The 230,686-nt window shown below is 50.6% G+C and carries 205 protein-coding genes, 7 tRNA genes and 2 other RNA genes (1 of these 214 cut by a window edge); 39 read left to right on the top strand and 175 right to left on the bottom strand.

The genetic code is table 11. The annotated features are described in order from the left end of the window. Positions 1-259 precede the first annotated feature (259 nt). The 23 genes from FZ040_RS03720 to FZ040_RS03830 all read right to left on the bottom strand — a co-directional run bounded on the left by FZ040_RS03720 (position 260) and on the right by FZ040_RS03830 (position 41,203). Complete coding sequence (locus FZ040_RS03720) at positions 260-20,740, bottom strand: leukotoxin LktA family filamentous adhesin (protein WP_149170785.1); 20,481 nt, start codon at positions 20,738-20,740, stop codon at positions 260-262. A gap of 225 nt (positions 20,741-20,965) precedes the next feature. Further along, positions 20,966-22,669 (bottom strand): ShlB/FhaC/HecB family hemolysin secretion/activation protein, encoded by a 1,704-nt coding sequence (locus FZ040_RS03725; RefSeq protein WP_149170786.1) that lies wholly within the window; start codon positions 22,667-22,669, stop codon positions 20,966-20,968. A 144-nt stretch (positions 22,670-22,813) separates the two neighbouring features. Continuing rightward, on the bottom strand, positions 22,814-23,047 hold the full coding sequence (locus FZ040_RS03730) for a pro-sigmaK processing inhibitor BofA family protein (protein WP_033169948.1): 234 nt from the start codon (positions 23,045-23,047) through the stop codon (positions 22,814-22,816). Next, complete coding sequence (gene recR, locus FZ040_RS03735; RefSeq protein WP_033169949.1) at positions 23,047-23,643, bottom strand: recombination mediator RecR; 597 nt, start codon at positions 23,641-23,643, stop codon at positions 23,047-23,049. The genes FZ040_RS03730 and recR overlap by 1 nt, the downstream gene beginning before the upstream one ends. 2 nt (positions 23,644-23,645) lie before the next feature. Beyond that, complete coding sequence (locus FZ040_RS03740) at positions 23,646-23,981, bottom strand: YbaB/EbfC family nucleoid-associated protein (protein WP_033169950.1); 336 nt, start codon at positions 23,979-23,981, stop codon at positions 23,646-23,648. Positions 23,982-24,142: 161 nt separating this feature from the next. Next, positions 24,143-25,936, bottom strand: coding sequence for a glycoside hydrolase family 9 protein (locus FZ040_RS03745; RefSeq protein ID WP_149170787.1), 1,794 nt, complete (start codon positions 25,934-25,936; stop codon positions 24,143-24,145). Between the two features lie 17 nt (positions 25,937-25,953). Next, the gene (bglS, locus tag FZ040_RS03750; protein WP_255448736.1) at positions 25,954-26,745 is read right to left on the bottom strand and encodes a beta-glucanase; all 792 of its coding nucleotides are present in this window, start codon (positions 26,743-26,745) and stop codon (positions 25,954-25,956) included. Between the two features lie 72 nt (positions 26,746-26,817). Next, positions 26,818-28,236 carry a 6-phospho-beta-glucosidase gene (locus tag FZ040_RS03755; protein ID WP_149170788.1) on the bottom strand — a complete coding sequence of 473 codons (1,419 nt, stop codon included), beginning with the start codon at positions 28,234-28,236 and terminating at the stop codon, positions 26,818-26,820. A 14-nt stretch (positions 28,237-28,250) separates the two neighbouring features. Beyond that, a complete protein-coding gene (locus FZ040_RS03760; protein ID WP_149170789.1) occupies positions 28,251-28,568 on the bottom strand; it encodes a PTS sugar transporter subunit IIA in 318 nt (105 codons plus the stop codon). 14 nt (positions 28,569-28,582) lie between these two features. Continuing rightward, positions 28,583-28,885, bottom strand: coding sequence for a PTS sugar transporter subunit IIB (locus FZ040_RS03765; protein WP_149170790.1), 303 nt, complete (start codon positions 28,883-28,885; stop codon positions 28,583-28,585). A 50-nt stretch (positions 28,886-28,935) separates the two neighbouring features. Further along, a complete protein-coding gene (locus FZ040_RS03770) occupies positions 28,936-30,243 on the bottom strand; it encodes a hypothetical protein (protein WP_149170791.1) in 1,308 nt (435 codons plus the stop codon). Positions 30,244-30,285: 42 nt separating this feature from the next. Continuing rightward, entirely contained in the window at positions 30,286-31,647 is a 1,362-nt protein-coding gene (locus FZ040_RS03775; RefSeq protein ID WP_149170792.1) for a PTS sugar transporter subunit IIC, read from the bottom strand. Positions 31,648-31,918: 271 nt separating this feature from the next. Further along, positions 31,919-32,761: a MurR/RpiR family transcriptional regulator gene (locus FZ040_RS03780; RefSeq protein WP_149170793.1), complete on the bottom strand. Its 843-nt coding sequence runs from the start codon at positions 32,759-32,761 to the stop codon at positions 31,919-31,921. Next, a complete protein-coding gene (dnaX, locus tag FZ040_RS03785) occupies positions 32,758-34,479 on the bottom strand; it encodes a DNA polymerase III subunit gamma/tau (protein ID WP_149170794.1) in 1,722 nt (573 codons plus the stop codon). The genes FZ040_RS03780 and dnaX overlap by 4 nt, the downstream gene beginning before the upstream one ends. Before the next feature lie 83 nt (positions 34,480-34,562). Further along, an RNA gene (gene ffs, locus FZ040_RS14395) (signal recognition particle sRNA small type) lies at positions 34,563-34,662 on the bottom strand. A 67-nt stretch (positions 34,663-34,729) separates the two neighbouring features. Beyond that, positions 34,730-34,821: transfer RNA gene (locus FZ040_RS03795), tRNA-Ser, on the bottom strand. Between the two features lie 153 nt (positions 34,822-34,974). Beyond that, positions 34,975-35,616, bottom strand: coding sequence for a hypothetical protein (locus tag FZ040_RS03800; RefSeq protein WP_149170795.1), 642 nt, complete (start codon positions 35,614-35,616; stop codon positions 34,975-34,977). Continuing rightward, a complete protein-coding gene (locus FZ040_RS03805; protein ID WP_033169959.1) occupies positions 35,606-35,992 on the bottom strand; it encodes a response regulator in 387 nt (128 codons plus the stop codon). Before FZ040_RS03805 ends, FZ040_RS03800 begins: the two co-directional genes overlap by 11 nt. Positions 35,993-36,196: 204 nt before the next feature. Then, positions 36,197-37,396, bottom strand: a complete 1,200-nt coding sequence (locus tag FZ040_RS03810; RefSeq protein WP_149170796.1) for a NupC/NupG family nucleoside CNT transporter — start codon at positions 37,394-37,396, stop codon at positions 36,197-36,199. An 85-nt stretch (positions 37,397-37,481) separates the two neighbouring features. After that, on the bottom strand, positions 37,482-37,868 hold the full coding sequence (locus FZ040_RS03815) for a cytidine deaminase (protein WP_149170797.1): 387 nt from the start codon (positions 37,866-37,868) through the stop codon (positions 37,482-37,484). Between the two features lie 26 nt (positions 37,869-37,894). Next, entirely contained in the window at positions 37,895-39,217 is a 1,323-nt protein-coding gene (locus tag FZ040_RS03820; RefSeq protein ID WP_149170798.1) for a pyrimidine-nucleoside phosphorylase, read from the bottom strand. Positions 39,218-39,273: 56 nt separating this feature from the next. After that, positions 39,274-40,455 carry a phosphopentomutase gene (locus tag FZ040_RS03825; RefSeq protein WP_149170799.1) on the bottom strand — a complete coding sequence of 394 codons (1,182 nt, stop codon included), beginning with the start codon at positions 40,453-40,455 and terminating at the stop codon, positions 39,274-39,276. Positions 40,456-40,657: 202 nt separating this feature from the next. Beyond that, a complete protein-coding gene (locus tag FZ040_RS03830) occupies positions 40,658-41,203 on the bottom strand; it encodes a GNAT family N-acetyltransferase (RefSeq protein WP_149170800.1) in 546 nt (181 codons plus the stop codon). A gap of 120 nt (positions 41,204-41,323) precedes the next feature. On the opposite strand from FZ040_RS03830, the gene FZ040_RS03835 reads away from it, so the two are divergent. From FZ040_RS03835 to nrdG, 3 genes are all read left to right on the top strand, one after another. Beyond that, positions 41,324-42,382, top strand: coding sequence for a mechanosensitive ion channel family protein (locus FZ040_RS03835; RefSeq protein WP_149171066.1), 1,059 nt, complete (start codon positions 41,324-41,326; stop codon positions 42,380-42,382). A 326-nt stretch (positions 42,383-42,708) separates the two neighbouring features. Next, positions 42,709-42,996: an anaerobic ribonucleoside-triphosphate reductase gene (gene nrdD / locus FZ040_RS03840; RefSeq protein WP_149170801.1), complete on the top strand. Its 288-nt coding sequence runs from the start codon at positions 42,709-42,711 to the stop codon at positions 42,994-42,996. 64 nt (positions 42,997-43,060) lie between these two features. Then, positions 43,061-43,564, top strand: a complete 504-nt coding sequence (gene nrdG / locus FZ040_RS03845; RefSeq protein WP_149170802.1) for an anaerobic ribonucleoside-triphosphate reductase activating protein — start codon at positions 43,061-43,063, stop codon at positions 43,562-43,564. Between the two features lie 73 nt (positions 43,565-43,637). On the opposite strand, the gene FZ040_RS03850 is transcribed toward nrdG, so the two are convergent. Further along, positions 43,638-44,054 (bottom strand): universal stress protein, encoded by a 417-nt coding sequence (locus FZ040_RS03850; RefSeq protein ID WP_033169968.1) that lies wholly within the window; start codon positions 44,052-44,054, stop codon positions 43,638-43,640. Between the two features lie 30 nt (positions 44,055-44,084). Then, on the bottom strand, positions 44,085-44,516 hold the full coding sequence (locus FZ040_RS03855) for a universal stress protein (RefSeq protein ID WP_149170803.1): 432 nt from the start codon (positions 44,514-44,516) through the stop codon (positions 44,085-44,087). A 236-nt stretch (positions 44,517-44,752) separates the two neighbouring features. Between FZ040_RS03855 and ilvA the strand changes: the two genes are divergently transcribed. The 7 genes from ilvA to FZ040_RS03890 all read left to right on the top strand — a co-directional run bounded on the left by ilvA (position 44,753) and on the right by FZ040_RS03890 (position 52,514). Beyond that, positions 44,753-46,003, top strand: a complete 1,251-nt coding sequence (ilvA, locus tag FZ040_RS03860) for a threonine ammonia-lyase (RefSeq protein WP_149170804.1) — start codon at positions 44,753-44,755, stop codon at positions 46,001-46,003. Between the two features lie 208 nt (positions 46,004-46,211). Continuing rightward, positions 46,212-47,747 (top strand): L-lactate permease, encoded by a 1,536-nt coding sequence (locus FZ040_RS03865; RefSeq protein ID WP_149170805.1) that lies wholly within the window; start codon positions 46,212-46,214, stop codon positions 47,745-47,747. Positions 47,748-47,898: 151 nt separating this feature from the next. Then, positions 47,899-48,810 (top strand): N-acetylmuramic acid 6-phosphate etherase, encoded by a 912-nt coding sequence (gene murQ, locus FZ040_RS03870; protein ID WP_149170806.1) that lies wholly within the window; start codon positions 47,899-47,901, stop codon positions 48,808-48,810. Continuing rightward, the gene (locus FZ040_RS03875) at positions 48,807-50,186 is read left to right on the top strand and encodes a PTS transporter subunit EIIC (RefSeq protein ID WP_149170807.1); all 1,380 of its coding nucleotides are present in this window, start codon (positions 48,807-48,809) and stop codon (positions 50,184-50,186) included. Before murQ ends, FZ040_RS03875 begins: the two co-directional genes overlap by 4 nt. A gap of 45 nt (positions 50,187-50,231) precedes the next feature. Continuing rightward, complete coding sequence (locus FZ040_RS03880) at positions 50,232-51,314, top strand: DUF871 domain-containing protein (protein WP_149170808.1); 1,083 nt, start codon at positions 50,232-50,234, stop codon at positions 51,312-51,314. Positions 51,315-51,355: 41 nt separating this feature from the next. Then, entirely contained in the window at positions 51,356-51,727 is a 372-nt protein-coding gene (locus tag FZ040_RS03885; RefSeq protein ID WP_149170809.1) for an ArsR/SmtB family transcription factor, read from the top strand. Between the two features lie 28 nt (positions 51,728-51,755). Next, a complete protein-coding gene (locus tag FZ040_RS03890; RefSeq protein WP_149170810.1) occupies positions 51,756-52,514 on the top strand; it encodes a C40 family peptidase in 759 nt (252 codons plus the stop codon). A gap of 45 nt (positions 52,515-52,559) precedes the next feature. Here FZ040_RS03890 and FZ040_RS03895 read toward each other — a convergent pair whose 3' ends face one another. From FZ040_RS03895 to FZ040_RS03965, 15 genes are all read right to left on the bottom strand, one after another. Further along, positions 52,560-53,318 carry a sigma-70 family RNA polymerase sigma factor gene (locus FZ040_RS03895; RefSeq protein ID WP_149170811.1) on the bottom strand — a complete coding sequence of 253 codons (759 nt, stop codon included), beginning with the start codon at positions 53,316-53,318 and terminating at the stop codon, positions 52,560-52,562. Between the two features lie 375 nt (positions 53,319-53,693). Continuing rightward, a complete protein-coding gene (hemL, locus tag FZ040_RS03900) occupies positions 53,694-55,013 on the bottom strand; it encodes a glutamate-1-semialdehyde 2,1-aminomutase (protein WP_149170812.1) in 1,320 nt (439 codons plus the stop codon). A 3-nt stretch (positions 55,014-55,016) separates the two neighbouring features. Further along, positions 55,017-55,997 carry a porphobilinogen synthase gene (gene hemB / locus FZ040_RS03905; RefSeq protein WP_149170813.1) on the bottom strand — a complete coding sequence of 327 codons (981 nt, stop codon included), beginning with the start codon at positions 55,995-55,997 and terminating at the stop codon, positions 55,017-55,019. A 19-nt stretch (positions 55,998-56,016) separates the two neighbouring features. After that, the gene (gene cobA, locus FZ040_RS03910; RefSeq protein ID WP_149170814.1) at positions 56,017-57,531 is read right to left on the bottom strand and encodes a uroporphyrinogen-III C-methyltransferase; all 1,515 of its coding nucleotides are present in this window, start codon (positions 57,529-57,531) and stop codon (positions 56,017-56,019) included. A gap of 24 nt (positions 57,532-57,555) precedes the next feature. Next, positions 57,556-58,500 (bottom strand): hydroxymethylbilane synthase, encoded by a 945-nt coding sequence (gene hemC, locus FZ040_RS03915; RefSeq protein ID WP_149170815.1) that lies wholly within the window; start codon positions 58,498-58,500, stop codon positions 57,556-57,558. Beyond that, positions 58,460-59,779, bottom strand: a complete 1,320-nt coding sequence (gene hemA, locus FZ040_RS03920; RefSeq protein WP_149170816.1) for a glutamyl-tRNA reductase — start codon at positions 59,777-59,779, stop codon at positions 58,460-58,462. Before hemA ends, hemC begins: the two co-directional genes overlap by 41 nt. Beyond that, positions 59,748-60,395 carry a precorrin-2 dehydrogenase/sirohydrochlorin ferrochelatase family protein gene (locus tag FZ040_RS03925; RefSeq protein ID WP_149170817.1) on the bottom strand — a complete coding sequence of 216 codons (648 nt, stop codon included), beginning with the start codon at positions 60,393-60,395 and terminating at the stop codon, positions 59,748-59,750. The genes hemA and FZ040_RS03925 overlap by 32 nt, the downstream gene beginning before the upstream one ends. Positions 60,396-60,595: 200 nt before the next feature. Further along, entirely contained in the window at positions 60,596-61,267 is a 672-nt protein-coding gene (locus FZ040_RS03930) for a response regulator (protein WP_033169982.1), read from the bottom strand. Between the two features lie 15 nt (positions 61,268-61,282). Further along, complete coding sequence (locus tag FZ040_RS03935; RefSeq protein WP_149170818.1) at positions 61,283-62,650, bottom strand: secretin N-terminal domain-containing protein; 1,368 nt, start codon at positions 62,648-62,650, stop codon at positions 61,283-61,285. 15 nt (positions 62,651-62,665) lie between these two features. Then, entirely contained in the window at positions 62,666-63,226 is a 561-nt protein-coding gene (locus FZ040_RS03940; protein WP_149170819.1) for a hypothetical protein, read from the bottom strand. A 159-nt stretch (positions 63,227-63,385) separates the two neighbouring features. Beyond that, complete coding sequence (locus FZ040_RS03945; protein ID WP_149170820.1) at positions 63,386-64,846, bottom strand: glucose-6-phosphate isomerase; 1,461 nt, start codon at positions 64,844-64,846, stop codon at positions 63,386-63,388. Between the two features lie 150 nt (positions 64,847-64,996). Next, entirely contained in the window at positions 64,997-65,569 is a 573-nt protein-coding gene (locus FZ040_RS03950; protein WP_149170821.1) for a phosphohexomutase domain-containing protein, read from the bottom strand. Between the two features lie 22 nt (positions 65,570-65,591). After that, positions 65,592-67,274, bottom strand: a complete 1,683-nt coding sequence (locus FZ040_RS03955) for a phospho-sugar mutase (RefSeq protein ID WP_149170822.1) — start codon at positions 67,272-67,274, stop codon at positions 65,592-65,594. Between the two features lie 120 nt (positions 67,275-67,394). Further along, complete coding sequence (locus tag FZ040_RS03960; RefSeq protein WP_149170823.1) at positions 67,395-68,741, bottom strand: MATE family efflux transporter; 1,347 nt, start codon at positions 68,739-68,741, stop codon at positions 67,395-67,397. Further along, entirely contained in the window at positions 68,738-69,496 is a 759-nt protein-coding gene (locus FZ040_RS03965) for a YdcF family protein (protein WP_149170824.1), read from the bottom strand. Before FZ040_RS03965 ends, FZ040_RS03960 begins: the two co-directional genes overlap by 4 nt. Positions 69,497-69,641: 145 nt before the next feature. Here FZ040_RS03965 and FZ040_RS03970 point away from each other — a divergent pair, with 145 nt between their 5' ends. After that, positions 69,642-69,986 (top strand): cupin domain-containing protein, encoded by a 345-nt coding sequence (locus tag FZ040_RS03970; RefSeq protein ID WP_149170825.1) that lies wholly within the window; start codon positions 69,642-69,644, stop codon positions 69,984-69,986. A 52-nt stretch (positions 69,987-70,038) separates the two neighbouring features. Here FZ040_RS03970 and ilvN read toward each other — a convergent pair whose 3' ends face one another. The 20 genes from ilvN to murI all read right to left on the bottom strand — a co-directional run bounded on the left by ilvN (position 70,039) and on the right by murI (position 88,046). After that, on the bottom strand, positions 70,039-70,539 hold the full coding sequence (ilvN, locus tag FZ040_RS03975; protein ID WP_074513944.1) for an acetolactate synthase small subunit: 501 nt from the start codon (positions 70,537-70,539) through the stop codon (positions 70,039-70,041). Continuing rightward, positions 70,539-72,230, bottom strand: coding sequence for a biosynthetic-type acetolactate synthase large subunit (gene ilvB / locus FZ040_RS03980; protein WP_149171067.1), 1,692 nt, complete (start codon positions 72,228-72,230; stop codon positions 70,539-70,541). Before ilvB ends, ilvN begins: the two co-directional genes overlap by 1 nt. A 123-nt stretch (positions 72,231-72,353) precedes the next feature. Further along, positions 72,354-73,022 (bottom strand): ComF family protein, encoded by a 669-nt coding sequence (locus FZ040_RS03985; protein ID WP_255448742.1) that lies wholly within the window; start codon positions 73,020-73,022, stop codon positions 72,354-72,356. After that, positions 73,015-73,857 (bottom strand): selenium-dependent molybdenum cofactor biosynthesis protein YqeB, encoded by an 843-nt coding sequence (yqeB, locus tag FZ040_RS03990; RefSeq protein ID WP_149170826.1) that lies wholly within the window; start codon positions 73,855-73,857, stop codon positions 73,015-73,017. Before yqeB ends, FZ040_RS03985 begins: the two co-directional genes overlap by 8 nt. Before the next feature lie 760 nt (positions 73,858-74,617). After that, on the bottom strand, positions 74,618-75,277 hold the full coding sequence (locus tag FZ040_RS03995; protein ID WP_149170827.1) for a TatD family nuclease-associated radical SAM protein: 660 nt from the start codon (positions 75,275-75,277) through the stop codon (positions 74,618-74,620). Between the two features lies 1 nt (position 75,278). Continuing rightward, the gene (locus tag FZ040_RS04000) at positions 75,279-76,103 is read right to left on the bottom strand and encodes a pyridoxamine kinase (RefSeq protein WP_149170828.1); all 825 of its coding nucleotides are present in this window, start codon (positions 76,101-76,103) and stop codon (positions 75,279-75,281) included. A 34-nt stretch (positions 76,104-76,137) separates the two neighbouring features. After that, positions 76,138-76,632 (bottom strand): preQ(1) synthase, encoded by a 495-nt coding sequence (queF, locus tag FZ040_RS04005; RefSeq protein WP_033169996.1) that lies wholly within the window; start codon positions 76,630-76,632, stop codon positions 76,138-76,140. Beyond that, on the bottom strand, positions 76,632-78,332 hold the full coding sequence (locus FZ040_RS04010) for a bifunctional diguanylate cyclase/phosphodiesterase (RefSeq protein WP_149170829.1): 1,701 nt from the start codon (positions 78,330-78,332) through the stop codon (positions 76,632-76,634). The genes queF and FZ040_RS04010 overlap by 1 nt, the downstream gene beginning before the upstream one ends. A gap of 184 nt (positions 78,333-78,516) precedes the next feature. After that, complete coding sequence (sdhB, locus tag FZ040_RS04015; RefSeq protein WP_074513728.1) at positions 78,517-79,269, bottom strand: succinate dehydrogenase iron-sulfur subunit; 753 nt, start codon at positions 79,267-79,269, stop codon at positions 78,517-78,519. Between the two features lie 18 nt (positions 79,270-79,287). Continuing rightward, entirely contained in the window at positions 79,288-81,195 is a 1,908-nt protein-coding gene (sdhA, locus tag FZ040_RS04020) for a succinate dehydrogenase flavoprotein subunit (protein WP_149170830.1), read from the bottom strand. 31 nt (positions 81,196-81,226) lie between these two features. Next, entirely contained in the window at positions 81,227-81,853 is a 627-nt protein-coding gene (locus FZ040_RS04025; RefSeq protein ID WP_149170831.1) for a succinate dehydrogenase/fumarate reductase transmembrane subunit, read from the bottom strand. A gap of 34 nt (positions 81,854-81,887) precedes the next feature. Further along, positions 81,888-82,454, bottom strand: a complete 567-nt coding sequence (locus FZ040_RS04030; protein ID WP_149170832.1) for a Fe-S-containing hydro-lyase — start codon at positions 82,452-82,454, stop codon at positions 81,888-81,890. A gap of 21 nt (positions 82,455-82,475) precedes the next feature. Beyond that, a complete protein-coding gene (locus tag FZ040_RS04035; protein ID WP_033170002.1) occupies positions 82,476-83,318 on the bottom strand; it encodes a fumarate hydratase in 843 nt (280 codons plus the stop codon). A 275-nt stretch (positions 83,319-83,593) separates the two neighbouring features. Continuing rightward, positions 83,594-84,076: a metallophosphoesterase family protein gene (locus FZ040_RS04040; RefSeq protein WP_149170833.1), complete on the bottom strand. Its 483-nt coding sequence runs from the start codon at positions 84,074-84,076 to the stop codon at positions 83,594-83,596. Continuing rightward, positions 84,073-84,672 (bottom strand): RdgB/HAM1 family non-canonical purine NTP pyrophosphatase, encoded by a 600-nt coding sequence (gene rdgB / locus FZ040_RS04045; RefSeq protein WP_149170834.1) that lies wholly within the window; start codon positions 84,670-84,672, stop codon positions 84,073-84,075. Before rdgB ends, FZ040_RS04040 begins: the two co-directional genes overlap by 4 nt. Before the next feature lie 16 nt (positions 84,673-84,688). Next, the gene (gene rph, locus FZ040_RS04050; RefSeq protein ID WP_149170835.1) at positions 84,689-85,435 is read right to left on the bottom strand and encodes a ribonuclease PH; all 747 of its coding nucleotides are present in this window, start codon (positions 85,433-85,435) and stop codon (positions 84,689-84,691) included. A gap of 60 nt (positions 85,436-85,495) precedes the next feature. Further along, the gene (locus tag FZ040_RS04055; RefSeq protein ID WP_149170836.1) at positions 85,496-86,155 is read right to left on the bottom strand and encodes a coenzyme F420-0:L-glutamate ligase; all 660 of its coding nucleotides are present in this window, start codon (positions 86,153-86,155) and stop codon (positions 85,496-85,498) included. A gap of 15 nt (positions 86,156-86,170) precedes the next feature. Continuing rightward, positions 86,171-86,722: a hypothetical protein gene (locus FZ040_RS04060; protein WP_149170837.1), complete on the bottom strand. Its 552-nt coding sequence runs from the start codon at positions 86,720-86,722 to the stop codon at positions 86,171-86,173. A 27-nt stretch (positions 86,723-86,749) separates the two neighbouring features. Continuing rightward, positions 86,750-87,181 (bottom strand): acyl-CoA thioesterase, encoded by a 432-nt coding sequence (locus tag FZ040_RS04065; RefSeq protein WP_149170838.1) that lies wholly within the window; start codon positions 87,179-87,181, stop codon positions 86,750-86,752. 85 nt (positions 87,182-87,266) lie between these two features. Next, entirely contained in the window at positions 87,267-88,046 is a 780-nt protein-coding gene (murI, locus tag FZ040_RS04070; protein ID WP_149170839.1) for a glutamate racemase, read from the bottom strand. 116 nt (positions 88,047-88,162) lie between these two features. On the opposite strand from murI, the gene FZ040_RS04075 reads away from it, so the two are divergent. Both FZ040_RS04075 and FZ040_RS04080 read left to right on the top strand, forming a co-directional pair. Further along, positions 88,163-88,251 (top strand) — tRNA-Ser (locus FZ040_RS04075). A gap of 11 nt (positions 88,252-88,262) precedes the next feature. Next, positions 88,263-88,353: transfer RNA gene (locus FZ040_RS04080), tRNA-Ser, on the top strand. Positions 88,354-88,476: 123 nt separating this feature from the next. On the opposite strand, the gene FZ040_RS04085 is transcribed toward FZ040_RS04080, so the two are convergent. From FZ040_RS04085 to FZ040_RS04135, 11 genes are all read right to left on the bottom strand, one after another. Beyond that, positions 88,477-88,914, bottom strand: a complete 438-nt coding sequence (locus tag FZ040_RS04085) for a hypothetical protein (protein ID WP_149170840.1) — start codon at positions 88,912-88,914, stop codon at positions 88,477-88,479. A gap of 142 nt (positions 88,915-89,056) precedes the next feature. Next, entirely contained in the window at positions 89,057-89,443 is a 387-nt protein-coding gene (locus FZ040_RS04090) for a hypothetical protein (RefSeq protein WP_149170841.1), read from the bottom strand. Positions 89,444-89,536: 93 nt separating this feature from the next. Next, the gene (locus FZ040_RS04095) at positions 89,537-89,920 is read right to left on the bottom strand and encodes a hypothetical protein (protein WP_149170842.1); all 384 of its coding nucleotides are present in this window, start codon (positions 89,918-89,920) and stop codon (positions 89,537-89,539) included. Between the two features lie 148 nt (positions 89,921-90,068). Further along, positions 90,069-90,269, bottom strand: a complete 201-nt coding sequence (locus tag FZ040_RS04100; protein ID WP_149170843.1) for a hypothetical protein — start codon at positions 90,267-90,269, stop codon at positions 90,069-90,071. A gap of 17 nt (positions 90,270-90,286) precedes the next feature. Further along, entirely contained in the window at positions 90,287-90,793 is a 507-nt protein-coding gene (locus FZ040_RS04105) for a hypothetical protein (RefSeq protein WP_149170844.1), read from the bottom strand. A 177-nt stretch (positions 90,794-90,970) separates the two neighbouring features. Then, positions 90,971-92,245, bottom strand: coding sequence for a serine/threonine transporter SstT (gene sstT / locus FZ040_RS04110; RefSeq protein WP_439653902.1), 1,275 nt, complete (start codon positions 92,243-92,245; stop codon positions 90,971-90,973). A 193-nt stretch (positions 92,246-92,438) separates the two neighbouring features. Beyond that, positions 92,439-93,287, bottom strand: a complete 849-nt coding sequence (gene rfbD / locus FZ040_RS04115; protein WP_149170846.1) for a dTDP-4-dehydrorhamnose reductase — start codon at positions 93,285-93,287, stop codon at positions 92,439-92,441. Between the two features lie 75 nt (positions 93,288-93,362). Next, positions 93,363-94,814 (bottom strand): sensor histidine kinase, encoded by a 1,452-nt coding sequence (locus tag FZ040_RS04120; protein WP_439653903.1) that lies wholly within the window; start codon positions 94,812-94,814, stop codon positions 93,363-93,365. Further along, positions 94,798-95,490: a response regulator transcription factor gene (locus FZ040_RS04125; RefSeq protein WP_149170847.1), complete on the bottom strand. Its 693-nt coding sequence runs from the start codon at positions 95,488-95,490 to the stop codon at positions 94,798-94,800. The genes FZ040_RS04120 and FZ040_RS04125 overlap by 17 nt, the downstream gene beginning before the upstream one ends. Before the next feature lie 152 nt (positions 95,491-95,642). Further along, positions 95,643-96,038 (bottom strand): thioesterase family protein, encoded by a 396-nt coding sequence (locus FZ040_RS04130; protein ID WP_149170848.1) that lies wholly within the window; start codon positions 96,036-96,038, stop codon positions 95,643-95,645. A 1-nt stretch (position 96,039) separates the two neighbouring features. Next, positions 96,040-96,942 carry a LysR family transcriptional regulator gene (locus tag FZ040_RS04135; RefSeq protein ID WP_149170849.1) on the bottom strand — a complete coding sequence of 301 codons (903 nt, stop codon included), beginning with the start codon at positions 96,940-96,942 and terminating at the stop codon, positions 96,040-96,042. Positions 96,943-97,252: 310 nt separating this feature from the next. Between FZ040_RS04135 and dhaL the strand changes: the two genes are divergently transcribed. The 6 genes from dhaL to FZ040_RS04165 all read left to right on the top strand — a co-directional run bounded on the left by dhaL (position 97,253) and on the right by FZ040_RS04165 (position 100,598). Beyond that, a complete protein-coding gene (gene dhaL, locus FZ040_RS04140; RefSeq protein WP_149170850.1) occupies positions 97,253-97,876 on the top strand; it encodes a dihydroxyacetone kinase subunit DhaL in 624 nt (207 codons plus the stop codon). A 119-nt stretch (positions 97,877-97,995) separates the two neighbouring features. After that, positions 97,996-99,456, top strand: coding sequence for a glutamate--tRNA ligase (gene gltX, locus FZ040_RS04145; protein ID WP_149170851.1), 1,461 nt, complete (start codon positions 97,996-97,998; stop codon positions 99,454-99,456). 24 nt (positions 99,457-99,480) lie between these two features. After that, positions 99,481-99,555 (top strand) — tRNA-Glu (locus tag FZ040_RS04150). Positions 99,556-99,560: 5 nt separating this feature from the next. After that, a tRNA-Glu gene (locus FZ040_RS04155) sits at positions 99,561-99,635 on the top strand. A 3-nt stretch (positions 99,636-99,638) separates the two neighbouring features. Beyond that, positions 99,639-99,713, top strand: a tRNA-Glu gene (locus tag FZ040_RS04160). A 126-nt stretch (positions 99,714-99,839) separates the two neighbouring features. After that, entirely contained in the window at positions 99,840-100,598 is a 759-nt protein-coding gene (locus FZ040_RS04165) for a sulfite exporter TauE/SafE family protein (protein WP_149170852.1), read from the top strand. Between the two features lie 86 nt (positions 100,599-100,684). Here the strand turns inward: FZ040_RS04165 and FZ040_RS04170 are convergent, their stop codons facing one another. From FZ040_RS04170 to hydF, 9 genes are all read right to left on the bottom strand, one after another. Then, positions 100,685-101,401 (bottom strand): zinc-ribbon domain-containing protein, encoded by a 717-nt coding sequence (locus FZ040_RS04170; protein ID WP_187620241.1) that lies wholly within the window; start codon positions 101,399-101,401, stop codon positions 100,685-100,687. Between the two features lie 204 nt (positions 101,402-101,605). Then, positions 101,606-102,559 carry a serine hydrolase gene (locus FZ040_RS04175; RefSeq protein ID WP_149170854.1) on the bottom strand — a complete coding sequence of 318 codons (954 nt, stop codon included), beginning with the start codon at positions 102,557-102,559 and terminating at the stop codon, positions 101,606-101,608. A 12-nt stretch (positions 102,560-102,571) separates the two neighbouring features. Further along, positions 102,572-103,342 (bottom strand): zinc ribbon domain-containing protein, encoded by a 771-nt coding sequence (locus FZ040_RS04180; protein WP_149170855.1) that lies wholly within the window; start codon positions 103,340-103,342, stop codon positions 102,572-102,574. A gap of 143 nt (positions 103,343-103,485) precedes the next feature. Next, the gene (locus FZ040_RS04185) at positions 103,486-104,349 is read right to left on the bottom strand and encodes an LPP20 family lipoprotein (protein WP_255448743.1); all 864 of its coding nucleotides are present in this window, start codon (positions 104,347-104,349) and stop codon (positions 103,486-103,488) included. A gap of 149 nt (positions 104,350-104,498) precedes the next feature. Continuing rightward, positions 104,499-105,398 (bottom strand): ROK family protein, encoded by a 900-nt coding sequence (locus FZ040_RS04190; RefSeq protein ID WP_149170857.1) that lies wholly within the window; start codon positions 105,396-105,398, stop codon positions 104,499-104,501. Further along, the gene (locus tag FZ040_RS04195) at positions 105,398-106,042 is read right to left on the bottom strand and encodes a hypothetical protein (protein ID WP_149170858.1); all 645 of its coding nucleotides are present in this window, start codon (positions 106,040-106,042) and stop codon (positions 105,398-105,400) included. Before FZ040_RS04195 ends, FZ040_RS04190 begins: the two co-directional genes overlap by 1 nt. A gap of 83 nt (positions 106,043-106,125) precedes the next feature. Then, positions 106,126-107,061, bottom strand: coding sequence for a homoserine O-acetyltransferase MetA (gene metA, locus FZ040_RS04200; protein WP_149170859.1), 936 nt, complete (start codon positions 107,059-107,061; stop codon positions 106,126-106,128). 133 nt (positions 107,062-107,194) lie between these two features. After that, a complete protein-coding gene (locus FZ040_RS04205; RefSeq protein WP_149170860.1) occupies positions 107,195-108,169 on the bottom strand; it encodes a hypothetical protein in 975 nt (324 codons plus the stop codon). Positions 108,170-108,246: 77 nt separating this feature from the next. After that, positions 108,247-109,452 carry a [FeFe] hydrogenase H-cluster maturation GTPase HydF gene (hydF, locus tag FZ040_RS04210; RefSeq protein WP_149170861.1) on the bottom strand — a complete coding sequence of 402 codons (1,206 nt, stop codon included), beginning with the start codon at positions 109,450-109,452 and terminating at the stop codon, positions 108,247-108,249. Between the two features lie 110 nt (positions 109,453-109,562). Here hydF and FZ040_RS04215 point away from each other — a divergent pair, with 110 nt between their 5' ends. Beyond that, positions 109,563-110,138: a hypothetical protein gene (locus FZ040_RS04215; protein ID WP_149170862.1), complete on the top strand. Its 576-nt coding sequence runs from the start codon at positions 109,563-109,565 to the stop codon at positions 110,136-110,138. Between the two features lie 60 nt (positions 110,139-110,198). On the opposite strand, the gene FZ040_RS04220 is transcribed toward FZ040_RS04215, so the two are convergent. The 3 genes from FZ040_RS04220 to FZ040_RS04230 all read right to left on the bottom strand — a co-directional run bounded on the left by FZ040_RS04220 (position 110,199) and on the right by FZ040_RS04230 (position 112,444). After that, complete coding sequence (locus FZ040_RS04220) at positions 110,199-110,432, bottom strand: hypothetical protein (protein ID WP_033171477.1); 234 nt, start codon at positions 110,430-110,432, stop codon at positions 110,199-110,201. A 278-nt stretch (positions 110,433-110,710) separates the two neighbouring features. Then, complete coding sequence (locus FZ040_RS04225) at positions 110,711-111,559, bottom strand: histidinol-phosphatase (RefSeq protein WP_149170863.1); 849 nt, start codon at positions 111,557-111,559, stop codon at positions 110,711-110,713. Between the two features lie 78 nt (positions 111,560-111,637). Continuing rightward, positions 111,638-112,444 (bottom strand): HAD family hydrolase, encoded by an 807-nt coding sequence (locus FZ040_RS04230; protein ID WP_149170864.1) that lies wholly within the window; start codon positions 112,442-112,444, stop codon positions 111,638-111,640. 545 nt (positions 112,445-112,989) lie between these two features. Here FZ040_RS04230 and FZ040_RS14400 point away from each other — a divergent pair. The 6 genes from FZ040_RS14400 (at position 112,990) to FZ040_RS04260 (ending at position 117,402) form a co-directional block, all read left to right on the top strand. Then, positions 112,990-113,487, top strand: a complete 498-nt coding sequence (locus FZ040_RS14400; protein ID WP_255448762.1) for a methyl-accepting chemotaxis protein — start codon at positions 112,990-112,992, stop codon at positions 113,485-113,487. 237 nt (positions 113,488-113,724) lie between these two features. Further along, positions 113,725-114,159, top strand: coding sequence for an OB-fold protein (locus tag FZ040_RS04240; RefSeq protein WP_173663267.1), 435 nt, complete (start codon positions 113,725-113,727; stop codon positions 114,157-114,159). Positions 114,160-114,319: 160 nt separating this feature from the next. After that, on the top strand, positions 114,320-115,102 hold the full coding sequence (locus FZ040_RS04245; protein ID WP_149170867.1) for a zinc ribbon domain-containing protein: 783 nt from the start codon (positions 114,320-114,322) through the stop codon (positions 115,100-115,102). 483 nt (positions 115,103-115,585) lie between these two features. Then, positions 115,586-116,104, top strand: a complete 519-nt coding sequence (locus FZ040_RS04250; RefSeq protein ID WP_149170868.1) for a hypothetical protein — start codon at positions 115,586-115,588, stop codon at positions 116,102-116,104. 333 nt (positions 116,105-116,437) lie between these two features. Beyond that, complete coding sequence (locus FZ040_RS04255; protein WP_149170869.1) at positions 116,438-116,821, top strand: hypothetical protein; 384 nt, start codon at positions 116,438-116,440, stop codon at positions 116,819-116,821. Between the two features lie 32 nt (positions 116,822-116,853). Further along, positions 116,854-117,402 carry a hypothetical protein gene (locus FZ040_RS04260; RefSeq protein WP_149170870.1) on the top strand — a complete coding sequence of 183 codons (549 nt, stop codon included), beginning with the start codon at positions 116,854-116,856 and terminating at the stop codon, positions 117,400-117,402. A 68-nt stretch (positions 117,403-117,470) separates the two neighbouring features. Here FZ040_RS04260 and nirJ2 read toward each other — a convergent pair whose 3' ends face one another. The 7 genes from nirJ2 to FZ040_RS04295 all read right to left on the bottom strand — a co-directional run bounded on the left by nirJ2 (position 117,471) and on the right by FZ040_RS04295 (position 127,532). Then, on the bottom strand, positions 117,471-118,472 hold the full coding sequence (gene nirJ2, locus FZ040_RS04265; protein ID WP_033171482.1) for a putative heme d1 biosynthesis radical SAM protein NirJ2: 1,002 nt from the start codon (positions 118,470-118,472) through the stop codon (positions 117,471-117,473). A gap of 1 nt (position 118,473) precedes the next feature. Continuing rightward, positions 118,474-119,661, bottom strand: a complete 1,188-nt coding sequence (nirJ1, locus tag FZ040_RS04270) for a putative heme d1 biosynthesis radical SAM protein NirJ1 (RefSeq protein ID WP_149170871.1) — start codon at positions 119,659-119,661, stop codon at positions 118,474-118,476. 40 nt (positions 119,662-119,701) lie between these two features. Further along, positions 119,702-120,307, bottom strand: a complete 606-nt coding sequence (locus FZ040_RS04275; RefSeq protein ID WP_149170872.1) for a TetR/AcrR family transcriptional regulator — start codon at positions 120,305-120,307, stop codon at positions 119,702-119,704. 224 nt (positions 120,308-120,531) lie between these two features. Then, positions 120,532-122,388: a glycosyl hydrolase 53 family protein gene (locus FZ040_RS04280; RefSeq protein ID WP_149170873.1), complete on the bottom strand. Its 1,857-nt coding sequence runs from the start codon at positions 122,386-122,388 to the stop codon at positions 120,532-120,534. Positions 122,389-122,407: 19 nt separating this feature from the next. Beyond that, positions 122,408-124,108 (bottom strand): S-layer homology domain-containing protein, encoded by a 1,701-nt coding sequence (locus FZ040_RS04285; protein ID WP_149170874.1) that lies wholly within the window; start codon positions 124,106-124,108, stop codon positions 122,408-122,410. Positions 124,109-124,214: 106 nt separating this feature from the next. Beyond that, positions 124,215-126,272: a methyl-accepting chemotaxis protein gene (locus FZ040_RS04290; protein WP_149170875.1), complete on the bottom strand. Its 2,058-nt coding sequence runs from the start codon at positions 126,270-126,272 to the stop codon at positions 124,215-124,217. A 15-nt stretch (positions 126,273-126,287) separates the two neighbouring features. After that, the gene (locus tag FZ040_RS04295; RefSeq protein WP_187620242.1) at positions 126,288-127,532 is read right to left on the bottom strand and encodes an ABC transporter substrate-binding protein; all 1,245 of its coding nucleotides are present in this window, start codon (positions 127,530-127,532) and stop codon (positions 126,288-126,290) included. 316 nt (positions 127,533-127,848) lie between these two features. Between FZ040_RS04295 and FZ040_RS04300 the strand changes: the two genes are divergently transcribed. Continuing rightward, positions 127,849-127,926 (top strand) — tRNA-Arg (locus FZ040_RS04300). A gap of 170 nt (positions 127,927-128,096) precedes the next feature. On the opposite strand, the gene FZ040_RS04305 is transcribed toward FZ040_RS04300, so the two are convergent. The 17 genes from FZ040_RS04305 to FZ040_RS04385 all read right to left on the bottom strand — a co-directional run bounded on the left by FZ040_RS04305 (position 128,097) and on the right by FZ040_RS04385 (position 144,218). Then, on the bottom strand, positions 128,097-128,474 hold the full coding sequence (locus tag FZ040_RS04305) for a RidA family protein (RefSeq protein WP_149170877.1): 378 nt from the start codon (positions 128,472-128,474) through the stop codon (positions 128,097-128,099). Between the two features lie 72 nt (positions 128,475-128,546). Then, complete coding sequence (locus FZ040_RS04310; protein ID WP_149170878.1) at positions 128,547-129,416, bottom strand: tetratricopeptide repeat protein; 870 nt, start codon at positions 129,414-129,416, stop codon at positions 128,547-128,549. A gap of 115 nt (positions 129,417-129,531) precedes the next feature. Next, positions 129,532-130,782, bottom strand: coding sequence for a hypothetical protein (locus FZ040_RS04315; protein ID WP_149170879.1), 1,251 nt, complete (start codon positions 130,780-130,782; stop codon positions 129,532-129,534). A gap of 41 nt (positions 130,783-130,823) precedes the next feature. Then, positions 130,824-131,462: a CsgG/HfaB family protein gene (locus FZ040_RS04320; RefSeq protein WP_149170880.1), complete on the bottom strand. Its 639-nt coding sequence runs from the start codon at positions 131,460-131,462 to the stop codon at positions 130,824-130,826. A 2-nt stretch (positions 131,463-131,464) separates the two neighbouring features. Beyond that, positions 131,465-132,286 (bottom strand): hypothetical protein, encoded by an 822-nt coding sequence (locus FZ040_RS04325; protein WP_149170881.1) that lies wholly within the window; start codon positions 132,284-132,286, stop codon positions 131,465-131,467. Between the two features lie 26 nt (positions 132,287-132,312). Then, a complete protein-coding gene (locus FZ040_RS04330; RefSeq protein ID WP_149170882.1) occupies positions 132,313-132,984 on the bottom strand; it encodes a CsgG/HfaB family protein in 672 nt (223 codons plus the stop codon). A gap of 29 nt (positions 132,985-133,013) precedes the next feature. Further along, a complete protein-coding gene (locus tag FZ040_RS04335; RefSeq protein WP_149170883.1) occupies positions 133,014-134,132 on the bottom strand; it encodes a hypothetical protein in 1,119 nt (372 codons plus the stop codon). 161 nt (positions 134,133-134,293) lie between these two features. Further along, positions 134,294-135,295: a GGGtGRT protein gene (locus tag FZ040_RS04340; protein WP_075429100.1), complete on the bottom strand. Its 1,002-nt coding sequence runs from the start codon at positions 135,293-135,295 to the stop codon at positions 134,294-134,296. A gap of 55 nt (positions 135,296-135,350) precedes the next feature. Then, on the bottom strand, positions 135,351-136,046 hold the full coding sequence (locus tag FZ040_RS04345) for an iron-sulfur cluster assembly scaffold protein (protein ID WP_081342189.1): 696 nt from the start codon (positions 136,044-136,046) through the stop codon (positions 135,351-135,353). A 161-nt stretch (positions 136,047-136,207) separates the two neighbouring features. Continuing rightward, positions 136,208-137,737, bottom strand: a complete 1,530-nt coding sequence (gene gpmI, locus FZ040_RS04350; protein WP_149170884.1) for a 2,3-bisphosphoglycerate-independent phosphoglycerate mutase — start codon at positions 137,735-137,737, stop codon at positions 136,208-136,210. Between the two features lie 24 nt (positions 137,738-137,761). Beyond that, entirely contained in the window at positions 137,762-138,511 is a 750-nt protein-coding gene (gene tpiA, locus FZ040_RS04355; protein WP_149170885.1) for a triose-phosphate isomerase, read from the bottom strand. Positions 138,512-138,743: 232 nt separating this feature from the next. Next, positions 138,744-139,937 carry a phosphoglycerate kinase gene (locus tag FZ040_RS04360; RefSeq protein ID WP_149170886.1) on the bottom strand — a complete coding sequence of 398 codons (1,194 nt, stop codon included), beginning with the start codon at positions 139,935-139,937 and terminating at the stop codon, positions 138,744-138,746. Between the two features lie 108 nt (positions 139,938-140,045). Beyond that, entirely contained in the window at positions 140,046-141,056 is a 1,011-nt protein-coding gene (gene gap / locus FZ040_RS04365) for a type I glyceraldehyde-3-phosphate dehydrogenase (protein ID WP_033171499.1), read from the bottom strand. 284 nt (positions 141,057-141,340) lie between these two features. Next, positions 141,341-142,738, bottom strand: a complete 1,398-nt coding sequence (scfB, locus tag FZ040_RS04370) for a thioether cross-link-forming SCIFF peptide maturase (protein ID WP_149170887.1) — start codon at positions 142,736-142,738, stop codon at positions 141,341-141,343. Between the two features lie 231 nt (positions 142,739-142,969). Further along, entirely contained in the window at positions 142,970-143,107 is a 138-nt protein-coding gene (scfA, locus tag FZ040_RS04375; RefSeq protein ID WP_075429106.1) for a six-cysteine ranthipeptide SCIFF, read from the bottom strand. Between the two features lie 68 nt (positions 143,108-143,175). Then, positions 143,176-143,949 carry a histidinol-phosphatase HisJ family protein gene (locus FZ040_RS04380; RefSeq protein WP_187620243.1) on the bottom strand — a complete coding sequence of 258 codons (774 nt, stop codon included), beginning with the start codon at positions 143,947-143,949 and terminating at the stop codon, positions 143,176-143,178. Between the two features lie 2 nt (positions 143,950-143,951). Further along, entirely contained in the window at positions 143,952-144,218 is a 267-nt protein-coding gene (locus tag FZ040_RS04385) for a TIGR03905 family TSCPD domain-containing protein (protein ID WP_149170889.1), read from the bottom strand. A 177-nt stretch (positions 144,219-144,395) separates the two neighbouring features. On the opposite strand from FZ040_RS04385, the gene FZ040_RS04390 reads away from it, so the two are divergent. Both FZ040_RS04390 and FZ040_RS04395 read left to right on the top strand, forming a co-directional pair. Next, a complete protein-coding gene (locus FZ040_RS04390; protein ID WP_149170890.1) occupies positions 144,396-146,279 on the top strand; it encodes a sensor domain-containing diguanylate cyclase in 1,884 nt (627 codons plus the stop codon). A 102-nt stretch (positions 146,280-146,381) separates the two neighbouring features. Then, on the top strand, positions 146,382-147,584 hold the full coding sequence (locus tag FZ040_RS04395) for an MFS transporter (RefSeq protein ID WP_255448748.1): 1,203 nt from the start codon (positions 146,382-146,384) through the stop codon (positions 147,582-147,584). A gap of 87 nt (positions 147,585-147,671) precedes the next feature. Here the strand turns inward: FZ040_RS04395 and FZ040_RS04400 are convergent, their stop codons facing one another. The 7 genes from FZ040_RS04400 to FZ040_RS04430 form a co-directional block, all read right to left on the bottom strand. Continuing rightward, positions 147,672-149,177: a Na+/H+ antiporter NhaC family protein gene (locus FZ040_RS04400; protein WP_149171071.1), complete on the bottom strand. Its 1,506-nt coding sequence runs from the start codon at positions 149,175-149,177 to the stop codon at positions 147,672-147,674. A gap of 111 nt (positions 149,178-149,288) precedes the next feature. Further along, positions 149,289-150,170 carry a 16S rRNA (adenine(1518)-N(6)/adenine(1519)-N(6))-dimethyltransferase RsmA gene (gene rsmA, locus FZ040_RS04405; RefSeq protein ID WP_187620244.1) on the bottom strand — a complete coding sequence of 294 codons (882 nt, stop codon included), beginning with the start codon at positions 150,168-150,170 and terminating at the stop codon, positions 149,289-149,291. Next, entirely contained in the window at positions 150,167-150,712 is a 546-nt protein-coding gene (gene rnmV, locus FZ040_RS04410) for a ribonuclease M5 (protein ID WP_149170891.1), read from the bottom strand. The genes rsmA and rnmV overlap by 4 nt, the downstream gene beginning before the upstream one ends. A gap of 25 nt (positions 150,713-150,737) precedes the next feature. Further along, positions 150,738-151,418, bottom strand: a complete 681-nt coding sequence (locus tag FZ040_RS04415; protein WP_149170892.1) for a dTMP kinase — start codon at positions 151,416-151,418, stop codon at positions 150,738-150,740. Continuing rightward, the gene (locus FZ040_RS04420; RefSeq protein ID WP_149171073.1) at positions 151,415-152,893 is read right to left on the bottom strand and encodes an aminotransferase class I/II-fold pyridoxal phosphate-dependent enzyme; all 1,479 of its coding nucleotides are present in this window, start codon (positions 152,891-152,893) and stop codon (positions 151,415-151,417) included. Before FZ040_RS04420 ends, FZ040_RS04415 begins: the two co-directional genes overlap by 4 nt. After that, positions 152,893-154,170: a sensor histidine kinase gene (locus FZ040_RS04425; RefSeq protein ID WP_149170893.1), complete on the bottom strand. Its 1,278-nt coding sequence runs from the start codon at positions 154,168-154,170 to the stop codon at positions 152,893-152,895. Before FZ040_RS04425 ends, FZ040_RS04420 begins: the two co-directional genes overlap by 1 nt. A gap of 17 nt (positions 154,171-154,187) precedes the next feature. Next, on the bottom strand, positions 154,188-154,391 hold the full coding sequence (locus FZ040_RS04430; RefSeq protein WP_149170894.1) for a hypothetical protein: 204 nt from the start codon (positions 154,389-154,391) through the stop codon (positions 154,188-154,190). Positions 154,392-154,549: 158 nt separating this feature from the next. Between FZ040_RS04430 and FZ040_RS04435 the strand changes: the two genes are divergently transcribed. Then, positions 154,550-155,011 (top strand): nitrous oxide-stimulated promoter family protein, encoded by a 462-nt coding sequence (locus tag FZ040_RS04435; protein ID WP_033171511.1) that lies wholly within the window; start codon positions 154,550-154,552, stop codon positions 155,009-155,011. A gap of 808 nt (positions 155,012-155,819) precedes the next feature. Here the strand turns inward: FZ040_RS04435 and FZ040_RS04440 are convergent. The 5 genes from FZ040_RS04440 to FZ040_RS04460 form a co-directional block, all read right to left on the bottom strand. Then, positions 155,820-157,007, bottom strand: a complete 1,188-nt coding sequence (locus tag FZ040_RS04440; RefSeq protein ID WP_149170895.1) for an FtsW/RodA/SpoVE family cell cycle protein — start codon at positions 157,005-157,007, stop codon at positions 155,820-155,822. Between the two features lie 12 nt (positions 157,008-157,019). Then, a complete protein-coding gene (gene trmB, locus FZ040_RS04445) occupies positions 157,020-157,670 on the bottom strand; it encodes a tRNA (guanosine(46)-N7)-methyltransferase TrmB (RefSeq protein ID WP_149170896.1) in 651 nt (216 codons plus the stop codon). Between the two features lie 20 nt (positions 157,671-157,690). After that, positions 157,691-159,607, bottom strand: coding sequence for a sigma 54-interacting transcriptional regulator (locus FZ040_RS04450; protein ID WP_149170897.1), 1,917 nt, complete (start codon positions 159,605-159,607; stop codon positions 157,691-157,693). A gap of 188 nt (positions 159,608-159,795) precedes the next feature. Then, positions 159,796-160,941, bottom strand: a complete 1,146-nt coding sequence (locus FZ040_RS04455) for an acyltransferase family protein (RefSeq protein ID WP_149170898.1) — start codon at positions 160,939-160,941, stop codon at positions 159,796-159,798. A 9-nt stretch (positions 160,942-160,950) separates the two neighbouring features. After that, on the bottom strand, positions 160,951-164,301 hold the full coding sequence (locus tag FZ040_RS04460; protein ID WP_149170899.1) for an EAL domain-containing protein: 3,351 nt from the start codon (positions 164,299-164,301) through the stop codon (positions 160,951-160,953). Between the two features lie 182 nt (positions 164,302-164,483). On the opposite strand from FZ040_RS04460, the gene FZ040_RS04465 reads away from it, so the two are divergent. Then, a complete protein-coding gene (locus tag FZ040_RS04465; protein WP_149170900.1) occupies positions 164,484-164,816 on the top strand; it encodes a hypothetical protein in 333 nt (110 codons plus the stop codon). Between the two features lie 73 nt (positions 164,817-164,889). Here the strand turns inward: FZ040_RS04465 and FZ040_RS04470 are convergent, their stop codons facing one another. The 45 genes from FZ040_RS04470 to FZ040_RS04690 form a co-directional block, all read right to left on the bottom strand. After that, positions 164,890-165,324: a F0F1 ATP synthase subunit epsilon gene (locus FZ040_RS04470; RefSeq protein WP_033171517.1), complete on the bottom strand. Its 435-nt coding sequence runs from the start codon at positions 165,322-165,324 to the stop codon at positions 164,890-164,892. Between the two features lie 3 nt (positions 165,325-165,327). Further along, on the bottom strand, positions 165,328-166,743 hold the full coding sequence (gene atpD / locus FZ040_RS04475) for a F0F1 ATP synthase subunit beta (protein ID WP_149170901.1): 1,416 nt from the start codon (positions 166,741-166,743) through the stop codon (positions 165,328-165,330). A gap of 23 nt (positions 166,744-166,766) precedes the next feature. Next, complete coding sequence (atpG, locus tag FZ040_RS04480) at positions 166,767-167,621, bottom strand: ATP synthase F1 subunit gamma (RefSeq protein WP_149170902.1); 855 nt, start codon at positions 167,619-167,621, stop codon at positions 166,767-166,769. A 19-nt stretch (positions 167,622-167,640) separates the two neighbouring features. Next, complete coding sequence (gene atpA, locus FZ040_RS04485) at positions 167,641-169,158, bottom strand: F0F1 ATP synthase subunit alpha (RefSeq protein ID WP_149170903.1); 1,518 nt, start codon at positions 169,156-169,158, stop codon at positions 167,641-167,643. Between the two features lie 24 nt (positions 169,159-169,182). Next, positions 169,183-169,725, bottom strand: coding sequence for an ATP synthase F1 subunit delta (gene atpH, locus FZ040_RS04490; protein WP_149170904.1), 543 nt, complete (start codon positions 169,723-169,725; stop codon positions 169,183-169,185). Continuing rightward, positions 169,719-170,222 carry a F0F1 ATP synthase subunit B gene (atpF, locus tag FZ040_RS04495; protein WP_033171522.1) on the bottom strand — a complete coding sequence of 168 codons (504 nt, stop codon included), beginning with the start codon at positions 170,220-170,222 and terminating at the stop codon, positions 169,719-169,721. Before atpF ends, atpH begins: the two co-directional genes overlap by 7 nt. A gap of 40 nt (positions 170,223-170,262) precedes the next feature. Beyond that, positions 170,263-170,514, bottom strand: a complete 252-nt coding sequence (gene atpE / locus FZ040_RS04500; protein ID WP_033171523.1) for a F0F1 ATP synthase subunit C — start codon at positions 170,512-170,514, stop codon at positions 170,263-170,265. A gap of 45 nt (positions 170,515-170,559) precedes the next feature. Continuing rightward, positions 170,560-171,240 (bottom strand): F0F1 ATP synthase subunit A, encoded by a 681-nt coding sequence (gene atpB, locus FZ040_RS04505; protein ID WP_149170905.1) that lies wholly within the window; start codon positions 171,238-171,240, stop codon positions 170,560-170,562. Positions 171,241-171,279: 39 nt separating this feature from the next. Further along, positions 171,280-171,648, bottom strand: a complete 369-nt coding sequence (locus FZ040_RS04510; protein WP_149170906.1) for a hypothetical protein — start codon at positions 171,646-171,648, stop codon at positions 171,280-171,282. A gap of 342 nt (positions 171,649-171,990) precedes the next feature. Beyond that, positions 171,991-172,233, bottom strand: a complete 243-nt coding sequence (locus FZ040_RS04515) for an AtpZ/AtpI family protein (RefSeq protein ID WP_149170907.1) — start codon at positions 172,231-172,233, stop codon at positions 171,991-171,993. Positions 172,234-172,286: 53 nt separating this feature from the next. After that, positions 172,287-173,450: a non-hydrolyzing UDP-N-acetylglucosamine 2-epimerase gene (gene wecB, locus FZ040_RS04520; RefSeq protein ID WP_149170908.1), complete on the bottom strand. Its 1,164-nt coding sequence runs from the start codon at positions 173,448-173,450 to the stop codon at positions 172,287-172,289. Positions 173,451-173,508: 58 nt separating this feature from the next. After that, the gene (locus FZ040_RS04525; RefSeq protein ID WP_149170909.1) at positions 173,509-174,582 is read right to left on the bottom strand and encodes an MraY family glycosyltransferase; all 1,074 of its coding nucleotides are present in this window, start codon (positions 174,580-174,582) and stop codon (positions 173,509-173,511) included. Positions 174,583-174,686: 104 nt separating this feature from the next. Next, positions 174,687-175,151 carry a deoxycytidylate deaminase gene (locus FZ040_RS04530; protein ID WP_149170910.1) on the bottom strand — a complete coding sequence of 155 codons (465 nt, stop codon included), beginning with the start codon at positions 175,149-175,151 and terminating at the stop codon, positions 174,687-174,689. Then, on the bottom strand, positions 175,141-175,554 hold the full coding sequence (locus FZ040_RS04535) for a RuvC family protein (protein ID WP_149170911.1): 414 nt from the start codon (positions 175,552-175,554) through the stop codon (positions 175,141-175,143). Before FZ040_RS04535 ends, FZ040_RS04530 begins: the two co-directional genes overlap by 11 nt. Positions 175,555-175,610: 56 nt before the next feature. Next, positions 175,611-176,828 carry a DUF3084 domain-containing protein gene (locus FZ040_RS04540; RefSeq protein WP_149170912.1) on the bottom strand — a complete coding sequence of 406 codons (1,218 nt, stop codon included), beginning with the start codon at positions 176,826-176,828 and terminating at the stop codon, positions 175,611-175,613. A 40-nt stretch (positions 176,829-176,868) separates the two neighbouring features. Next, positions 176,869-177,969: an LPS export ABC transporter permease LptG gene (gene lptG / locus FZ040_RS04545; RefSeq protein WP_149170913.1), complete on the bottom strand. Its 1,101-nt coding sequence runs from the start codon at positions 177,967-177,969 to the stop codon at positions 176,869-176,871. 14 nt (positions 177,970-177,983) lie between these two features. Next, complete coding sequence (lptB, locus tag FZ040_RS04550) at positions 177,984-178,703, bottom strand: LPS export ABC transporter ATP-binding protein (RefSeq protein WP_033171533.1); 720 nt, start codon at positions 178,701-178,703, stop codon at positions 177,984-177,986. A 36-nt stretch (positions 178,704-178,739) separates the two neighbouring features. Beyond that, the gene (locus FZ040_RS04555) at positions 178,740-179,426 is read right to left on the bottom strand and encodes an LptA/OstA family protein (RefSeq protein WP_149170914.1); all 687 of its coding nucleotides are present in this window, start codon (positions 179,424-179,426) and stop codon (positions 178,740-178,742) included. After that, on the bottom strand, positions 179,423-179,974 hold the full coding sequence (lptC, locus tag FZ040_RS04560; RefSeq protein ID WP_149170915.1) for an LPS export ABC transporter periplasmic protein LptC: 552 nt from the start codon (positions 179,972-179,974) through the stop codon (positions 179,423-179,425). The genes FZ040_RS04555 and lptC overlap by 4 nt, the downstream gene beginning before the upstream one ends. Beyond that, entirely contained in the window at positions 179,971-180,885 is a 915-nt protein-coding gene (locus tag FZ040_RS04565) for a lysophospholipid acyltransferase family protein (protein WP_149170916.1), read from the bottom strand. The genes lptC and FZ040_RS04565 overlap by 4 nt, the downstream gene beginning before the upstream one ends. A gap of 40 nt (positions 180,886-180,925) precedes the next feature. After that, positions 180,926-181,492 (bottom strand): KdsC family phosphatase, encoded by a 567-nt coding sequence (locus FZ040_RS04570; protein WP_149170917.1) that lies wholly within the window; start codon positions 181,490-181,492, stop codon positions 180,926-180,928. 1 nt (position 181,493) lies between these two features. Beyond that, positions 181,494-182,465, bottom strand: coding sequence for a KpsF/GutQ family sugar-phosphate isomerase (locus tag FZ040_RS04575; protein WP_149171074.1), 972 nt, complete (start codon positions 182,463-182,465; stop codon positions 181,494-181,496). Between the two features lie 58 nt (positions 182,466-182,523). Beyond that, positions 182,524-183,354, bottom strand: a complete 831-nt coding sequence (gene kdsA, locus FZ040_RS04580) for a 3-deoxy-8-phosphooctulonate synthase (protein WP_033171539.1) — start codon at positions 183,352-183,354, stop codon at positions 182,524-182,526. A 30-nt stretch (positions 183,355-183,384) separates the two neighbouring features. Further along, positions 183,385-184,116, bottom strand: coding sequence for a 3-deoxy-manno-octulosonate cytidylyltransferase (gene kdsB, locus FZ040_RS04585; protein ID WP_149170918.1), 732 nt, complete (start codon positions 184,114-184,116; stop codon positions 183,385-183,387). A gap of 36 nt (positions 184,117-184,152) precedes the next feature. Further along, positions 184,153-186,642 carry a tetraacyldisaccharide 4'-kinase gene (gene lpxK, locus FZ040_RS04590; RefSeq protein WP_149170919.1) on the bottom strand — a complete coding sequence of 830 codons (2,490 nt, stop codon included), beginning with the start codon at positions 186,640-186,642 and terminating at the stop codon, positions 184,153-184,155. 18 nt (positions 186,643-186,660) lie between these two features. After that, positions 186,661-188,391, bottom strand: a complete 1,731-nt coding sequence (gene msbA / locus FZ040_RS04595) for a lipid A export permease/ATP-binding protein MsbA (RefSeq protein ID WP_149170920.1) — start codon at positions 188,389-188,391, stop codon at positions 186,661-186,663. Continuing rightward, entirely contained in the window at positions 188,378-189,553 is a 1,176-nt protein-coding gene (lpxB, locus tag FZ040_RS04600) for a lipid-A-disaccharide synthase (protein WP_149170921.1), read from the bottom strand. Before lpxB ends, msbA begins: the two co-directional genes overlap by 14 nt. Before the next feature lie 141 nt (positions 189,554-189,694). Further along, complete coding sequence (locus FZ040_RS04605) at positions 189,695-190,498, bottom strand: LpxI family protein (protein WP_149170922.1); 804 nt, start codon at positions 190,496-190,498, stop codon at positions 189,695-189,697. A 24-nt stretch (positions 190,499-190,522) separates the two neighbouring features. Next, on the bottom strand, positions 190,523-191,338 hold the full coding sequence (gene lpxA / locus FZ040_RS04610; RefSeq protein ID WP_149170923.1) for an acyl-ACP--UDP-N-acetylglucosamine O-acyltransferase: 816 nt from the start codon (positions 191,336-191,338) through the stop codon (positions 190,523-190,525). Between the two features lie 197 nt (positions 191,339-191,535). Next, positions 191,536-191,976, bottom strand: a complete 441-nt coding sequence (gene fabZ, locus FZ040_RS04615; protein WP_033171546.1) for a 3-hydroxyacyl-ACP dehydratase FabZ — start codon at positions 191,974-191,976, stop codon at positions 191,536-191,538. Positions 191,977-192,015: 39 nt separating this feature from the next. Next, on the bottom strand, positions 192,016-192,846 hold the full coding sequence (lpxC, locus tag FZ040_RS04620; RefSeq protein ID WP_149170924.1) for a UDP-3-O-acyl-N-acetylglucosamine deacetylase: 831 nt from the start codon (positions 192,844-192,846) through the stop codon (positions 192,016-192,018). 78 nt (positions 192,847-192,924) lie between these two features. Then, positions 192,925-193,791 carry a lysophospholipid acyltransferase family protein gene (locus FZ040_RS04625; RefSeq protein WP_149170925.1) on the bottom strand — a complete coding sequence of 289 codons (867 nt, stop codon included), beginning with the start codon at positions 193,789-193,791 and terminating at the stop codon, positions 192,925-192,927. 78 nt (positions 193,792-193,869) lie between these two features. Then, entirely contained in the window at positions 193,870-194,889 is a 1,020-nt protein-coding gene (lpxD, locus tag FZ040_RS04630) for a UDP-3-O-(3-hydroxymyristoyl)glucosamine N-acyltransferase (RefSeq protein WP_149170926.1), read from the bottom strand. Positions 194,890-194,910: 21 nt separating this feature from the next. Next, entirely contained in the window at positions 194,911-195,360 is a 450-nt protein-coding gene (locus tag FZ040_RS04635; protein WP_149170927.1) for an OmpH/Skp family outer membrane protein, read from the bottom strand. 21 nt (positions 195,361-195,381) lie between these two features. Next, entirely contained in the window at positions 195,382-196,515 is a 1,134-nt protein-coding gene (locus tag FZ040_RS04640) for a hypothetical protein (protein WP_149170928.1), read from the bottom strand. A 103-nt stretch (positions 196,516-196,618) separates the two neighbouring features. Then, entirely contained in the window at positions 196,619-197,083 is a 465-nt protein-coding gene (locus FZ040_RS04645; protein ID WP_149170929.1) for an OmpH/Skp family outer membrane protein, read from the bottom strand. A 144-nt stretch (positions 197,084-197,227) separates the two neighbouring features. Beyond that, positions 197,228-198,526 carry an acylphosphatase gene (locus tag FZ040_RS04650; RefSeq protein ID WP_149170930.1) on the bottom strand — a complete coding sequence of 433 codons (1,299 nt, stop codon included), beginning with the start codon at positions 198,524-198,526 and terminating at the stop codon, positions 197,228-197,230. Between the two features lie 28 nt (positions 198,527-198,554). Then, positions 198,555-200,459 (bottom strand): BamA/OMP85 family outer membrane protein, encoded by a 1,905-nt coding sequence (locus FZ040_RS04655; protein WP_187620245.1) that lies wholly within the window; start codon positions 200,457-200,459, stop codon positions 198,555-198,557. Between the two features lie 36 nt (positions 200,460-200,495). Beyond that, entirely contained in the window at positions 200,496-201,053 is a 558-nt protein-coding gene (locus FZ040_RS04660) for a hypothetical protein (RefSeq protein ID WP_149170931.1), read from the bottom strand. 162 nt (positions 201,054-201,215) lie between these two features. Next, on the bottom strand, positions 201,216-201,848 hold the full coding sequence (locus FZ040_RS04665) for a sigma-70 family RNA polymerase sigma factor (protein ID WP_149170932.1): 633 nt from the start codon (positions 201,846-201,848) through the stop codon (positions 201,216-201,218). 35 nt (positions 201,849-201,883) lie between these two features. Continuing rightward, the gene (locus FZ040_RS04670; protein ID WP_255448750.1) at positions 201,884-206,227 is read right to left on the bottom strand and encodes a translocation/assembly module TamB domain-containing protein; all 4,344 of its coding nucleotides are present in this window, start codon (positions 206,225-206,227) and stop codon (positions 201,884-201,886) included. Between the two features lie 48 nt (positions 206,228-206,275). After that, the gene (locus tag FZ040_RS04675; protein WP_149170934.1) at positions 206,276-207,793 is read right to left on the bottom strand and encodes a TolC family protein; all 1,518 of its coding nucleotides are present in this window, start codon (positions 207,791-207,793) and stop codon (positions 206,276-206,278) included. 32 nt (positions 207,794-207,825) lie between these two features. Then, on the bottom strand, positions 207,826-209,112 hold the full coding sequence (locus FZ040_RS04680; protein ID WP_149170935.1) for an MlaD family protein: 1,287 nt from the start codon (positions 209,110-209,112) through the stop codon (positions 207,826-207,828). Positions 209,113-209,115: 3 nt separating this feature from the next. Continuing rightward, positions 209,116-209,856 (bottom strand): ABC transporter ATP-binding protein, encoded by a 741-nt coding sequence (locus FZ040_RS04685; protein WP_149170936.1) that lies wholly within the window; start codon positions 209,854-209,856, stop codon positions 209,116-209,118. Positions 209,857-209,883: 27 nt separating this feature from the next. Next, positions 209,884-210,654: an MlaE family ABC transporter permease gene (locus FZ040_RS04690; protein WP_439653904.1), complete on the bottom strand. Its 771-nt coding sequence runs from the start codon at positions 210,652-210,654 to the stop codon at positions 209,884-209,886. Between the two features lie 198 nt (positions 210,655-210,852). Between FZ040_RS04690 and rnhA the strand changes: the two genes are divergently transcribed. Further along, positions 210,853-211,548, top strand: coding sequence for a ribonuclease HI (gene rnhA, locus FZ040_RS04695; protein WP_149170937.1), 696 nt, complete (start codon positions 210,853-210,855; stop codon positions 211,546-211,548). Between the two features lie 76 nt (positions 211,549-211,624). Here rnhA and FZ040_RS04700 read toward each other — a convergent pair whose 3' ends face one another. The 4 genes from FZ040_RS04700 to FZ040_RS04715 form a co-directional block, all read right to left on the bottom strand. Then, positions 211,625-212,179 (bottom strand): UbiX family flavin prenyltransferase, encoded by a 555-nt coding sequence (locus FZ040_RS04700; RefSeq protein ID WP_149170938.1) that lies wholly within the window; start codon positions 212,177-212,179, stop codon positions 211,625-211,627. A 63-nt stretch (positions 212,180-212,242) separates the two neighbouring features. Next, complete coding sequence (gene serS, locus FZ040_RS04705; protein WP_033171561.1) at positions 212,243-213,526, bottom strand: serine--tRNA ligase; 1,284 nt, start codon at positions 213,524-213,526, stop codon at positions 212,243-212,245. A gap of 124 nt (positions 213,527-213,650) precedes the next feature. Further along, the gene (locus FZ040_RS04710) at positions 213,651-214,490 is read right to left on the bottom strand and encodes a hypothetical protein (protein WP_149170939.1); all 840 of its coding nucleotides are present in this window, start codon (positions 214,488-214,490) and stop codon (positions 213,651-213,653) included. A 167-nt stretch (positions 214,491-214,657) separates the two neighbouring features. Further along, complete coding sequence (locus FZ040_RS04715) at positions 214,658-215,644, bottom strand: diaminopimelate dehydrogenase (RefSeq protein WP_149170940.1); 987 nt, start codon at positions 215,642-215,644, stop codon at positions 214,658-214,660. 207 nt (positions 215,645-215,851) lie between these two features. Here FZ040_RS04715 and FZ040_RS04720 point away from each other — a divergent pair, with 207 nt between their 5' ends. After that, entirely contained in the window at positions 215,852-216,094 is a 243-nt protein-coding gene (locus FZ040_RS04720) for a DUF896 domain-containing protein (RefSeq protein WP_149170941.1), read from the top strand. A 58-nt stretch (positions 216,095-216,152) separates the two neighbouring features. On the opposite strand, the gene ssrS is transcribed toward FZ040_RS04720, so the two are convergent. Next, positions 216,153-216,312: non-coding RNA, 6S RNA (gene ssrS, locus FZ040_RS04725), on the bottom strand. 231 nt (positions 216,313-216,543) lie between these two features. Here ssrS and FZ040_RS04730 point away from each other — a divergent pair. After that, entirely contained in the window at positions 216,544-216,858 is a 315-nt protein-coding gene (locus tag FZ040_RS04730; protein WP_149170942.1) for a hypothetical protein, read from the top strand. 55 nt (positions 216,859-216,913) lie between these two features. On the opposite strand, the gene FZ040_RS04735 is transcribed toward FZ040_RS04730, so the two are convergent. After that, complete coding sequence (locus tag FZ040_RS04735; protein WP_149170943.1) at positions 216,914-220,228, bottom strand: DEAD/DEAH box helicase; 3,315 nt, start codon at positions 220,226-220,228, stop codon at positions 216,914-216,916. A 166-nt stretch (positions 220,229-220,394) separates the two neighbouring features. Here FZ040_RS04735 and FZ040_RS04740 point away from each other — a divergent pair, with 166 nt between their 5' ends. Then, complete coding sequence (locus FZ040_RS04740) at positions 220,395-221,474, top strand: glycosyltransferase family 9 protein (RefSeq protein ID WP_149170944.1); 1,080 nt, start codon at positions 220,395-220,397, stop codon at positions 221,472-221,474. A gap of 6 nt (positions 221,475-221,480) precedes the next feature. Here FZ040_RS04740 and FZ040_RS04745 read toward each other — a convergent pair whose 3' ends face one another. Further along, positions 221,481-222,734: a DAK2 domain-containing protein gene (locus tag FZ040_RS04745; protein ID WP_149170945.1), complete on the bottom strand. Its 1,254-nt coding sequence runs from the start codon at positions 222,732-222,734 to the stop codon at positions 221,481-221,483. 129 nt (positions 222,735-222,863) lie between these two features. Here FZ040_RS04745 and FZ040_RS04750 point away from each other — a divergent pair, with 129 nt between their 5' ends. The 4 genes from FZ040_RS04750 (at position 222,864) to FZ040_RS04765 (ending at position 226,486) form a co-directional block, all read left to right on the top strand. Next, a complete protein-coding gene (locus FZ040_RS04750) occupies positions 222,864-225,350 on the top strand; it encodes a cell division protein FtsA (protein ID WP_149170946.1) in 2,487 nt (828 codons plus the stop codon). A gap of 160 nt (positions 225,351-225,510) precedes the next feature. Then, entirely contained in the window at positions 225,511-225,690 is a 180-nt protein-coding gene (gene rpmF / locus FZ040_RS04755) for a 50S ribosomal protein L32 (protein WP_033171569.1), read from the top strand. 144 nt (positions 225,691-225,834) lie between these two features. Beyond that, positions 225,835-226,020, top strand: coding sequence for a helix-turn-helix domain-containing protein (locus tag FZ040_RS04760; protein WP_149170947.1), 186 nt, complete (start codon positions 225,835-225,837; stop codon positions 226,018-226,020). Positions 226,021-226,288: 268 nt separating this feature from the next. After that, the gene (locus FZ040_RS04765; RefSeq protein ID WP_149170948.1) at positions 226,289-226,486 is read left to right on the top strand and encodes a hypothetical protein; all 198 of its coding nucleotides are present in this window, start codon (positions 226,289-226,291) and stop codon (positions 226,484-226,486) included. 77 nt (positions 226,487-226,563) lie between these two features. On the opposite strand, the gene FZ040_RS04770 is transcribed toward FZ040_RS04765, so the two are convergent. The 4 genes from FZ040_RS04770 to FZ040_RS04785 form a co-directional block, all read right to left on the bottom strand. Then, complete coding sequence (locus tag FZ040_RS04770; protein WP_149170949.1) at positions 226,564-228,573, bottom strand: clostripain-related cysteine peptidase; 2,010 nt, start codon at positions 228,571-228,573, stop codon at positions 226,564-226,566. Between the two features lie 531 nt (positions 228,574-229,104). Continuing rightward, positions 229,105-229,401, bottom strand: coding sequence for a helix-turn-helix domain-containing protein (locus FZ040_RS04775; RefSeq protein WP_149170950.1), 297 nt, complete (start codon positions 229,399-229,401; stop codon positions 229,105-229,107). A 210-nt stretch (positions 229,402-229,611) separates the two neighbouring features. Then, on the bottom strand, positions 229,612-229,983 hold the full coding sequence (locus FZ040_RS04780; RefSeq protein WP_255448751.1) for a DNA methyltransferase: 372 nt from the start codon (positions 229,981-229,983) through the stop codon (positions 229,612-229,614). 563 nt (positions 229,984-230,546) lie between these two features. Next, positions 230,547-230,686: the 3' portion of a DpnI domain-containing protein gene (locus FZ040_RS04785; RefSeq protein WP_255448752.1), read on the bottom strand. 538 nt of this gene lie beyond the right edge of the window; only the last 140 of its 678 coding nucleotides appear in the window; its start codon lies beyond the right edge, outside the window; the stop codon is at positions 230,547-230,549.

Here is a 230,686-nt window from a genome sequence, read left to right on the forward strand (position 1 = left end):
ATTTGTTTCTGTCAAGAACTTTTTTAAATTCTTTTTTGAAGCATTTTGGTGAAAACAGCCACAACCACTTGCCAGTCAAGGCTTGGTGTCGTTTTTGTTTCCGCCGTATCTCTCAGCGACTTGTATTATGATACACGCTCTTTTGTTATTTGTCAACACTTTTTGTAAAAAAATAGTGAGACGCTTTTCAGCGCCTCACCATTCTACTCTTTGCTATCTTCTGTTCTTGATACAGCATCGTTCCGCTTCGGAATATCTTTTATGTGTTTTCCCCTCCTTCTGCTAAGTCGTTTGTTTCCGTATCAACGGTAATCAACGGCTTTCTCTCCTGGGCATCATAGCCTGAAATCCCATACTGATAAATCAGTTTTCCTATCTGTTTTGCCTGCATGAATCGATCGATATCCGGCATTGGCTCCTGATAGAAGCCTGGAAGTGTCAAACGCTCTTCCATCATATCGACTACACTCAACGTATCGCCATGGAGCCGCGAGCCTTGTGCCTTCCGAATGAGTATTGCACCCTTCGTACGGATTGTGCCATCAGCGGACAATCCGTAAGTACGCGTTTTGCTGTTTGCCCAGCCAGAGTTGTTCCAATAAACGACCCGTTCTCCATCGTGCGTCGGCGTACGGCCGTAAATTGCCATGCTCGTACGCGGATTATCAATATGGAGCTTATCATATACCAAGGCATCCCGAACGGAGTAATCCCCCTGGCCGACATGGATCTCACCAGTTCCTGCTACCCAAAGATTATCTGTATAGGTACCAGTATCCGAACGCACATCACCCACGCGGACATTGCCCGCAATGAGCTTATCTTCGCTGCCAGCAAAGTTCATATGCAATGCTCCGTTGCCAGCACTTTTTGCCACCGAATCGACATCGATATAATTACCACTCAGCATTACATCCGGCTCTACACCAGAATTAGCCGCAGCTTCAATCGTACCGATATGCGAGGCTTCCGTATTATCGCCCTGCAGCAACAGGACTCCTTGCCCTTGTGCCATATCCAGATACAAATCACCTTTCTTGAGCTGCACATAAACAATCTCGTCAGCCTTTAAGTCACCAGCATGAATCTCGCCTTCAACAGCACTGGACAATACAATATTGCCACCAGCCGTCCCCTTCTCAATCGTGATATTGCCCGTATCGGTATGCGCAACGATATCTCCCGCAACATCAGCCGCAATATCGAAACTGATGTTGCCCTGGTTTTCTGTTGCTACGATCAGACCAGAACCTGCCTCCAATCGATCCGTAACCCGCAAATCACCGTTTACGGTTTGCAAATCCACATCCTGACCGGCAATGAGCCTGCCATGCTGATCCAGAATGATATTTTGGGCTTTTTCATCATAGCTGGATGAAGCTGCCCGGATAACAGCATTTCCCGTAACCGCATGTGTCTTGCCGTAAATATAGGCATTTCCGATACCTGCCGTAAGTGCAATATCCTTATTCGCCGTTATCGTATCGACATCCGGACCATTATCGCCGATCAAGATGCTGCCTACACCGGTCACACCTGTAATATTACCGGATTTTGCATAAAGTGTCTGCATGGTCTTCTCATTCTTACCAATACGGATATCACCATTAAGCGTTTCCATATTGATATCACCGATAGCAGAGGAAACAGTCTTACCGATAACGATATCACCATTTTCTGCATAGAGATTCAAATGACGGTTAGCAGCCACATCGGTGTCGAAATACACACCACCCTGTCCGAGAGCATTCGCCGTAAGATCCGTACCAGCCTGCACCCGATCCGATACATGCATATCGCCATTTTGCGTCGTAATTGACGTTGCCAAACCAGAAATCAACTTACCATTTTGATCGATGATAAAGTTCTTACCATCCTCCCCCATCGTATAAGATTCCGACGCTGCAGCCAAGGTAATATTGCCATTAGCCGAAGTCTTGCCATGCACTTTTATTGCGCCAATATCGGCAGACATTTCGATATCTTTGGCCGCCGTGATGGTATCGACATCAACGCCGTTATTGCCAATATCGATACTGCCAACACCAGTCGCAGCATAAATACTGCCATTTGCAGCGTAGACGGTATGCTCCGTTTTCTCATTTTTGCCGATACGGATATCGCCGACCTGGGTCTCTACATGGATATTACCGTCTTTCGACGAAACGGTCTTGCCGATTTCAATGGAGCCATTTTCCGTATACAACCTAAGGTCTTTATCTGCTTCCACATCACTGTCAAAGAAGATATCTCCCTGTGCTTCAGTCTTGGCGGTAAGCGTCTCACCTGCGTGCAGTCTATCCGACACATGCATATCGCCATTTTGCGTTATTACCGTAAGGTTCTTGCCGCTTTCAATCTCGCCATTTTGATCAATGATGAAATTCCTGCCGTCTTCGCCAGCTTGATAAGCTTCCGATACGGCTTTCATATCGACATCGCCTCCGGCCAGCGTCTTGCCATGTACCAAAATATTGCCGTAAGCCTTCATATCGACATCGGTTCCGGCCACAATAGTATTGACACCTGCGCCATTGTTGCCAACATCGATATTGCCATTTTCCGCACGAATCACAGCATTTCCCATCGTTGCCTTGATATTTTCCTTAGCTTGCACACCCGTGCCTACCTGCACATCTCCTTTCTTCACCGTAAGCAAGACATCACCAGCATCTGACGTAATCGTTCTGCCTACTATAATATTCCCATCTTTAACAAGCATGTTCACATCACTGCCAGCTGTGACATCGCGACCGATTTCGATATTCCCTTGATCAGCCGTAATTGTCAATTGACGATTGACCGCAACATCGGTATCAAAGTAGATACTTCCCTGCTCCTTGGCTGCTGCCAACAGGTCCGTCCCGGCCTGGAGCCGATCTGTTACATGTATATCGCCATTGTTCGTGGTAATGATCATCGCCTGCCCGGAAAGCAGCTGCCCATTTTGATCGAACAACAAATTCCGGCCATCTTCACCTGCTGTATAGGTTTCCGATTTGACATCTACCCGTACGTCATTGCCTGCACTTGTCTTGCCATGGACGGTAATGGTACCAGCCAGTGTTTGCAAGTCAACATCTTTTGCCGACGATATCGTTGCCACCTTCGGGCCACTGTTACCGATATCGATGTTGCCGCTGCCGGCATGAACATAGATTGAACCGGTATCGGTCTTTAAATTTTCCTTCGCATCCGCATGGGAGCCCACACGGATATCACCAGTCGTCGTCGTCAACCAGATATCACCATCTGTCGACCTTACCGCCTCACCGATATCTATCACGCCATCTTCTACCTGCAGTTTGGCCTGCTTGTTGGCAGCAACCACTGCACCAACACTAAGGGTTCCCTCTTGAACGCTCATATTGATATCATTACCAGACGTCAGATTCCTGCCAACATTGAGAATTCCTTTATCAACCGTTAAATCAATATCGCGATTTGCCACAACATCGGTATCAAAATACATATTGCCCTGCTGCTTGACCTCAGCCTTGATATCCTGTCCGGAATGCAAGAGATCCGAAACATGCAGGTCCCCATTGGTCATCGTCAAATCGATATCTTTTCCGGCAATAAGCTGTCCGTTCTGATCGATATGGAAAGACGTACTGCCTTCCGTATATTCAGCAGCTGCTGTCGCCATTTCGACATTGCCCGCATCTGCCATTGTCCGGCCATGTACATCAATCGCCCCCAGCCCCGTAGTGACTTCTACATTTCCTTTCGCATATATCGTATTTACATCCGGGCCATTATCACCGATATCAATATCGCCCACACCTGCACGGATCAAAACATCCCCGGCTGACGATTCAATGGTACTTCCGACTCGAATCGAGCCACTACCAGAATGTAGCTTTACATCTTCCACAGCCTTGATATTCCGGCCTACATCGATACCACCATTGTCCACGGTCAGGGCAAAACCACCGTTAGACTCTACATCTGTGTCAAAATAAATACTTCCCTGTTTTTTAATGGTTACATTCAAATCCCGTTCTGCATGAATCTTGTCGGTAATATGGATATCGCCATTCGTCGCTTCAATATCCAAATCCCTGCCTGATTCCAGGGCTCCATTCTGCGCAATAATAATATTCATACCAGAAATACCAGCCGTATACGTATCAGACGCAGCTGCCATCGAGATATCGCCTTCATCGGTTACCGTGCGTCCATATACCTTCACAGCACCACTATCAGACCGAAGGCCGATGTTCTGTTTGGCAAAAATCGTATCAACCGTAGAACCATTATCGCCGATAATGATATCGCCTTTGCCCGTATGAACCTCCACACTTCCGGTGGTGGCATAGAGATTTTGCCGCAATTTATCGGATATACCGATTATGATATTCCCCGTCCCAGCAACAAGCGATACATCTCCTGTTACCGAACCCAACGTCTTGCCTACTCTTATATAGCCATTTTCCGTTTGCAGGTCAACATTTCCCTTGGCACTGACATGTTCTACCACATCAATATCGCCCACTTCTGTCGTTGCCAGCAAATTGCCATTAACCACTACATTATCACAGAAATACAAACCGCCAGATTTATCGACATCTATGGTCAAATTCTTTCCTACCTGAATACTGTCCGTGACAAACATATCACCATTTTCCAAATGCAGTAGCATATCATCGCCAGAAATGATCTTACCGAAACCAGCGACAAGCAAGCTGGAGCTATCTTCGCCTTCCTGATATTCTCCTGCTGGCAAAGCAGCATGAAGGTTTAGTACCCCTTCTTTAGCCTGGACCGTCCCCAGTATATTGATGTGACCTGCCATAGCATCCAACACAATATTATCATTTGCGATAATCCCCAAACCATCGCGGTCGTTGACCCCCATCGTAAGATTGCCCTGTTGCGACACGATGCTGACATCCCCCTGGATAGCATGAACCGTATCCAGTACAGAAATATCACCATTATCGGTATAAAGCGTTATATCTCCTTGCCTTGATACAATATTCTTGCAAATCGTGATATCCCCGCTTTCCGTCTTTCCAAGGACATCGCCCGTAACTACGACATCTTTACCGAAGTTAATCGCTCCCTGCCCTTCAATATCAGCAACAAAACCTGTCTTGGCTATTAAATCATCGGTAACAAATATATCACCATTTCTTCCCTTCAACGTTAACGAGCCACCAGCAACAACTTTGCCCTGATTATTGATGACAAAGACACTATCCTCTTCACCACTGGTATACACATCACGTCCGGCCATCAGCGATACATTGCCATTTTGTGCTTCGGTCTTACCATTGATGTACATAACACCATCCGGCGTCTCAATACTGACATCCTTATACGCCACTACCGCATCATCATCATTGGTAGCATCTCCCAAAACTATATTACCTTTTTTCGTACTCGCATAAATATCCCCTGTGACAGAATTCAGCCGATCATAAACCATGACGCTGCCGTTATTTGCCGTTAGTTCAATATCCTTCTGTGCCTTGATATTTCCACTAACAGCAATTTCCCCAACATCAGTTTTAACATCTACCGAGCCTTTCTCAGAAAGCACCCTCGCCTGTAACGTAATATTGCCAACAGCCTCACGCTCGTCAGCAGCACGTTCAATCATAAAGCTGACATCTCCACCGGCTTCGATTTTCGTCATATCCGAAAGAGAACCAACTTTCAAATCCACTGGATTGATCTCATCAGCCATAACATAGGCACTAATATCACGCCCAGCGTGAATATCTCCAAAAATCGCCAGCGTTGTATCCAAAGTCGCCAATCGAACGTCTCTACCCGCATCAAGCGTATAACCCTTTTCTGATAAATCAGCAATAACCAGTCCATCCTGGCTAAAAACGAAAATATCATCTGCCGCTTTCAAGGTACCTAATCCCAGTATAGCAGCAGCCGACAGACTGATATTGCCTTCTGCACCATCCCTTCCATTCGCCTGTAAATTGCCGTAAAGCATCAAATTCCCGTCCCGAACATTTACATCGATCGTACCATTTACAGGATTCTCAATACCAACACTCGTAGTATTTTCGCTCGTCTGCAACAAAATATCGCCATTGATGACCGGCTGTCCTGTTCTAGCTATTGCCTCAAAAATGCCGAAACTATTATTGGGACTCTGTAAATCAACACTGCCCCCAACCATAGCCCCTACACTTGTGCTGCTTATGCTGCCGATATTTTGCACAACACTGCCGCCAGCATGGAACTTCAGCACATGGTTAATCGTACTCCAATACCCATCACTGGGCGGCAAATCATCCGAATGATCCTCGGGAAGCGTAATCCACCCATTTAACTCTATATCCTTGGCAGCAGTGAGTGCTACTTCTTTGCCAGCCGTAATATGACCATTTTTTTCATCTTGCCCCACGAATAGATGGCCTTGACTCTCTGCACCAAAGTGATTGATTACATCAATATTGCCTAACGTAAGCGTACCATCTGTAATCTCAGAATTATTCATCCCCTTGATATAGGCATCCGATGCCGTAAGGTTTACCACTGCACGGTTATTCAGGATCCGCAATGGTTGTACGGCCGTACCAATGATTCCATCATCATTTGCCAACACCAATGTCTTACCTGCATTGATATACGATTCCGCAATTTCACTATTGGCATCGCTCATGAGGTAGCCGGCTGGTGATGACAACGAAATCGTATCCGCAGCATACATAGCCCCCAAAGTCAATTCCTTTTGGCTATCCATATTCTTAATATAGATGTCCTTATCGGCTTTGGCCGACACTAAATCACCAGAAAGCTTTACGGTAAGCGGATTATCTGCTTTGCCGATGCTGACAGTCGGCACTTCATCGCCAGCAATAGCCGAAAGTTCGAGATTTCCCGCGATGATATGAGCGTCCGGCGCATCCAACCTGCCCCAGATACTCTGAGCAGCTGCCAGGCGCAGATTTCCCGTACCAGTATCCACTTTTCCAAGCTGCATAGCCGAGTAATTGCCCTGGTCATTTGTGCGCCCTGACACGAAGGTATTGCCAGCCGCCTTGACATTCAATTCTCCTTTTGCATAAACCCCTAACGGAATAGCGGCTTTGACCGAAAAGGCCGTAATATTCCCATCGTCATCCTTGATTACCGACACATCCGAGGCGTTGGACCGAAGCAGCGTCCGCAGTTTCGCATAATCCTTTGCGATGTCTTCTACCTTGATGATGGTGGCATTTGCTTCATTCTTACCGATGCCGCTATACGCCGTAAGCGTTACCTTATCCCCAACGATATTGGCAGCTTTTTCCGCTACGCTGCCACCCGTACCATTTACCAAATTGTCTGCTACGGCATAGAGCATCATATCTTTCGTCCAACGGAACTTCGGATGCTCTGCCTGCGTACGCAAGGACTGATAAACCATATCATGAGCCAGGAATTCTTCTGCCGTCGCATACTTCTGGTATCTAGCCAGCGTGCTGTCCTTCATGAAGGCATCAGCCGTCGCATAACCATCATAGCTATGGTACTTGCCAAACTGAACGGCATAATCCGCATACGCCTTATCGCCGGATTTTATAAGTGCTGCCAGCTGTTCCACCGACATCGCGTCGTATTTTGCTTTTAAGGAAAGATAATTTTGATAATCTGCACTCTGGTAGATGGCCTGCGCTGCAGTCAACTGACTGTCATACTCCTGTTGCAATTTTTCTTTATCCGTTGCATAGGACGCATAGGCATTTTCGACCTCTGTCCGATAGCTTACCACATCTTTTTCGAGCTGCTCGATGTAAGCGCCTTTGTATTTATAACTTCCGTCCGGATTTTTCTCACCATCAATAAGGCCGGCATCAATCCAGCGTTTTACGAGTTCATCCGTACTATCATCTTTCTCTATCGCCTCAGTCGGCAGCATATCGACAAAGCCGCCCCCCTCAGCAGTGAGGACCACATCACCGGTTTTCGCCGTGATCTTGCCAACCATGAAGTCGCCACCGGCAACACTTTCCGTCAAATAGACCGAGCCAGCTGCCGAAGCATTGACCGCCGTGCTGTATGGATTCGTTCCATACAGGAAATCCGACGCCGCCAGCGTCAACGGCTGAGCAGTTGTCCCCAGGCTCCCATTCTCACTGGCAAGTGAGATGCCACGGCCATAAAATGCCGTCGTCGTTCCCGACTGCGTGATATCTCCCTGCGCCTGCAAGGAAACGAGCCCCAGCGGTGCATCCTGCGCAAACGTATCCCCATCCAGGCTGGCCAATTTTTCAACCTTTACATTACCGGCAAGATTCAAGCCCTCAAGCTGACCACCATGTACGGTTATATCAATATTGCCTTTGCCATTGGATTGCGCAGACAAGTTCAGCATATCTGCTACCGTCGTTGCCTTGCCAGCATCATTTCTCGCCGTGACTTTGCCCAGCGTCGTCACATTGATGCCTGCAATATCGCCATGAGCCGCCAGACTCAGATTTTCCGTATAGACGCTGGTATCCCCTGCCTGCTTAATGGAACCTCCGTTGGCATTAATCGTGATTGGCGCCAGATTCGTCGCACTCTGGATCTTGCCAAGCAGATTCATATCGCCGCCGGTCGTCTGATCGTTCTTCAAGGTAATGCTGCCGTCTTTCGTCCCCAGAAGACCCAAGGAAATCTGCTTGCCGGCATCAATCGAGTACTGGTATGTCTGGATTGACCCCGTAGTCTTATCCCAACGGGTATAGTAATGGCGACGCCAGCCAAAGAGGCCGGATTTTTCCACCCAAGATTGGATATTATCACGGCTCTCGGAAACTTTCTTGCTGGCAGCCCGCAGATTCAACCCCGATTCTGTACCACCAACATTGCTGAGATAAGCCCCCTCTGGCAGATTATAACGCTGTGCATCTGCCGAAGATATCTTATGCGATTCCGTTTCCTGTCCTTTGATGGATTCCTGGTCGGTATAAGATGTATAAGCGCCCCACCAGCATTTGGACGTATCCGTCTGATAAGTAGTCTTCGATACGGTAGCGTTGCCAGTCGTCCAGCCATACTGCTGCCCTACGACATCATACACAAGATTATGATTATCGCTCAGTACCTGATCAGCCGCCGTTATTACCAAGGCATCCCCATACAGATCACTGCTGTCCTTATGCGTCTTTAGATAATTGGCATATCCCGTGATGCTGCGCGTTCTGCCATTGCTGTATTCCGTCCAGGTATCCTTAGCCGTATCGGCAATCGTAATACTGCCACTGCGAATGTTATTTATGACCTGACCAACATCCATGGATATATCCGAATGATTAAGGACCGAAATATCAGCCGCACCATCGGAAACGATAATCTTTCCGTTGCCCGTGCTTGCAATGCGGCCCGTCAGATAAACTTTGCCACCCTGGGTATTGATATCTTCCACAATCAGGTGATCGGTCAGCGGATCATAATAAACTGGCACTTCATAGTAAAAAGCCTGCGCATCCGCATCATATTTCTGCCCGCCGTCATTTACCTTATACATCGTCCGATTTTGCACAGTCACAGCCCGATCACGCGGCTGCTGTTTAGCAGCTGCGACATCAGCTGCCGACAATTCAGCCTTGTAATCCTTATAGCCACTCTGGATTGTGCCATTGACATTGATATACTCGGCAGCGATATAAACATCTTTACCGGCGATATACCCACTGGCCGCATTATCCTGCGTCGACTGCGGATTCTCAGCACGCGCACTTGCCACACTGTTCTCTGCCTCTATATCCAGCTGAACCTGTTTTTTCAAGTTTTCCGCTGCTTCGGCCAAATAGTTTTCCGGGTTCCCGTTGATGTGGACAATACCATCCGTATAGCCCTGATTGATGCTTCCCTTAGCAGTCAGGCGCACGGTCGTACCGTGAATGCCCGTCGGTTTCTCCTGCGTACCACCATCGATGATGATATCGCCAGCCGTATTATTGATGATCACTTCCCCAAGCGCATTTTCGAGTTTACCGGCAACTTCCACATCGTTGACCATAAAGATTCCCTTTGCCAGTTCCTGCTGATATTTTTCCGCCTGTTCTGTGACATCGATGGAAGGATCCTTCTGTCTCTCTTCCGCAAGCTTTTGCTGCAATTCCTGCTGTTGTTCCGGCGTCAGCGTCGTAATCGCACCACCGGAATACGTATTCTGGATTGAAAGCGGTGCTCCCGTACCACTGATCGTTCCATAGATTTGAGCAAAGTTAGCCGTCTGGAAAGTACCACTTTCTTTATTGATCGTATTGATAGCCTGATTGGCAGCTGCCAGCGTTGCTACCGGTACCACCGTATCATTAAAGGAAATCTTGCCTCCTTCTTCTCCCATGATGATATCATTGAGCTTCAAATAGGCATTGGAATTATTCGTGATACTTACCTGAGGCGCGCTGTTGGCTCTAAGGCTGCCGGTACCCGCCAGATAATTGGCCTTGACATTGATATTGCCGCCACTGACTTTTATGGCAGGAATTTCAACATAGCTTACCGGCTGTCCCGAAACCAGATAATTTCCTACTGTATATCCGCCCTCTACCGTTTCTTCACTATAAAGGTTGAGTGCCTTCATCTTCTCCTGGATCATATCACGTTCCTGGATATAACCAGCCAGCGCCGTTGTATCGCCACTACTATACGCAGAGATAAGATTATTCAGTTCCACCAAACGCGCACCCAACGCATTGGCATAGTCAAAATCACCAGTCTTTATCCCCTGACGTACCCGTCTGTTTACATCATTGTCATCCGTATCGATGACAAGCCCATTGCTCAGTCCAGGAACAGCTTGTCCGCTTATCGTGATGTTGATAGGCGCAGCCGTACCGGCCAGCAGCGTGCCATCCACTTTCACTACATTGTGCTTCATGGATTCTGGTTTGCCCTTTTGGTCAATGGAGGACAAGAAGTCCATGCTCGTCGTGCTGCCGCCATTGACCCACGAAAACTTAGACGCATTATTGGCAGCATCTTCATTGCCACCCGTAGCCGTCGCATTGATATCCTGCGTCGAACGCACGAGCCCTGTTGCCGTGACATTTACCGTATTGTTATCGTTCAGCGCCGTCTTAGCAGAAAGCACCGTGATGGGAATAACGGTGTAGTTATAAGCTGCCGCCTTCGAATCCACTTTGAGATTCGAACGCTTGCCGAGAGCATCTGCCCCAGCGTAAAGATTGACGTCTTTGGCACTGGAAACCTGCCCCTTGACCGTCACGGTATTCGTGCGATTCATCGTAACGTTTGATGTCGATCCCATACCGGCAGCGACACCAGCATAAATAGTCGCCTCGGCCTGATTGTTCACTTTTTCGTTATCATAAGCAGACAGCGTAAGGCTGGCCTCCTGAGCCGCTTCCTCATTGCTGAGCACAGCACCTTCCTCGACCGTAATGGTATTATCAGCCGTAACGACAGCTTCGTTATCCACCACTGTCACGGCAACTGCACCGCCGCCCTTCGCATTGGATTGCTGCGTAAGGTCATTATCCGTGCTGGCGACATACTGCTGCCCATCACGCGTCACGATCTTGGCGTTTTTCCCGATCAGGACTTTGCCCGTCTGGTTGAGCAGCAAATCACTCTCGAGCACGTTTCCCGCAATCGCGCCGCCGAAATAATCCTGCAGCGTGTAGGTCTCACCATCATAGGCAGCCGTCATCGCTGCATTGGCCGTGCCAATCGATACGCTACCGGCCTGCAGCTTGCTGCCATCACGGACATCTGCATACACCTTGCTGTTGATATCATTTTTGGCAAACGTTCCGCCCATGCCAACAATGGCACCATGGCCTTCATGAGCCGTTAACTTGCCGACATCTTTTTGTGCCGCCGTAAGGGAGAGCACATTATCGATCTTCCAGGCGCCACTCAATTCAGCGCGCACGGTGCTGTCTGTCTTATTATTGGCACTAGCACCAATGTAACCGCCAATACCGCCGCCGCCAGCCTGTGCATAGGAACGCCCCTCGTCCGCCCCCTGTGCACGGATTGTCAATGCCTTCAGTTTCTTGGCTGTTTCTTTCCCTTCCAGCGTCGCCGTGACATGTTCCTCGCCATCACTTTCCGCACGGCTGCTGCCGACGGCAATCGCACCAACTGTCACATCTTTGACATGCGCATCACGCGTCATATTCGTCATGCTGCTAAGCGTCAGCGTTGCAGTTTCCTTGAAGTCTGCCTCTTTCGCGACCGTTACCTTCGAGGTTGCCTTCGTCTTGGCAATTGCGCTGTCAGGTGCCACAGCCACAGCCGAAATATTGCGTCCAACCGCATCGGTTTTGATAGTCGTTGTCTCAGCCTTGCCAACCTGCGTGCCAAAGTAAATATTGTCCGCATCAAATAGACCGCCATCAACCGTAACATCAGCCGTAAGATCCATATCGCCTAATCCACGCATGCGGCTGACTCCCAGGATAGACACCGTCGTATTGCCGGCATTTACCACGCCACTGTCACGCTGGTTCGCTGCAAAAGTCAAAGTACTGCCGGAAAAATGATTATTCTTGCCATTTATCGCAATCGCAGCTGCTCCTGCATCCGCAATCGTAGCATGGTTCACCGCTACTGCCGCACCGCCAGCGCCAACTCCTTGCGTATCTGCCCGAAGAACTGCCTGTTTACTTGCTTCCGCGCGCACTTCACCCGTTGCCTGCAAATTATTTGTGCCCGTGAACGTAATCCCAGTATTACTGCTTTCATCGACATTTGAAAATGACGTCAACACGTTTATGGCACCGCCACCGCCGCCCAGCAGTTTAGCGCTTGCCTTGCTGCTATCATCCGCCAGTATCGTAATCGTGCCAGCCTTGTTTTCCTCCGTACCAATGGTAGCACCAGACAATACCACATCTGTACTGCCCTTGTTCACAACACCAGAGTAACCAACGCCAACGCCAGCCATACCAGCCGTTACCGCCGTCGTATGCGATACAAGGCCGTCATGTTTCTGTCCCTGATTGGCAGCCAGCGTGATGTTTCTGCCAAGCAATGTTGCTCCACTGACTGTTACATCCGTATCATGTCTTGCCTTGATGATATTGCTGGTAGCTGCTGCCGAAGCCCCAGCGGCCATCGATATCGAAATTCCTTCCGAATCGATATCATTCTTATCCTTAGCCGTAAGCGAAAGCGTATTTCCTGCCGTAAGCACAGAGGACTGCTGTGCTATGGCATGCACACCGCCCTGATTACTGGCAACACTGGTATCGATTTTCTGATTCTGTAGCGTCAGCATCTTTTCTTTCTGTGTGGAATCCATACCAAATAAGCCATCGCCTTCAAATTTTCCGACAGCATTTGAGGTGTCTACACTCTTCGTGATTGCTTTTTTCGTTTCAGCATCAGTTCCCATGCTGTTGCCATTTTCATCAGCAGCCCGCGAAAGCTGATTATCCGTAATGCCTTCATTGAGTGAGGTTGCAATGACATTTACCGTAACACCAAGGCCAGCACCACCATTGACGCCAGCTACCTGACCACCAGTATCCCGTACCGATTCTGCCGCCACAGAAATATCATTGCCAGCCGTCAGCCGGCTCCCTTCGACATTGGCATTGACGGCCGTATTATACGTATTCAATACCACGCTGACGCCAGTTCCCACGAGACCTGCCGACGATACCAGCCCCAGTGTATTGGCAAAGAGTTCATCCTTCGCTGCCACACCGATATTTCTCGCCGTAATCGTGCTGTTTTGTGCCGCTGCCGTCACCTTGTTCTCTATTTTGTTGATGGCAACATCACCGGCTACCGCTGCACCGATTCCCACTGCAATCGTGCCATTATAAAGCTCAGTATTCAAAACGCTCTGGTTTTCGGCGTCAATATCAACATCGCGATTACTGGTAAGCGTGCTATCTTTTACCATTGCCGATACCGTTGAACCATCTTTTACCAGCGATATGCCCGCACCGACACCAACAGCAGCCACGCCCCCCGAAATTGCTCCGGATATATTGCGCACATACTCTCGCGACTCATGACTAGCATTTACCCTTGTATCTCCATTTGTCGTAACGGTCATATTGTCGATTGCTGCCGTCGTCTCACCATTTAAGATATGGCGTACTGTGCCGTTTCCAGCGGATACCGCTACCTTACCACCCGCAATCGCAGCTCCAATCGTAAGATTCGTCGTCGCCTGTTGCGAATCCGCTGCAACCGTAAGCTTCTGTGCCTTGAGTACCTTCTTGTCAGCCGATGACTTGACTTCCGCTTTCGTCTTGCGGTCAATCGTATTCCACGTACTACCCGATCCGACCGACACACCCACTAAACCGCCGCCAATCGAGGCCCCGACTGTGAACGAACCGAGATTCGTATAATCCGCAGCCTTTACGGCAACATCGCCATACGACGAGTTTCCATCGTTCAATGCAGCATTGATGACCTGCGCATCCGTCCTGCCTCCGATAGTATTGACATTGACCGTACCAGCAAGGCCCACGCCAGCACTGCCCGAAATCGCAATGCCAGCTGATGCCAGCGCCGATGCAATCGAATGCGTGGCCGAACTGTCAACGACGATTCCGGCAGCTTTTCCCTGCTGACGTCCATGGAAAAGCGACGAAGCTTTCCACATGGAACTATCACCAAAACCGGAAATCAACGCATCATCTGCCATACCGCCATGTACCGCAATCGCATCATCGGCTGCGTCACTCCCCTTCGCCGTTACCGTGCCTCCTTCGATTTTGGCCGTAGTATTGCCCGAAAGCTCATTAACGGCTACGGCTGCACCCACACCTACGTTACCGCCAGCCGCCAATCCCAACGCACCGGCATAGTTTGCCAGGCGTTCATCGCTTTTCGCGACGACACCAACATTGTTCGTGCTCGTAATAGCCGGATTCACGAGTTTAGCGGTAACATCATCGGACAGATAGTTATAGCTGGCGGAACCGCCAATCGATGCAGCTCCCATGACATTAGGCGCTGCCCCCGCACCGATAGACAGGATATCGCTATCCCCACTGCCGGTTACCGATATCCTGCCGGCATGAATCGTCTTTTGCGGAGAGGAGGAAATCTCAGCCGTCGTATCCTGGTCCAGTTTATTTATTGATAAACCAACGGCTGCATTGATTAGCGTGCTGATACCAACAGCCGCGGCAGAACCGACCGTCGTCACTTGGTGCTTGCTGTCTGCTGCCACTTCAAGGGAAGCACCATCCTCATCCAGTTTGCTGACCTTCGTATCGGCCAGACGTGCTATGGTATCTTTTGATGCTTCCGTCACAGCCGCTGCCCCCTGCAAATGGAAGGGATTGCTGCCAAATTGCACGCCAAAACCACCGGCAACCGTCACAAATTTTGACGTATCACTGGCTTTGACCGTAATCTTGCTATCTGCGATTGTCTCAATATCAGCATTCTGGATCTCAGCGCGCACTTTCTCCTTATCCGAGTTGCTGCCCAAATCAGCATAGGCCACCGCACCGCCGACAGCCACTTTAGCACCGCCGACCATGATACCGCCGGCAACCGTCGTCTTTTGGGCCGTATCCGTAGCCGTAACCGACAGATTCTTGACCTTGGTCAACTTCTTGTTTGACGACTTCCCGTCAATGACACTTTCGGTATTATCACGGCCACGATTAAGTCCTACCGCACCATTGGCGGCAAAGGCTGCCGACTTGCCAGCAACGACATTGACACCACCGGCAATCGATAGTGCCTGACTGTCATTTTTGGCATCCAGCGTAACAACCGTACCTTCCGCTCCGCCTGTTACTTCGCTGCCGTACAAGTAAGCTCCGGTTGTGTTATTCAGCGCATTATACGAGAGCGTAAGCCCGGCGGCAATGCCTTTCCCGGCTGCGATTTCACCAGCAATGCTCATAACATTGCTGTCATTTTGCGCCTTAGCACTGACTTCGCCAGCCGTCAACACAGCATTTTCGATAATGGCCTTGGTTTCCTGCCGCAAATCGTTCCAACTGCCAGACCCCGCACCATTGAACGTCTTGCCGCCAATCGCCACACCGGCACCTACCGAAAGGATATTCCCCATACTTGCCGCTTCGCCGTTTACCGTATCAGCCGTAATCGTTGCACCACTTACCTTGGACGTGATGAAATTATCAACATGATTATAGGAAATGCCAACACCAGCACCAGCACTTCCCCCCCAGCCGCCGGCAATGGCTGCCGTAACGGTCGTACTGCGATTGCTTCCCAGTTCTGCCTTAGCCTCATTTTCCTCATCGGCAGCTGCACCTGCGCCAGTATTTTCCGCGTCTGCAGCCGACCCCGTCGACGTATCCACATAGCTTGTCCCTGTCGTATCAACGCCAGCATCTTCCAGCTGTTTTTTATTCTCGTCATCTTCACTCTTACTGCCATCGTTTCCTGTGCTTTCCTTCCATTTATCCTTGATAAACTCAGCAGCATCCGCAAAGATTGACGTATTCTTTTTACCGGTTTCGCCAGCCTTTATATTTACCGCATTTGTATTTTTGACCGTCGTATCCGTCATCGTCGCACGTGTGCTATTTTCGATATCCCCATAGGCAAAAGCGCCTTCAAACGAATAGCCGCTGTCCCCCGTCGCTGCCGTTCCCGCAGCAGCTCCCGTAAGCTGCGTCGTCCCTTTCTGCGCCGTGACGTCAACCTGCGAAAAATCAGACACTGTGCCTCCGATCATAGCACTTTCCAGCGTGTTATCGATATCACTGATTGCTACCGCGCCGCCCACGCCAACCTGTGTGCCATTGCCACCAGTTGCGCGGTTGAGATCAAGACCGCCCGTAATCTGGAAGTCTGTCGACTGAACGGTATTTTCCAACACGGCTTTATCTTTTCCCGTACCCGTCACCGTATTATCGATGAACAGCGCCCGCGAATCAATATCCAGCACGTTATGGTAGACGACACCGGCAACCGCTACATTCGTGCCATTCCCTACCGAAGAAGCAACTCCCATACCAGCTGCAAGGTTGAATCCCAGCCGCGAAGCCGAATTCTTTATCTCATCAGCGCCCGTTACCACTGTGTCCCGCATAACCGAACGATTTTCACGCACGGTATCCGTCAGCGCATAGGTACCGCCAATCCCCACTTTAGTGGCCGACTGCTGTCCATTCGGTTTGAGCGAATTCTTGACTGACGTACCGGCTGTTGTCATGGCTCCCACAAGATCGCTTGACGAAATTGCCAAGGCATGCGAGACTCCGTCGCCCTCCAGCGTAATATTGACATGGTCCACCAAAGCATTCGTACCACCATCGAGGAAATTGAGCGCAACACTTCCCTCAAGTCCGAAGCTCGTACTGGGCTTGGATGCTTTATCGCCTGCCGCCGGTGCCGCACTGCCATCGGGGTCTGCCTTTTTGGCAGCCTTGTTGGCTGACTCCGTTGCTGTGTCCGCTGGCGGAGCTGGTGCATCGTCCGTCTTATCCTGCGCACTCTTTTCTGTCGTTTTATTGTTTTTCGCTGCGACAGTATCTTCTTCGAGCTCCGAAGATTTCTTGGCAGCATCCTTACTATCCGTTTCGCCTTTCTTGGACCAGAGCGTCCACTTTTCGCTGTCCTTTTTCTCATCCTTGTTCTTGGCTGTGCTTTCCGAATTCTTCGCCGCTTTGCCATCAGCCTTCATCATGCCACTCGAAATCGCATGGATTGACACGCTGCCAGCTGAAATAGTCCCGCGCGCTCCGCCGTTCGTAGCATTTCCCAAAAGCTGCGCATCGTCGCCTAATCCAGCGCGCACTAAGGAAGCCCCCTGATACAAGGCTTTTGCTGCCTGCTGTTCATTGGTATCGCCTGCGGCAGGCTCCGTCAAACCGTTGCCATTATCCCCCACCATAGCCAAGGTATTTACCGTAAAATTGCTGATACCAACACCCAGACCAAAGGCATACTGACTACTGTTTTCCGTGCGTGCCGACGTATCGCCACTCACACTGTTGCTGCTAAGAGCGGTCAAATTGCCGGACTGGAGGCTTGCCTCATCATCCCATGACAAGAGACTATTGGCATCGCCATAACTGAGTGCCAACATCCCCGAAATGCCGATCTTTTCGCCCTTACCGGCATTCTTGACCTTATTTTCCACATTGATCGCATTATTCGACGTAAGGATAGTCATGACAGGCGCTTCAATAGACGCTTTGCGGCCGACAGCCAGAATTCCCTGGCTGTCCACGTGCTCAATCCCCACCGTGCCGCCAATGGCAACATTGCCATTCTCATCGGTTGCACCATAAGTACCGGCAGCATTCGTCGCAGCGCCAGCCCCCAGCGTCACCGTCATTCCCTTGACAGAAGCCCCTTCGCCAATAAGCGTACTCGCCGTGTTCTTGAGGGTATCGACACTTACCGTGCCATCAATTGCCACCGATGCCTTTTTTTCAGCTGACGATTTGGTCGAAGCTTCTGCCTGATAGTGCATAGCGCTTTCCTTCGCGCTGTCACCCTCGCCATACTTTGCCGCTTCGATAGCTGCATTTGCCGTCAATGCTCCCGAAGCATCCAGTGTCGTTTTATGCGTTTCGTCACTTGCCAGCACGGTTTTCGCGGTATTGCTGATGCTGCTTACGAGCACGGCAGCTTCTACCTTGACTTTCGATGACGTCGAACCGCTATTCTTGACTTTTAAAGCAAAGCTATCCGCATCTTCACCGGCCAGCGTCTGCTTGGCAGCAAGATTCAATGCGCCATCCGGCGCATTGTCACCGCCCGCTGTCTGCGTCTTCAGCGTGATGCCCTTTGCAACCTTTACCGAAGCGTCATTGTTGCTGGAAACCACGCCAACGCTGACACCAGCCGCAAACGCCGTGCCATTTTTTACCGATTTCAGGGACTTATCCATGCCAGCCTTGGCATCCTTGCTCTTATCCCCCTCTGCCTTATCAGCCGAATCCTTGGCCAGCTTCTCGGGATCTGCCGATTTGCTTTCACTCTTTTTTTCTGCATCCGATTTTGTCGCCTGATGCTCCGCAGATTTTTCTTGCTGCGCCGCCTGCTCATCTTTAGCCTTTTCTTCCTCGGTTGCCTTGGCTGTCGCTTTCTTTTTATCAGACTTCGGCACCGCCAGCGTATTATCAATCGTAAGCTTGCTCTTGGAAATCTTATTCGTTGCAGCGATGTCGATAGCACCAGCCGTGATATTGCGGGCAATATCAGTCGTTGCCGCCGTATCGTAATTGACGACACCAACCGTCGTGCTGATATAGCTTGCGTCCTGCCCCTCCGCCTTGACGGAGACTGCCGTCTTGCTGTCGGTATCAGCAGAAATCACCGCTTTGCCATTCACTGCCGTAAAGTTTTTGTCCCCGGATAGTGCTACCTTGGCATCTGTATCCCCAGTCAGCACACCAACTCCTACGGCTGCCACACTCGCACTGCTGCCGCTGGCGGTAACCTCTAAGCTCGCATCTGTAGTAGCTTTGGCAGCGATTTTAATGCCATTGCTGCCCGTCGCATCAATAGCCCCCTTCACGTCAATATCCGCATTATTATAGATCCTTGTCACGCCCACAGCAACTACCGGCATGCTCGAACCAGAATTCACCGTACTGCCGCTGCTATCCGTATTCTTCTTTTCCTCCGAGGTCTTGTCTGCCTCTTTTTTCATATCGGCTTTCGGCACAGCAATCGACTGCTTGATCTTGACGTCAGACTTGGCCGCAATGTCAACGCTCTTCGCCGTTATCGAGCCTGTATCACCGATTTTGACACTCGTCTTATTCGATTTCCCGGAATAATTTACATAGAGATACTTATTGGCAGCCGCTTCTTTGTCCGCCAACTTATCCGTCAATTTATTGAGCATTTCGTTTTCGCCCAGCACGATGCCCTTGATCGTATCAGTCAAGGTCATGGGCGTGCTGTCTTCTATACTGCTCGTACTCTCAGCCGAGATTTTAACGCTGCTATCTGACACCAAGCTGCCATCTACCGTGACTGCTGCCGTAAGATCAGTGGATCGCTCTCCCCACCGGATGCGTCTTGCCTTATCGCCATCTTTATCCGAAACCTTTGATTCCGTCTTAGCTGAAAGCACAATATCGCCACTTTCCGTGACAGTTGCCGTAAGGTCACCGCCCAGCCCTGCCGAATGGCTGCCAGTATTTACCAGCGACGAAAAATCGATCTGCTTGACGCTTTGCAGTTTGGCACCACTGCCGATATTGATGATGCCACCACCTAACAGGATGCCTTCCGTTGTATTGATATGACCGTCAACCGTCAACTTGCCCGCATTGTTATAGGGTGCATTTTTTATCGCATCCAACGTGATGCCGCCAGCCTCGCCTTCATAGAGCTTGCGGAAATCTTCACTATTCATGACCAGCCCGGTAAACTGCCCTGCATTGATGACACCACTTGCACCAACAGCGATACCATTCGGGCTCAAAAACAACAGATGACCACCGATCTTGCCGCCACGAATGGCATTGACCGTACCATTGATATCTATTTTTGCATTGACAAAGTTTGCGAGCGTCGATACATCCGCACCGCCATTTTTGCGGAAAAACAGATTGGCAATATCGCCAGCCGTCAGATTGAATTTCTGATAGCGGCTGATAGCCAAATCCCCATTGATATCCTGCGCATAGATATTGTGAACGCCAGAACCACTCGCCACATTCGCTCCGTCTTTCGCGATGATTTCCGAAGCTTCGGCCTGTTGCGGAAGTGTCAGCCCCATTGCCATCGTCAAGGACAGCAGGACGCTCCGCCGTAAATTCTTCTCCTGACGCTGCCGTCTCTCCCGACGTGATAAAAAGAGTCCCCTTTGTTCGCTTCCTGCGGCTTCCTTAGCGTAAAACATAACGGTAACCTCCTATGCTTCCGTACATATTCTATCAATCAGAGCTGTTTCTTTCCGTCATCTCATCGTTTCTACCAGCAAAGCATCTTCACGTTTTCCTATAAAACATTCTCTATAATATATCGTCAATTATTTGCTATTTATTAAATAAAACACCGTGTTTTTCCTGCTTATTTGAAAAAAGAACAGTCACACATTTTGCGTAACTGTTCTTTCCTTCAATCTTTAAAATGTTGTCGTCACCGTTAAATTGAGCCGCACGGCATCAACATGCTGGTTGTTCAGTTCCCGCTTGAAGGGGATGCCCAGCGTCAACGAGCTGTTGGTCCGCCGATAATGATAGCTTGTGCCAAGGCCAATGCTTATGAGGCTTTTGTCATCCGGCGCTGTCTCGCCGCTCACCGTGCCAAAGTCAAGGAACGCAAACGGATCATAGCGATGCGATTTGCCGCAGGGAACATGGTATTCCATACTCATAACCAGCCCCTTTTCCCCGCCGATAAAACTCTCTTCATACCCCCGCACCGTGTTCGCACCGCCGATAAAGAATCGGTCTGCCGATGCCAGCTGATTGCTGCTGGTCTGCTGAATATCCAATCGCCCTTGTATATACTGCCCATGCGTATAGCGCTTTTGATAAAAGGATGCCAGCCGATAAAGCGTGCCGCTGTAATCCTCATGGTAGACAGAATCATCGCCGCTGACCCGCAGAAGCGAATGTTTATGATAAACGACTGATGTATGTCCGTAATGCGTAAAAGAAATATAAGGAATGTACCGCATCAACGAATCATCCAGCCAGGAAACCTTATTTCCATGCCCCAGGTCTGTTTTGGAGGATTGATGTGCCAGCTGCAATCCGGCCTCATAGCGGCGGTCCGGTTCGACCTTCAGCGGCACGCGCACGGTCATACCGTAGGAGCTGGCCTTTCCCTCGACTCCCAGCGCCTGAAGTTCTCCCTTTTTGATGTCCGATTGCGAACCAGTATACTCCACATCGAGGCGAACGCCACGCGGCGATACCGGAATGGAGTAGTTAAGCCCCCACATGTCAGACCCCCGGCTCCGCATATAATTGACACGCAGCGTATCACGGATACCAGTCAAGCTGCGATTGGTATAGAAAAGCCCATTGCGCCACCTGCCACTGCTCTTATAGCCGTTGTTATCACTGTAACTGATCAGATTTTGCCGTGGTGGCTCAAAAACCAAAATATCATAATCAGTCGTCCCCTCAGCTGTCCCCGGTTTCATGACAAGCCGCAGCTGAACATCGTTGGTACCATGAAACCATTGCAACTCGCGATTCAGCGTCTCGATATTATCGACAGCTCCTGGCGTCAAACTGAGCCGCTTGCGGATATAGCCTTCCTTTGTATTTTTGTTGCCCTCCATGCGTATGGTTCCCGTACGCCCCTCAACAAGCTGCACACGCACCACGCCATCATGGATGCGCTGCGGTGGAATAACAGCCCGACAGGTCACATACCCCTTTTCCCGATAAAGCGTCGTGATTTTTTCGGCCATTTCCTGCAAATCCTTGATCTCGATTTCTTTATCGAGATAATCCGCCGTAATCTTCTGGATTTCTTCCTCGGGAAGCACAGCCGATGAATCGTGTAAAACCTTCTTTAAGACAAATTTCACTGCCGCAGAGGTTTCTGCAGTTTCATCCTTTCCCTGCTGCTCAACGGTTTGATGCCGTTTTTTTTCATCCTCGGCAATCTGCTCCTGTACACGTTCCCATTCCATCGCCTCACGCAGGCGTTCCGCCGCCTGAGCAGCCGAAGGACCGACTATCTGATCCTGCGTGCCGGCAGGTAACGCCGGCCGTGCAGCAGCCCAGGCCCCATGACTGTTCCCCGCGAGCGATAAACCTATGGCCAATGAAAGCACAGCATAACGCCGCCAACTTCCATGCGTTCTCATACTATCCCCTCCCGAATGACAACGAATTCGTATACCCTTTTTTCATTTTAGCAAAAAAAACATGAATTTGTAAACATCAGTTTTTTCAGATATTTTTCTGCAAAAAATCAGCCGCCATTGCTTTGACAGCAAAGCGGCTGATTTTCATTTCATCAATAATACGATGATGACGCCCGGCACACCTAATACACCAGCTATGAGTGCTTTTAAAAAGGTGATTTTCACACCAGCGCCAAACAGGTTGACCACCCATAGCAGCACAACGCCCACCAGGCTGTTCGTAATCATCTTCCAAAGCAGCTTCATCGGCAGTGCGACGATTTTGCCAATAAGGCACAAAACGATCAAGCCTACTGCAAAGGCTGCAACAATTTCCATTAGATTTCCCTCCGGTTCTCCATTGCCTTGGACAGCGTCACTTCATCCGCATACTCAAGATCGCCACCGATTGGCAGACCATGCGCGATGCGTGTCACTTTTAGGCCCATAGGCTTTACTAATTTGGCAATATACATTGCCGTCGCCTCTCCCTCGACATTGGGATTTGTTGCCATGATGACCTCTTTTACGGTATCATCGGCCAGACGATTCAACAATTCCTTGATGCGAATCTGCTCGGGACCAATCCCCTCCAGCGGTGAAAGTGCTCCATGAAGCACATGATAGACACCGTGATAATCACGCATGCGCTCCATAGCTGCGACATCCTGCGGCTGCTCAACGACACAAATCACGGAATGATCCCGCTGGTCACTGCCACAGATTGCACAGGGATTCGCATCACTCAAGTTAAAGCAGGTATTGCAGTAGCCAATCTTTTCCTTCGCATCCACGATTGCTGCCGCGAGCGCCTTTGCCTTATCTACATCCATATCGAGCACATGATAAGCAAGACGCACTGCCGTCTTGTTTCCAATACCCGGCAGTGCGCGAAAGTGCTCGATTAATTTTGCTAACGGTGCAATATACTGCACGATTAGAACATCCCCGGCGGCAGGCCAAGACCGCTCGTAAGCTTGCCCATCTCCGATGCCATCATGTCGTCTACTTTCTTGATAGCTTCGTTAAATGCTGCCGAAATAAGGTCCTGCAGCATCTCAACATCTTCCGGGTCTACTGCTGCCGGATCAATAGTCAGGGACTGGACCTGCTTCTCACCATTCATGACGATTTTGACAGCACCGCCGCCAGCCGTTACGTCAACTGTTTTGCGTTTCAGCTCGTCCTGCATTTTTTTCATTTCGTTCTGCATTTTCTGGACTTTTTTCATCATGCCGGCCATCTGCCCCATGTTGCCCATTCCACCAAACATGTTATTGCTCCTCTCATATATAGGAATTTAGCTTTATTACCTATCATAGCGTATCAAAATTATGTGCCAACGTCAACGAAAAAATCCCTCTGCAAGCAGAGGGATTTTCTCCTGAACAGTCTTCCATTGATACTTGAAAAGGATCATAGAAAAAGAGAGTTTCACTTCGTCACGCTGGGGAAAGCGCGCGTAAGTTTTATCTGAGATGCTGTAAACTCCACCGGTTTAGCAAACCATGACAGAGCATAAGCTGCCGTTCCCGTGTAATCAATAGCATACTCATTCGTAGACCAGGACGTTAAAACGTCGAGATAAGATTTTGCCGTCGGAACATGCTTGCTGGCAAGATATGCCGTCTGATCCGGGTCGCCGCCCGACACAGCATTCGGGCCGCCGACAAGCAGTCCCGGTACATAGGCGCCCGTACTCTCGTGAATACGATTGTGCGGATGCTCCGGCGGGTTGGCACCTGCGCCCGTCAAGAAGCTCTTGTCCAGCGAGTTGCGGCCAAACATATAATGAATCTGCGACAATGCACCTTCGACATAAGCCTGTTTCGGCTCAATCTGATAAGCCATCAGCAGCATATCGCCCTGCGTCATCGCATTTTTCGTTGAAGCCCAGGTATACTCATCCTTCGACAAGGCACAGCCAAAGCCATCTTTGGAAATCTTATCGGCAATGAAGTCAGCATAGTCAAGGTATGCTTTCTTCACGTCAGACTGCAGGCTGGCATCGGCATTTTTCGACATGGCATAGGCAAACTGAGCCAAAGCCAGCGTGTTATCCCAGGTGAAGAATCCCGGAGCTTTTACCAGCTCGGCTTTATTCTCGCGGAGATATTTCTCGTACTTCTTATCGCCTGTCGTACGGAACATTTCTGCCGCCATCCACAGGCGTTCCTGGATGTCATTTTTATCATCATACGGCCCGGAACCGCTTTCCTGTCCTTCATCTACACGATAGAGAGATTTTTTATTCTTGGAAAGATAATTCCAGACTTTATCGGCATCTTTCTGGAGCTGTTTGGCATAAGCAGCATCGAGGCCACGATAGACACGGGCACCGATGGCAAGACTTGCCCCATACATAGCCGTGCTGGCAGTGCAATTGCCGTAGAGGAACCGCTCCTGCGTATCCGAATCCGGGCTCTTGTCAAAACCAGGCCACTGCGCACCAGACACTTTATGGAACGTGCTGCCATCCTTGCGCATCATTTTCTTCATGAAGTCAAACTCATATTTGACTTCGTTCAATGCATCCGGCAGATTCTTATCGTAGGTGATGCCTTCCGGGAACAACAGCTGCCCCTTCGTAAAATGGTCCGGATGGGCCTCATAAGCGAGCAGAAGTTCAGCGGCAGCAATACCTGCCGTGGTGGTATATTTGCCATAATCGCCAGCATCATACCAGCCGCCCGATACATCCACGATATCGCCCTTCTTGTTCAGCTTATCGGTAAAATATACTTTTGCCTGTTTATCCTGGGCATGACCATTTTTGACTTTAAGGCCTGTGATATCTTTATCGTTGATTGGTGTTCCGCTGCGGCTCAGCGTAAAGGAACGCAATGTCTGCACAGCCGGAACCGCATAGACATTATCGCCGATTGCAAATGGATAAGACTCACGATTACCCACTTTGAGTTTATACGTTCCCGGTGTATTAAAGCTCGTGAAATCTGCGCGCTGCAAGGTTTCTTCCGACATGGCATCGGCCTTGGCTGCCGACAGGCTGCCTTTATATACCACCTTATCGGTCTTCGCATCTACGAGTTTAAAGGATGTTTCACCGGAATCCGTTACCATAGCAGCCTTTTCGTGACCCGTGAGGTAACCAACCTGGTCTACATGCATGCCTGCGTCAGCAGCTTCCGTCAGAGACGCTGCTCCGCAAGTACCCAGCATGGCAATTCCTGCCAAAACCATCCGGCACAGTCTTTTCTTGCTCTGCATGATATCTCAGCTCCTTATTATTCAGCAAATGGCGTGTATTTGATGGATTTGTACTCAGCAGTGAGCGGCAGGTTCGAATCATTGAACGGTTTAAGCCAATCGTCGACCCCCAGGCCATTCCAAGCGTTCATCATGATTTTCTGCTTGGTCACCGGCAGGTCTTCATTTTCACGGCGGAATACTTCCTTGCCATCGACAAACCAGATGATGGAGTTCTTATGCCACTCAAAGGCATACGTGTGGAAATCCTCCGATGCATCAAATCCAAGGTCAATCATCTTCTCGTGTCCGCCTTTACCGTTGCGGAAGTAATTGAGCTGGACTTTCGTCGTGTCTTTGCCGAGGACCTCGAAGTCAATCTCATCCCACGGATCGCCATCATAAGGGCCCGTGTACGTGAAGAACGAGGAAACAACACCATCATTCTTCATAGCTTTCATGACAACTTCATAACGGCCATAGCCATACGTTGCCTTACTGCGGTACTCACCGCCGGAATACGGAACTTTATCAGCAGCCGGGTTGGGTGACTCGTCAACCGTAAGCTGCAGCGTGCCATCTTCAAACGTTACGTTTTCCTTATGCCAGAAGCAGTTGAACGGCATACCATTCGTCCAGCCATTGGAAGCTTCAAACAGGGAATTTTCCCCTTTCGTCAGGTCAACCTCAAAAGCATCGCTGGCTTTCGTCTGCGTTGCCGGTGTTGCCGTAGCCACAGCCGGAGCAGCCATATCCATCGTTACCGAAACCGGTGCAGCCAGTGCCATCATAACAGCAGCTGCCAATGCTTTCTTGCGAATATCCATCATTTTACTTCCTCCCTATGTCTTTGCTTATAATTGACCGGTCAATTTGACCGGTCAAAAATCCCCTTTTTAATTTCAATAAGACAAATCTTCACCATTGCTATTGATGACTTTCTGATACCAATAGAAGGATTTCTTCGGACTGCGTTTCAACGTGCCTTCGCCCTTATTATTCTTATCGACATAAATGAAGCCATATCGCTTCTCCATCTCACCCGTACTAGCCGAGACAAGATCGATTGGGCCCCAAGGGCAATACCCCATAAGTGTCACGCCATCCTCTTCGATAGATTTTTTCATCTGGGCAATATGCTCAGCGAAATACTTGATGCGCTCATCATCCTGTACCATACCGGATGCATCCGGCTCCTCATGCAGGCCAATGCCGTTTTCAACAATCATCATCGGCAGCTCATAACGCTCGGAAAGCACATTGAGCATATACCGAAGGCCTACCGGGTCAATCTGCCAGCCCCAGTCAGAAGCTTTTACATACTGGTTGGGGATTTCCTTGGCCAGATGACGGCTCGTCTCATCGTATTCGCTGACAAAACTCATGTAGTAGGACAGGGCGAAATAGTCCACCTTGCCTTCTTCCAAAGCGGCGAGGTCCCCCTCTTCCATCTTGATGTCATAGCCATGGAGTTCCCACTCCTTCAGCATGTACTGCGGATAGTGTCCGCGGCACTGAACATCGCTGTAATAGAAAGTGCGGTCCATTTCTTTGAGCGCCGCAATCTGGTCGAGCGGTTTGCAGGTTGCCGGATACGACGGCGACATGGCGAGCATGCAGCCAATCTGGAAATCCGGATTGATTTTGTGACCTTCAATAACCGCCTTTGCCGATGCCACGAGCTCATGATGGGCTACCTGGTAAAGTACCGCATAGCGGTCCTCGCCATCTTTATAGATGACACCCGAGTTCGTGAACGGAGCAAACGTCTCTTTGACGTTGCGCTGGTTATTGATTTCGTTGAACGTCATCCAGTATTTTACTTTGTCCTTATAGCGCTCAAAGCACGTAACGGCAAAGCGGACGAACATGTCAACGAGCTTGCGGTTGCGCCAGCCGCCATACTCCGTTACCAGATGATACGGCATTTCAAAGTGCGACAGTGTAATTACCGGCTCCATGCCATATTTGTGCATTTCATCGAACAAGTCATCATAGAATTTGAGACCTTCTTCGTTCGGCTCCAGTTCATCGCCATTCGGGAAAATACGCGTCCAGGCAATGCTCGTACGGAAGCACTTGAACCCAAGTTTTGCCAGCAGAGCAATGTCTTCCTTATAATGCGAGTAAAACTCGATAGCCTCATGATTCGGATAAATCTTGCCCGGCAAGACGCCATCGGTAATCTCACGCGGCTTGCCTGGGCCGCCAACCGTCATGACGTCGGCTACGCTGATTCCCTTGCCGCCTTCTTTCCAGCCGCCTTCGAGCTGATGAGCAGCCACTGCGCCGCCCCAGAGGAAACCTTTTGGAAAACTCATGATTGGTATCCTCCTTACTTCTGTTCATCGAAGCGCTTGTATACTTCGATAAATTCCAATGCAATCGTCTTAAAGCCTTCGGCACTCATGAGCTGGTCTTCGGCGTGAAGAATCAGCAGGCTGATATTGCCGCCTTCGCCGGAAGCTTCCTTCTGGAGCAGTCCAGCATGCGCATCGTGGCCCTCCACGAATGCTTCATCGCCCTCGGCGATAAGTTTTTCTGCCGCTTCATAGTTGCTTTTTTTCGCTTCCTGAATGGCTTCAATGTAACAGCTGCGCGCCGTGCCAACAGCCGAGATAATCTGAAATGCAGTGAGTTCTAAACCTTCCATAAAAACAATACTCCTTAGTCGTTCATCAATTTACGGGCAAATTCAAGGGCACCCTTGCCATCCATGCGGCCATACATGCGCATATCAATTGCATCAACCGGAATGCCCGGAATCTGCTCAGCGATCTTATTCTTCTGGAAGCGAATCTGCGGTCCAAGGAGCACGCAGTCAGCATCCGCAGCCTTCGTGGCTGCCTCCGATGCCGAGAAGGCATCGATGGAGCAATCATAAGAAGCCTCAGCAGCAGCTTCCTGCATTTTCTTTACCAGCATACTGGTGGACATTCCCGAAGCGCAAAGTAAAACAATCTTTTTCATAATAAATTCTCCTTTTCATTTTTTCCCCAAGAAAACTGTTTATTATTAAATTAGAAATGGAAATCAACACGGGTACGAAGCATGGTGTGATGATACTGCTCACCACGATGACCATCCCATACCAACTTGGTTGCATTTGCCTTCATGTAGAAAGTATCCCACTCGATATTCTTAGCCGGGACATATTTAAAGCCAAATACCCAGCCGCGATTACCAGCATGGAACGCACCATCCTGCTTATCGCCGAAAATACCTACCAAATCATTTTCATTGTTCGGATAATTGAAATAGCGTGTATAGAGTTGGAAAGACCCTGGGCTATTTAGATCCGGCCAACGATAGTTCATCTGAACAGCATACGTATCTCTGCCATCAAATGCTATCTTTCTGCCGCCTTCTGCATCCGCAATCTTGCGCTCACGATTCGTATGAACATAATCTCCCAACAGGAAGATATTCTTAATCGGATTATACATTGCACCAATGAGGAAAGCATGCGAACCGATAGAGTTCTTCAAACCATCCCAAGGTGCAGCTTCCTTGCCATAATAATCGACACCTAAGTCTTCATTCTTGCCCACATTCAGTTTGCCATAAGCCAGCCTCGTTTCAAGTTTTGGACTAATCCGCCCCTTAAGCCCCAGGCCTGCTACACTAAAGTCATAACCACGATCCGTCGGGGTAAGATAAAATGCTTCAGCTGTCAGTGGCGATTTTGGCAGCTTAACATCAGCCACCACACCATCGGACTCATTGCCAAAGAAGGCAAAATTGTAACCCATACCGCGCCATCTGCGGCCAATATCAAGATTGACTTTGCCGACAGATCCCTCTGCCCAAACGCGCTGAATCGTACCATGCTCATTATCGTATTGATGATCTCTGTCTTTCGGATGATATGCTGGATATTTATGCGGATCATTAAGCTGCGCCGTCACATATTTCGCATAATGTTGTACCGTCTCTGCCTGGAAATTCATATTCCAACGATCATTAACCTTATATTTCCCCTCGAGATCTAAGTAGGTACGACGGAAATCATTTCGATTGATATAACCATTGATGTTATCATTATCCCATCCTAAACGGCCAAAACCATTAATTTGGATGCGGTTCTGGGCATCTTTGAGATTCTTGATTGCTGCTTTATTGCTGTTTGCAACTTTTTCCGTCCGTTTGAGCTTGGCATTCTCTTTTTTCAGTGCATTGAGCTGCTTGGAAAGCTGCTGCTGCTGTGCTTCCAGCGCTGCGATACGGGCGTTGATATCCGTATCATCGTTAGGTGCTGCCATGGCCGTGCCCGAAATCCCCATTGTAAGACCGAGAATCATTGCTGTTGCTTTTTTCTTGCTAATCATCATCATTTTCCCCTTTTCTCGATACTTCCTAAAAAATTTGAATTAATGTTCTGCAGCCGACTGCATCTCAGCTTTTACGGAATCTGCTTCCGGTTTTGCTTCTTCCATGTCGCCCATTTCCTCTTTGAGGAAGGCGTTATCCTGCGCTTTGAGGAACGGGAAGTAGATTGCCGTAGCGATAGCGAGGTTTACAATCTGAACCACTGCGCCCTGCCAGCCATCGAGCAGGAAGCCGGCAATGATTGGCGGCGTCGTCCAAGGAACCTGAACGGCCGTGAACGGAGCCATAAAGCCCGTCGTGATAGCAAAGTACGTAACAAACATCGCAATCAGCGGAACAATGACAAACGGTACCAAAAGGTACGGGTTGAACACGATTGGCAGACCGAAAATAATCGGCTCATTGATGTTAAAGAGACCCGGGACAAACGCCATCTTCATCAGCGATTTGAGCTGCTGGGAACGTGCCGTGAAAACACCAGCCAGCAAAAGGCCCAGCGTCAGGCCGCAGCCGCCGCTCTTTACAAATACATCGTTAATCTGGCAGGTGAAAATTTTAGCCTGCGGATTGTTGACAAGGCTCATACCAGCATCGATGATGTGCTGATTGTCCAAGGAGTTGGCAATAAGCAGCGGGCTTACCACACCGCCGACAACGTTCGGGCCATGGATACCAGCCCAGAACAGGATGCTCTGAAGACCTACGATAATAGAACCACCAGCCAGCGAGTCGGAAAGACCCTGCAACGGCGTCTGGATTACTTTAAAGATGAGTTCCGGCAGCGTCGTTGCGCCGATGTAATGGCAAAGGCCATAAAGTACCGAAGCCGACGTGAAGAAAATCATGCCCGGCACAAGAGCCGTGAAGGCTTTCGCTACGCCCGACGGAACCGAATCCGGCATCTTGATACCGATGTGGTTCTTTTCGCAGTAGCAGAATACATAGGAAACAAAGAAGGCAATGAAGATGGCAGTGATAACACCGTTGCTGCCTGCCCAGGCTTTCGGAATGATGTCGCCAATGGTTTCCCCACCTTTGCTTACAATCGTCGGCGGCATCAGAATCAGGAAGGTCGAAAGCGCCAGGATGGATGCCATGATGGCATCGCAGCCTTCATTTTCAACGAATTTATAAGTGATGGACAAGACTACAATCAGTGCCAGGACGCTGAACGTGCCACCAGCAACCGCATTCAGCGGAGCCGTCCAATCCGTTCCAAAAATCGAAGCCATAAACTCCGGATATCCCGGCAGCGGCAGATTGGCCAGCAGCAGGAACACCGAACCGCAGATCGTGAACGGCGTCGTCATGATGAAACCATCACGCAGGGCCGCTACGGCACGAATCTGAGCGAACTCCCCCATGAATTCGATAAATCTATCGAACATTTCTTGTTTACTCATTTTCTTTTCCTCTTTCCAAATTTGATTTACCCTGGGGCTGTGCGCGCAGCCCCCGTTCCCCTTAAGGTGATTATAATATAACACGATGCCAATTGCGGAACAATAAAGTTGAACCAATACGAAACACTGCTTCACAACCTTGGTAAAAAACGCATTTTGTCTCGTAGCACTGTTACATATATTATACATATTCTGATAATTTCGTTATTTTATGCAAAAACGAGCACCAAAAAAGCCTTCCCCGTAAAAGGAGAAGGCTGACTCATTTCGCTTAATAATAGAAGTGTTTGCTAAGCCACTGTTCTTTCTGGCGGGCACTGTGGAAATCGACGCGGGTCATCAAGACCGCAAACAAAATATCCATGACGTATTTCGCTCCCATGAGGAATACACGCGGGCCAAGTTCCTCCATGGATTTGACGGTTGCGACCGGGAATACCACATCCGCTACCGATGCCAGGCTCGAGCGCGGTGATGCCGTCAGGACGATAATCGGATTACCGCGGAGTTTTATCAGCCGGCCAATATCAAGCAGCATACGATTTTCCCCCGTGCGGCTGATAAAGAAGGCAACGTGTTCCTTAGGCGCGCCCGTAGCCTGCAAATACTGCATGGTCATAGCCGGGTGAACCGTAGAACATTTATTGGCCATGATAAAGCTTGACGCTGCCATATTGGCAATGTCAAGATTGTTATCCGTCGCATAAAAATCCACATGCTCGGTTTTATTCAGCAGTGCCAGTGCACGGACAAAATCCGAAGGTTCGAGCATATTGCGCGTATCCTTGAGTGCATCAATTTCGATACTGGTAACTTTATCGAGAATTGAATGAACCGAATCGCGGTCTGTCATCATGAGCTCTTTGCCATGTGGCCGGTCGACATACTGCATCATCTCCGCCAGGAATTTAACGCGGAATTCCGTATAGCCGCCAAACCCCAGCTTCTGGCTGAAGCGCACGATAGCAGCCGAACTCGTAAAGGTTTCCTTCGCCAACTGACGCGTAGACATACCGGGCAGCATGCGAAAGTTTGCCAGCAGATAATCGGCAATCATGGCCTCGGATTCCGAAAAACCATCCTTATCCTGTAATTGTTTTACTACCCCCGTCATTTTTCTCCCTCGATTTCAACTACATGATCCCCAAAATAATTAAAAGCTTTTTCAAGTGGTGCTCGTTCCTCCGGCGGCATTTGGTTCAGATTCACTGGAATCGTCTCCGGCTCCTGGAGCACAGCCGCTGGCTGTTTTTGCTTGGGCCGTGGCGGCGGCGTCATCGGCCTGTCCTCACCGCTGCAGGAAAGATGAAGTTCCCTGCCCGTAATCTCCTGCAAAATCGTCTCGAGCTGCGCACGATAATTGCGCATCGTAAGCGACGCCATAAGACTCCCCTTGAACTGAATAAAAAACTGCCGCTCTGTCATACCCGCAAAGGTTCCCTGTGATACACAGGCAAATATCGGCATCTTATTCGTGTCTTTCAGCGTCTGAAGCAGTGTATTCCAGACTTGCGTATCTTCTGCACTGACGGGCATTGGCGCCGGTGCAGGGCTTGGTGCTGGAACCTGCTCTGCCCGTGCCCGCATGTTTTCCCCTTTGTTGCGGACAGGTGCTGCTTTCGCAGCCGACATTGCCTTTGCTCCTGCAGCCAAAGCTGCACTAACCTGGGCAAGCTTTGCCTCCAGCTGGGCGATCCTATCGTTATCCGGTGCTGCTGCAACTGATGCAGCCACCATCGGTGTGGCCTGTTCTTCCCGGCAAAGCGACAGCAGTGCCACCTCTACCGTAATGCGCGGCTGCGGCGACCATTTCATTTCATTCATCGCTTCATGGAGCCGCTTTATCATCCGCATGACCTGCTCTGCCGGGAAAAGTCCCGCCTGTTCCTTCAGGACATCATCCTGCTCGGCATAGAGGTCCATGTTGGCCACCGTCCCCACGGCCTGATAAATCATAAGGCTTCGCAAGTGCAGCGAAAGCTCCGCTACAATCTGCTTGAGATCCTTGCCATCACGCAAGAGCTCGGCTATAATCTCCAGCACTTCCTGTGCTTTGTGTGCCGCCAAAGCTCTCGTCATCCGGTAAATCCAGTCATGCCCCACCAGTCCTAAGATTTGCCGCACCCGTTCCGCCGTAATCGTTCCCTCCGACAGGGCAGAACACTGGTCGAGTATCGAAAGCGCATCGCGCAGTCCGCCATCCGCCTGAACCGCTATCATCGTCAAGGCTTCATCTTCGGCATCAAGCTTCATTTCATCAGCTACATACCGAAGACGGTCATGAATCTCTTCAACGGTAATACGCTTGAAGTCATACCGCTGGCAACGAGACTGTATCGTTGCTGGAACCTTGTGTGCCTCCGTCGTCGCCAGAATAAAAACGACATGGGCTGGCGGCTCCTCCAACGTCTTTAACAGCGCATTGAAGGCCTCCGTGGTCAGCATGTGAACCTCGTCGATGATGTAAATCTTATACCGTCCATCGACCGGCGCAAATTTTACCGTCTCACGCAAATCGCGGATTTCATCAATACCGCGGTTCGATGCTGCATCGATTTCGAACACATCCATGGAGGAACCATCGTTTATCTTGCGGCACTGTGCACACGTCCCGCACGGATCCGGCGTTGGCCCCTGTTCACAGTTCAATGCCTTGGCAAGAATCTTTGCCGTACTGGTCTTACCAGTACCACGCGGACCGGAAAACAAATACGCATGACCAATCCTGCCCGATGTGATAGCATTGGACAGCGTACGGCTGATATGCTCCTGACCGACCAGGTCCTTGAAACTGCCTGGACGCCATTTCCGATATAATGCAATATAAGCCATGAATTGTTTTCCCCCTGATTCCGCGATACAAAAAAAGGATAGCTATGGCAGCTATCCCCTTGTTCTTTTTCACGTCGGACCACAGTCCCCAGGCGCCCTCACGGCACATGAAGCGACCCTCTTATCGCTGCTTCCTTCCGGACCTGACGAGGTTCGTGGGACTTCATTGCGTAAGACCAAAGCACTATGGCCCGACCTGAAAAAGAATTCTGCCTCTTCTGCCATCCAATATTAAAAAAGGATATAAAAATGGCGGAGAGTGAGAGATTCGAACTCTCGATACAGCGTTCACCGTATACACGCTTTCCAGGCGTGCTCCTTCAACCACTCGGACAACTCTCCACAATGCTCTACCAAAAGAAGCTATTAAGTTTTTATTGCTGATGTCGCTCAACAACAGAACCTATTATACGGGTTATCAAACCAGATGTCAACACTTTTTTGAAAAATTTTCAACCCGCAAGAAAATAGGAGCAGCTTCCTGCCCCTATTTTATCAAAAAAACTCGTCGACCGCCAGTATGATTTGAAATGAACCAAACGAGGTATAGACCCGCAGGCGCAATTGACGGCTCCCCTGCGGTACTACATCCTTCTTCCAGCGCGGCGGGTGCAAATCCCCTTCCAAATCTCTTTTGGCCATCTCAATGCTGAACAGCCCCTGAACGACATTGAGAAACTCTTCGCAGCAGTCAATTGCCAAATCGTCCACCCGGTCGAATTCCTCTCCGCTATAGCGGCGCGCCATTTCCAAAAAGACTGGTTCCGAGGCGATAACACCGCCGACAAAGTCAATGTCACCACTCACGCGAATCGAAACGGCATAGGCTGGCGATGGTTCCTCCGTCACCACAAGATCCTGTGACACGACACTGAACGTGTGCGTCAATTCCTGCATCTTCTCAATGAAAAGCTCCACATACTTCGTGTAGATGTTCAGCTCATCATCATAGCCATCAGCAGCTGCCAATTTGACCGCCGTGCGGATTGGACGGGCATCCGCGCGGACAATCTCAGGCACCCGATGCACGAGTATCTCCTCATCCGTCTCCCCCTGCCGCAGCAAGGACTGAATTTCCTCCGGACTGTAATTCCTTTCATTTAACAGGCATTGTGCAATGTTGTATTTATTTTTCATCGCCAGCGACCTTCTTTCGGACAGACTCAATGGTCTTCTTTATCTGGTCGCTGGAGTATGGTTTCTGGATAAAGTCCATTGCCCCCATCTTCAAGGTCGTCATCAGCTTCTGCGGAGTTCCCGCGGAAGACAACATGACTACCGGCAGGTCCGGATTGACTTCCTTGATTACCTGCAAAGCCTCTATCCCGCCGACTTCCGGCATGACAATATCAAGGAATATGCAGTCAATCGATTCCTGAAGATTCAGCATAACAGCGTCTTTGCCATTTTCTGCCTCCAGCACTTCACAATCCAGCGCTTCCAGCTCCTGACGCAGTTTTTTTCGCAACAGTTTCGAATCATCGGTAATGAGAACCTTGAGTTTTCTATCCAATGTTGTCGCCCCCCAAATATCTCTATTGGCTTATTATTTCTAAATTATATCCCGTTCATCCAAAATATCGGATATTCTATCTATTCGCTAAAGCCATTTTATTTTCCTTCTCGCCGTACTGTAGCAATAAAAAAAAGCTCCGATGACTCAACATAAAGTCATCGGAGCTTCGCTTATAAAACTGTTATTGAAAAGCGCCGTTTATTACCAGACGAACAGGCCAGCAATGCCTGCCGACAGCAGCGAAACCAGAATACCCGAAAGCAGCATATAGCCAACGTTACGGGAAATCAGTTCGTTCTTTTCATCATCGACAATGCCCTTGAAGCAGCCGATAATCATGCCCAGCGTCGAGAAGTTGGCGAAGGACGTAACAAAGACCGTCAAAACGCCCTGCATATGACGGCTGAACTGACCCAGGATGTCCTGAACATTCAGCATGACAACGAACTCATTGGTGACGAGTTTCGTGCCCATGTACTGTGCCAGCTGGAACGCTTCGGCCGAGTCAAGACCCATGAGCCAGGCAAACGGGAACATGATGCAGCCCAGAATATTCTCCAGCGTGATGGCCGGATGGATGAGAACCAGCAGCATATCAATGAGTTTAGCCAACGCAACGAATGCGATGACGTTAGCACAGATGATCAGAATCAGACGGCCAGCACCAAGAATGGAGTTGCCGAGGAAGGAGAAGAACGGCTCGCGCTCTTTGCCACCTTCCGTAACCGTTGCTACCGTATCTTCTTCCTCGGAGATTTTAACCGGATGCAGCAGGTTCGTAACGATAAGTGCATTGATAACGTTCAAAGGAATTGCCGTGATGATGAATTCGCCCGGCATCATCTGCGTATAGATACCGACCATAGCAGCCGTGATGCAGCTCATGGACATCATGGCAAGCGTCAGGCAGCGGTCTGCCTTCATGCGTTTGAGCTGAAGACTGGAAACAGCCAATGCCTCCGTATTGCCCAGGAACATCATCTCAATCGCAAAGAACGACTCGAACTTCGGCTCACGCGTAACGAATGCCAAAGCTTTACCAACCCATTTGATGATGAACGGCAGTACACCGATGTAAGTAAGAATATCGAACATCGGAACAACCAGCAGGATCGGCAGCAGCGCTGCCGTGAAGAAGTTCATCTGCGGAACGTGTACCCAGTCCGGGAAGGCAAACGCAATACCTTCATAAGCCACGCTGATAAGCCAGCTAAAACCTGCGGCAGCAGCGACAATGATTTCACGGCCAATCGAGAACGACGTCAGGAACCAGGCCATAAATACGTTGAGCAGCAGCAAGGCGCCTACACTGCGCCACTGAATTTCTTTGCGTTTTTTGGATAAAAGAACACCGATTGCCAAAAATACCAAAACGCCAAGAACATTGATAATAAAGTACATGATTTTCTCTCCTTTGTACCTGTGAGATAAGGACACGTGTCCTATTCTCTCACAAAGTACATATTATTGTCAATATTTACTGATATTAAAGGTCTTTATCCGTGAATGCAAACGGCAGAATCTCTTCCAGCGTAGCGACTTTCACATCGCCTTTGAGGTTTGCCATGATAATCTTGTTGATGTGGAATTCGCCCATAACCTGACGGCAGGCACCACATGGTGAACACGGTCCTTCCGTGTCGGCAATCAAGGCAATTGCCTCAATTTCCTTCTCGCCTTCCGATACCGCTTTAAAAATAGCCGTGCGCTCAGCACAATTCGTTACCGGATAGCTGGAATTTTCGATATTGCAGCCGCCATAGACGTTTCCTTTTTTCGTCAATACAGCCGCACCAACCTTAAACTTGGAATACGGGCTGTAGGAAAACTCCCGGTATTTCTTGGCGACCTCGATAAGTTCTTTATCCTCCATCGTATAACCCTCCCCGTTAGCTACGATTAATACTTCTCAACCTTGTCTTTTTCTACGCGGGCATAGACCAGCGGCTCTTTCTCCGGCTGGGTGTCACCAATGGTAACAGCCTCACGATACATGCGCTCGGCATTTTTAAGCGACTCTTCCTTGGACGTATAGAGCGTAACCAGGCTGTCGCCCTTCTTGACAGCATCGCCAAATTTCTTGTGCAGGACAAGACCAGCCGAGAAGTCGATATCGCTCTCTTTCGTCTCACGGCCTGCGCCCAGAACAACGGACGTTTCGCCGATTTCCTCAGCGTTCATCTTCGTGATGAAGCCATCGCGGTCAGCGACAACGTCAAGTTTGAACGGAGCCTGTGCAAACTTCGTGTAGTCGCGGAGGACTGCGTCATCGCCGCCCTGTGCCTTGACCATCGTGCAGAACGTCTCGAAAGCGGAACCATCTTCGATGGCTTTCTCTGCCATAGCGCGGCACTCTTCCGGCGTGCCTTTGCCAACGAGATAGAGCATGTTCGAAGCCAGCTGCAGGGAAACTTCCGTAAGGTCTTCCGGACCATGTCCCTTGAGGACATCCATGGATTCCATTACTTCCAGGCTGTTGCCGATGCCAAAGCCCAGCGGCGTATCCATATCCGTGATCAGGGCTACCGTACGGCGGCCCGCGCCTTCACCGATGGCAACCATAGTCTGCGCCAGTTTGATGGAATCGTCGAGAGTCTTCATGAAGGCGCCGCTGCCCGTTTTAACATCGAGTAGGATGCAATCGCTGCCAGCTGCCAGCTTTTTGCTCATGATGGAGGAAGCAATCAAAGGAATGCTGTCAACCGTAGCCGTAACGTCGCGCAGTGCATAGAGCTTTTTATCAGCCGGAGCCAGGTTGCCGGACTGGCCGATAACGCTGACGCCACATTTGTTGACCGTATCGAAGAACTCTTTGCGGTCCAGAACCGTGCGGTAGCCCGGGATAGCTTCGAGTTTATCCACCGTTCCGCCCGTATGACCAAGGCCACGGCCTGACATCTTGGCAACTTTACCGCCGCAGGCAGCAACAATTGGTGCCACGATGAGCGTCGTCTTATCGCCAACGCCGCCCGTAGAATGCTTGTCGACTTTCTTGCCTTCGATAGCCGAAAGGTCAATCATATCACCGGATTTTGCCATGACTTTCGTCAGTTCCGTAATCTCATGGTCGTTCATGCCGTTGAACCAGATTGCCATCGTCATCGCCGACATCTGATAGTCGGGAATATCACCGTTAACATAACCGGTAATCATGAACTGGATTTCCTCATCCGTCAAAACTTCGCCATGTTTTTTCTTGGTGATAAGGTCGTACATTCTCATTGCTGAATCTCTCCTTTATGTATAGGGGAGCTGTGCTCCCCTCCCTATTGATACGTTTAGTCTTTTATGATGCGTGGCAGCAGGCTCTCACCTTTGGTCTTGAGGTCGCAGTCAAACATATCCGAAATCGTTGCACCAATCATGGCAAACGTCGGATACGTGCCGAGGTTGACGCCCTCTTTGATATGCTTGCCGTAAATCATGAGCGGCACATACTCACGCGTATGGTCCGTTCCCGGTGCTCCCGGGTCACAGCCATGGTCAGCCGTAATCATCAGCACATCGTCATCTTTCATCTTCGCCATGAACTCGCCCAGCTGACGGTCAAATACCGTTGCTGCCTCAGCATAGCCATCGATGTTGCGGCGATGACCGTACTGCATATCGAAGTCAACGAGATTTACGAAGCAAAGGCCCGTGAAATCTTCGTCCATAACCTTGAGCGTCTTTTCCATGCCATCGACATTGTCTTTGTTGATGCCCAGGCTGCGGCTGATGCTGCGGCCGGCAAAGATATCGGAAATCTTGCCAACGCCAATAGTATCGAGGCCTTTGCGCTGCAGAGCATCCATCATCGTATCGCCTGTCGGGTCCAGCGAGAAATCATGGCGGCGGGACGTGCGCGTGTAATCCGGATAACTGCCCACATACGGACGGGCAATGACACGGCCTACGCCATGCTCGCCCTGCAGCATCTCACGCGCCGTCTTGCAGTAGCCATAGAGCTCTTCAACCGGCACATCGGCTTCGTTAGCAGCGATCTGGAATACGCTGTCAGCCGACGTATAAACAATCAAGCCGCCAGTTTCTTCCTGCTCACGGCCATAGTCATGAATGACAGCCGTACCAGAATACGGTTTGTTGCAGAGGATTTTTTTGCCGAAGGCTTTCTCGAGTTTCGCAATCAAATCAGCCGGGAAACCATCGGGATAAGTCGGCAGCGGGCGCTCCGATACGATACCAGAAATTTCCCAATGACCGATGGTCGTATCCTTGCCGCGGGAAAGCTCACGCAGGCGGGCAAAGCTGCCAATCGGTGCTGCTTCCGGAGTTCCGCAGTCAACACCATCGATGTTGAACAGGCCGAGTTTCTTCATATTCGGCGTGTCATATTTCGGTGAAGCAGCAATAGATTTCAACGTATTGCATACATCATCACCAAACTCCGGTGCATCCGGCTCACGGCCAATACCATAGCTGTCCAGCACAATAATAAAGGCACGTTTGAATTTACTCATAAAAAAGACCTCCCATACCAAAAACAGTTCGTTATGTTTATAATTGTCTGACGATTACTGTTCTTAATCTTATCTTAGGTTGTTATTATTGTATCGCTTTCCGGCTTGCAATAAAAGGACACATGTCTCGAAACAAAACGGATTTCATCTTGTTTCTTAAGCATGTGTCCTATTCTTGTCTTTCTATTTCACTATTTTCTTCTTACTGTGCTGTTAGTTCCAGCCCCTTAGCCTTGCGCGCCTCATATTCGCGATCAAGAATTCCAAGTACCACGAGATTTTCATATACGCCATTTGTTATAATCGTCTCACGAATCAGTCCTTCACGCACCATTCCTTCCGATTCATAGAGATGCAGCGCCCGCGCGTTATAGTCCTTGCAGTCCATCCAGGCACGATGGAATTTCAAATCCTCAAACGACCAGGCCTTCAACAGCTTCATCGCCTCATGGCCATAGCCAACACCTTTTTTCTCGATGATGACATGCGTCCACTCGATTTCCTTCGCCTCAGTAAGCAGCCCGTTTATCATCAGATACCCGACAGGCGTTCCTGTCTCCTTTTCCTCAACGATAATGTCGATGGCCGCTTTTCCTTCGTGGATTAACTTCGTATGAAAATCCCGGTCAAACGGCACGATAAACTTTAAATTCTCTGGTTCATATTCCAGTTTCATAATATAATCAAGGTCGGATATATCTGCCTTCCGCAAGCGAAGGCGTTCCCCAACGTGCAGGATTTCTGCCATACTACCGCTCCATTCCTATTTTTATTTTTCTTTTTCCTATTATATAGTATAATAATTGTATTTTCGAGTTCAAGTGATTCAATCACTGTTATATAACAAGGGGGTTTTATTTTGTCCACTATGGAATGGATGTCCTGGATTGACTGGGCTCATCTTTTGGAAATGCTTATTCTGCCCGGCTGCATTCTCGCCGCTTCCCTGACAGCCGGTATCACCATCAACCGCATCATTCACCAGCGCGTTTCCCGCCACCTCTCTACCGAGGAAACTACCTGGCAATTCATCTTTGTCAACGCGCTCCGCGGCGTGCCGATTTCCCTCTGTCTCGTTGTCGGTCTCTATTGGATTGTCAACACCAGCCATCTCAGCGAACCACTGGTCAAAATTTTCTCCTATATTCTGTTCACCGTCATCATCCTGTCGATTACGCGGGTCATCGCCCGTACGGTAAATGGCATCATCGACATGCAAATCGAACGCTCGGAACAGAAAATGCCCAAGACCACCTTGCTGAACGCCATCGTCAACGGCATCATCTATGCGATGGGATTCCTCGTCATTCTTCAATATTACGGAATTTCCATTGCCCCCATCCTGACTGCCCTGGGCGTCGGTGGTATGGCCGTCGCCCTCTCCCTGCAGGAAACGCTGGCCAACATCTTCTCCGGCCTGCATCTGATTCTTTCCAAACAGCTTCGCATCGGGGATTACATCCGCCTGAGCACCGGCGAGGAAGGCCGCGTTACTGACATCACCTGGCGCTTCACGACCATTGTTCCGGCCGGCGATGCCAATATGGTAGTCGTACCAAACCAGAAAATCGCCTCATCCAATATTACCAATTTCAGCATGCCCCGCCGCGACATCGTCATCCGTATTCCCATTGGCGTGGCCTATGACAGCGACCTTGAACAGGTCGAACGCGTAACGGTTGAAGTTGCCGAAGCCATCCTCAAGCAAGTCGACAAAGATGTGAAAATAAAGCCCGCGGTCCGCTTCCATACGTTTGGCGATTCCAGTATCAACTTCAATGTTGTCATGCATTCCAGCCGTTTTGACCATCAGTTCCTGCTCAAACATGAATTTATTAAAGCCCTTACCAAACGCTATCGCGAAGAAGGGATTGAGATTCCCTATCCAATTCGCACCGTTATCCAGGCAAACAATTATCCCCAATGACCAATTGTGGATAACTTTTTTCGGCAGGAAAGTTTATTCAGCAGTGAAATCTCGCCACATTGAAAGAAGCGCCAAGATCCTATATTCCTGCTTCATTTTCCAAAAGGAATTCCTGCATAAACTATCATTTTGTCGGATATAATACAAGATTTCCTTGTGGATAAGCCTGTGCATGGCAGCTGCAAAAACAACTATATGTAGTATTTCTATTGACTCTAGCACCATATATATTGTATAATTTCCTTGCAAGCGAAAGAAGAACCATTACTTGCATCAGTATTTATAAATAAGCACGATTACAATAAATAGAAGGACAGGTGGACTACATGATAGTAAATGGCATCGAAGTAACTGTAGAGGGTTTAAACGACGTTTCCGAACAGGAAATTGTGAATTATATTGACTATGTAGAAAACGAGACCAATGAAAAGCTCGATACGCTGCATATTTCAGCTGCTGGCAATGACGATGTCAACATCGATTACGTCCTTCAGCCGCAGAAATTCGAACGCATCCGCCGCATCACCGGCTATCTGGTCGGCACCATTGACCGCTGGAACGATGCCAAACGCGCCGAAGAACATGACCGTGTAAAACATGGAATGCGGCACTAAAAACACAATCACGAAAAACCTTCCTCAATGAGGAAGGTTTTTCTATGAAAGGAAGTCTTCCTCCATGAAACTCAGAATCGCCGGCATTGTTGACGACTCCGTTGTCGACGGCGAAGGCATGCGGCTCACCGTATTCACCCAAGGGTGTCCCCATCACTGCCCCGGCTGCCATAACCCCGACACCCATGATTTCCAAGGCGGACGGGAAACAACACCTGAGGCCATCCTGGCAGAAATCGAAAAAAACCCACTTCTTTCCGGGGTAACCTTCAGCGGCGGCGAACCCTTTATGCAGCCAGCCCCGCTCACACGCCTTGCCAAAGACGTCCACGCCCGCGGCCTTGATGTCTGGAGCTACAGCGGCTACACCCTCGAAGAACTCATCGCCCGCCGTAATCCTGCCATCAACGCATTGCTTGCAGAGATTGATGTGTTGGTAGACGGAAAATACCTCGAAGCACAACGCGACCTAACCCTGAGTTTCCGCGGCAGCCGCAATCAACGCGTCATCGATATGAATGCCTGGCGAAAAAACGGGAAGCTAAAACTTCTCTATGAAAACGAATAAAAAACACGGATAATGAATGGACTATCCTCCATCATTATCCGTGTTTTTATATGGAACTTTAATACAAGGATTCTTATTTTACGACCAGTACCGGGCACTTCGACTGTTCAACGATGTACTGGCTGACACTGCCCAAGAGAACACCTTTGACTACGCCAAGACCGCGGCTGCCCATAACGATGAGGTCCATATCGTTGCTGGCAGCAAAGTCGAGGATGACGACAGCCGGCGAACCCGTTTCCGAGAATGCTTCCTTTTCAACATCCGACGGAACCATCTGCATCGCACGGTCCAAAATGACATTACCGGCTTTTGTTACTGCTTCCAGAATTGCATCGGACAAGCAGGCATTGATTGCCAACTGGTTAATGTTTGCTACATACAGAAAGTTCAACTTAGCTTCGCAGGCTTCCGCTAACGCAATAGCCTGCGCAACGGCACGGTCCGAACCTTCCGAGCCATCTACTGGTACAAGGATATTCTTCATCATAGTATTACCCCCTTGGTAAAATGCTTTCCATTATCTGGCCACTGCCACAGAAACTTCTGCCCGTTCGACAATTTCCTGGCTGACACTTCCGAGCAAAAGCCCCTTCATAAAACCAAGCCCACGGCAGCCGACCACGATAAGTCCTGTCTGCTCTTCCTGCGCAAAACGCAAAATCTCATCAGCAGGGATGCCTGTCCGACGATGATACTCTGCCGTAACCGAAGGCGGAACATGCTTCCTCGCTCGTTCCAATGCCTCCTTCTCCATTGCACCGACAGAACCAGCTATCGCCTCGGGCAGCCAGGACTCTTCTTCTGCATCTGTATCCTTATCAAAATAGGAAACATGCAGAATATCGAGCACTGCTCCTGTAGGTTCCGCCAATGATACAGCGAAATCTACCGCCCGCTCAGCCCCCTCTGACGCATCAACAGGAACAAGGATACGGGTAAGTTTCTTCATCTGGATTCCTCCCCCGTGAGTCTTATACTGTATAGTTCGCTGAATTTCCACAAAATTCCTCTAATTTTTATAAAACTATCGAAATTTTTCTCGGGCAAAATCTCGTTGACAATAATTGTAAAAAGATGATAAACTTTATTAAACATTTACGGGATATTTATCGATATTTCATCGATATCACTGTAACTACATTCTTATTTAATAATATATCTGTATTTATCAAGGAGGCCTTTTCCATGCCGAAAAAAGAACCAGCCGCCCCATCCAATCAGGAAATTGTTGCCGCTACGACTATTTCCGGCGTCTATCAAGCAGCCCGCCAGCTCGAAGGGGTTGTCAAGAAAACGCCGCTGATTCCCAGCGACTTTTTCTCGGAACAGTCCGGCAACCAGGTATTCTTAAAGCCGGAAAACCTCCAGCATACCGGCGCCTTCAAACTGCGCGGTGCTTATAACAAAATAAGCCAGCTGACGGAAGAAGAACGGGCCAAAGGCGTCATCACTGCATCAGCCGGCAACCACGCCCAGGGTGTTGCCTATGCCGCCCAAAAACTTGGGGTAAAAGCAGTCATCTGCATGCCAGCAACCACACCGATTCTCAAGGTTGAAGGCACCAAAGCCCTCGGAGCAGAAGTCGTACTGCATGGCGATGGGTTCGACGATGCCTTTGCCTACAGCCTGAAACTGCAGAAAAAATACGGTTATGTCTACATCCATCCCTTCAACGATTTGCAGGTTCTCCTGGGCCAGGGCACGACTGCGCTGGAAATCATCGATGCCTGCAAAGATATCGATGCTATCCTCGTCCCGATTGGCGGTGGCGGTTTTGCCTCCGGCGTTGCCCTGGCTACCAAGCTCGTCAATCCCGATATCCAGGTCATCGGTGTCGAACCGGAAAACGCTGCCTGCATGAAAGCAGCCCTCGACAACGACAAAATCATCACCCTTGACAGTGCTGATACGGTAGCAGACGGTTGTGCCGTAAAGACAGCCGGCACACTGACCTTCGAATTCTGCAAAAAATACCTCGACGATATCATTACAGTTTCCGAAATGGAAATCATGGGTGCTTTGCTTGCTCTGATTGAAAAACACAAACTCATTGCGGAAGGTGCCGGCGTACTCTCACTGGCGGCATTGACAAAGCTTCCGTTCAAAGGAAAGAAAGTTGCCGCTATCGTCAGCGGCGGCAATATCGACATTTCCATGATTTCCGCACTGATTGAAAAAGCCCTGATTGCCCGCAGCCGCGTATTTTGCTTTGCGGTTCCGCTGCCGGATAAACCGGGCCAGCTGCTTAATGTCTCCCGTATCCTGGCCGAAGAAAATGCCAATGTCATCGAACTCAATCACAACCAGGCCAAAGTTACCGACAGTTTCAAAAAAGTTGTTTTGGAGGTCACCGTCGAAACGCATAACGAAGACCATGTCAATCGCATCATCGGTGCATTAAACAAGAATGGTTACGAAGTCGACCGCCTCTATTGATAGTATTTCTACCGAAAAGGAACCCATTTTTCTCTGGGTTCTTTTTCTTTCCCTCGTACTGTATTGTTATTCATAGTTTTCTAAAAATAGAACCTTTTACCAGGTGCATTGACTTTTTTTAGTACCTGCTTATATAATGAAGTATCTTATTTATATATTTAATATTTTTTCACGATGTTCTGTCATCAAAAGAAAGGAATGAACTCATTTGGTTCTACTCGCACTGTCCCCAATTCTTTGGTTGGTCGTTGCGCTGAGCATCCTTCATATGCCCGGTCACAAGGCCTGCCTCCTGGCCCTCCTCATCTCGATTGTTGTCGGCATGGGGCTCTATGACATGACCGCTTTGCACGCTTTCCAGGCTTTCCTTGAAGGTGTTGCCCTGGCTTGCTGGCCTATCCTTTTGGTCATCATTGCCGCCATCTTCACGTACAACCTTTCCCTGCACACCAAAGGCATGGATGTCATCAAGAAAATGCTCACCTCGGTCAGCCATGACCGCCGCGTGCTGATTCTCCTGATTGGCTGGGGCTTTGGCGGTTTCCTCGAGGGTATGGCTGGCTTTGGTACGGCTATCGCCATACCGGCCGGCATGCTTGCCGGTATCGGCATCAATCCGATTATGGCTGCCTCCGTCTGCCTGATTGCCAACTCGGTACCGACTGCTTATGGTTCCATCGGTATTCCACTGGTAACCCTCGGCAGCGTCACGGGCAATGACCCGACTACGCTTGCAACCTACACCTGCCTGCAGCTTGCTCCGCTGACGATTCTCTGCCCGACGCTTATGACAATCGTTGCTGGTGGCGGCAAGCTCAAGGCACTGAAGGGCATGACCGTCATGTGCATTGCTGCAGCTCTCGGCTTCCTTATCCCGGAGCTGGTTGTCGCTCACTTCATGGGCCCGGAACTGGCTGTTGTCGCCGGTGCCATCGGTGCCATGGGTGCCATTGTCGGCTGTGCAAAACTGTTCCCGGTAAACGACCCGGAATACGCTATGCCTTCCCATGATGACGAGGAGCCGGTTACCGCTGCTGGCGGATTCAAAGCATGGCTGCCGTTCATTCTCATCTTCGTATTCCTGCTGGCTACGTCGAAACTCGTTCCGGCACTTCATGATCCGCTTAACCTCATCAAAACTTCTGTCCTCATTTACGATGGCGAAGGTGGTACACCATACACCTTTACCTGGGTTGCTACCCCGGGTATCCTGATCCTGCTGGCTGCTTTCATCGGTGGCAGCGTTCAGGGTGCTGGCATCGGTGAGATGCTCAGCGTCTTCAAGAAAACCGTCATCAACCTTCGTTTCACGATTGTTACGATTATTGCCGTCATCGCTACGGCAAAAGTCATGGGTTATGCTGGCATGACCCACGAAATTGCCGAAACGGCCGTCGCTGCTACGGGGACTGCTTATCCGTGCATTGCTGCCTTCATCGGCTCTATCGGTACGTTCATCACCGGTTCGGCAACGTCGAGCTGTGTACTGTTCGGCAAGCTGCAGACGGATTCTGCTCTGGCAATCGGTGCAACGCCGGCCGCCCAGGCCTGGATTGCCGCAGCGAATGCCACGGGCGCCTGCGCTGGTAAAATGGTATCGCCACAGAGCATTGCCATCGCCGTTGCTTCGATTGGTGTCACCGGCGTCGACGGCCAGTTATTAAAATTTGCCGTTCGCTACTACGTTCCGTTTGTCATCGTCATGGGCCTTATCGTGTACTTTGGCCAGAGCGTTGTCGGCTAAACCATAACCTTATATTGCTAACCATTTAAACCAACCATAAAGCGGCTGCCAAACGGCAGCCGTTTTTCTTATGCAGGCAAAAGCGAACGTTTTCCTCTTTCCTCGCGTTATATGCTATACTAGTACTAAGTGCAACAAAAAGGAGATTCCAATGATTCAATTAAATAAGCTTACGACCGAACGTCGTAATCCCCATACCTCCCATATTGATGAATTAAGTACCCTCGAAATGGTGACGGCCATCAATCGCGAAGACCAGCAGGTTCCATTGGCCGTTGAAAAAGTATTGCCACAGATTGCCCAGGCTGTCGACCTCATCACCGAGAGACTCAAAAATGGCGGCCGCCTCTTTTATATCGGCGCTGGTACTTCCGGCCGGCTTGGCATCCTTGACGCCGTTGAATGCCCCCCCACTTATGGAACGGCTCCGGAAATGGTACAAGGGCTTATCGCCGGCGGAACCCCGGCTATCTTCAAAGCCCAGGAAGGGGCCGAAGACAATCCTGCCCTTGCCGCTAAGGATTTGACCGCTGCCGGCTTTTCTGCCTGTGATGTGCTGGTCGGCATCGCGGCCTCCGGGCGCACGCCTTATGTAATCGGCGGCATCGAATACGCCAAAAAAATCAAGGCACCGACCATCGCCTTATCCTGCAGCGAAAATTCCCAAATAGCCGCACTTGCCGATATTGCCATCACCCCGATCACCGGGCCAGAAGCTGTCACTGGCAGCACCCGCATGAAAGCCGGCACCGCACAAAAACTGGTACTCAATATGCTGTCTACTGGCACCATGATAAAATTGGGCAAGGTCTACGGAAATCTCATGGTCGATGTAAAGACCTCCAACCTCAAACTCGAGGAACGGGCCCGCCGCATCGTCATGGAAGCGACAGGCTGCAGCCGCGACGAAGCCATTGCGGTACTCGCCCAAGCGCAGGGACGGGCAAAACTCGCTATCCTGCTGCAACTCACAGGCTGCAGTGCCGAGGAAGGACGAGAGCTGCTAAAAAAGGCAGAAGGAAAACTCGGCAGCGCCTTGCATGAAATGGAGAAACAGGCATGAACTATGAAAAAATCGCCAGTCAGATTTTCCTGATTACAGGACCTGCTGACAACATCAAAACCATAAACCACTGTATGACCCGCCTCCGTCTGGTACTTTTAAAGACACCACCAGACATCGAGCAGCGTCTGAAGTCTATCGAGGGCGTTCTTGGCGTCAATCAAAACGAGGACGAATTACAGATTATCTTAGGACCTGGCCGCGTGGATAATGTCACCGACGAATTTTCAAAACTTGCGGCGGACGCCGGCTCTGCTTCAGGCGAGAAACCGGCCGCTGCTGCCGAAAGAAAACCACAAATTGGCGATGGCAAAGAACTTCATGCACAAATCCGCGCTAAAAACGCCACGCCGGTAAAACTATTCTTCAAGCGAATCGCCAGCATTTTCGTGCCGCTTATCCCAGCCTTTATCGCCTGCGGCCTTATCAGCGGCCTGTTAAACGTCGTTGCCAAGGCTGACCCATCCGCAACGGCTGCCGCCTGGTTCCAGCTGCTCGCAGTTGCTGGCAATGTCATCTTCTGGGGGATGAATCTTTTCATCGGCTTCAATGCTGCCAAAGAATTTGGCGGCACCCCTATCCTTGGCGGCATTCTCGGCGGACTTATCACCCATCCGGGGCTGGCAGGAATCACTCTCAACAGTACCCAGCTCGTTCCCGGCCGCGGCGGAGTCATTTCGGTACTGCTCATCGCCGCCCTTGGCGCCTTGGTGGAGAAACGCTTGCGCCGCCTTATCCCCGAGATGTTCTGCCTGTTTTTGGTACCACTCTTTACTTTCCTCATCACCGGCACAATTGCCATCCTGTTTTTACAGCCATTCGGTGGTTTTCTGTCCGACCTCATCGGCCAGACGGTAACTACTGCCATAAATGCCGGCGGTGCCATCACCGGCTTTGTTCTTGGCGGCCTGTGGCTGCCCCTCGTCATGCTTGGGCTCCATCAGGCATTTACCCCGATTCACGTCGACCTGCTCGCCCGTTACGGCGTAACCATACTGCTGCCTATCCTGGCCATGGCGGGAGCCGGTCAGGTCGGTGCCAGCTTTGCCGTTTACTTCAAAACCAACAACAAGCACCTCAAGCAGACCGTTGCCTCAGCGCTTCCGGTTGGCATCATGGGCATTGGCGAACCGCTTATCTACGGTGTGACCTTCCCGCTGGGCCGGCCCTTTATCGGTGCCTGCATTGGCGGTGCTTTTGGCGGAGCTGTTCAGGCAGCTTTTGGCATCGGCTCAGCTACGCTTGGCATTTCCGGCCTGCCGCTGGCAGCTGGTACTGACCATATCGCCCTTTACCTCTTGGGGCTGGTCACAGCTTATGCGGCTGGCTTTGCCGCCACCTGGCTGCTCGGCTTTGACGATCCTGCCGAGGAATAACCTCCCGGCACCATCAAATATCAACAGATAAAGAAGGAATATTTCATGAACAATGGTATTTCCATTTACCCGGGTCTTGATAACACCCTGGAAGAAAATCTCGAACTCATCGATAAAGCCGCAGCCTGCGGCTTTCGCCGTATCTTTACCTCCCTGCATATCCCCGAGACAAACGTCCAAGCCTTGAAACGCGAGCTGTCGGAGCTCCTGCGGGAAGCCCGCCGCCACGATATGGAAATCATATCCGATATTTCTCCGGCCACCATGGATTTGCTGGGTATCAAGGAATTTTCGCCTTCGGCATTCCGCATGCTCGGAATCACCACGCTGCGGCTCGATTACGGCTTTGGCCTCGAGGAAATTGTAAAACTCTCCCACAACAAGCAGGATATCCGCATCCAGCTCAATGCCTCAACCATTACGGGCAAACTGCTCAGTGCTTTGGTAGAGATGCAGGCCAACTTCCGCCAGATTGATGCCCTGCATAACTTCTACCCCCGCCGTGGCACGGGAATCAGCGAGGAATGCCTCGTGCGCAAGACCATGATGCTGCACAAGCTGAAAATCAAGACGGGCGCCTTTGTCCCAAGTCAGGGACGCCGCCGAAGCCCTTTGCAGGATGGCCTCCCCACTATGGAGGACCATCGGGATGAAGCGGCTGAACTCGCCTCCCGCCACCTCATTGCCCTGGGAATCGACTCCGTCTTCCTTGCCGACAGCCTTCCCACCGATGAAGAACTTCACGCCATCGGTTCCTTAAGCAATGACCAGGTCACGCTGGGCGCCAAACTCCTGACTAAAGACCCGGTACAGCGCGAGCTGCTGTCCCACACCTTCACAGCCCGGGCCGACGAAGCCCGCGATGCCATCCGCGCCGAGGAAAGCCGCCTGATCCTAAAGGATATGGGCATGAAAATCCAGCCGGACAATACCATCATCCGGCCGATTGGCGCAGTCACGCTGGATAACGCAGATTATAAGCGCTATATGGGCGAACTTCAGATTATCCGTACGCCACAGGAGGCCGATGCACGAACCAATGTAGCCGCCATGGTCGAGGAAAGCGAAGTCAACATGCTCCAGTACATCACTCCGGGACGAAAGTTTTCATTCCGATTCAAAGAATAAACTGCTATAATATACATAATTGAATGTAATGGGAGGATTTTATGGACGATCATACCGCTAACGATGACCTCTGCGAGGTCTATCACACGCATCCGGACCGGTTGCAGGACTGCGCCATCCATAAACTTGATGACGATACCAGTCTGGCATTGGCCGATGTCTTTAAAACACTTGGAGATAAAACCCGCATCAAACTCCTCTCTCTGCTGGCTTCTGAAGAGGAGCTCTGCGTCTGCGATATCGCCGAAGCACTTCAGATGGGACAATCCGCCATCTCGCATCAGCTGCGCGTGCTTCGTGCTGCCCGTCTTGTGAAATTCCGCAAAGTGGGCAAAGAGGCTTTTTATTCCCTGGACGATGACCATGTGCTAAAACTCATGCGTCAGGGACTCGACCACGTTCGCGAGGCTTAATCCGAAAACAACAGAAAGGACGACGACTATGAAACGACCACGGCTGCTTCGAACCGGCATTGTCACCTGCCTGTCGCTTGTCATGCTGACCGGCGCAGTACTGGCATCGCCTACACTTCGCTCCGGTTCCACCGGACATGATGTACTGCTGTTGCAGAAAAAACTCAAGACTGTCGGCTATACCATCCATTCCGTTGATGGTGTCTACGGCGATGAGACCGAACGCGCTGTGGCCGAATTCCAGCGGGATCAAAAAATCCGCATCACGGGAATCGTCAACAATGCCACTTGGCGGGCTCTGCAAAAAGCCAAGAAACGGACCTGGGGCAGCAATGTCCCCAAACCTGAACCGATTCCGGTTCCAACGACCGGTGGCGGGCAGCTGGCACCAGATAACCAGCCGATTCTTGCTCCCGGCAAGGTAAACGCCATTATCCGCACGGCCAAATCCTACATTGGCGTCCCCTACAAATTCGGCGGAGACACGCCCAAGGCCTTTGACTGCTCGGGATACCTGCAATACGTCTTTGCCCAGAACGGAATCACCATCCCCCGCACAGCCGATGAACAGTATAAACTCGGCCGGCGCACGACCAGCAGCCGCCAGCTTGTCCCGGGCGATTTGGTTTTCTTCACCACGTATGAACCCGGCGCCTCTCACTGCGGCATTTATCTGGGCAATGGGCAATTCATCCACGCCAGCTCTAGCAAAGGCGTTCGCATTGATGAATTATCCAACAGCTACTGGTCCCCGCGTTACTACGGCGGAAAACATATTGTAAAATGACATAGAAAAAGCCTCCGGCTCAGCCGGAGGCTTTTCTTCTATCCATCAGGCACTTATCTGCAACAGAATATCCTGCAGGTTTAATGCCACCAATTCATCTTCATGCGAGTCCTCACACTCGGTCATCATCAGCAGCTGCTGGACTACCAGATAATTCCGGAACATCTCCACCGTGATGTCCTGCTTTGCCATGATATGCCGGCGCATTTTGCGCTTGGAACGCTGCAGGGCATTGTCGACACTCTTAATGGAACCACCGATTTCATCGGCAATCTCCTGATAGGACATCCCGCGCACATAGGACAGGAAGATACGGTAGTCAAATGGTGTCAATTCTCTGCTTACCACCGACTGGCAAAATTCATAGTCTTCCTTCATCACCAGGCAAAACTCTGGATTTGCCTCCAATTCGTCACTGACCAGAATATCCAGCAGGGTGTAGTTCTCACTCTCTTCGGCAATCGAATAATCCAGTGAATAAGCCGTATTAAGCGGCTGGTTTTTAAGCCGCTGCAAAGCCTTTACTGCCGTGATGAACTGACAGCGTACACAGTGCTGTGCAAAGACACCAAATGGAATCTTCTTTTCCGGTTTATAATCGCGCATAGCCTTGAAGAAGCCAATCTGCCCTTCTTGGTATAAATCCTCCTGGGCAATATTGCGTAAACAATTCCAACGAGTCTGGCCGCCAATCATTGGTGCATAGCGTTTCAACATCATTTGAACCAGCTGGTCATCCCCATTCAGCTGATACAATGCTACTATTTCTTCATCGGTCATCTCTTTCCAGCTATCCTTAGACAAGACTCTATCCCACTCCTATCTTCTGCTATCCGATTTCCCTTCTTACCTTACTCTAATCTATCTTAACATGACATTAATAGGAGATACAATATGACTATTTTCCCTAAATTTCCTAATTTATCCCTTCACAGACATACACGTTAATAGTGATACTAGCCTTTATCTGGCTCGATGCTCTCCATCAACATCATAACTCCCTCTACTTTACTAGGACCTTCCTCCTATAATATCAATTCATCTTCTCGTTATTCCTATTGTATTTCACTATTATTTCCAATTGTTCCCATTTCTTATTTCGCTCCACTACAACGAAAATCCGCCGGCTTTAACTGCCGACGGACTTTCGTAGCGATGGGCGATAAATCCCATATCCTTTTATTTTCTGCTGTCAGCCACAGCCTGGAAGGCAGCAGCCGAAGCTTCAATGGTGCGGTCAATATCCTCGTCGCTATGAGCGCCACTCATGAAGAGCGTCTCAAACTGCGACGGAGCCAGATAAATGCCCTGTTCGAGCATAGCCTTGAACCAGACCTTGAAGGCCTCCTGATCCGAGGCACAGGAATCTTCATAATCAAAGACATCGTTGTCGTTGAAGAAGATGCCGAACATCGAGCCAGCCTGATGCGCCTGAATCGTGACGCCGGCTTCCTTAGCCTTTTCCTGCCAGCCCAGCAGGAGCTTCTTCGTCTTGAGCGTGAGCTCACGGCTGTAATCGGCTTTGCCTTCCTCAGGTTCAGCCGTAATGATCTTGAGCGTTTCAAGACCTGCGGTCATAGCCAGCGGGTTGCCCGAAAGCGTGCCTGCCTGATAAACCGGGCCGGCCGGCGAAACTTTCTGCATGATGTCACGGCGTCCGCCATAAGCGGCAACCGGCAGGCCGCCGCCGATGATTTTGCCAAGGCAGGTGATATCGGGCGTAATGCCATAAGCTGCCTGCGCACCGCCTAACGATGCACGGAACCCGCACATGACCTCATCGAAAATCAACAGGGCGCCATGCTTTTCCGTAAGGCTGCGCAGCGTGCGCAGATAGCCCTGTTTCGGCGGCACGCAGCCCATGTTGCCAGCCACCGGCTCGACGATGACGGCTGCAATCTCGTCGCCAATCTCATCCATGACCTTCGTGATGGCCTCGGCATCATTGTACGGCACCGAAATCGTGTCCTGAGCCGTTCCTTTCGTGACGCCCGGCGAGCTCGGCACGCCAAACGTCGCCATGCCCGAACCGGCATTGACGAGCAGGCTGTCGCTATGGCCGTGATAGCAGCCGATGAATTTGACGATCTTCTCCCGGCCCGTATAACCGCGCGCAAGGCGCAGCGCGCTCATCGTCGCCTCGGTGCCAGAATTTACCATGCGGATGACTTCAATCGACGGGTAGACCTGCATGACGAGCTTGGCCAGCTCGGACTCGATGCAGGTCGGTGCGCCATAGCTCGTGCCGCGCGTTGCTGCCTCCTGCAGGGCTTTGACGACCTGCGGATGCGCATGGCCGACGACCATCGGGCCCCATGAGCCAACATAATCGATGTACTCATTGCCATCGATGTCGTAAATCTTATCGCCTTCGGCCCGCGCGATGAACGGCGGATTGCAGTCGACACTGGCATAGGAACGGACCGGACTGTTGACGCCGCCCGGCATCAGCTTTTTGGCCTCAGCAAATGCGGCAGCGGATTTTTCAAGATTCAGCATAGATTACTCCTCTTCTTTGAGCCATTTGGCTGCATCAATGGCATGATATGTGATGATGATATCGGCACCAGCGCGCTTCATGCCCATAAGCGTCTCGAGCACGATGCGCTTCTCATCGATCCAGCCGTTAGCAGCAGCCGCCTTGACCATCGCATACTCGCCGCTGACGTTGTAGACAGCGACCGGATGATGGATATGGTCGCGAACCTGACGCACGACATCAAGATAAGCCAGCGCCGGTTTTACCATGATGATATCCGCGCCCTCGGCAATATCGAGATCGACTTCCTTGATGGCCTCATGCGCATTAGCCGGGTCCATCTGATACTGGCGGCGGTCGCCAAAGCTCGGCGCACTGTCAGCTGCATCGCGGAACGGACCATAGTAGCCCGAAGCGTATTTGACCGCATAGCTCATGATGGACACATTGACATAACCAGCCTCGTCGAGAGCCTCGCGAATAGCAGCCACCCGGCCGTCCATCATATCGGACGGTGCGACGATGTCAGCACCAGCCTTGGCCTGCGATACCGCGACCTTCTGCAACAGTTTGAGCGTCTTATCGTTATCGACGTAGTGGTCCTCCAGGTGACCACAATGGCCATGGGAGGTATACTGGCACAGGCAGACATCGCCGACGACCATCATTTCCGGAACGGCTTCCTTGATGGCCTTGATGGCGCGCTGTACCGGGCTTGTCATATCCCAGGCACTCGAGCCGTCTTCATCCTTATATTCTGGCAGGCCAAAGACCTCGACGGAAGGGATGCCAAGCTCCCAGCACTCCTGCGCTGCTTTTACGGCATTATCAACCGACAGATGATAGCAGTTCGGCATACTCGGGATTTCTTCTTTGATATTTTCTCCCGGAACGACAAACAGCGGATAAACAAAATCCTTTGCGGAAAGAGTCGTCTCACGAACCATAGCACGCATGGCCGGGGAAATGCGCATGCGGCGCGGACGGAGTTTCTGAGTATACATAAAATCCATCTCCTATGAATCAGATATTTGCCTTGATTGCCTCGACGAGACCATCAATCGTGTATTCATTGGCAACGATATCAGGCTCGATGCCGTTCGTTTTCGCCGTCTCAGCCGTAACGGGGCCGATAGCGGCCGTCTTCACACCAGCCAGGGCCTCAGCCGAGCCCACGATGCGGATAAGGTTCTTCACCGTCGAAGAGCTCGTGAACGTCACGAGGTCGATTTCGCCGTTTTTGAGCTGCGCCTTGAGCGCCTCGCCGTCAACATCGGCTGCCACCGTCTGATAGACGGGCGCCACATCGACCACTGCTCCCTGCTCGCGGAGTTTTTCGGGCAGGATTTCCCTTGCCTCCTGCGCACGCGGAATCAGTATCTTCGCATGCGGCGGCAGCTTGCCCTTGAGCGCCTCTAATACGCCTTCTGCCCGGAATTCCTGCGGCACGACGTCGGCGATGATGCCATAGCCCTTGAGTTTTTCTGCCGTGGCGCTGCCGATAGCCGCTACCTTGGCATAACCGAGTGCACGCGCGTCCTTGCCGGCTTTCAGCAGACGGGCAAAGAAATGCTCCACGCCGTTGGTGCTCGTAAAGATAAGCCACTGATAGTCACTGAGCCTATCAATTGCCCCATCAATGGCCGCATAATCATCGGCCGGTGCTTCGATGCGGATAGCCGGCGTCTCGATGACCTTGGCCCCGAGCTGCTCGAGGCGGGCCGTGAGTTTCGACGCCTGACTGCGCGCCCGCGTGACAAGAACCGTCTTGCCAAACAACGGATGCGTCTTGGGCTCGTCAAACCACTGGAGTTTCTCACGCAGGTTGACGACATCGCCGACGATGAAGATTGCCGGCGGCTTGAGATTGGCCTTGGCCACATCTTCAGCGGCCGTGCCGACCGTCGTCATCAGTACGCGCTGCTCAGGCTTCGTGCCCCAGCGGATGACGGCAGCCGGCGTGTCGGCCGGACGGCCGTTTTCGATGAGTTTGGCCGTGATATGCGGCAGATTGGCTACGCCCATCAGGAATACGAGCGTATCGACGCCAGTCGCCAGATGCTCCCAGCGCATATTGCTCTTGCCTTTAGTCGGGTCCTCATGGCCCGTGACGACCGCAAACGAGGTCGCCACTGCGCGATGCGTGACCGGAATGCCCGCATAGGCCGGTACCGAAATCGCCGACGTGATGCCCGGCACAATCTCAAACGGCAGGCCATTTTCCTGCAGCAACAGGCCCTCCTCGCCGCCACGGCCAAAGACAAACGGGTCACCGCCCTTGAGGCGCACGACACATTTGCCCTCCCTGGCCTTGTCGACGAGCAGCTGATTGATATCCTCCTGCTTCATCGTGTGGTTGCTCGATGCCTTGCCAACGTAGATATACTCCGCATCATCAGGAGCCCACTGGAGGATGCGGTCATCAGCCAGACGGTCATAGACGACAACTTCTGCCTGTTTCAGGCAATCCACTGCCTTAAGGCTGATCAAACGATAATCCCCGGGGCCAGCCCCCACCAAGTAAACCATTCCTGCCATTTATATCTCTCCCTTGTTCCTGTTTTATTTGCGATTGAGCAGCAGCCCAAGTTCATGCATGATTTCGATTCCGCCCTTGCCGAGCAGTATATCGGCCAATTTGCGGCCAAGTTTCTCAGCATCGGCAGCCTGCCCGGAAATCTTATCGCGGTAGAGCCTGCTGCCATCGAGCGAGGCAATGACAGCCTCAACCTGCAGCTGGCCCGCGCCTGCCGGCGTAGCATAAACGCCAACGGGCACCTGGCAGCCGCCTTCGACGCGGCCGAGGAAAGCCCGTTCAGCCGTCGCACACTGCACGGTCTCTTCATCATTGAGGAAATCAATAAGCGCGCGTATCTCTTCATCGTCAGCACGCGTCTCGATGGCCAGCGCCCCCTGCCCAACAGCCGGCAGCACAGTGCTCTTCGGCAGTACATCCGTGATGCGCTCGCCAAAGCCCAGGCGTTTGAGACCCGCCACCGCCAGGATGATGGCATCGAAATTCTCATCTTCAAGTTTCTGCAAGCGCGTGTTGACATTGCCGCGCAAATCGCAGATATTGAGGTCCGGACGCACCTGCAAGAGCTGCGCTTTGCGGCGCAGGCTCGAGGTGCCGACCTTTGCTCCCGGTGGCAAATCCGCAAATTTTTGATACTTGGGGCTGACCACGGCATCGCCAGGGTCAAACCGCTTGGTAATCGCGGAAATCACCAAGCCTTCCGGAACTTCCGTCGGCATATCTTTAAGGCTGTGCACAGCCAGGTCAATGCCGCCTGCCAGCATATCTGTCTCGAGTTCTTTCGTAAAAAGGCCCTTGCCGCCAATCTTAGCCAATGGCGCATCGAGAATCTTATCGCCCTTGGTCGTCATGAGCTTCAATTCAACCGTAAGCTCCGGATATTTCTCCTCCAAACGGCCCTTGACGTATTCCGCCTGCCAAAGCGCGAGCTTACTGCTCCGCGTACCGATAATGATGGTGTCTTTCTTCACGGGTAGCTGTCTCTCCTATCGTATCAAGTTTGAATAACGAGCGCATGGCATCGATGTAGAACTCTTCCTGCGGTGTTCCCGCCGAGGCATTGAGTTTCATCATCGGCATGCGCAGGATTTTCCGGACAATCATGCGCGTCATATGCTCAATCTGGCGCTGCTCCTCCTTCGTGAGGTCTGGCAGCTTGGAGCTCGCACGCTTGATTTCCCGCTGGCGGATGCGCTCGCAGCGCTCCGAGAGCAGTGCCATCAGCGGGCGGAACGAAAGATACTGGAACTTGTCCTCAATCGAGAGGACCTCTTCCTCGACAATATCCTTCGCCTGCTCTGCTTCTTCACGGCGTTCCTGGATGTGCTCATCGACAACTTCTTCGAGTGCATCGATGTTGTAGAGGCTGACATTCTTGATTTCCCCCACTTCGGGGTCAACATCGCGCGGTACAGCAATGTCGATGAGGAACAACTGCCGCCCCTTGCGTTTCGTCATGAGCTGCCGCGTTTCCCAAGGCTTGATGACATAATGCGGTGCCCCCGTAGAGGTCACAATGACATCGACATCCACGGCCTTCTTCATCGCTTCATCAAAGGGAATCGCTTCACCGCCGAAGCGTTCTGCCAGCTGTTCAGCTCTTTCCAAATGACGATTCGTCACGTAAATTTTCTTGATGCCATGCGAAACCAAATGCTGCGCAGTGAGCTCTGCCATCTTGCCCGCGCCAAAAATGAGGGCATTGGACGCCGTAAGCTCGCCTAAGACATCACGCGCCAGCTCCACAGCCGCATAACTTATCGAAACCGAATTATACTGGATGCGGGTTTCCGTCCGCACGCGCTTGCCACAGGCAATCGCCCGATGGAAAAGCGTATTGAGGATGGTACTGGTCGTACCAGCTTCCCGCCCCAACGCATAAGCAGCCTTCACCTGGGAAAGGATTTGCCCTTCTCCGAGCACCAAGGAATCAAGACTGGATGCTACCTTAAAAAGATGCCGGATACATTCCTCATTCTCGTAATGGTAGAGATACTCGTCGATATCCTCCTCATTTCCCGTAAGGTCAAAGAGGAACTGCCTGAGCGTCGGCAAATCTTCCCGAAGGTCGTCCACTACCGCATACATCTCACTGCGGTTGCACGTAGATAAAATCACGGCCTCGGAAAGGCCTTCGTATTCGTTGAGATTGGCTAAACCATCACGTATCGCTTGTTTCGGTATCGCGAAGCGCTCCCGCACATCAACAGGAGCGGTCTTATGATTCAGCCCCAGCATCAATAATTCCATTACGTATCTCTTCCTCCGCCCGGTCCAGCTGACCAGCTCTCACTAAATCTATCACACTCTGATTCAAGGCATTGCGCCAGCGGCGCTGATGCTCTTCACTGCCTCCCGGCAGCTTCTTTATTTCATCACGCAAAACCCGAAGCCGCGGCAAAAACTCCGCAAAACTTGGGGGATATTCCTGCTCCAGCCGTTTCCGCAAGAGCCGGGAAAAAGCAGGACTGTCACCACCAGTAGCCACCGTCAGCAGCAAGTCTCCCCGCACAATGCGCGAGGGAACCTGAAAATCCGTCAGCTCCGGCTGCGCCGCCGCATTGACTAAGGCCCCTATTTCTTTCGCCTCCCGCGCAGCCTCCCGATTCGCATTTTCCGAATCAGCTGCACAGAAAACGAGCAGCGGCTGATATGGTGCCAGCATGCCATACGCATAAACTCCTGCCTGCCAACGCAATTGATGTTCCCCCACCAACTGCTGCAGCGTATCCGTGACAACCGGTGCGATAACCGTCACGCAAGCTCCGGCGGCGATGAGCCCCTTTACTTTCCGCTCCGCTACCCGGCCACCGCCTATCACCACACACGATTTCCCGGACAGGTCCAGATTCAATGGATAAAGCATTTGCTCACCCTGCTTTCCTGAATGAATATCATTTACGAATTAGATTCATTTTTCAAACTGCTTCTACTATTATACCGCTGATTGGAAGATTTTTCTACACGCAAAATCTCACATCATAAAAGGCCACCGACTCATCAGTGAGTCCGCGGCCTTTTAGTAAAACCGGGCTGTCCATTCACAGTCCCACGCCTGTATTATCCTTAATCCAGCGATATGATTTTATTCTTCAATACATAAACCAGCGCCTGGGTACGGTCATTGACCTTGAGCTTATGAAAAATACTGGTCAAATGATTTTTGACGGTTTTTTCACTAAGCCCTAAAGCCTTACCAATATCTTGATTGGAAAAGCCCTTGGCAATGCACTCAAGCACATCCATCTCACGAGCCGTCAGGCGCTCGCCGCGGCTCTCATCCAGCATTTCCCTGGCCTTGGTTTCTACATCGTCCGAAATCGACAAGCTGCCAAACAGGCGCTCAGCCAGCTTCGGGTATACAAAGGCATTGCCCTCATTTACCACATGGATAGCCTTGACCAGAACCGCTGGCTCCACATCTTTCAGGAGATACCCCAGCGCACCATTCTTCAAAAGTTCCAGTACATAATTATCACTGTCGTGAATCGTCAGGGCGACAATTTTGGTTGGACATTCTGCCTGTTTCAGCTGCCGGGCTACTTCCAAGCCGCTGAGCCCTGGCATGTTGAGGTCTAACAGCAATACATCCGGCTGAAGCATCAACGTACGTGCCAGCGTTTCCTGTCCGTCCTCGGCTTCACCGATGACCTCAAGATCATCTTCAAAGTTCAGCACACGCTTGATACCCTGTCGCAGCAAGGCATGATCGTCTGCAATCAAAATCTTAATCGCCATATCTGTTCTCCTTTTCTAGTCGCATTGGCCTGTATCTTTCGTACTGCCGGAATCCTTTAGTATATGTGCAGTCAGGAAAATCATGATTTCTGACTCTGAATGATTCCTCTTGTAATTGCGGAAAAAGCTCCCCAAAATGGGAACATCCCCAATAAACGGCACTTTGCTCATCGTCCGTGATTCGTCGCTGCCAATCAAGCCACCGATTACCATGGTCTCCCCATCACTAAGGCGAACCGTGGTATCTGCGCTCCGTTTCTGAAACCGGTACGCCTTGATATCATTGACATAGAGCGGTGAACTCACTTCGGTATGAACCTCAGCCGTTATCTTTCCGCCAGTATTAACTCTCGGAATACAGCGCAAAATAATGCCAGTCTGCCGGTACGTCATCGTCGTCGTTGTCGATAACTCTGTGACAGACTGTGTCGGTACTGGAACCTCCCCACCGATATTGATTACAGCTTCATGCCCCTGTAACGTAGTAATATTCGGCTTTGCCAGCATTTTCGCTTTGCCATCCGCAATCATTGCATTGAGTTTTGCCCCGAAATAAAATTCAAAAGGAATGCCTTCGGGGCCGCGCCCGAAGCGGATTATACCAGGCATCTGCTCACTGCCGTTAAAGCGGCGGCGGATTTCCGTATCGGTATAATACCCATCCTTTCCATCTTTATAGCGAGACTTATGGTATTCCGGATACTGCGGCAGTGTTGACCATTGCCACTCCACTCCCAAATCCTTTGACGCACTGCGCGAAAGTGCAATTACTTTTGCTTCCAATGATACCTGTTCTGTTGGAACATCTAATTTGCGCAAAACAGCCTCAACTTCCTGAGCCTCTAAAGCTGTTCCATAAAAAATAACTGAACCGGATGCCTCATCCACGAGAGCTCTGTTTGCAGTCCGTCCAACAGTCTTTTTGGCATTTGCCTCATTCTTCGTATCATTATAATTCTTATTCAACACAGAATCAAATTTTCCTTCATTTAACAGGGATAAATTTACCGCATTGGCCAAATCATGGGGATTAGCGTATTTGACTTTATACGTGTGAATGTGCGACAAACTCCCCGTCCGGCCCGCAACTGTCACAATATAGTCATCACCATCCTGATACAGTATGAGGCCCTTGGCAGAAGCTACCAGCTGCATCACGCGTTCGGGTTCTTCAGTCATATCAAGCGTCACCGTCCCCTTGACTTCATCATCCAACACCAGATTGAAATGGCCGATTTTTGCAGCTGATAACAATACCGACCGCACATCACCATTGACCACCTGAACCCGCATTGGAGAAGCTGCCAGCCTGCCCAGCGGCAGCAGCAAAAAAAACACTGCGGTACCAATAACCCCAGCTTTCCCTTTCTGCCATTTATTCATCGCAATCCCCTTTTCTCAATACGACCGGAGGTATAAATATTTATCCTGCCAGTCCTTGCGCAGGATAACCATGCCCTCTTCCATGTGAATCAGCATCCAATCCCGAAAGGTTTCGCCCAGCGACAAGACCGCTGTCTGACTGCCCAATCGCAGCAAGGCCACTTTCCCATCACGGCCCTGCATAATTCCACAAAGTTCCAGTTCCTCAGAACGTTCTGGCTTGCCAGGCACTTTGGGAAGCGCCTGCCTTTCCGGCAATTCCGGCAATGGCAGCCTCTGGCTTGCTTCCATTTTTTCTGGTGTCAGTTTTTTCTCCCTTGGCACTGCCGCCGCCTGGCTGTCCTCAGCCGCTGTTTCATGAAGCGCCGTAAACGGATTGCGGATATCCTCCTCTGCCACCTGGATATCGGCACCTCGTATTCCCCGCCGCCCCAGCATCTCCGGCGGTGCGTTTTGTTCCTGTGTTCCCCTATCAACACGCGTTTCCTCATTGCCCGCATACAACACACTCACACTGCCAAGCAATACCACCACAAACAGAGCTGCCCATTTCCGCCTGTCACTTTGTACATTCATAAACAACTTTCCTCCTGTTTGTCTCTCCTCGCCAGTCATTTTTGTTATTATTATATTTGTATTCTTCTCGTTTGTATAGTATTTATTAGGATTTTATAAAAAAATAATAAAAAAAGAACCTCCTCATACGAGGAAGTTCTTCGGAATCCCTAGCGGGAATTATTTCTGGTTCATAGCCTTACGCTCTGCAAGTTTCGGTCCCATGATGCGCTTATAGGACTCAACACCCGGCTGGTCAAATGCATCGACATCAGCCAGCTCGCCTTCGTAAGCAACCGACATAGCGAGCATATAGAGGAGTTCGCCGAGATGGTAAGCATCGAGTTTCGGCAGCGTGAAGCAGGCGTTATAACGCTTATTGGAAGCCAGTGCATCAGCATTCGACTGACGAGCAACCTCCAGAGCCTGTCCCATCGTTACGCCAGAGATATCAGCCAGTTTCTGGGCTTCTGGGAACACGTTCGGAATTTCCAAGTCATTTTCCCAATTTTCCAGACGGATGAACTGAACGATTTTATCCAGTTTACCCTGCTGATGCTGCTGCGTCTGGGAATGCATGTCCGTCGTACCAACAGCAACGAGCGGCGTACGGCCATAGCATACTTCTTTGCCTTCTTTGTTGTACTGTTTGCCGAGGGATTCAGCCAGCAGCTGGATATACCACTCCGAAACAGATTTAAGATAATCGCCATACGGCATCATGACTTCGATATCACGGCCATGTTTCTCCGATGCTGCAAATTTCAGTGCAGCATTGAGCATTGCCGGGTTCTGCCACAAATCATCGTTCTGGCAAGCCTTATCCATGTCTTTAGCACCATCGAGGAATGCCTGGATGTCAAAGCCGATGCAGGCAGCCAGCGTCAGACCAACTTCACAGAAAATCGAGAAGCGTCCGCCAACGCCGTCCGGAACAGCATACTGCGGCCAGCCTTTTTCGATAGCCAGCTTCTTCAAGAGCGTCTGTTTTTCCATGTTCGGGTCCGTAACTGCTACGACCTCAACATCGACGTTGTCGAATTTCTGCAGCGCATCATAAATGACCATAAAGTTGGACATCGTATCGAGCGTGCCGCCAGATTTGGAGATAACCAGGAGCAGAACCTTCAAGTTGCGTTTTTCATGGCTCTTGGTGATTGCAGCAGAATTTTTCAGATAATGGATGATATCCCCCGTACGGCGCGGGTCGATGTTCTGGCCGCTGAAGACGACTTTCGGGAAGCCATTGCGTTCTTCCTTCGACATAGCATTCCAGAACTCACCGCAATGAACATCAAAGAGAACTTTGTCGCCGAGATACGAGCCGCCGATACCAAGCGAAACCACAACGTCAACATTATCTTTTACATGATCCGTAAGTTCCTGCAAATGTTTCAGGGAGCTCGGGCTGTTCAGATGACCTTCCTCAACATACGGCAGCTGGCTGAAAAGGACTTTCTCCGGCTCGCCATCTTTGGAAAGATGCGCACGGATGAAGCCCTTCTCGCGCATTACCTTCATAGCTTCATGAGCTTTTTTCAAATCTTCTTCATAAAATTTCAGATCTGCATCCGTAACTTTGCCTTCACCATACAGGTTGTCATAATCAAACGTAAAACCTGATTTCAGTTTCAAACTCATTCTCGTCAACACTCCTCTGTAATCCACATCCCCGCTGCGTGCCATCGCAGTAAAAAAAGGATGCTGCCATAAAAAACCACATATCGTATAATACGTGATTATTATAGCATGCATCCTTTTTACTGTGAAGGAATTTTTAGCGTTTCATCGTTATTTGGAAAGTTGTTTCAAACTTTCCACTAGTTTTTCGAAGCAGAACGAACGGTCCGGCAAAAGCTCTGACACCGTCCGGCAGTCGGACTTAGCGAGCAGTGCCAACACCAGAATCCAAACCAGCATACCGCGCGTTTTGCATTCCCCTTCAATCACTTCTCCCTTTTCATCAAAGAGACAGCAGCGGCCAAAATCCAAATCCCAAAGCACGCCCATATCGGCCTCCTGCTCACGAACAGCCGCGGCGGTATAGTCGCGCATAGCCTGGTCGTTGGAATCCGGAACGCCATTTGGGAAACTGCGGTCAAAAACATTGTGAACCTTCACGATGTCAAAGGGGAGTTTCTTTTCCAGTGCATTGATGACCGGTCCTGCTGTCGCATTGACCGTATTGGCAACCACCTTATAGGGTTTGAGCTGGCGAAGGTCGATAGCCGAAAGCAGCTGCTCCACATAATTTTCCATGACATCTGCTTTCAATGACTTTTCCGGATTTCCTCCAGCCGGATCAAAATCACTTTCCATGATTAACTGCTCAACTTCCCGCAGATTGTTGTCCATAATATTCATCCAATACACCTCTGATTATTTTTTATGCCAGCAACGGCTTTACAGCCTCTGCCAATGCTTCTTTTACTGCTTTTGCTTCTGCCAGGTCCTTGCCCAGGGTAGTGAAATAAGTCTTGATTTTCGGTTCCGTGCCAGAGGGACGAACCACTACAGTGGAACCATCATCCAATTTGTAAGTCAAGACATTTGCCTTGGGAAGTCCCGTCTTAGCCGGTTCACTGTAATCAATGAGCTCGGCTACCTTACGGCTGCCGAAGGACTGCGGCGGATTCTTGCGCAGTTCAGCCATGATGCCCTTCATCTTATCCATGCCCGAAAGTCCTGGGAACGAGAAGGAATCAACGGCATTATAGTAACGGCCATACTGCTGATAGATTTCTTCCAGACGCTGTTTGATGGAGGAACCGATAGAACGGTAATAAGCGGCCATCTCACAAATCAGCATCGACGAAACTACCGCATCCTTATCCCGGACATACGGGCCAGCCAGATAACCATAGCTTTCTTCGAAACCAAAGATAAAACGCTCGGTTTCGCCCTTTGCCTCAAGGCCTGCAATCTGGTCGCCAATCCACTTAAAGCCCGTGAGTACGTGGCGCAGGTCAACACCGTAATGCTCGGCTACCTTATCGGCCAGCGGCGTCGATACAATCGACATAACCGCAACTGGATTCTTTGGCATCGTTCCCTTTTCGATGCGTCCCTGGCAGATATAATCGAGCAGCAGGACACCCATTTCATTGCCCGATACCAGCTCATAAGAACCATCGGCGCACTTCATGGCAATGCCAACGCGGTCCGCATCAGGATCCGTAGCCAGCATCAAGTCTGCCTGCTCTTCTTTGGCAAGAGTCAAGCCCTTCTCCAGCGCTTCAAAAATTTCCGGATTCGGATAACTGCAAGTCGTGAAATAGCCATTCGGATATTCCTGCTCCGGAACAATCGTGATATCCGTGATGCCGATATCCTTGAGCACACGGGTTACCGGCACCAGTCCGGTACCATTGAGCGGGGAATAAACGAGTTTAAGGCCGGCAGTTTTTGCCAGTCCCGGACGAACCTGGCAGCCTTCAATAGCTTCATAAAAAGCCTTTTTGCAGTCATCGTCAACAAACTGAATCAGTCCCTTGGCAACGCCCTCGGCAAAGCTGATGTATTTCGCCCCCGTGAGCACGTCGGTTTTCTGGATTGACTCATAAACGACAGCTGCCGCATCGTCAGTCATCTGGCAGCCATCCGGACCATAGGCTTTATAGCCATTGTACTTAGCCGGATTATGCGATGCCGTGACCATGATGCCGGCATTGCATTTATAGTAGCGGGTAGCAAAGCTCAGTGCGGGAACCGGCATGAGTTCATCATAAATGCGGACATTTATGCCATTAGCCGCCAGAACACCAGCAGCCTCCCGTGCAAAGTTCCAGCCCTTGAGACGGCTGTCATAACTGATGGCAACCGTCTGCGTGCCTGCCTGCGTCTTGACCCAATCAGCCACGCCCTGAGTAGCCTGACGAACGACCCAAATGTTCATACGGTTCGTGCCCGCGCCCAATACACCGCGCAAACCAGCCGTACCGAATTCCAAGGCAACTGCAAAGCGATCTTTGATGGCTTCCTCGTCATCTTTGATATCGTTTAACTCTTTATTGAGGTCGAAATCTAAAAGATCGGCAGCAGCCCAACGTTTGTACTCATCTTGATACATAGATAATCCATCCCTTTCATGAATCAGTAGTTCATTGACTTGTTGAGTCATCATCACCCACTATGAATATATTTCCTCTAGATAACTTCGACAATTGTCTCTGAAATCCTTCCCACCATTTTAATCCATCAGATTATATTTGCGCTTAAAGCTCCGCACGGTCCAAAAGAAGGCAATAGCCAGCGGAACGCAGGAACCAATCCACGCCATGGGATTCGCCAGGCACGCTCCCAGATATCCCAGAGAAGCACATAAGAAAATTGCCGCCGCTGTGCGCATGATAAGCTCCATGATACCAGCAATAGTCGGCACAACGCTCTGTCCCAATCCCTGCAGGGTATAGCGGAAAATAAAGAGCAGTGCCAGGATCCAATAGCAGGAACCATTTACCAGCAGATACTGCTGGCCGTAAGCAATAACCTGCTGCTGTCCCTCACCAACAAAGAGATACATGATATCCGCGCCAAAGATAATCAGCATAACGCCCGCAACAATGCTGAAGGCAACCGACATATAGCAGCATTTCCGCACGCCATCAGCAATGCGCGCATACTTCTGTGCGCCGTAATTCTGCGCCGTATAAGCTGCCATCGCCAGACCGAATGACATCATCGGCATCATGGCCACCGAATCAACTTTCTGGGAAGCGGCATACGCTGCCACCGCCGTCGGTCCCAGATTGTTCAGTGCGACCTGCAGGATAATGGCACCAATGGCAATAATCGAAGACTGAAATCCCATCGGAAGACCAATCTTCAAGTGTTCCATCAATACCTCCCGTGACACATGCCAGTCCTCCCGTTTGGTATGCAGGGCCGGCACCCGGCGGCGGATATAGATATAACAACCGATATTTCCCATGAACTGTGCCACAACCGTAGCAATTGCCGCCCCCGGAATGCCCCATTTCAGCACGAGCAATGCCACCGGCTCCAAAATAATATTCAGGAGCAGCGTCAGTGCCAAAATGACCGTCGGCATCCTGCTGTCGCCCAACGCGCGGAGGATATTCGTCTGCATCTGCAGGAAAACGAACATGATAATACCGCCGTAGACAATGCTGATAAAAGACACCGCGCCATCCATGATTTCCGGCGGCGTCTGCATCCAGACCAAAAACAGCGGGCATAACGCCACGCCTACCACCGTGAGGAAGAACGAGGCCACCAGCGACAAAATCGTACAGGCGGCCGCGCTCTGGCGCACGCCTTTTTCATCTTTTGCCCCGTACCGCTGTCCGGTGTAAATCGTTATTCCTGTCGAAAAACCAATGACAAAGCCAAGCATCAAAAACATCAGGCTTCCCGTACAACCTACGGCAGCCAACGCTTCGACCCCCAAGAAACGTCCTACGAGCAGCGTATCAACAAACGCATACAACTGCTGAAAGATGTTGCCGGCAATAAGCGGCAGCGTGAAAAACAGGATAAGCTTCGCCGGCTCTCCTTCCGTTAAATTCTTTGTCATTCCAAATACCTCGATACAAAAGTCCGCAAAATCTCCTGCAGGACCAGCACATTATTCTGCAAAGCTCCTGCCTGCGGACGCAATTTGTTATAGTGAAACACGGGGTTGCGGGCTACCTGGTAATCTGCCGGATACGGCGTTACCGTCATACCCTGCTTTTCAAAATCAATTACCGACCGCTTCATGTGAAAAGCCGACGTAACCAAAATCGGTTCAGACAGCCCCTCTTCCTTCATGATTTTCGTTGAAAACTGTGCATTTTGCGTCGTGTTGATGCTCTTGTTTTCCACGAGAATCTTATCATCCGGCACGCCAAGTGACAGCAGAATGCGGCGGGAAATCTCCGCTTCGTTGCCCGTGTCACGATAAACTTCTCCGCCTGACAACAAGATGGGCACCCCCAGCTGCCGCTGGAGTCTCACCGCGGTCAGCATGCGGTTCGCCGGATACGAGCAGAGCGTCCCCATGCCATCTACATCCGGCACATCTTTTAACGCACCGCCGCCCAAAAGGACAATCACATCGCCTTGCGGATGTGCTGGCGGCTCATAGGCAGACTCTAGCCAACCCATAAACCGATCCGCCACCATACCCGTACATAGCAAATAAAAGACGACCGTTATGCCTGCCAGAATTTTCGCCGCCCGATGGTCACGATTCCGGCGCCAGATATAAACAGCCAGCCCAAAGCAAGCCAGGATGAAAATCCCCGGCGGCAGAATCCAACTCGCTCCAAATTTCAACAAGTATACCATGCAATCACCTCTGACTTGGACAAAAAGAAAAAGCGCAAATTCCTGCCAATTGGACGGAATCCCCGCATTTATTTCTAAACGAATTAGTTGTATAATATCATTGTAGCAAATAAACTTCAAAAAGAAAAGAAGGAGAGTCTTTATTATGGCCTTTATCGAACCAAATCCAATCCAGGCAGCCAACAAAGCTGACGGTCAGGGAACCATCACCATCGTAAAGCTTCTGACCCCGGCTGAACTCGACGGCAAATGCGACATGTATGCCAAAGTCATCATCCCGCCACTCTGCTCTATCGGCGTTCATGAACACCACGGCAACACCGAGACCTACCACATTCTCCAGGGTACGGCGCTTTACAATGACAACGGCCAGGAAGTAACCATCGGGGCTGGTGCTACCACGTTCTGCCCGGACGGTGAGAAACACGGCATTGCCAACGCTTCCAAAACGGAAGACCTCGTCTTTATGGCATTGATAATCAAAAAATAATATACCAAAAGGTCAGTTGACTTACCGAGTCAACTGACCTTTTTTCATGCGCTTACATCCGCTTTACCGGTACTGGCCCACGCGACAAGGCGATAGCTCCCGTGCGGGCAATTTCCAAAATTTCATATTCGGAAAGCACTTCGATAATGCCGTCAATCTTACTCTGCGACCCCGTAAGTTCCACCACGACATCCTCAGGACCAACATCAACAATCTTCGCGCGGAAGATCTCCACGATGTTGATGATATCTGCACGGTTTTCACGGCCAGCCTTGACCTTTATCATAACCAGTTCCCGCTCGATGGATTCCACCTTGCTGAGATTGACAATCTTTATAACATCGATGAGTTTCGAAAGCTGCGTGACCACCTGGTCCAATTCATTTTCCGACTCCACCGACACTACGATATTGATGCGGGTAACCTCCGGCTCTTCCGTATAACCTGCCGAAATACTCTCGATATTGAACGCCCGGCGGCTGATAAGCCCGGAAACATGTGTCAAAACGCCCGGTTTATTGTCGACCAGGACGGCTAGTAAATATTTTTTCATCATTTTTTGCTACCTCCCAATACCATCTGGTCGAGACGTTTCCCGCCCGGCACCATCGGCAGGACATCTTCTTCCTCCGGAATCCATACGTCAAGGAGTGCAGGCCCCTTTTCAGCCAATATCGCGGGCAATACGGATTCCAATTCCTCCTTCTTGGTAAGGCGATAGCCCTTGATTCCCATCGCTTCTGCCAATTTGACAAAATCGGTTTTCCCCTTGAGTTCCGATTGCGAATAATGATGATTGTAGAAAAGTCGCTGCCACTGGCCTACCATACCCAAAATGCAGTTATGGACAATGACCACCTTTACATCGATATCGTTATCGGCAATCGTTGCAAACTCCTGACAATTCATCATGATGCTGCCATCACCAGTAAACAGGATTACGGAACTGTCCGGTTTGCCAATCTTGGCTCCCATGGCAGCCGGCAGGCCATACCCCATGGTTCCCTGTCCGCCAGAAGTCAGAAAGTGACGCGGCTTATACACATCGAAGAACTGTGCTGCCCACATCTGATGCTGGCCGACATCGGTAACGGCAATCGTGTTTTCATCGGAAAGCTCGCTGATTTTTTTAATCAATGCCCCCGGCTTGATTAAATCGCCTTCCTCCTGATAACTAAAGGGATGTTCCTGGCTCATCCGGATGACATGCTGAAGCCATTCCTCATGAGCAGCCGCAAAGTCCTTATCCGCAGCTTTCAGCTTATCCCGGAAGATTGGCAGGGACCAGCGCAAATCTCCGAGGACACGATAATCGGCCGCCACATTTTTATTGACTTCCGCTTCATCCAGCTCAAAATGAACAATCGTAGCCTTGGGCGCAAAGCCTGCCACCTTACCCGTAACGCGGTCACTGAACCGCATCCCGATGCAAAGCAGCAAATCGCATTCCTGAATCGCCATATTCGAAGCATACGAACCATGCATCCCCGCAAAGCCCAGAAAACCTTTGGCATCCGCAGGCACAACGCCTAACCCTAACAGCGTGCTCGTTACAGGCGCTCCCAATAGCGACGCAATCTCACGGACAAGATCGGCTGTACCAGAGCTTATAATGCCACCGCCCACAAACAGCAAAGGTCGCTCGGCTTTTTTCACCGCCTCTGCCACTGCATCGATTTCTTCTTCGCGGCCAGTATATTCGCCTGAATAGCCGCGCAGCTGAACAGAATCCGGATAATGATAATCGAATTTCGTATCAAAAACGTCTTTGGCTACATCGATGACGACCGGCCCCGGACGTCCCGTACGGGCAATAAAGAAAGCTTCCTTCAGCACGCGCGGCAATTCCTTAGCATCCTTGACCAAATAATTATGCTTGGTAATCGGCGTCGTGATGCCAAAGATATCTGCTTCCTGAAACGAGTCTTTTCCGATATAGGGATTGGCCACCTGTCCGGTGATGCATACGAGCGGCACTGAATCCGTACAAGCAGTAGCAATACCCGTAATGAGATTCGTGGCTCCCGGTCCCGATGTGGCAAACACCACGCCGACCTTTCCTGTAGCCCTGGCATAGCCATCGGCAGCATGAACAGCCCCCTGCTCGTGCCGCGTCAATACATGAGGAAATTTCATCTTGTACACGGCATCGTATAATGTCAGCACCGCACCACCAGGATAACCAAAAACGACGTCAACGCCTTCTTTTTTCAGGCTCTCCAACACAGCCTGCGCTCCATTCATCAACAATCGAAAGCCCCCTTCATCTATCTTTACCTTTACATAATTTCAAATTCTATTGTTATATTATACACTACTTGTATACATATTTACAACTTGAAAAAACATTTTAGGCAATTACACGAATCAAAGCTGGTCGCTTGCCAATACCAACGCGTATATCTTTTCCGCACCTGCCTGTTTCAACACCTTTGCACAAGTGTAAAGCGTTGCCCCGGTCGTTAGAATATCATCAACCAGCAGAATTGATTTTCCCCTGATTACACTACCCGGTTCTATCTGGAACGCATCCTTTAGATTATCCGCCCGCTCACGAGCCGTAAGCGGATACAACGGTTTAGTCTGCCGGACACGGCGAAGCATTTTTTCCATTGGCACCGAGTGATCGCACAGCCAATCCCCGAATATCAATTCTGCCTGATTAAACCCGCGTTTTCGCTGCCGTGTCTCGTGAAGGGGAACCGCCACAGCACAGCAGCTTTCGGATAGCAGTTTTTTCACTCCGGCTGACTGCTCCGCCGCCTGCAACAGCCGCGTAATATATGGCAGATTGCTGCGCTTGTTATGATATTTCAAACCGCGGATAAGATCCCGCGTTCCTCCCCGATAAACACTAAGCGCCCATGCACTGTCAATCACTGACTGCATGGGCGCTGTAATCGGCAGCCGATGTGGCTGACAGGCCAATTCGAGGCAGACTTTACACCAGTCGCCCCGATTTTCTACATATTTATGGCAAAACGGGCAATGCGGAGGAAATATAAAATTCATCAACGCCTCAAACCAATCACCCACGATGGAAAAATCTCCTTTTCGGACGTTTGCTGTCCCAAACCATAACGGCTTCCAGAACAGAACCTGCAATACAACGGGCCTTATCCGAAATCGTGAAACACTCTTCCTGGCCCATGGTCGGATGAATATCCCCAATCTTCTGCCCCTTGCGGACTGTCATTCCGGTATGTAATGCCCCCCGCAAAACGCCATCAATCGTGGCCTTGAGTTCAATGGTCTTGCCATCTTCGGTATGAAGATGCGCCACCGACTCACCGCGCTTGACCATCAGCGAAATGCTGCGAAGCATTTCCAAGCGGCCGTTTTCAGGCGCAAATAGCAAATGCTCCAAGTTATGTTCTACGCCAACCGTTGAATTTTTGATGTCGGGGTCCTTATACGAAAAGCCCTCGTAAATCAAACGGCCAAGATTATGACCGCGGCCAGTCTCTACCACCGCATCTACATCGCGGCCAGCACAAAAGCCCGGTCCCAATGCTATCGTATGCTCAGCCATATCGCGCTTCGTACCTTTATTCTCATGGGAAACAATCGCATCAACAAGCACCTGCGGTTTGAACTCACGAACGCATTTTGCCTCAGGGTCAACTAAAATCACCAGCTGCCCTTCCTTCAACCGCTTCTTCGCATCTTCCACATTCTTCGCACGATAGCAAGTAACGCGTTCAACCGTTGCCTCCCCACGATAGACAGCCTCCGAGAAGGCAACACGCCGGCGCGTTGCCGTAGGTTTTTCCTGCTCTAATACCAGCACGCGAAATCCTGTCCGATAAAGCGCATGGATTACGCCGCTGGCGAGTTCACCGCCACCCCGCACGATTATGAGATGTTTCATTACCATTGCTCCCTTTCAATCTTCTATGTATCCCTTATATTATAACGCTATCATTTAATTTTTGTCGACAGACAAAAGTCCAAAAGAACGCAATCCTCGGGGACAAATGTGTAAAAAAGTCATAAGAAGTATTGCAATCGTCTGAATTATATGTTAATATAAAAGCGTAAAGAAGAGATTGATAATCAAACCAGCACATAAGTAGTCCTGGAGGTCGAAAATGTACAAGGTGTTTATCAGCCGAAACAGGCTCTCTTCAAGAACAACATATCTGGAGCTAAGAAAGGATGTGGTTGTTTATTGAAGATATCGCTTTGCTACACTGCTTCTTGTAGCACTGACTAGCAAGTGCATCGGTGAAGAAAATGATTATCCACCAGGCGGAAGCGAGACGTAATGATGGTCAGGTGGCCGCCAGTCGTACTCTGAGCCAGTGGAAGTCGGCAGCACAACGTCAGAAGTCGAAAGGGAGCAACAGCTATCCCGGGTAAATCTTTACAAATCATCTGGAAACCATCGAAACTTTAGGAACCCTATCGTTATCGATAACGGCAAGATGAACATTGAAAAGGTGTACACATCGTGATGTATTGTCACAAGGTTTCAGCTGAACGTCTACATACGTAGTAACCTGTGCGCGTGATTCTTACTCGAGAGAGAATCAGGCAGACAAATGAATATGAAGGACAGTTAATATCTATGGTTATCAACAAATAAAAGCCGGTTCACAAAATGTGCGAACCGGCTTTTTTCGTGCGTCTTAATTGTCTTCGTATGGGCGGACCCGCAAGGTAAGCCCCCGCCCTTTGCAAATCTCCTTGCACCGGGCAATTTCCTCGGGACCCTCTACCTGGTCCACAATCGTCAACACAACATGAGGTATATATTTTTTGCTATGTTCTGCAAAATCCAGCATAGCCTGATAAGACTTTATGCCGTATTTTGCCCGTGTAAGCTCATAATAACGCTCCGCATTCGACGCATTGAGACTGATGGAAACCGTGTCCAAAACTCCCTGGAAATCCGCAGAAATCTCGCGGCCATATTCCAACTCGCCCAAGCCATTGGTATTCAGACGGGTCGGCAAAGCTGGATGCTTTTCCTTGACATAGTGCAGCAGCTCTACCAGCGTATCGAGCTGCATCGTCGGTTCCCCGAATCCGCAAAAAACAACTTCTTTGATATAGTCCCAAGGAGCTCCATCCAGCGCCTGCTTGAATTCCTCTACTGTCGGCTTCTTTTTGAGCCACAACGAAGATTCTTCTGCCATCTTTTTCATATTGCGCAGGCAAAACGTACAAGCACAATTGCATTCGTTTGTTACATTGACGTAGAGGTTGCGCTTGCCCTCCGGCTGAATGCGTAGACTCTCCTCAAACGGCAGATATCTGCCGCCCTCATGCGTTGCATAAACCAGCATATTATTTCAGCTCCCTAAGATATTCTTCAAATGGCAATCCATAGTTCCAGGGCAAATCTAATTTCACCGCATACGCCAGGCATTTGCTGATGAAATCAGCAGCCTTGCGGACGCTCTGCTCCAGCGTCTCGCCGTTAATCAGGCTTCCCGCTACGATAGCTGCAAAAGCATCCCCGGAACCAGACCGGTCACCACCAATTTTTTCGGATTCCAGCACAGTTCCCCGCCCAGCTTCATAGATGAAATTCCGGATTGTATCCCCTTCACTGAGGCCCGTGATAATAACCTGTGATGGCCCCTGGTCCGCTAAGGCCCCGGCCATGTATTCAAGCTCCTCATTGGAAACCCGCCCATCCTCCGGGTAGGGAATCCCTAGCAGCTGGCATGCTTCCGTGAGATTTGGCGTAACCAAATCCGCATAGACCAAAAGCTTGCGCATCTCATCGCACATTTCCTGCGTATACGAACTGTATAGTTTGCCATAGTCCCCCATGACGGGATCCACCATCACTCTGGTAGCCTGCTGCTTAAAGCGGCGGATAAAGTCCGCGACAATCTCAATCTGATGGGCCGAACCTAAAAAACCGGTGCATATACCATCAAAGGACAGCCGGTTTTTTTCCCAGCTGTCCATATAAGGCCGCATGCGGTCTGTATAATCATCAATAAAATGGTCGGGAAATCCAGTGTGAACCGATAGAATTGCGGTAGGCATAGGACATGCCTGTATCTTCATCGCCGATATCAGCGGCAACTCCACTGCCACTGAGCACCGGCCAAAACCGGTAATGTCATTGACCAATGCGATACGCTTCTGATGTTTCAACGGCATATTGTCCCCTTTCCTATTCAAAAATCAATCAGCGATTGTCCACTTTATCCATCGCGACCATATCATGCTCAGCAAAACGGTGCCAAGCCAGTTCCTCGTACTTCGTACCAGGTTTTCCGTAGTTAGCATACGGATCGATGGAAATGCCGCCGCGCGGCAGGAACTTGCCCCAAACTTCGATATACTTGGGATCCATAAGCTTAATCAAGTCCTTCATGATGACATTGACTACATCCTCATGAAAATCGCCATGATTGCGGAAACTGACCAGATACAGCTTCAGCGATTTGCTTTCAACCATTTTTTCCTGCGGAACATAGCTGATGTAAATCGTAGCGTAATCCGGCTGGCCAGTAATCGGGCATAGTGCCGTAAACTCCGGGCAATTGAATTTAACCCAATAATCATTTTCCGGGTGCTTATTCTGAAACGTCTCCAGAATCTCCGGACAGTAATCGTAATGATAGTTTACCTTCTTCTTTCCGAGAAGGGTAATCTCTTCAGCAACTTTATCGCGTGACATCAATTTTTCTCCATCTGTAAAAACTTTTCTTCAAAATTTTCGACGCTTTCAGGATGTCCAAACAAATACCCCTGAATCGAATCCGCCTTGCATTCCTTGGTCAACAGTTCGTACTCCGCCTCTTCTTCTACCCCCTCGATACAACATTTGATACCGATACTATGGCAAAGTGCTACTACATATTTGACCAGCCGGCGGTCAAAGTCATTCTCAAGAATCTTCTTCACAAACTCGCGGTCAATCTTTACGATATCGCAGGATAGATACTTGAGCGAGGCCAGCGAACTGTATCCTGTGCCAAAGTCATCCATGGCAATCGCCAGTCCCTGCTGACGGAATTCATCAAACTGCTTGTTGACGAAGCTCCAGTCCGCAACGATCTTGCTTTCCGTAAGCTCCAGGATAATTGCCTCTGGCGGTATATCATAACGCTGCAGGCATTCTGCAACAAACTTCTTGAACGAAAGATCCTTGACCTGTTCATAGCTCATGTTGATGCTGACACGGAAATTCGGGACGACCTGCCGCCAGCGCTTACATGTTTTGACTGCCTCCTCAAAAATCCACTTGCCCACCGGAATGATGAGTTTTGTCTCTTCGAGAATCGGAATAAATTCCATCGGAGCAACCATGCGCCCTTTCGGATTTTTCCAGCGGAGCAGTGCCTCAGCACCGATGAGCTTTTGCTCTACGGCACTGACTTGCGGCTGGAAAAACAGACTGAATCCTGTACAGCCATTTTCTACACTGTCCCAAAGGCTGTCGCGCATGGATATGGAACGAACCCAGCGGTTGTATTCCTCTTTGCTGAACATCACATTGCGATTTTTGCCCTCGCGCTTGGCAATGTCCATTGCAGCCTCGGCATGCTTATGAAGGACCAGATAATCCTTGCCGGCAGCCGGATAAAATACCGTACCACTCGAAGCCGTACAAAAATACTGATGACCATCGATATCCTGCGGCCGCGAAAGTGCACTCTGCATGCTGGCAAAGATATCATTTACCTCTGCTTCCCCAGCGCCCGGATAGATAATACCGAACTCATCGCCATCCAGTTTGAACAACGTCAACGCCGGTGGAAGAACATTGGCAATCAATCGCGATACGCGCTTCAATACCTGATCACCAAGCAGCCGGTTGTAGGTCTCATTGATAATCTTAAAATTATCCAAACCAACTACCATAATTGCGCCACCTTCACCGGTTGCACGATATTCCGCTAAAGCCCGCTTAACCGCGTGCTCAAATTGATATTTATTCAAGAGCCCCGTAACTTCGTCAGCCTGATTGCGCTGTGCCATCCTCGACATCATGCCCACAAACATACTCGGTTTTCCGTCCCGGTCTGTTCCAACGCGTCCACGGCAACGAAGCCATGTATACTCGCCTTTCCGATTCTTGACGCGGTATTCCATCGCATACTCAAAAAAAATCTGCGAAGTGTGGATACTGCGCATCGAAGCTAAATATGGCCCTCGCTCCTCTGGATGAATCAGCGGTGCCCAATTGGCATCAAAATCTTCCATGACCTCACTGGGCAATTCAAAATCCTGCACCAGATTCGGAGATACCATTACAATGTTTTCCTGCAGATCTGTAAAAAACAGATAATCTTCGGTTGTCTTTTTTAGCAGATCAAAAAAGAACTTAAAACGTTTCAAACATGGGCTCAAGGGGATACGATTATTCTTTCTCATAATTATCATCCTATTTGCCAAATTATACGTATAGGGTATTCACCCATTCTCCTCTTATCATATACCAAAACACTAATAAGAATCAAGTCTTATCCCCATCCACAAATTATATGCAAACAAAAACTTCCGAGAAAAACAAAAGACCTGCTCATAATGAGCAGGTCTTTATCGTTCTTGCTAACGCTTATTTGTTGAAGATATTCTTGAGTGCCTGTTTGTTGACATCGCGGTTCAGCTGTGCAAGATACGTCGTCAGTTTGATGTTCTTCGGGCAAGCCTCGACACAGTTCTGGCTGTTGCCGCAGCTCGTGATACCGCCTTTTTCCATCAGGGCGTTCAGACGCGTCGGAGCATCGAACTTCCCAAGCGGATGGAGGTTGAAGAGGTATGCCTGTACCGTCGGGGACGGTCCGATGAAGTCGGACTGCGGACCAACATTCGGGCAAGCCTCGAGGCAGCAGCCGCAGGTCATGCAGTGCGAAATCTCATAGGCCGTCTCAGCCGTATGCGGGTTCTGGATCGGTGCATCTTTGACATCCCAAGTGCCATCGACTTCAATCCAGCCATGAATGCGTTTGAGGCTCTCGAACATAACGGAACGATCGATGAGCAGGTCACGGATAACCGGGAACGTGCGAGCCGGAGCCAGGTGAATCGGCTGCTCAAGGTTGTCAACCAGCGAGCAGCAAGCCTGACGAGCTTTGCCGTTGATAACCATCATGCAAGCACCGCAAACCTTCTCGAGGCAGTTGCATTCCCAAACAACCGGAGCGACTTTCTTGCCGTCAACGGTTACCGGATTTTTCTGGATTTCCATCAGGGCGGCAACGATGTTGAGGCCCGGACGATAATCTACTTCGAACTCCTGCGTATACGGCTTGTCATTTGGGCCGTCCTGGCGTTCGATAACGAGTCTGACTTTCTTCTGTTCTGCCATTCTATTTGTCCTCCCCCATTACTCTTTCTTAGCTACAGCGTAGTTACGCAGACGCGGCTTGATGAGAGAATGCTCGAACTCACGATAGGAAACCTCCGGCTCGTTGTTAGCAGCGTCGAAGGAAACAACGGTCGTGTACATGAATTTCTCATCATCACGGCCAAAGAATACGAGATCATCATTGCCATCATCCGTCATAGCACGGCCAGTCTCAGCATCGAAATGATACTTGCCGGTCTTCTCATCGAAGGCTTTCTTCTTTGCATCATCCCACTGATCATAGTCGGATTTGAGGACAATCTTCGCATGAGCACCACGGCTCTCGTCACGCAGCAGTGCGGACTTCGTGATGGCCATTGCATAGATAATCATGTTGCGGAGCTGACGAACAAACATAGCTTCCTGGTTTGCCCAGTTGCCATGGTCCGTAACACCGATGTTCTCCCAGCGTTTGAGCAGCTCATGAAGCTCCTTCATGCACTGCGCAAGACCTTTGTTATCACGCTCAACGGAAACATATTTGTACATGATGTCACCGAGTTCATGATGCATCTGATGTGCGTTCTCCGGACCATTCATTGCGCGGATACGGTCGAATTCTTCTACGCACTCTTTGCGAGCTGCCTCGAGCTCTGCTTCCGTAAGAGGATCGCCGAGTTTGCCGCTGCGCGCAAGACGCAGGGATTCCGGACCGGAAATCGTACCGGAGTAGGTTGCCGACAGCAGGGAGTTTGCACCGAGGCGGTTAGCACCATGATACTGATAATCGCACTCGCCAGAAGCCATGAGGCCTGGGATATTCGTATGATGTTCACGGTCAACCCAGATACCACCCATGGAGTAATGGATTGACGGGAAGATTTCCATCGGTACCTTACGCGGATCTTTACCTACGAAATCATCATACATCTCGAGAATACCGCCGAGTTTGCGCTCGAGGTAATCTGCCGGGATATGCGAGAGGTCGAGGTATACGCGGTTCGGGTTCTGCATGCCGAGGCCCATGTGAACAACGACTTTGTAGATAGCACGGGAAGCAACGTCACGCGGAACGAGGTTGCCATATGCCGGATACATATCCTCGAGGAAGTACCAACGCTCTTTCTCGTGCGTCTCCGGATTCTCGCGATAAACCCATACGCGGCCACCTTCACCACGGCAAGCCTCAGACATCAGACGGTTCTTATCCGAACCTGGGATTGCCGTCGGATGAATCTGCAGGAATTCCGGGTTGCCGATTTCAGCGCCCTGCTGATAAACAGCGGAAACTGCCGAACCGTTACAAATCGTGGAAGCCGTGCAACGGCCATATACCTGGCCAGGGCCACCCGTTGCGAGGATAACAACATCAGCCGGGAACGAAACGATTTCGTTGGAATTCATGTTCTGAGCAACGATACCACGGCAGACACCATCTTTGTTCTTGATGATTTTAATGAATTCCCAGAACTCATATTTCTTGACGCCGCCCTTGACTTCCCAACGACGAACCTGCTCATCAAGAGCATAGAGGAGCTGCTGACCCGTCGTGGAACCAGCAAATACCGTACGTTTATTTTTCTGACCACCGAAGTTACGGAGATCGAGAACGCCTTCCGCCGTACGCGTGAACGGAACACCCATGCGATCGAACATCTTGACGAGTTTCGGAGCTGCCTCAACCATGCCTTTTACAGCCAGCTGGTCAGCCAGGAAGTCACCGCCGTATACCGTATCATCGAAATGTTCATAAATGGAATCATGCTCACCTTTGGTATCCATGCAAGCATTCATACCACCCTGTGCACACAGGGAATGGGAACGTTTTACCGGGCAGTACGAGAACAGGTCTACTTTACCGCCGCCTTCGCAGATTTTCAGCGCAGCCATGAGGCCAGAGAGGCCGCCACCTACGACAATAATCTTATTTTCAGGTTTATTAGCCATTGATTTTCTCCTTTTCTTTGCGATACTTCACTTACATTACGAAGTAGCTGCCCATGAATACCAGCGTAATCAGGCAGAGAAGAGCGCAGAGACCCATGCTGCAGAGACTGACGACGTTCTGGATGCGCGGGCCCTTAGCAATGCCCCAAGTCATGCAGAAGGTCGTGATACCATTGCAGAAATGGAAGATTGCGGCGAACATACCAATAATGTAGAGTACAGCGATAATCGGGTTGCCCGTGAACATGCTATGGAGCAGTTCATAGGAAATCGGCGTACCGCTGATAGCCTTCGTAAAGATACGGAGATCAAATACGTGCCATGCCAGGAAGAAGACCAGGAGCCAAGCCGTCCAGCGCTGGAAAGCGAACTGCCAGTTGCGGACATAGCCATAACGGCCCGGGTTGTTGTTAGCCTGACGGCAGATGTAAATACCATAAATAGCATGGAACAGCAGCGGAACCGCAATAGCCCCAACCTCAAGGGCGAGGAAAATCGGTTTCGGAATAAGCTCCATCGTTGCAAGTGCACCATTCAGCACCGGAGCGCCGCCGAGGGCCATTGAGTTGGTGAAGATATGCTCAAAGAGAACCATACCCAAAACCAGGAGACCCACTAAAGAATGCAGACGACGCAGATAAAAAGTTGTGTGAAACATTCTGTACCTCCTAAAAATAATTCCAATACCTCTATCAGTAGCCTTTCAGCGTACGATATTTAGCCTGATTCGTCTCATAAAGGTTATTACCCTCACAGTCGATAACAACGATAGCCGGGAAATCCTCAACCGTAAGCGCAGCAACAGCCTCAGGGCCGAGCTCCGGATAAGCAAGGACTTCATATTTTTTAACCGACTTTGCAATCAGGGCAGCAGCACCACCAACAGCAGCAAAATACGTAACACCGTTTTTCTTCATGGACTCGATAACAGCCTCAGAACGGGAACCTTTACCGATCATACCTTTAATACCCTGCTCAAGCATTGTCGGCGTATAAGCATCCATGCGGCCAGAGGTCGTCGGACCGCAGGAACCGATCGGATCGCCCGGTTTTGCCGGCGTCGGTCCCAGGTAATAGACCATCTGGTTCGTCCAGTCAACCGGCAGCTTCTCGCCACGTGCGAGCGCTTCCGTCATTGCCTTATGAGCTGCATCACGAGCAGCGATAATCGTACCGCTGATCAGGACTGCATCACCAGCATGCAGCTGGCGGGATTTCTCTTCCGTAAACGGAGTCTGAATTTTAATTGGTTCTGCCATTGTTATTCCTCCTATCTCAAATCAAAGCGTACGGGATGCATGACGCATTGCATGGCAGCAGATCGTTACAGCGACCGGCAGGCCTGCGATATGCGTTGGGCCCCACTCAATATTGACTGCAAGAGCGGAGGTCGAGCCGCCGAGCTGCGGTCCGATACCCGTCTGATTAATGAGATCCAGGAGTTCGCCCTCGAGTTTTGCGTATTCCGGCATCGGATTACGCTCATCAATGGAGCGAGTCAGTGCCTTTTTGGAAAGGAGAGCGGCACGATCCATAGTACCACCGATACCAACACCGACAACCATCGGCGGGCACGGATTCATGCTTGCATGGAGAATGATATCCATGACAGCTTTCTTTACGCCCTCAACGCCATCAGCTGGAACCAGCATCTTAACGCCGGATTTGTTCTCCGAGCCAAAGCCTTTCGGTGCAACCGTAATCTTGAGTTTGTCACCCGGAACGATTTTCGTATAGATAACGCCCGGCGTGTTATCCTTCGTATTGACACGATTGAACAGCGGCTCCGCAACAACAGATTTGCGCAGATAACCTTCCGTGTAGCCCTTCGAAATACCTTCGTTGACTGCATCCTCCAAAGAACCGCCAGTGATATGAAGGTCCTGGCCTACTTCGAGGAATACAATCGTCATGCCGGTATCCTGGCAATACGGACGATCCTCAGCACGTGCGATTTCTGCATTCTTAATGATCTGGTCAAGAACGTTCTGAGCGACAGGAGAAACCTCCGTCTCACGGCCACGTTTGAGGCCCTCATAAACGTCTTTCGGCAGATAATAAGCTGCTTCCTTGCACATCTGTGCTACGTTTTCAGTGATTTGTTTTGCGTCGAGTTCTCGCAAAGTAATCCCTCCCATAAATACAACTTATCACACATCTGTAGATTCATCATAGCACATTTCCCTATGCCATTCAAGCACCTGGAAAAGTGCCGCAAACCCGCGTAAATAGTGAATTTCGTTCACTTTTCACTTCACTCAAAAACAGGTCTGTATGATATATATCACATCACTATATTTATTATCCATTGAGGGAAAAATTCCTGCTGCTTTTTATTTTTTTCGTAAAAAATGTATTATTATTTTTTATTTTTTCATGGCAGCAAAATTATATCAGTTTATATCCGTATCAACTTGACTGCTGGCTCCTGATCCGGAACCAGTTCTGCCACCATAAACGACCCACGACTGGCATCACGCGGGCGAGCCACACTGCCAGGATTAAGTATCATGACCTCACCAGTTGACAAGTCAGCCACATGCGTATGCCCATAGACAGCAATATCGGCCTCCTGCTCGCGCGCGGCCAGTTCAAGATTCTGCGTGGAAAAAGTCACGCCATAAAGGTGTCCATGCGTAAGCAAGATGCGGTGGCCGCCCAATTCAGTAATCACGGTATCCTCGAGCCGTGACATCGGCCAGTCATTATTACCGGCGACTTTTACGACTGGCACATCGGTCACCATCTCCAGATATTCTGCATCCATGGCAATATCACCAGCAAACAGCCAGGCCTCTACCTCCGCCGATGCTGGATGCTGCAGCATGGTATCCAGGGCACTTGTATTGCCGTGACTGTCGCTCACAATTCCTATTTTCATTTCAGGTAATCCTCCAACGCTTTAGCCAATTCCAAAAGCGCCTTGCCCCGATGACTGATGGCCTGCTTCTCCTCCAGCGTAAGTTCCGCCATAGTACGGCCCGGATACTCAGCCGGATAGAAATACGGATCATAGCCAAAACCATTTTCTCCTTTAGCCGTCAACCTGACCTGCCCATCGCATCGTCCATCTGCCGTCAGGATTTTCCCATCGTTCCCGATAAAGACCAGCGCGCAGCGATAATCCGCAGCTGATTCAGTAACACCAGCCTTCTGCAGCTCTTCCACCATCTTTTCGTTATTGGCCGCATCATCCGCATGATAGCCGGCAAAACGGGCCGAATAGATTCCTGGTGCACCACCGAGCACCTCAATCTCAAGGCCGGAATCATCGGCAATGCAGGCACAGCCCGTCTGCTGCTGATAAAACGCCGCTTTAATCCTGGCATTTTCCGCAAAGGATTTTCCATCTTCAACAGCATCGGGAAGCGGGCCAAACTCTGCCAGCGAAACCACTTCTACCGGCAGTTCCTTCAACGCCGCTGCCATTTCCCTTACCTTGCCCTTATTCTTGGTTGCGATTACGATTTTTTGCATGCTATTTCTCCTCGTCTCAGCCTTCACGCCCTACCAGCCATACCAACTGCCCGCCTAAGATATCCTTTTGATAGGAAATCAGCTCCCGGCAGCCCTTTTCGCCCAAGCGGAGCAATTCCACCATCTCCTCATGGGAGAACGGACGGCCCTCACCGGTTCCCTGCACCTCAACAAACCGGCCGTCACCGGTCATTACCACATTCATATCGACAATTGCCTGCGAATCCTCTTCATAGCAGAGGTCAAGAATCGGTTCATTCTCGTGACTTATGCCCACGCTGATAGCCGAAACAAAATCCTTTACGGGGAAGATGTTTCCTTTTTCGTAAAACGTCGAGCAGGCTTCCACCAATGCCACAAACGCACCGGTAATAGACGCCGTACGCGTGCCGCCGTCAGCCTGAATGACATCGCAGTCAATCATGATGGTACGCTCGCCGATTGCCTTGGTATCTACCACCGACCGCAGACTGCGCCCAATCAGGCGTTCAATCTCCTGCGTACGCCCCGACTGCTTGCCACGGACTGCCTCACGCTGGGTGCGCACACCGGTAGCACTCGGCAACAGCGAATACTCTGCAGTAACCCAGCCTTCCCCGGTCCCTTTCAGGAAAAATGGAACCCGGTCTTCTACCGTAGCGGCACAAATTACTTTGGTATTTCCCATTTCAATAAGCACCGACCCTGCCGGGTATTTCTGAAAATGACGATGGATGGTGTAATGACGCAGCTGTTCTGCACTGCGGCGGTCGATTCGTTCCATAGAAATTCCTCCTATATATGAAAAGCCTTCCCCATCAGAGGAAGGCTATCAAATTCCGTCTTAGTTATTTTCCTGATACTGCTTGTAATTCTTGATGATGCAAATCGGCGTTTTCTGAGATGCATTGCCGAACGGATTATCAATCAGTAGCTGTGCAGCCTTCGGGCCATCGACTTTATCCGTAACACCAACTACGCGGGAACGCTTGAGGTCATTGACGTCCGCAATCATCGCACCAAAGCAGCCAAGTCGCTCCTGGATTTTCTTTACGACTTCATTCGGCTCGCCCGGGCCATAAACGATGCACTTATCGAACGGCGGCATCGTACCCGTAACATCATCAATCATGGCCGTTTCCTTGCCGCCCCAAACATAGAACATGCCGGATTTGCCAAAGATTTTCGCAATAAAGCCTGCGAACAGCGCAAACGCTACGCGCCATTTACCCTCTACATTCATCAGCGACTGCATGCCATGCGGCGAAGCCAAAGAGCCGTAATCCGGAATGAAGCGGCAGCAGAACTGTGCCACTTTGCTGATTTTGAGGTCTTCCGGACGCACATAGCGGCCCTGCGTGATAGCAACAACACTCTCTGCGCAGCAGAGCAGGTCGTTTTCGCCAATCTTGTCTTTCGTATAGCGTTCAATCGTATCAACGATATCATCTTTCTCAGTCAGGATGCGCGTCGGCACCGGGATGAGTTCTAATTCTTCTGCCATTATTTCGCTTCCTCCTCAGTCTTGTACCAGCTGAACATTTGCCAGCTTCGCAATCTCTTCTGCGGTGAATACCAAACGGATTTTCCGATAATGCCACGGCGTACGGCCCGTCTCCATCCAAATGAAGTCAACCGGCAGGTCAACCATGTGCGAAAGGGCCTCTTTGAGGCTCATACCCTTGCGCGGCGTCAGTTTTACCTTGGCATAGATGTTCAGCTTATCCTCGCCATGAGCATCGCCCTTCTTCTGAATCAGAACAGCCTCGAAATACTCATCCTCGCGCGGCTCACCCTCGCGTTCCGCGATGCCTTTGACTTCGATTCCATCGTACTGCTCGTACGGCAGCTGGATGTGGTTGATAGCATCCATGATGGTTGCACACTGCTTGCCTTCATTATAGAAGTTCAGTTTTTTCGACAGCACAATGCTGTTTTCATCCTGCGATTCCACCACAACCGGCGCACTCGTATCCACACGAATGTCCTCTTTACCTGCAGCAGCAAGATAAAGATTAGCTGCTACTACGGCCAGTACAATCAAGCCAACAATAACGTATACGATTGTCACAATTATTCCTCCCTAAAAATCAGTTCATTATTTCGACTGCAAGGCTTTCTCTTTTGCCATTGCCGCCGCTAATATCCGATAATATTTTTCCGGCAAACGGGTTATGTGCCCAGTCTCTTTGCTGGTAAACACATTCTGGGAATGGCCAGTTACCATAACCTCACCATCTGCTTTGCGGATAATCCGATAGTCAAAAGCCATCTTGGCCTTGGTAAGTGCCGTGGGCGTCGTCTCAATCAGAACGACATCATCAAATTTCCCCGGCGAAACATACTTTGCCCGTACATCCGTAATCGGAAATACAAAGCCATCGTCCATCAGCTCACCCAAGGTAATGCCGATAGAACGCAGATATTCCACCCGGCCAATTTCAAACCACCGGATATAATTGGAATGATGAACTACAGCCATCGCATCGGTATCGTAAAAATTCACGTGATGTTCCGTAATGACTGGCATGCAATCCCTCCTGTCGGAAATCTTATTTCCTTATTAATAACAAGACACAATGTATAGCCTAGAACAATTACCGTCTAAAGTCAAGTCAAATCCTGTACATCTTCTCCAGCCGCTTCAGATAATTCTGCAACCGGGAAAGTTCTGTATCCTCCTCAACCAGACGTCCGGAATAATAATACTCCACCGATGGACGATTCTGTTCCAGCTGATTACGTTCCTTGAGCCGGCGGATAAGTTCCCGTACCGTCCCCTCATTGCCGTCGACAAACTGTACGTTGTCGGGCAGCAATTTGCGCATGGTATCCTTAAAATAATTAAAATGGGTACACCCCAGCACCAGTGCCGAATACTCCGAAAAATCGAAGGGGGCAAACTGACTGGTCAAATAGTCCGTCACCGCCTGCGATTCAAACTCCTGACGCTCGGCAAACTCTACCAAACCTGGCAGTGCCAGCCTGTCAACCAAATGGTCCTTATCCACCTTCTCGATGAGCAGTTCCATCTTGCGTCCCTTTACGGTAATGGGCGTTGCCGTCACCAATACCCGATGCTCCCCATCCATATCCAGCGCCTTTTTAGCCGCTGGTTCCATACCAATGATGGGAATATCGTAACGGCGGCGCATCTCGGCCACAGCCACCGAAGTTGCCGTATTGCAAGCCGTAACAATCGCCTTGACATCCTTTGTCATAAGGAAATCAAAAGCCTCCGCCACGAAATCACGAACCTGCTGCTTGCTCTTGGTTCCATAGGGAACATTGTCTTCATCGGCAAAGAACACAAACTGTTCATGAGGCAAAACCTTCATGGCGTGATGGAGCACCGACAAGCCGCCCACTCCCGAATCAAAAAATGCGATTTTCATGCACTCAGCTCCTAAACGCATTCGTTCTTACGAAAATAATTCAAAGGCTATTATAACAGTCCCCCTGCCATTTGACAAGACATCCTGCCACCTGCTATAATATATCTGTTCACTATGGAGAGGTACTCAAGTGGTTGAAGAGTCCGGTCTTGAAAACCGGTAGGCTGTAACAGGTGCGTGGGTTCGAATCCCACCCTCTCCGCCATATAAATACATGGAGTGGTACTCAAGAGGCTGAAGAGGACGGTTTGCTAAATCGTTAGGCTGGGTAACCGGTGCGGAGGTTCGAATCCTCTCCACTCCGCCATACGAAAAGTAACGCCAGGTTTTAAACCTGGCGTTTTTTGTTTTGCTCTTATTCTAATGACGACAATTGATAATATTTGCCCTTTTTCGCCATAAGCTCCTCATGCCTGCCAGTTTCAACTTCTTATAACCGGCGCATTGCTGGCCCAACACCAGTCAACCAAGATAAATCAACATGCCAACAATTCCACACTAATATTTGTATCATTATTAATAACATGCCAATAATAATTATCCCCAAAATTACATATACTCCTTCTTTTTTTAATTCATTTTCTGATATTTTTCGAGGATTATCTAGCAGAAAATACTGACCACATCTATACAACCATTCTCCCCCAACACCACCAAAAAAAATCCCGAATAATTTAAACGGCTGAAGTCCAAGTATTCCCTGCCTCAAAAAAAACGGCCAATAATTCCAAAATAATACAAGATACGTTATTGTAAAGCAAAAAATATACGAATGTTTCCGAGTGCAAAGGATCCAAAATTTACCGCGATCAACTATATCATCCGCAAGCTTCTTTTTTTCATTAAACCAATCAATCAGATTCATCATCACATTTTCCTCACAATTGCTCCGTCATTGTTTTATATAGGTCAGTCACTAAACTATATATTCTTTCCTACTCCTTAGCAGAAGATAATTTATCATATTCAGCAACTACATCCTTCCAATCTTTAAATGCAGTTGTTAGCACTTATAACTTAGCAATTAATTCCATCAATATAAGTATAAAAACAATTCCAAAAGATTTATACGAAATTCCTCTATATTGATTCCATGTCAAAATCCCCGCTCCCAAAAATTCTCCTAATAATAATGAAAACAAAACACTTACGCCAATATCTTTGCTAACGACTCCAAGCTCTAACACTATAACACTTATCGCAATTAATAACGCCATAACAATCAACCATATCATTATACGCGGCCATTTATACTTCCTACAAAACAGCAACGGCAACAACAAACAAGCTATACCTGTCGATACTAATATAACCATTTGTTTAGGCAGCAAATATTTTCCTATCGCACAAGAGGCCATCCCAGCTCCAACAATCAATTCCTTATTTTTTAGCTTCATTATCTTCATCTTCTTTCTTTGGAATATCATCCTTCACTCTATTAGCCAATACTGATAACCTCCCCCTTGCGAGAATCGATAATACCACGGACGCTATATTTTAACGATTACTGACAACACAATAACCAAAAAGGCACAAAAAAACTCCCCATAAGCAATCTTCCTATTTTGTGACCACGCCAAAACACCAAAGAGCAAAAAAAACAACGACAAAGATCCACATATAATATAATCACTGATATCAGCACTAATAATTCCCTGATTAAATAAAACTCCCGCAATCAAGCCAACCATAACTATAACAAACCAAAAATATACCAACACCGATGTCACTCTTCTAACAACAAAACAGAATAATATTCCTAAAAACGCCAAACATATACACATAAATATAGTTTGATTTTCTGTTGATAAATATTGACACAATCCCATCGATATAAAAACCACACTAGAAATCCATTTTTTATTATTATTCATTATTTATCCACCTTATCGATACCATTTTTCAAAGATTTTGCCCCCATAGTAATTAAAGCTCCCATAACAACAGAGCCACCAAAAGACAAAGCACCCACCACTGCTGTTGGTGCCAACAGGTACGATGCAATAACTCCTGTTCCAACAGCTACTTCCCATGATAATCATCATATATATTTTTTCCACTCATAGCTATTCCTACCAGACCAAAAGTTTTCCCCAAGGTTTTAGCAACCTGATACGTTTGATGAATCCCCGGATAATCTGTTACCATTAAGTTTCGATTCGTCCAAGCCATTGCATCATTCACATAACCATTGGCCTTTTTAATACCACTTTTTTGTGCCACCCCCAGAATCCTGTCGACTATTCTTTGATATCATTTACCGCTGTACTAGCAACATTTTTTGCCTCATCAGCTAAATTCTCTGCACTTTCTATCGCATGCTCCACCGCATTGCTGGCATATTCTTTCCCCGTATCTACCATTTCCCCAACCTTATCAGCAACCTGGCTTGCGTTATCACTAACGTGTTCATAAGCAGCTTCCATTGTCTCACCAACATTGTCAGCCACCTTGTCTATCGTATCGCTAACATAATTTTTGGCTTCGCTCGCCCAGTCACTAATGTCATCGACCGTTTGACTCAGCATATCGCTAGCGTACGTTTTACCAGCCTCAATGGTATCACCTACTTTACTTAGCGTCTGACTTATATCATCAACAATACTTGTTTCCGTTACATCGGTAGGTACCAATGAAGATACTCCAGCTGCAAAAGAGTCATACGCCTGCTTGCATCCTGCAGCTATATCGTTATACCAGCCGCCTGCACATCCATACGCTGTCACAGACATATCATTATCCCCCATATTATCAAACACTCTTTAGCAGAAAATCGATTATATTCACCTTCTATTACCCTATACCTTAATTCTAAATAAACTCTATTATTATCATTAACATTTTCTTATCCTGCCCTGCGAATATAAAAAACCTCCTGTCCAAGGCTGCCCTTGAACAGGAGGTTAAAATTACTTTCTATTCTCTTAGTCTTCTTCCACGGCTGGAATCATATCATCTGCTGTCAGCGTGCCCGCTTTTGCCCGCTGGGCAAATTCGGCCGTGGCGGTGAACAGGACATCGCTCGAGCTGTTGAGTGCCGTCTCACAGGAATCCTGCAACACGCCGATGATAAAGCCGACGCCAACAACCTGCATGGCGATATCATTGCCGATGCCAAACGAAGAGCAGGCTACCGGAATCAGCAGCAGCGAACCGCCAGCGACGCCGGATGCACCACAGGCACCAACCGTTGCAATGATGCAGAGAAGCAGTGCCGTCGGCATATCGATATCAATGCCCAGCGTATGAGCCGCTGCCAGCGATAAAACAGCAATCGTAATCGCTGCGCCGCTCATGTTAATCGTTGCACCGAGCGGAATGGAAATCGAATACGTATCCTCATCAAGGCGCAGGCGTTTGCAAAGCGACAGATTCACCGGAATATTAGCTGCCGAACTGCGCGTAAAGAACGCATAGATCCCGCTTTCACGAAGCGTCGTCCAAACGAGCGGGAACGGGTTGCGATGAATATGTGCATAGACGATAAACGGATTCATGATGAGCGCTACCGAGAAGAATGCACCGAGCAGAACACCAAGCAGCTGAACATAACCTAAAAGCGCGCCCAAGCCGCTTTCCCCAATCGCATTGGCAACGAGGCCCATGATACCAAACGGAGCAAAGCGGATAACCCACTGAACGATTTTCGTCACCGTTTTGGCCAAATCATTAATCATGACTTTCGTGGTATCCGAAGCGTTATGCAATGCAAGACCGCAGAGAACACCCCAAGCCAGAATACCGATGTAGTTTGCCGAAGCGATTGCATGAATCGGATTGTCCACCACACTCAAAATCAAGTTATGCAAGACTTCCAGGATGCCGCTCGGCGGAGCGAGTTTGGCGTCAGCCATCTGCAGCTGCAGGCTGGTCGGGAAGGCAAACGAAAAACCAACCGCTACCAGCGACGCCAGGAACGTAGCAATCACATAGAGCTTGACAATAGGGCGCATCGAGGCGCTGGCATCGGCATTTTTCTGCGCCATCGCATTCATGACGAGCACAAACACGAGAATCGGTGCTACGCCTTTGAGTGCCCGCACGAAGAGGTCACCGAAAATTGAAATCACGGGAACCGTCTGCGGTGCAAACACCGCCAGGATAATACCGATTACCAGACCGACAGCAATGAGTTTAATCAGTGCCGTCTCCTGATATTTTCTGCCAATCTTTTTTAACTGATTAGACATGCTAACCATCTCCTTTACAACCTTTTGCGAAACAATGCGAATCCGTCCGCGTAATAAGTACATGTGTTAGTATATACTAAACTTTACAAACTTGCAACATATTTTAGTAAAAATGTTTTTCTCCGGTGAACCATTCGCAACAGGTGTAAGCACGCAAGTATATTTTTATAAAATGTTTACATGTAGTAGACAATCCTATTGTTTAGTTTTCTTTTATCTCTTTTAGATAGCGTTTTACGGCATCCTGCCACTTGGGGAGGCGTTTGAAGCCCGCTTTTTCCAGGCAATCCTTACTCAGACGGGAATTTTTCGGCCGCACAGCTTTGGTTGGATAGGCCGACGAAGGTACTGGCGTAACCTTAACGTCCTTCCCCGCCTGACGGAAGGTTTCCGCCGCCAGCTCCGCCCAAGAGCACACGCCTTCATTGGTAGCATGATACATACCATATTTATCACTTTGCACCATATCGGCCAGCAAGACAGCCAAATCACGCGTATAAGTCGGAGAACCAATCTGGTCATTGACAACGGTTAATTCCTTATGCGTCTCCGCCAGTTTTAACATCGTACGGATGAAGTTTTTGCCATTGATACCAAACACCCAGGAAATGCGGACGATAAAATATTTCTCCAGTAATTCCAGCACCGCTTCTTCGCCATGAAGTTTCGACCGGCCATAAGCATTGCAAGGATCTTTTATATCATCCGGCTCATAATACGCCTCACCTACCCCCGGGAATACGTAATCCGTACTGATGTAGAGCATTTTGCAATCCAGGTCACGGCAAATCATTGCCAGCTGCCGTGTCCCCTCTGCATTGATGGCCTCACAGATTTCCGGTTCATCCTCCGCCTTGTCCACCGCGGTATACGCCGCACAATGAATGACTGCATCGGGACGATACGCTTCCATATAGTTTTGCATCCCCACCGGATCTGTCAGTGAAAAGTCACGGCTCGATACCCCTCGGACCTCGATCCCGCGCTTTTCCAGCTCACGAACGCAGTCATACCCCAATTGACCGGTCACACCGGTAACCAAAACCTTCATTCGAATACATCCTTTCCTCTCTTGATTCCTATACACAAATATGTCTCTCCTGTATTCAGGAGAGACATATTATTATTACCCTTCCACCAAAGGTATTTTCAAAATTATCTTAGTGCCTTTGCCGAGGTCACTATCCATCGATATCTCGATTCCATGCTGTTCACAAATCCAGCTGGCAATCGAAAGGCCAAGACCGGTGCCACTCACACCGCCCTCTGCCTTCGTACGCGAAGCATCGACACGGTAGAACCGCTCAAAGACCTTCTGCTGGTCTTCTTTGGCTATACCGATACCATTATCGGCCAATTCCAGCTGGATAAAACCACCTTCGGGCAAGCGATGCGAGCTAGCCGTGATACGGCCGCCCTTTGGCGTATATTTCGTACTGTTCTCCAGGAATATGCGTATCATCTGACGCATGGTAACCTGGTCAGCAAAAATAACGCCCTGAGCATTTTCCAGCAATTCGACTGTATGGGTTTTCGTCACGAGCTTCATCTTGCGCATGACATCTTCTACAAGTTCCGAAAGCTCAATCCGTTCCTTATGAAGAACCTGTCGTTTCTGATCCGCCCGGGCCAGGAACAGCAATTTTTCAATGAGCTGCTGCATATCCTCCGCCTCCGAGCGGATGGAAGAGATGCCTTCATCGAGAATCTCTTCATCCTGCCGCCCCCAGCGCGAGAGCAGATCCGAATACCCCAAAATAACCGTAACCGGCGTCCGAAGCTCATGGGAAGCATCCGACACGAAACGCTGCTGCTGTTTAAAGCCCGCTTCTAATCGCTCAAGCATATGATTGAACGTCTCCGCCAGCTCCGACAGCTCATCATGAGCAGGTGGCACCGAAATACGGCGGTCCATCTTCTCGACCTCAATCTTGCGCGCCGTGGCGGTCATTTCCCGGATTGGCAAAAGTATCCGCTTGCTGACGAAATAGCCCGCCAAGAGAGCCAGCACAAACCCCAGTATCGTCATGAGGAACAAGATTTTCTGCAAAGTCTCCAAAAAATGCTTTTCGGCCGTAATCGTCTTGAAAAAATGCAGCTGATAAACCTGCCCCTGATACTCCACATCCATCTTTGCATGATAAATCGTCATGTTGCGTACTTCCGCAACCTGCATATCCCGATTCGCCCAAAACGGCGGATTTTTCAGGGTATTTTCTTCGATGCGGCGGATGGATGGATAATGGGCATCATTTTCGTACACCGTCCGGCCGGACAAATCCGTTATGCGCAGTACAACACCGGGCATAATGAGGTCATCCCGCCAAAAATCATCTCCCATGGGGCGCCCTTGGTGCATGCGCTCCAGCACATGGTTCATGCTAATCTCAATCTCCACTTCTGCCTGATGGTAGAAGGAGAAATAGACGCCCAAACCTGTCAATACACTGGTCAGAATAAGGACCAGCAGTAAGACTGACGCATAAAAGCAGGTAATCTTTGTCGATATCTGCGCATAGCGCAACCGGTTAAACATCATCATCGGATGACGAATCCAAGCCTTACTCCTTGATCGCATAACCTACGCCTCGAACCGTAAAGATATACTTCTCATCGAAATGATCATCAATTTTCGCGCGCAGGTAACGGATATAGACATCGACAACGTTCGTGTCCCCTGTATAATCATATCCCCATACTTCCTGCAGGATCTGATCGCGGGTCAGGACATTGCGCTTATTGCGAAGCAAGTATTCCAACAGCGAGTATTCCTTCTTGGTCAGCTGAACTTCCTCGCCCTTAACCCGAACCTCGTAGCGGCTTGGGTACATGACAAGGTCACGAACCTGAAGTTTCTCGCCCTCGTTGTCAACATCCCGGCCATCGGCACGGGGTTTGCGCAGGGCATTGCGGACGCGGGCCAGCAGTTCCTGAATGGCAAACGGCTTCGTCATATAGTCATCAGCACCAATGTCAAGACCGTTGACCTTATCTTCAACATCATCACGAGCCGTCAGCATAATGATAGGAATATCGGAAATCTCACGCACCTTGCGGCAAATCGTCATACCATCCATATCCGGCAGCATGAGATCCAAGAGAACTAAATCATAATCCTCCTGGGCTATTCGCTCAAAAGCATGCAGGCCGTTATCCTCAGTAGCTGTCTCATATCCCTCATGCTCCAGCTCAATCTGAAGGAAACGGGCTATTCGCCGTTCGTCTTCAACAATAAAAATACGTGGATTTCCCATAGTTATATCCCTCCGAATATTAGTAATCCCTTTGGATTGCATAATTTTTCTAATAAACTATATTACTATGATATAACGAAAGGCGGGGAAATTAAACCCCCGCCCTTCATTTCTAATTCAAATATAACCCGGAAAAACGCTGCCCCTAGGCGTCATCGTTTGGAATCCGCCTTCGCGGTGAATTTATCCCGTTGCACGGCAAAGCGCTCATGCGTACCGCTTCCGATTTCTTCCCGTTCATCAAACGCGCGGACGGCGAACGTCACCTTGCGGCCATCAACGGCCGTAACTTCGGCCTCAGCCCGGACCTTGAGTCCAATTGGCGTTGGTGCCTTATGCGCAACATTTAAGGAGATTCCCACCGTTGTCCAGCCTTCCGGCAGCAGCGGCTCCAACGCCTCTGCCGCAGCTTTTTCCATCAGGCAGGTCATTGCCGGCGTTGCATAAACCGGCAGCGTGCCGCTCCCCATCGTCACCGCCGTATTCTCTTCGGTCACCATTTCCGCAACCGAATTTTTTAGACCTTCCGTTATTTCCGTCAGTTCCATTTCAGCCTCGGCCTCCTTCTGTGCCTTCACTCAAATACATTTCCCGGAACAGATTGATGAGATGCTCACTGGAAGAGGAAAGCGTACGATTCTTGAGCCAGGCTACCACCGTATGCGTACTCATTTCCGGTTCTATCAGTTTCTTATAAATAAGGTTGCCATCCGTCAGCAGATTCTTGGAGGAAATCGGCACCAGCGCCATCCCCATGTCCATCTTCGCCAGCAGCAAATCCTGCACGATACTGTCACTGACACAAACGACATTCGGCTCAAAGCCAAGCTTATGGCAATTGGACACGAAAACCGACTGCCACCGCAGTGGGATAATAATAGGAACGTCTTTTAACTCTTCCATGCGAACCGTGTCTTTGGCCTCGCCAATCTCATCGTTCTTGTTCATGATGAGCACAAAGGGTTCATTGGGCAGTACGATGGACTCATAGACCTTGGAATCCACCTGGGTACGCGTTACCCCGATTTCGATAACGCGATTGTCCAAGAGTTCCAGGATTCGCGACCCCTCGGCTTCCCAAATCTGATAAGTAACATTCGGATAACGGGAATGGAACTCTGTAATGAGTTCCGGCAACAGCATAGCACCCGATGAAGTAATCGTACCTATGCGAACCGAACCAGCTACCCCTGATCCGATTTCCGTAATCTCACGGACGGTTCCATCCACCATTCCCAGGATGTGCTCAACTCTTGCATACATAACCCGTCCGGCATCCGTCAGACGGATGCGGCGGCTTCCGCGCTCAAAAAGCTGTACACCAAGAGCTGTTTCCAGGCGCTTCATCTGCCGGGACAGAGCCGGCTGCGCAATGTCAAGGCGCTGTGCGGCATGGCTGATATTGCCTTCCTCAACGATTGCGTAGAACGCCCTCATATCCTTGATTTCCATATTAACCCTCTTTCAATCTATAACGTAATACACATAGTTGCTATACAAAACCTTATTGCTATTATACTTTTTCAGCCAGAAATAGGCAAACTATTTCACACTTTTTTATAGCAAAAAGCTGCTGGCGGCCAAATCCCTATGTAAAGATGTAACTCTTATCCCATATTTCTGTCAATTCACACTTGTGCTTTAGATTAACCATGCTATAATATTATGGTATAATATTTCAATCATGTCTATTGCCTCCACGCAATAGATTTATTTAATTAATCCCCAAATTTACCCCAATTTTTAGAAAAGGAGATTTCGAATGACAAGAATCAAAGATGCATTGGATGCCGTTGCAGCAGCCGTAATTGCCCAAAAGGATTATCTTACTTCGCTGGATGCCAAAATTGGCGATGGTGATCACGGCTTAAACATGGCACGCGGCTTCCGCGCAGCTCAGGAAGCTGTCGAGGAAATGGATGATACCACGCTGCCGGGTCCCGTACTCAAAACGATTGGCAAAGCCCTGATTCAGAATGTCGGCGGCGCTGCCGGCCCGCTCTACGGTGCTGGATTCGTAAGCGCTGGTGAAGCTTGTGACGGAGACACCCACATGAACGTCGCCAGCATCGAAAAACTGCTCAGTGCTGCCATCGCCGCTATTCAGAAACGCGGCCGCGCTGCCCAGGGCGACAAAACCATGCTGGATACGTTGATTCCGGTCCGCGACTGCTTCCTGCCGGAAAATGCTCAGGACAAGCCGTTGTTTGAAGTCCTTCAGGACGCATCCCGAGCAGCCGGCGAAGGCGTCAACTACACGAAAACCATCGCCGCCCGCAAAGGACGTGCCAGTCTGGTAGGCGAGCGCAGCATCGGCATCGAAGATCCGGGCGCTGTAAGCTCGATGGTTATGTACCGCGCACTTTATCAGTTCTTGAAGAACTGACCATTTCTACGGCCTTCCGCAGCGGAAGGCTTTTTATTTGCCCGTATCTTAGGAATGTAGTATACTTTTAGAAGAAATTTTGACACATTCTTTATCTACTTATATAGGAGGAAAATAAATTGACTGAACAGAGAGTCCGCACCCGTTTTGCCCCGAGCCCGACGGGTTACATGCACATTGGCAACCTGCGCACTGCCCTTTACGGCTACCTTTATGCCAAGGCACAGAAAGGTGATTTCATCCTGCGCATCGAGGATACGGACCGTACCCGTTATGTTGCGGATGCAGTCGACTTCATCAACCGCACGCTCGAACTGGCGAAAATCGTTCCTGACGAAGGCCCGGACATCGGCGGTGACTGCGGCCCGTATATCCAGAGTGAGCGCATGGATATCTACAAAAAATATGCTGAGGAACTCGTTGCCTCCGGCCATGCTTACTACTGCTTCTGCGACCCGGACGAGGACCACTCTGTTGGCCAGTTTGGCGGCTACGACCGCACCTGCCGCGACCTGCCGCAGGAAGTAATCGACGAGCATCTGAAAAACGGCGACCCGTACGTCATCCGCCAGAAAATGCCGCTTTCCGGCGAGACGACATTCTTCGATGTCCTGCACGGCAACATCACTATCCCGAATGAAGAGCTGGAAGATCAGGTTCTCTTAAAGCGTGACGGTATGCCGACTTACAACTTCGCCAACGTCATCGATGATCATCTGATGGGCATCACTCATATCATGCGCGGCGCTGAATTCATCACTTCCACGCCGAAATACAACCTCTTGTATCAGGCTTATGGCTGGGAAACGCCGACCTTCATTCACCTGGCACCGGTTATGGGCAAAAACGAGGATGGCTCGGTATCCAAGCTCTCGAAGCGCCATGGTGCTACGTCCTTTGATGATTTGGTAAACATGGGCTACCTGCCGGAAGCCATCGTCAACTACGTTGCCCTGCTCGGCTGGAACCCGAAAACCACCAACCAGGAAATCTTCTCCATGGACGAGCTCATCGCCCATTTCAGCCTGGAAGGTCTCTCCAAATCCCCGGCAGTCTTCGACTATGACAAACTCGGCTGGATTAACGGCGAATACTTCAAAGCTATGGACGACGCTGTTTTCGCGAAAAAGGCACACGACTTCGCTGGCAGCCTGCCGGATTATCTCGAGGCAAACTGGGAAAGCCTCGCCGCACTCTTAAAAACGCGCCTCACCCGCTTTGGCGAAATTGCTGACGAAATCAGCTTCCTGATTGACATGCCAGCCTTCGACGCCGAGCTCTATGTCAACAAACGCAACAAAGTTACGGTGGAAAAAGCCGTCGAACTGCTGCCGACTCTCATCGAACTCATTGAAAAGGTTGACGAGTCCGAATGGAACAACGACAGCCTTTACGCAAAGCTGGAAGCCTTTATCGAAGAAAAAGAACTCAAGAAGGGCCTCGTCATGTGGGTACTCCGCATCGCAGTTGCCGGTCAGAAAGTAACACCGGGCGGTGCTACGGAACTGCTCGCCCTGTTAGGCAAGAAAATTTCTCTGGAAAGATTGAAAAAAAGTCTTGCAAATTTGCAGAACCTGTAATATAATTAATCAAGTCAGTTACGTGGCACCTTCGTCAAGTGGTTAAGACACCGGCCTCTCACGCCGGGTTCATGGGTTCGAATCCCATAGGTGTCACCAATATCGGCGCCTTCGTCAAGTGGTTAAGACACCGGCCTCTCACGCCGGGTTCATGGGTTCGAATCCCATAGGCGTCACCAATCGGCACCTTCGTCAAGTGGTTAAGACACCGGCCTCTCACGCCGGGTTCATGGGTTCGAATCCCATAGGTGTCACCAGGAAATTACAAGCCAGGATTTATATCCTGGCTTTTTTGTTGCCCATTATCTCATTTGACAATTCCCGGCAAACTCCTATAATGGAGGGTAACACTTTAACCATATAGAAAGGCTGTGACTCCTCTCATGTTATTCTTCTCTATGCTGCTGCTCGGTACCCTGATTGGCTTTGTCGGGGCCGGCGGAGCTGGTGTCACCATCACGCTGCTCACTGTCGGATTTCACGTTCCGATTCACACGGCACTGGCCGTTGCCTTAGCGTCCATGGTATTTACGATGCTCTCCGGCACCATCAGCCACTTCCGCCAAAAAGAGGTCGTCGTAAAAACCGGCGCCATCATCGGCTTTGGCGGCATCAGCGGTGCTTTCCTCGGCGCCAATGTCTCCAATCTCATGCCCGCTGATTTTCTTAGTGACATCACTGGTCTTATGCTGTTCTCCAGTGCTGTGATTCTCTATATCAAGCTTTACCATGACAAATGGCTTGCCGCCCACACGCCCATGCGCACGGAACTCCTAACTGGACGAAAGCTTTGGATTTATGGCCTGTTGACTGGTCTCATCACCGGTTTTCTGTCCGGTGCCTTCGGCATTGGTGCCGCTGCCTACATCCAGCTGGCACTGATGGTAATCTTCGGCGTGCCGCTGCTGCAAACCATCGGCACCTGCATGATGATTATCCTGCCGATTTCAGCCGCTGGCGGACTCGGCTATCTCTTCAACGACCGCCTGGACTTTATGATTTTCATCCAGACGCTGGCCGGCCTTATGATTGGCGCCTGGTTCGGCGCCAAGGGAACGCATCTGGCGCCGCTCCCGCTTTTAAAAGCCGCCATCGTTGCCCTCCCAGCTGTCGGCAGCATCATTATGATACTTTTCCATTAAAAACAGCCCCTAATCCGTTAAACTTACTAACGGATTGGGGGCTGTTTGCCTCAACCACAATGCAACATTGCCTTAGAATTACGGCATCATAATTCCCGTCCATGATTCCAATTGCTGTATTTTACTTTGCCACTGGGGAATTTGTGCGTAAAGCGCCCATGATGACGGCCACGTTCAAACGTCCCGTGATCCACCTGAATCACTTTGCCATTTTTATACCAGGTGAGCACGCCCGAGCCATTGGCATAGCGGTAATTGCCATCGGTCACATAGTCGCCGCTCCAGACAATCCATTCCCCCTCTGCCGGTTCTGGATTCCAAAGCCATACCCCCGTAGTCGTATCCTGAATCCAATGCCAATTGGGTTTATCTTCCGCTGCCTTGGGTGCTTCCTCTTTCTTTTCCTTCTGCTTGTCTTCAATAACGGCATCCTTCTTCGAAGTATCTGTTTTATCCTTACTGTCTTCACGATTCACCTTGTGCGACGACGACGCCGGGGTAATGTTTTGCGGGTCCATAATCTGCGTATAAAGGTAATAGCCAATTCCGCCAAACACCAGCAAGCCCAATATTACAGACAACAGCAATATAATTATCTTTTTGCTCGAGTCATCCTCAGGCGGCTGCATGCCCGTTCCATAGGACGCCCTCCAGCCAACATTATTTTGCGGCGGTACCTGTGTTGTTTGTTGCGGATTTCCCATAGTATTTACCGGTCCCTGCGCCACCGGAGCCCCGCACTTTTCGCAGAACTTTACGTTCCCATTTAGCACAGCACCGCATTTTGTACAATACTTTGCCATTTCTATTTCCTCACTATCCCATAAACGTTTCTCGCCAATCACTGTCTGCATATATTTGCTAATTTCGGTACAGTATCATCAGAATCCTGCCAATCCGCCGGATATAAAGCTAGAAAATACTCTTCTCTCAAAGGATACTTTGCCAACAAATAAACCATAGCAGCAATAACTGCCGCTATGGTTATACTCCCATATTTCAAATTTTTACTGATGGAATGCTAAGTCTACCGTTTTGGCCATATTGCGCATGGTCGAAAGCGTGTTGCCACGGCCGCGGCTGTCGGTGCTCATGATGCAAAGCACGTAGCTGTCATTTGCGTCATAAACAATCCCCGCATCGTGATAAACACCGGACAATTCGCCAGTCTTATGTGCAATCCTGGCTTGTGGCAGGGCCTGCGGAAAACATTCCGTATCCGTCTGGCCGAACAAAATGGAAATCATCTCACTGTCAGCCGCTTCGCCGACCAGCTTATGTTCCCGCAATAAACGGAAGAACCGGCCTGCATCGGCCGCCGTGGTAAAATTATCCTTTCCAGCGCGAAGCGCTTCATAATCCATCATCTTGCGCTGGAGAATCGAATCATGGAAGCCGTGTTCCTTCATGAAATGATGAATTCGTTCAAGGCCAATCGCGTCCATCAATACATTGGTAGCCGTATTGTCACTTTCGGTTATCATCAATTCCAACAGCTTGCGCACCGTATAGACCGGGGCGCCGCTCTGGCCATTTATGACGCCGGCTCCGCCTACCATATCCAACGGATGGACGGTAACCTGCTGATTAAGGTCCAACTGCCCCTGTTCTGCTAGTTCATACGCCGTTCCGAGGATAAAAATCTTGATGATACTGGCCGATGACTGCGGATCCTTGCCCATTACCAGCGGTTCATCCCACTGCGGAAAAAAGACATAAACCTGATACTTGGCCGAATCTTTTTCCATCAGCTGCCGCAAGGAAGCGGCGAGCGCCAACCGCTGTTCCCTGCCAGCCGGCTGCTCGGCTTCTTTCACTTCCCCTGCGACAATTGTATTGCTGGCAGGTTCTGGTACTTCCTGCGTTTTTTTATTTTCCCCCAACAGCCCGCAGCCTGCAGCCGAAACCATACAAACTGCCAGCAGCAAACATACTGCCAGCAGGATTTTGACCTTTCTCATTCGCTGCCTCACTTATTTATAGGTTGCGTTAAAGGTAGAATTGGCTGCATCAAACGCGTAGGAAGCCTTCGTTCCCTGCTGGAATCCTAACGAATAGTCGCCACCGTTCTGATTATCCACGATGCCTTTATAAAGTCCATGTGCGCGGTCAATCTCAAGCGAGAACAAGTTCATCAGCGCTTCTTTCTTGGCATTGTCGGCGGCATTCATACCGTTCAAACGATCCTTGGCACTATTGGCACGATCGATAATCGCCTTGGCATCATTCTTCAAGCCATCATATCCACGGAAACTGGAATGATTGCTCAGATGCGAATTGATGCGGTTGGCCAGCTCACCGATTGCTGTATCAATCGAATCTTTTTCGCGTACCAGCTCATCAAGATTTGCCCCTGCTGGTGCCGCTGCCGGCTTTTCTTTTTCTGCCCCGCTCGAATTTTCGGGAGCCTGCTTTTCAATTTTGGAATACGTTGCCTGACTGTCATTAGCCGTATTCGAATACAAATAATAGCCGACAAGTCCACCTAAAAGCACCACCACCAAAACAAGCAGCCCGATAATCATCGGATTATCGCTCTGTGATTTCGCCGGAGCCTGATAAGGTGGCTGATATTGCTGCTGATACGGCTGCTGATACGGCTGCTGAATCGGCTGCTGAATCGGACGCTGTGGCTGTACTGGCACCTGCTGCGGTTGCGTATCCGCAATCTGTGCCCCGCATTTCGTGCAGAATTTACTGGTAGGATTCAACGGTGCTCCACATTTTTTACAAAAATTTGCCATAGCAAATCCTCCTTCGTTTTTTACTGAGTCGATACTATTATACGATATATCTTCCCAAAATCCTGCACAAAAGTGAAAATTACCTGAATAAGAAAACGGGAAAGCCCGCAGGCTTTCCCGTTGCAATTATTTATTTCATTTTCTTAACGAAGGAAGACAACATTCGTTTTATCCAGGAAATGGCTTGCACCATTTTCAATCAGGACACGATTGGCATCTGCCGTCGAGAGTACCGGGCAGGAATTATGTTTCATAAGCGAAACGGCCCGGACGATAAGCGGATTCGAACCAGCACGGCGGGCCTGATCCATGTCTTTCGCATAGCCAGCCATACCGTTTTCTACAACCTTATCGTAGTCAAGATTCTTATACCCGTAAATCGGCTGACCATTGTCGTTGTAGACAGCCGGGCTCATAACCGGATTCAGGTCCAGCCCGCGGCAGTCAACGATGAGGCCCGTAAAGCCACCAATTGCACGGCCTGCCGGAGCCGAAGCTGCCGAAGACCCTTTAGAGGATTCTGCCGAACCAGTCGTCAGTATCGGCGAAGGAGCAACCGAAGCAACCGGCGATGGGAACGCTTCGATGCGGTCCGGACGTCCCATGACGGCACCGGCAATCGAGCGGACACCGAACATCGGCACTTCCATAATAACCTCATAGCTGTCACCAACAACGCGCTCCGATACGATTCTTGCGCCGTTTACTACGGCACTGACATGCGTGCGGACGACATCGCTCGATACGGCAGCCATTTCAACCGTCGTGTCGGCATCGACACTGACGCCAGCAACAGCTTCTGCCATCTGACGGTAGCCATCTGCGATAGCTGCCCGGCGGGCCATCAGCCGTGCCAATCCCGGCGTACGCGCATTGGCCGGTGCAACACCATAACCGGCAACGCGGACTACGCTGTCGTTCCAGTCAATCGTACTGGTGGTAGCAGCCAGCGCTGATGCCATAGAAAACACCATAATCGATAACACGGCAACTACGGTTGCCATCATCCTTGATATCCTTCTCATTTTTCTCCCCTCATTTCTTCTTTAGCAATGAAGATATTATCCTTCCTACAAATATATTATACATATACCGTTAAAATCCTCTTGCAACTACGTTTAAATTTCATTAAATAGTTGCTTGACACAACAAAGGATTAATTTTTCTGCAAAAGGCTGTACAGCGCACCAATCATGCCCGCATCATTTCCCAGCTTGGCAAATTCCAACCGCGTTGCCTTGCGCATTGCCGGCACCACCAATTCCTCCAGGCGCTGCTCGATACGCGGCCGCAGGTATTCCTGCTGGGCCATGATTCCACCGCCCAAAACAAAGACCTCGGGGTTCAGCAGGCAATAAATATTGGCGATACCTTCCGAAAGGTTATCTACCATGTGCTCAATCGCCAGCACAGCATCGGCATCGCCACACATCGCCCATTCAAAGACGGTCTCGCCGTCAAGCTCCGCCGGGGAAACATTATGTGAAGCTGCCGCTTCCACAATCATTGCCCTGGCCGAGGCCACTTCCTCTAAAACGCGGTGGTCGCCATGAATACGCATAAAACCGGCTTCGCCAGCACTGAAGCCTGCGCCATGCCAAATCTTACCATCCAGCACAAAACAGCCGCCAACACCAGTTCCCACCGTCATGACGAAAGCAGAGCCTGCCCCTTGGGCAGCGCCCCGCCAATACTCACCCAAAGCGGCGGCATTGACATCGTTTTCCACCACACAGTTGACACCGCAGGCCTCGCGGACTGCGGTGCCAAGTTTCAGTCCCGTATATCCTGGGAAACTTCTTTCGCCAGCAAAGACAATCTCACCGCTGGCATCAGGACGTACGATACCTGCCGTATCGATCGCCACGCCATCGAGGAGAAAATCCTGCTGATAGCGCTTTACAATTTCGACTACCTTGCGGAGGATGCCCTCGCCGCCCTCCTCGCGAGCCAGCGTCGGCCGGCTCTTCTTTTCAAGGAAAGCTCCCGTTTCATCTGCCAATCCATATTTGATGGCCATGCCACCAATATCAATCGTCACAAAGTTTCTCTGCATTACTCACGAACGCCTCTTTTACTGCTTTTCGTAACGCGGCCTTTTTTCTTGTCCTTGGAATCCTTGACGTTCTCTTTGGTCGACCGTTTTACTTCCGGTTTCGGTGCTTTGGCGCCCTTGACCGTCTGCGTACGATCATAGATTTCCTGATAGTGGTCGGATGCGTATTTCAAAATCGCACGATAGAATTTTGCATCTACATCTTTTTCCGAAAGCTCGGTGATTTTCACCACTTTATCCGATGTTGTCGTACCGAGTACACCCCAGTCACTATCGAGGTCATCATGCTTCGTAACCTGAACCGTCTGCTCTTTGAGATTGAACTTCAAATATTCCGCACAGCCGACGAGGTCATCATAACCACTGGTCGACAACCCTTTCCAGCGGCGTTTCGACACGACATCGCGAATCTGTACCTGGTCATAGGTCTTGAGTACCGGCACTAAGAGGATATCCGGCGTCATATAGCCAGCATCATCCTGCGCAAAATAAAACTGCTGCTTGTTGAAGTAATAATTCTGACGAGCCGTAGACTGCACCCACTGATAGACATCCTCGGAAATAACTTCCGTGGCATCAGCCTGTGGCGCTGCCATAAAAATCATTGCTGCTGCAAGAATTCCGGCACCCCATCGCTTATTCATAACAAGTCCCCCTACGTTTCTATTTTTCATCCAAATATAATAATTTTATCAGCTTCAGCTGAAAAAATACTGAACACCTTTTATCAGTATTCGCTTTCCTTATAGAGTTCATCGAGCTCGTACGGCGTTTCCTGATAGACATAATAGTTCAGCCAATTGGCAAAGAGAAGGTGTGCCACACTGCGCCAGCGCACAATTGGCGGCTTCGATGGGTCATCATCCGGATAATAATTCTGCGGAATCTGCGGATTCATACCCGCTTTGAAATCGCGGTCATATTCCTGCTTGAGCGTGGTCGGGTCATACTCAGCATGACCCGTGATGAAGAACTGCCGCTTCTCAAGGTTGGCAATGATATACGGCCCGGCCTCACTATCCGATTCCGCCAGAATCGTCAGTTCCGGCACCTTCAAAATATCCTCTTTATGCTCCTCCGTATGGCGGGAATGCGGCACATAGAACTCATCATCAAAGCCCCGAAGCAAACGCTCGTGTTCCACGCATTTATGGTGTTTGAATACGCCAAAAATCTTTTTAGGAACCTGGAATTTCGGAATCCCATAGTGATAATAGAGTCCTGCCTGCGCGCCCCAGCAAATATGGAAGGTGGAATACACATGGGTCTTGCTCCACTCCATGATTTCGGCTACCTCATCCCAATAGGCAACCTCTTCAAACTCCATGTGTTCCACCGGAGCACCCGTAATAATCATGCCATCGTACTTTTTGTGGCGCACCTCATCAAAGGTACCATAAAACTGTGCCAAATAATCACTTGGCGTATGGCTTGGCACATAGGTTTCCGTATAGATAAAATCCACCTCAACCTGAAGCGGCGAGTTGCCGAGCAAACGCAGCAGCTGCGTTTCCGTGATGTATTTGATCGGCATCAGATTCAGAATCAATATCTTAAGCGGACGGATATCCTGACTGTAGGCGCGGTCCGCATCCATAACGAAAATATTTTCACTTTCCAGAATGTGCGCTGCTGGCAGCGCATTGGGTACTTTTATTGGCATCTGACCACTCCCTTAACCTCTCGAACTGCATAACCATCTTCCTTTATGCACATACTTTTTTATTATACCATAAATTTATTCATTACAACATTACAAACAAACGACCTTCCTCTTTTGAGGAAGGTCGTTTGCATCAAGTCCTGTCATACTTCCGCTCGTAGCGATGTACCCAATCATCATGTGTTGTCACATACTCACGAAGCTTTTCGACCATCTGATGTTCCGCAGAAGTTTCCGAAATCATGCGGTAATGGCCATCGAGCTCATTTTCCATGCTCTGCCAGCCGCGCTGTGGCGTCCAATGGTCTCCGCTGATAACTTTGATTGTCGACTCCGGCAGATTGATTGCCAATTTCTGATGTTTGACATCTACCGCTTTGCCGTTGGCATCCTTTGTTTCCTGCCAGGACCAGAAAATGACATTGTCCTTTTCCATCCGCATGGTTGACGTATCGGCAGAAATCGTAAAGCGCACACCATCCGGCTGCTTTTTCTCGAAAATATCATACCAACGGTCCTTGGCCTTGGCACGGGCAGTTTCCCCCGCGCCTTTGAACGCGCGGTCGACAGCTGCCGTATAGAAAGCCTCATCGAATGCCTGACTGTTTATTTCCTTGCCCTTTTTATCGTTATCGCGCTCAGCAGGGTCCCGTTTTTCCGACCAGATGACATTGCCGGCCTTATCATAGAAATACTCCTCGAGGTACCAGCACTGGCGTGTCTGCGGATTCAGGGAAATAAGCGCCGTACTGAACGCCAGCTTGCCCGGGTCGCTGAACTTCTTCAGCAGCTTGTAATCGCGCAGGGTATCTTCTGCCCCGCCATAACTATAAGCCGTTTTCGTCCAGGCCTGGACCTCAGTCTCATATCCTTTTGCTCCCGTAGCCGTCTTGCGCGGCTGCGCTACTACTGACTGTAAATCGATAAACTTGCTGTAACGGTCATCGGCACTGAGCCAATACCAGTTATCCTGTTCAGCCGCCTCATCGGTATCCTGCGTCTGTGCTGCCGCAGCTGCCGGAACCATCGTCAACGCTGCCGGAATCACCACAAGGCCAGCCGCCAGCATACCAACACCAAACCAATATCGCAATTCTTTTTTCATCATGATTCACCTCGTTGCCAAGAGAACAATTCATCAGAATATGTTACATTTTACCGTATTTTGATGCGAACATCAACTATTTACGCCTTTGCCGGCAATTCCACCTGGTCCAAAATCCCCAAAAGTTCGGCAATGACCACCCCGTAATTGCTCATAGGGATTCCCTGGCTGCGGCATTCCGTCACCCGGCTAAGTACATATTTGCGATTGAACATGCAGGCACCGCAATGAATCACAAAATCATACCCCTGCAAATCCTTCGGGAAATCGCGCCCCGCGACGATTTGAATATTGATTTTCTCCCCGAGTTTTTTCTTCAGCAGCCGGGGAAGTTTCACCCGGCCGATATCTTCGGCCAATGGCCGATGCGTGCACGCCTCAGCAATTAGGATACTAGCATCTTCTGGCAGCGAAGGCAGCTTCTTGGCTGACTCGGTAAAATACTCCATATCTCCCTTGTAGCCTGCAAACAGCACCGAAAAAGAAGTCAGCCGGCTCACCGCAGGCTTCTTTTCAAAGACGGTACGAAATACCTGCGAATCCGTGATAATAAGCTGAGGCGGTTCCTTTAGCAGCGAAAGCGTAGCTTCCAATTCATCCGTCGTGCAGCAAAGCACATGACATTTGCGGTCCAAAAGTTCCCGCAGCGTCTGCACCTGTGGCAGAATCAAGCGCCCTTTGGGGGCCTGGATATCCTGCGGCATCACGAGCAGCACCGTATCGCCAGCCTCACAGAGACCGCCCGTAATGCTCTGCTGCTCAAAATTTTCCGGCAACTGGCGGATAAGCTCAGCCCGGACATCGTCGATACCGGTTCTATCCGCAGCGCTGACAAAAATCGCGTTCAAGCCGGTCTCGTCTTTTACCTTTTCCGCCAGTGCGCGCCCTTTGTCGGGGAGCGTATCAATCTGGCTGACAACCGCCACCACCGGGGTCTTCGCCTCGCGGAACCGCTTCACCCAGGCGACTTCTTCCACCATATCCGCATCATGAAATAGCACCAGGGCAATATCGGTTTCCGCCGAGGCCTTCTCGGTCTTTTTCACCCGGAGCTGCCCGAGTTTTCCCTCATCATCAAAGCCAGCCGTATCGATGAATACTACCGGCCCAATGCCATGAAGCTCCATCGCCTTATAAACGGGATCCGTAGTCGTTCCCGGCACATCCGACACCGTAGCAATTTCCTGTCCGGTAAGTGCATTGATAAGGCTTGACTTGCCACTGTTGCGCCGCCCAAACAGTCCAATATGCAGGCGATTCGCCCGTGGAGTATCATTAAGGCTCAATGTTTTTCACGCTCCTCTTTCTTCCATTTCGTTTAGTATAGCATACCCTATTCCAAATATGATACACTATAATTATAGAAAATATGCAAACGTTAAAGGAGTTTCCTGTTATGAGTGATTATACGAATTTCCAAGTTGGCGAAGCATTCCCACTGCCCATAAAAAACCAGCAGGACGGCGGCATGTTTCAGGTTGACGCCAACGGCTGCATGTTCATCCTTCAACTGTCCCATACGGACATCATTGCCATCGAAGCCTTCCGGACGGGTAAAATGGAACTTGGCCTCTACGAACAGGACGGGCTTTTATTCTTCCTCTACCAAATTGACGGCATCTTCAAAGAGGGCTGGGGCGATGCGCCATTCTCCCTTTCCGGCATCAAAGATGAGCTCATGCCCACCGAAAAAAGCCTGCGCGACCCGGTCATCCACCTTTACCTCGTTGACACCACGCTGAAAATCCTGCTGGCACAGCGCGACATCCGGCTGAACGATAAATTCATGAGCATCATCCGCAAACATGTCCAAAAACAGCAGCAGAAACCATTCTCACAGGAAACCTACCGAAAAAAAGTTCAGCAGGTCTGGGCTGCCAAGACCTCAGCGGCGATGCGGGAAAAAGCCAGTGCCGTTCAGGAAGTCAACCTGGATATCTCCATCCCCCAGCCACCTAAAACGCTAAACTAAATCAAGACATTAAAAGGGCGCCTCTCGAAGAATACTCGAGGGCGCCATCTTGCATATTTGTTACGCGACACCTACAGCCACGTTGATATCATTCTCACGGCTATCGAGCCATTCAGCTACTGCCAAATACTCCGCAGACTTGCGATCTGCCGAAGCCAAGCCGACCACGTCATGATGCTCAGCATAGTCCTGGAAATTGGTATGTCCCATAAGTCTAGCTGCCTTCGTGAACTGTTTCACGCGGACCGGAATAAATACATCTTCCATCCACTGCGAATAGATCTGTACCTTCATGATAATCACTCCTTGTATCAAAACTCTGATCGTAATTGATTAAATTGATGAAATAACCATCCACAGCATTTCAACCAATTAACAATCATGCAAGTACAATCCGCTGTCTTTGCCGTCTTGTTACAAGTTATATCGTTTTTATCATGAAAAATCTTAAGCCCCACGTAACAAATATGTAAAACTTATTCGATTTTTCTACTTATATTTTACTCGTTTCGTAACACCCTGTCAATACTATTGTGCGAATATTTTTATTAGTATAAATATATAGTATATCATCAACCAAGTTCGATAACTTTTCGTTTTCTCCCTGCCAGCTGAAGCGTTGTGGTATAACCAAATTGCTTGACATAGTCCACGGCCTGCTGATTATAGGCGCCACAGTCTTCTGGTTTATGCGCATCCGAAGTCGTGATGACCGGCAAGTCATATTTCGCCGCTATCTTCATAAACTCCGGATACGGCGTTATCTCGGCAATCGGATAGCGGTAAAACGTTCCCGTGTTGACATCGACAATCATATTGGCCTTCTTCATGGCCTTTGCCACCCGCTCTAAATATGGCGTCACATCAAAGTCCGGCAAGAACTTGAACAGGCGGATATTGAACGGATGGCCCAACACATCGTAAAGGCCGGAAGCCGCTAACTTCTCGGCCTCTTCGGTATACCACTCATAAATGTCTTCGAGCGGGTGCTTTTCCCATTCGGCGATGATTTCTGAGCAGTCATACGCCCAGCCGTGAAGGAAATGAACCGAACCAATCACATAATCAAAATCATAATCCTTCAGGATATCCTTCACTTTCTCCTGATCCTGAAAATTGCAAACCTCAATGCCTGTGCGGACCGTATGCTCTTTCCGCAGTTCTGCCATAAAGCGGAAATAATCGTCTAACGTATATTTGAACTTGTTTGACTTCAGCCACTGCTGCTGAAAAGATCCCATCGCGGAATCGTCCAAAATCAAATCTTCATAATAAAGTTCCTTGAACTCTGGAAAGGTATGAGAATGTTCCGATATGCCAATTTCTGCTATGCCGCGTTCATTCGCCGCCCGGAAAAATCCCTCAACCCAAGTCTTATCGTAGGAACCCTTTTCGAAATGCATATGGTAATCTATTTTCATTATCATTCCTCCTCATACAAAAACCTGCAGCCTCATTGTAGCATATCCGCCACCGAAGTTACAGGTTTACATTTCTTATTAGCCGCAAAGCCCTTTATCCATAAGTCTTTGAATCCCACGCAGGACACCAGCCTCCGCATTGCTGCCGGTCGAAAACCGGGCCAGCTTCTTAATATCCGGATGCGCATTATCCATGGCAAAGCTGTAATCCACCGCTTCCAGCATTTCAGCATCATTCAAGTAATCACCAAACGCCGCACATTCCTCCGGTTTTATTTGCAAATACTGCTGCACCTGCTGAACGGCAACCCCCTTGTTGATGTCCGCATTCATGACATCCACCCAATAATCACTGGACAGGACGACCTGCAGCTGATTGCGGAACGGTGCCAAAAGCGGGTAGATTGTCTCCGCCGCATTGCCCGCCGGGTCAAAAAAGGCCGCTTTGATGGGTTCATCCTCGATTTGCGCAAAATCATCAACTACTTCCGAATGCGTATAGTATTTATCCAGTTCAGCCTGAATTACCGCATCATGTTCAGCCGCCAAAACATACGCATCCTGCTTGCCACAGAAAATCCGGTAAATCGATGGCTGCTGGCCAGCGGCCGCCAGCACCTGTTGTGCCAGCTGGCGGTCCATAGAACTCGAAAAGAGTTCGCGCCCCTGATACATTACCATCGTGCCGTTTTCCGCCAGGAACAGGAATTCATCCCGGTATTTTTCAAAACTATCCAACAGCGAAAAGTACTGCCGCCCGGAACATGGCGCAAACAGGATTCCCCGTGCCTTAAGCTGGCTGACCATATCATCAAAACCGCTTGGCAGCTCTCCCTTTTCATCGAGCAGCGTCCCATCCATATCCGACATAACGAGTTTAATCATATCAATACTCCTATCGCCTTCTATTTCATTCGAAGCATATTGTCATTTCGTAGCAAATATATTATAACGTAAATCAGCGGCCTCTGCCAAGCAAAAAAATGCCTTCCCACTATTTTTTCACAGAAAAAAGGATTATTAAAGCACCATGAGGAATAATAGAAAGATAAAAGGTGTAGTATGAAGGAGGTACAAACATGGCTTTTCCAGAGAATATCAAATCGGATGAAGACATTTTGAACGCATTCAAGGTGGTAATCCCTTATATCAACTCCATTGTCCGCGAGGACGTTGTCATTGTTCTTACCAATCTCACGGAATATATCGATTACGTACGTGGCAAGACGCTCGACATCAAAATCAAACCCGGTATGCCAATCAAGGACATTCCTACGATTCAGGAATGCATAAAGTACGACCGCGTTACCTATGACGACCAGGACGCCAGCGTTTACGGCGTGCCTATCAAAACGATTTTCTCACCGATTCATGGCGTAAACGGCAATGTTATCGGTACCATCAGCACGGGCGTAGATATGGAAAGCAACATGAACCTCGTCCGTTCCATCGAAGACATCACCACGGCTACCAAGACCGTCTATGATGCCGTCGAACAGGTAGCACAGAGTGCTGGCGAGCTGGCAAAAGCCGGACAGCAGTCGGTCGAGCAGGCAAAATTCCTGCAGGAACGCAATGCCGATACGCTGAAAGTCATCGACTTCATCACCAATATCGCCGGCCAGACCAACCTGCTCGGTCTTAATGCCGCCATCGAGGCTGCCCGTGCCGGTGAACAGGGCCGCGGTTTCGCCGTCGTTGCTGAGGAAGTCCGCAAGCTTGCCGAGCAGTCACGCGAGGCTACCGAAAAGATTCAGTCCACGCTGGCAGAAATGAATACTGCCGTCAACGAAATCTCCCGCACGATCGAATCGACGGGTGCCATCAGCGAAGAACAGGCTGCCTCCACCGAGGAAATCACCGCCCACCTGGCAAGAGTAACCCAGGCGGCCGAACAACTCAACAAATTCATCGCTCTGTTCAAATAAGAACGTCAAAAGGAACTGCCCCAAGGCAGTTCCTTTTTTATTACCTCAAATACTCTTATCTCATCATCCCCAGCAGGAATCTTCCTTCCATTATAGAATTAAGTAGATAGATATTAATGTCCCTCATTAACAAAATCTTCTTTCTATTTTTTATCACCTTTTCGAGGCTTACACTTCACTCCCACTTAATAACAATATCCCTAACAATAACACATCCAATAAAAAGGAGCGATGAATATGAATGCAAGAAACATTGTTCTCACCACGCTTTTATGCATCGTAACTATTTTTTCGATATTAGGCTGTGGTGACACTTCCTCAAACGAAAAAACTAATAAAAAAATCTCCTATACGAATGTAGATATTAATGTTCTTATGAATGACCTTGAAATCAATGCTGCATCTGCTTCAAAAAAATATAAAGGTAAATATGTACGTATTACCAATGGCAGAATTACCAACATAGATTCCGACGGTGATTATTTCACGCTTGAACCGTTAACCGAAAATCTCACCTTAGCATCAGTTCATTGCTCTATTGAAAGCAAAAAGATAAAAAAACAATTATTATCATTACGAAACGGCGAGCGAATCATTGTTTATGGCCATATTACAGACGTTGGAGATATTATTGGATATAGTCTTGATACACAAAAAATCGAAACACCTTAAGCACCCATATAACTAATATGCTACATTTATCATAATTCTTTCATCCTAGTATAGAATCTTCTATACTATTTTATGCTATCTGCTATTGAATTAAAAATGTAAATACGTCAAAATCGCTATACTATTTATACAATTCCATATTAAAATGGAGTGTTTTATAATGAGCAAATTTTGTTCTGAGTGCGGAACCGAACTTCATAACGATAGTGTATTCTGTGGCAACTGTGGAAAAAAAGCTCCCAATATGGACGCATTAATCCACAATAATCCTACTAACACAAAAAAAGAAATACCTACTAGCAATATAATCAGTTTGAGCGAAATAAAAGAAATCTTATTAACACCTATTGAACTCCCTAGAGCAAAGCAAATTGAAACATATTTATTAAAGCAAAAAAATTATAACAACAATATTGAATTCACATTATTACAGTTAACCTTAAAAATGCATAAACAATTGGAGGATTTAAAAGCCGATATACGCAACATAACGAATAATAATTATTATAACAACAACCACTCCCCACAAAATCATACAAACAGCTATGTTATGTCATCAACTACTGGAGTGGCAGCTGGTGTAGCTTCCGGAATAATCACAAGCACTGTACTAAATAACGGCTACACAGAGACATCTCCCCCAATAATTCCAACTAACAATCCGAAAGAAACATCTTCCCCAATAAATTCATCAGCTGCAACTGAAAATCATCAAGAATTAATATCCATGAGTAAATCTATGCTTTCCTCTCTCATTAAAGAATATCAAAAAAAATCCAATTCAAAAAAATATGGTCTCAAAAACACGCAAGCCCAAGGCGGTGAAGATGACATCGATACGGAAACCAATAGTGAAAATACGCATTACGACGAGAGCACCGATGATGAAGACAATGATTCAAGTATCAGTGATTTTTTAGATAATATATTTGACAGAGATTGATATATATAACTTCACCTAAAAAACACTCAATCGATAAAGTCTGAATTTACTATGCTAGGAGGCACCATCATGAAAAAACATCCATATGCATCGGCCTATTACTAATATTATCTACAATATGCATTCCAAAAGTCTATGCCACCGATTATTACATGGGACAATATTCCAACGGTAACTATGCTTGGCTAATGTCAGACCACATAAAAATCGGCAATTACCGCAATTTCGAAGCTACTATAAAATCCGTACGAAATGGCAAAATCCACAGTTATATCCATTATGTATTTTCGGGTAGAGTTGGTCCTAATAGGTACATAGAGTTTTTTCAAAGTTCCGATGGACGCAGTGGTGAAATAAATGCCAACGGACTCGATCAATGGTCAATAAATATATGCGTGAGTGTGTTATCGTGGCTAACAGACGATTCCGGGATAGAGAATAAACAATAGCAACTTTTAATTTAGACATAGGGAGGTATTTGATATGAAAAAAACATCTACTCTGATATTAGTTGTTACATTTCTATTCAATGTTGGAACTATGTTTTTTCCAAGCGAAGCCAGCGCCGCTACATTGATTTGTTCAAAATGTGGTGCCACATATAGTGATCGAGAAATTCTACAAGAAGGCAAAGTCCATGAAAAATGTTCAGTAGGAGGCAAAAAGCACTACTTTTATCCAGCCGGCGGAAATGGTCATCCAGAATCCACTAGCAGTTACAAAATGGTTGTAAAACAAATACAGGGCAACTGGTATAACGACAAAGGAACATGTCTTTCAATAAATGGACATTATTTTAATGGTTGCCGTATACTGAGTGTAGCTGATGTCGCTGGTGGTGGAAGCAATTTTGGTGTGACGATTACTCTTGATGAAGCCGAAAACACTCGTGATATGCGTATTAGTGTGCAAATAGCACCAGAAGCAGGAAATAGCACTTTTTCTGATGGGACATTAACGCCTCGTATAATTATAGACAAAATTGCTTACTATAAAAAATGAAACGGACTCACTAAAAACTCTTGTAAGCCACGATAACGCATATAAAATATCACAAGACAAATATCCACGCATTCAAAAAAGGGCCATAGCATTTATGGCCCTCGGGAATGAAAAAGCCGCAGGCTATGTAGAGCCCCCCATAAGTTAGATTCCTTGGTCTAACTTATGGGGGCTCTACATAGGAACTTCCCCAAGGCAGTTCCTTTTTTTTGCAATTTTTTCTCTCCCTATCCAGCAGGAATCCATCGCTCTTTATAGAAATTTACACATATACAACTGCCGTTATATTTCACGTTTTTTCTATACCGAACCTATAAGAAAGGATGTGTACGTATGAAAAAAATCAGTTCCGTGATTGCTGGTATGCTGCTTATGCTATGTACCATATGCATTTCTCCAGTCTATGCCACCGATTATTACATGGGGCAATATTCCAATGGCAACCATGCTTGGCTAATGTCTGATAGCATAAAAATTGGAAACTATCGAAACTTTGAAGTCACGATAAAATCGGTTCGAAATAACGAAGTACGCAATTACATCCATTATGTTTTTTCCGGCGGCGTGGGCCCTAATGGATACATCGAGACGTTCAGCAGTTCTGATGGCCGCAGTGGGGAAATAAATGCCAGCGGCCTCGACCAATGGTCACCCGTCGAACACAATATTTATAACCACTACCAAACCGTATGGTCGGCACATATAACAGGACATTGACGAAAATAATCCGCTAAGGAGCGTGGTACATTATGTTGCGAATACTGACATCTTGTTTTTTCGCCCTGCTGCTATTTATCCCTTGTTCAATAGGACAAGCCGATTCACTATATCCGGAAACTCTCGGCAACGGCAATTATGTTCTGGTCTCCGCCCATCAAGGTGTAGCCAGGTATGCCGATAGAACCTCTGCCGTTATCAAGGAATCGCAACCTCCTGCCTACATGATTGCTATCAATGTGGTCTACGTTACCTTCTCCGAAGCCTACTGGCAGAAATATGGAACCTATAACGGAGGCCCCTATACCGTAGGCGATACTTCCACCCATTATTATCTTTATAACTACGAAAACAAAAAAATGGCCTCTTACAACGACAGCAACGGTAATTGGTCTCTTTGGGATATCAATCGTGATCATACTTATGCAGAGGGAGACCCATTTATTCCTTACACAGCAGAAGTGGCTTTTGTTTCAGCCTGCAAGATGCGTTTTTACAACGACACATTAGGATACAGCCCAATGCTTCAGCAATATCATCGTGTTATTGATGAAGATTTTTATCGTCGCTTGAACATCTGAATCCATCAAAAAATCCTCGTTGGCTTCTGCTAAGCCAACGAGGATTTTTTCGCAATCATTATATTTTCTTATTTCTCCCCACGACGACCGTGATATAGGCACCATGGTTCTTCGGACATATAGTCACCCTCGTGGTAATAGGCGGCGCGGGCACGGCAGCCGCCACAGGCACCTTTGTAGTTGCAGGTACCACAGCCACCACTATAGTCCAAGGTTCTGAGTTTCTTCAGAACTTCGCTGTTTTCCCAAATTTCATCGAATGGCGTTTCGTGAACGTCACCGAGTTCCATATTGAGATACGCACAGGGCTGCACTTTGCCGCGCGGGCTGATAATGCAGTAGGAAAGACCTGCCAAACAGCCGCGATGGAAGCGGCTCTTGTAGCCCAGCTGGTCGGCAATACGCAGGAACTGTGGCGCACAGGTCGGTTTGAGTTCGATATCGACTTCCTGCTGTTTTTTCATAATGCGCGTGAGTACGCTTTCGTACTGTTCTGCCCGCAGGGATTCTTCCTCGATGGTCTTAGCCCTTCCCGTCGGTACGAGGAAGAAGAAATGCACGGCTTTTGCGCCAAGTTCCACGGCAAAGTCCACCATATCTTCTACTTCTGCCTGATTCCAGTCCATAATAGTCATGTGAATCTGGAAGGGAATTCCCGCCTCGCGGCAGTTCTTCATGCCGGCCACGGCACCGTCCCAACCACCAGGGAAATTGCGGAATTTGTCATGCTTTGCCTTATCCAGTGAATCGAGCGAAATTCCCATGCCTTTCGCCCCAGCCTCTTTAAGCTTTCCAGCTACTTCCGGCGTAATCAGCGTACCATTGGTACCAAATACCGGAATCAAATGCAAATCGGCAGCATATTTCACCAGCTCAAAGATATCCGGACGTGTGAGTGGCTCACCGCCCGAAAAAATCATGATTTTAAAGCCTGCCTTGGCTATCTCACGCAAAAGTTTCTTGGCCTCTTCCGTATTCAGTTCTTCCTCAGCCTTGCAGCCCGCATCACGGTAGCAATGGGCGCAGTACATATTGCAGGCATTCGTCGTATTCCACGAAATGATTTTCATCTTATTTGCCCTCCGTCAGACCGATTTCCTCATCCGTGAGATAGCAGGACGGGTCAGATTCCCAGAAATCGCCCGTAACTGCCTCTGCGCGCGTGCGGAAATTGCCATTGCAGTTATCGAGCCATTTGCATTTTGCACAGCGGCCCTTGAGCAGTGGCTTGCGATCTTTGAGACCGGCCATGATAGGATTCGAAACATCCGACCAGATGTCGCCGAATTTGCGTTCCCGCACATTGCCAAAGGTATGATGCTGGGTGAACTGGTCCGGATGGACATAGCCTAGCGGATCGACTTCACCAAAGGCGATGCCCGAGCGGTTGCCACCATTCATAGCAATGTATTTCTTGATTTGCGCCGCCGTCTCATCTTCACCAGCCGCCAAAGCCTTGAGATACATATAGACGCCGTCACAGTGATTATCCACCGTCAAGATTTCTTTTTCGAGGCCCCGCTCTTCAAAATCCTTCGTACGGCGAATGATGATGTCCATCGCACGACGGGACTCTTCCGGCGTAACATCCTGGTCCACCATGTGCTCGCCGCGGCCCGAATAGACCAGATGATAGAAGCAGACGCGATTGATATTTTCGCGCTCGATAAAATCAAAAATATTATCGAGTTCCTGGATATTATGATGATTAATCGTAAAGCGAAGCCCAACGCGCTGGCCTACGGCAACGCAGTTCTTGATGCCTGCCATCGCCTTTTCATAGGCACCCTCGACCCCGCGGAACTTGTCGTTGACATCCTTGAGGCCATCAAGCGATATGCCGACATAGCCCACGCCAATATCTTTGATACGCTGAGCCACTTCCCGCGTAATCAAAGTACCGTTTGTCGAAAGCGTCGGACGGACGCCCCTTTTTTGTGCATATTCAGCCAGCTCGAAAAAATCGGGACGAATCAGCGGCTCTCCGCCCGAGAACAGCAACACCGGAACCTTGAAATCTGCCAAATCATCGATGAACTTTTTGGCCTCCTCGGTTGTCAGCTCGTTCTGGTACTTCGAGGCATCCGAGCCCATATAGCAATGCATGCACTTGAGATTGCAGGTCTTGGTAGAGTTCCAGACTACAACTGGTCCCATTCCTTCGGCGGCACCATTGCGCATCGAATGCGCATTTTTGGTATAGCGCAGATTGTCCCCGAAATACTCACGCGCAAACAACAGCTTCGTTACACTAATCATTACTTCCTACACTCCTAAAACAACTAACACACAATTGAATTTATTTTTTCACCCGAATGCCATCAAGAATCAGCCGTGTTTTCATCTCAACATTTTCCTGGAACGAGATATTTAGTTTACTAATGGCCGCCGCTTGATAAATCGAATGGAACATCTCCGCAATAAGCTCTGGCGGTACGTCCTGACGAATCTCTCCGCGTTCCTGTCCTTCCCGCAGGATGCGCTCGTAAAGGCCCTTAAAGCCAGGGGATGCTACTTTGGGCTGCTTATCGCTGCCCTCTGGAAGCCCCGAGTGTTCTGCCGCCGAAATAAACAGCGGCAAAACATAACGGTTTTCATCCAAGAACCGCGCCGTAATGCGGCAGCCAGCTGCCAAGAGCTCATCGGCTGGACGATTGGCCGCTTTGAGCTCCCGCAAAGCCTCAGCTACTTCCATTACCATCTGTTGTATCAGCTGGACGAGTATCTCCTCTTTGGACTGGAAATAGTTATAGAAGGTTCCAATTCCCAAGTCGGCCGCGTTCATGATATCTGCCACCGAGGTTTCCTTGAACCCTTTTTGGCTGAACTGCTCTACCGCTGCATCGAGTATCGCCTTGCGGGACTGCAATTTTTTGCGTTCCCGACGCCCCATTTTCTCCTCCATCTCACTCGCTCCTATCCTAAGGCATTTCGTATTGATATATCGTTTGATTTATCTTTTCCTATTCTATTATATCGGAAAACTATCTTAGTGAAAAGACAAAAAATGAACTATATTCATATTTCGTGAAATCCTAACCAAAATCCTTCTTTCGCTATAAGAAAACCGGATTCGTCCTAGCGGCGAATCCGGTTTGACTTGTCAATTTTGACCGGTCAATTGACCTGTCAATCCTGACGATAGAATTTAAAGTTGTCGGCAGAACCCCATTTATCCGGCTGCCCCTGCATCTCAAGGCCAACAACGGCCTTGCCACCTTTGATTTCCACATCGGTGATTTTTACCGTCTGCCATTTATTCCAGCCCGTATTGTAGATGTCCGCAGTTTTCTTTTCGCCATTGTCGCCAATGACAAAGAGCTTAAACTTCGAACCATCTTCAAGGCCCTGGGAGCTGACCTGAACCGTGTACTTGCCATCGGTAAGGCCCGTGACTTCCTGGCTTATGGTGAAGTGATAGGCACCGCCGCCCCAATAATGCATGGAGCCTTCGCCTTTAGCATCCCCTTTGCCGCTGGTGGGCGTAACGGTCCACTTGTCGCCTTCCACCGTCCAGCCGCTGAGGGACATGGTCTCAAAATCTCCATTCTTCAGCAGATTTGCCTTCGGTTTAATCTCCACATCGCATTCAACGGATTGTTGGATAGCCGGGATGCGCCCCTTGACGGTGTAATCCCCATCCTGAGCAAAGACCGGCTTTGCCTCATTCCACTCAATGGGCAAAGTTTCCATATGGTCATCGGAGAAGGTTACCAGCACCTGCTCCGGCAAGGAAACTGGAATCCCCGCGCTGCCCTCAACATCGAGATAATCCACATCGCTGACTTTGATGGGTTTTGTCGGCAAACTATTGTCCGAAACATCGCGATAGACGTTCCAGGATTCTAATGCCTTACCATTTTTGTCGAACATCGAAAGATTTTCCCAGTTGTTGCCAGCACCAGCTTTCCAGCCAGCCCCTGGCACGGCATACCAGTCTGGTTCCCAATAGAACATCCCCAGTCCACGGCCATTGGGCACCTTTGCCAAATCATTCATAACGCCGCGCAGTCCCGAAGCCTGGCCCTGAACCGTTGCCGCAAAATTAGAACGGCGTTCCTCGGCTTTGCCATAATGGTTCTTTTCCATATCGTAGTTATCGGTAGTGAAGCCATAGGCCGTTTCCGCCACGACAACTTCCTTGCCGTAACGGTTGGCCATATCGTCGAGGTTCTGTTGAAGGGCCGTCAGAGAACCATGCCAGAACGGATAATAGGAGAAGCCGATGACATCAAAGTCGTTGACGCCATTATCCTTCACGAGACGGTCAAAGAATTTGCGGTACATGTTGTTGTCCGCACCATCCGGCAGATGAATCATAAGCTTTATGGATGGGTCGATTTCCCGGACAGCTTTAAGGCCACTGGCCATAAGTTCCGCAAAGGCCTTGCCATTGTCATTGCCCGGCAGCTTGCCGATTGGCCACATCATACCATTGTTGATTTCGTTGCCAATCTGAATCATGTCCGGCGTAGCACCCTGACTCTGGAAATTTTTCACGACCTTCTGGGTGTACTCATAGACATGCTTCACCAGCTGGTCTTTATTGTCCTTTTTCCAGGCATAGGGCGTATATTGCTGCAAGGGGTCAGCCCAACCGTCACTATAATGGAAGTCGACGAGCACCTTGAGTCCAATCGCTTTGGCACGTTTTGCCAGTGCTACCGCGCGGGCTTCATCGGTGTTGCCGCCGCCCCCCAGGACGCCATGTTTTGGGTCGTTCCAAATGCGCACGCGAATCCAGTTGACACCATGGTTCTTCATAATCTGGAGTTCATCCATCTCGGTGCCGTCGGTATCATAGAATTTTGCCCCCAAGGCTTCCATCTCCGGCAGCATAGATACATCGGCACCTTTGATAAAATCCTCACGCAATCCCGGAATCGGATTGACCTGCACAGCAGCCTCCAACGAGGAAAATCCAAAGCAAAATGTGCCCGCAGCCAATGCCGAAAGCATCAGCGATTTCAACATCGTTTTTTTCATTTTCCTACCTCACAAAGAATCAGAAGCTATACGACAATGCGGCCAGCAGGATATCATCATAACGGCCAAAAGTACCGTAATCCCCATCGCCCCAGTGCTTATCATACGGATTGAGTTTATAGTAAGCCAGCTCAAAGTTGGTATTGGACGCCAGCATAATCTGTGTACCAAGTCCCCAACCGCGGGTACCATTCCCCCAGCGGTTATCGCTGCCCTTGAAGGAGCTGTTGCCGCCGGCAAAATTAAGGTGATGGCCCCAGAATACTGAATCAACCGAAGCATTGCCCAGCGCTACATAATCCGCATAGACTTTCCAGGACCCCGGCTTATTCCAATCCATTTTGCCATAGGTAAGACGTGTCCAGAAACCATTTTTGTTGATGCGGGCATTTCTCGCATCTCCCGTCACCGAGTTGCCCGTAATATTATTGCGGACACCCTCAGCGATAAGGTTAACCTTGTTGGAAAGCTGGGTATTCACACCAACGGCAATCTGATTGAATTTATAGTCTTTCTCATCCCATTTAGAGGTTGTGGTTGTCGTTACGTTAAGCGTCTTCTTCAAATTTTTATCCGATGTATCCAAAACAAAATTCATATTTTGGTCATCCTGAACGCTCCAGCCAGATCCCATCACAGTTCCATCATCTTCCGTCCAGGAAATATCCATCCAATAATCTTTGCCATCCATTCCTTTTACCGTTTTATTTGTATCCTTTCTCGTATAGATAATATCACCACGAGAATTGATGCTCGAGCTATGAGCTTTCAATTTATCCGTCGTATGCAGCATTGCCACCGTGAACTTCGTAGCCTTGCTGGCCTTGTACTCGGCATTGGCAAAATATGCTGGCATGTTCACATCATGCCAGCCCTCAGCTGCCATATCGCCCCAGCCAGCCATAAGGTTGAACCGCGGCCCGAACTCATGGGATACATAGGCACCGTCCATGGAGTTCTCCCACCACAAGAGGCCCTGACCGAGGTTGAACTCGTTGCGGCCTACTACCAGCGTCGTACCGGCATTCTTCCACTTCAGGCTCAGTTTATCGAGGCGTACCGAGTTCTGGTTGCGATCACTATTGTCCCAAGAGTTAAGATTCGCATTTGCCGGCGTATTATCATACTGAGCGCCGCTATGGACAAAGGACGAATCCTCATATTTCAAACGGCCATCTACTACGAGGTTCTTAGCCGGTTCCGCATACATCCCCAGACGCAAGCGTTTCTCGAACTGCTTTTCTTTGCCCGCCTGCGGATTTCCCCAATACGTATTGGGATGCGTCATCTTATTATCCTTGTTCTGGAAGAAACGGATGCGGGCATCGCCATACCATTTAAAGCTGGACTGCGTCTTTTTGAGATAATTAACGTCGGACTCAACAGCCGTCAAGCGGTCATCGATATCGCTTAATTCATTGGCAAATTCGCGTTTGAGCTTGCGCAAGGCCCCCTTGTCAGCAGGCTTAGCCGTATCGAATTTTTCCAGTGCCCGTGCCACAATTGCCGCCATCTCATAGCGGTTCAGATTGCGCTCACCCTTGTAGGTACCATCCGCATAGCCTTCGATAACGCCATCTCTAGCCAGCATCGTTACAGCGTCATAAGCCCAATGGTCCTGAGGCAAATCCTTAAACGGATTTTTCGCCGCATAACCGGTTGCCGCCGACGTCATAGTCACAGCTGCCAATACAGCCGCCGTAAGAGCTTTCTTATTCATTTTTCCTCCTAATCCCTAAACCATTACTTCTTTCCTATATGCTAAAGATGATGGAAAGATTCTAGTTGTGGAGTAGAATCCGTCCCTTCATCCTTCTGCCTGAGGCTTAAAGCTTAAAGCGCTCGACATTTTCCTGGAGTTCATCTGCCATCTGAGCCAGCGTATGGCTGGAATCCGAAATCTCGTGAACTGCCGCCGTCTGCTCTTCTGTCGTTGCCGAAACCGTCTCAGCCTGCTGAGCCGTCTGACGGCTGGCCTGTTCCATCCTGCGGACATTGTTATCGATAGTCTGGCCGCTTTTCGCCACCCGCTGTACCGCCTGGCTAATGCCATCGAGCTGGTCCGATACCTCATCAACAATGGTAACAATGCTCTTAAAGGCCTCTCCCGTAGACAAGATGGACTCAGTACCGCTCTTGACTTCTTCGCCGCCAGCCTGGATGCCATCGACTACCGTCTGGGTATCCTGCTGAATCATGGCAATGAGTTCCGCAATCTGTTTTGCTGCCTGTTGACTGGATTCGGCGAGTTTTCTCACCTCATCCGCTACCACCGCAAAGCCACGGCCGGCATCGCCAGCCCGTGCCGCCTCGATGGCGGCATTGAGCGCCAGCAGATTCGTCTGCTCAGCAATCTCCGATATCGTATCGACGATATTGCCAATCTCATTGGAACGCTTGCCAAGTTCAGCCACCATACGAGTCGATTCTTCGGTGGACTCGGCAATACGTTTAATCTGGTTAATCGCCTGATTGAGCTTATCGCCACCAGCCTGTGCAACAGAAGCAGCTTCATGTCCCTTGCTGGCAGCCTGACGGGTACGATTCGTAATAGCCTCAATATCGGTATTGAACTGCTGCATCGCATCGGTCGTGCTATTTACTGCATCCAATTGGTCTGCTGCACCTGCAGCAACCGCCATAATGGAATCGGCAATCTGACTCGATGCCTTTGCTGACTGTCCCGTCGTCGCATTGAGCTCCTCCACCGATGCCGCCAAACTCTCCGAAGATGTGCGAACTGTCTTGATGACTTTCCCCAACTCTTCGCGCATGGACTTCATAGCATCAGCCAAATGGCCCAACTCATCATCAGATTTGATGCCCGTATCGTATTCCCGGAAATCGCCATCAGCCAAACGGTGCATTTCCGCCATCATGCCCTTCAGCGGTTTGGTAATGACATTGATAGCAACCGTAATGCCCACCGAAATCAGCAACAGCAAAATCAGCGATATACCGGCCATAATCATCAGGGCATTCATAGCCGGCGCAAAGAGCTCATCGGCGTAGGCAATCGTAGCCATACTCCAGCCCGTTCCCGGTACCGGGTAATAGATGGCTACCATCTTTTCGCCCGTAACCTGCTGATAGCGGAACATATCCGCACGCCCAGACAACATCTTGCGACCCAGTTCTTTTACACCCGGGTCATCCGAATCCTCGATTTTCTTGTTGAGAATCTTATCCTTGTCGGGGCTGTACAGGTAGGTGCCATCCCCATCAATCAGAATGCTGTAACCGTTGTCACCAAAGCGAAGGGCTTTGACTTTATCTTCAACTTCGTTGAGGGTTACTTCAGCTGTAATCATGCCCTGACGATGGCCGTCAGCGGCTTTCAAGGCCGAGCCCACTACAAACACCACATTGCCGGCCTTATCAAACTCTGGCTTCGTAATAACCTGATCTGCGTCGCCCTTCAACACGTCAGCATAGGCAGCGGCCCCTTTGATATTTTCTGTCCCCGGGCCATTCTTGCCGATTTTCAGCAGAGTTCCCGTACCATCCAAGGGCACATAACCAACGTTATCATAAGAACGGGCAAACTGTTCCTTCATGAGCTTCCAACGAGGTTCCGTGGCCTTCTGCACCGCCGCTGCATCATTTCCCGCGTTTATATAGGCAGGGGCAGACTGCTGGGTTTCCATCTTGCGCTCATTCATCCAGTCGCCCACCGCATCCGTGGCATCCTGAGTGCTGACGATGGCACTCTCAAGAATTTGCCGCTCCAGGACTTCATCCATATAACGATAAATAACCCCGGATAATACAATCAATCCCACCGCTACAATTGGCAGGACCAACAATAGCAATTTTGCACGGATTGACTTCGCTCCTAGCGTCGATACGCTAACCAGCTTGTTCATGAATTCATCTTTTTTCAATTGTCGCCCGCCTCCTTACTCGCCGGCCTTGAGGCCCGTGGCTTCAGCGATTTCCTTTACAGCCGCATCAAGAGAAGCCTTTACATCCTTGCCTGCCAGAATATCCTGCATCAATTCCTTAGTGGCTTTGCCGCTTTCCAAGGAAATGGGGCCACGATGAAGTGGTTTTATCTCCTCGGCGATTTGCGCGAACATCGTATAAATTGCAAAGCCAAAATACTCGTCTGCCTTTTGGAACTCCTGGCTCTTATAAATCGGCATATAGGCGGGGAATAATCCATGCTTCAACGCAATTGCCTCGCCCTCATCCGTAGCTTCGCAAAATTTGAGGAATTCAATCGCAGCTTCCTTATTGGTAGAGTTCGCCGCGATAACCGCTACCGAACCACCAGCGTTAGCAGCCCGGACGCCACCTTTTTCCATGGCGGGCAGTGGCATGATTTTCCATTTTCCCTTCTGGTCGGGGAGGGACGAGGAAATGTTGCCTGCGAACCATACGCCATAGGGAACCGCGGCAATCTGACTGCGTTTCATGGCTAGCAAACGGCCATCCCAATCGCCGATGTTTTTCAAAACGCCCTCTTTCACCATGCGCTGCATCAGTTCAGCTGCCTTCTGACCCTCAGCCGAATTCAAGACAATGGTTTTGTCATCCTGGGATACATAGTGACCACCAGCCTGGTTGAGCAATTGGTCATAAAGATCTGTATCCTCGGCCGTTCCCAACATAACAGTTTCCCCATTGGTTGCCGCCGAAAGCTTCTTGCCCGCTGCAATCAAATCATCCCAGGTCTGAATCTCCTCGGCCTTAATCCCAGCTTTTTCAAACAGGTCAGCACGATAAAAGAGCGCCGCCGGTCCCATATCAGTCGGCACACCATAAATCTTGCCATCCTTCGTCACCGCATCCCAGGATGCAGGAACGAAACGTTCACGACTTTCCTTGAACTCACTGGTGATGTCCAGGAAGGCATCCGTATTCTGGTTGAGGAAGGTGGGAAAATCACGATTCTGAACCACCATCACGTCTGGCAAATCCGTCCCAGCTGTGAGGCGAGGCATAATACGCGTGTATTTCGAATCCACCGTTTGTACATCCACCTTGATGTCTGGATGTAATTTCTCAAAGGCTGCTGCCTGTTCCCGAAATGTATCTGCCGCAGTATTCCATCCTACTACAGTAATCCGTGTGCTTCGTTCTGCCTGTTTTCCACAGCCCGCTGCACCTACTGCCAATAGGCAGACCATAACCAAACACATAAGCCTTCTGAGTCTTTTTTGCATAAGTCTCTTCACCCTTTCAATATGAAATTTTAATCCCCTTCACATCTTACTAGGACATTTTACCATAGGCACTCTATCACGTAAACGACATAATTGCACCCAATTGATATCACTTCATTATATATTGCTATTATTCTAGCTGATTATTTAAATCTCCTTCCTAGCTTGTCCTATTTTTATATAATATTAAATTTTCACAATATTTTCTTTTTATTTTCTTTAAAATAAGTGTTGACAACCATGCCACGAGATGCTATTATAATATTCGTTGATTGCGAACGCACAACACCATGACTCAGTAGCTCAGCTGGATTAGAGTATTTGACTACGAATCAAAGGGTCGGGGGTTCGAGTCCCTCCTGGGTCACCATTTTGAAATGTAAATCCTTACCTCATACGAGGTAAGGATTTTTTTGTTGACCGATATATTTTACGGCCGCCAACTCACGCAATACTTTTGCCGTAAGGTAACTTTTTACGATTACACAAAAAGCCCTATCAAATATCTACCTACTTGATAGGGCTTTTACTTATTCTTTTTTATCCTTCCACAACTGCCAGCGCTTCAACTTCGCACCGTGCACCTGCCGGCAAATCCTTTACCGCCACACAGCTGCGGGCTGGTTTACTGACGAAATGCTTGGCGTAGACTTCGTTGAAGGCCTTGAAGTCGGCAATGTCCGCGAGGAAGCAGGTCGTCTTTACCACATGGTTCATATCGGTTCCTGCGGCTTTGAGAACGGCTTCGATATTTTTGCAGCACTGCTCTGCCTGGTCTTCAATCGTAGTGGCAACAATCTTGCCAACTGCCGGGTCAATGGCAATCTGCCCCGACATATAAAGCGTATTGCCAGCTAAAACAGCCTGGCTGTATGGACCAACTGCGGCTGGTGCGTCATTGGTATGGATTACTTTCATGTGGGTTACCTCCTGCAATAACATCATATTTACCTTCTGCTATTGTACCCCATAACGCCACATGTTACAAGTTTACACATTCAATTCCATACACGGCTGCTTATCCGCATTCATCAGCCCGTTAATGCTACTGAAGAGAACCGGCTGGATATCCACACCAGGGAAGCGCGTATCTTCCGCACTTCGCTCAGCCTGCACATAGACATTAAAGGCTTCCACAAAACTTACGCCGCGGCCGCCGCGCTTCAGCGCATCGCCACAGTCTGCCAGGGATTTATGAATCGAACCGCGCATATAGTTAGAGATTGCCCGGCAGAACAACGCCGGCCAGTAACGGTGCTGGAATTCCAAAGATTTATCCGAATCCATCTCGACCATTCCGCACTGCTCTTTTACAGCAGCATCCTGTCCCATGACATCGTACATCTGCGAAATGGCCAGCCGAATCAGACCTTTTTGCACATAGTAAAGCGGTTCATTCACATCGAGGCGGCTGGCCGTTTGGGCATCCACCAGGGCATCGTTATACTTCTGCATGTTGAAGTACGCCACACTGCGCAGATAATATGCGCGCGCTGGCACCAGACAGCCCCGCTCTTCAATCATAGCCGTGAGATTTTCAATCGCTTTCTCGAGCTCATTGTCATTGATAAGCTGCTGATTCTGTGCCAGTTCTTCTTCTAAGGTAAGTTTCTTTAACGGCTGCTTGATTGGTTCAACCGGATTTTCTTTTTCGGAAACGTTGAGGCTATTGGTCCCATCAACCAAAACCTCCTCCTCAGCAGCTTTATCCTCCGTGATGACATCGGCCACTTTTACGGCCGGTTCGCCAGCTGTCACTGCGGATACATCCTCATTCAATGCTTGGGAAGCATTGGCCATTCCACTGCCTGCCAGCGTCACGCAGGCCAGTGTCAAAAGGCAGATAACTCCTTTTCTCATCCATGAAACTCCTCTTCTCATCAAATTCCAATCCTATAAGCCTATTTTAACATACCCCCACACATTACGCACGCACTATTTTAGGACATTTGAACTAGCTATTGCCGCTTTTGCGTTATTTGCTCCCCAATTTGTTGTCGATTGTCTTACATAAGCGTCTGATGCTGCTGCGAAGTGCATTGGCATAACGGTCATCATCAGATTCCGTGCGGAAAACGCTGCAAACAATACTGCCCGTCTGCGAATCGATCACCCGCAAGGCTACGCCAACCTCATACCAGAAGGAATAATAACCAAAATGATTGGTTATCGCCGTCCGGTAATAATTCTTCGTTGCGGTCTGCTTGTTGCCATTCGAATCCTCCCATTGGAATTTCTCCGAATGATCAAACATCGTCAAGGCCGTCGCATAAGGCGGGTGCCAAGTCTGGCCACTGTTGCAGCGCGTGATTTTTCCCGTGATATAATAGCGGGTCTTGGCACCGGAATTATCGAGCTTAACCTTTTTTAAGCTGTTTTCGGCTTCATCCTGAATGGCATACTCCAGCGTTTTGGCTATCATCTCATCGCCTTTGATATCCTCGGGAATTACGATTTTTCCTATGCTGATGGTTGGCGCGTTGGCAGGAACTTTTTGCTCTAGATGACGTTTGAGGCGTCCCCAGTCCCCGACGAAGTTCTTGGTAATCTGCTTAAAGGCATGCCACTCATCTACACCGTAGTTCTTATAATAGTCCACCAGCGTCATAGCCTGTTTCCCCGTCGATGCATCATAGAGGACAAAATCCATATTCATCATCTGCAAGTAGCTGTCATGCGCCGGGATTTGATAATTTTGAATCCAGCTGTGATATTTTAACTTGTAGGCATTGCCTTTAGGACCATTGATGAGGTCATAATAGGATTCCATACGAACCGTGGTCCAGGTAGCCGGCGAGTGATCCACCCGTACCCCCTTGCTGCGAAGATGCGGAACCAGATAGCCATCAGCCATCGTAGTATCGTAAATAGCTTTTGCCCGTGCACCTTCACTGGAGAAATTATCCAAAAGGGCCTGATATTCCGGAGTCTCGCGCAGAATCTGCTTCTTTTCCTCCAGCTGATTGCCAAAGCCCAGGAAGTTGGTATTCTTGATTTTTTTGTTGATGCGCGCGTGCAGATAGCTGTTAAAGCCTTGGTTGGCATCTACCCGTCCAACCGATTCACTCCCCACACGCATCGGCAGCAGAATGACTTTGCGGAACTGTTTGGCCTGAATATCGGCACTTTCATCCATCCAGATATTCCCGGCAGCCGCGGCATAAGACATGCCGACAGCCCCCGACAAAAGGACGCCAGCAGCCAAAGAACCCAGTATTTTCTTCATTTGCATAATCCCTTATTCTCCCTTCAAGCTCTCCCAAAACCTTACATGGCCTGCAAAAATTTATACGCGAGATTCTGTGCCGCAATATCGAGGGCCCGGCTCACCGCTGTTTCGGTACCAGCCGATTTCCGCTGGATAATGGCGTGATAACTGAGTTCACTCTTCCGCCGCGAATCAGCCGTAGTGACAAAGACCACCCGCCCAGTATGCGCATCAATTACACGCATGCTGAGTTCCACATGAGCCGTCTTATCCTTGCCCCCGATGCCAATGGTACCGCCCTGGGATTTGATATTGCTAACATTGGTAAGGTACCCATAAATCAGATAGTCGGCCTCATTTTCCAGCTCGGGAATGACTTCGCCTTTTCCCAGCTGATCCATGATAGCTATCTCATCATAACGGGCACGCATTACATCCGTATCCATAGTCCGCACATCGATACGCGGACTCAGGCTCAATTCCGCTTCCAAGGTAGTACGCGGTCCAGGAAGCATTTCGTCGGGTTCCATCTGAAAATCTGTCAGCGTCACCTTTGATTTTGACACCCGGTTCTGGAATCCGACCACCATGACCACCGGGCGGTCAGCAGCCTGCACGGCCGATGAGAAACCGCCAGCGATAAGCACGCTTCCGAGCAGAACCGCTCCCCATTTTCGAAGCCATTTTATCGTATCCATAGTTACTGCACCGCTTTCATGCCATTCTTGTTCAAATCCGCCACGATATCCTCAACCTGAGCCTCCATGACCTGATTGAGCATTTCGTCTACATTCATTCCCTTGCCATTTTTTACGATGGCATAATTCATGAGCTGTGCGGTCTTCTTGTTCTCACAATGCCCCTCAAACACCTTGCCATTACTGGTGTTGAGCAGATAATAATCCACAATCGCCGTTACCTTTTTCCCGCGAGTCTCACGGTCGGTACGCGAGGCAAACATCGTGTGCTTCAAGCGCACGTCAACCTCTTTTAAATTGACGAACAGCAGGTACTGCACCCCATAATCCTGCGCAATCTGCTCAGCCTGCTGTGCCACTGACGGCGACAGGTGGTACGGAACGCCACTCTGCTTGCGCCAGTTTTCAATCCGCGCATCATCATAGAAATACTTGCGCCCCATCGCTGCGTCAGCATAACGGACCAGCTTGGCTGCCGCCTCACCATGCTCAAACAGATGACCGTGGATAATGGCGTCCATATGGATAAGCGACAACTGGGCATCTTCGTCAGAAGTTCCCATATCATGACGGCCGGCTTCATTCGTCATATCGGCCCGGCTGATTACCTGAAAATTCTTAGCCCGCATGCTCTGATAGAGTTTATCGGCAAACGTGTCGAAGGCCTCACGTTTTAATTCATAATCGCCATAACTCTGAACTTCGCCAATAAAAATCCGCGGACCGCTCCCGGCATTATCAAAAAGCCCCGCCGCCGACACGCTTCCCGTGAAAAACGCAAAGCTCACCACCGCAGCTGCGGCTAACCGGCTAAATGCTTTCATTCCAGTTCTCCTCTATACCAACGTGCTCAACGTCTTTTGGCCGGTTTGACCTTGCCATTCATACGGGCAATAAGGCCCTGTTTTCCCGAAACAGCATCCTGGACTGCTTCTTCCAATGCCGTTTCCACCTGTCCCTTGTCGACGTCAGCTGTGCCAATGCGGATGATGTTCAGCGGCAATTTGGCTACCGTATTATGCTCTTTTCCCCGGCCAACAGCCGCCAGGACAATGCGCCCTGTCTCGACATCGACTACGCGCAGGGAAACCGTAGCAAAAACCTTATACCGGTCCGTGCCCGCACCGACGACCGACGTGGAGGACTTCTGTGTCGTCACCGAATTGATGCTGCCGAGTACCAGATACTGCGCACCCGTAAGATTTCCCACCTGGGCTGCCGTCTCGGGATTGGTCATGCCATTCATCGCCAGCGCCATTTCATCCGTCACATCTTTCAGCCGTGCGCGCTCGACGACGTCAAAGCTGCCCGTGTTCAAAAGTTCCGCAATGGCAAAATCATGGATTTGATTCATCTCCTCGCGGTCCCATTCCTTGGAAATAATTCCCTTATTGGCAAACGGCAAAACGGCCAGCGTCGGGTGGTCTATAATGCTAACCGAGGCAGCACTTGCCAGGCTGGTTCCCATAACCAGCGTTACTGCCAGACACAAGGCAGCCATAATTCCCTTTATTTTCATCATCGTTCCATCCTTTCACAACGTATTGTTTCTCAGCGCGACACAGACATCTTAATCGTATTGTTACTGATTCCAGCCACAAATATTCCGAGCGAAGTTTTCCCCTGCAGGGATTTGACCAAGACATCTGGTTTGACAATCGTATCCACGGACAAAATGGCCTTGCCATTCTGATGCTCGCGGATATAGACATTCTGCACTACGCCTAACGCCCGCAAATCGTCTGCGAGCTGCTGGACGGCCTGATAGTCCATCGTGCGGACTTCTAACTGCAATGCCTGATTGGCGTTCGCACTGAAATGGCGGAATTTGTCCTCGAGCTTGACGGCTGCATCTTTAGCAGCATTTTCAACAGCCTTTTGCTTTGCGGACTCCAGACTGCTATCAACTGCTTTGGCCGAATTAGTGAACGTGCCAATGATTTCACCTGTATCGAATTTCAGAATCTTAACCGTCATCGAGGCTTTGCCATTTTTGAGCAAGGTCGGCTCGTAACCGCCCTTGCCATTGGGCAGAGATACTCCCTGTGCCTGAGCCGTAGAGCGTCCGAGCACCAGATAATCTGCACCGAGGGAACGGCCAATGCTGCCAATTGCCGAGCTGCCGTTATAAATCCGATTCAAAAGTCTCGCATCCTGCAGCGAGGAGGCAACGCCGGCATCTACGACATGCGAAAAGCCCAAGTCGATAAGCCGTGCATTGATAGCCGATTCGGCCACGGCATCATGGCCAAGGATATTTCCCTTTTCATCCTGCTCAAGAATAACCACGGCAATGCGCGGGTCATTGAGCATCATGAGCATTTTAAGATTGTTCATGAGCTTGGCATCCGGCGATGTATCCACGTCAATCTGTGCTTTCACATGAACAGATCCGCCTACGACGTCCTGGGACAAAATCTTCATATCCTTTACAAATCCCTGAGATTTCATATAGATTTGGTCGAGTTCCGTCGCGTAATTAGTCACCAGCGTGCGCGAATCCACCAGCGTCCCTACTACCTGTTCCACAGCAACGCGCGAGGCATCGCGGAGAGCACTGTCTTTATCTGCACCGTAACCATCAACGACGACAGCCTGTGCCATTACGGATTGTGCCGCAAAGGTCATTGCTGCTCCCAATATCAAAGATATCTTTTTTATCTTCCCCATAGTTGTCGCTCCTCCTTACAATTTTACGCTTTAAATATAACATGCCTGCCTCGGAAATTCAATATATCCCTCAAAGGTCCTATAGACAAAAAAAGAACTGGGAAAGCATCGCTGCTTTCCACAGTTCTTTTTGCTAGCATATTGTGTTTTCCAAACGGAAATTATTTGCTCATTGCTTCCTGTACAGCAACAGCAACAGCAACAGTCATGCCGACCATCGGGTTGTTACCAGCGCCGATGAGGCCCATCATGTCAACGTGTGCCGGAACGGAGGAAGAACCTGCGAACTGAGCATCGCCGTGCATACGGCCCATCGTATCCGTCATACCATAGGAAGCCGGGCCGGCTGCCATGTTGTCCGGATGGAGCGTACGGCCCGTGCCGCCGCCAGATGCAACGGAGAAGTACTTCTTGCCGTTCTCGATGCAGTCTTTCTTGTAGCAGCCTGCAACCGGATGCTGGAAGCGCGTCGGGTTCGTGGAGTTACCCGTGATGGAGATATCAACGTTCTCGAGTTTCATGATAGCAACGCCTTCCTGTACGGACTCAGCGCCATAGCATTTAACTTTGGAACGCAGGCCATCGCTGTATGCGATTTCCTTAACAACATTGACTTTGTCAGACTTGAAGTCGTACTCAGTCTCAACGAACGTGAAACCGTTGATACGGCTGATGATCTGAGCAGCATCTTTGCCGAGGCCGTTCAGGATAACGCGCAGCGGGTTCTTACGAACTTTGTTAGCCGTCTGAGCGATACCGATAGCACCCTCAGCAGCTGCAAAGGACTCATGACCAGCCAGGAATGCGAAGCAACCAGCTTCCTCGGAGAGGAGCATAGCGCCGAGGTTACCATGGCCGAGACCTACTTTACGATGGTCAGCAACGGAACCCGGTACGCAGAAAGCCTGGAGGCCTTCGCCGATAGCTTTAGCAGCATCAGCAGCAGCCGTGCAGCCTTTTTTAACTGCGATAGCAGCACCCAGCGTGTAAGCCCATTTAGCATTCTCGAATGCGATCGGCTGGAGGTCTTCTACGATTTTGTACGGGTTGATACCCTTCTCGTCGCAGATTTTCTTTGCGTCCTCGATGGATGCGATATCATATTTTTTGCAAACTTCATTGATCTGGTCAATGCGGCGCTCATAGCCTTCGAATAATGACATTCTATTCATTCCTTCCTTTTACCTAAAACTTGCGGAAATCTGCCAAGAGTATGAATTACTCTTCGCGCGGATCGATCGTCTTGACAGCGTCAGCGAAGCGGCCCTTCGTGCTCGTGTTGGCTTTGATAGCTTCGTTAGCATCTTTGCCGGCACGGACTGCTTCCATAACTTTGCCAAGCTGAACAACTTCGTAGCCGATTACGCGGTTCTCTTTGTCGAGACCGAGTTTCGTAACATAGCCTTCAGCGAGTTCGAGGTAACGCGGGCCCTTCTTGAGCGTGCTGTAGAGCGTACCCGTCTGGCTGCGCAGACCTTTACCAAGGTCATCGAGACCAGCGCCGATTGGCAGACCATCATCGGAGAATGCAGTCTGGGAACGGCCATAAGCAATCTGCAGGAAGAGTTCACGCATAGCGGTGTTGATGGCATCGCAAACGAGGTCAGTGTTCAGAGCCTCGAGAACCGTCAGGCCCGGCAGAATCTCTGCAGCCATTGCTGCGGAGTGCGTCATGCCCGAGCAGCCGATCGTCTCAACGAGGGCTTCCTGGATGATGCCGTCTTTGACGTTCAGCGTCAGTTTGCAAGCACCCTGCTGCGGAGCGCACCAGCCGATACCATGAGTCAGGCCGCTGATATCCTGTACATTCTTGGATTTAACCCATTTGCCTTCCTCTGGAATCGGAGCAGCGCCATGATGTACTTCCTGCGCTACGCATGCCATGTCTTCCACTTTCTGTGAATAAGCAATCATTGTTCGTATTCCTCTCTTTTCTAAAATATAATACTGAGGTGCAACCTTTAAACAAGCGCCCGTAAGGGGCTAGCATGGGAAATGACCACGGCACCAGCCTGCGGCCTTCCCCCCGCCTACGCACCCTTGCTCAAGGGATGCTGCCTCTGACCTGCGGATAATTAAAGTTCGACGAGGTTCTTGCCGTCCATTTCAGCTGGGATCTCAACGCCAGCCATCGTCAAGAGCGTCGGTGCGATGTCGCAGAGAGCGCCGTCCTTGACGGATTTGACGCGGTCGGATACCACGATGAACGGAACCGGATTCGTCGTATGTTTCGTGAAGGGCTGGTTGTTTTCATAGTCCATCATAATGTCGGCATTGCCGTGGTCAGCCGTAATGCAGACCTCGCCGCCAACTTCACGGATGGCATCAACGAAACGGCCTACGCAAGTGTCAACCGTCTCAACAGCCTTGACAACAGCCGGGAAAACGCCCGTATGACCAACCATATCGCAGTTTGCATAGTTAAGGATGATGAAGTCGTATTTCTCAGACTTGATAGCCTCAACGACTTTATCCGTAACCTCAATAGCGCTCATCTCCGGCTGGAGATCATACGTTGCAACCTTCGGAGACGGAACGAGGATACGGTCCTCGCCCTCATACGGCTCCTCGACACCGCCGTTGAAGAAGAACGTTACATGTGCGTACTTCTCAGTCTCAGCGATGCGCAGCTGCGTCATGCCCTTGGACTCGATGATTTTGCCGAGCGTGTTCTCGATTGCCTCCGGCGGGAATGCAACTTTGGCATTCATGCCGTCCTCATACTGGGAGAACGTAGCGAACGGAACTTTGAGCTCCTCGTCGCGCTCGAAACCATCAAACGTCTCATCGACAAATGCATGGGTGAGCTGACGCGCACGGTCCGGACGGAAGTTGAAGAAGATAGCGCCATCGCCATTCTTCATGCCTTCGTAACCCTTGATGACGCACGGCATAACGAACTCATCGTTCTTGCCAGCTTCATAGCTTGCCTTGAGGCCTGCTACTGCCGATTCTGCGCTTACGCCCTCAGCATGCGCAATTGCCTCGTATGCCAGCTGCTCGCGATCCCAGTTGTGATCGCGGTCCATAGCATAGTAACGGCCGCTCAGCGTAGCGATGCAGCCAACGCCGATTTCCTTGCATTTTGCTTCGAGTTCCTCGAGGAACGGCTGAGCGCTCTGGGGCGGAACATCACGGCCATCGAGGAATGCATGAACGTATACATCCTTGATTCCTTCTTTTTTCGCAAGCTCAAGCAGTGCATAAAGATGAGCCTGATGGCTGTGAACACCGCCCGGGGAAACGAGGCCCATGAGATGCAGGGCACCGTTGTTTGCCTTTACACCGTTGACGATATCGAGCAGGGCTGCATTCTTGAAGAAAGCGCCATTCTTGATGTCACGCGTGATGCGAGTGAGCTGCTGGTAGATAACGCGGCCAGCACCGATGTTGGTGTGACCAACTTCGGAGTTGCCCATCTGGCCATCCGGCAGACCGACGTATTCGCCGGATGCCTGAAGCTGACTCGTCTTGTATTTTGCCATAAGGCCATCGAGTACCGGCGTATTTGCTACCTGTACTGCATTGTTCTTATCGCTTTTGTCACCGAGGCCGCAGCCATCCATGATGATGAGTGCAACCGGTGCATTTTTAAGTTTTGCCATTTTAAGATACTACCCTTCTAAGAATCAGTAGTTAACGATCTGGCTGAAGTCCTGAGCCTTCAGGGATGCGCCACCTACGAGTGCGCCGTCAACGTTCGGCTGTTTCATGAGATCTTTGATCGTAGCCGGTTTTACGCTGCCGCCGTACTGGATGCGGATAGCATCAGCTGCATCCTGGCCGAATTTCTTCGCAACAGCCTCACGGATAGCTTTGCAGACTTCCTCAGCCTGCTCGAACGTAGCCGTTTTGCCCGTGCCGATAGCCCAGATCGGCTCATAAGCGATAACGAGTTTAGCAACCTCGGAAGCCTCGAAGCCTTCGAGAGCAGCGTTGATCTGAGCAACGACATGGTCGATGTACGTGCCAGCTTCGCGAATCTCGAGGGACTCACCGCAGCAGATGATCGGCGTGATGCCAGCAGCGAAAGCAGCGCGAGCGCGTTTGTTTACGCCCTCGTCCGTCTCACCGAAGTAGTCACGGCGCTCGCTGTGGCCGAGAACGACGTAATCAACGCCGATTTCGTTAAGCATGCCCGTGGAGATTTCGCCCGTGAAAGCACCATTTGCTTCCCAATGAACGTTCTGCGCACCAACATGGATGTTCGTGCCTTTGACTGCAGCAGCGACAGAGGACAGAGCCGTAGCCGTCGGGCAGACAACAACGTCAACCGTTGCATCTTTAACGAGCGGAGCCAGAGCCTTTACGAGCTCAACACCCTGTGCAATCGTGTTGTTCATTTTCCAGTTACCAGCAATAATCGGAGTTCTAGCCATTATATAAAAGCCTCCCTAATTAAATCTTATATCTATGAGGCTTGCTTTTTCGAGCCAACCTCATCCGCCCCTGCGGGGCACCTTCCCCCTCAGGGGAAGGCTTTCATGACATCGCGTCATTCTTCCGGCGCCCAAGGAAGGGCGCCCGCGGCCGTATATTCCCCGGATGGAATATCCGGCCGCAGTTTCTTTTGGTACTTTTCTTTGCCCCAAAGAAAAGTACTAGGAATCCTTATTTATCTGCGATAGCTGCAATGCCCGGCATCTCTTTGCCCTCGAGGAACTCGAGCGTAGCGCCGCCACCCGTGGATACATGGGAAATCTTGTCCGTCAGGCCCGTCTTCTTCAGAGCTGCAACGGAGTCACCACCGCCAACGATGGAGACAGCGCCCTCATCCGTAGCTTTAGCAACAGCCTGAGCAACAGCCAGCGTACCGTTTGCGAATGCGTCGAACTCGAATACGCCCATCGGTCCATTCCAAACAACCGTCTTAGCGCCTTTGAGAGCCTCGACATATTTCTCGGACGTCTTCACGCCGGAATCAAGAGCCTGCCAGCCCTCCGGAACTTTGTCAACGTCAACCGTCTGCGTGTTGGCATCAGCTGCGAACTTGTCAGCGATAACGAGGTCAACCGGCAGGATAACCTCAACGCCCTTCTCCTCAGCTTTCTTGAGGAGCTCGCGAGCGAGATCGTATTTGTCCGGCTCGCAGAGGGAGTCACCGATTGGCAGGCCTTTAGCTGCATCGAAAGTATGAGCCATGCCGCCGCCGATGATGATTTTGTCGACTTTCTCAATCATGTTGTTGATAACGCCGATTTTATCGGAAACTTTAGCACCGCCGATGATAGCGACGAACGGATGCTGCGGAGCCTCAAGCGTCTTGCCGATGTAGTTGATTTCTTTTTCCATCAGGAAACCAGCAACAACTTCAACGTACTGAGCGATACCGGCATTGGATGCATGGCCGCGGTGGGAAACACCGAAAGCATCGTCAACAGCAACATCAGCCAGGGATGCGAGCTGTTTTGCAAATTCCGGATCGTTTTTCTTCTCAGCTTTGTGATAACGGAGGTTCTCGAGGAGCAGAACTTCGCCAGCCTTCAGGTCAGCAGCAGCCTTCTCAGCCTCAGCACCAACGCAGTCCGAAGCCCATTTTACCTCTTTGCCGAGGAGCTCGGACAGATGAGCAACGAGGTGCTTCGTGGAGAACTGCGGCTCACGAGCCTCAGAAGGACGGCCGATATGGCAAGCCAGGATTACAGCCGCACCATTGTCGAGCAGATAGTTGATGGTCGGCAGCGTGCGGACCATACGCGTATCGTTGGTGATGTTCTGGTTCTCATCGAACGGGACATTGTAGTCGACGCGGACAAATACTTTTTTGCCTTTGACGTCAATGTCTTTGATGGTTTTCTTATCCATGTTGAAACCTCCAAAATAATCTTTACATGATAAAAAAATTGAGGTCCGGCCCAAGTTTTAGGCCGGACCTCAAAAGATCTTCGTTTTGTTCAGTTACGAATCAAACAATTAGCCGAGTTCAGCGAAGTATTTGATCGTGCGAACCATCTGGCTCGTGTAGCTGTTCTCGTTGTCGTACCAGGAAACAACCTGAACCTGCGTGCCACCCTCAACCGGGTTAACCATGGTCTGCGTAGCATCGAACAGGGAACCGAAACGCATACCAACGATATCGCTGGATACGATCTCATCCGTGTTGTAACCGAAGGACTCCGTAGCCTGAGCCTTCATAGCCTCGTTAACCTGCTCAACGGAAACGCTGCCTTTAACAACAGCATTGAGGATCGTCGTGGAACCCGTCGGGGTCGGAACGCGCTGTGCAGCACCGATCAGTTTGCCTTTGAGTTCCGGAATTACGAGGCCGATAGCTTTAGCAGCGCCCGTGGAGTTCGGAACGATGTTGCAAGCTGCTGCACGGCTGCGACGGAGGTCGCCTTTACGCTGCGGGCCATCGAGAGTCATCTGGTCGCCCGTGTAAGCGTGAATCGTGCACATGATACCGCTCTGGATCGGAGCGAGGTCGTTCAGTGCTTTAGCCATCGGAGCAAGGCAGTTCGTCGTGCAGGATGCAGCGGAGATAACCTTGTCTTCCTTCGTCAGCGTCGTGTGGTTAACGTTGTATACGATCGTCGGGAGGTCGTTACCAGCCGGAGCGGAGATAACAACTTTCTTAGCGCCTGCAGCCAGGTGTGCAGAAGCTTTCTCTTTGGAAGTGTAGAAACCAGTGCACTCGAGAACAACGTCAACATCATGTTTAGCCCAAGGAATGTCTTTTGCATCCTTCTCAGCATAGATCATGATCTCTTTGCCGTTGACTTTGATGCTGTTTTCGCCAGCTTCAACCGTATCAGCATATTTGTACTTACCCTGCGTGGAATCGTACTTGAGCAGGTGTGCGAGCATTTTCGGGCTCGTGAGGTCGTTGATTGCAACAACTTCATAACCCTCAGCGTCGAACATCTGACGGAATGCGAGACGGCCGATACGGCCAAAACCATTGATAGCTACTTTTACTGCCATTTGAAAAATACCCCCTAAATTCTTTAGAAGTTCAGTTCTTACAGGTCTAATAATACAATAAGCAAAGAGGAAATGTCAATGTTTTTATCATAAATTTGACCAATTATTATATGAATCGGTTTCATTGTTTTCTGACTTTTCTGTATGAATAAATAACAATACTCTTTCGCTTTGTCAAATGAGGTAAACGCAGATAAACAATAGGAACACCTGCCAAAAATAGCAAAAAGTGACAAGCTGTAAAGCTTGTCACTTTCGGTATGACATATAAATATTATTTATGATTATTTATCGCTATCATCATCCATCTTTTCAAGCGCCAGCAAGGCCTGTACGTAAATGGCACATTCAAGACGCTTTTTCTGGATTTCGCAGCCGACTTCATACGGCTTGCGGATATCGCCATGGAAAAGATCGGCATTTGCATGGCAGCCGCCCGAGCAGAAGAAGCGCGACCAGCAGTCACTGCACTTCTCTTTATTCAGGACATGGCTCTCGCGGAAATACTGGCTCGTTTCTTTATCCGTGATACCCGTATCCACGGTACCGATTTTATACTTCTCACGGCCGACGAACTGATGGCATGGATAGAGGTCGCCATTTTCGGCAACGGCTACATACTCATGACCAGCGCCGCAGCCCGACAGGCGTTTCGCCACGCAGGGGCCATTCGACAAATCCATATTGAAATGGAAGAAGAAGAAGCCCTTGCCCTCGCGATGACGCTTCATATAAGCCTCAGTCAAGCGATCGTACTCTTCGCGGATGCGCGGCAAATCCTCCTCGGTAAAGCCGAGCGGATTGTCTTTGAGGACTACCGGCTCCATCGACAGGATGTCAAAGCCCTCGTCGTTCATCGACAGGACATCCTTCGTGAAGTCCATGTTGTTCTTCGTATAAGTACCGCGCAGGTAAGTATAGACACCGCGGTAGTCGTAGTCACCGCCCTTGCGGCTGGCCAGGCATTTCTTGAAGTTGGCAATCGCGCGGTCGTAGCTGCCCTGGCCGCCAGCCAGCGGGCGCATGGCATCGTGGACTTCCTTGCGGCCATCGAGCGAAAGCACGAGAGCAAAGTCGTTGTCGTTGAGCCACTTGATGTTCTCATCGTTCAGCAGGATGCCGTTCGTCGTCATCGTGAGCTTGAACTTCTTGCCCGTCTCCTTCTCACGCTGGCGCGCATATTCCGTAACGGCCTTGACCGTCTTCATATTCATCAACGGCTCACCGCCAAAGAAATCCATCTCAAGATGTTTGCGCGGGCCGCTGGCCTTAATCAGATAATCAACCGCCTTCTTGCCGACTTCCGGCGTCATGATCGCGCGCTCCTGGCCATAGCTGCCGCCATCGCCAAAGCAATACTTGCAGCGCAGGTTGCAGTCCTGGGCAATCATCAGGCAGATGGATTTCACAAGGCCCGTCTGCTTGAACGTCGGCGGAACATTGATGTCTGGCGCAAAAAGCTCACCGGCAGCCATGAGCTCGTGGAGTTCTTCCAAAGCTTCCTTGAGGTCTGCCTGCGGATACTTGCCCTCGAGTGCGCTGAGTACCGCTTCATCATTCGTGCCGTCAAACGTATCCATCATCTCATAAATCATCTTATCGATAACATGAACAGCACCACTGTTGATATCCAACAGGATATAGGTACCGTTCTGCTCAAATTTATGGATTCTTGCTTTCATTCTGTTCTCCTTAATTATGATGCTATATAAAACGGAAAAGGAGCTGTGATAAAAGCATGTGGCAGATTACCCACATACTTTCTCACAGCTCCCTTTAGCCTTCCCCCTCTGGGGAAGGGGAACCGCGTAGCGGTGGATGAGGTAACTCTTTCGACTACCACCTCATCCGTCAGCCTTCGGCTGCCACCTTCCCCCAAGGGGAAGGCTTTATTCAGCCCCATAATGCGATACTTATTTCTCGCAAACCTGGTTGCCGACCGTGCAGGAAGTCTTGCATGCGGACTGGCAGGAAGCCTGGCACTCGCCGCAGCCGCCCGTCTTGAGCGTAGCCTGCATCTTCGGCTTGTTGACCGTCTTGATGTGTTTCATCATTAGCCCTCCTATCAAAAATAGAATCTCATCCTATTATATCCTCTTTTCCCTGGCAGTACAAGGAATTATTTCTGACAACTTTCCCGCAGGCGGCCGCAGAACGTAACGACCGAAAGCTTCAGCGCCTCGGCAAAATCAAGTGCTAAATCAAAATGCGCGCCAATGGCATCGGCAGTATGGGCATCCGACCCCAATGTGATTTCACGGCCGCCTAATTCGCGGTAACGCTTGTAGACAGGCACGAGTTCCTTTAATGCCAGCCGGTCGCCAAGGCGGCGGGTGTTAAGTTCTAACACCGTATCGGTTTCCACCACCGCCCGCAGGACCTCATCGACATCCTCGGAAAAATCGCCGTACTCAAGCTCGGGATTTTCATACGGTGCATAGCGGGCGATATAATCGATATGCGCCAGAACATCAATAAAGGTATGACGGCGCACGTTATCAGCCATAGCGGTAAAATACCGATGATAAAAGTCGGCTTTGGACAAATCGCCATAGCTTTCCTTATAATAGATGTCTTTGCCCTCCACCATGTGAATGGCACCGACGACGAGGTCAAATGGCAGCCATTCGGTAAATTCGCGGCTGCGGTCACAAGTAGCTGCCTGCATGCCTACTTCCACGCCCAGGCGAAGTTTGCCGCCGCGCAGGTGTTCATAGGCATTCCAATAATCATCGGGGTTGAACGTGAAATCAATCTCCCCGGGATAATCAAGGTCCAGGTGCTCCGTAAACACCAAGCCTATTCCCAAACGCTCGGCCGCCGCCAGTGCATCGGCAGCCTTCATTTCCGAGTCCCCCGAAAATTCGGTATGGCTATGACTGTCAAAAATCATATTCAGCCTTCTTTCTGCTCAGCCGCATAGGCCTCACGCAGGGCAATGGCCAGCTGGTCCGGACACGAGGTCGGTTTGCCGTTGCACGTATTGCCCGTAAAGCGTTCAATGACAAAATCCATATCCATCCCCTCGACGAGTTTGGAAATCCCCTTGAGGTTGCCGTTGCAGCCACCCTCAAAGGCTACCTTCTTGATGACTTTGCCATCGAGCTCCACCGTGATTTTTCTCGCACAAGTGCCTTTCGTCTTATATTCGTAAATGCTCATTGCTCTCGCTCCTTTTCCTTAACTTCCTAATTCTTTCTCCTATCTTACTGAATTTTTCTCCGATTTTCAATTACTCGCTTATTATTTTTTTATAAATCGCTCATATTTCATTGGTAAATATGTCCCACATCGGCTATAATTACAAATAGATTATTAACTCATTAGAAGGGATTCACCATGAGCACAATAAAACACCAGATACCGGCTGCATTCGGTGACGATGTATTCTCGGCACTGGAAAATTTTGACCACCGGATTTACTTCCGTTGGGACTTAACTACCGATAAACTGGAATTAAAACAACCGATTGCCCATCATTCGTATGATATTGGAACCGATCTCTCGGATGCCTCCACCAAACTTTGGCACACAGGCCTCATCCATCCGGACGACCTCCACATATTCCGCTATTTCCTGCACAAAATCTACCACAGCCGCTCGCGTTATCTCGGACGCACCTGCAACCAGGCCTGCAAAATCCGGCTTCGCAGTCATAGGCAGACCGACTACATCTGGTCAGAAATCCATATCATCACCTACTTCGATGAGCGCCAGCCGGTCATTGCCTTTGGCAATATACGCAACATCCAGGCGCAAAAGCTCTGGCAGCAGCGCATCGAACACGAAGCCTTCTTCGACAAGCTCACTGGCCTGCTGAACAAAGAGACCTCACGCCACCGTATTTCCGAATACCTGGACTCCCTCGCCGCCGGTGACGAGCAGGCGGGCCTGCTGCTCATCGACGCCGACGGGTTCAAAGACATCAACGATAGTTTTGGCCATCTCTTCGGCGATGCAGTGCTCGCCGATATGGGCAATGCCATCAGTCATAATTTCCGCCAGTCCGACATAAAAGGGCGCGTTGGCGGTGATGAGTTCGTCGTCATGTTCCGCAACCTCCACGATATGGACGTTTTGCACGAGCGCTGCTGCTCACTCATCCAAAAGCTGCAGCGCCAGTACCAAAGCGGCACCCAGACCCTGCCCTTTTCCATCAGCGTCGGCGTATCCCTCTACCCGGAACATGGCACCGATTACGCGGAACTGTTCAAACATGCCGACCGGGCACTTTACGAAGCGAAAAGCAAGGGCAAAAATCAATACGTCATCTATCATAACAGTCTGTTCAACCAAGCGGCGTCAGCCAAGTCTCGTGTCCCCAACGATTTTGAAGACCTTCAGCAGAAAGCCTTTAAGGACAATATGATTGAATTCATCTTCAAACTTCTCTACGAGACCAACAGCCCGGATGCAACGATTTCCCTGTCGCTATCCATGTTTGGCAAACGCTTCAACCTCGACCGGGTTGCCCTCGACCTCTTTGACCCGGATACCAACCAATACACCACGACCTATGAATGGCTCAGCCCACATGGCGTTTCGCTAAAGCCCGATGCGCAAAGTGCTGGTATTTCTGCCATGGCCGCCCAGCGAAACAGCTTCATCCAAAACCATTACAAGGCAACCTCCTATGGTGTCATGTCCATTTTTGAGGACACAACCAAAGCCGACAGCCAATATCAGCCCGCCTTTGACGCCTTGCACCTCGGTGCTTTTGCTCACTGCATGATAACGCACGGCTCCGACACCCTCGGCTGTATCGGCTTCGAGAGCCGTAAGCCGCGTTCCTTTGATGATGAATGTATTCATGCCCTCAGTATCTTTGCCGTCATCCTCGGCAACATTCTTTTGACCTCTTATTCTGATGATAAACTGCGCCAGCAAAACAGCCATCTCCGCGATCTGCTGGATCACATGCAGGAAATGGTCTATATCGTGGATAAGATAACCCTGATGCCGCTATACTTCAATCAGGCAATACGGCAAACGCTATTGGAAACCTCTGCCGGACATCCCTGCTACGAACTATTCCACCAGCGCATGACCCCTTGTCCAGATTGTCCCGTACAGAAGCTTTCCGGCGAAGGCAGTGAATACATCGCCTGCGAGCTTAGCAACTGGGACAAGGAACGCCCCACTACCACCCGAGCTTGCAATCTTCATTGGAACCAAAACGAAAACGAGCCGCCGCTGGCCCTCGTCATACAGGAACCCTTCTAGATAAAAAGCAGTCCACTAAAATCGACGGACTGCTTTTTTACTTGCATAGTGCTATACTTATCCTTATGATATATCGAGTTCAATAAAAGTGAGGCCTTCTTTATGATATCCAATATTCCGCTATGGAAAAAGAATCTATTGATTTGCTGCCTGGCATCGTTTATCGTCTCCATCGGCATGAGCCAGATGGCGCCAATCCTGCCGCTCTACATCGCCGAACTCGGCGTCGACAATCCCGCCGACGTCGCCCGTTGGGCTGGCATCGTCTTTGGCTGCAACTTCATCAGTCTTGCCATCTTTTCGCCAATATGGGGCAGGCTTTCGGATCGTTTTGGCCGCAAGCCGATGATTCTGCGCGCCTCAGGCTGGCTCGGCCTCATCATGATTGGCATGGGCTTTGCGCAAAGCGTCTGGCACCTCGTCATCCTGCGCCTGCTGCAGGGCTGTCTCAGCGGCTTCCAGGCTGCCGTCATCCCGCTGCTCGCCCAGGAAACGCCGAAAAAGCACTCGGGTTGGGCGATGGGAATGTTCTTTACGGCCCAGGTATCGGGCGGTCTTATGGGGCCGGTATTTGGCGGCTGGCTCAGTGAGACCATCGGTTTCCGCAATTCATTTTTGTGCATCGGCACCTGCTGCCTGCTCGGTTTTCTTGCGCTGACGCAGGTTCATGAAACAAAAAAGACCGCCCGCACCGAAAGTGCCGACAGCCCCTGTCCCTCGTTTCGCAGCCTGCCCCAGCGCAATGTAATTCTTGGCGTATTCCTGACTACGGTATTGCTTCACTTCTCGCTGACCTGCGTAGCGCCGCTCCTGACCGTCTACATACAGGAAATCGCCGGCAACATCGACCATATAGCCATCGTATCGGGAGCGGTCTTCTCAGCAGCCGGTTTTGCGAGCATGCTGTTTGCCTCGCGCCTCGGAAAACTTGCCGACCGCATTGGCTCCGAACGCATTCTGTTCTCCTGCCTGCTGCTCTCGGGCCTCGTCTCCATCCCACAGGGATTCGTCACGGCCCCGTGGCAGCTCGGCGTCCTGCGCTTCTTCCACGGCATCGCCATCGCCGGCCTCATGCCCTCGACCAATAACCTCATCCGCCAGCTCGCCCCGCCAGCACTGATGGGGCGCATCTTCGGCTTCAACCAGTCGGCCCAATTCATCGGCATGTTCAGCGGCGCCTTCTTCGGCGGCCAACTAGCCGCCCTAATCGGCATCCGCAGCCTATTCCTGCTCGTTGCGGCATTGTTGATTGTTAATGCTATGTGGTGCAAAATCCAAATCTCTCATAATAATACCGTAAGTTGACAATACACAAATCTAACAAAAAATAAAGGAAGGTCAGTTAATCCCTCAGACTAACTGACCTTCCTTTATTTTTTACAACTCGTGATTTTATTCTTTGTCCAACGATGGCACTTTGGTCATGATGCTGGCCATTACGGCGGCCAGGCAGACCAAGGCGGCGCCGAGGCCGAGCCAGCCGTTAGCGGTGATGCCGTCGACTACGTAACCAATTACACAGCAGCCTGCTACCGTCATGACGTATGGCAGCTGCGTGTTGACGTGGTCAATGTGATGACACTGGGCACCGGCCGACGCGAGGATTGTCGTATCAGAAATCGGCGAAGCATGGTCACCGCCGACAGCACCAGACAGGATAGCTGCTACACAGACGACGAGCATATTCGGGTCCATGCCGACAACTGCTACCGCAATCGGGATAAGGATACCGAAAGTTCCCCAGGACGTTCCCGTTGCAAAGGCCAGGCCCATAGCCACGAGGAAGAAAATCGGCGGCAGGAACATGATAAGCGATGCGTTGGCACTGACGATACCGCCAACGAAACCACCGAGGTTCAGATATTTATCACTGCAGATACCCGAAAGCGTCCAGGCAAGGCAGAGGATAAAGATTGCCGGCGTCATGGCCTTGAAGCCCCAGCCGAAACTGTCACAGAAGGCATTGAACGAAATGACTTTGCGCGGCAGATAGAGGAAGCCTGTAAAGATAAACGCGATAAAGGAACCAAGTACCAAAGACTTCGAAGAATCGCAGTTCGCAAAGGCATCGGCGATGCTCTTGCCCTCATGAATGCCGCCCGTGTAAAGCATGCCATAAACGCAGGCCGCAATCAGAACGAATAACGGCAGCAGCAGATCGATGATTTTGCCATTGCCTTCCTCTTCATGCTTGATGCCTGTCGTATCCTGATATTCTTTGGGAACGACAAAGTTCTCATTGCTTTCGCGGACGCTCTTAGCCATCGTGCTGTAGTCACGGCCCGTCCAAATCAGGAAAACCATGAAGATAAGCGTCAGCCATGCGTAGAGATTGAACGGAATCGTCTGCAGGAACAGCGAGAAGCCATCAATCTCACTGCCCTCCGGCAGCGAGGAACCTACCGCAGCCGCCCAGCTCGATACCGGAGCGATGATGCAGATTGGTGCCGCCGTCGCATCGATGATATACGCGAGCTTCGTGCGCGCAATCTTGAATTTATCGGTGACCGGACGCATAACCGTACCGACCGTCAGACAGTTGAAATAATCATCGATGAAAATGACCAGTCCCAAGAGCGCCGTGACCAGCGAAGCACTGCGCTTGCCATTGATGGCTCTAGCCGCCCATTCACCATAGGCGCGCGTCGCACCACTGCGCGTGATGGCCGCTACGAGAATGCCGAGGATGACGAGGAATACGAGAATGTTGACATTGCCGCCAACTTTATCCGACATTACCGCGAACATCGTCAGAATGGATTCGAGGATATTGCCGCCCGTAAAGAGCAACGCACCGGAAAAAATGCCGATAATCAGCGACATATAAACTTCTTTCGTCCAGAGAGCCAACGCAATCGTGATGACTGGCGGCAATACAGACCAGACGGATTCTGCCATGAACATAACCTACCTTCTGTTATACTTGTACATTACAACATTACAATTTTACATACTTTATTTTTCACGTGTACTATTGTATAACATTTTTTGCATAGTATCAATAAAAATTTAAGCATTTTTTGCAAGCTTTGTGAATTCATCCGCGAGCTTCGCAAACTCCTCGAGCGAGAGCGTCTCACCGCGGCGTGTCATTTCAATGCCAGCGGCCTCCATCGCATCGCGGACCTGCTCCTTCGGGAAACCGCCTCCCTTCAAGGCATTCGAAAGAGTTTTGCGGCGCTGGCCAAAGGCTGCCTTTACCACCCGGAAGAACATCTTCTCGTCCATGACGTCAACGGCTGGCGTTTCACGAACCTTGCAGGCGATGACGACGCTGTCGACTTCCGGCGCGGGGATAAAGGAACGCGGTGGAACGTCGAGGACAATTTCCGGTTCCGTATAATACTGGACGGCTACCGACAGGGCACCATAGGTACGGGACCCCGGCTTAGCAATCATGCGCTCGGCAACTTCCTTCTGCACCATCGTGACCATGCGCGTAATCGGCAGGTGACGCTCCAAAAGCGCCATGAGAATCGGCGTCGTGATATAGTACGGCAGGTTAGCCGCTACCTTGAACGGCCCTTCCCCCATGATTTCTGGAATGTTTACCTTGAGAATATCCCCCGGCACAATCGTGACATTGTCATAAGCCTTGAGCGTCTCAGCGAGCACCGCTGGCAGTTTCTTGTCGAGCTCGACCGCCGTTACCTCAGCGCCCGCCTCGGCGAGGCCCTGGGTCAGCGTGCCAATACCCGGGCCGATTTCCAGCACGCGTTCGCCCAGCTGAATCTCGGCGGCATCGACGATGCCCTGCACGATGCTTGCATCAATCAGGAAGTTCTGGCCGAGTTTCTTGCTCATACGCAGGCCGAAAGCTTTCAAAATATGATTGGTTACGGAACGGCTGGCAATTTTCGGCTGTAAAATTTCTTCATCCTGGTGGTTCATACTTCCTCCTTATCAAGCTGCGCCACTGCAGCGTCAAATTCTTCTCTCGTTACTCCATAGTGATTGAGCCGCTTCAAAAATGTCTTGGCATTGGCAAAGCCAAGGCCGAGGATAGCGCCCAAACGGGCACGGCGGCGGCTGGCACTCTCAGCCCCCGACAGGTCGTTCATGATGAGGTCGGCTCCCGTAAAATTCTTCGTCGGTTCCCAGTCCAGTGTACGGACTTTCTCGAGCGCCTTGCGGATCGCATCGGGCTTGGCCTGTTCGATGCCGATATCGTCGTTATCCGTAGCATCTTCTACCGGCACAAAGGCGTGCTTGGCATTCGGAAAGCGGCGCGAAAGATACAGACGGATGCGCTCGCCCGCCGAATCCGGGTCAGTCATGATGATGATGCCGCGTTTCTTGTAGGCCTGCTCGATATTCTTGAGGGCCTGGGGCTTCAGGTTAAACCCCTCGGTGATGATGCAGTCGGCCTCGACGGCCTTGTCGATGGCTACAACGTCCATCTTGCCCTCGACGACTAATACTTCTTTTATCATAAAAAACTCCTCATATCCTTACGGTTTAAAGCACGGACTTGACGGCCTCATATACTTCGTCATGGATGGCCGCAATGCTGCGCGGCTCCCCGCCCTCACTGCAGATGACTTTTGACCAGTCATATTTGGCCGCGAGCTCCAGATAGGCCGCATGACAGCGGTGCAGATAGTCCGTATCCTTTTCGTGAATGTCTTTTTCCGTTCCCGTTGCCTGCGCGCGGGCCGCAATGAGCTTGTCGGCAACTTCTGGCGCCATATCGAGGAATACGACTTTATCGGGGACAGGCAGACCGATTTTCACGAACTCGAAATCCCAGAGCCAGTCGAGAAATTCCTCGCGCTCCTTGGCGTCGGTGAGCTTTACAGCCTGATGAACCATGTTGCTCGTCGTATAGCGGTCGGCCAGAATGATGTCGCCGTTATCGTAGAATTCTTTCCACTTCATGCGGAACGACGCATAGCGGTCGACGGCAAAAAACGTCGAGGCCGCAAAGGCGTTAACGTCCTCGGCGTGGCCGCCGAAGTCGCCGCGCAGATACATGCGCACGAGCATCGACGAATCGGCCGCATAGTCGGGGAACTCGATGCGGTGCACGCGGTAGCCATCGCGGACCAGATGGTCATAAAGCGCCTTGGTCTGCGTAGCCTTGCCCGAGCCATCGCCAGCTTCGATGATGATGAGTTTTCCTTTGTTCTCGTTATTCATGAATCTTTCACTACTTTCAATGTGGTAAGCGCTGCATCCTGTGGCCCTACTACTTTAAGGCCAAGCTCCTGCATCGCGCGGATATAGTCAAGACTTGACTTGTCAATCGTATCACCCGGCGCCAGGATTGGAATCCCCGGCGGATAGAACATCAGCTGTTCGGCCGCAATGCGGCCTGCCGCCTCGGCAAACGGTACCTGCTCATAGTCCGCAAAGAACGCCTCACGCGGTGTCATGCCAAGTATGGGTACAGCGGGCAGCGATACGGGAACCGAGAATTTTTCCTTGCCCGTATAGCGGGATGCCAGTTCCTTGAGCGCAGCCAAGAGTATCTCTGTCTCATGCTCCGTATCGGCATAAGAGATGATAAAGAGCAGATTGTAGGCATCGGATAGCTCGCACTGGATCTTGTACTCGTGGCGCAGGATGTGCTCGGCCTGCGGCCCGCTGATGCCAAGCGCGCGCAGGCTGACCGTGACCTTCGTGAGGTCAAGGCCAGACGCGCCCTCGCTGTGCAGGTAATCGGCGCCAAACGACCACAGACCATCAATCGCATTGATGTCCTGGCGGAGTTTTTCGGCAAGCGCTACGGCACGGCCGACTTTTTCGGCGCCTTCTTCGGCCAGCTGCAGGCGCGCGATATCGAGCGATGCCAGCAGCAGCTGGTTCGGACTTGTCGACTGCAACAGACTGGCGGCCTGACGGACACGCTCCGCACTTACGCGCTCTCCCTTTACAAGCAGCATTGAGGTCTGCGTGAGACTGCCGACAATCTTATGCGTGCTCTGCGCCGCCATATCAGCGCCGGCGTCGATGGCCTGCGGCGGCAGTACATCCGAAAATTTCAGATGCGGGCCGTGGGCTTCATCGACGAGCAGCAGCATATCATGCGCATGCAGTTCGTCAGCAATGGCCTGCAAGTCCACCGTGACGCCGTAATACGTCGGATAGACGAGTGCCAGCGCCTTAGCCTCGGGATGCGCGGCAATGGCTTTTTGAATGTCACTTAGGCGAAGCCCCATGGCAATGCCAAGCGTCTCATCGATTTCGGGCTGGATAAAGACGGGCTTTGCCCCTGCCAGAATGATGCCGCCAATCATCGAGCGGTGCGCGTTGCGCGGCAATAGCACCGTATCGCCAGGACAAAGCGCCGCCATCAGCATCGTATGGATAGCACCACTCGTGCCGTTAATCATGAAATAGGCCGCATCGGCACCGTAAAGCTCTGCGGCTAATTCCTGCGCCTCGCAGATGCACATCGTCGGCTCATGGAGGTCATCGAGCTCCTCCATCAGCGAGACTTCTTCGCGAAGGCCCTCGGCCGTAATGAGCTTTTTGAGCAGCGGATGCGCACCGAGGCCCTGTTTATGCCCCGGCGTATGAAAAGCGAGAGCGCCGTCTCGCGCGTAGGCCTGCATGGCCTCCGCAATCGGCGCTCTTTGCTGATTTAATTGAATGGAACGATTTTTATTCATCACGATTTTTTGCCCTTGTCGGGAGTGTTGACTACTTTGACATCTTCTTTATTGGCACCGGGAAGCTTGTTGGGCACGCGCAAATGGATGCGGGTCCCCTTGCCGATGGTTGACAGGACATTGAATTCCGCCCCGATAATCTTCGCGCGTTCTTTCATGCCCATAATGCCGAACTGGCCAACATGGTCAGTGCCATCCGCGAGGATTTCCTCCGCCGGAACATCGGGAATCTCCGGGTCTGCCTCGGCATCAAAGCCCTTGCCTTCGTCCTCAATCAGAACGGAAACCGCCTGCGGACGGTACAGCAGGCGAACGCGTGCCTTATCGGTGCCCGCGTGATGCGCGACGTTGTTAAGCGCCTCCTGCACCACCCGGAAAATAGCAATCTCAACGTGCTTCGGCAAATCATAAGCCTTGCCATCGACGCTGAAATCGGTCGACAAGATGCCGCGGGAAGCCAGCCGTCCCACCAGCTGATTAATAGCCGGCGCCAAGCCCAAATCATCGAGCGCCATCGGGCGCATGTCGAAAATAACCTGACGCACATTGCTCAAGCAATCGCGAATCTGCTGGCGCAGTTCCTGCAGGGTCCGCTTAGCTTCCTCAGGATCATAATCGATGAGCTTTTCGGCAATCGAAGTCTGGAAGATGAGGTTCGCCAAGTCCTGGGCCGGACCATCGTGAATCTCGCGCGAGACACGATAGCGCTCTTCTTCCTGCGCCTTGATGATGCGCGCCCCGACAAACTTATCCTTCTGGACGGCTTCGATTTTCCATACCACCCCGCTGACCTGCGAGCTCAGGTACGAAAGCACCGAACCAATCGCAAGCGCCAGATGCTCAGCCTGAACGAGCATCACCTGCAAATGGCGCAGGCGAAGTTCCAGCTTATCGCGCTGCTGGCGCAGTGCCTGCTCTTTTTCCCGCTCGACGCCCAGCTCAACCTGAACATTCTTGACGGCTTCATAGCTGGCACGAATTTTTTCTTCCGAATAGTTTTGGAAATTGCCGCTGACTACGACCAGACGCTGTTTTTCGCGCTGTTCTGTTTTCGCCAGCTCGTCCACGCGGTCGATGGTTGCGCGTGCCTGTTCCTTTAATTCCTGCAACTGCTTTTTGCTGTTTTCGACCTCGGTACGGGCCGTTTCATATATTTCAAAAATCTGCGATTTGCTATTTTCAATCGTATCGATTGTATTCGTCAGGATGCTTTTCAGGGAACCTTCCTTGATGCCACCATTTTCATCCATCAGGGATTCATTGTTGAGGGCTGCCATACTGTTCCTCCATATTTTTACTTCTTATGCCGCTTGTTAAACCAGCGAATTACCAGCAACCCCAAAATCGCTCCTGCCAAAATCTGCAAGTCCGACATCCTGAATAAGGAATCCGCTCCGTTTTCCTGGACCTTTGTATAAATTGCACCAATTACCAGCAATGCCACCAGTACATTGGATATTACCTTGCCATGTTGTTTCAAGAAAGAAATACTACTCACCTCCAGCTTTTATACACTTATCCCAGCATATCTTCTTTAAATTGTACTATGAAAAATCGAGAAGTCAAGCGAGACTTGCTTTTATGCTCAAATACCTTTAAAATAAAAGAAGTGTCAAAACTTTGACCTATTTCAAACATACTGAAAGGTGATTCAATATGAGCATTTTTTCTCGTTTCTTGCCGACAAGAAAACCGGTGGAGATAAAGAACAATATTCCGAAAGAAAAGGCCAACATCCGCAAGACCTTCGGCATCTACTGCCATAGCCATCATAAAACTTCCGGCGATACGCTTTGCCCGAAATGCACGGCACTGCTCGCCACGGTTATGACCAAGATGAACCGCTGCCCGTACGGTATCACCAAACCGATTTGTGACCGTTGTGACCGCACCGTCAACTGCTTCGGTTCCAAGCAGGCACAGGAATTCCTGCATGTCATGGGTTCTTCCCAGAAGCGCATGTTCCTGCGCCACCCCATCATGGCCTTCAAACACAAGCTGGCCAGCATGGGCGTCGATTATGCCAAGTATCAGCAGGCCAAGAAAATCGACGACAAGGTCAAAGCCAAGGAAGAAGCTTCCAAGAAACGCGCCAAAGACAGAAAAGCAAAAAAATAAACAACTGAAATACAGTGCCACGTTGACATATTGTCAGCGTGGCGTTTTATATAAATTGCAGTTTGTGGGGGAGCGTGGCTGGGTTCGAAACAGCTCTTCGGCGTCGAGGGACACAGTACCAACGCTTCACCGGTGACAACCCGCTACAAGAAATTTTTGCCTTTTAATTAAGAGTTGGAAAACAGTTAAACGCGCTTCGCTTGAACGAAACTGCTTTTCCAACGAGAACGCCGGCAAAAATTTCTTGCTTAACGCGGAACGTCAAAGCTTCGCTTATGGTACTGTGTCCCCCGCCGCCTGGGATAGTGCCGACACGAAGCTGCCTTCCCCTCTGGGGGCGTCAACGGGATGCCAGTGGCATCCCCGAGAGGTGGGCGCGAAGCGCTCGGATGAGGTCATTCTGTATAACTATTGACTAAATTAATAACTAAAGTTGCTACCTCGTCCGCCCCTAACGGGGCACCTTCCCCAGAGGGGAAGGCAAAAGTTCGTGTCTGTTCCATCCTCAGCCGCCGCTAGGGACAGTGCCATAAACGAAGCTTTGATGTTTTCCGTTAAGAACGAAATTTTTATCCTCCCCCTTCGTCGGAAAAATTCTACCGTCCAAGCGAAGCGCGTTTTGGATTTTTCCGATGCTTAATTTAGGATAAAAATTTCGTTTAGGAAAACATCTTGGCGTAGTGTTGGCACTGTCCCTAGCGGCGGCGACGAGCTGCTTCGAACCAAGACTCACTAACCTATAAACTGCAATTTATACCAAAAGTCCGATGGCTCCCACTTGAGCCATCGGACTTCATTTCATTGATATTTATTTTACTAAATGCAGGGAAGGACGTTTTTCTTCGTCTTTTTTCCCCGCCTCAATGTCGGATTGCTTCGTTGCGAACTTTGGCTGCGGCTTGTGCCCGTGGTCGCAGATGTTTAGCAGGATTCCCATGGCTATCATGGTGACGAGCAATGACGAACCGCCATAACTGATAAAGGGAAGCGGTACGCCGACGACGGCAAACATGCCGCCGACCATGGCCATATTCGCCAAGGCCTGCCCCAGGATGAGCAGCATGATACCTGTGGCCAGAATCTGTCCAAATTCATCCTCGGCCCGGTTTGCGATGCGGACGCAGAAGAAAATCATCAACGCGAAGAGCAGGAAGACCATCAAGGCACCAACATAGCCGTGCTCCTGACAGAAAATCGCAAAAGCGAAATCGGTATGCGCCTCAGGCAGGTACTCGTATTTGCTGACGCCATCGCCAAGCCCCATGCCCCAAAAGCCGCCCGATCCAATAGTCGAAAGCGACTGAACGGTCTGATAGCCAATGCCCTGTGCATCAGACCAAGGGTCAAGCATGATTTTGATTCGGTTCAGACGATACGGCTGCAGGAAAATCAAACCGATGACACCAGCCAGAACGAAAGAGCCCAAGCGGACGATTTTCATGATATTCATACCAGCCACAACCGCCATGATGAGCGGCACGCCACAAATAATCGCCGCCGTTCCAAGGTCCGGTTCCATCTCGGTAAGACCTGCCATAATCACGATGATACCATATTGCAGGTTGAGGACGGATATCTCCCGGCCCCGTTTTATCTGACTGGCCAGAACAGCCGCGGCCAGCATCAAACTCAAGAGCTTGGCAAACTCCGCCGGCTGGAACGCGATGGCGCCAACGCCAAGCCAGCGCTTAGCACCATTGACGCTGTTGCCTACGAGCAAAACAGCCACCAATGACAGCATCATCACCATCAGCAGCACCGGCATCCAGTTGCGCCAGCGCCGGTAATTGATTCGCCGGCAAATGCAAAAGGCTATCAGCCCAACGAACAGCCAAATGGTATGGCGAATCAGAAAATGGTACGGCGTCTCATAATCGATTGTCGACAGAACGAAACTAGAACTAAAAACATTAATCGTCCCCAAAACCAGGAGGATAATCATGATGACGATGATGGGTTCTGCATCATTGCTCCACAAGGTCTTCCTTATCCGCATGATATTGCCCCCTTACGGAAAGATAACCTCACAGCGGTTAATCTTCTCACCAAAACCGCTGAACTTGCGTTCATACTCGGTCATGATGTTGTCGGGACGGTTCTCGGCATGAAGGTCAAACGAAACATCGCGGACCGGCAGTTTTGCCTCCTCGAACTGCTCGAGCGAAAAATCAAACAGCGGACGGTTATCCGTCTTGAAATGAAGTTCACCCGGCTTTTTCAAAAGGCGGCGGTATTTTTCCAAAAAGCCCACATGCGTCAGGCGGCGTTTGGCATGACGCTTCTTCGGCCATGGGTCACAGAAGTTGATATAGAACCGGTCAACTTCATCCTCCGCGAAGATGTTTTCGATATTGTTGATATCAAAAACGAGCAGACGCACATTCGTGAGTTCCTTTTCCGCAATCTTCTTGGCAGCGGAATAGAGCACGTCCTGCTGGGCTTCGATACCGATGTAGTTGATGCCGGGATTGCGCTCTGCCAGCTGGCTGATGAAATCGCCTTTTCCCGTACCGAGTTCTACATGAAGCGGTGCCTGACGGCCGAAGATTTCGGCCCATTTGCCCTTTTTCTCTTCACCAATCTCCTGATCGCGGCTGATGACAAACGCATCGAATTCGTGGATGGCTTCATCCACCCAGGGTTTTCTTCTTAAACGCACAATCTTGCTCCTTTATCCTCTTATTTCTTCTCCAGGCCATATTTCTTGAGGTAACGATACAGCGTAACACGGCTGACATTCAGGAGGTTGGCCAGTCGGCTGACATTGCCGCCGGCTGCCTGCCAGGCCTTAACGAATACCTCTTTATCTTCTTTCCATTTGTTGTCGGGTTTGACATCACCCATCAGGCTGATGTTAGCCGGTCCGATTTCTGCGCCCGGCGTGTTGAAGAAGGCATACTCCAATACGCTCTGCAGCTGTTTGATATTGCCCGGCCAGTCGTATTCTTCCAGGACTTTTTCCGTCTCTGGCAAAATGCGTTTCGACTCCATCTGATGCTGCTCGGCCAGCTCGCCGATGATGTGGCGGGCCAGTGCCGGAATATCCTCGCGGCGGCTCCGCAGTGCCGGCACGCGGACCACGCTGCGGCTCACGATATCATAGAGCTCACGGGCAAAGAGACCGCGCTCGGTAAGGCGTTTGAGGTCGCTGTCGCAGGCCGCGATAATGCGGACATCAATCGAGCGCTCGACCGACTCGCCAACACGGCAGGCCTTGCCTTCATCCAAGGCACGCGCCAGCTGCTGGGCGATGGTCTTCGGCATCTTTTCAATCTCATCGAGGAACAGCGTACCGCCGGAAGCGAGTTCCAAGCGACCCTGATGACTGACTTCCGGGTTCAGCATGACGCCGAAGAGCTCCTGCTCCAAGAGTTCCGGCGTAGCATCGCCGCAGCGAAGCGTGATGAGCGGGCCAGCGGCGCGCGAACTTGCCTGATGAATGCCATGGGCCATGCGCTGCTTGCCCGTACCGGCCTCACCCTGAATCAATACATGGTGATGGTTCTTGGCAACGCGGGCTGCCTTATTGCGGACGCTCTGGAACGTCGTTCCGTCACCGACCATGGAATTGAGGCTGTATTTGGCCGTGTAGCCAGCAGCATGAGCCACGAGCGTGCGCAAATCCTCAATCGGCATGGAGACGACCACCACGCTCTGGACAGCCTGGTCCTCATCGCGCTCAAGCGGCACAACCGTCGTAATATCTTCATACGTCTTGGCCGGCGTAATCCAGGTAACTTCTTTGTTGTAAGACGGCACCCCGCGGAATCCCTTATAGATTGGCGTGTGCTGATAGTTCATGATGACATCGTTAAGGTTCGACGTATGACGGCCGGCCTCATTCTTCTTGGCGCCGATTCCCTCAAGGCGCGTATGGCCGAGCTGGTTTGCATAGGCAACCTCGCCGCCCGGCATGACATGATAGACGGCAAACGGCGTAGCGTCGAGGATTGCTTCCTCTGCCTTGATGCGCATCGACTCCGTCAGATGCTCCTCCAGTGCCGTTTTCATGGTCAGCAGCAGCGAAATAACCGCATCCTGCGGCATGGCAATCTGCTCCATCGATACCAGCGTGATGATGTAATGGAACTCGCCGTTGACCTTTACCGGTGCCGAGCAGGCATCACCAAGCTGGCACTCTTTTACCCACATCTCCGGGCCAAACATCCAGAATGGCGTCTGATGCTCATAAGCAATGCAGATGGACGACGTGCCGACCTCTTCTACACCGACGCGGGTTCCTTCGATTTCTCCCGGCGTCATCTGGTAAAACGGCAGCGAATAGCTCTTGAGTACCGTGCAGTCTGCATCGACGAGCAGCAGACTCAGATTGTACTCCTGGAAGAATTCGCGAATGCCCTCGCTGAGCTTGCTCAGATAATCAATCGCATCGCGGTGCTTGTTCTGAAGTTCCAGGAATTCCTCCTTGGACAGTTTGTGCTCCACTTCCATTTTCTCGCGATTGATGGCAAGGCTCTGGCTCTTTTTCCAGGACTCAGCCACCCATGGATGGACGTTCGGGTCTAATATACCTTCTTCCGTGAATTTCTGATAATAAGCTTCGAGTTTGCTTCTGCTGCGATGTTCTCTAATCATAGCTCAGCCTCCTGTTAATCCTCTATTTCCTTATCCGGTCACTTCCGGACTTTCTTCGTTTCGTAAATATCGTAACTTACATTTTACCAAGCATCACGCTATCATGCAATTCCTTTTGTCCTATTTTCCCGCGAAATCGGCAAAATTGACTAGCAAAAAGAAAAAACTTCAAACAATCAATGTTTGACTTAAATCTTGATAAAGATACGGCGACGATACAGGTATTCTGCCAATCCCCACCAGCAGGCACACCAAAGCACCGTGAACAGAAAAATACTGAAGGGGATTCCCCCGATTCCCTTCGTCGTCAGCCCCCACAATTGCGGGAAAAGTGCCGCCTCTGGTGATGGCAGCAGCCACAGCAGCGTAAGTGCTGCTCCCGTCAGCATGTAAAGCAAAATGGGATTCATGCCAAAGACGCGGAACGGATGGAAGAAAAAGGACGCCACCCTTGGCATAAGCGAAAACAGCCCTTGCAATAAGAGCGCCAGCAGCATAAACGCGCTGCTGGTAAAAAGCACATACGGTGCCGTCCACAGCGGCTTGCTGACGATGTCAAACTGATTCCAAACGACGCCGCCCCCGGCGAGCACCAGGCCATAGCTCAGCAGCTGCAGAAAACTTTCGGGCGTGCCCTCTAACAACAGACGGCCAGCCAGCATTCCCAGCAGCATCGACGCCGTGCAGGCAATTGTCCCATAAAGCCCCTCGGGGTCAAACGCCGCCCCCATATAGCAATGCGCCGCCCCCGGAACGACCTGATCAACAGCCGAACTGATATTGTCCGCCTGCGCAAACGGCGCATCCGGCGAAAAACAGTGGAATCCCACCGAGGACACCAAAAGCAGGAATAGTGACGCCATCAGCAAATCGATTTTGGTATGCAGGATGCGCCCCAGCACAATGCCCAGAGCGTAGACCATCGCCAGGCGCTGCAAAACGCCAAACAGCCTTCCCTGCCCCCACAAATCCGACCAAAGCGAAACCGTCACCGAGCCCGGCAGGAATATATGCTGAAAGAGCATCGGCATGACATTGTACAAAATGCCGAGCAGGAATAAAATCCCCGCCCGCTTCATTACTTTGCCGAGCATTTCCGGCCACCATTCCTGCTCATGCTTTTGCAGCCAGATGGCAGCCGCCGCTCCCATGGCAAATACAAATCCCGGGAACGCCATGTCCGCAAACGATATTCCCTGCCACTGCGTATGGAGCATCAGGGGAGGTGCCTGCTCAAAATCCGGCACGGCATCTACCATAATCATGCATACAATGGCCAGTCCCCGAAATACATCGAGGGATTCCAGCCGCTCTTTCTTCACTTTGATTCGCATCGAAAATCCTCACTTTTTCAATTTCTTTTTGCCAGCTTTGTAGAGTTCTTCCAGCGACTCCGCCTCCGTACAAAGCGTGATGCTGCACGCAATCCGCAAGGCTTCTGCCTGCTGCATCTGAACCGCATGGAACTGCCGCTGGATGTCCGCCACCCGGTTCTCAAGTTCGCCAGGTCTCTCAAAGTAACTGAGCACGCCAAACAGTGCCCCTTTTATGCGTGCCACGGAGCACTCTTTTCCGCAGCTGCTGCGCAGCCTGTCGGCGATCAAGCGCAGATACGCATCCACCTGCTCAGGTTCAGACTCCTTCAGCAGCCGTCCGTAGTCTTCCCCCTGCACCAGAATAAAACCAAATTTACGGCCATGATATTGCATCTGTTCCTCATAACCAAAATATACTTCGTAGAAGCCCCTTTCATTCATAAGGCCCGTTACCTTATCCTGCCGTGTATCGCTCAGGATCTTCCCCATGCGCTGCTGCAAGTTGTCGGCATCCATAAAATATCCCATGAGGCCCACAATCCGGCCGCGGTCATAGAGCGGCCACTTGTTGCAGACAATCGGATGCGCAATCCCCTTGATGATGCAATTGCCCGGTGCATCATGGACCACCTGTCCCTTGGCAATGACATCGAGTTCGTCACTTTTATACGGCTGGTCATCCACATGCCAGTGCATTTCCTCGTCATTTTTCCCCACAATGTCTGCTAACGATTCAATGCCGTAATAATCGAGGAAGGCCTGGCTGACGCCCAGGAAGCGCCGGTTTTCATCTTTCCAGAAATAGCAGTCTTTCGTCTGCCGCATGAGGTTCCGCCAAAGCATCGCCTGTTGCTGCTGCCGGCGGCTGGCCTGCGAAAAGTTTTCTTTTACCTCAATATCCTTATTCGCAATCTGCATGATGGTTTCTATCAGGGCCGGGTCATCGAGATTTGCCCGTTTTACGCACAACACTACAAGATTATCAGAATTATCGTCCTCATGCAACCAATTATATTGACGCCACGAATATGTGCCGTCCTGTTCTTTTACCCGGAAAAAGCCTTCCACGAATCCCATCTGGCTTTCGTCCAAGCGCTCATGCACATCCATTTCCGTTACGAAATCCAGATAACGCTGCCGGTCATCCGGATGGAGAACCTCCTCCACCATGTACCGGCGATAATCCTTGAGTCCATACGAGTTATTCTGCCCCCGGCTGCTGCCCTGCTTGGAAAAGAGCACCGGCTCGGCACAATCCCGTTCAAAATCAATCAGCACGATATCCTCATACAGCGTGCTGACTTCGCGCATCACGCGGTCCAACCGCTGCTTGGCCACCGTCTCGGTATCTGCCGACAGATTGATAAGCGTGACCCGGAACAGGGATTTATGCTCATATTCGGCCACCCGCTCGAATTTCATCATCAGATACTGCCCGCGGTTGGAATAGAACATGACATCTTCCAGTTTATGCTGCTTCAGCTTGTTGACAAATTCCCTAAGCCAGAAATGAAGCGGCGAAAACGCCGAGTTTATCGTGCGCTCGAGCTGGGAAAGTCCCTGAACCTTTATTTCCTGCAGCTGCTCAAAAAACGCGCCATTGGCATAGAGAACCCGGAACAGCTTCCCATCGTCCTCAAAAATGGCCGTTGGCTGGTCGGTAATCACATTGATCCGCCCCGCCTCATCGTAGTAATGCTGCCAATCGAGCGAAGCAATCTTCAAGCCCTTGCTGATGATATTGTCAATGGATTCCTGGAACGGCAGCGGCTTGCCAAACAGATAGCCCTGTACCTTCTCGCAGCCAATACTGCGCAGGAATTCAAACTGTTCCTCCGTCTCCACGCCCTCGGCCAGCGTCTGGATGCCGATTTTCTTGGCCATATCAACCGTCGACGTGAGGATTGCCTGCGAACGGTCATTGAACGACGATAAGAACATCATATCGAGTTTTATCTCGTCGAAGTGATAGTCCTTCAAAACATTAAGCGAGGAATAACCACTGCCAAAATCATCCATCCAAACCTGATACCCGGCATCATGGAATTTCTGAATCTCAGTCTGCATACAAAGGCCATTGTCAAAGAGCATACTCTCGGTAATTTCAATATGAATCATATAGCGCGGTATCTGATACTTTGCCACGGCTTCTTCGATTTGCTGGAAAATATTACAGAGCAGAAAATCCAGCCGCGACAAGTTGAACGATACCGGCACTACTGCCAGTTGTTTATCCATGCGCTCCCGCATCAGGCGGCAGGTCTCGCGCACAATATAAGTATCGAGTTTATATATCTGGCCGCTGTCCTCCAGAGCACTGATAAACTGGCCCGGATTTAAAAAGCCATAGATAGGATCTATCCAGCGGGCCAGGGCCTCCATGCTGCAAAGTTCTTTTGACAAGGTGCGCACGACTGGCTGGTAATAGAGTTTTATCCAATGGTATTCGAGGGCTACATCAATATGGCTCGATACATATTCGTAGATTTCCAGCTGCTTATGGATTTCCTTGGAATAATACTGTACCGACGCCGTAATCTTGTTCCGGATGCTGTCACAAGCGATTTTCGCAAAATCAAGCGCTACAATCGGCTGAACGGACTGGTTATCCTCCCACTCGAATACGCCGGCTTTCATCTCGAGCAGCATTTCATCACTCAGCGCTTTTATCTTTTCCCTGGCTTTTTCCAAGCGCTCCTCGATGCTATTTTCCTGTGTCAGCACACCAAAGTGGTCATTGTTAAGGCGCGCCACATAATCCTGCGGAAAAATATCCTGCAGGATTTTACCCACAGCTTTTAAACATTTATCCCCCGCCTCTAACCCATAGCGGACGTTATAGTGTTTAAAATTATGGAGGTTCACAAAAATAAACGCCACCGACCGCGAAACGGGCGAGTTCAGCATACACTGCAACAGTTTCTGCGATGCTTCAAGGAAACGCCGCAAACTCATAAGACCTGTCACCCGATCGATTTCAAAGGTTTGCGCCTTTATCTCGACATCGGCAATAAAGACATAATAAAGAGGCCCTTCTTCAGGGTCATCAATCAAGCGGCCAAAATCCTCGACATAACAGACTTCCCCTGTCTTTGACGTAATAAAATACGCCACATGATCAAACCGTTGGTTATGATTTTCCACTTGATAGGCAATATCCTGTTCAACCGCTTCGAGTTCGTTGCGATTCACCATGCCGCGAAAGCTTCCGCCTACATATTGATAAAACTCCGCAAAAGTAGCACATGCAAAAAGATTCAAAACCTGCTCATTGGCATACAAGATTTCTTCCGAATCATCAGCCCGGTAAATAAAAAAGCCGCCTGGCAAAAAATCCGTTTTAGCTGCTAATTTTTTTCCTACTGCCCCGATGTCCATCGCTATTCACCCTCTATCCTTTCAGGCGGGTTCCGGCATATTGGTATTTATTATCTTCGCGCAAAATAATCGTATTCCTGCTATTTTCGCGCGCAAACCGAAAATATGACTCACAATTTGTATCACTGCGTCGTGTCATGGTATAATATTTTTGTTGATTTTATAGCAAAGGAGCTTCCATTATGGCAAAGCAATATAAAAAGTTACAGAAAAAAGTCTACCCCAAAGTTGAAGACCCGCGCAAGAAAGAAAAGGAAACATTCGGCAAGGATTATCTGCTGCTGGCCGTCATTTCCTTCACGCTCGTGGTCACCCTGTTTGGCTGGCAGCAGTTCGACGCGCTCAACCGTGCGATGTATGTCCTGCTGACCTTCTCGCTTGCCATGACGTATATTTACCGCCACGCAAAGATTTCCGAAAATGCCCGCATCTATGTGAACCGGGCCAGCCTCTGCTCGATGGGGCTCGCCATCGGCATGTTCTGCCTCTCGCTTTGGCATACCTTCGCAAAATAAGCTAAAACGTACTAAAAATTTCATTGCAATATAAAAATGAGCTATCCGTTTGGATAGCTCATTTCTTGTTTTCTTATTCCTGAAACTCGGTTTTCGTTGCCCGCAGACGTGCCATTGCACGCTGCATAGCGAGCTGAGCCCGCTCTACATCGATGTTCTTTGCTTCAGGTGCACCCTGATGGAGAAGGGCCAGACGCTCTTTGGCGCGGGCCATAGCATCCTTGGCGCGATTGATGTCGATGTCAATCGGCTGCTCAGCTGCCGTAGCCAGTACCGTAATCTTATCCGGCGTAACTTCCATGAAACCACCAGCGACTGCGATGAGCTGCTCATCGCGGTCAGCGCCAAGCCGCACGCGCATGGCATGCGGCACCAGGCCCGTAACCAGCGGAGCATGTTTCGGCAGGATGCCGAGCTCGCCGCCCGTCGAACGGACGATGAGCATGCTGATGTCTGCGGAGTAAACAACTTTATCCGGAGAGACAATCTCTAGCTTGATAGTCGCCATAGATTATTCCTCCTCTTTAAGTTTCTTAGCTTTCTCCACAGCTTCGTCAATCGTACCTACCATGTAGAATGCATTCTCCGGCAGGTCGTCATATTTACCCTCAAGGATTTCCTTGAAACCGCGAACCGTCTCTTTGAGCGGTACGTATTTACCCGGGGAACCCGTGAATACCTCAGCAACGTGGAACGGCTGCGAGAGGAAACGCTGAATCTTGCGGGCACGGGATACAGTGAGCTTATCCTCATCGGAAAGCTCTTCCATACCGAGGATGGCGATGATATCCTGCAGCTCTTTGTACTTCTGCAGAACAGCCTGTACACCGCGCGCAACTTCATAGTGTTCCTGGCCCAGAACTTCCTGGTTCAGGATACGGCTCGTGGAATCGAGCGGGTCAACGGCCGGATAGATACCGAGCTCCGCAATCTGACGGGAAAGAACCGTCGTTGCATCGAGGTGCGTAAACGTACCTGCCGGAGCCGGATCCGTAAGGTCATCGGCCGGGACATAGACTGCCTGGACCGACGTGATGGAGCCCTGTTTTGTGGACGTGATACGCTCCTGCAGAGCACCGATATCCGTGGTCAGTGTCGGCTGGTAACCTACTGCCGACGGCATACGGCCGAGCAGTGCGGATACCTCCGAACCTGCCTGAATGAAACGGAAAATGTTATCGACGAACAGCAGAACGTCCTGATGCTGAACATCACGGAAGTACTCAGCCATCGTCAGGCCCGTCAGAGCAACGCGCATACGTGCTCCTGGCGGCTCGTTCATCTGACCATAGACGAGAGCGGTCTTGTCGATAACCTTCGACTCCTTCATCTCGCCCCAAAGGTCATTACCCTCACGGGTACGCTCGCCAACACCGGCGAATACGGAGTAACCGCCGTGCTCTTTTGCGATGTTGTGGATGAGCTCCATGATGAGGACCGTCTTGCCGACGCCTGCGCCGCCGAACAGACCGATTTTACCACCACGGGCATACGGAGCGATGAGGTCAACGACTTTGATACCAGTCTCGAGGACCTGCGTGCTCGTCTCCTGCTCATCAAATTTCGGAGCCGGACGATGAATCGGCCAAGCTTCCTTGTTGCCGACCGGAGTCGGGTCATGGTCAACCGTCTGACCAAGAACGTTGAAGATACGGCCGAGAACTTCGTTGCCGACCGGAACCGTGATCGGAGCACCGGTATCGACTGCTTCCATCCCACGGGTAAGACCATCGGTAGAGCTCATAGCGATGCAGCGGGTTACGCTGTCACCCAGATGCTGCATAACCTCAACGACGAGGTCGATGTCAACATCACCAGCTTTGCCTTTGATCGTGATTGCATTGAGAATTTCCGGCAGCTCACCTGCGGGGAATTCAATATCTACGACAGGTCCGATAACCTGTACAACTTTACCTTTTGTTGCCAATGGTAAACCTCCTAACGATGCTCTTATTTCAGAGCTTCAGCGCCGCCAACGATTTCGGTAATCTCGTTGGTGATGCCTGCCTGACGTACCTTGTTGTAGTAGAGGTCCAGCTTGCTCATGAGTTCTTCCGCGTTGTCCGTAGCGTTGCTCATTGCATTCATGCGGGAACTGAGCTCCGATGCAGCGGACTGCAGCAGAGCCGCGTAGACCGTCGTATACAGATACTGCGGAAGCAAGAAGCCAAGTACCGTAGCCGCATCCGGCTCATAGATGTACTCTGCATGAACTCCCGTATTCTCCCCAGCCTCGGACTGGAACGGCAGCAGCTGAACTGACTGCGGCTCACAGTTGATGGCGGAGATAAACTTCGTATAGACCATCTGCACTTCCCGGTATTCACCGGATTTGAAGCGCTCCACAATATCATCTGCAATATTCCGGGCATTTTCAAAGGACGGACGCTCGCTGATGCCGATATAGCTCTCAGCAATCTCATAGCCGCGGTTCTTGAAGTGGGCCACTCCTTTGCGTCCCACCACGACAAGTTCCGTATCGTCCTTCGATTCTACCAGGGCTTCTGCCGCTTTGCAGGCATTGCCGGAATATGCGCCAGCCAGGCCCTTATCGGCCGTGACCAGCAGGATGAGCTTTTTGCCATCCTTATGGGTCTCGAGAAGCGGATGGGAAAAATCGGCACCGGCATTGGCGGCGATTTCCTTCACAACCTCCATGACCTTCTCAGCATAAGGACGATTGGCGCTAGCTGCTTCCTTTGCATGACGCAAACGCGAAGTTGCAACCATGTTCATGGCACTCGTGATCTGCTTGGTACTCTTTACGCTTTTGATGCGCTGGCGGATATCCTGTAAACTAGCCAAAAAGAATCACCTCGCTGTCTTATGCCATTTTGTATGTGATGGTTTCCTTGAACTCCTCAATAGCCTTCGTGAGGTCAGCCTCAAGTGCATCATCGAGTTTCTTCTGCTCGATAATCTTGTTGCCGACTTCCGGATGCTGCGTACGCATGAATTTCAGGAAGTCATCCTGGAATTCTACGACCTTCTCGACCGGAATATCGGTCAGGAAGCCCTTGACAGCCGTGTAGATGACCATGACCTGTTCCTGAACTAAGAGCGGGCTGTACTGAGCCTGTTTCAGCGTCTCTACCATGCGGGCACCGCGGTCGAGCTGTGCCTTCGTAGCCTTGTCGAGGTCCGAAGCGAACTGCGAGAAGGCAGCCAGCTCGCGGTACTGGGCAAGGTCAAGACGCATCGTACCAGCAACCTGCTTCATTGCCTTAATCTGAGCAGAACCACCGACACGGGATACCGACAGACCGACGCTGATAGCCGGACGGATACCGGAATAGAACGAGTTCGTCTCCAGCATGATCTGACCATCGGTGATGGAAATAACGTTGGTCGGGATATAAGCCGAAACGTCACCAGCCTGCGTCTCGATGATTGGCAGAGCCGTAATCGAACCGCCGCCCAGCTCATCGCTGAGTTTTGCTGCACGCTCCAAGAGACGGGAATGTAAGTAGAATACATCGCCCGGATATGCCTCACGCCCTGGCGGTCTTCTGAGCAGCAGGGACATAGCACGGTATGCAGCTGCATGCTTCGTAAGGTCATCGTATACGCAGAGGCAGGCCTTGCCCTGGTACATGAAATGCTCAGCCATAGCAACACCAGCATACGGAGCCAGATACTGAAGCGGAGCACTGTCAGCAGCCGTAGCAGCCACGACAATCGTGTACTTCATAGCGCCAGCCTCTTCGAGTGTCTTGACGACACGGGCAACCGTCGATGCCTTCTGTCCGATAGCGACATAGACGCAGATACAATCCTGGTCCTTCTGGTTCAGAATCGTATCAACGGCGATAGCCGTTTTACCAATACCACGGTCACCGATGATGAGCTCGCGCTGGCCACGGCCGATTGGTACGAGGGCATCGATAGCCTTCAGACCAGTCTGCAGCGGCTCATGGACCGATTTACGGTCAGCGATGCCCGGTGCGTGATATTCAACCGGACGCATCGTCTCAGCTTTGATTTCGCCCTTGCCATCGATTGGACGGCCGATAGCATCGACAACGCGGCCAATCATAGCTTCGCCTGCCGGTACCTGCATGATGCGGCCCGTGCGTTTTACCTGCGAGCCCTCTTTGATTTTCGTCTCACCGCCTAAGATAACGGCACCGACGTTGTCCTGCTCAAGGTTCAGGACCAGACCATAAATATCATTGCCGAAATCGAGCAGCTCGCCAGCCATTGCCTTTTCGAGGCCATGGATATGCGCGATACCGTCACCGATTTCGATAACCGTTCCAACATCATCGACGTTAAGGTCTACGTTGTAGTTCTTAATCTGGTCTTTGATGATGGCTGTTATTTCTTCCGGATTCATTTTCATAACTTCGCTGTCACCCCAGTTTCATCAATTGTTAGCCAGTAATTCTTTTCTAAGCGATTCGAGACGTCCAGCGACACTGCCATCGATACGGCGGTCACCAATCTTGACAACCACGCCGCCGATAATGTCCTTGTCCTCGTGCAGGCGGAGTTCCACCTGTTTGCCGGTAATCTTCTCAAGCTTTGCCTTGATAGACGAAGTCTGAGCTTCATCAACCGGTGCTGCCGTCGTCACATCCGCAATCAGGATGCCTCTGGCTTCATTCGAAAGCTCACGGTACGAATCCTCAATGGCCTCGAACAGCGCAATGCGGCGCTTGTCTACCAGCAGCATCAGGAAATTGTACACGTTCGCGGAAAGCTCGCCTTCAAAGAGTTTCTGAATCAGCTCTTTTTTAGCCTTTGTCTCGACCTGCGGATTGGAAAGGAACGCGGTTGCTGCCGGTACGGTCGCAAGGCCGCTGCGGACATCCGCCAATTCCCTGCCATACTCCACAAGCTTATCTTCCTCCTGGGCAATCTCAAAGATTGCCGTGGAATATTTGCGTGCAAGCTGTAAGTTTAGCATGGCAGATCACCAATCTTATCTTTATCGAGCTTATCGACGAATTCCGTGATAAGCTGCTCATTTTCAGCTTTATCGATGTTTTTGGAGATGATTTTGCCAGCAGCAGCCATGGACAGAGCCACGACTTCGCCGCGGAGCTGTGCCACAGCACGCTCGCGGTCACGCTGGATTTCAGCCTCTGCAGCCTTCTTCATCTGCTCAATTTCGCGTTTCGTCTCAGCACGAGCGGCCTCGCGTTCTTCGCTGGCGCGCTTTTCCGCGTTGCGGATAATATCCTCAGCTTTGACGTTGGCAGCAGCCAGCTTCTTTTTGTAATCAGCCAGCAGCTTATCAGCTTCCGCTGCATCAGCATCTGCCTTATCAAGGCTCTCTTTGATTCTATCCTCGCGGGCTTTGAGCATGTTGACGACCGGCTTATAAGCCACAGCGCGCAGCAGAACAACGAGAATTACGAAGTTGATAATCTGCGCGAAGAATGTCATATTTAACTCGATCAATTACTATGCCCCCCCTTTTTGTTGTTTTTCACCAAAAAAATTATTTGATGAGCGGGTTAGCATAGAGCATGATCAGAGCGACAACCGTTGCGATGATTGCCATTGCCTCGATCAGACCTACGGAAATCAGCGTATTGGTGAACAGCGTGTTTTTAGCTTCCGGCTGACGCGTGATACCTTCGATGAAACGGCTCGTTACCATACCATCACCAAGACCTGCACCGACTGCTGCAAGACCCATGCAGAGACCTGCACCGACTAAAGCTGCTGCTACCATAATTGCATTTTCCATGAAAAAATCCTCCTTAAAAATGTAAAAACTTCTCAGATAGTAGAGTTATGATTCCTCTTCTTCCTTCTTTACTGCGTTGGCAAGATATGCCATCGACAGCATCGTGAAGATAACGGCCTGAACTCCGCCGATAAAGATACTGAATGCGAGCCAGGCAACAGCCGGGATTGGCATCCAGATTGGCATGAGTTTCAGCAGGACGACAATGAGAATCTCGCCTGCCAGGATGTTACCAAATAGACGAAATGCCAGCGTGATTGGCTTGGCAATCTCCTCGATTGCGTTGATGATTACGAATACCGGCGTCGGCTTGAAGAAATGAGCGATATAATGCCCACCTTTCATAAAGATTCCCAGTACATGTACCATGACAATGACCAGGAGTGCTAATGCCAGCGTAGTGTTCAAATCATTGGTCGGCGATGCCATCTTCGGTACAAGTCCCAACCAGTTGGAAACCAGCAGGAACATGAACAACGATACGATAAACGGAGCCAGGAAACGGCCACGTTCTCCCATCATTGCATCCAGCTGTTCATGCAGCCACAAAACAATAATCTCCACGACATTCTGCCAGCCCTTCGGAATAATCTTCAGGCTGCGGGTGGCCAGAAAGGCAATCAGTAATACGATAGCCATTGCGAGCCAAGTCATGTACAGCGTTTCCATATTGAAGGAAAAGCCCATGATTTGTTCTGTTCCGCGATGAACGACCTCTTCGCCCATACACTCAACCTCCTTCCCAATAAAAACCTAAAATATCCTTTACCGTAAATTCATGTGGATTAGCAGGAACAACGCCATTCCATAGCAAAGGAGAAAGCCCAATGCAGTCACACCGAATACTTTCGCAGAAATATTTATGGCTGTCAGCAGAACCAGCAGTAATACCACCATCCGCAAGACCAGTCCCCAAAGCATCTGCTTCGCTGCGCCACCAGTGGGTGCTTCGGCAATCCTCCACAATCGCCAGGCCATGTTCCAGACAAATACCAGCGCCGCCATATAGCCCAGCAGCAAGGCCCCGATGAGTCCGCCCTCGCCCCTAGCGAGCAAAAGGCTTCCAAGCATCAGCGTCAGGGCCGCTAGTCCCCATGACAAACGCTTTATGAAAATCGATAAAACTTCCTTCATATTCCTCCTCCAACGCCAGGCAGAAACTGTCCATCGTCTTCGTTGAATATCGGCGCGACAAGAGCTATCCCGCGCGGGGACACGCTTCGCCTAAAAATCATATTTCGACATGAAACAACAAAACCCTTTAGAAATTTTGCAAATCAAAACAAAAAAATTCAGCCGGTTATGCTCGTTTTTGTCATAAATAATAATTATTTATACTACGATAAATCAATACAATTGGTTTATCGTAGTCGGTCGCAATGCCTATTATATTCGATTGATTAACGAATAGCAAGACTTTTTTCGCCAAAATATAAAAATAACAACAATTCATTCAATACCGTATTTTTATTCTCATTAGAGCAAGTTGCCCTGTTTGAGCTGACGGTACAGTGTATAAAGTGCTCCTGGAAAACCGATGAGGATGCCCGCCAGTTTTCCCACCGAGCCAAGGCCGAGGTTTTCATCGGCCAGATTGCCCAGGAATACACAAATCCCGACAAAGACCACCAGATAAATCCCGATGCCACCCAGTACGGAAAACGCTTTGACAGCCTGACGGAGTCCTTCATGCCTGCCTTCGTCCTGTTCTTTTCCCATAGATCTCCCTCCTAAAAAAAGGACTGCCGCTACTGCAACAGTCCTTTGTCTTTTTATTTGCCCATGAATACCGTCGGACGCTCCCCTGCCAGTTCATAATGGTAGAGAATCGCCTGAATGATGCGTTCCGATGCCTTGCCGTCACCATAAGGATTTACGGATTCAGCCATGCGGCCGTATTCTTCCTTATCCGTAAGCAGCGTTTTGGCTTCCTGATAGACGCGCTCGCGGTCCGTACCGATGAGTTTGACCGTACCGGCAGCGACAGCTTCCGGACGCTCTGTCGTATCGCGCAGAACGAGAACCGGTTTCCCGAGTGCCGGAGCCTCTTCCTGAACTCCGCCCGAATCCGTCAGTATAAGATGCGCACGGCTCATCAGATTGGCAAACGGCTCGTAATCGAGCGGGTCAATCAGATGAACTTTGCTGAGTCCGCCGAGTTCCTCGCGCACAACTTCACGGACTTTCGGGTTCTTGTGAACCGGGAAGACGATTTCCACATCATCAAACTCTTCCGTCAGCTGGCGCAGCGCCTTATAGACATGACGCATCGGTTCGCCAAGGTTCTCACGGCGATGCGTCGTGACGAGGATGATGCGCTTATTCTTGAAATCGATATTGCGAAGCATCTCATCTTCGAACTCGAAGTCCTCACGAACCGTGTGATGGAGTGCATCGATTACCGTGTTGCCCGTGACGAAAATACTCTCAGCCGGAACACTTTCCGCCAGCAGATTAGCCTCACTGGTTTCCGTCGGTGCAAAGTTGAGGTCCGAAATGCAGCCCGTGAGCTTGCGGTTCATTTCCTCCGGGAAGGGCGAATACTTGTTGTGGGTGCGCAGGCCAGCTTCGACGTGACCCACCGGAATCTGATGATAATAAGCTGCCAGCGCACCGGCAAAGGTCGTCGTCGTATCACCATGAACCAAAACGATATCCGGTTTTTCTTCCGTCATGACCTGGTCCAGACCCTTCATTGCCTTCGTCGTAATGTCGAAGAGCGTCTGGCCCTGTGCCATGATATCAAGGTCGTGGTCCGGCGTGATATTGAAAAGATTCAATACCTGGTCCAGCATTTCGCGGTGCTGGGCAGTTACCGCTACCACCGGCGTAATCGTATCGGGATGTTTCTGCAATTCCAAAACGATTGGCGCCATCTTGATTGCCTCCGGACGCGTGCCGAAGACCGTCATTACCTTGATTTTCTTCTTGTCCATTAAAAATCCCCTTTCTATAAATAAAGGCAGGACTTACGCCTGCCTTTCGGGTTCTGTTTCACTGTCTTCCCGCAGCAGCGCTTTGCTGATGCGCAGAATCATTCATGTGGAAAATACCAATCTTCTTGGCGCCAATTAATACAGCCACCACAACCACGCAGACGATGAGAATAGCAAACTGGCTGCTTACCTCGGTGAGTGCTACTGCACTGAGTCCCAAAAGAGCACTGATGACATACATCAAGAGTACTGCCTGACGCTGGCTGAAGCCAAGGTCCAGCAAGCGATGATGCAGATGCCCCTTATCCGGCTTAAAGATAGGAACGCCACCGCGGTAACGGCGCACAATCGCAAACGTCGTATCCAGGATTGGCAATCCTAAAGCCAGGATTGGCACGATAAGTGCAATCGTCGCAGCACATTTCACTGCGCCGATGACCGAAATGCCAGCCAACATGAAACCAAGGAACATGCTGCCGGAATCGCCCATAAAAATGCGTGCTGGGTTAAAGTTGTAATAAAGGAAGCCAAATGCTGCACCAGCCAACGCTGCGGTAAGCACGGCTACCAAAAGGATATTCTGCTGCAAAGCGACGAGGAAAATGGTGATAGCCGCAATGGTCGATACTCCGGCAGCCAAACCGTCGAGTCCATCAATGAGATTGACCGTATTGGTAAGACCGACAATCCAAAAAATCGTCGCCGGAATGGCAAACCATTCCGTGTAGATGTAATCCCCAAACGGGTCCGTTACAAAATCGATGCGGACATCAAAAGCAATGACCAGCACCGCTGCCGCAATAATCTGGCCAAGGAGTTTGACCTTTGCCGGCAGGTTCTTGTAGTCATCAATGATACCAACCAGAACGATGAGCGAACCGCCCACCATGAGCCCCACAAGCTCCGTCATGACTTCATCCGTAACCTGAACAAAGGAAAGGAGCGTGAGCATTGCCACCATAAAGGCAGCATAAATGCCAAGTCCGCCAATGCGCGGAATCGGCTTTTTATGTACTTTTCTCGCATCAGGAGCATCCATAGCTCCCGTCTTGGCCGCCAAAAAAATCACGCCTGGCGTAATGAGCAGCGCCACACCGGCAGCAATAACAAACGCCAACATATAATCTGGCATACAAGTTGCACCTCTTTTTCCAAAAACATTCAATTTTTCATAGCAAGCCTATTTTACCGCAGTGGGTGTCTAGTGTCAATGGAAAGAAGCTGAATGCACAGGATTTAGTCGCGAATCTCATCCGGACGACAGGTCACGATACTGCCGTCCGTTTCGTAATAGACAACCTGCGCCAGCTTGGCATTGCGAAGCATCCGCCGGCAAAGCAGGCACGGTTTGCCCGAAGCCAGGCTGCCATCGGCATTAATGCCGACAATATAAATCGTCGCCCCTTCCATGACGGCAGGGTCCGCATTGATGATGGCATTCTGCTCCGCATGGACGGCTACGCAAAGCTCGTAATTCTGCCCCTTGGGCACATGAAGCCGTTCCCGCTCGCAAATTCCGGTATCAATGCAGTTCGACTCGCCGCGTGGGGCTCCATTGTAACCCGTACTGATGATGATTTTATCCTTGACGATGATGGCACCGTACCGGCGGCGCAGGCAGGTTGCCCGGCGGCCAACGGCTTTGGCAATATCCAGGAAATATTCCGTCCAGTCCGGACGCTGCTGTTTTTCACGACTCATGATGTTCCTCCAAACTATCCAAATAGCGATGCCCCAATATGACCGCTACAAAATCATCTACGGGCTCCGGCGGCACCTGCATCGTCACCGGCAGCAGCCGCCGCCAGCCCTTTGGCGGATGTGCCTTCCAATACTCGCCCTTGGCAAGTTCGGTCGTGCGATATTCATCCAGCACGGCTATGGTAAGTTCCGGCAGTGCCTTTCTAATGCGCGCCCGCGCCTCTTTGCTTGTCGTTCCGTTGCCTTCCACCAAGACCTCATACCCGTATTTCTGCCGGGCTTCTGCCAGCTCCGTTTCCAGCCTTGCCGTTTCTATGACTTTCTGCCAAATCACCCGGCCATCCCTTGCCAGTACGGCAAAGCCGCATTTGTCACGGCCGGGGTCCAATGCTGCTATATTCATCGGTTCCTCCTGCAAGAAAGCCTTCCTCAAAGAGGAAGGCCTTTCTTTCTCATTTCTTACGGTAAATCCGTCTGCTGTTCTACCCTGATTTTTAACCGCAGCGGCCCAATGGCATCGGTTGCGCCATTGGCATAAGCGGACAATATCCAAGGGCCATGCTTTCCGCGCAAGGCGCCGACAATATCATAGAACTGCGCGCCTTCAATCACACCTACCGTGCCGCGGATCGGGTCGGGCAGGATTCCCTTGGCCGTAGCCGCCTGATTGACCTCCTTGAGGAAGTCCATGACTACCTGCTCCGACTCGCCATCCGATTTTCCGGTCAGCGTATAGGGCTTAGCCAGAATAAATTCCTTATCGGCATATACCGTGCTGTTCTTATAAAGCTCCAGCGTCGTCCGGATTGCTTCACCGCGTACGAGATTGCCGGCTGCCACGATGCGGACGACCATATCATTCCGGCTGGCCGCAATCGTCTTTACCGCCTCTGCATACTCCGGCTGATAAATCCAGATGTCCTGGTCGGATTTATCCTCGCCAAGCTTTTCCGATACGTTGCGATTGGCAAGTTCGGCCAGTGCCCGCAAGTCGTTATCGACCTCAAACTGGGTGCGGCCGCCACGGACTACGGCACTGGCAATTACCTCACCAGCCTGGTAGATGATGTCTCCCTCGCGGATGGTAATCAGGCCATCGCGAAGATTTTGGGCGTGCTGCTCAAGAAGCGTATTGCTTTCGGTGAGTTTCTTGTTTGTTCCCGCCAGCAAATCATTCTGCGCGCCCAACGCGGAATTTTCGGCGGTCAAGGCATCATTGCGATGCAGCAAATCAATCTTCGCGGCCTCGAGCAGGCGGTTGCCCTCCTGAAGGCGGGCTGATTTTTCTTCCAGCTCCGTCTGCTGGCTCTTGAGCTTTTCGACATCATCCTTCGACTTGGCCAGCGCCTCATCGGTCTGCTGCTGCTCAACCTGGGCCTGCTGCAAATCCGCCTGGGCCTGCGTCAGGCTGTCCTTTGTCTCCCGCATCGTGCGGTTGAGCTGCTCCATGCCAAAAAGTGCCGTGCGGACATTCTGGGAAGCCGCGGCCATAACGCCAAAGGTCAGGGTCGTAATGCAGATGCCAGTAAAAATCGTAATGACAACGGATGTATGGCGTGGCCGAAGGCCAAAAAGCGACAGCCGCTTCTTACCGATTTTTGTTCCGAGCCGGTCACCAATAAACGCAATTGCGCCACCGGTAATAATCAGCACGACAATCAAAAGGACTCCATACATCCTTCCTCAATCCACCTTTCGCAATAACCTGCAGCCATCGTCAGCGCGATGCTCTGCGTATCAGGAAGAAACCCGCAATCAAACCGACGATATTCGGAATCCATACGGCCAGCATCGGGGCAATTGCGCCGCTGCGTGCCAAAGCATTTCCCATCGTCATCAGTGCATAATAGAAGAAAATGATGATTACGCTCATGGCAAAGCCGGCCGACGATGAGTTACGCGTCGGCTGCAAGCCAAGCGGTACACCAATCAAGGCGAAAATCAAGCTGGCCATCGGCACCGTAACGCGCTGGTACAGTTCCGCCTCGAGCTTGTTGGTATTGATATACTGCGTCTTCATGATTTCGATTTGCGCTTTGAGCTCTTTCATCGTGAGCTCTTCCGGATCTTTCTGCTCGCGGACAATCTGTTTTGGATTGGCCTTAATCGGGAGCCTTTGTGAATCAAAGCGCATGGTATGCTCACTCTTGCCGGCTTCCGTTGCAATGTCGTAAATCATGCCATTGTGCATGTTCCACTCATTGCCGCTCCACTCGGCATATTCCGCATTCTCCACATGGCTGACCTGGCCCTCGTCGTTGAACTCCTGCAAGGTGATTCCCTGAAGGGTCTGCGTCTCTGCGTCGTAACGGCGCGCATAGACCAGCCGCTGAATCTTATCATGGTTAAGGTCTTTTAAAATGATGTGCTCCTGCGACTTCATCCCGGTATTGCCCTGGATTTCGTAGTAAAGGACATTGCGGTAAGCCGTATTGGCCCATGGCACAACGTATTCATTGAAGGCAATCGCACACATGCTGACGATGAGTCCCATGAGGATAGCCGGTGCCGCAATGCGGCCAAAACCGATACCGCAGGACTTCATGGCCGTAATCTCACTGGAGCTCGACAGACGGCCAAACGTCAACAGGCTCGCCAGCAGCATGGACATCGGGAACGTCCACATAATAACCGCCGGCAGACCAAAGATGAAGATTTTCACTACGGCCTGCAGCGAAGCACCATAATCCGTAATATACTTGGCAATCTTAAAGAGCGTTCCCGAACCGATAAAAACTGCGGAGAAGGCACAGATGCCGAATAAGAAGGTCATGAACACTTCCCGAAATATGTATTTGTCTAAGATTCTTATATGCATCGTTTGTTCTCCAATCAAAGGGTGAAGTTCTCACCCAGATAAAATTTCTTGGCGATTGGGCTGCTCGCAATCGTCTGGCTGTCGCCTTCCAGCAGGATTTTGCCTTCGCTCAAAATATAAGCGCGGTCAACAATCTGCAAGGTCTCACGGACATTGTGGTCCGTGATCAGGATGCCCATGCCACGCTGGCGAAGGTATTGGATGATATCCTGGATATCGGCAACGGCCAGCGGGTCTACGCCCGCAAAGGGCTCATCGAGCAGGATAAACTGCGGCTCAAGTGCCAAACAGCGGGCAATCTCAACGCGGCGTCTTTCACCGCCGGAAAGCTCCGTACCCTTGCGCTCCTGAACGTGTCCGATATGGAACTCTTCGATGAGTTCCTCGTATTTTGCCTGCTGTTCCGCCGGAGACAATTTCGTCGTCTCGAGAATTGCCATGATGTTTTCCCGAACGGTCAGTTTGCGGAAAATCGAAGCTTCCTGTGTCAGGTAACTGATACCGAGTTCCGCCCGCTTATACATCGGCGAACTCGTGATATCAATGTCCGAAAGGTATACTTCACCGGACGTCGGATGCTCAAGTCCCACAATCATATAAAACGTCGTCGTTTTACCGGCACCATTCGGACCGAGAAGGCCAACAATCTCACCTTTCTCTACGCGCAGGGAAACACGGTTTACCGCTGTGCGTTCCTTAAATTTCTTTACCAGATTCTTCGCTTCGATATGCAAAGCCCTAACCCTCCAACAAGATATAAGATATACTGCTTATTTTACCTTAGCAGACCCATCACTCGCAAGGTAAATCGTCAAACGATTGCTCTTCATGGAATTGTTTCCCTGAACAGCCCAGGCATTGCCCGTCACTACTACACGGCCCTGCTCCTTGCCATAATAATCCATTTTGTCACCGCCGGCTTCCATGTCCTTCGGCTGGCTCACGAGATGTGCGTTGCCTGTACCAACATAGTGAGCATCATCGAGCCAGCCTTCCAGCCGGCTCGCCGTAAACGTGCCATCGGCACTGGAAATCGTACCGCCGGATGCAATCAGCACATATTTGTTCCGGTTCGGGTAGTAATCCACCTGCTCACCGCTGAAGCTCTTATCGCCCTGCGTGCCATAAACACCACCAGTTGCCAGCATGTGGTTCTGTCCATCCGTCACGACTTTTGCACAGGTAATGCGCGTGTCATCGGTTGTCGCAACGACATTGCCCTCGACCGAACCTTCCTGCGTCTTGGTGTTATACGTCGCCCGCTGGCCCGTAACGCGGGAATTGCCGCGCACCATCGTCACACCGCCATCGGCAGCTGCCAGCCCCGTGCTCATATCGTATTCAACCGTATCGGCATTGAGTTCTGCCGGCTCGCCTGCGGCACTAAGCCCCTGCATTGGCAGGACCGCGCTGACGGCTAATGCCAGCAATATCGTTTTCACTTTGCTCGTTCTCATTCGCTAGTTCCTCCCTTGACAAGGTGTGCCTTGCCGATAATCTTGATTTTATTGAAGCCGTCCGTGCTCTCGATGCGGTCACCGGAGGCTTTCATATCATCTTTTACGGCAGTCGCATCACCGACAGCTGCCAGCAATTCATCCTTGGCCGTCCAGCGGAGTTCTTTACTCGAAAGCTTCGCCCCATCGCTGGTCGTGATGGCGACGTTGCCCGTGATGGCAATATCCTTGGTCGCATCGTCATAATTTCCGCCATCCGCATGAATTTCAACGGTGCGGCCATCTTTGGCGTAAAATTTGCCGGTAAGCGTCTCAAAGGTAACATTCTTCGTCTCCACATCCACCTGGATATGTTCGGCCGTCAATTCCCAAATGGTGCGGCCATCCTTTTCCTCGCGGATGGTGTTGCCGTCATACGTCATTACCTTAGTGTCCTGCGACGTTTCCGTTGGCTTTGGTGCCTCTGGTACGGTTGCCACCGCCCAGATTACCAGTGCGGCAAACGCAGCAATACCAAGGGCCAGCAAAATCTTGTTTCGCTTGCTCATTTATCTGCCCCCTGTGACTTGACCGTATGATGTTTGCCGGTCTTCTGCTCTTCGGGCGGCGTATTCCAGCGCTTCTGGAACCACAGCCACTGCGTCGGATTGTCACGGATGACCTGCTCGACGATTTTCGTCATGCGCGCAGTAAAATCAAAGAGGTCCTTATCCGTATCGCCCGTATCCTCATACCGCATGATTTCCCCAACAAGCACTTTATGCTTGCCGTTAGGCTGGCGGATGATGAAGGCCGGCACCACCGGTGAATTGAATTTATGCGCAAAAACGGCAGCGCCCATCGGCGTCGAGGCAATCTTGCCTAAAAACGGCAGGAAAGCACCGCCTGGGCCGCCATCCTGGTCCGACAGAAAGCCGAGGATTTTTCCCTGGCGAAGCGCACGGGCTGCCGATAAGAGTTCGCTGGTACCACGGGAGAAAATCTCCACATGAATGGTCTTGCGAAGGTCGTTTAACGCATTGGTGTATTGCATATTCGGCTGCGGCTTGGCAATTGCCGTGACCGGCAGGCCGTTTAACGTAAACGAAGCCGAAAGCCATTCCCAGGTACCGATATGTCCCGTGACGATTACGACGCCTTTCTTTTCGGCCAGCGCCTCTTTGAGGCGCTCCAAATGGTCGATTTCGATATACTGCTCAAAATTCTTCTCGTTAAGATGCGGCATATAGAGGATTTCCAATACATTGCGCGCGAGATTCACAAATGACTCCCGCACGACCTTGCGGGCCTCATCTTCCGAGAGATTGAGTGCTGGCATCATCTGGGCCACGGCCCGCTCCCGCTCCTTTTTTACCAGGAGATAATAGAGATTGCCAAGCACCCGGCCAGCTGCCATGAGCAGACCGTACGGCAAATGACATACCAGCCAGCTCATGAACATCACAAATTTATAATGCATGGATTACGTTCCCCCAACTACTTGATTCACTACTTAATGGTTACTGCGCCAGCCCCTCGTTCTTGACCGGAGCCGCTGCATAAAAATCCTCGATAAGCGCCTGCCACTTGCCCTGCGCCTTCAGGATAAATTCGATGAGCTCGCGGACGGCACCACGGCCCCCCGGATAGCTTGACGTAAGCAATGCTTCCTGACGGACCTCAGCCACGGCATCGCCTACGGCCATCGGCAGCCCCACCTGCAAGAGTATCGGCAAGTCGATAAGGTCATCGCCGATATAACCGATTTCCTCATCGCGCAGCCCTAATTTCTCTTTGAGTTCCTGATAGGCAGTCCGCTTGTCGAGCTTGCCCTGGAATACTTCCGAAATGTGAAGCTCACCGGCACGGAAAGCCACCTGTTTCGATGTCCGGCCAGTGATAATTGCCGTCTTGATGCCGGCTTTATGGGCCAGCGTAATGCCAAGCCCATCACGGCAGAAAAATGGCTTATAGAGTTCACCTTCGACGCCAATGTAAATACCGCCGTCCGTCAGGACACCATCGACATCAAAAATAATCAGTTTGATGCGTTCTGCCCGTTCGAGGGCACCACATTTCTGGTCCATATCAAACAACTCCTTGACGTAAGAGGTCGGTCAGGTGGACAATGCCTACCGGATTATGGTCGTCATCCACTACCGGCAAAACGGTAACCGGACGCGGCTTGTGTTTCTCCATAACGGAGAGGGCCGAAGCTGCCAAAGCGTCCTCCCGGATCATCAGCGGATTCTCGAACATGATATTGTGCACCGGCTCGTCGAGGAATTTGTAATCCTTAGCCAGTGCGCGGCGAATGATTCCATCGGTGATGAGACCGACGAATTTGCCGTTTTCATCCACTACCGAAGCAGCACCGAGGCCCTTGTCGGTCATGATAAAGAGTGCATCTTTGGCCGTCTTATCCTGCGATACAACCGGATTGTCTTCCCCGGTATGCATGACATTGGAAACCTTCAGCAGCAGGCGGCGTCCCAGTGCTCCGCCCGGATGGAACAGGGCAAAATCCTGGCTGGTGAAATTGCGCACCGACATCAGCGCCACAGCCATGGCATCGCCCATGGCAAGCGTTGCCGTCGTGCTGGCCGTCGGAGCCAGTCCCAAGGGGCAGGCTTCCTTCTCTACGCCGATATCGATGAAATAATCGCTGTTCTTGCCGAGCTGGGATTCACGCCGGCCGCTCATGGCGATAATCTTGGCGCCAATGCGGCGGATAATCGGCAGGATATTGACGATTTCCGACGATTCGCCACTGTTGCTGATGGCGATGACGACATCGTCCTCCGTAACCATACCCAAATCGCCATGAAACGCCTCCGCCGGATGCATGAAGAACGACGGCGTTCCCGTGCTGGCGAAGGTAGCGGCAATCTTGCGGCCGACATGGCCGGATTTGCCCATACCCGTAACAATAACACGGGCCGGACAATCCAAAATGCACTGCACCGCCGCCATGAACTCATCGTCAATGCGTTCCTTGAGCTTCAATACCGCATCGGCCTCAATTTCCAGCGTCTCGATGGCCTTTTCTTTTACCTTTATCACAAGTCTTTTCCCCTTATGCAAAAATCATTCAATCTCTATGGTCTATTGTCAGGCATCAGCCTTTAAACTTCTTGCGCACGATTTCGTGGATAGCTACGGCATCCTTCAGAAGGTCTTCCAGCTTGTCCAGATAAACCATGTTGGCACCATCCGAGAGCGCCTCTTCCGGATTGTCGTGAACTTCCAGGAACAGCGCATCGATACCAGCACCGACAGCCGCGCGAACGAGGAATTCCACATATTCGCGGTTGCCAGCCGAAGTCGTGCCATTGCCGCCCGGCAGCTGTACGCTGTGAGTGCCGTCCATGACGACCGGATAGCCGAAAGAACGCATAATCGGCAGCGAGCGCATATCCACGACCAGATTGTTGTAACCGAACGATGCGCCGCGCTCCGTCAGCATAATCTGCTCACAGCCGCTCTCGTGAAGTTTGTCCACGACATTGCGCATATCTTTCGGTGCCAGGAACTGACCCTTTTTGACGTTTACGACGCGACCCGTCTGGGCAGCGGCATGGAGAAGGTCCGTCTGGCGGCACAGGAAGGCCGGAATCTGCAGGATGTCAGCAACTTTAGCGACCGGCTCAGCCTGATACGTCTCATGAATATCCGTAACCACCGGAACCTGCAGCTCCTCTTTAATCTGCTGCAGCATCTCCAGGCCTTTTTCCATGCCCGGTCCACGGAAGCTGTGGAAGGAGGAACGATTTGCCTTGTCAAAGGAAGCCTTGAACACATAGTTGATATCCAGGCGCTCACAGATCTCCTTGATGGTGCGGCCAATCAGCAGGCAGCGGTCCATTTCCTCCAACACGCAAGGGCCAGCCAGCAGCGTCAGTTTCTCGCCGCCGCCAATTTCAAAATTTCCCACTTTAACCTTATTCATATTCGTCTCTCCTTTATAAAGAATTTACATTTACAACGCCAGGTTGCGATAGATTTCATTAACTTTTTCCAGGTCTTCCGCCGTATCGACGCCTACAAATTTTGCCTTGGTTTCCACCACTTTGATGCGGTAGCCGTTTTCCAGTGCCCGCAGCTGTTCCAGGGACTCGGCGGACTCTAACGGCGTGGATTCCATCTTGGCATATTGCAGCAGGAAATCGCGTTTATAGGCATAAATCCCGATGTGCTTATAAACCGGGCAGCCTTCATGACGCGGATAGGGCATCAGCGAACGGGAGAAGTACAGCGCATAGCCATTCTTGTCCGTTACGACCTTGACGTTATTGGGATTCGTCTTCTCTTCCTCATCGGTAATCTCCGTCTTGACCGTAGCCATCTGGAGATTGTCATCATGGTCAAACACGCCTGCCAGTTCATCAATGAGCGCTGGCTCGATGAGCGGTTCATCGCCCTGCACATTGATGATGAGGTCTGCCTCCGGGAAAGAGGCAGCTACCTCAGCCAGGCGGTCTGTTCCCGTCGGATGGTCTTTCCGTGTCATCATCGCCTGACCGCCATGCTCCGTTACGGCCGTCAGGATGCGCTCGTCATCCGTAGCGACGATTGTCTGGCTGACTTTCTTCGCTTTTGAGGCACGGTCGTAAACGCGGCAAATCATCGGTTTGCCGGCAATATCTTTGAGCGGTTTGCCCGGCAGTCTCGTCGAAGCGAAACGAGCCGGTATGACACATAATACATTCATGGATTGTACCATCCTTTCATGAGCATTTCCTTAAGATTAACGGGGACCAAGCTTTTCGGTCAGCCGTTTTTCCAGCAGCTGGCGGAATTCTTCGCTGCCCTGCTGGAACCGGACCTCCACGCAGATGACATACACGGGGATGTCCATGCCGGCCTGAATGATTTCAGCCGGTACCTTGACGGCATCCTTCTCGGTGATGACAATTGCCTCGGCTCCCATATTTTTCGCCTGCTGCAGGATATCTTTCATCTCCTGCATGTTGTAATCGTGATGGTCCGGATAGCGCAGGCTCTCGATGATGACAACACCGAGGTCCGAAAGCGTCTGCTCAAACGAAGCAGGGTTTCCGATAGCCGATACTGCCATTATCTTTTTGCCGCGCATCTGGTCTACTTCAATACCATCACCGGCGATATCCACGTACCAATCCGACAATGGGATAAAGCAGCGTGGCTGATGGATGCTCTCAAGTATCTGAGCATCCGTATTATTCTTCCGGACGGTCTCGCGGATGTATTCGCAAGACCCTTCGGCTGCCTGGTCAACTTTGGTCATCAGGCAGACATCGGCACGGCTGATATGCGAAACCGGCTCGCGCAGCGTACCGCGCGGCAGGATATAACCATTGCCAAATACGTTTACCGCATCGACGAGCAAAATGTCCATATCGCGTTCGAGCTGCCAATGCTGATAGCCATCATCGAGGATTGCCACTTCCGCACCAAAATGCTCAATCGCGTATTTACCCGTAAGCGAACGATCAGCACCGATGAGAACCGGCACATTCGGCAGATGTTTGGCCAGCATGAAGGCTTCATCGCCGGCTTCGGCAGCACTCATATGCAGGCGCTTGCCGTCGGACACAATACCGACCTTTCCATGCCACTTGGCCCGATAGCCGCGGTTCAGAATGACGACATGATAGCCCATATTGCGGATATCGGTGGCCAGCCGCTGTGCCGTTGGCGTCTTACCCGTGCCGCCAACCGTCACGTTGCCAAGGCTGATGACGAAGCAGTCAAGCTTGCGATGGGAAAATATCCCTACGCGATAGCCGGCCAGTTTGAGATTCACCAGCCCGGCATAAATCACGGAAAATACATAGAGTATTCCCATGATGATATGCATAAAGAAGCCATGAACTTCCTTGCTGTGTACCAAATCGATAAAATACGTCTGGAAATTGTCGATTTTTTGCGTAGCCCGGGCACGCTGGCGATTTTCCGGACAGCTTTCATAGGCTTCAAGCATCTCACGCAGAATGACAGCTGATTTGCGCGATGCCCCCTTGTTTTCATTGACGATAGCGAGGGTCTCAGCCTCCATGCGGGCGCGGTGTTCCGGTTCGTCGAAAAGACGCACGACTTCTTCGGCCAGCTCCTGTTCATTGTTTACCGTGATGCAGGCATCGCGGTTCTTGAACAAGGCATGTGTGTCCTTAAAGTTAAACATGTTATGGCCAACGATAATCGCCTTGCCATGTGCCGCCGGCTCCAAAATATTGTGGCCGCCATGCGGTATCAGGCTGCCGCCTACATAGACCACATCGCCGACGCTGTATACTTTTCCCAGTTCGCCGATGGTGTCGAGAATGACGATATCTTCGTTATGGGATTCCTCCTGCTGGAGTTTCGTGCGGGTAGTTACCGTAAAACCTGCTTTCTTGCAGAGGTGAATGACCTCCTGCGTGCGGAGCAGTTCACGCGGGGCAATTACCAGCTTAGCGCCGCGGTGTTTCTCACGGACTGCCTTAAAGGCTTTCAGCACAAAATCCTCTTCCCCGCGATGGGTGGAACCAGCCAGGAAGATTCCTTCGTTCTCCGTAAGCCCCATCTCCCGGATAATCTGTGCCTTTTCCTCGGCGCTGACATCCGTATAGGTCTGGTCGAACTTCGTGTTGCCGGTAACCGTAACCAGCTCCGGCGGCGCTCCGAGCCGCATGATGTAGTCCGCATCGATCTGGGACTGCATGGCGAACTTCTTCACGGTGCCAATCATTTCCGTCAGCAGACTGTGGAGATGTTTGTACTGCTTGACGCTCCGGTCGCTGATGCGGCCGTTGACCATCATGACGGGAATGTGCAGCTGGCGGGCCGTTTTCAGGAAGTTCGGCCAAAGTTCCGTCTCAACCGGCAGGAATACCCGCGGATGAATGCGGCGCAGTACATGTCCGGCCAAAAACGGCAAGTCAAGCGGAAAATAAATGATGGAATCCGCATCCTTGATGATGCGGTTGGCCATCTCATAACCACTGGTCGTTACTACCGACACGAGGATGGGGCTCGTCGGAAATTCCTTGCGGAATTCCTTGATGAGCGGACTCGTCGCCACAATCTCACCCACGGAGGCAGCATGTACCCAGATACAATGCTTCTTGGCCACTTTTTCCAAAGCATGTTCGGGAAAGAAACCAAGGCTCTGCCGGATTCGCATCACAAATCCCTTTTCACGAATCGATCGCACCATGAAAACGGGAATAATCATGATGGCGACAATAATCGCCAAGATATTGTAGAGTATCTGCATATCTCTATCTTTCCCTTCTTACACGTTCTTCTTGTTGAACTGAATGTTATACAAATAGCTGTACAAGCCATCAAGTTTTAAAAGTTCTTCATGCGTACCATGCTCTTTTACATGACCGTTGTCAATGACAAAAATCTGGTCAGCATTGAAAATCGTCGACAGACGATGGGCAATGACAAAGGAGGTGCGGCCGACCATAAGCTTATCGAGTGCCGCCTGAACGATTTTCTCACTCTCTGTATCGAGGGCCGACGTCGCTTCATCCAGAATCAAAATCCGCGGATTCTTGAGGATAGCGCGGGCAATCGCCATGCGCTGACGCTGGCCGCCCGAAAGATTCATGCCGCGCTCACCGATTTTGGTATCATACCCCTGCGGCAGATTGCGGATAAATTCATCCGCATTGGCCGCCTTGGCCGCCTCAATGACTTCTTCATCCGTAGCATCAAGACGTCCATAGCGGATATTTTCCATGACCGTTGTCGAAAACAGCAGCGTTTCCTGCGGGACGATACCAATCTGCTCGCGCAACGACGAAACCGTGACATCGCGGATGTCGGTTCCGTCAATCGAAATCGAACCGTCCATAATCTCATAAAAGCGCGGAATCAAATTGGCAATCGTCGACTTGCCCGCACCACTCGGCCCAACAAAGGCAATCATCTGGCCCGGTTTGGCATCGAGCGAGACATCCGACAGCGCTGGAACGCCCTTCTTGTATTCAAACGACACATGGTCGAGCTTGACCGCACCGGAAATCTTCGGCAGCGGTTTTGCCCCCTCTTTGTCGCTAATCGGCTCTTCCAAATCGATGACCGCAAAGACACGGTCAACGGCAGCCATAGCACGCTGCAGGTTGCCGTATACACGGGACAGGCGCTTGACCGGATTGGCCAGGTTGACGGCATACGTCAAAAATGCCACCAGCGCGCCAGCAGTCATTTCGTCGTTGACGACCTCATAGCCGCCAAACCATACGATAAAGGTTACCGATATTGCCGCCAAAAATTCTACGGTCGGCGTGAGAAGACTCGTCAGCTGAACATTTTTCATCGCCGCCTGGAAGTTGAGCTGATTCTGGCGGACGAACCGGTCGGTCTCATATTTTTCACGAACGAAGGATTTTACCACGCGGACAGCCGAAATGCTCTCCTGCAAAAGCGAAGTGATATCCGCCATGCGTTCCTGGATAACCGTACCATTCCGCTTGATTTTCCGGCCGAATATCTTCATCGCCTGTCCCACCAGCGGAATGACTACCAAGGTCAGCAGTGAAAGTTTCCAATCGAGGTAAACCATCAAAACCAGCGAACCGATGAGAATCGAGCCTTCCGTGACCATCTCAATGAGCTGGTCAACCAGCGCCGACTGGATAGCTGCGACATCATTGGTGATATAACTCATCGTCTCACCTGTCTGGTGCTTGTCAAAATACGCCATCGGCATGCGCTGGAATTTGCGGAACATGACCTCGCGGACATCGATTATCACCTTTTGGCCAATATACGATACCAGATAGGACTGTCCATAAAAGAATATGCCGCGGACAAAGAATACTACGACGATGCCAACGCAAATCCAGTTGAGCATCATCATATTCTTATCCGATAACACCTTATCAATCATGTCCTTGATAATCCAAGGCAGGTACAGGTTACATCCGGCGGCTACAATAATGCAGACAATAGCCAGGAACAGCTGCTTCAGATATGGTCGAATAAACTGAAGCAGTCGCTTATAATTCTTCATGTTCTTCCCCCGATAATTCTTGACTTTCCGAAAGGCGGCGTGCAGCCGTCAGGATTTTTTCCGCTACGCGCGCGGAAGCTCCCGGTGCCCCCAGTTTTTCACAGGCAGCGGCCAGTTTCGTCACGACAACATTCCGGCTCTCCTCCCCCGGATAGAGGCGAAGGAGTTCCGCGGCAATATTCTCCGGAGTCACTGCATCCTGCAGCAGCTCCTTTTCAAACTGCTCGCCGAGCAAAATGTTCGGCAGGCTGAAATTCTCTACATGAACCAGCAATTTTCCTACCGCATAGGAAAGCGGCGATAAGCGATAGAGCACGACACACGGCAATCCCATAAGGGCCGCCTCCATGATGACCGTCCCCGAAGTCGCCACCGCAGCATCGGCCGCTCCCATCAGCGAGTAACGCATTTCATGGGTGAGCGTCACCGGCACGCCGGCTTCGTCAATCAGCTGGCGGATTCGCGCTTCGTTGATTCCGTCGGCCACTGGCAGCAAAAACATCGTATCCGGCTTTTGTTCCAGGAGCTTTTTCGCCCCGGCCAGCATCGACGGCAGCAGCAATTCGATTTCCTGCTTGCGGCTGCCAGGCATTAAGAGGACCGCGGCTTTATCCGCAGGAATGCCGAAGTGCTGCCTTGCCTGCTGCCGCGGCAGTTCGGCTTTTACCTTGTCGACCAGTGGATTGCCGACAAACGAAATATTGGCTCCCGCCTTCTCGTACACGGGAAGTTCGTGCGGGAAAATCGCCACAAACTCATCAGCCCATTTCGTGCACTCTTTGGCGCGGCCTTTGCGCCATGCCCAGGCCGACGGCGGGATGTAAGAAAACACGGGAATGCCGAGTTTCTTTGCCCGTTTGGCCAACCGCCAATTAAAATCCGGATAATCAATCAGCACCAACAAGTCTGGCTTTTCCTGCCTCATGAATTCCGTCAATCCATCCAAAAGTTTCAGAAGGCGCCGCAGATTTTTAATCACTTCCCACACGCCCATTACGTTATAATCGGCAAAATTCTCATAAAGCCGTACGCCAGCCTCTTCCATCCGCGCACCGCCAAAACCGATAAGTTCAATGGACGGGTCCATCCTAAGGATAGAAGATGCCAGCTGTTCTCCATGTACGTCACCGGAAACTTCGCCGGCCGAAAACATGATTTTCATGCAGAACACCTCCTGCTATTTCTCATAATAGTCCACTCTTTATTATACATAAAGTTGAGGCAGATGCAAAGCACTCCACCTCCCCTCTTACATGAAAAAGACGCAAATGGACACATTTTTCGTATCCACTGCGTCTGCGAATTACATTGCTACAATCGTTATATCGTTTTCATCAGCCAGCTTGAGGACCTTGTCCTTCTCGACCAGCAGGGTTTCACCGGCTTCAATGACCAAAGCCTTGGCGCCAACTTCCACCATCGTGCGAAGGGTCGTAAGTCCGACAGCCGGCACATCAAAGCGTTTATCCTGCTGCGGCTTTGCCACCTTAGCGACCACAGCACCGCCTCGTGCCAGCTGGCCGCCGCGGCGGATGCAGGCATCGGTGCCCTCAATCGCTTCAAGCGCCATGACAGCCAGGCCCTTTACGACTACCGTCTGTCCTACGTCCATGCGGCCAATTTCCTTCGCCATCCGGAAGCCGAACTCCATGTCCTTCTTTTCATCTTCGGTCGGCTTGCGGCGGGTAAGGACACCAGCGGCCGGCATCAGCGGCCGTATCAGTGCCGTCTGGTCAACGACCTTGGCACCGGTGCTCTCAACAGCAGCGACGAGCGCTTCCATAACCGTATCATCTTTGCGGTCTTTAAGGCTCATGAGAATCTGCATGGTCTTGAGGTCCGGCATCGCTTTATGCGCATACAGAAGCTCCTTGGTGACCTTGCCAATCATCGTCACCTGCGTAATCTCATTCTTCTTCAAATACTTGAGAATCTTACCGACCTTGAAGACGCTGATCTCCTGATAGTCTGTAGCATATTCCTTCAGGCATTCTTCCGTTTCCGGAAGCAGGGAAACGATATAGACTTCATTGCCCTGTGCTCTGGCTGCTTTGGCACATTCCACCGGCAAAAAACCGATGCCGGCCAGCAGTCCGACTCTTTCCATGGAAATCCTCCAAATCAATCAATCTCAGTCATTATCACGGCGTTCACGGCAGATGCCACGGTCGGCATTGCGCAGGAAACGCAGCAAATGGTCGACCTCTTCACAGGAATCGACCTCCTGCTCGATTACCGATATTGCCTGCTCCAGCGTGAGGCCGGCACGGTAAACAATCTTGTACGCCTGTTTGATGTTGCGGCGTGCTTCCAGTTTAATGCCAGCGCGGGAAATGCCAACGCTGTTAAGGCCTACCACTTTAGCCGGACGGCCGTCAACAATGGTAAACGGAACGACATCCTGCGTAAGCTTCGACATACCGCCGACCATGGCATTGCGGCCAATCTTGACAAACTGATGAACACCAGCCATGCCGCCGACAACAGCGCGGTCTTCTACCACGACGTGGCCAGCCAGGCTTGCCAGGTTCGACATGATGACGTGATTGCCCACGATGCAGTTATGGGCAACATGGGTAAGTGCCATCAGCAGGCAGTCACTGCCGATGCGGGTTTCTTCGCCCTCACCGGTAGCGCGGTGAACCGTCGCCCCCTCGCGGATGGTCGTGCGGTCACCGATAACGGTATAACTCTTTTCGCCCTTAAATTTGAGGTCCTGCGGCTCTTCACCAATCGAGGCGCCCTGGAAGATATGGCAGTCTTTGCCGATTTCCGTCCACCCCTGGATTACAACGTGTGGACCGATTACCGTGCCCTCGCCAATCTCGACGTTCTCACCGATAACCGAGTACGGACCAACCGTGACGTTTGCTGCAATCTTCGCCCCCGGTGCGATAACTGCAGTCTCATGTATATTAGTTGTGATACTGTTTTTCTCAGTAGTCATCTGCTCCAACTCCTTCAACTATCCTTAATCTGACAGCCACTACCCCTAAACATGGCTGCAGGTTTCTTTGCTCTGTCCTTATATTTATATATTCCCCAAGAAACTCCAAATTCTCGTATCTTATATGACAGCAAATCTAGGCGTTTTTCGAGTTGAACAAAGATTATCTCTTTCTCTCATGCAAAAATCATTGAAAATCAAAGGTTTTCGCTTTTTCTCATAGCAAATTTGAAATCAGCCGAAGCAGCAAGCTTACCATCCACATAACCATCGCAGTGAAGCATACCAAAATCACCGCGCACACGGACGAGGTGGGACTTCGTCACGAGCTGGTCACCCGGAACAACCGGATGTTTGAACTTGACATTCTCCATGCCGCCGAACAGGGCAATCTTGCCACGGTTCTCTTCCGGATAGAGCATCATGACACCGCCAACCTGTGCCATAGCCTCAAGAATCAGGACGCCCGGCATGATTGGATGGTCTGGGAAATGGCCACGGAACTGCGGCTCCATCATCGTAACATTCTTGATACCCGTTGCCGATTTCATCGGGTCGAGTTCAATGATGCGGTCAACCAACAGCATCGGCGGACGATGCGGCAGGATTTTCTGAATTTCGTTGATATCTAAAACCATGTTTATTCCTTCTTCCTTATAATTTCTCACAATCCAACATTAACCCAATGCACCGGCAATCACTTTTGCCAGCTGCGTATTAAGCGCATGACCGGATGCCGCCGCAATGACATGACCGCGGATTTTCCCTGCCAGGCGCAAATCGCCAATTACGTCCAGGATTTTATGGCGGACCAATTCGTCTTCATAGTGAAGCGGATTGAGCCAGCCTTCATCGTTGTAGACGATAACGCTTTCGAGCGTCCCGCCAAGGCCCAGCCCCATTTTACGAAGTGCCTCAATCTCTTTTTCGTAAGCAATCGTACGGGCCGGTGCAATTTCCTTATGATAGGTCTCCGGTGTAATCTCGAAGTTCTGATACTGAACGCCGATGAGCTTATGCGGATTAAGTGACGTAAAGCTGACCCGGAAGCCATCGTACGGAACAACCATGACAAAGCGGTTGTTTTCCTCATCATCGATGCGGTAAACCTTATCGATAACAATTTCATGGCATTCCTTTTCCTGTTCCTGGCGGCCTGCCTTCTCAAGCAGTTCAAAAAACACCAGCGAAGAACCATCCGCTACCGGCGGTTCTTCCGAATCCATTTCCACGATGCAGTTATCGATGCCCTGCGCATGGAAGGCACTCATCAGGTGCTCGATGGTAAATACTTTATATCCATTTTCCTCTACGGTCGTCGCCCGGAGCGTCGACGTAACATTTGAGGCTGCAGCATGGATTGACGGCCGTTCCGCAACGTCGGTGCGAACGAACAGGATTCCCGTGTCAACTGGAGCCGGTTTGAGCACCATATGAACGTCCCGTCCCGAGTGCAAGCCGACACCGGTGTAGGAAACCTCTGCCGCAATCGTAATCTGTTTCTGCAAAATTACTCCCCCCGAATAAAAATTCCTTTCTCTATTTTACCCAACATCGTTCGGTTGTGCAAGTAGCCAAAGGGCTCACTATTCTTCACGGATGGACTTCCAGCGGTCATGGAGCCAGAACCATTCTTCCGGATACTTCCGCACGTGGTCTTCGATAGCTTTTGTTAAGAGCTGCGACGTCCGGCGGATATCCTCACGTTTGTCTTTTGTCTTTTCGACATGGAACGGTCCTTCGACAATCAACGTATGCATGCCGTTTTCATCGCGGTGCATAAACGAGGTGAATATCGGCACATTCTGAAAGCGTGCCATCGAAGCCGCACCCGGCGTACAGTTGGTCGGCTGATTGAAGAAGTCCAAGATAATGCCGTCATGCCGGTTGGTATCCTGGTCCATAATCAGGCCGATAGCCCAGCCTTTCTTCAGCATGGCAAACATTTCCCGCACATCCGTCTTGTAGGTGATGTGCATGCCAATCATCGTCCGGTACTCATTGATAAACCGGTCTGCTCCCGACGATTTCTGTTTCATCGCTACGCCGACCAGCGGGATGCCAGCCATCGCAAAGGCGCCCCCCATGAGTTCCCAGTTGCCGCTATGTGCGGCCGCAATGATTGCCCCTTTTCCTTCCGCCATTCCCTGCTGGAGTTTTTCCAAGCCTTCGATGCGGACATATTCCTGCGGTTTCTTTTTGATCAGCGGGAAGCGGAGCACCTCGAACAACATCGGGCCAAAGCGGACAGCGCTGGCTTTGGCAATCCGCCAGGCTTCGGCCTCATCGACTTGCAGGCATGTCTGTATCTGGCTTTGGGCCAGCACTTTGCGCTTTGCCGGCAGAATGAGCCAGGCAAAATTCCCCAGCCCCCGCCCCAGCGCCTCACACACGCTGCGCGGAAGCAGGCAGGCTATGGCACTGAAGGCCTTCATCAGATAGTAGGAAAACATTCTTTTTCCTCCCTTTTCCTAACGGTTATCCTCTCATAAAAAGACCTCCTCAAAAGAGGAGGCCGCTTATCGTCTAGATTACTCTTTTTCGTATTTTGCCAGTTTCTTTTCCAGCTGTTTGAGCTTCTTGTTCATCTCCGGCAGGTGTTTCATAGCCGCCTGCATACGCAGCCATTCTGTATGGGACTGAACCGGGAAGCCCGCGCAGAATACGCCTTCCGGCATATTGCTGATAATACCTGAGCGCGCTGCATAAACCGAGTTGGCACCAATCTTGATGTGGCCAACCGTTCCGACCTGACCGCCAAACGTAACGTTATGGCCGACCGTCGTCGAACCGGAAATACCCGTCTGAGCGACAATCAGGCAGTTCGGGCCAATTTTGCAGTTATGGCCGATATGAACGAGATTGTCAATCTTCGTACCCTTGCCGATAACCGTCGAGCCCATAGCCGCGCGGTCGATACCATCATGAGCACCAATCTCCACGTCATCCTCCAGGATGACATTGCCAACCTGCGGCACCTTCGTATGCACGCCGTCTTTAGTCGTAAAGCCGAAGCCATCCGAGCCGATTACAGCCGAGCTGTGAACAACACAGCGCTTGCCGACATGGCAGTGCTCGCGAACCGTAGCACTGGAGTAAATGACACTGTCTTCCTCAATCTCTGCATACTGGCCGATATACGTGTGCGGATACAGCGTAACACGGTCACCGATAACCGCATGGTCATCGACAACAGCAAAGGGCATGATTACGACATCTTTGCCAATTTTTACGTCCTTGCCGATATGAGCCTTATCACTCACGCCAGTTTCAAACTGAAGTTTCGGCGTAAAGAGCTCCAAGAGCTTTGCAAAGGCTGCGCGCGGTTCCTCAACGTAAAGCGCGTTTTTCGGAAAGTCCTCTACCCCTTCCGGCAGCATAACCGCTGCCGCCTGGCAGGTCTTTGCCTCTTCAATATGCGGGTCAACCGCAAAGGTCAAATCATTTTCCCCCGCACCTTCAATATTATCCAAGCCATGAATCTCTACAGATGCATCACCCACAATACGACCGCCAACAAACTCGGCGATTTCCTGCAACGTCTTTTTCATGTTTCCTCTCCATCCTTTTCCTTACTGAAGCTTCGAAATGACTTCATCCGTCACATCGACAGCACCCGTGATGGCGATTGGCTGTTCCTGAGAGTTGTTGACCACTGCATCGAGTTTCTTCTCCTTGGATACACTGCCGAGAGCAACATCAATCTTCTGACGGAGCTGCAGGGCATAGGACTGATTGATGCCCTGCAGTTTGCGCTGTGCATCCATCTGGAGCTTCTGCGCATCTTCCTGGCTCATGTTCGGATTTTCCTTCATCTTCTGCTGAATCTCAGCCTGCGACTGTTCTCTGGCTTCATTCAGCTTCTGGTTTCCCTCTTCTACCAGTGCCGAAATCTGCGGTGCTTCCTTAGAAACGCGCTCACCATCAATATAACCAATCTTCGCCTGGCCACAACCGCTCATGAGCATCATCGATGCGAATGCTGCTGCCAGCAGGGCCGTAGATTTTTTGCGTAATTTCATGTTGTTATTCGCTTCTTTCTTTCAACTCTTATTATCTTCAGTGCTTTCTTCCGTACGGGAAGGAAGCGTTCTGATTTCCTGTACCAATTCATCCGTCACATCGACGGTATTGACGCCTACCACCATGCCAGTCGAGCGGGTAACCCGCTCAAACATTTCCTGATGCGGACCGAAATTGGAAAGCAATTGCGGACGGTTGGCGAGAATCAGCGTAAAGTGATGAAGGATGGCAACCTTCGCAGCTTTGCCCGCCACATCGTTTAAAATATGGCTTTCAAGCGCTTGTAGTTTTGCCCGCTTATCGGCCAGCTCTTTGCGCTTTTCCTGGCGCTGCTGAACCATCTGGACTTTCTCCATCTGCTTTTGCATCGCTTCGGCATTACGCTTTTCCGCCTCAGTCTTTTGGGCCGCAGCCCCAGCCTTCTGGGCATCCCGCTTCTGCGGCAAGTCCTTGCGCCAGGCTTCCAGTTCTGGTGCCAGCTCCTGCTTCACATGGTCGCTGATCTGCTGCTGATAGTCCTGATAGAGTTCTACCTGCCGCACGCCGCGCTCACGGCGAAGCTGTTGGCGCTGCTCTTCCCATTCAGCACGCTCGGCATCTTTCTGCTGCTGGCTGTCAAGCGGATTGTGCATCGCTGCCTGATTGTCCAGCTTGATATTGATGTTCAGCAGGGCATTGAGATATTCCTCATTGATTGCATTGCGGCGAGCCTGATATTCGGCATCCGTCGCCGTGCGGTATTCCTCGGTAAGCCGTTTGCTCTTTCGTTCAATTTCTGCGCGCTTGCCGATTACTTCCTGAGCATCTCGGGCCCAAACAGAATCATCAAAGGTCTTTTTATCGAGTTCCGGCGGATTGACGGTAAAGAGCTCCGCTAAGTCCTTCGACTCAAGCTCCAATACCCGGCACTCTTCCCGGAGTGCCTTGAGCTTCTCATAATCCGGATGAGCCTCGATTACCTGCTGCCAATCGATAAGGCCAGTATCAGCCTGAACGGCCGCCTGACCATCGTCAACAGCGGAATTTGTGACAAAGCAACGGAAGAGCCCCGCCCCGGCTGCCACTAAACAAACAGCAGCAATGGCACCTGCGATGATATTGCGCCGCCGTTTTGACAAACACGCGGTTTTCTCCGCCGGCCTCTCCTCTTCCATCTTTGTCTCACCTCTTTTAAAAGAATTACCGAGCGCAACAAGTGGCTCGGTATTTCCAGGTCCATATACCCTTATCGGAACGTCCGCTTACCGGCGTCCTGGATTATTTGCTGATCTGTTTGATGACATCCTGCGTGATGTCCTGGCCGCCATAAACTACAGCGCCCTTTTCCAGAACGACCGAAAGGCCTTTCTGCTCAGCAACTTTCTTGACAGACTCCTCTACGCTCTTCTGCAGCGGCTCAGTGAGTTCCTGGCGTTTCTGCATCAGGCGCTGCTGCGTCTGCATTGCATAGTCCTGCTTCTCCTGATCGTTCATATTAGCCGTCTTGGAAGCGAACTCTTTCTGAGCTTCTTCATAAGCCGTGTTGAATTCCTTCTCAGCATCCTGAGCTTTCGGGTTCTGGCTCATAACCTGATTATAGTCAACGACACCAACATTCGAGCTGGCAGCATTTGCAATTCCCGAACCGGACTGCGTAAGAGCCAGGGCAACCACGGAACCGACAAAAACGATAGCGATGAGAACGCTGATAATCTTTACCTGTTTCTTCTGTAATTTAACCATTTCAATTTCTCCTTTTCCCTTGCGGGCTTGGTAGCGTTAAATTTTCCGCTATGGCTCATTTTCCATGTGCCATACACGAATTTCATTATAACAAACTCTTATTCCTTATTCAAGCATATTCCTTCAATTCGCCAGCGCCGCGAATCAGAAATTCCCGATTACGCGAAGCCAATTCTGATGGCGGTCAACCAGATATTCGAGACCGAGGAAATCGTGCATTTTGTAACGCAGGGCTGCCTCGCCATTTTTGTCGAAGAAACGATACTCATAACGCAGCAGCCAACGCGGTGCCAGCTGCTGCGATGCCGCCAGGACAAAGCGCCGCTCATGCAAATCATACCGCAGCTGCGCATGGGTCCGCGAGCTCAGGCGGCGGTCATACCCCGCAGCCCAGCCCCAATCCATATCCTGTGGCATCAGGTCCACGAGCAAAAACAGCTCATCCTGCTGGGAAAGCATCGTCCCGGCATGGAAGCGGAACAACAAGCTCTCGTTATCCTCATGACCGTTTTTATCCTTGCGCCCAATGTCCAGCCAGCCGGTCAGCCGCAGCCGGTAGCGGCTCGTATCCGAACGGCTCATTACATGAAGCCGTTCGGCCGCCTCCATGCTGACCGTTGTTTTCATATGGTAGGTCCGGAAATCCGGCAAATCGTCAAGCTCCTGGGAAAACTGCTGCGAAAGCTCCTGCTCATGCCGCTTGATGAAATCAACCGGAACGCCGACCAAATCATCGACCTTCTCCTGCATTACCTCGCGGCGGGCCAAAAGCGTCACATTCGGCACGGTATCCGACCGCATGGATAAATCCACCGTCCGTACCACGGGAAGCTTCGGATAAACGACCAGCTTTACCTTGGTCTCACTTTCCGGTTCAATCTCAAAATCGCCACGAAACTCCGGCAGATGTTCGGCCAGATAATCATTCAGATGATGCTTTAGTACACCGTTTGTCCAATCGGTTGCTGCCGTAGGCAGTCCTGTCAGCGCATCACGGAAAACCGTATCCACGCCGGCCAAATCCCTGCGGACCAAAGCCTCCATGCGCGGCGGCATTCCCTCAACCTGCACGTCGACATCCACCTTCGTGATGACATCCGACCAGGGCAAAAGCATTACCTCCACCTTTGTCTCTGCCGCCGGATAAATCTTTACCTGACGGACCGTATAGCCTACCAGCACCTTATCGAACACCTCATGAATAAGCTGTTCTTTCTGCTGGCTGGCTGCACTGACAGCGGCTACGGTCTGTCCATCGATAAGCTGCCCGGCTATCGCCTGAACGCTCTGCTGCATGCGCTTCTGCACCAGCGGCGGCAGGCTGCCAGCGGCGGCAACGACTGCCGTCACCTTCTCAACCCGCTGGGCCGGTGCTGCCGCTACTATTGGCATACTGGCTGCCAGCCAGCAAACGGCCAGCAGCCATGCCAAGATGGTCTTCATGCAGCCAGACACTTCCTTTCTTCGGCAATCAGAACGTGCCACCTACCGTGAAGTGGACGCGGCCGCCATTTTTGCCGCGGCCATAGTCAAGACGCAGCGGTCCAATCGGCGTATTCAGGGAGAGGCCGACACCTACACTGCCCTGGATATCGTCAGCACCCGGGACCCAATCATTGTACCAGGCACCGCCCCAATCGGTGAACAGGGCGCCCTGTACTTTCGAGACAATCGGGAAACGGTACTCAAGAGTTGCCAACGCCATGCGGGTACCGCGGAACTGATCCTCACGATAGCCACGCAGGCTGCTCTGGCCGCCGACTTTATACAGGTTGAATTCCGAGATATGGCCACGGCCGGCACCATACTGGCCGCGCATTGCCAATACCTGTGCATGACCAACTTTTATATAGCGCTGGTCTTCGATCGTCATCTTCTGGAAATCGAAATCCGCGCCAAGGCCTGCGACCTCACCCGTAAGGCTGACTCTGCCGCCCGTAGTCGGATTGTAGATATTGTCACGCGTATCGGTTACATGCTCGAGCGTAATACTGCGCGTCGTACCGAAGTTGTCCTTCTCCCACTGCGATCCCTGACGGTTGCCCGCATTACCATCCTCCGTATGCTTTACATACTGGTCCTTGCGGTTGCGCAGCGTGATGTAATTGGTCGAATATTCGCTGACCGGACGGCTCAGCGTAATCTCGCCGCCAGAATACTTGCGCATATAGGATTCTTTATGATGACCATCGACATCGTAATCATCGTATTCGTAAGTGCGGTTGTAAATGCGGAAGGTTCCCGCCGTCTCCTTATCATCGAGCCACGGCTTGCGATAGGAGAACGAATAACCATGGGCATCGGAATCGTCACCGCTCTTCTCAAACGTCAGGCTGACTGCGTCACCCGTGCCGCGGAAGTTCGTATCACCGATGCTGATCATGCCGATTACGCCATCTTCACTGCTGTAACCAGCGCCGATCCCAAAGGAACCCGTGCGTTTCTCCTTAACATCGAGCTCCACCTCTACGGCGTTCGGCTCAACGCCCGGATTCATCTTGATGTTGACATCTTCGAAGAAACCAAGGTTATAGACGCGCTGCAGGCTGCGGCGTGCCTGTTTGGAGTTGAACGGCTCACCCGGCTTTTGACGCATCTCGCGCAGAATAACGCGCTCTTTCGTCTTAGTATTGCCCTTTATCTTATAGCTTTCAAGCGTACCCTCATTGATTTTCAGCACGAGATTGCCATTGCGGTCAATATTCATGTCGGTAATCTTGGCCAGGATATAGCCGTCTTTGCGGTACTGATCCTGAATCGCCTGAACGTTCTGCTGAAGCGTGCGGCTGTTCAGGAGTTCGCCCTGCTTGACCGTCAGCAGGCCATAGAGAACCTCATCGGATTCCACGGTGTTGCCGACAATCTTGACGCTGGAAAGCACCGGATTCTCGAGCACATGATAGGTGATAACGACACCTTCCGGAACTTTCTCAAAGGTCGGATAGAGGTCATAGAAATAACCCGTATTGTAAATCGCATCGCGATCCTTGTTCAAGCCCTTGACGGTGAACATATCCCCTGTATGCATCGTGATAGCCGCTTTAGCCGTAGCCTCTGTCGACTTGGTCGTTCCCTCGAAAGCCGTATCGACAATTGTCTGACCCTCAAACGACTTCATGTGTTCTGCTATTTCCTTTTCCTGCGGACGAACTTTGCCCCACTCCTGGGTACGTGCATCAGCGGCTGTATTCTGAGCCTGGGCGTCTGCTGGCTTTTGCATTGCTTCGGCCTTCTCTGCCGGCTGTTGTGCCGAAGCCTCCGCCGAAGCTGCTGGTGCCGTCACATCAGTGGCTGCATAAGCGGCCCCTGGGAATACCGAAAAGCTGGCAGCGACTGCTACCGCATAAGCAAGGAATCTTTCATTCTTTTTGTTCAAGGATCAAAACCTCCTAGGTGTAAATATCTATCATCATTACTGCCGCAGGGCTTTGCCTGCTGACTGCATGAGTTTCTGTGTTTCTGCATCCGGTACCTGGCCGGATTTTTGTGGAATTGCGGCAGACCGTTCGCTTTGCGGCTGAACCGGCTGTTCCTTGGCCGCTTCCGGCGGCGCCTTTTGGGGCACCTCAGATGCCACCCGCGGCTGCACTGGTGCAGGCGCTGCCGGCTCTGCTTCGCCTTCCTGTCTTGGCAGGACTTTTCCCGTAGGCTTTTCGCTTTCTCCCACAGTTTCCGTCGAAAGCGAAGCATCCTGTTCCTGCCCAGCAGGTGCCTTTCCCCCATGAGGGATTATTGCCATGCCTGCTGCCACCAGAACCACCGCCACCAAAGCTGGCAGCAAACGTCCTGCCCAGCGCTTTATCTTAGCACCGCGCGGGCTGTCTTTCACCTGTGCCAGCTCTGCTTTAGCCAGCATCAGCTTCAAATCGCCGCGGACATCGTTTTCTTGGTCCAACGAATTTTCTGCCTGCCCCAGCCAATCACGGGCTGCACGTATATGATTCTTTTGTGCTCTGCGCCGGTCTGACATAGAAGTCCTCCTGTGATTCCAATCCTCTAAAATCTCTGGAATTATAATCCACCACAAGGCTCTATTTTTGACCTGCCATTTTGCACGATTATCATAAAACAGCCACGTTTATTGCCATTTTTTAGCATTTTTTATCGATTTTCTACTGATTTCCAGCAAAATTCACCAATTATGCATAAACCGCGACAACATCCCCCGCACGCGGCGAATGCCATTTTTTTGCAAACGGTAGACATGGGATATGCTGACCTGCAGGCCTTCTGCCATATCGCCAGCCGCCTCGCTTTGCATATACAGCCCTTCCAAAACTGCTTTTTCTTTCGCCGGCAGCCGGTCCATCGCCTGGTGAAGACGGTGGGCCAGTTCGTGGCTTTCTGCCTGCTCCATTACCGATGGGCTCATATCCGCCAGATTGTCTTTAAGAGAATCCCCGCCACCGACCGGTAGGGCATCCATACACGCCACATCGGAATCCCCTTCCTTCTGAAGGAAATTCAGCATGCGGCCGCGAATGCGGTGAACCGCAAACAGGCTGAATGCTACCTCACGCTCCGGTTCATAATGTTCTACGGCCTCAATGAGTCCCACGGTGCCTTCCTGCACGATATCCATAACCGTTTGCATTTGACGGTACGGCAATGCCTGTTTGAAAACCAAAGGCTGATAGGACTCTATGAGCAGGCGCCTTGCCTCTTCATCGCCCTCTTCTTTAAATTTACGCCACAGCACTTTTTCCTGTGCTGGCGCTAGCAGCCTTACCCGGCTTAGTTCTGCGATGTACTGCTCAAACTGCATCCTGCTCACCTCCTTTATCATTATTCGGATAATGCTCAGAAGGACATTCTCGCCTCAAGTCCGACGATGTAACCACTGCCTTCCCGGTCAAAGGTCAACCCCAATTTGTCATTAAAGTCATACTGAAGACCATAACGATTGACATTCTGACCGCCAAGACTGCGCGTATACTTCACCATAACCCGGTCTGAGATATATTTTCCCATCTGAACATTAAAATCGTATTTGTTTGTCTCATTTTCTAAATCATGACGGTCATAAATCGAGCCACTGCCGCGGGAAATCGTAAACTGGTCGAGGAATAAGAAGTCCCGCAGGATATCTTCGACCTCCGACAAGAAGCTCATCTGAATGCCAACGGAGAGCATATCCCCCGCATTCATATTCTTTTGCCCGTTCTTATAGGCATCCCGCAAAGTCAAAAGCTGAATAATCTGCGTCTGGCTCATCTCCGGACTGGATGTCAGCTTGATTTCCATTTTATCCAGCGGTCCTTTAGCCGACAAGAATACCTTAGCCTGCGTCAGGCGCGTATCCGCGAAGAAATCAATGCTCGGCAGGAACGAAGCCACCTGGTCAAAGGTTGCCAGACCCTCACGAATCTTAAACTCGGTCTTGAGATAGTTTATCGTGCCGCCGCGTTTTACCTGCAGACTGCCCGACATCTTCGGATGGCTGACGATACCGCCTATATGGAACTGCCCGCCCAGATACAAGTCGTACAGATAAGAACTGTAAAAATGAACTTTATCGCCCACATTGACCTGAACATCCAGCACCGCATCGGGAAGATCGCTGTCGCCATCGGGAATGGCCGGCACCGAGACCATACAGTTCTGGAAATCTACCGTTCCCGATATTTTCGGCATATGACGCCCATAAAAATCCGTATCGAAAACATGGATTTCGCCAGTAATCGGTCCGCGGAACAAATCGCTCTGGATATCCAGCTTATCGGCTTTCAGCGTGAAATCGTATTTATCGGGCGAAACGCCGTCAAGCAGTACGAATCCTGTAAGCGAGTATGTACCTTCGCCCATTTTACCAGAAAAGTCCTGGACTGTCACTTTGCTGCCAGCAAAGGTGATTTTCGCATTCATATCCGTCATCGGCTTTTCCAGCATCTTCCACTTCACAGCGCCATTGGTGAGACCTACGGTGCCATCAACGAGCGGATGCGCCAGCGTTCCATGGATTTTGAGATTGCCGGTCGTTGCGCCCACGGCCCAATCGACCTGCTTGGAAACAGTCGGCAGAAGCGATAAATCTGCCTGGTCGAGCGATACCGTAAGCTGAATCTGCTCGATGTCATCGAGCTGTTCATTCTCATCCGCAAAAAGCGCCCGCGAAGGGATGATTCCCTTCGCGCTGGCCTGATACGTCTTGACGCCAGTCACTTTCTGGACCGTAAGCGTATCCACAGTTATCAGGCCGTTCTTCAAATGGAAAACACCATTCAGATTATCAAAGGTAGACCCTTGTACGCCGCCATTGTGCCCGCTGATTGTCACATCAGCCGACGGATTCGGAACAACGCCGCCAAAGGTGGCCTCAATATCCGCTGTGCCAATGACATTCGCCTGTATGCCGGCAGCCTTGGCAAACATGCCCATCTCGAGGTCAGAAGCCGAAAGCTTTCCCTGCAGTGGCTGTTCTGCGGCCAGTCCGGCCGTGCCAGACAGACTGAACAAACCATTGCTGCCCTGTTTGCCCTCGATTTTCTTGACAGCGACCACCTGGTCAGCCAGCTGTATATCAATATCGACGTCATGGACATCATAACCGCCAACCGTTCCCTTGGGCATACTACCGTAGACAGCCACCTGCGGATTGTCAACGTTACCAGCCAGCGTAGCACTGCAATTGAGCCGTCCCTGAACCAAATCATTCTTTTGATTCAGCAGGGCTGTAATTGCATTGACATCGGCATTTTGAACAACGACCTCGCCCGTGATTGCCTTTGTCTCCGTATTGATGGAAGCAACGGCATCATAAGTTCCGCCGTTCTGTTCAAACCCGAACTGGTCGATATCTACATTGCCATTGCGGTATTTGACCATGCCGTGGAGATTTTTGATTTCCTGGGCGTTGAGCACAATGTCCGGTGCGTCCAAGAGGCCATAAAACTCCGGACGATCCACATTGCCCTTGATATATCCCTTAAAGGTGCCATGCCCGCTGACTTCATAGGGCAGCTTGTGTTCGATGCGTTTCAAGTCGATATCCTTAGCCTCAACCTTCATCGACAGATTGCGGTTCTGGTCAATCGTACCATTGAGAATCATATCGACCATCGGGGAATACGCGTGGAAATCCTGCAGGCGGACCACACCATCTTCCAGGAAATAGTCACCGTCCATTCCGGACAGCAGGACTCCGCGATAGCTTCCGCGATAAAAATGAATATAGCCAACGCCCTTCGGGTTATCGAGCGTACCGGTAAATTTGATGATATTGTCCACATTACCGGTTATCGGCTGGTCAGGGGCCACGAGTGCGGCGATATCTTCCATCCGCGCGCCCATGGTATCAATCTGTAAGTTGAGCTTCCGCTCGCCGGTAAAACCGATAGAACCGGCCACACGCCAGACTTCCTTGCCATCTTTTTCCATCAGGAAATCATCGATGTTGACACCGTCAAGGCTGCCACTGGCTTTCAGTTTAAGACTGTCAAAGGGCTGCTTGAACAATGTTCCCTTGAGCCCCGAGAAATTGACGGCCACCTGCGGGTTCGCCAAATCGCCCTGAACCGTTCCCTTGAAATCGCTAAGCCCTGTGACATCAGCATTCGGCTCAACTTTCTGCAACAGCGAGAGGTCAAAATGAGCACCATAATACGTCAAATCCAGTTTTGGCGACGTCAACAGGCCCGTAATCGTCCCCTCAGCTGCCAGACGGCTGTGGTTAGGCAGATTGATACTCAAAAAGTCAAGCTGAAGGTTATCGCCGGCCAGATAAAAGGATGTATTGATATTTTCAATCGGCAATGCACCATAAGTGCCATTTTCAAGTTTTGCACTGCCATAGGCCTGCAGCTGTTCGAGGCTTGTCCCCACACCACTGATGCCAACATCAGCCGTCGCTTTGCCGGTCACCACCGACGCCTGAGGCACTATTTCCGACAGCAGTCCCATATCAATCCCAGTTGCCTTGACATGAGCCGTGTACGAAAGATTATCGGCCGCAATGGCAGCCTCGCCTTCAGCTTTGCCGCCAAATACCTGAACGCGCATATCTTTCACAAACACATTTTGATCCTGATAGCGCACCTTGGCCGAGAGATTCTGGAACGGAATATCCATGGCCGAACCTTCAGCTACTTTTACCTGGCCTTCAATCGATGGATTCTTGAAGGTCCCGCGAACCTTTACATCAAACGAAGCCGCCCCTTGATACGGAAGGTTCTTGAGGATACGGCTGGGGTCAAACGATTCCGATGAAGCCGTAAGGTCGAGGTACGGGTCGCCCGTATCGAAACGTATTTTTCCATGCGCCTTGGCATGCTGTCCATCCGCATCAGCTTCCACCGAAACCAATGCCTCTGCATCGGTAAACGCGGCATGACCTTTGATGCCTGTTACATCCGTTTCCATGATGTGAACAGCACCGTCGGCAAAATCCGCATCACCGGTAAACGACAGTTTGCCGCCATTGCGGAAAGCATGGATTTGGGCAGTCTCTACCTTACCGCCAGTTATCGAAACATCCTGCGGAATCAGCCCGTCGGGAACCAGCCCCAGATAACTTCCCAAATCCATATTGTTTATTTTGGCATTTACAATCTGACGGTCTTCATCAAAGGTTCCCGATGCCTCCACCTGAGTTCCCTGATTTTCGCCGCTTACCTCCGCCTTCATGACCGGATAATCCGCCATATCCAGCGAACCGTTTACTTTTTCAAGCGTAAGCTCTTTCCCCTGCATGCGTCCAATTACGCGTCCATTTTCGACGCGCACCATGCCATGGAATTTCTGCCCGCCCGGCGTCTTGCTGATGAGATCCTCAAAATTCCAGCTGCCATCGTCCCGCTGAGCTATCACGGCCTCCACATCGGAAACCGTGACTTCTTTCACCGCCTCAGCCGGTGCCGAAAGCGCAGAAAGCAGGCGATAGGTCACCTGCGCTTTATCTGCACGCGCAATGATCTCTGCCTGCTTGTCATAAACTGCCACGTCATGGACTTCGAGGGTGCGGAGAGACTTCACCTCTATGCTGCCGACATCAATACGAACCCCCAGCATCTCCGAAGCCGTCGATGCTGCGGTCTGACCTGCCGTTTCCATAAAAGCACTGGTCTGCATATAGTACCAAAGGCCAGCCAGCCCCAGGAACACGATTCCCAGGACAGCCGCCAGTATTCCTATTGTTTTCCGCTTCATGATAATCCCCTCAAAAAGCCGCTCCATGGCTGTATTTTGCCGGATGAATTACTTCACCGCTTCCTCTTTTACTGCCTTCTTATCCGCCCGCTGTGCCTTAGCGGCCTTGCGTGCCTCGCGCTCAGCCTTGCGGCCGGCTTTTGCCTCTTCCTTCGAGTTCTTCTTTGCTTCCTCAGTCGACTCGAGAATTGCGTCATCATGGAGTTTTGCATCCTCGCGGACTTTCTTCAAACGATTGCCCTGCTGACGCGATGCGCGGTATTTTGCCACGTCGATGTCAATCGGCAGGCCCATCGCACGATCCAAAGAAGCCTTGCTCGTATTGTAGTTATAAAGAGCCGTATAATAATTGGTCTTGGCCTCAGTCAATTTTTCATTGGCATCCATGACATCAAGGTTGGTGCCAACACCGGCGCTGTAACGGACATTGGCAATCTTATAATCTTCTTCTGCCTGTGCCACTGCCGTTTTCGTCGTATCGATATTCTTTTCCGCAGCCTGGAGATTCAGATAAGCCGTGCGGACGTCAAGCTTGATTGCCTCATCCTGCTGGCGGGAAGCCTCCTGCGCCTTTAAAAGCGTTGCTTCAGCCGCATGAACGCTGGCAGACGTTACCCCGTTGTCAAAGATATTCCAGGTTGCCTTCGCGCCTGCCTGCCAGGCATCCGACTGCTCATCCTTAAACGCCTTGCTGCCGGCAATCGATTTGCTGGCTACAGCATTAACCGATGGGTAATTTCCTGCTTTAGCGGCATTGATACCAGCCTCAGCCTGCTTGACGGCATAGTAGCAGGCCGCACCATCAGCACGGTTGGCCAAAGCAAACTTCGTGCAATCTTCCAGCGACAAATCATAATGCGTATAGCCGAGCTGGTCGCGGATATCCAGAACTGTGTCAGTATCCAGGCCGATGACATTGTTAAGGGTCGATACAGCTACATCATAACTGTTCTGCGCCGTCACCAATGCCTGCTGCGCATTGGCCAGCTGAACCTGCGAAGCCAGTACATCCGACTTGGCCACCGTGCCGACATTATAATGCGCATTGACGTTGTCCAGATGTTCGCGAAGCGTATTTACGGCATCCTGCTGCACGTTGATGAGGTTGCGGCACTGCAAAATCTGATAGTAATCCGCCGTAGCCTGATAGCGGATGGCCTGCTTCGTGTTCTCCAGCGTTACATCCGCCGCATTGATGCCATAACCTGCCTTATCGATAGCAGCGCGCAGGGAACCATTGTAAAGCGGAATTCCTGCTTCCAGCGCATTGCTGTACTGCTTGTCGATTTTCTTCGCGTCATAGTCACGGCCGCCTAACGAAAACGCCCCCATCGACCAGGAAAGCGTCGGGCCCATCTGACGGCGCGCATTGGACAGATTCCACTTAGCAGCATCAACATCAGCCAGCGCCGACTTGATATTGCGGTTATTCTCCAATGCCATCTGAATGCTGTCGTCCAGATTCAGCTGAACCGTATCCGCCGCCAGCGCCGTACCAGAAATCGACATAGCCGTAAGCGTTCCCATAACAAGTGCTGTTAATTTTCTATAAAATCTTTTATTCATTTTCAAGCTAAACTCCTCCTTTAGCTAAGACCTTAAAAGGACTGGCGCAGGCCAATATAAGCGGCGCGCCGTTCTCTGTCATTGACATTATTCCACTGACCCAAAAGCGATGTTCCATTATTGCCCAGGTCATACTGTGCCCGCAGCCGGACTGCCAGGTCATCAAAATCATAAGCATCGGCCGAAACCTTGAAGCGCGGCCCGATTTTCGAATCGAGCCCGACGCCGGCTTCACCGTAAATCAAACCGCCGCGGGCATCAAAAGCACCGAAGTGCGATCCCAGCTGAAAATTGCCGCGGTCAGCATTGCCGATATCATCCAGACCGAAGGTCAAAAAAGACCCGTTCTGGGAATCCACATTCAAGTTAAAATTGGTACTCCAATCGTGATTCATCCCGCTGTAAAGCAGGTCCGCATTAGACGTAACTTCAATGGTGTCGAGTTTCTTCTTGAGCTTATCGGCCTTATCGGTCAGACTGCGCGCATTATGAATGATGGCCTTGGTGTCCTCAATCGTCTTATCATCACCAGCCACCTTGGCAATTCCCTCAGAAATCACCCGGATTTTCTCACTGGTATCGGCGATATTATTGAGTGTCAGCCGGAGATTCTCCGCCGTCTGCGGATCAGCTCCCACCGTCGCCAGATTCGTCATCATAGCTTCGACAGCATTTGCCGTGCGGTTAAGGCTGGCCGTCATTGTATTCATATTGGCCAGCATCTGGTTGATGTTTCCCTGATTGGTAAGCGCCATATTTTCAAACGCAGCCATCATGCCATTGATATGTGCGGTAGCGTCCCGCATATTCATGGCCATCTGGATTACCGAGCCCTGGAATTCTGCATTGCCGACAATCTTGTTCATGCCAGCCATAAGTTCCTGCGCCTGGTCAACCACCTTACTGAGTCCCGCAAACATGGTATCCATGCCCGCCTCATCCTGTCCGATAAGGTAATCTCCATTTTCCACCCAGCCAAGTGCCGGGTCAGCAGGCAGAATGTTGATGAATTTTTCTCCCATGACACCTGAGGAACCAATGGTTGCCTGGGAGCTTTTCGGTATCTTCACATCACTGTTGATGGAAAGCGTTACCGTAACGCCCTGCCCATCGTTCTGGATTTTCTTGACTTTTCCCACCGGCACGCCGGACAGCCTTACCACGGACTGCGGTTCCACCCCGACGACCTGATTGAATCCGGCATAAAGGGTATAGCCCTTTTCCCCGCCCAGCTTGAAGCCACTGAGCATGATGATAACACCAGCAAGCAGGGCCAGTCCTGCCAAGGTAAATGCTCCTACCTTTGCTTCTGTACTCACGCGTCACGCCTCCTTAACTGTTCGCAGGGTGTGGAAAAATGCCTGCACCCGCTCATCCCTGATATTTTTAAAATTCTCCACGGTATCCACCGCAATGAGCTCACCTTCGTAAACCATGGCAATGCGGTCCGCAATGCGGCAGGCACTGGCCATATCATGGGTAACCACCACCGACGTCACGTTAAGTGCCTGCTGGGTGTGGCTGATGAGCTCATCAATCTTCTCTGTCATAATCGGGTCAAGCCCCGAACTCGGTTCATCGTAAAAAACGATTTCGGGTTCAAAGGCAATCGCCCGGGCCAAACTCACGCGCTTCTTCATACCACCGGACAATTCATTGGGCATCCGATGGGCCACATTTTCAAGCCCCACCAGATTGAGTTTCTCCTCGACAATCCGCTGGACTTCCTTCTCCGGCATATCCGTATGCTCCCGAAGGCCAAAGGCAACATTGTCGCCCACCGTCATCGAGTCAAACAGCGCCGAATACTGGAAAACCATCCCCATATGAAGCCGGACCTTGTCCAGTTCTGCTTCCGATAGCCGGGATATTTCCGTATCCCCGATCCAAATCTCGCCCGAAGTCGGCCGGATGAGTCCAATCAACAGCCGCAAAAGCGTACTCTTTCCTGAGCCGGAGCCCCCGATGATGGCAAGCGTCTCCCCATCTTCGATTGTCAGATTGATATGGTGCAGGACTTCTTTGTCACCAAAGCTCTTGCACACATCCACAAGTCGGATCATAATGCCTCACATTATATAAAATCTTTCTTAATAAAGAATGAAAGTCAGAATTGCGTTAAGAATAAAAATGGCTATAATCGATGACACCACCGTCCGGGTCGTTGCCTTACCAACGCCCTCGGCACCATCCGGACTATGAAGCCCGTAATAGCAGCCCAGCACGGCAATGACATTGCCGAAAAAAATAGCCTTTATCACACCACCGGTGAGGTCAAACACCTCAACAAAAGTGTGTATGGAATTCATATATAAATACGAGCTGATGCCCGAATAATAAACAGCAATAACCCAGCCGCCCAGGACGCCAATGACATCACCGAAAACCGTCAAAATCGGCACGACAATCATGCACGCCAGCATGCGGGGAACGATGAGATAATTTACCGGATTGACCGCCATAACCCGCAGCGCATCAATCTGCTCGGTGACCTTCATCGTAGAAATCTCTGCCGTAATGGCTGAACCCACGCGGCCGGCACAAACGACTCCGACCAGTACCGGGCCAAGTTCGCGGCCAATCGCAATGGAAATAATGCCGCCAATCGTTCCCTGCGCACCGAACTTGATGAGAATATCGGCCGTCTGCAGCGTAAAGACGACACCGGTAAAAAGCAGTGTGAGGCTCACAATCAGCAACGAGTCTACGCCAAGATGCGACATCTGCGACAGGATATGACGCGGCCGCGGGCGATGTCCCAACTCCCGCATCGTATCCCGATAGAGCAGCACGATTGTGCCAAATTCTTCCAGCCGGCGCATCACAAAAGCGCCAACCAGTTCCAACAATTTCAGCAGCATCATCTCCTCCTTTCCGGCATCGCCTTGTCGTCCCAAGTATATGCTAAACGCAGTGCATACTACCTTTCGATTTTAGCAGAGATAATCCAAATAGTAAAGATAAGTTTACTAATTTGCCTGTAATTTTTCATCTTCTTTTCTCAATATTTTTCCTATATAATAGGATTTAACGAAATTTACGCTTCAGGAGGAACACGAATGCCAAAGAAAGTATATGCCGTCCGCGCCGGGCGCGCCTGCGGAATCTTCACGACCTGGGACGAATGCAAAAAACAGGTAGACGGCTACGCCGGTGCCCGTTACAAAGGATTCACCGATATCGCCGAGGCACTGGCCTGGTTAAACGGCGGTGAGCGCCCTGCCGGACAGCAGCGCCAGAGCACTGCTGTCCGCCGTCCTTCCCGTCCCCGCCCTTCGATGCCAGCATCACCTGCCATCCCGGACAGTGAGCAGGACTACGTCATCTACACCGACGGCTCCTGCCTCCGGAATCCCGACGGCCCCGGCGGCTGGGCAGCGGTTGTCACCGAGGTAAAGACTGGCGAAGTCACCGAACTTCATGAGGGCAGCCCCAGCACCACCAACAACCGTATGGAACTTTCGGCCGCCATTGCCGCCATGTCGTTTCCCGCTGTGCCGTCGAAAATCGCCATTTACACCGACAGCCAATATTTGAAAAACGGCTTCACCAAGGGCTGGTTAAAATCCTGGAAAAGCCGCGGCTGGAAAAAAGCCGACGGCAACCCCGTCCTGAATCAGGACCTCTGGATGCAGCTCGACACACTCTACCAAAAACACCAAATCACCTTCCATTGGGTAAAAGGCCATGTCGGCATAGACCTCAACGAACGCTGCGACCAACTGGCAAAAAGCGAAGCTATGAAATATCAATAAAAATAAGCTGTTGCCGGCGGATAAAACCGTGCAACAGCTTATTTTTGTTTTATGCTCAGCAACGCCTTGGTGTCCGTCACCCCTGCCAGCGTTTGAACAAATTATGTTCAATCCCGAGCTGGTCGCATATCTTGCCTACCATCATATCAACGATATCATCGAGGGTCTGCGGGCGATGGTAAAAGCCCGGGCAGGCCGGTACGATGCGCGCGCCCACCTGGGCAAGCTTCAGCAGATTTTCCAGATGAATCGCATGCATCGGCGTTTCGCGCGGAACAATCACAAGTTTGCGCCCTTCCTTCAGCATTACATCAGCCGCTCTGGTCAGCAGATTATCCGAAATCCCATGGGCAATGCTTCCCGCCGTCTTCATCGAGCAGGGCAGAATGACCATCGCATCGGTGCGGAATGAACCGCTGGCAATGGCCGCCCCGACGTTATCGTTATCGTAGAGTTTATCAACCTTGACCGAAAATTTTTCACGGCTCACACCGCATTCATATTCTAGTACATCCCAGCCGCTGTCCGTGACCACTGCGTGAACTTCATGCCCGTCCGCTTTAGCGGCCGCGATGAACCGCAGGGCATAAATGCTGCCGCTGGCACCGGTAATGCCTACAACGATTTTCAAAGGCTCCCCTTCTTTCGTCCAAAAAAGCCTCCCAAAAACGGGAGGCTCTTTTCTTTTCTAATCTTAGAGTTCAGCTTTTTTGATGACTTCGACGCCGCCCATATACGGTACGAGAACCTTCGGAACGATGACACTGCCATCTTCCTGCTGATAGTTCTCAAGGATTGCTGCTACCGTACGGCCGACAGCCAGTCCCGAACCATTGAGCGTATGAACAAATTCCGGTTTGCTCTTGGCATCGCGGCGGAATTTGATATTTGCACGACGAGCCTGATAGTCCGTGCAGTTGGAGCAGGACGAAATCTCGCGGTACTTATTCTGCGCCGGGAACCAAACCTCGATATCATAGGTCGTTGCCGACGTAAAGCTCATATCACCCGTGCAAAGCTTGACGACATGGTACGGAATCTCGAGCAGACGCAAAACATCTTCCGCATTGTCTACCATCTTATCAAGTTCTTCCCAGCTGGTTTCCGGCGTGCAGAACTTAATCATCTCAACCTTGTTGAACTGGTGCTGGCGAATGAGACCGCGCGTATCACGGCCGGCACTGCCTGCCTCAGCACGGAAGCAAGCCGTATAGCAGCTGAAATACTGCGGCAGCATTTTGCCATCGAGGATTTCGTCTCGATAGTAGTTCGTCGTCGGAACCTCTGCCGTCGGAACGAGGTAATAATCAAGGCCTTCCACCTTGAACATATCCTCGGCAAATTTCGGCAGCTGGCCCGTGCCCGTCATGCTGTCCTTGTTCGCCATATATGGAGCGAGCATTTCGGTATAGCCATGTTTATCGGCATGGAGATCCATCATGAAGTTGATGCAAGCGCGCTCCAGACGGGCACCCATCCCCTTGTAGAACGTAAACCGTGCGCCCGTTACCTTGGCAGCGCGGTCTGCATCGAGAATATCGAGGTCTGTGCCGATATCCCAATGAGCCTTCGGTTCGAAGGAAAACTCACGCGGCGTTCCCCATTTGCGGACTTCCGGGTTCTCCGTGTCATCTTTGCCGATAGGAACATCTTCACGCGGAATATTCGGGATGTGAAGCAGGATATCACGCAGTTTCCCCTCAACCTCTTTGAGCTCTCCATCAAGAGCAGAGATTTTCTGACCGACTTCGCGCATCTCTTTGATGCGCTCATCCGCATTTTCCTTGTTCTTCTTCATAACGCTGATTTCCTTGGAAACCGCGTTGCGCTCACTCTTCAGCGTCTCCGTCTGCTGCAGGAGTTCACGGCGCTTTTTCTCAAGGCCTTCGAAATCGTCAAGATTCAAGGAATTGTGGCGATTTTTGAGCATCTGGCGAACTTCATCTAAATGCTCGCGGACAAATTTCATGTCTAACAAAATTCTCACTCTCCATATCTGAATAATCAATAAGATTATATCCAATTTCCAACGGTTACATCTTTATATTATATCGTCTAACAATTCTATGGTCAATATGCCCCCTCCGGCCCCCAACGCCCCATCAGACACTGATTTCAAAATGCTCCTTATCGTCCTCATCTTTCGGCGGCTTGCGCACAATCTTTTTAGGCTTCGCCTTGATTTCCGGCGGCATAGCCGTCACCTGTTCCCGATACTGCCGGGCAATCTGCTTCGGCGCCGTTGAGGCAGGAACTTCCGGCGTCAGCTGTACGCGGCTGCGGGCCTTGGCGAGCCGCGCCTTTGCCTCAGCCCTGGCCTTGCGGATTTCCTCAGCGGCATCGATGGCTTCCTGCTCCTCAAGCTGGCGAAGAGCTTCGTCCGGCGTAAGACCGCGAAGGTTCAGTGAGCTTTCGGACTCCTCTGGCTCAATTGCCTGGCGGATATCCTCCGCCGAAAGCTCACCTTTGCTGCCATCCCGTTTTTTGAGCACGACGCGGAACAATACAAACGCCAGCACAAAAACCGCCAAAAAGGTAAAAATCCAATAACCGGCCCCATGACCGGCAAAAGACGACAGGGGCGCCTGCGCCGCCGTTGCCGTCTGGGTATTCTGCGAAGACTGTGTATCCTGTCCCGTCTTGCCGTCCTGCAGCGCAGCCGCAGCCTGAGGGTCTGTCTGTACGACAGTAGTCTGGTTCTGCTGCCCGCCGTTTTGCTGCTGGTTCTGTTTGGCATTGGGATTTTCCTGCGTCGTCTTGGAAAGCGGCCCATCGCCTTGGGCCACAGCCTGCCTGGCCTCAGCTTCCTGCCGTTGTGCATCCGTCTGGTTCTTATTCTGCGGCACCGTAGACTGCGTAACACTGCCGCCGCCATCCAAGGATACCTTCGGTGCCACCGGCGGCGTCGGCGGAGTCGGTGCAGTCGGTGGGGTCACTGCCATATATATTCCTCCTCTGCGCTATACTTCCTTATCGCCATTATACCGCCATTGTTCTAATTTTGCCAAAGACAAAATCCCACGATTGACGTTATAAAAGGTCCGCTGACTCCTCCCGTCAGCGGACCTTTTAGGCCACAGGCTGTTATCCTGCAGCCTGTGGCGCCTTTTTAAAGCAGATGCGCACGCAGTTCTTCACCACTCTGGGCGCAAAGATATGCCGGTGCAATATCGAGAACCGTCTTGCAGCCCAGCTGCCCCTCTTTTGCCAACCGGTAAGCCGCGCGGGCATAAGCCACAAGTACACTCGTAGTAAATTCCGGATTGGAATCCAAATCCAGTTTAAACTCAATGACGTGCTGATTTTCCTGATTGTGCCCCGTGGAACCCGTACGGATTACCGAACCGCCATGCGGCAGCCCCTTATGATTCTGCTGCAGCTCTTCTTCGCTGATAAACGTTACTGTCGTATCATAGTCAGCAAAGTAGTTCGGCATCGTCTTGATTTCCTTCTCCACATAGGCTGCATCAGCGCCGTCCTCCAGAACGACAAAGCACTCGCGCGTATGCTTCTGACGCGTCGTAAGCTCTGGATTCTTGCCAGCGCGAACCGCCTCAATGGCCGCCGGGACCGGAACCGTATACTGGCGGGCATCCTTCACGCCCTTAATGCGGCGGATGGCATCCGAATGTCCCTGCGAAACGCCACGTCCCCAGAACGTGTAATCCTTGCCATTTGGCAGGATGGCGTTGGCATAGACACGAGCCAGTGAGAATAGCCCCGGGTCCCAGCCAACCGAAATAATTCCGATATGGCCGGACTCTTTGGCCGCTTTATCCACCTCGGCATAATGTTCCGGAATGCAGGCATGCGTGTCGAAGCTGTCGACAATGTTGAACAGCTTCGCATACTGCGGTCCCTGCACCGGCAAATCCGTCGCACTGCCGCCACAAAGAATCATGACATCGATTTTATCTTCCCAGGCCGTCGCATCATCAACATGAACAACCGGAACCCCAGCCGTCGCAATACGGACTGCCGACGGATCGCGGCGCGTAAAAACCGCTGCCAGCTCCATATCCGGGTTGGCTTCAATTGCACACTCAACACCGCGGCCAAGATTACCATAACCAAGGATACCAATACGAATACTCATAGGTTTACCCCTCTCTTTCACGCTTTGCCTGTAAACTATGACAAATCAAACTCTTTTACATCATTACTATATCATACCAGCGTTTTATAGAAAAACATTTTCTTTCTGCCTTCCTGCCTATATTTTTCTATACAAATCCAGCAATCCTCGTTATAATTAATAACATTGACTATGCCAATAACCGCTGATTGTATAAATGGAGGTATTATGATTACATCGGAACTCATCGCCCGCATTAACGAGCTCGCCCGCAAAAAGCGTTCTGTCGGACTGTCCGAGGAAGAACTTGCCGAGCAGCAGAAACTCCGCCGCATCTACCTCGATGGCATCCGCGACCAGGTCAAGGGAATGCTCGACAACATCGAAGTCGTCGATGCGCCGGAAAAACCGCAGCCAAAAGTCACCCGCATCAACGAAGTATCCTTTTCGCTGCGCCGTAAACTTCATTGATTATACACGAAAAGGGACTGCCAGCCCTAAGGCAGCAATCCCTTTTCAAAGCAGGGGTCCAAAATGCCGTACGCTTTTCATGCCTAAAACCTGCGACTAGCAGGTGGGTGCTCTAAGTCTGACTTCAGTCTCCGCCGAGGCGCACATTCATCAGAATCAAATCAAGCTCCCTATAAAAAATGTAGGTTAGACATAATAAAAGCCCGCGTACATTCCAGGCGTGTCCTTCTTTGTATGTATAATAGCATAAAAAAAAACTGCGTGCAAGACTTGACAAATAAGAGCTTTTGACCGTTTACGAAAAAATCTGTATATTTGCAGTTTTCTTTGTAAAAAAGATAATTCTCAAGCTTTGCTTGGACTTTCCCCACAAAATCGACTATAATATATAGATAAGCTTGCTATTGATTTAACGACAAAACATCACATGACATAAAGGAGTTTTACTTATGGCAATTACATTCAGCGTAGCCATCAGCTACAACAACACCCTGGGCTGGATTGACTATGATGCCGACGCGCACAAAGCCGAGGTTCATCTTGGTGACGAAAAAGGCAAAGCGCTGGTTGAGGAATATCTCGGCAAATCCCATGAAATCATGGTTCCGCATAAAACGCTGATGGACTTCACGCATGAAACCGTTGAACCGCTCGCTGACGAGGCAAGCTTCAAGCTGGCCATCACCCGTCTCTGGAATGCTACGCAGGTTCATGTCGATTGGAGCCGTCCGGTCGATTATGTAAAGGCTCACCCGCATTATTGACAACAAAAACAGGCATCCGCTTTTGCGGTGCCTGTTTTTTGTGTCATCACCCAAATCAGCGATGGGCAAACAGTTCTTTTATTTCCTCTTCACTAAGCTTGGACAGGAAATTCTCACCGGGCTGAATCATCTGGTCGATGAGCGATTTTTTCTTTTCCTGGAGCTCATAGATTTTTTCCTCAACAGTTCCCTTGGTGATAAACTTCAAAACCTGCACATTGTTTTTCTGCCCCAAGCGATAGGCACGGTCGGTGGCCTGGTCCTCCACCGCCGGATTCCACCACGGGTCAAAGTGGATGACCATATCCGCTCCGGTGAGATTGAGGCCCGTTCCTCCGGCCTTTAACGATATCAAAAACACCGGCATAGTTCCTTCATTGAACAGTTTCACCAAGCGGATGCGCTCAAGCGCCGGTGTCGAACCATCGAGATAATAATAGGGAATCCCCAGGACCTTCAGTCGCTGTCCAATATGCTCCAGCATCGTCGTAAACTGGGAAAAGACCAGTATCCGGTGACCGCCCTCAACGGCTTCGCCCACGACTTCCTCTAACATATCGAGTTTGCCCGAACCGCCCTCATAACCATCAAGAAACATCGCCGGATCACAGGCAATCTGCCGCAGTCTCGTCAGGATAGCCAGAATCTTAATCCGGTTATCGCCAAAACCATTCTGACGCAGCTCAGCCGCAAATTCCCTTTGGCTGCGGATAAACCAAGCCTGGTAGACTTTCTCCTGCTTTGGCGTCATCTCATTGACCATCTTGCGTTCGACCTTATCCGGCAGTTCCGTAAGCACATCTTTTTTCATGCGCCGCAGGATAAATGGCATAACATGACGTTTGAGGTCATTTAGCGACCGCTCATCCTGTTCGCGGACGATTGGCGTCTCATAACGTTCCTTGAATTTCTTATGCGTCAGTAAATAGCCCGGCATCAGAAAGTCAAAGATCGACCAAAGCTCTGTCAGCGTGTTCTCGATAGGCGTTCCGGTTAAGGCAAAATAACCGCCGGTCTTTATTTTCTTAACTGCCCGGGCATTCTGGGTTGTCGGATTCTTGATATGCTGTGCTTCATCGAGGAACGTATACCGGAACTTGATTTTCTCATAAAGCTTGATGTCCCGCTTCAACATGTTATAGGTAGTGACCAGCACATCATAGCCCGTATCGGCATCGGCCAGGATTTGCCCGCGCTGTTCCTTGGTGCCGGCTACCGCTTCCGCCTTAAGGTCTGGCGCAAAGCGCTGAATTTCATCGAGCCAGTTGTACATGAGCGAAGTCGGCGCCACAACCAGCGACGGCGGCTGCTGCCCGTCCTTCTTCGCCAGCAGGAATGCGATAACCTGCAAAGTCTTGCCAAGGCCCATATCATCGGCTAAAATTCCACCCAAATGATAATCCGCCAGCGTGGACAGCCAATTGAATCCGGTTACCTGATAATCGCGCAACACGCCCTTGAGGCTTGCGGGCACATCGTACTCGGCTTCCTCCGGACGACGGATATCCCGCACAATCTTGCGGAACTCGCGGCTGCGCTCGAGCCGCAGGTTCTCATCCTCCCGCACGAGTTCGTCGAGATACATGGCATGGGAAAGCGGCAGTTCCACCGTGGCACCATCGGTCGCATTGGCCCGGGTAATGCCAACATTTTCGACAAAATCAGCAATTGCCTGCATCTGCTGTTCTTCGAGCGTAACAAAGGTCTTGTCCTTCAACCGGTGGTACCGGCGCTTGGCACGATAGGAGTCCAAAATATCCATCAGCTCCGAAAAGTCCAGGTCCTTCATATTAAACGTGACTTCCAGCAGGTCCATATCGTTGACACTGACACCAGCCGACACCTTCGGCATTGGGCGGACGGGCCGCTTTACAAAGCTGTCCTCATAGAATACATCGACCCAGTCCGGCAGCATCGGCAGTTCTTCTGTCAGGAATTCGTAGCTCTTTTCTTCATCCCGCTGTACCAGCTGGTCCCGTTCCTGCGTGAAGCCATAGTTTGCCAGCCTGGTCATGATTTCCTGTTCCCCGCGTGCATCCCGCACCAAACGGCGGCCATCGCGAAGCGGCGGTTCTGCCGTCACCAGCGGATTGAACCGGGCATCGCCATAACAGAGCATCGGACGAACGGCCACGCCATCACCGGCATAATCCAAAAAGAGTTCGGCCGTAAGCGGTTGGAGCATATACTGCTCCAAAAATTTGGGGTCTACCTCTACCTCAGCCGCTTTTTCGAGCCGCGGCAAAACTTCGCTGAAAAACCGCCCCATCTCCGAGCGGGGCACTTCAATCCGCGAAGTCGTCCGGAAAGACTGCCAAATAGGCTTCACCGCCCGGGCGAACTTAACCGGCACCGCATATACATGCTGATTCTGATACAGATACCGGCAGTCTTCATCGAGGGGCATCAAATCCTCCGTCTCAAGGCACACCACCCCGCGGCCATTCTTGTCGCGGATACTTACCGCCACTGGCGGCTCTGACCGGCTTCCCCGGACGTCACCGACTTCCGCACCATTTATGCGCATTTCAAACGGTGTATCCCCCATAATCGCCAAAAACCGCCCGAGATTATCGGCCGACAATTTGAACTGCTTCTGTTCAAAGATATAGCTGTGATATCCCGAATAATAATAGCCGCGATTAGGGCTGTGTACCAAAACATCCTGCTCCAGCCGATGGGCATCAACAAGCATCTGATACAATTTTTCCGACACAGGGTCTGCCCAGCGGACATCCGAAAGATTCACCTCGGCATTGCGTCCTAGCGGCCAGCTGCTGCCCTTTTCCTTTTCCCGCAAAAATGTCAGCACATCACGGATGATATAAAGCCGGTCGATACCAAAGCGGAATTCCAGCCAGCAATGGGTGTTGCCATAAAGGTCCTCAGTGAACAGCCGTGGAACAAGATAAGCTGCCTGCCCGGCACTCCGATAACCAGCATCTTCCACACGGTCCGCGTCAGCAAAGAAGCGGAACATCCGGCGGCTGCTGATTGACCCGCTGTGTTCCTCCTGGCTGCGCACATCAAACGATTCCTTGAGCTGCTGGAAAACCGCCTGTTTGTCAGTCAGTTCTTCTTCATTTTCTGCCTGATCATCCTGAATCGCCTTCAGCACCGCCACCACATGCTTGCAGGCACCGAGATACTGCCTGGCCGCCGGACAATCGCAGTGATACTGCTCGATGCCGCTTTCATCCTTGGACAGTTGGACTTCCACCGCATAGGAAATCGAGCCCTCCACTTGTCCCCGATAATGATGGGGGCGGACCTGTTCGAGGCTCTTCACCCGGCCCTGGTTAAAATACCGGACACCACGGCTATAGGCAACATCGCTTGCTACCGTGCGAATCATCATATCTTTCAGCAAGTCCTGCCACTCCTTTTCTCCTACGTTAAAAAACCATGGGAATGCTTGAATCCCTGAGGTTCGCTATGCTAAGATAAACTTATCATTTTAATCGTCAAATGGGCCGCAGCCCATCTTTTCATTCTACTATGGTCCGGCTGAAAAACCAACCGGAAAAGGGAATTTTATGCAGAAAAAAAACATAGAACCAGCAGACGGCACCCGCATTCTCATCGTCCGCCTCAGTGCCATCGGCGATGTACTGCATGCCACTGCTGTCACCCACAACCTAAAACGCATCTATCCAAACTGTCATCTCACTTGGTTGGTAAGCCCACCAGCTGACAGTCTGCTGAAAAACAATCCCGATATCGACGAACTTTTAGTCTGGGACCGCCGCATCATCGACAAAGCCTTCGCCCGGAAAAAATTGGGCACCGTCCTGCACTGTCTGAAAGAAGCCAAAGCCCTGCTCGCTGCGCATGAGTTTGACATTGCCTTAGACATTCAGGGGCTTTTCCTCAGCGGCATTCTGACCAAACTCAGCGGCGCTCCCCGCCGCATCGGTATCCACGAACGCCACGAGGGCAATTTTCTCTTCATGAGCGAAATGGCCCCTGACACCAGTGAACCACATAAAATCCGCCGCTATATGACCGCCCTTGAGCCATTGGGCATAACCGCGGATAAATTCCAGCCCGGGCTCGTCCTGACACTTACGGACAGCCAGCGGGCCTGGGCGAAAGAATTCTGGCAGGATCACGGCATCGAGCTTGGAAATAAAAGCCGTCCGCTCCTGCTGGTCAACACCCGCACCACCTGGCCAGACAAGAACTGGCCCGCCAGAAACTTCGGCTTGGCCCTGCGCCAGCTCGCCCCACCGGTACAGATTGTCTTTACCGGTGCGCCCAACGACGTGCCCTATATAAAGGAAGCACAGCAGGAATTGGGCCGTCCCAGTCTTTCCATCGCCGGCGAAACGAATCTTAGCGAACTTGCCGCCCTGTTTGCCGAGGCTGACCTATTGCTCACGGGCGACACCGGCCCGCTCTACATTGCCGAAGCCGTCGGACTGACCACGCTTTCCCTCTGGGGACCTACCCATCCCAGCATTTACGGGCCGCTGACTGCCGGTCATCACTTTATCTTAAGCCCGCACAACTGCACGGCCTGCTGCAAAACAAAATGCAGGCATAAAACCAATGCCTGCATGAATGCTATTTCGCCTGCTATCGTCGCCAAGGAACTGATATCCCTGCTGAAATAACGGCCATTATTCTTTTTCTGCCGCCCGCGTCATCGCGCTTGCATTTTCCTTCGCCGTTTTTGACGGGTCAAACGCCTTGACTGCCCGGGCCTGCTGATTTTTATCTTCGCAGAGAACCAGCTCCACGCGGCTTCCTACCAAACGCTTTGCCTGCTGGAATACCAGCCAGAAATCGCGGCTCCAGGAAATCATCAGATAGGTATCGGCAAAGTCGCTATGCGCGGCACTGACGAGCTCCGCCACCGACGGGCCGTCGTCAACGCTGCCGCTCACGATGATGTTGATGCCGGATTCCTGCATCTCACGGGCCTGGACTTTATTCTCCGCCACGGCCAGCATCGCCACGGGGATCAGCGCTCCATGCGGACTTAGTTCGTGCGTTTCACTCATATTCGTGACATGAACATCCTTGATAGCCCCCCAGCCCACCGACTGCTCGATGACCTTTCCCGGGTGATCCGTATGCAGATGAACAGCGATCCCTCTCCCCTTTGGCTGCACCAGCACAAAGCTTGAATACTCATTAAGCTGCTCTTTGAAGGCCTGCATGTCCACTTTCGGATTGCCCACCGTAAAGCGCACGCAGTACGGACGAACCACATCGTTGCGCGGATCCGGCATACCAGGCTGCTGCGCCTCTAAGCCCAGCGACAGACTGACTGCAGGCGAAACGAAATTGCCATCAAGACCTTTGAGGCACCCCTTGAGAAACGTGAACATAATGCGCGCCCCGGCATCTTCCAAGCCAATCTTAGCGAGTTCCTTTTCGCCGGTCTCAATTGCCGCCTCAAGGATTTCCGAAATCGGCTTATTATCGCGGACTGCATGATAAGCACCTTTGGCTACGGCCTTAGCCAGTGTGATGATAGGCCGTTCCTTTTCGCCCGGAATCACGCGCTGGGCATAGAGGATTCCATACTGGAATGCCTTGCCAAACTCTGAGGACGTTGCATTGTATTTGCCCGACAAGCCCTTCCCCAGACCGCGGAACATCTGCGCCAATACCACGCCGGCATTTCCACGCGCGCCGAAAATCGCGCCGGATGCTACGCGCCGGGCCAGTCCGCCGATACTGTCATCCTTCACATCCCGCAGCGGCATCACCGCCGCCCCCATGGTTCGGAGCACATGCGTGCCGGGGCGGTGTCCTGCCCCCTTCATCTCATTTATTGTCTCATACTCAAGCAGGAACTCACTGTAAGCGCCACTTACCATGCGCTTGAAATCACTACCTGTAATTACTTCTTTATTTCCTGTCATAACAATCACACCCGCTTCTTTTTAGTTTGTATGTCCCGTAAATTTTCTGCTAAAAACAGGATTCCTCTATATACTTCGCGAAATAAGTAAAATAACCTTTTAAATTCTGAAATTACAAGGAGTTTTTTTATGCCTACAATAAAAGAGCCGGCCAAAACAAAAACTGCCGCCAAAACGACGGCACCGGCCAAGAAAACTGCTGCGCGCAGCAAAACAGCCAAAGCAGCCAAAGCAGCCAAGCAGGCCAAGGAACCTGCGTCCAAAAAAGCGAAGGGAGAGCGCATCTTCTCGCTGGATATCGGTACCCGCAGCGTCATCGGCATCGTAGCCGAACACGATGAAAGCGACGACCAGCTTCACATCATCGCCACCGACCGGCTGGAGCACAAAACCCGTGCCATGCTGGATGGCCAGATTCACGATGTACCGCAGGTCGCAGCCATTATCGAAAAAGTCAAAGAATCGCTCGAAGCCAAGACCGGTCCGATTAAAAACGCCGCCGTTGCTGCCGCCGGCCGCGCCCTCTACACCATGACAGCCGAAGCTGAAATGGAAGTCAACGGGCTCATCACCGCCGAGCAGCAGCGCAATCTGGATTTTGCCGGCGTGCAGGCCGCCCAGGCCGCGCTTACCGATTCGCATACCGTGGATGACCCCACGCGTTACTACTGCGTAGGGTACAGCACCATCCGTTACGTTCTCGATGACATCCAGCTCAAATCCCTCGTCGGGCAGCGCGGCAAAAAAGCGAAGGCCGTCGTCATCGCCACCTTCCTGCCCCGTCAGGTCATTGACTCGATGCAGTCCGCCCTTCACGCCACCAATCTGGAGATGCGTGCCCTGACACTGGAGCCGATTGCCGCCATCAACGTACTGATTCCGCCTACCATGCGCCATCTGAATCTCGTGCTCGTCGATATCGGCGCCGGCACCTCCGACGTTGCCATCACCAAAAATGGCTCCGTCATCGCCTACGGCATGGTCCCACTGGCCGGCGATGAAGTCACCGAGGCCATCAGCCAGCGGTTCCTGCTGGACTTCAACGTGGCTGAAGACATCAAACGCCGCGCTTCAAACGGCGAAGACGTCTCCTTCACCGACATCCTCGGCATGGAATATAACCTCACGGCCAACGAAATCATCGAACCGGTATTGCCGAACATCGAGAATCTGGCCGCTGCCATCTCCAAGCAAATCATCGAACTCAACGGCGACGCCCCTCAGGCGGTCATGCTCGTCGGCGGCGGTTCGCTGACCCCGAATCTGGCCGCCTTCGTTGCCGATGCACTTGGTATGCCGCAAAACCGCGTCGCAGTCCGCAAACCGGACAAAGTCGATGGCATCACCGACCTGCCGGAGGAACTTCACTCCCCCGACGCCGTCACGCCGCTGGGCATCTTAAAGATTGCCTCCCTTAACACCCTGCATTTCCTCTCGGTCTATGTCAACGACGAAGAATACAGTTTGTTCAACTTCCGGGAGCTCACCATCTCCGATGCCCTGCTGAACGCCGGCATCAACATGCGCAAATACAACGGCCATCCAGGACTCGGCCTCATGGTAAGTCTTGGAACCGAAAAGAAATTCTTCCCGGGCACCCTCGGAACCTTCGCCAAGATCCTGCTTGGCGACGAAGAAGCCGACCTCGATACCGTCATCCATGATGGCGCGCATATCACCATCATCCCGGGCGAGAACGGCACTACGCCGACCGTCCGCCTCGGTGACCTGGTCACCGCCGGTCAGGAATATACCATCTATGTAAACGGCCGGGAAAAACACATCCGCCAGCACGTCACCATCAACGGCAAAGAAGCCTCGGCTGACCAGCTGCTGGCTGACGGCGATGTCATCGAAAGCCGTGAATTCAAAAGCCTTGGCGAAGCACTGCTGGCCGCTGGCTACCCGCCGACCGGCCGCAAAATCCACTACAAACTCAACGGCAGCGATTCCAGTTACAGCTGCACACCGGAAATTCTTTTAAACGATGCTCCGGCCAGCATCTCGATGCCGATTCACGAAGGGGACCACATCGAATACATCGCCGACGAAGAACCAAAACTCGGCGATGTCCTCGACGTCAACGATGCCGACACCTCAATTGTCATCTACTACGAAAACAACGAATACCAGATTCCGTCCGCCAGCATCGAACTCATGGTAAACGGCCGCAAAGCCAGCCCTGGCACCCTGATTGATGACGGCTGCGAAATCACCTATGTAAAATCCGAACGCACAGCTACGACTGTCAGCGATGCGCTGTTAGCCGTCAACTTCCAGCCGCCCGCTGCCACCAGCCGCATGACCTTTACCATTCTCGTAAACGGCCTGCCGGTTGATTTCACGGATCCGGTCAAAAACGGCGATATCCTCGAAGTCAAACTGACCTCACTGGACAAAACCAATGAAGCGCCAGCAGCCCCGTCCGCCAGCGCCTCCGGGGTACAGACGCTTTCCAGCATCAACGCCAGCGCGCCCCGCACTGGACTTTCCAGCCTTTCCCACCCCGCAACGCGCCCGCATATACCAGGTCTTAGCACAGCTGCCACCACCTCCCCATCGGCACCAGCCGCGCCACCGCGCCGCACGATTGCCGATTTCATCCGCAAAGACTGATGCCTGCCGAAAATTTTACTTGCATAATAGCACGAAAAAGGGTATCATAGTAACATGTGTCAACGCACATTAACCACGTGAAATGAATCCATTCAGCATCAACCCATTGCATGGATTTCACTAACAGGGAATAAGATTCACTCCGGAGGTGAAAATCAACATGGCAGTACCAAAGCGTAAAACTTCCAAAGCACGCCGCGACCAGCGCCGCGCTAACTGGAAACTTGAAGCACCGGGCTTCGTAGCATGCCCGCAGTGCCACGAACCGAAAATGCCTCATCATGTATGCTCCGAATGCGGCTACTATGATGGCAAAGAGGTCGTCAAAGCAGCAGAATAATGCGAAAAAAACAGAGCAGCCTTCCAGCTGCCCTGTTATTTTTTTGTCCGGACCAATGTCATTGACACCCTCTCTATTTTATGGTTTAATGATAGCAATTATCTTATAAAATAAGACATCAACAGCAAGAAAGGAGTTAATTCTTTGAGCATCCGTTCATTCCGCGACATATCCAGAGTCCGCACAGCTCGTCTTGACCAGGGTCTTACCTGCCGTCAGCTGGCACTCAAATGCGGCATCAAGCCGTCCACCCTCATGGAGTTTGAATGCGGCTATCGCCCGATTTGTGCGAACACCTACCGCCTTCTTCTCAACGCACTGAACCTTTAATCATCGTTGGCTATTCACCGACTTGCTGTGGAAAGCCATCCGATGAATGCAGATGATACGCCAAGGAGCCATAGACTACAGTCTGTGCGCTCCTTTTTATTTCTCCTGCAACATCACTATCCCAGTGTAAATGTATAAAAATCACAGATATTCTTTAAACTTTGTACAAGATTACACTCCCATCCTCCTCTAATTGTTTTATAATAATTGCAGTAGTTAATAAACATCAGTTATCGAGAATCACAGATACTGTTGGAGGGGATAGCTTATGGAAAAATCTCTCGCTGAACTTTGTCACCTCTGTAACAGCATGACCGGATTACAGCAAGAAATCCAAGAGATGGAAGACTGTCTGATACATTGGGACGAAAAACTAACCGAGTCCACAGAACGTATGATGCAAACACATTGCGTGATGAATATCTGCTATCAAAATGGACAATATAGCAAAAGCCAGCCGATTTGACGGCTGGCTTTTTTCATTTTCATGATAAAACTTCCTTCAATGCTCAACAAAGGCGAATCCAACGATTGGTGCAGAAGTTAAGTTGAAGTAGTTATTTTTCCATTCTGTATCGTAAATTGTACCATATTGGACAAGGCGCTTTTGCCTGTCGGGGTAACAAATTCGAAGAAATATCCGTACAATCCATCTCCCACATCCTCATCGGCAACCCTTGGATTATCACCAGCGCTAAATGTATCTACTTCCACTTCCTGCGGATTAGTGTCATTACCTGAAAGTATCATAGCATAATGAATGGTGGTTATCCGGTCATCCCGTTTCAATTGAACCAGATTACGGCTTCCCATGCCGCTGCTGTCTATCCCTTTACGCGCACCAAGAATATGATATTTTTGATCCTTGTAGTTATAAGCTACCTCCAAATTGCATCTTTCCCCATTCAACTTAATCGGCACCGCATAGAGATTATACCCATCATCCTCCGCCGTGATTTCCACATAAACAGGATGTCCATTCAACATCGGCCACTTGCCAAAGAAATTATCCTTGAACACGCCCTTGTCCCAATCCGCCACAATATTGGAATCACTTCCCAAAACCAGCAGAATATCATCTTTTTCCGAAACATAAACTAACTGGCAGTGAACACTAGAAAGCATATCCATTTCCCTATTGGTCAAGGTGACAAAGGCATCTCCATTAGAGTCAATATCGACAAACTTATCCTCCAGCTCCTTCACCGGAAAAAAACGCTGAGCTTGGGCATCGTCTTCATGCACCTTCGGAACGGTAGAAATGTCTTGTGAAATACCTTTAGCCACCAAATCCTTGGCTTCTTGGGAAAACACCCCCGAAAGCATATAATGATACAAACATTTCTGTGACAGCGGCACCGCCTTCTGCTCTAAATATTTTTCCAACACCGTCCGGTCGCCATCATAAGCGTAAAAACCAGAAATACCATTTCCCCGGCTGCGGTACTTCCCTTGCACTTTATATACCACCGCATTGTCTACGGCATTCATCAGCCCCCTGGAGGTCAGTGGCAACAATCCGGTAGTCCTGCTGGCCAAATCCCCTAAATCCACCATATCGGAATATCCCTGTTCTTTGTTATTGCCGCCATAATTTTCCGCCGTCTGGGCACTGCGGCCAAATTCCGAGAAAAATCCTCCCGCGTTATTTGCGGCCAGCTTCAAGGCTTCTATTCCATAGTTTTCATAAGCCCTTCCCAAGGCAGGAATCTTACTTATGTCAATCACCGACAAAGTAGCCAAATCAGCTGCCCCGTACTCGCGGCAGCCCTTCATGTAACTGTCGCAGATAACCCTTCCTAATTCAGCACCATTCATGTAAGGATTATGGGCTAAAGCCCCAACCCATCTGGTATAATCCCATCCGTTCCCCGGCTCTCGTTCTTCAGAGGCCGTCATATAGCGGGATATTCCCTTCAAGGCGTTGGCGGTATCATAACTAGCCATCATACAGGCATCAAAACCAATCATTTCAAATGGTGGATTGGACTCCGAAGCGCCATATACCTTCGTAAAGGCGTTGGTAATATCATTCAGGCTAAGGGAATTTCCAGTGCGCTCATCCTGGCAAACACCGCCCACACTGCCACCACCATGATTCCAAAATACGAAGGCCAGGCGCAAATTCTCATCAGCAAAAGCCCCCTTGCCCACAGTCAAAAAACTCTCCAATGTTTTGGCAGCCCCCATATCGGCATCTTCATAGCGGCCTATTTCCTTAATCCCATTACTATCATATAGATACAGCCCAAGTTCTCCCGGCTTCATCATATCATTTTGCCACTTATCAGCTCCACCAGTAAGTATAAACACCCTGACATTGGGTGGAAGCTTTACTTTCGTAAGCTCAATTAAATCAGTTGTAGCAAATCCATTTTTTGATTCCAGATCAGCGCCGCAAATATACCAATAAATCAGCCAGTTCCCCCCTGCCTGATTCGCTGCCTCAGCCTGCGAATAAACACTAAGTTTACCGCACCATACCCAAGCAGCAAGGACAACCATTATTGCCAGACAAAATTTTCCCAATAAATTTCTCGACAACCTGCACATCTTCTCCCCACCTTTTCCTGTCAAAAATTTTAATGACCTTATTCTCCATTACAGACGCAACTTCCTCCCTGGCAATGATATATGTCTCGCGCATGGAAATACGAAGGGCCGTCCATTGGTCTTGGACGCCCCTTCTCCCTCTACGGCTGACTTTTGCCAGCGGTGTTTACTGGTGGATTGTTATATCTCCTGGTTAGCCCAAGGGACAGAATACAAAAAAAAGCCTCGTGAAAACTCACGAGACCGATGATACGTCGCGGCCAGCCTCTCTTGGTGAGCTGCAGGGCTGGGCGGGTGGGTGCATCGCTGTATGGGATGACTCGATGTAGACTGACGTAAGAAGACGCCCCCGGCTGCGTTCCTGCTTTGGTGGACGCATCCACATCCACCATCTAAGTGTCACTGGCACTCCTCTATCACACACCGACATATCAAGATATAGAAAAAGGCACTACCATAACGCTATGGTTAGTACCTTTTGGTTGATATAAACGCTGTGTCATGACAAGTTGGAATATAAGAAAATAACGATCAGCTTTGCGCTGCCATGATTTCACGTGGATAGCGCAGGATGGCTCTTAGATATGATGCAGCAGTAGCATCAATCTTCCTGCGGCCCTGCTCCCAATTGCGGAGCGTTGCCAAGGGGATGCCGAAGGCTTTGGAAAACTCCTGCTGGGTTATGTTCAGATGCTCACGAACTTCTTTCGGTTTTACTTGATAGACAACCGTCTTTTTTACCCCTTCGACAGGGATTCCCTTGGCATCCTGCAGTGCCTCATTAAGCCCCTCAAGGATTTCGGATGCAGCAAAAGACATTTTACTCATGGTGGATTTCCTCCTTTTCCCGGAAGACTGCTTTTAATTGTTCAGCTACGACCTGAGGTATCAATTCTTTTTCCATATCTATATTATACGCCAATGACGTATAATATACAAGCAAAAGAGCCTTACAGGTAACCAGCCTGCAGGCTCTTTCATCGGTGATAATCGTGACCGAATACCATCTTCTCATTTGTGCCTTTATTATAACACGATTTACACAGGCACAAAATCGTTTCCACCAAAACAGGCGGCTGACCAGTCAAATTGACTTGTCAGCCGCCCGCCTTGCGAGGGATGGGGATTAGTCTTTTCCCGGCAGCGTTCTAGTGCCACAGCATTGACATCCACGCCAATAATATTACGGTTTAGTAATTTGGCCTCCACCATCGTGGTACCGCCCCCGGCGAACTGGTCAAGGACACAATCGCCCTCCTTAGAATAACGCAACATAATATTGCGGGGGATATAGTGCGACCAATTCCCCCGCCACTTGGCATCATGAGTGGCCCAGTCGCCTCGTTTTGGAAAAGTCCAATGCAGATCCTCCCGCCTTATTGTTTTTGATCGTTTTCGATCGTTTGGCATTGAATAATATAGCACAAGATCCCCAAACCTCGCAAGTATTGTTTTATCCTGCCGTAATTTTTATATGTTTCTTCCAGCAAATCCCCCAAATACCTTCATCTTATTGGTTTTGCGCAAAAAAAGAAGACCTTTTCCGAAACTGGCCTTCTTTCCTTTTGTATCGCATATTTTATTGTTTATTATTATAAATTGCATAATAAAAGAGATTCTCCGGCGGGCGTCGCCTCTCCCGCATCTCTCGGGTTGCCCCTGTCATGCCATCGGCGTGTGGTCGCAACGAAGTTTACCACCTCAGAGAATCTCTATTGTTACTTATATTATATCAATCTGCGTTCCGTTTGTAAAGAATCCGCTTATTGCGTACATAGCTTTCCCAACGCGTCTTGCTAATCCGCCAAGCCGATATGATAGAATTCTTGTAGCCTGGCTTATCATTGGACGTATGCAGGCGCAAAACCAACTGTATCCTTTTGCCGTTTTCTTCAACCACTTTCAATATGAGTCCTGTATGGGGCTTATCCTGCAAAATGTAGTCCTCGTTAATAAATACTCATTTTAGCCTATCATAACACAGACTTTTCTACCATACCTTTTTCGTCCCTCAATCTATATTCACCTCTGCCCAAAAATTCCACGTAGCCCTTGTCACGCAAAATTTGCAGTTGTTGGCGTATTTTCGGTTGAACATTGTGATTGTCCTGAT

It is taken from the genome of Pseudoselenomonas ruminis (assembly GCF_008271295.1).
Classification (GTDB): Bacteria; Bacillota; Negativicutes; order Selenomonadales; family Selenomonadaceae; genus Selenomonas_A; species Selenomonas_A ruminis.

Coding starts and splice junctions, on each gene's coding strand:
- FZ040_RS04455 (WP_149170898.1), bottom strand. CDS start 160,941: ATGCGAATCAAAGTGAAGAAAGAGCGGCTGGAATCCCTCGATGTATTT.
- FZ040_RS03775 (WP_149170792.1), bottom strand. CDS start 31,647: ATGAGTAAACAAGAAATGTTCGATAGATTTATCGAATTCATGGGGGAG.
- FZ040_RS04665 (WP_149170932.1), bottom strand. CDS start 201,848: ATGCAGTTTGAGCAGTACATCGCAGAACTAAGCCGGGTAAGGCTGCTA.
- FZ040_RS04230 (WP_149170864.1), bottom strand. CDS start 112,444: ATGATTAAACTCGTTATGTCGGATATGGATGGGACGCTGCTCGATGAA.
- FZ040_RS04090 (WP_149170841.1), bottom strand. CDS start 89,443: ATGAAGCTAAAAAATAAGGAATTGATTGTTGGAGCTGGGATGGCCTCT.
- nirJ1 (WP_149170871.1), bottom strand. CDS start 119,661: ATGATTAGTGTAACGAAGCTGTTGTTTGCGCGTGAGTATTTCGGGGAC.
- atpB (WP_149170905.1), bottom strand. CDS start 171,240: ATGGGCGAAGAGGTCGTTCATCGCGGAACAGAACAAATCATGGGCTTT.
- FZ040_RS04340 (WP_075429100.1), bottom strand. CDS start 135,295: ATGTCATTATTCGAAGGCTATGAGCGCCGCATTGACCAGATCAATGAA.
- rpmF (WP_033171569.1), top strand. CDS start 225,511: ATGGCAGTACCAAAGCGTAAAACTTCCAAAGCACGCCGCGACCAGCGC.
- FZ040_RS04685 (WP_149170936.1), bottom strand. CDS start 209,856: ATGATCCGACTTGTGGATGTGTGCAAGAGCTTTGGTGACAAAGAAGTC.
- FZ040_RS04095 (WP_149170842.1), bottom strand. CDS start 89,920: ATGAATAATAATAAAAAATGGATTTCTAGTGTGGTTTTTATATCGATG.
- FZ040_RS04765 (WP_149170948.1), top strand. CDS start 226,289: ATGGAAAAATCTCTCGCTGAACTTTGTCACCTCTGTAACAGCATGACC.
- FZ040_RS03955 (WP_149170822.1), bottom strand. CDS start 67,274: ATGTATCAAGATGAGTACAAACGTTGGGCTGCTGCCGATCTTTTAGAT.
- rnhA (WP_149170937.1), top strand. CDS start 210,853: ATGCCAAAGAAAGTATATGCCGTCCGCGCCGGGCGCGCCTGCGGAATC.
- FZ040_RS03945 (WP_149170820.1), bottom strand. CDS start 64,846: ATGAGTTTGAAACTGAAATCAGGTTTTACGTTTGATTATGACAACCTG.
- fabZ (WP_033171546.1), bottom strand. CDS start 191,976: ATGGTTTTAGATATCAACGAAATTCAGAAAATCCTGCCGCATCGTCCG.
- FZ040_RS04325 (WP_149170881.1), bottom strand. CDS start 132,286: ATGAAAGCATTTAGCCGGTTAGCCGCAGCTGCGGTGGTGAGCTTTGCG.
- FZ040_RS04730 (WP_149170942.1), top strand. CDS start 216,544: ATGGCAATTACATTCAGCGTAGCCATCAGCTACAACAACACCCTGGGC.
- FZ040_RS04220 (WP_033171477.1), bottom strand. CDS start 110,432: ATGAAGGTACAGATCTATTCGCAGTGGATGGAAGATGTATTTATTCCG.
- rph (WP_149170835.1), bottom strand. CDS start 85,435: ATGGAACGAATCGACCGCCGCAGTGCAGAACAGCTGCGTCATTACACC.
- FZ040_RS04570 (WP_149170917.1), bottom strand. CDS start 181,492: ATGGACCAGAAATGTGGTGCCCTCGAACGGGCAGAACGCATCAAACTG.
- FZ040_RS04025 (WP_149170831.1), bottom strand. CDS start 81,853: ATGTTTCACACAACTTTTTATCTGCGTCGTCTGCATTCTTTAGTGGGT.
- atpH (WP_149170904.1), bottom strand. CDS start 169,725: ATGCTAAACTTACAGCTTGCACGCAAATATTCCACGGCAATCTTTGAG.
- FZ040_RS03970 (WP_149170825.1), top strand. CDS start 69,642: ATGGCCTTTATCGAACCAAATCCAATCCAGGCAGCCAACAAAGCTGAC.
- FZ040_RS04780 (WP_255448751.1), bottom strand. CDS start 229,983: ATGCCAAACGATCGAAAACGATCAAAAACAATAAGGCGGGAGGATCTG.
- FZ040_RS04510 (WP_149170906.1), bottom strand. CDS start 171,648: ATGAAGGAAGTTTTATCGATTTTCATAAAGCGTTTGTCATGGGGACTA.
- dhaL (WP_149170850.1), top strand. CDS start 97,253: ATGACAAGAATCAAAGATGCATTGGATGCCGTTGCAGCAGCCGTAATT.
- FZ040_RS04185 (WP_255448743.1), bottom strand. CDS start 104,349: ATGATGGCAACCGTAGTTGCCGTGTTATCGATTATGGTGTTTTCTATG.
- FZ040_RS03875 (WP_149170807.1), top strand. CDS start 48,807: ATGAACTATGAAAAAATCGCCAGTCAGATTTTCCTGATTACAGGACCT.
- FZ040_RS03765 (WP_149170790.1), bottom strand. CDS start 28,885: ATGAAAAAGATTGTTTTACTTTGCGCTTCGGGAATGTCCACCAGTATG.
- FZ040_RS04775 (WP_149170950.1), bottom strand. CDS start 229,401: ATGAGTAAAATGTCTTTTGCTGCATCCGAAATCCTTGAGGGGCTTAAT.
- scfB (WP_149170887.1), bottom strand. CDS start 142,738: ATGAAAGCAAGAATCCATAAATTTGAGCAGAACGGTACCTATATCCTG.
- lptC (WP_149170915.1), bottom strand. CDS start 179,974: ATGAGCAAGCGAAACAAGATTTTGCTGGCCCTTGGTATTGCTGCGTTT.
- FZ040_RS04690 (WP_439653904.1), bottom strand. CDS start 210,654: ATGCTGCTGAAATTGTTGGAACTGGTTGGCGCTTTTGTGATGCGCCGG.
- FZ040_RS04040 (WP_149170833.1), bottom strand. CDS start 84,076: ATGAAAATAGGAATTGTGAGCGACAGTCACGGCAATACAAGTGCCCTG.
- FZ040_RS03810 (WP_149170796.1), bottom strand. CDS start 37,396: ATGTACTTTATTATCAATGTTCTTGGCGTTTTGGTATTTTTGGCAATC.
- FZ040_RS04555 (WP_149170914.1), bottom strand. CDS start 179,426: ATGAGAACGAGCAAAGTGAAAACGATATTGCTGGCATTAGCCGTCAGC.
- FZ040_RS03925 (WP_149170817.1), bottom strand. CDS start 60,395: ATGCTTTATCCATTGAATCTGGACCTGTCCGGGAAATCGTGTGTGGTG.
- FZ040_RS03755 (WP_149170788.1), bottom strand. CDS start 28,236: ATGAGTTTTCCAAAAGGTTTCCTCTGGGGCGGCGCAGTGGCTGCTCAT.
- FZ040_RS04130 (WP_149170848.1), bottom strand. CDS start 96,038: ATGGAACTGACGGAAATAACGGAAGGTCTAAAAAATTCGGTTGCGGAA.
- FZ040_RS04195 (WP_149170858.1), bottom strand. CDS start 106,042: ATGAATAAGCGATGGGGTGCCGGAATTCTTGCAGCAGCAATGATTTTT.
- FZ040_RS04385 (WP_149170889.1), bottom strand. CDS start 144,218: ATGAGCATTTACGAATATAAGACGAAAGGCACTTGTGCGAGAAAAATC.
- FZ040_RS04460 (WP_149170899.1), bottom strand. CDS start 164,301: ATGGACATCGGGGCAGTAGGAAAAAAATTAGCAGCTAAAACGGATTTT.
- FZ040_RS04055 (WP_149170836.1), bottom strand. CDS start 86,155: ATGGCAGAAGAATTAGAACTCATCCCGGTGCCGACGCGCATCCTGACT.
- FZ040_RS04335 (WP_149170883.1), bottom strand. CDS start 134,132: ATGGGGAAGATAAAAAAGATATCTTTGATATTGGGAGCAGCAATGACC.
- FZ040_RS03825 (WP_149170799.1), bottom strand. CDS start 40,455: ATGAGTAAATTCAAACGTGCCTTTATTATTGTGCTGGACAGCTATGGT.
- FZ040_RS03740 (WP_033169950.1), bottom strand. CDS start 23,981: ATGTTTGGTGGAATGGGCAACATGGGGCAGATGGCCGGCATGATGAAA.
- FZ040_RS03965 (WP_149170824.1), bottom strand. CDS start 69,496: ATGGTATACTTGTTGAAATTTGGAGCGAGTTGGATTCTGCCGCCGGGG.
- hemL (WP_149170812.1), bottom strand. CDS start 55,013: ATGCTGAATCTTGAAAAATCCGCTGCCGCATTTGCTGAGGCCAAAAAG.
- yqeB (WP_149170826.1), bottom strand. CDS start 73,857: ATGAAACATCTCATAATCGTGCGGGGTGGCGGTGAACTCGCCAGCGGC.
- FZ040_RS04305 (WP_149170877.1), bottom strand. CDS start 128,474: ATGAAAGTAATCCATACCAATGACGCACCAGCCGCAGTTGGTCCATAC.
- FZ040_RS04380 (WP_187620243.1), bottom strand. CDS start 143,949: ATGATTTTTGACAGTCATAGCCATACCGAATTTTCGGGGGACTCGGAA.
- murI (WP_149170839.1), bottom strand. CDS start 88,046: ATGAAAATCGCATTTTTTGATTCGGGAGTGGGCGGCTTGTCGGTGCTC.
- FZ040_RS03835 (WP_149171066.1), top strand. CDS start 41,324: ATGGAATGGATGTCCTGGATTGACTGGGCTCATCTTTTGGAAATGCTT.
- FZ040_RS04120 (WP_439653903.1), bottom strand. CDS start 94,814: ATGCGATCAAGGAGTAAGGCTTGGATTCGTCATCCGATGATGATGTTT.
- FZ040_RS04345 (WP_081342189.1), bottom strand. CDS start 136,046: ATGATTGCTTATTCACAGAAAGTGGAAGACATGGCATGCGTAGCGCAG.
- FZ040_RS03815 (WP_149170797.1), bottom strand. CDS start 37,868: ATGGAGGATAAAGAACTTATCGAGGTCGCCAAGAAATACCGGGAGTTT.
- FZ040_RS04710 (WP_149170939.1), bottom strand. CDS start 214,490: ATGGCAGTGACCCCACCGACTGCACCGACTCCGCCGACGCCGCCGGTG.
- FZ040_RS03770 (WP_149170791.1), bottom strand. CDS start 30,243: ATGATTAGCAAGAAAAAAGCAACAGCAATGATTCTCGGTCTTACAATG.
- FZ040_RS04180 (WP_149170855.1), bottom strand. CDS start 103,342: ATGGCAAATTTTTGTAAAAAATGTGGAGCACCGTTGAATCCTACCAGT.
- sdhA (WP_149170830.1), bottom strand. CDS start 81,195: ATGGCTAATAAACCTGAAAATAAGATTATTGTCGTAGGTGGCGGCCTC.
- lpxK (WP_149170919.1), bottom strand. CDS start 186,642: ATGCAGATACTCTACAATATCTTGGCGATTATTGTCGCCATCATGATT.
- FZ040_RS04740 (WP_149170944.1), top strand. CDS start 220,395: ATGCAGAAAAAAAACATAGAACCAGCAGACGGCACCCGCATTCTCATC.
- msbA (WP_149170920.1), bottom strand. CDS start 188,391: ATGAAGAATTATAAGCGACTGCTTCAGTTTATTCGACCATATCTGAAG.
- rsmA (WP_187620244.1), bottom strand. CDS start 150,170: ATGAACCACCAGGATGAAGAAATTTTACAGCCGAAAATTGCCAGCCGT.
- FZ040_RS04275 (WP_149170872.1), bottom strand. CDS start 120,307: ATGGAGGAGAAAATGGGGCGTCGGGAACGCAAAAAATTGCAGTCCCGC.
- FZ040_RS04715 (WP_149170940.1), bottom strand. CDS start 215,644: ATGAGTATTCGTATTGGTATCCTTGGTTATGGTAATCTTGGCCGCGGT.
- FZ040_RS04320 (WP_149170880.1), bottom strand. CDS start 131,462: ATGGATACGATAAAATGGCTTCGAAAATGGGGAGCGGTTCTGCTCGGA.
- FZ040_RS04515 (WP_149170907.1), bottom strand. CDS start 172,233: ATGGGAAAAGAACAGGACGAAGGCAGGCATGAAGGACTCCGTCAGGCT.
- FZ040_RS04010 (WP_149170829.1), bottom strand. CDS start 78,332: ATGAGAAAGAATAATCGTATCCCCTTGAGCCCATGTTTGAAACGTTTT.
- FZ040_RS03855 (WP_149170803.1), bottom strand. CDS start 44,516: ATGAAGAAACTTACCCGTATCCTTGTTCCTGTTGATGCGTCAGAGGGG.
- FZ040_RS03780 (WP_149170793.1), bottom strand. CDS start 32,761: ATGACGGGGGTAGTAAAACAATTACAGGATAAGGATGGTTTTTCGGAA.
- FZ040_RS04635 (WP_149170927.1), bottom strand. CDS start 195,360: ATGAAATTACGCAAAAAATCTACGGCCCTGCTGGCAGCAGCATTCGCA.
- lpxB (WP_149170921.1), bottom strand. CDS start 189,553: ATGAAAATCATGTTTTCGGCCGGCGAAGTTTCCGGTGACGTACATGGA.
- FZ040_RS04540 (WP_149170912.1), bottom strand. CDS start 176,828: ATGTATGGAGTCCTTTTGATTGTCGTGCTGATTATTACCGGTGGCGCA.
- rfbD (WP_149170846.1), bottom strand. CDS start 93,287: ATGAAGGTTTTGGTTACCGGTGTGACCGGTCAATTGGGGTATGACTGC.
- FZ040_RS04605 (WP_149170922.1), bottom strand. CDS start 190,498: ATGGAAAGAGTCGGACTGCTGGCCGGCATCGGTTTTTTGCCGGTGGAA.
- dnaX (WP_149170794.1), bottom strand. CDS start 34,479: ATGGCTTATATTGCATTATATCGGAAATGGCGTCCAGGCAGTTTCAAG.
- hemA (WP_149170816.1), bottom strand. CDS start 59,779: ATGGAATTATTGATGCTGGGGCTGAATCATAAGACCGCTCCTGTTGAT.
- FZ040_RS04750 (WP_149170946.1), top strand. CDS start 222,864: ATGCCTACAATAAAAGAGCCGGCCAAAACAAAAACTGCCGCCAAAACG.
- FZ040_RS04245 (WP_149170867.1), top strand. CDS start 114,320: ATGAGCAAATTTTGTTCTGAGTGCGGAACCGAACTTCATAACGATAGT.
- FZ040_RS03730 (WP_033169948.1), bottom strand. CDS start 23,047: ATGGAAATTGTTGCAGCCTTTGCAGTAGGCTTGATCGTTTTGTGCCTT.
- FZ040_RS04440 (WP_149170895.1), bottom strand. CDS start 157,007: ATGCGGATAAGGAAGACCTTGTGGAGCAATGATGCAGAACCCATCATC.
- FZ040_RS04645 (WP_149170929.1), bottom strand. CDS start 197,083: ATGGTTAAATTACAGAAGAAACAGGTAAAGATTATCAGCGTTCTCATC.
- murQ (WP_149170806.1), top strand. CDS start 47,899: ATGATTCAATTAAATAAGCTTACGACCGAACGTCGTAATCCCCATACC.
- FZ040_RS14400 (WP_255448762.1), top strand. CDS start 112,990: ATGAACCTCGTCCGTTCCATCGAAGACATCACCACGGCTACCAAGACC.
- FZ040_RS03960 (WP_149170823.1), bottom strand. CDS start 68,741: ATGACAAAGAATTTAACGGAAGGAGAGCCGGCGAAGCTTATCCTGTTT.
- FZ040_RS04240 (WP_173663267.1), top strand. CDS start 113,725: ATGAATGCAAGAAACATTGTTCTCACCACGCTTTTATGCATCGTAACT.
- FZ040_RS04625 (WP_149170925.1), bottom strand. CDS start 193,791: ATGTTTTCCTACTATCTGATGAAGGCCTTCAGTGCCATAGCCTGCCTG.
- FZ040_RS04125 (WP_149170847.1), bottom strand. CDS start 95,490: ATGGGAAATCCACGTATTTTTATTGTTGAAGACGAACGGCGAATAGCC.
- FZ040_RS03995 (WP_149170827.1), bottom strand. CDS start 75,277: ATGCTGGTTTATGCAACGCATGAGGGCGGCAGATATCTGCCGTTTGAG.
- FZ040_RS04085 (WP_149170840.1), bottom strand. CDS start 88,914: ATGATGAATCTGATTGATTGGTTTAATGAAAAAAAGAAGCTTGCGGAT.
- FZ040_RS04280 (WP_149170873.1), bottom strand. CDS start 122,388: ATGAAAAAAACGATGTTGAAATCGCTGATGCTTTCGGCATTGGCTGCG.
- FZ040_RS03880 (WP_149170808.1), top strand. CDS start 50,232: ATGAACAATGGTATTTCCATTTACCCGGGTCTTGATAACACCCTGGAA.
- FZ040_RS04165 (WP_149170852.1), top strand. CDS start 99,840: ATGTTATTCTTCTCTATGCTGCTGCTCGGTACCCTGATTGGCTTTGTC.
- FZ040_RS04215 (WP_149170862.1), top strand. CDS start 109,563: ATGAGTGATTATACGAATTTCCAAGTTGGCGAAGCATTCCCACTGCCC.
- sstT (WP_439653902.1), bottom strand. CDS start 92,245: ATGGTTAGCATGTCTAATCAGTTAAAAAAGATTGGCAGAAAATATCAG.
- nrdG (WP_149170802.1), top strand. CDS start 43,061: ATGAAACTCAGAATCGCCGGCATTGTTGACGACTCCGTTGTCGACGGC.
- FZ040_RS03800 (WP_149170795.1), bottom strand. CDS start 35,616: ATGAAAAATAAATACAACATTGCACAATGCCTGTTAAATGAAAGGAAT.
- FZ040_RS04030 (WP_149170832.1), bottom strand. CDS start 82,454: ATGGCAGAACCAATTAAAATTCAGACTCCGTTTACGGAAGAGAAATCC.
- FZ040_RS04525 (WP_149170909.1), bottom strand. CDS start 174,582: ATGCCAGATTATATGTTGGCGTTTGTTATTGCTGCCGGTGTGGCGCTG.
- atpA (WP_149170903.1), bottom strand. CDS start 169,158: ATGAAAATGAATCCGGAAGAAATAACAGCCATCATCAAAGACCAGATT.
- ilvN (WP_074513944.1), bottom strand. CDS start 70,539: ATGAAAAAATATTTACTAGCCGTCCTGGTCGACAATAAACCGGGCGTT.
- FZ040_RS04720 (WP_149170941.1), top strand. CDS start 215,852: ATGATTACATCGGAACTCATCGCCCGCATTAACGAGCTCGCCCGCAAA.
- FZ040_RS03885 (WP_149170809.1), top strand. CDS start 51,356: ATGGACGATCATACCGCTAACGATGACCTCTGCGAGGTCTATCACACG.
- FZ040_RS03725 (WP_149170786.1), bottom strand. CDS start 22,669: ATGAGAACGCATGGAAGTTGGCGGCGTTATGCTGTGCTTTCATTGGCC.
- FZ040_RS04360 (WP_149170886.1), bottom strand. CDS start 139,937: ATGGATAAGAAAACCATCAAAGACATTGACGTCAAAGGCAAAAAAGTA.
- cobA (WP_149170814.1), bottom strand. CDS start 57,531: ATGGCAGGAATGGTTTACTTGGTGGGGGCTGGCCCCGGGGATTATCGT.
- FZ040_RS04395 (WP_255448748.1), top strand. CDS start 146,382: ATGATATCCAATATTCCGCTATGGAAAAAGAATCTATTGATTTGCTGC.
- atpE (WP_033171523.1), bottom strand. CDS start 170,514: ATGGAAAATGCAATTATGGTAGCAGCAGCTTTAGTCGGTGCAGGTCTC.
- FZ040_RS04260 (WP_149170870.1), top strand. CDS start 116,854: ATGTTGCGAATACTGACATCTTGTTTTTTCGCCCTGCTGCTATTTATC.
- FZ040_RS03850 (WP_033169968.1), bottom strand. CDS start 44,054: ATGATGAAGAATATCCTTGTACCAGTAGATGGCTCGGAAGGTTCGGAC.
- FZ040_RS04450 (WP_149170897.1), bottom strand. CDS start 159,607: ATGATTAGAGAACATCGCAGCAGAAGCAAACTCGAAGCTTATTATCAG.
- FZ040_RS03830 (WP_149170800.1), bottom strand. CDS start 41,203: ATGGCAGAAATCCTGCACGTTGGGGAACGCCTTCGCTTGCGGAAGGCA.
- FZ040_RS04745 (WP_149170945.1), bottom strand. CDS start 222,734: ATGACAGGAAATAAAGAAGTAATTACAGGTAGTGATTTCAAGCGCATG.
- FZ040_RS04650 (WP_149170930.1), bottom strand. CDS start 198,526: ATGAAGACCATCTTGGCATGGCTGCTGGCCGTTTGCTGGCTGGCAGCC.
- FZ040_RS04770 (WP_149170949.1), bottom strand. CDS start 228,573: ATGTGCAGGTTGTCGAGAAATTTATTGGGAAAATTTTGTCTGGCAATA.
- FZ040_RS04295 (WP_187620242.1), bottom strand. CDS start 127,532: ATGTGTTTGGTTATGGTCTGCCTATTGGCAGTAGGTGCAGCGGGCTGT.
- FZ040_RS04530 (WP_149170910.1), bottom strand. CDS start 175,151: ATGAGTCGTGAAAAACAGCAGCGTCCGGACTGGACGGAATATTTCCTG.
- sdhB (WP_074513728.1), bottom strand. CDS start 79,269: ATGGCAGAACAGAAGAAAGTCAGACTCGTTATCGAACGCCAGGACGGC.
- FZ040_RS04400 (WP_149171071.1), bottom strand. CDS start 149,177: ATGGCAGAATCCGTCTGGTCTGTATTGCCGCCAGTCATCACGATTGCG.
- FZ040_RS04170 (WP_187620241.1), bottom strand. CDS start 101,401: ATGGCAAAGTATTGTACAAAATGCGGTGCTGTGCTAAATGGGAACGTA.
- FZ040_RS04310 (WP_149170878.1), bottom strand. CDS start 129,416: ATGAGAAAAGGAGTTATCTGCCTTTTGACACTGGCCTGCGTGACGCTG.
- ilvB (WP_149171067.1), bottom strand. CDS start 72,230: ATGAATGGAGCGCAGGCTGTGTTGGAGAGCCTGAAAAAAGAAGGCGTT.
- gpmI (WP_149170884.1), bottom strand. CDS start 137,737: ATGGCAAAACTTAAAAATGCACCGGTTGCACTCATCATCATGGATGGC.
- FZ040_RS04670 (WP_255448750.1), bottom strand. CDS start 206,227: ATGAAGCGGAAAACAATAGGAATACTGGCGGCTGTCCTGGGAATCGTG.
- FZ040_RS04105 (WP_149170844.1), bottom strand. CDS start 90,793: ATGGGGGATAATGATATGTCTGTGACAGCGTATGGATGTGCAGGCGGC.
- FZ040_RS04225 (WP_149170863.1), bottom strand. CDS start 111,559: ATGAAAATAGATTACCATATGCATTTCGAAAAGGGTTCCTACGATAAG.
- FZ040_RS04190 (WP_149170857.1), bottom strand. CDS start 105,398: ATGCAGAGAAACTTTGTGACGATTGATATTGGTGGCATGGCCATCAAA.
- FZ040_RS03950 (WP_149170821.1), bottom strand. CDS start 65,569: ATGAATATTATGGACAACAATCTGCGGGAAGTTGAGCAGTTAATCATG.
- lpxA (WP_149170923.1), bottom strand. CDS start 191,338: ATGACTACTGAGAAAAACAGTATCACAACTAATATACATGAGACTGCA.
- gap (WP_033171499.1), bottom strand. CDS start 141,056: ATGGCAGTAAAAGTAGCTATCAATGGTTTTGGCCGTATCGGCCGTCTC.
- bglS (WP_255448736.1), bottom strand. CDS start 26,745: ATGATGGATATTCGCAAGAAAGCATTGGCAGCTGCTGTTATGATGGCA.
- FZ040_RS03820 (WP_149170798.1), bottom strand. CDS start 39,217: ATGAGAATGTACGACCTTATCACCAAGAAAAAACATGGCGAAGTTTTG.
- rdgB (WP_149170834.1), bottom strand. CDS start 84,672: ATGCAAAAAATCGTAATCGCAACCAAGAATAAGGGCAAGGTAAGGGAA.
- metA (WP_149170859.1), bottom strand. CDS start 107,061: ATGCCAATAAAAGTACCCAATGCGCTGCCAGCAGCGCACATTCTGGAA.
- FZ040_RS04435 (WP_033171511.1), top strand. CDS start 154,550: ATGAGCATTTTTTCTCGTTTCTTGCCGACAAGAAAACCGGTGGAGATA.
- FZ040_RS04565 (WP_149170916.1), bottom strand. CDS start 180,885: ATGCATTATAAATTTGTGATGTTCATGAGCTGGCTGGTATGTCATTTG.
- hemB (WP_149170813.1), bottom strand. CDS start 55,997: ATGTATACTCAGAAACTCCGTCCGCGCCGCATGCGCATTTCCCCGGCC.
- FZ040_RS04255 (WP_149170869.1), top strand. CDS start 116,438: ATGAAAAAAATCAGTTCCGTGATTGCTGGTATGCTGCTTATGCTATGT.
- lpxD (WP_149170926.1), bottom strand. CDS start 194,889: ATGAAAAAGACGTTGCAGGAAATCGCCGAGTTTGTTGGCGGTCGTATT.
- scfA (WP_075429106.1), bottom strand. CDS start 143,107: ATGAAACACATCAAGACGGTCAACAAGCCGAAGATGCAGGCTACGCTC.
- FZ040_RS04250 (WP_149170868.1), top strand. CDS start 115,586: ATGAAAAAAACATCTACTCTGATATTAGTTGTTACATTTCTATTCAAT.
- FZ040_RS04205 (WP_149170860.1), bottom strand. CDS start 108,169: ATGATGAAAAAAGAATTGCGATATTGGTTTGGTGTTGGTATGCTGGCG.
- FZ040_RS03720 (WP_149170785.1), bottom strand. CDS start 20,740: ATGTTTTACGCTAAGGAAGCCGCAGGAAGCGAACAAAGGGGACTCTTT.
- rnmV (WP_149170891.1), bottom strand. CDS start 150,712: ATGATAAAAGAAGTATTAGTCGTCGAGGGCAAGATGGACGTTGTAGCC.
- FZ040_RS04535 (WP_149170911.1), bottom strand. CDS start 175,554: ATGAATATAGCAGCATTGGACCCCGGCCGTGACAAATGCGGCTTTGCC.
- nirJ2 (WP_033171482.1), bottom strand. CDS start 118,472: ATGAAAATCATTTCGTGGAATACGACGAATGCCTGCAATATGTACTGC.
- FZ040_RS03890 (WP_149170810.1), top strand. CDS start 51,756: ATGAAACGACCACGGCTGCTTCGAACCGGCATTGTCACCTGCCTGTCG.
- FZ040_RS04470 (WP_033171517.1), bottom strand. CDS start 165,324: ATGGCGACTATCAAGCTAGAGATTGTCTCTCCGGATAAAGTTGTTTAC.
- FZ040_RS04330 (WP_149170882.1), bottom strand. CDS start 132,984: ATGATGAAAATAAAGGGAATTATGGCTGCCTTGTGTCTGGCAGTAACG.
- FZ040_RS04420 (WP_149171073.1), bottom strand. CDS start 152,893: ATGAATAAAAATCGTTCCATTCAATTAAATCAGCAAAGAGCGCCGATT.
- FZ040_RS03745 (WP_149170787.1), bottom strand. CDS start 25,936: ATGCAGAGCAAGAAAAGACTGTGCCGGATGGTTTTGGCAGGAATTGCC.
- FZ040_RS04660 (WP_149170931.1), bottom strand. CDS start 201,053: ATGTCAGACCGGCGCAGAGCACAAAAGAATCATATACGTGCAGCCCGT.
- lptG (WP_149170913.1), bottom strand. CDS start 177,969: ATGCATATAAGAATCTTAGACAAATACATATTTCGGGAAGTGTTCATG.
- kdsA (WP_033171539.1), bottom strand. CDS start 183,354: ATGAATAAGGTTAAAGTGGGAAATTTTGAAATTGGCGGCGGCGAGAAA.
- FZ040_RS04315 (WP_149170879.1), bottom strand. CDS start 130,782: ATGAAGAAAATACTGGGTTCTTTGGCTGCTGGCGTCCTTTTGTCGGGG.
- kdsB (WP_149170918.1), bottom strand. CDS start 184,116: ATGAATGTATTATGTGTCATACCGGCTCGTTTCGCTTCGACGAGACTG.
- FZ040_RS03935 (WP_149170818.1), bottom strand. CDS start 62,650: ATGAATAAATGGCAGAAAGGGAAAGCTGGGGTTATTGGTACCGCAGTG.
- tpiA (WP_149170885.1), bottom strand. CDS start 138,511: ATGGCTAGAACTCCGATTATTGCTGGTAACTGGAAAATGAACAACACG.
- nrdD (WP_149170801.1), top strand. CDS start 42,709: ATGATAGTAAATGGCATCGAAGTAACTGTAGAGGGTTTAAACGACGTT.
- wecB (WP_149170908.1), bottom strand. CDS start 173,450: ATGGACAAGAAGAAAATCAAGGTAATGACGGTCTTCGGCACGCGTCCG.
- FZ040_RS04675 (WP_149170934.1), bottom strand. CDS start 207,793: ATGAATAAAAGATTTTATAGAAAATTAACAGCACTTGTTATGGGAACG.
- FZ040_RS04465 (WP_149170900.1), top strand. CDS start 164,484: ATGGCAAAGCAATATAAAAAGTTACAGAAAAAAGTCTACCCCAAAGTT.
- FZ040_RS04640 (WP_149170928.1), bottom strand. CDS start 196,515: ATGGAAGAGGAGAGGCCGGCGGAGAAAACCGCGTGTTTGTCAAAACGG.
- FZ040_RS03940 (WP_149170819.1), bottom strand. CDS start 63,226: ATGAATGTACAAAGTGACAGGCGGAAATGGGCAGCTCTGTTTGTGGTG.
- FZ040_RS04390 (WP_149170890.1), top strand. CDS start 144,396: ATGAGCACAATAAAACACCAGATACCGGCTGCATTCGGTGACGATGTA.
- ilvA (WP_149170804.1), top strand. CDS start 44,753: ATGCCGAAAAAAGAACCAGCCGCCCCATCCAATCAGGAAATTGTTGCC.
- FZ040_RS04285 (WP_149170874.1), bottom strand. CDS start 124,108: ATGAATAAGAAAGCTCTTACGGCGGCTGTATTGGCAGCTGTGACTATG.
- FZ040_RS04135 (WP_149170849.1), bottom strand. CDS start 96,942: ATGGAAATCAAGGATATGAGGGCGTTCTACGCAATCGTTGAGGAAGGC.
- FZ040_RS04065 (WP_149170838.1), bottom strand. CDS start 87,181: ATGCCAGTCATTACGGAACATCACGTGAATTTTTACGATACCGATGCG.
- FZ040_RS04425 (WP_149170893.1), bottom strand. CDS start 154,170: ATGGCAGCCCTCAACAATGAATCCCTGATGGATGAAAATGGTGGCATC.
- FZ040_RS04175 (WP_149170854.1), bottom strand. CDS start 102,559: ATGAGAAAGGTCAAAATCCTGCTGGCAGTATGTTTGCTGCTGGCAGTT.
- FZ040_RS03930 (WP_033169982.1), bottom strand. CDS start 61,267: ATGGCGATTAAGATTTTGATTGCAGACGATCATGCCTTGCTGCGACAG.
- FZ040_RS04415 (WP_149170892.1), bottom strand. CDS start 151,418: ATGAATAACGAGAACAAAGGAAAACTCATCATCATCGAAGCTGGCGAT.
- queF (WP_033169996.1), bottom strand. CDS start 76,632: ATGTCACGCGATAAAGTTGCTGAAGAGATTACCCTTCTCGGAAAGAAG.
- FZ040_RS03760 (WP_149170789.1), bottom strand. CDS start 28,568: ATGGAAGGTTTAGAACTCACTGCATTTCAGATTATCTCGGCTGTTGGC.